The following is a 230,686-nucleotide window of genomic DNA, read 5'->3' as shown; positions in this document are numbered from 1 at the left end:
TTAATGGAATCATTGGCCTGCCAACACCTAAAAAAGCACCTCTCTTCTCAAGAGTAGACAGGAAAGGTCTTGGGGTTGACTGAACTAACAGGTTTCCCCCCCTCTACCTCAGCTCAGAGTTTACCTGTATTCATTGAATTATCCTTCAACTAAGGACTGGTAGATGACTTCTTTATGATCTTTCTCAACCATACTGAAGGCAGGGGCATCTCCTTTTGAGTACTCTTTGTCATTGACTGAGTAAATCTTTGTTCCTTTTGGCAGCTTCGATGCATACAAGTTTTGATACCACCACGTGTTCGTTGTTTGTTTTTTTACTTCTCCAATGGGTTCGTTTTTTGTGTAATTATCTTCTTCGATCCACTCTCTGTCGGAAGCATTAGAATAGATCAATCCATCGAGCTTAAGGATGTCGGCATCGGGGTTCTCGCTTAATATCTCTTTTGCGGTAGGATTACCTGCACTTTCATGAGATTGAAAAATCATGGCCAGTGCCACAATTGCCAGGACAGCGGCGATTATAAAAAGGATCACTTTTTTCTTCAAAGAAACCAGCCTCCCTCCATCATTCACCTTCTGCGTCTATCAACTCAAAGGATCGAACCACCTTTAAATAACTATCGAGCAGTTCATCGTACTCTTCTGCTTCAAATGCCAGATCAAACGTGACCTCGTACACTTGACCATCTGCTTCTTTTAAAAACCAATATTCCTCGTACCCGTCAAATTTCACACGTACCCCCGTGGTGAAAATCCCTGTATCAAAATCTTCATCATGAAGATAAGTGACGGAACGGGCATAATCGTGTTGAAAAGGTACGAAATCTTCAAGTTTTCTATGACGAAGCTCGTCTTCCCGATTTCTCGCATTTTGCTCCTGTGCCGCCCGCACCACTAATTCGGAACTATGTAACGAAAAGTGTTCCTTTTCTATGCTTTCTTTATAAAGCGTGTCAAATGTATATCGATACGTATGATACACAGGGAAAGAGTACCTAAAAGTTGCTGCTTCCGGAATCTTAAATGAATACCCGCCCTCAGGGTAAGATCCCTGAAGGTTCTTTTCTGGTTCATAGGATAATCGGTCTGGTTCCTCTAACACAGCATCATCCTTAAATTCATCTTCGTTATACGTTAAGGTATGTAGAGAATTAAGCAATGTTTCAAGCTGCTCTTCCTCTTCTTCACCAGGTACTGAAATCGAAGCTCTTATGTAATCATCTTCCGCTTCCCCAATCAAATTATAATGCAGAGCTCCATTTTCGGACTCACTTTCAATCATGTATGTAAATGGCTTAATATCATATTCGTCTTCTGCCGTATACGTCGTGGTTTCTCCTTGCTGCTCTTCCACAATACTTTCTTTCATGTCTTCTAGATAGTCTCCTGACCCGTCATTTACAATCTTCTTGACTTTCTCTTCAACCTCTTCTTTTTCTTCATCAGATATTTCACCCATCAGCACTTCAGCGTCATTAGCATACTCTTGATTAAATACATATTGATTTTTATTTACAGGTTTCATTTCCATGATCGGCACTTGCTCTTCAAGGATTTCCTGTGTGGTTTCCAGCTCAAATGTATAATCGTCAGCTGAAGGCTTATGCCAAAAAAACATCTGCTCGTCATAGGTTTCAACTTCATAGTCCGACCGCAGTTCAAAGGAATCATCCACCGTGAGTTGATACGAATTAGGGTGAGCCCATCCCCCATCTCCGTACTCTTCAAACTCATAGGTTGTGCCATTTATTTCGTTATATTGAGTCTCTTTTTCTTGGTCGCTGTCGTTGTCGCTTGAGCAGGCGCTTAGTACTAATGTCCCCAGTAAAATTACTGATGTTTTCTTCATATTACTCCCCCTGGTTGCTCGATCTAACTAGTTGTTTCTTTTTTACCTGTCTAAATATACTAGACTTTCTCTTCTATGTAAAATCCTTACATTCTTAGAGTTTATTAGTATTGTTGGTCAGCAAACCTCACGGATTTCCCTCTACCTTCACTTCTATTAGATGCCAACGAGTCTACCCGAAAAGATGAGCATCTCAAGGTTTAAAAGCTTCACAAAATGAAACGAGTTTGGGCCATAACTAAATAAAACATAAAATAATCCGAACGATTCTGGAGAAATCAGTTCGGATTATTTATGTTAATGAGACTCCACACCATCGCTCCGTCAAAACACTCCGCTTTCCGTGGGCACGGCCTCAGCTTTCTCTTGCGCACCGGGTACCAGGTACCGAAATTTTCACTTGGCACTTCGCTCTTTTACAGCTTTTCGGTACCTGGTACCTTTATGCTTCTTCGCTGCAATAGAGTTGCTTGATCGTTCGTTTTTTGCCATCCCTGCTTTAGTTATGTCCCGGCCTCGTTGTACAACTAATGGTATTGATACAAAACTCTTGATAAATGATCAGAAGCCTTGATGATATGCTTTGGAGGAAACAGCCTCTCCTTACGCTCGTTCCAATTTAGAACTTCTGTAATCAGTTCTTCATCAGTGGATGGTCCTGCATTCTTTTGAATCCAGTGGACGGTAGCTAACAACTCCATGCCATAAGGGTTTTCAAAACCTTTAATAATATTACTCACAATTTCAAGACGTTTATGGTTCTCTTCTTTTTGTTCCAAATATTTATGAGCTTTTGCTCCTGCAGAATTGATGAGAGTAATTTCTGAGTCTCTGTTTCGATCTCCATATCCGCGGATAAAATGGCCTTCAAGTCTCTGTAATACAAAGTTGAGGTTTTCTGCATACGGACCAAATTTATTCTTCTGAAAGTTAAGTTTAAGTGGTTCTCCAGCCTCTTGTAAGAAATAAGCGATTTTCTGGATTTCTAACAAAGTAAGACGATAACCAGGTTTCAAGTAATTATGAAGGGAAGCCAACAGAAGAGCTCTTGCTTCTGTCATTCTTGGTCGTTTTGTACCAATTTTCATTCTTTCGGGCCTGGGACTGCCAGCTGGTTCATAAACATGAACTTCAAATGAGCTGTTCGTAAACGTTTCCTCTATAAGTGGTTTTATATCATCCCAATTTAAACCACCATTTCCACAGCCTAATGGCGGAAGAGCAATCGATTGAATATCCAATTCTTCAATGACATGTTTAAGATCCCTTAATCCCTCTGTTATATAATTCATTTTGGATTTTTCTTTCCAATGCTGCTTCGTAGGGAAGTTTATAACATATTTAGGGCCGACTAATTTATTTGTAGGTACGACATGCATCTTCCCCACCTGCACTTCACCGTTATTGCAGGCTTTCTTATACTCATGAAACACTTCGGGGTATGCCTGTTTAAATTGTAAAGCAATGCCTTTCCCCATAACACCGACCGTATTCACTGTATTAATAAGGGCTTCTGATGAATCCTCTAATAAATTACCATTTTTAAACCTAATCACGTTTCTCACCTCCTAGTAGAAAAACTGCGGTCTTACCAATACACTCATATCGTTAGAATGAGCTGATAGTATATCACTCACTATATCTTTCATTCGTTGATTATATACACCTATTCCAAGGAATAGATCTAATTCTACTTGTTGATGGACTAGAAACTCCGCTTGTCTTCGACGTTTGCGATCCGGGTTTTCTTCATTATCAAACCAATATTTACTCGACATCACATTCCAATCCACTTTATCTAAGTCTTCTAGGTCCGTAAAGAATTCTGTCAAAGCAAGAACCGCATGGCCATCTGTAAAGACAAATGGTTTATTATACTTTTGTATGATATCAGTCCTCGTTACAAAATAAATAATATCATCCTGTTTTCCATCATAACTCTCCACACGACCATTTTTTATGGCATACAGCATAGGTGATTTGGGTGCAAAGTAAAAAGGAACATAATCATGAAGCATACCATTAGGTGGCGCTTGCACTGTTGTTGTCGAACGAATATCTTGAATATTTCCGTGAGCAATATCAGCATAATGAATTTTTTAGAAGCAACTCGTGAATATGCCTCTAATGCTCCATTTTGAAGGATTGAGTTAAGGTTTCGATAGTCGGTAATATGATATAAAAGCTTATGCTCCATAAGTTCACTCCATCATAAATAAATCAAGTTAAAGTTCAGTTTACTACCTATATTTTATCATAGTTTATGCTTCTAGCTCTTCATAAAGTTTACCATGCACCGCACCATTACATCTCTCATTCAAAATTGAATTCACCAGTACTGTTAAGAACTTTTATACATTCAATTGACCTTCTACACACGTTACTGCATGCCCTCCAAGCAGGATGCTTCCGTCGTCTTTAAAGCGGACTTCCACCCGGCCATTTCGCCCAATGCAATAACCCTGACTCGCTACGTAGCCCGCTCCATCTGTAAGCTGTAACTGTTTAACCATTGTTGCTACGCAGCCATTCCCGCTTCCGCATACCGGGTCTTCTGGCACGCCTTCACCAGGTGCAAAAGAGCGGACTTCAAATGCAGCGTCTTCATTTTCCGTTGTGCTGCCAAATACAGTCACTCCAGTTACTCCTTCTGGTGTTAAAACCGTAAGCTTCTCCATGTCAGGACGCAGACTACGCACCACGTCTGCATCATCAAGCTGCAGCGTCATCCAGACGGCTCCGAGGTCGATGGTGAGTGCTGCTTTTACACGGTTCGGATCTACACCTAATGCAGTGGTAAGTTGCATTAATTTTTCTGGATCGATGGAGGTTTGCTTCGATTGTGGCAGTGTCATAAACATTTGATCACCATCAGGAATAATGGTCACTAATCCAATTCCGCTTTCCTGTACGAGACGCCCCTCTGTCTTAGGACTCAGTCCGTGTTTTTGTACAGCGTAAGCGGAGCCTAACGTCGGGTGCCCGGCAAACGGCAGTTCATTGTTAGGGGTGAAAATGCGCAGTTTATAGTCGGCTTGTGGATCCGTTGGTTCGCATACAAAAGTGGTTTCAGATAAATTCGTCCAATGCGCAATCGCCTGCATTTCTTTTGATGAGAGGTTATTCCCATCCAGCACCACGGCTACTGGATTGCCCTGGAATGGTGTGGATGTAAACACGTCTACTTGTTGAAACGGTAGTTGTTCGTTCATTATGTATTCCCTCCTATATGCTTACCTATTGTAAATTACTATACTTGATCTCCGTATTTATGTAAAAAAAGAAGAGACGGCCGTATATGTGGCTGGTCTCTTCTTATGGAGATGAGTATCTTTTCATTGAGGCGGCGGCCTCTTATCACGATCACGTGTTTTAGTTACAAAATGGCTTACTTTTTGTTTCTTTGAGATTGTTGATTTTGGCGTTTAACCTCTTGAGCATCAGTTTCAGATGCAAATTCAGTACCAAACGCAGATTGCTGGTTGGCGTTGTTCTGAGCTTGCATGTTTTGAGCGTTTTGTGCGTTTTGTGCGTTTTGAGCATTTGGGGCTTGGGCATTTTGAGCGTCTTGTGCGAGATTTTGCAGTTTCTGAGCAGCTTGTGCTTCTTTTTGAGCCATTTGCTGAGCATTTGGGCTGCCTTGTTGCTGCTGAAGCTGTTCAGCGTTTTGCTGTTCCTGCTGGGCTAGCTGCTTGCTTTCCTGCTGAAGCTTGTTCAACTGCTGGTTCGTATTTTTCTGGTTGTTTTTCATGAGATTTCCCCTTCGTGTTCGATATGTTTAGTGCAGGGCATGATCATATTTCATGCCAGTTGTATTTTGTGACAATAGTTCATTTCTATACAAATTTATTAAAAAGGAATTCTCCCTTATGCTGTCGAAAAAGCTAAGATGTACTTTATATAAGTAGAGAGAAAGTAACTGGAAAAAGCGCTTCCGTTACTTTGACCAAAATAGAATCTTGAAACCTTCGTTATGTGAATACTCTTTTACAAACGCGGTTTTCATAAGGGCACAGCTTGAATAAATGATTTTACCAGTGATCTATTTCGAAAAAGGGTTTGAGGAAACCGCGAGACTCTCCTGCAAGAAATGGGAATATGGTGCAGCCCGAAGAGGCCTACCATTTGCCCATGGAAAGGGAGCTGTTGAAGTCTCTGAAAAACTAAAAGTCAATGAAAGGTAGAATGTAAAAAGCGGCGCTTCATAAGTTTAACGATTCGTTTCACATTAGTTGTAAAAATCGTGCCTTGTATGCTTCCGTTTATTGTTCCTCATTTCAATCTTATATCGTTTTTAGCCAGACAACGTATAAATAGTTCTCTGTTAATGCCACGATAAGCGTTCGGGGATGACGCCTGCGGGAACAGCGCGAGCCGAAGATCCACTTGGTCAAGTGCTCTTCTTGACCAAGTTAGCTGAGGCCGTGCCCGCGGCAAGCATCCACCGAAAAGCGCTTCGTGAGGCTTATTAAGAATAGACAGGACTTTTTCAGTGGTCTCAGTCGTTTCCTCAAACCCTTTACACTCTATAACGCAAAGAATTTTACATCTTTAAAGTTTCTCTTCAAGTTGAGGAATTCTCCCTAAATATTGCATGAAATTATACGACCAGCGGATACTACGAGACGAGGCTGTAAGAGGAAATCGCGTGAACACGTTTTCCACGGGATACGTTTTTAACAATGACACAGCGGGAAAAGATATGTAGAAGCGATCGGATACCAAAAAAACCGATAATGCTGCGTACAAAATTCATACGAAAGGGTGAACAGCTATGGATAAACGCAATCATGACGGAATGAAGGATACAATGGATCACAAATTTATGCCGATGTTCTCATTATCTACTGGAGCAGGGCAGGAAGTGGTGCCGGGTGTTTATTATTATACCAACCAGATTGTAAACCTGTGCTGTATCGGGACCCCTGATGATTGGGTATTAGTGGATGCGGGCATGCCTGAATCCGCTGAACGTATAGTAGAAGCGATTGAAAGAGAATTCGGCCACGGGGCGCGGCCGCGTGCGATTATATTGACTCACGGTCATTTTGACCACGTCGGGTCTCTCGTTGATTTAGTGGATAAATGGAAGGTGCCGGTCTACGCTCATGAAGCAGAACTTCCGTATTTAACCGGAAAGGAAAGCTATCCTGAGCCCGATGGATCTGTTGAAGGCGGTCTTGTCGCTAAAATGTCTCCTAAATTTCCAAATGAACCGATTGATTTAGGAAGTAACGTTGAGCCGCTTCCTGCTGACGGAAACGTGCCTCATCTGCCGGACTGGCAGTGGGTTCATACGCCGGGACATACACCTGGACACATCTCATTGTTCCGTGAGCACGATCGAACGCTGATCGCCGGGGATGCTTTTGTCACCGTCAAACAAGAATCACTATATAAGGTCGTCACCCAGAAAAAAGAAGTGAGCGGACCGCCGAGATATTTGACCACAGACTGGGATTCTGCAAGAGCCTCTGTCGAGAAGCTTGAAGCCTTAAAACCAGCCACAGCCATCACCGGCCACGGACAGCCGCTAATTGGAAAAGAGCTTGCGCAAGGATTAGAAAAGCTCGTCCGCGATTTTGATAAAATCGCTGTTCCGGATTATGGCCGGAATGTGAAACGAAAGTAGTCATCTAGTGATTAATCAGGGACGAATCGACTCTTACTGTCCATTCGTCCCTTTTGTTTCATCTCTTAGAGAATGACACCTGCAAAACTCCCCTGCAGCACTGCTTTCCCCTTCTGATTTTCACAAGAAAAAGAAGCCTCGATCGCTGTCCGTTCGTCTCGTTGTTTTTCAAATTTTTCAATTTTTACGTTACAAATGATCGTGTCAGTCGTAAACACGGGACGCAAAAATTCAAAATTCGCTTGACGCGCGAGGACGTTATGGTCTCCCCCGACTTTTGTCGGAAGCGTTGCCGTTAACAGCCCCTGGACGACGAGTCTCCCCTGTTCATCCGGCGTCATATGGTGTGTGCCTGCATCGCCTGAAACTTTCGTAAATCGTTCTACGTCTTCTTCTGTAAATGTTCGTTCAAATGTGATGGTATCTCCCGCCTGCAAAGCCATTGTTATATCCCCTTTCTAAACATGTTCGATGTGTCCTCCATGGACATATGACTTATATTCAAAGGCTGTGGTACCATATACGCTCTTAAAATGTTTATTTAAATGCGTTAAATCGACAAACCCGCAATCAGCTACGGCTGAATAAATATCCCCGCTTTTCTCAATCATCTGCTTCGCCCTTTCAATTTTTCCATTAAGGTAGTATTGATACGGGGAAATTCCTGCGTGTGCCTTGAATAATCTAATGAACTGGTATTTTGACAAGCCGAGTTCTTGAGAGATTTCCTCCAGTTTCAGCCCTCTTTCCAAGCTGGCGTGAATAATTTCTTTGGCTTTGCTTATGCGTGAGCTTTCACTCGCGTGGGCTGTCGTAAAATTTGTCTGTGTAAGAGTATCTGTAAGAGATAAAAACAGTTCGCTGTACAATGCTTCCTCTTTTTCTCCTAATATTGCCTGCGCAAGATGTACAATCCTCTGTTCCAGCCGTTGGTCATAAACCACCGGTGCAGGAAAACGGACGATGTCTTTTGAGCCAAGTGCCTCCAACAGCATCTCCGGCTTAATATATAACATCACGTAATCTAGGCCGGTCTCATCATGGGCCATCCCGTCATGCGCCTGCTCCGGATTAAATAGCATGACGCCCTGCGGATAGGACAACTGCAAGCTGCCATCAAGATGGTAATGCTGAATGCCGCGGAGAGTGACCCCGATGGCATACTCCTCGTGAGCATGCTTTTTATAAGAAAATTCATGAATACTCGCGGATAACGCGGTAATATCTGCCGATTTTTTATAAGTAAAATTCTCCAATTCAGTCACCTCTCCCCTACATCCACAGCATGACCGCTGAATAAGCTAAAAACAGTGCCATAAGCACATTTGCCGCTTTATTGTACTTGCTTAACATGCTTTTGAAAACCGTACCAAACAGCACCCATGTCGTAAATGCCATGAATCCAATGATGGTAATTATTATAACACTTACGGTTACCGCAGATGCTGAAATATAGTGCGGCAAAATAAAGCTGGGAAGAACCGTCATTGTAAAAACGATCACCTTTGGATTTAAAAATTGCATGAGGAAGCCGGACATAAAGGTCCCCGTCTGCTGGATGGACGATTTTGAGGCATCCATCCTGTAGATTTGATAAGCCAGATAGAGCATATAGGCGCTGCCAAGAATCTGCATCACAATGAGAATTCGAGGGATGATCGCCAGCAGAGCCGCATTCAGCAAAGCCGACAGTGCAAGCTGCAGCCCGAACGCTATCGTGGCGCCATACGTATAATTCATGGCTTTTTTTGTCCCTAAATTGTGCGTCGTGGATAAGATGACAATATTCGTAGGTCCGGGTGTGAAAGTAATGACAAAGCAATACAATAAGAAAGATGTAAAATTCATGGAGGAACTCCTTTCTACGTGTTCTCCAGTCATCTTACATCTGTCTTGGTTTTCGTTATAGTATATTATTGCAGTCTTTAACCAAAGAGTATTCAAGCTGCAATGTTTGTAAAAGCTGCTCGACGTAACCCTTCTTATCTATTCTTCAATCGTTTTGATTACTTCCGCCGGAACACCAGCTACAATCACGTTATCAGGAACATCCTTCGTCACGACGGCCCCTGCCGATACAATCGAGTTCTCCCCCACTGTCACTCCAGGCATAATTGTAGCCGCGATACCAATCCACGCTCTCTTTTTAATCACAATGGGATGGGACACCGTTGCCCGCCTTTGCGAAGGAGAGATGGGATGATTTGTCGTCACAAGATTGGCTTTTGGCGCAATTAACACGTGATCTTCAATTGAGATACCTCCCCGATCCATGAACGTGCAGCCTTGATTGATAAAGACCTCTTTTCCTACACGGATATTCTGCCCAAAGTCTGTGTAAAACGGAGGCAGCATTTCAAAGGTTTCGTCTACTTTCTCTCCGATTAACTGACTGAACAAATCTCTTACTTCGTCCGTGGGGTGATACCCCGTATTTAATTCAGCAATCAGCCGCTGCGCCCGCTCAATCGCTTCTCCCATTTTATTAAACTCGGGATCACTCAGTGAGACGACCTCCCCGGCACGGTCTCTTTCAAAAATATCTTTACTCATAGCTAGATGCTCCCTTTCTGCGTCATTTTTATTACCGTATCACTTAGAGTTAGCTCTAAGTCAAATCGAAGGGAAGCTCAGCACCGGGTACCAGGTACCCTTATGGGGAAACCTCTATTTTATCTTCTTTATGAATATCTTCCGTGCCCGCTTCCAACGCAGTCTCGTAGTACCAGCATTTATGATTGATCAGTTCCATCGTCTTATTTAATTCTGCAAGCTGGGCTTCCACCGTCGCCTTACGTTCCATAAACATGTTATATCTTTGCTGCAGTGTGTCATCTCCATCGCCGCACCAGTCGATAAAACTTTTAATCTCTTTAATCGGCATTCCAGTCGATTTCAGACATTCAATGACTTTTAAAGCTTCGATGTCGGTTTCTTTAAACATTCGTCTTCCGTTCTCTGTCCGTTCCACAAAAGGCAGAAGTCCCTCTTTGTCGTAATAACGCAGCGTATATACGGTTAGATTCAATTCTTTCCCCACTTCACTGATCGAATATGTCTTCATTCTTTATCTCCCCTTTTCACTAGTTAGACCTCGAGTCAGCTCTAGAGTTATGAACGGATCTTAGCACGGCGTCTGCTGAAAGTCAAAGTCCTGAAATCTTCTTTTAAAGAAATAGAATGTCATCGCTTGACCTAGAGTTAACTCTAAGGATTAACATGGTTTTGTAAGGGAAAAAAGAATAGATTTTTCTCTTTAAAACTTTAATTTTTAATGGAGGTTATTAAATGGTAACTGCTAAAGCTAGAGCTGTTGACGGTTCAGACCAACCCTTTCGAGCAGCTGAAATTGAACGACGCGATCTGGATTTACATGATGTATTGATTGAAATTAAATATGCGGGAATCTGCCATTCCGACATCCATACAGCACACGGAGACTGGGGTGAGGTAGATTATCCTCTCGTTCCTGGACACGAGATTGCTGGAATTGTAACGGACGTAGGTTCTGAAGTTACGAAGTATAAGGTCGGCGACCGGGTAGGCGTCGGATGTATGGTCGACTCGTGCGGCGAATGTGAGAACTGTCGTAAAGGGGAAGAACAATACTGCCTTAAAGGAAATGTGCCTACCTATGCGGGTGTAGACAAATATGGCGAACCAACTCAAGGCGGGTATTCTACTCATATCGTCGTAACAGAAGATTTTGTGTTAAGAATTCCTGATAACATTGAACTTGACGTTGCTGCCCCATTACTTTGCGCAGGGATTACGACCTTCTCTCCGCTCAACCATTGGAATGCGGGGCCAGGGAAGAAAGTGGCGGTTGTCGGCATGGGCGGACTTGGCCATATGGCGGTTCAGATTGCCCACGCCATGGGTGCAGAAGTGAGTGTTCTTTCACGAACGTTGAATAAAGAGGAAGATGGCTTACAATTTGGGGCAGAAGGCTATTACGCCACGACGGATCCCGAGACATTTACAAAGCTCGCCGGCTCCTTTGATTTGATCATTAACACGGTAAGTGCGCAGATCGATATGAATGCTTACCTCTCTCTGTTAACGCTGGACGGTACGTTAGTGAATGTCGGGGCGCCGGCAGAGCCATTGTCGATCCATGCGTTCTCTCTTATTCCGCAGCGCCGCTCATTTGCCGGTTCAATGATCGGCGGCATTCGTGAGACGCAGGAAATGTTAGATTTCTGTGCGGAGCATAATACCGTACCGAAAATTGAGGTTATCTCAGCTGATGAAATTGATGAAGCTTATAAGCGTGTATTAGCTTCTGATGTGAAGTATCGTTTTGTTATTGATACGAGCACGATGTAAGGATGAAGGGGATCCTCCCCCTTCATCAACTCACATATCGTAAAGCCCTCAGAAAAACATAAGCTCTTTTTCAACAGTCTTTTATTAAATCAATCGCCTTGTCACGCCCCCAGCTCCTTTACGGCATGATTAATTGAATGTTTGAACAAAAGGAGTTCATTCCTATCAAAAGAATAAAGGGCTTGGTCACTTCGATAAATGTCTAACGCTTTCTCAATGGTTCTGCTTATTTCAGCAGGGAATGCAGTAACTCCCCATTCCCCCGCTTCTTCCTTTGATACGACAGCCCCCTTTTTTACATATAACAAAAATCGCAGCATATTTAACGTACAATAAATGGGATCTTCCTCTATATTTTCAAGGCATTCTTCATAATCACCCATAATGGAAGAGAGGTAGTCGGCTGGAGGAATCTCAGGAAACACCTCAGTAATTGGTGGTCCTGTAAGGCAGATACCCCGCTGATTGATGACGTAAATATGTGCGGCTAGATCAGGATCTCTTTTTATTTTTTTATGTATGAATATGGAGGGGTCTCTTGATAAAGCAGCTCGCCAATGCTCGCTGTAATGAAATTCAAACGGAAAAGGATGAGCATTTTTACGTAATTGTTCTCGAAATAAAAAGCTGATTTCGATGGGGTAAGGATCGTTAGAGTTTTTCAAAAAAAGTTCGGTGAGCTTTATTTTTGCTTCCTTCGTTATTGGATACTGGGTGATGACGAGTAGATCGAGATCGCTGCTGTGGGGGTTGAATCCGCCCATTGACAGTGAGCCGTGCAGGTAAAATCCGAGGGGCTGATCAAGGATGTATGTTGTTTCTTTTACAAGACGCCAAACGAAATTCTTTAGGTTGGAAGGGGCATTGTTCCAGTCATAAGTCATAGAAGCACCACCTCGTCTATTCCGATTTCCCAAAGAAAACACTCTTATCCTCTCTCAAACCAAACGAGCGCTTTCCTCTCAATTTTCCTCACCAGCTCTTCTTTTCCCTTGATGTACGACGCTATATCATAAGGGAACTGCCGGGCCAGCTCCTGTTTTAATTCTCCATACTGCTGTCTTTCATCGGGATGTGTTCTGAGGTAATCCCGAAATGCCAAATGCCGCTTGATCTCACAGCTGCCTTCTTCGTAAAAATGAACATGATGCGAGCGTTGATCGCCGCCTTTTTCAAAATATCTGCGCTGCGGGTTGCCATTCTCCCCCTTAGGCGTGTAGCCCAGCTGCTTCATTTGTTCATTAAATTGATCTACGTTGGAAATGTCTTTGACGACGGGCATGAGGTCAAGAATCGGTTTCGCATGGAGCCCCGGCACAGAAGTGCTGCCAATGTGGTGGATTTCAAGTATTTCAGTCGGGAATACCTCACGCAGCTTTTTCGCTTCTTCTAAAAACATCGTCGGCCATTTTTCCTGATAAGGTTCAACTTCGACTTTTCTCAAAAAAATCACCTTCCGTCCATGTTAAAAAATAAGGTCAACGGGACCTTTCTTCCTTCATGGTGCCACGCATGATAGGTCTTAAATACCTGGTGAATATCGTTCCCAAACTGACCTTCGACTAAATCTCTTACAGCGAGGAAGCTCCGCCAATAATCGAACATTATGCTCGTCAAGCTGCCTTGATAACTGGCATGGCCGAACTCATCCAGGGGATGATCGCCGTACCTGTCGTTAAACATGTCGACCAATTGCGACTCCACCTGTGCGATCTCTTGAAACTCAGACTCACTCAGCATATATTTTCTCGCTAAGTAAGCACACATCCCCTCTTCAAACCAGATGCTGGCCTCCCGCTCTTCATCAAACTCATCAACAAATAAATCAATGTGATGCGTTAACTCATGACCCGCGATGGTAAGTAATTGGTTGAGCGGCAGGTTGTGATAATACGCTTCAATTCTAGCGTTCCTTTTGTCCTCCAGCTGATCAAGGAACAGCTCCTTCCACGCTGAAACTTCAGGAGAAAAGTAAATACTATCTTTATTCGTAAAAGCGGGAATGGGAAGCTCGGAAAATACGCTCGTCGCTGCCTCCTTTGATGTCCACACGAATGCTTTAGGCAGATCATTAAGCGCAAAGTTTTGTTCTAAGTATTTTTGATAGTCGGTGAGTTGATCTTTGAAGTCTTCGATGACGGCTTCGTGTTGTTCATATTCTGTTTTAGTTTCGAACACGTAGATATGTTTCATGAAACGCCGCTCCTTGTAAAAATTATGACTTAAGAATCTCTAATAAATTTCAAGGTTAAACCAGAAAGAATGAGCGATACGGCAACCATTACGGGGATGACAAAAATGATGGCCAAGAGGTTTGTTTTATAATTAATCGGTACAAATATCTCCCATAGTTCCCCCACCATGTTCCATAACACGATAAAGAACACGAGGGTCATAGTAAATCACTTTTTCAAGTAGCTTTCTCATCTTTATCTTCCTTTCAAAAGGGAAGCTCAACTCTTCGATCATAATTTTACCGTTCTCCTATTATTTTGAAAATAGAGGTTTTCGGGTATAGACATATATTCCTACATACGATCGGAAATGGGAGGAGGAAAAGCAGCCTTGAGTAAAAGAAAAAAGAAATATATCGAACTTATCATTGTTTTCGTTCTCTTTTTATTAGTTACCCTTTTTACAAGATTACAAGATTACCTGCTTGTTGCATTAGTCACCTGGTTCTTATTAGAGGTATTGTCTATCGAATTTGCTCATCGGAAGAAGAAAAAGTCCTCAGATAATTATTAAGGTGCTAATCTGAAACTGCTGACACGGCCATATATAATTTTCTTCTCTAGTTTACGAAGAACCATTCTATAGACACAAAAAAGGCAAACAGAGCCGTAATGATGCACAGGTATCCCCTAAACCCTTTCTGGTTTTTCTGGACTTCAATCCATCCTGAGGTCAATGTTGAAATCCCTACAATCAATAACAAATAAGCCATTAATTCGTATCGTTGAAACACTAAAACATAACAAGCTAAGGCTGCACCAATTACAGACAAAACTATTCTGAGGGTATTCAGTACCTTTCTCTTCATCATGTGAATCACCCCAATCCAATGGATTCGCTGCCATACCATGGGGCAGCTCGTGTGTTTATTTCTGAGAAAATGTGGTATGATATAAGTAACAAACCATATAATAAAGAAATGACCACAGCGCGAACTGTGGTCAGATAGATACCCACTCTTCTGATAGGGGATTGGCGTTATCTATTCTGTAGAGAAAAAATAGCCCTTACCCATTTTGCCGAACAGGGGGGCTATTTTTTTGTGCTAAAAATAGCGACAACGACAGCGATTAACGTTATGATCAATGAAGAAAAAGAAATCATAAGCGTTAAAGCCTCGAAGGTTGTCATGGAATCACCCCCTCAGGGGACAACTCCAACCACCCTATCCTTTACCAAAATACGACTGAGTATCTATCCCTATTATACCATAATCATCCATTAACACCTTTAAATCCCCAAATAAAAACTCTTTGTTACCAAAGTTCTTCAGTCTCTTTTCCTCTGCTGGCGTGGTGTTCATCCAGTGGTATGCTCCTCATTTTTTGTGCTGTTCTTTTTCTTATAAATCACGTAAATTACGTTGCCGATCACGATCAATAAAGCCCCCGTCAGTGACCCTAATATAGAAAACGGACCAAGCTTAAATATGAGACTTGCAATCGTCCCCCCAATAAACATCATTAAAGCATACCAACTAAGACGCCATTCAGAAGATAATGCACCTTTCATATGTTCTTGCTCCCTTCTTTGATATCATATATCTAAACATAACAGCCTCTGTACCAGACCCTTAGCTGATCTTTTTCTAACGTAATCTCCCCATCAGTAAAGTATTGTAGTACTTCCCATCAGATAACATTTTGTCTTTTTGTAAAATTCCCTCTACTTTAAATCCGTTGTCTTTATAGATATTGATAGCTTTCTCATTTGTTTCGAGGACATTTAATGTCATTTTAATTATATGATTAGAATCCGCCCAGCTAATCGATTCTTTAAGTAAGTTCTTTCCTATCCCGTATCCCCAAAAGTCCATTAACACACCCACACCAAATTCCACCTTATGCGAACTTCGCTGTAATTCATTTCCTTCGCATCTAGAGAATCCAGCAATCCCCCCATTCACTTCAGCTACTAAAAATAGATGGTTTAGCATGTCTGAGTCCTTTTGAATAATTTCTTTAAAGTTTTCCTCGTTTATGTACGCTTCTCCATGCACTCTATCCATATTTTCAGTTTCACCATCAATTTGTAACCTCACTTCCGACAGTGCTCTAGCATCTCTCAACTCAGCAGACCTTATCGTGTAATGCAGATTACGAACAGCGTAATCTCTTGACGTTAGGATCACTGTAATTACCCCCCTATTATAATTACTATATACTTCACTCTATATTACATATATTGGAGATGATCGTTTTGAAGCCGGATGCTCTTCTTTCTACAGTTCATTTAAGAGAGTACAGTGAGAAGTACAGAAGCCAGTTATCCAACTTTTATCTACCCGAAAGCCAGCTCGAATTCACCAGCTTGCCTTTAGAAAAAATCACTAGTCCCGAAGTGAACAGCTCCACCATCCACGTGCTCATCATGAGTATGAACAAGCCGTCTGGTTATTTTTCCTTGGAAAACGGTGAAAAAGTTAAAAAGTACAGCAGTAATCCAAATGCTAGAGTCTTAACATCTTTTTCAATTGATTCAAGGAAAAGGAATAGCCACACAAGGGTTAAAGCTTCTTCCTGCCTTCGTTAAAGAGGCTCTTCAAGATGTCGATGAAATTGTGCTAGGGGTTAACGAAAGAAATGTGCCAGCAAGAAACTTATATTTAAAAACTGGTTTTGTAGATAAAAATCAAATCTACAATGGACCTAAAGGACCTCAGCACATTCTCCATTTAAAAGTGAAAAAGAATTAGTCCTGCTTACCTATTTCCGAGGCGGATTTTATGAAATCTAGTAAAATACATAAGTAATGCAAAACATAAAACGAGAAGGCCGCTTCCCATAAAAGTAATCGTTAAGATTTCTCCGCCCCTTGTAGCCGCGTTCATCAGGAAGAAACTAATGGTGAGTAAGGCACAGCCGCAAGAAGCGAGGTATAACATGAGCCATTTAGAATAATCCTTTAACAAGCGATAACCGATTAATAAAATTAAATATATACTACTGATCACCATTACCGTTGGGAATACGGGGTGGAATTTCGCAGCGTATACAAAGTAATCCAACTGAGAGATGTGCTCATCACTTCGTACTTCTCCCGAGAGCATTTGGGAAAAAAGAGTCGAATACTCCCATTCCCACGGGTTATCTAATAGAGCACTTCCCTCATACCATGTTACAAAAGTAGAGAAAGCCAGAATGACTAGTAAAATACTAGCCTGTATTAAAAACCAATGCATACAACCACCTCTAGAATTATGTTCACTTACACTACGGTACAACTTCAAAAGGGTTTCATTTTTCATTGATTTTTAAATTTCTCAGGTTGTCATTTCTTCATAATAATGGAGATAAAGAACCTCTCTATACTGAACAGATATTTACCGGGAGCGAGTAACCCTGAGGTTTATTTATTCAAAATGTATGCTTAACTTTTAAGAATTTATGAATTTTAAAGGTATTGAAAACAACATGACTTTTTATTATTTATTAAAGAGGGCCGACCTTGTGTTAGGTCCTACAATACCATCAACCACTAAATGATTTGTTTTTTGAAACTTCTTTACAGCGCTTAATGTCTTAGGTCCAAATAATCCATCCGCAGTTATATGAAGTATTCTCTGTAGAATTTCTACTGATTCCCCTTTACTGCCATAATATAAATTTTCACTAAATAGTGCTTGTACACCCCCATAATTTGCCGCTAATGCAGGGAAAGAGGAAGAAGAGCTTGTAATATAGATGGGAATATTTTCATCAGCCCGCTCATACAACCAGATAACATCTTGGTTGTACATACGAATACAGCCACTGGAGGCAAATGTTCCAATTGAAGAAGGCTTGTTTGTTCCATGCACGCCATAAGTATTTCCGGAAGTATGCCCCCAATCCCCCGGAACTTCAATTCCAAGCCACCTCGCTCCCAGGGGATTACGGGGATCACCGCCTGGAATATTTCCTTTATACCAAGGCCTGTTTTTCACTTTATTTACGAGAGAAAATTTTCCTTCCGGGGTTAAACTTTTTGTACTTCCAGTGGCTACAGGAAATACCTTTTGAAGTCTACCCTTTTCAAAGAAAGCTAGTTGGTTATTACTTTTATTAATAATAATTGCTTCGTTTTCTGCAGCTTCCACAGGTACGGCTATTAATCCTAGACTTAATACTAGAATTCCCATTATCAATCCAATTTTTTTTGCCAAATGGGTCATCTTTTCCCCCCTATTTTTCTAAGATGTATATATCATCTAAGATTTGTCTTTGTTTTGTAACAAAATTGTAACACAAATGAAATATTATTCCCTTGGTAAATTCAGGGTGGCATAGGGGAAACCCCACTAAAAGCGAGCAAATGTTTAAAAACCTTAAGCGGATAGCCTTTCAGGGAAACTTTTGTGTAGAAGAGCCGTTAAATCAAATGAGCTATAAGAAGAACCAAAAGCAAAAGTCATCCAACTTTCTAATAAATAAGAAAGACACGAATCAAAAGCTTCGCTTTTAACTCGTGCCGTTCAATGGGCAACAGTTCCGATTAATTAAATTATAAGATTACTCCGACTAATGAATTTAATGGGGCTCTTGTTCACTCTGCAGCAATTCTGAGTGAAGTGGGTAAAAATGTCGATACCTGATCCCCGTTCTGCTAACGTGGTAACGGACTGGGGGTCAGGTATCTACATAATCTACATATTACTTTCATCCATTTATAGAAAAAGGAACCAAACATTGTTCAAGATCTGCCCCCAATTCATGAAGACTTGAATTCAAGATGAATAACTATACACCCCTCAATTTAACTTCTTTTAAAACAACAGAATTTATCCTCTTTCCCCTCCATATAAATGACATATGGACAAGATAAGAGGTGGAGGGATTGACAAAGCAAAGCTTAATGAAAGGAACAATAATCCTCACTACTGCAGCTTTGATTACAAAGATACTTGGCTTTGCTAACAGTATAATTATGGCGAAACTAATCGGCCCAGAAGGTGTGGGACTTATTATGATGGCACTGCCCATTACAGGTCTTTTGATTACCCTAACGACATTGGGTCTTCCGGTTGCCATATCCAAACTTGTAGCAGAAGCTGAGGTAAATAATGATTACAAAAAAATTAAGAAAATACTCATTGTTTCTTTATGTACCACAAGTTTTCTTGGAGTATTTATTATGCTCGGATCGCTTATAGGAGCAAAATATCTTGCTTCCATATTTTTAACTGATGAACGCGCATTGTACCCGATGTTAGCGGTAATCCCTATTATACCAATTATAGCTGTTTCTTCGGTGATAAAGGGTTATTTTCGCGGAAAACAGAATATGACTCCTTTAGCTTTATCGCAAATCATCGAGCAGATTGTCAGAATAACTTCCATTGTTTTATTGGTGAAATGGTTATTACCCTATGGTGTTGAAATGGCTGCGGCAGGCGTGGTCATATGTGGGATTATAGGTGAAGGAGTATCTTTGCTTTATTTATTGTCTGTCTTTAAATGGTACAAGCGCAAAAAGATTATATTTTATCAATCCGTTCATAAACATTTCGGGAAAGGGAAACAAATTCTTTTTGATCTCCTTCAAACAGGAGTGCCTACAACTGGTAATGGCTTATTACACTCCATTATAGGAGTGTTTCAGCCTTTTCTTATTACGAATTGTTTAATCATAGCTGGTGTTGGAACAGCACTAGCAACAAAACAATTTGGTATCCTTATGGGGTTTGTATTCCCCTTATTAATGTTGCCAGGTTTTATTACACACTCCCTGGCTGTCCCTCTTATACCAGCAATTAGCGAAGCAAATGAAAAGTTTCAGTTGAGCCTAATACAAACACGGATACAACAAGCTATCAGGATTGCTTTAATAGTAGGTGTTCCTTGTACGGTTATTTTGTATATGTTCTCCCACGAACTCACTACAGTTATATATAACTCACCTGAAGCTGCCATTCTCCTTAAAATTATGGCTCCCTTTTATTTCTTGCAGTATTTCCGTATTCCTTTACAATCTGTCCTTATTGGACTAGGAAAAGCAAATATTGTATTTATAAACGACTTAATAGCATCCTTGTTCAAATTAGGAGTTATATTTATGTTAGCTACTCAAAGTACTATGGGGATAATTGGGGTATGTCTTGCCTTTAGTGCAAGTGTGGTGTTAGGAACTTCTCTTCACTTTGTGTCTATACACAAAGCAATTGGAGTTATAATCAAACTAAAGGACTTTATAAAAGTAGCCACTGCAGGTATATTTCTAGGCTTTGCAGCTTTTTATAGCTATGACATTCTACATTCTTTCCAATTAACCAAAGTGATACTTCTTTCCATATCATGCACGATTTCTATGTTTATTTACATGTTTCTTTTAAGGGTGTTCAATATCCTCCCGTTGCAACAAAAATAAGATATGTCAACCCTGTACTAAAATTATATGTCGGTACCTGACCCCCATTCCCAGAAAGGAATATAGCAACTTTAAAGTTCAGGGGGGGTAACTCTACCTCATTTAAATCTATGGCAGATCCTCTTAGTTTCTGCTGTTTGACATATCGGAAAACCTCGATATATAATGTGAACCATGGAACCAATCGATATATTTAAGGCGTTATCAAACGAAACTCGACTTAACATTTTAAAATGGTTGAAGGAGCCTGAGAAGCATTTCCCTAAACAAGGCGCTCACCTGCCAAAGGAGGTTAGTACTGAAGGGGGAGTATGTGTAGGGGATATTCAGGAAAAAGCTAAAACTTCTCAATCTACGGTTTCTCACTACTTGAATATGATGCAGAAAGCTGGGCTGCTTGAATCGGTTCGTTATGGTCAGTGGACGTATTACAGAAGAAATGAAGAAAACATTCATCAAATAGCTGAATATGTAAAGACAGAAATCTAAGTTAAGTGATTTCTGTTTTTTATAAGTCTTTATATCGATTTTTCTAGATATATAAAAATAAAGATATCAGAGGGGAGAGATTTCATGCGTTATTTCTCATATATACTTGCGTTATTAGCCGGGGCAGCCCTGAGCTTTGAAGGGGCGATCTACGGCGAATTAGGAAAAACGATTGGAGAACTGGAAACGAGTTTTTATAACTTTTTTGTTGGTTCTATTATCATCGGAATATTATGGATTTTCTTTGGAAAAGGGAGACTTTCCTATACAGTAGAAGCTCCTAAATGGACATTGCTCGGAGGTGTTTTAGGAGTTCTGTATTTAACATCTATTGTCATTAGTGTTCCATTTGTCGGGGTCGGAATAACGATGGTTGCTGTCATTATTGGACAGTTAGTCATGAGTATGATTATCGAGCATTACGGATGGCTGGGAAGCGCGAGGTCTAGCATCAATAAAGAAAAAATATTTGCTGTCATTTCTATGATTATAGCGCTGATCTTAGTGAATTAAGGAGGTATGGAAATGGGTATATTAATGATTTTATTTACTTTATTTGGGGGTATGACGTTAAGTGCACAATCCGCTGTTAATGGTACATTTAGTCGTAAAGCAGGGACATTTGAAACGACATTTTTAACCTTCTTAACAGGTTCAATGTTTCTAGCTCTATTAATTCTATTTTTTGGACAAGGGAATCTGCTTGCCATTTTCGAGGTGCCTAAATGGCAATTAAGTGCCGTATTTTTAGGTGCATTGTTTTTACTCTTTATTGTTATGGCTGTGCCTAGAATCGGAGTCATTGCCACCAATATTACTGTGATTATCGGGCAGCTTGTCATTGGTATTGTGATTGACCATTTCGGCTGGTTTAATAGTTTAGTTATCCCTTTAGACTGGAAACGTTCGGCTGCCCTCCTGTTTATGCTTATTGCTCTTTATTTTATTTACAAAGGAAATAAAAGGTCGAGAGAACAAACAATTTTAACATAAATATATTAATAAAACGCTGCAGCCGTTGCATTAGGTTGCAGCGTTTCTTCTATTCTTTCACAGAATCCTAGCTTGTATTTCCATTGTTTCTCCCGGTCAAGACTAAGCCCTCTCAACCAAATCGTGTCGATTATAACTAAGTTGCCCAATGACTATCATAGCGCTGCTAATGTCGGTACCTGACCCCCCAATCCGTTACCACGTTAGCCGAACGGGGTCAGGTATCGACATATTACTTTCATCTATCTATAGAAAAAGGAACCAAGCATTGTTCAAGATCCCCCGATAATATAAGAATCGAAATTGAGATAGTATCACCCATCATGGCATCCAATATCAATGAGTCAGTATAATAAATATAGTCATTCGATTAAGTAAAAACTATCAGCAACTTGGATTAATTCTTCTTTAGGAACGCCATCTTCATATGTAATTAATTCATAGTAAACCTTATCTTTTTCCCATTTTAATATCTTTGAATTTTCGTCCTCTCTCTCACCATATTTGCCCTCAAGGTTATCGTTTATCCTTACACTTTCTTCTGTAAAATCAAATGCATTTTGCATCTTTGCAGCACTAAAAGTGGTCTTACCTTTATCTGGACTTATAAAGGTAACAAATAAGAAGTTTTGTTTCTCTCCAGATATGCTTTCCACTTCCACTTGTGTTTTGGATGGGTTAAAGGGAAGGATCCTAGGGATTTCAGGTTTAAAAGACAACTCATTAAGTGCTTCATTTAATTTTGTTTTTTTGTATTCAATAAAGCCACTTGTTGAGTCATTACTGCATCCGATTAAGACCAAAATCATTGCAATGAATAAGAATATATACTTCTGCATAATAACTACTCCTAACTTTTTAAAGCCGATATCACTGTTTTTTTTCGTAGAACAATCCTTAATTGTTCTTTTCTAACTCTTTAACGCGTTCCTCTAAGTTAGCCACCCTTTCGGTTAATTCGCTATTGGAGCTCTTTAGTCTGCTTAAAATTCCTCTGAATATCGTGATAAAAAATAATAGTAGAACTATACATCCTAAAATATATCCTACGATGATTTCCATATGAAGATCTCCTTCCATTTTCCTCTATCTCTTTTACTGAACGAAAAGATAATCACCATGTTAAGCCATTGCCCCAGTTAGTTTAATAAGGTGTTATGCAAAAATGATCATTAACTCTTAATTATTGTAATGTCCTCTTATTTCAGAATACAATATCCAAATAATTGTTTTAAAAAAGAAAAAATATACCAAAAAACAACACTACCGTCCATATAAAGGAAGTATGTATGCTTTTGTTAATACGATTGTTATTTCTTTGTTTTTTGTGCTCAATCGAAAAAATAAATAGGAATATTAAAAAGAGAAAATATATAAGGAAGAAATAAAGGAGTGACCTCCATTGTTCAATCCAGCTCATAATGGGGCCAATAGTTCCACCCACCAAGAACAGAATTACGGATAAAATACCTACTGAGATACTGATTTTGGGCATCAAACTCCAAAAGGATCGTTCAAAAATATTGTTTCTCTTTTTTGCCTCAAACAAAAAAATTAAATAGAAGCAAGATAAAACTGCTGTTACGATACTAAATGTGATGTAAACATTGTTCACGGGGGTCCAACCAGTTGAAGAGCTTACCAGTCTGTTAACAGCAATCAATTCTAAAGTTGCCATCAATATTCCTATAACACCCACTGTCAGGATTTGAAATACTAACCATTTCACTTTCTAAACACCCCCTAGCCATACGCAAAAGTTCTAATAACGTCCTCATTTCTAATCTCCCACCTCTTTTATTGAAGCCCCAGATTCTTGAAGACTCGAATTCGAGACACTTTGTAGTTAATCTTGAACTAACGCACCCGTTCTTCACGTCTCTTTTTTAGTTCCTCGGTCTGCTCAAGAATATTATTGTTGACTTTTCTTATTGCGTCATATTTTGCAAATAAACCAGCAAATAGTAGTACCAAAATCAATAATTCCAATTAGTTTCCTTCTTTCTTTTATGTATTAACATTTTACGAATGTACCCGTTTGTTGAAGATTACTTAATGTTTCTTTTCCTATACTTATCGATAAATTTTAGTATTAAAAATGATGTAACAACTAATAGGATAATCCCAATAAAACTAACCGAAAATCCATTTTCTTGCAGTGTTATAGCATTAAACATATCCGTATCAAAGAGTAACCCTATTAAGTAATACATAAAGTACACAACTAACATTACAACTATAAGACGTAACCAATACAATAATTTCACACCCAACTATATCTAATCAATTTCTAGTTTTTTATTTTGCTTATTGAATTATTCTGCTCCGTTAGCACGATAAGCGATAGCAACTATGCAGCTATCGCCCCCAATAAAGGAAGACTTGATTTCGAGATATTGCAGCAGATTTTCAACTAACGCACCCGTTAATTCGAGATTTTTTTCACAACTTATCCTCTAGATCATCGATTCTTTTTTCAAGTTCTTTTACATTATTATTACTATTCAACACTGTCGTAAAAGCAATAATGCCGAAAGTGAACCCCATGGTTCCAAAAACAAACCCCAAAATTTCGAAAACTTCCACATCATCACCTCCCTATTTTAGATTTTAAGACCATACCTCTTCATTTATTCATTCCTCACCCATTCTGCTCCGTCAGTTAGTTAATGTAATTCCAGGATATTCCTTGCGCTTATGTAATAAAGGGCTAATGCTTATTGAACAATCGCTCCCTTTAATGTAATAACTAAAGATCTTTCTTCATGGTGACAACTTTTATATTTATACCATTTTGTTTATGTACAACCTCTTCATCGTAAACATCATAACCTATGGAGCTATATAAATTTATGTTCTTTGTCCCACTCCTACGAACTTTACATCGAATTGAAGGTAGGCCTTCCTTATTTGCATAATTCTCTATTAATTTTAAGATCTTTTTTGCAATTCCTTTTCCTCGTTCTTTTGGAATAACTGATAAACGATAAAAATATAGGACCTTATTTTTAATGTGAAATCGCACCATACCAACTGGTTTATTTCCTTCATAAGCTATAAGCCCTTTTTCACCTTCCTCAAGGGCCTTAGAAACTGATTGAGCAGTTTCTTCTAAGGCACTCGACGGAGGAATTTCTTGGTTATACTCCATAAATGCCTTAATCATTAATTCATGAATTATTGGACCATCTGTATTGCTTGCGAAATTAATAATCATTTACTCCCCCCTTATTTGTAAGACTTGATACTAAGAGTTACGTCAATTTGAGTCTAAGGCGTGGACCTTTTTCTTCAAAACCCTTTCCTTTATAAAAAGAGACCGTCCTGCTCCACTTTTCCGGATTAGGTGCACCTACTTCAATGATTTTCCAACCGCATTTGGATCCTTGTTCTTTTACAGCTTGAATAAGTTTATCACCTAATCCGTCAGATCTCACATCAGGCCGTACATATAGTTCTTGAATAACACCCATAGAGCCTCGTGCATATAAGGACGTTACTTCTTGAACGGAAATCATTCCGATACATTCTTCTTCTTTAAATGCCAAAAATACTGTGTAAAGGTGATTTTCTTTGTTTAGTAAATCCTCACAAACATCTAACACTTCATTTTTACAGACAGTTCTCTCACTCAATTCTGAAAAAAGTTCTGCTGCCATTTCTGCTACAAGTGGAGCCTCATTCAGATTAGCCTTTTTTATTGATACACACATTTCAATACCTTCTTTTTGTACATGTTAAGTAAACTTATTAAAACAAACGGAAAACCTGTTTTATAAATATCTTGTATTAATCGGTGTCTACAACGAGAGCTTCAGCTCTACGCGCCGATTTTTTCACTCTACCTCCACATAATCATTATAAATAATCAGGGAGATGATATTTATACATCTTTATCGCGTTTGTGTTTGCCTGTAAAGTAGCAATAGTCTTATCATTAGGTTTTGTATAAATCGTAGAGTAATCTTTCTCATCAAATTTTTCTTGAACTGAAAAAGCTAATTTTTCTACATCAAGAGAAAATTCTGCTTGAACTCCAGGTTTATTCCCACGAGCATCTATTCTTACCCACCGATTATACGAACTCAGAAATACTCCATTTAGAGTATGAAGAGAATAGCCCTTATCTGGTGTATCAAAGATCATCAACCTTTGATAACAGAATCCAGTCGGTATTCCTTCCCCCCTTAATAGCGCAGCTAATAAGTTAGATTTTGCATAACATATACCTTCCTTATGTTTTAATACCTCAGCTGCTGTACAAGTAACACGTGTACCTTGAATATCCCAGGAGTGAGAAACTTCATCTCGTACAAATTCAAAAGCCACTTTGACCTTTTCAATTTCTGTCTGCTCATTATTAAATAATACCGTCGCAATATCTTTAATTGAGGGGTGAGAATAATTTACGACCTCTGTTTCTTCTAAATAGTCTGTAATATTTCTAGATTCTGGTATTAGATTCATGTTTTTTAAGTAATCCTCCCTTTTGTTATTTTCGAATTATTATACATAAATATTTATTTTTATACAATAATGTTTAGATTATCTCGAAACTGAGTCTTACACAAACCTGCCCGTTAGCAAAAAAGCGATTGCTCTTATTGAACAATCGCCCCTTTTCAGGAATACTTGAATTCAAGATTATATAAACTTTATGAAGTTGAAGCTTGTAAAATCGTTGAATCCCATTTTAAAAAAGAAGATATCTCTAAATGAACTCAATGATTCTAATAAAATTAATTTTTTTCAAAAGCTAGCTTTATTCCTAAAGAAATGAGTGCAATTCCCGTTATTCGTTCAAAGATCCTTTCAACAAAAGGTTTTTTAAACCACGAACTAATGTAATTAAATGTCGGCGTCTGACCCCCGGTGCGTTACCACTTTAGCAGAGCGGGGGTCAGGTACCGATATTTTAATTGCAATCATTCAAAAATGTCCCAAAAATGATATTGTCTCGAAACTGAGTCTTCAACAATTTTGGCCGTTTTTTAAAGACTCAGTTCCGAGATATATACCCATTAGTTGAACAAGATTCATTGGATAAATCGTAAAGATAGAAAACCTATCATTCACATATCAACAATGAACTTTAAAAGAGCCAAAAAAAGAGCGATATCTATTTCTAGACAATCGCCCTCTTCTATTGAATCACTACAAATTGGTTCCTTGCATTGGATTTCTACTCCCGGTCAAGCCTAAGCTCCTTCAACCAAATCCCGTCGATTATAACCAAAAATGTCGGCGTCTGACCCCCGGTGCGTTACCACTTTAGCAGAGCGGGGGTCAGGTACCGATATTCTTTTGACTTCACATGTCTATTAAGGATGTCTTCCGTGGGAATATGATGTCCCCCGTTTTGCACTCGCAAAGCAACTCGTTCAATATTCTGTTGAACATCTTCTAATCCAAGATAAAACATCGTTATTTCAAAACCATTTTCTCGAGCTGTTTTAATTCTTTGCAGAAATGTCCTTCCTGAAAGTGTCGTTTCTACAGAGAAACTCCTCTTATTTTTAATACAATCTTTGGCTAATTTAATGGCTGACCGGCCTGCTTGGACTCCGGATTAGATTGATCTAAATGTCTTGCAATTCCGTCTGGATCTATATTCGTCTCAATACCAATCTTGTCTATAATTAGATTTCGTATTGTGCTTTTTCCCGCTTTCATTGTTACCTGCAAAAACGTACATTATTGGTTTGTCACTAGAGCTTTTTTTATTTTTCCAGATCTTCTTCAGTATATGGTTTTATCTCACCATTAGGGAATTCTTTGACTAATCCATCTTTTGTAGCATAAACAATGGAGGTATTGTTTACTTTAGCATCTATTTTGGCTCTTTCTCCCGTCATTTTAGCCCATTGATTAACCCAACCATATTTTCTTTTACTTGAGTGTTCGTTGTATTCAAGCATAATAAATCCACCACCTAAATCATCGTTATTCTTATTTGTATTATATCATACGATAAAGCTATACAATTAACCTCCCATTTATCATTAATAAGAGCATATTTTCACACTTTATCGCAAAACTGAGTCTTCCACAAACCCGCCCGTTAGCACAAGAAGCGATAGCCACTGTGCAGCTTTTGCCCCTTTTAATAGAATAAGGTATTGATTTCGAAATACTCCAGGAATGGTTGATTTCTTCTCTAGTTGTGTCCTATTTAAAATAGTTGGGGGTTTTTCTATTGAAAATGTTGCAGGTGATTCTTTATCTTTATGGAATAATATAGTATGACTAAAAACCGGAAAAGAGGAGCGCTGAAAATGTACGAACTAAAAACAAAAGAAAACGACGGGAATGTCATAGAATTCTTAGAAAAAGTTGATAATCCTAAAAAGCGCGATGATGCCTATAAATTGTTAGACATTTTCACAGAAACCACAGGATACAAAGCGAAAATGTGGGGGACAAGTATTATTGGCTTTGGATCCTATCATTACAAATATAAATCTGGCCATGAAGGGGAATTTCTTCTTGTAGGCTTTTCCCCCAGAAAAGCTAGCTTAAGCTTGTATTTTGCGACGGGCGATCCAGATCGTGAGGAGTTGCTGAAAGACTTAGGAAAACATAAAACAGGAAAAGCATGCGTGTATGTCAATAAACTTGAGGACATTGATTTAGAAGTGTTAAAGACTTTAATCAAACAATCTGTTGAGTTTTTACAAAAAACTTACCTTGGCGAGTAAATGGTAAGGAAGGATAAAGCAAATAAGTTGCTAAGTGATAAAGAGTGACGTTTGATATGGTTATGGCAATTGATCATATAGTGGAACTTGGATAAATCCAATAGTCTTAGAGCCATTGTAAACACTCTAACCTTTTTTATTTGGCTTTCAGTAAAATAACATTAGTTTACTCGGTATCTCATCGAGTATTTTTTTCTTTAAGATCGTTTAACTTTCCACTATCCTTCCCGATTCTAAAAATGAAAGAAGGCCACTATTCTTATTGAATAATCGCCCCAATCAGCATAAGACTCGGCTTCGAGATACCTCTTACTTTTCTTTTACTTTAACAGCCGTTAGTTTAAATGTTCCTTATACACATGCTTTAGGTCCCAAAATTACCTAAAAAAATCATTAAAACAATATACATCACTATGCACACAAAAAACACCATAGCAATAGATGAAATAATTAAAGCAATTATTTTTAAAAAACCCTTCTCGCTTTTCAGTGCAGTAATAAAAGAGGCAAGTAAAAGAGAACCCAATAATAAAAATGACCATGGTCCAAGTACCAGATTCAATAGCCATACAATAACCAAAAATACAACTATTGAAGCGACTATTAATAATAAAGAGACTAGAGCCAGATTCTTTTTCAACAATCACCACTCCTCGCTATCATCTATTATGAGGGAACAATAAACAACATTCTAAGCTTCATTGGATAAATCGTAAAGATAGATAACCTGTCATTTAAATATCAACAATGAACTTTAACAGAGCCAAAAAGAAAGAGCGATATCTATTTCTAGACAATCGCTCTCTTCTATTGAATCACTGCAAATTGGCACCTCGCATTGGATTAAAACTCGCGGTCAAGCCTAAGCTCCTTCAACCAAATCCCGTCGATTATAACCAAAGTGGCCAATGACCATCATAGCGATACTGGCCGCTGTGATAATAACAAAAATCAACAGATCAAAATCCTCTAATGGTATTCGCGGGATCCAGCTCTGGATCGCTGTATTTAACAACCATTCGGGTAAGTCTGCTATACCTCCAAAGTAGTTTAGCAAAAAGGAATAGGCAAGATACACGTAAACCATCTTACCTAGTTTAGGTGCCCAGCCGAGGGCTAAAGCCGCTAAACCGGTAAAGAATAAGACAGATGGTAAAAAGTTAAAGCCGGCAGCGAGGAAATCCATCATCCCCATCGTTGTTGTATCTTCCATGGCAGCGATAGCTGTACCTCCAAGACTGCCTGCAGCTAATACAATTCCTGCTACGCCTGCAAAGATGGATAAACTGATACTAGTCCAGTAGAATCGGCTTCGTGTGACTCTAGTGGCGTAAAGCTGACTTAAGTGTGACCGGCTTTCTTCAGCGAAAAGTTTATTGACAATGACAATTGGCAAAATAGAAACGAGGGCAGTCATGACGACCATAATCGTCCCCGTGAATGATTCTTCAATCGAGGCTTCGGAGTTCGCAAACATCTGCTGCACGATTTCATTACTCTCAATAAAGGTCTGCATATCGCCATATATGGAACCATAGGCTGCTCCCATAAGGACAAATGCAATCAGCCAGCTAATCATTACACCTTTGTTTAACTTGATAAACAAACCGTGGACAGACAATAATGATTTCTTGGCTCTTTCCCGTCCTCCTCTTTCTGGAAGATAGCCGGCGCCCATATCGCGTGCTCCTTCCAGGGCAAACGCGATGACGACCATGACCAGACTGAACACCAACGCATAAATAAGCAGCATCCCGTTATTTTCCGTGAAGGGATAGGTTAAATACGTCCATCCTAAAGGATTAACCATGGACAGGTCCACATTTGAGACATCGGTTCCTGCACGAATAATGTAAAGGAGTCCTATGATCCCAAGGGCTGATCCTGTGGCTCCCGAGGAAGCAGGCATAATTTGTGCCATCACCAGCGCAATCCCGGCACCGATCATGCCAGCCATTCCGATCGAAGCACCGAATAAAAGGGAGCCTTCCACTGATATTGTATCCACTCCGAAACTAATCATGACGCCGCTGATCAACAGCGCTAATAATAGATTAATAAAAACAACTTCCATCATGGTGGCAAGAGAGTTTGCCTGGCGTCCAATTTGAAAGGAGCGTATGATTTCAGTCAGTCCAAGATTCTCCTCTTTCCGTGTATGACCTACCACGTGCAAAACTGAAAGGACCATGGCGAATATTCCGCAGAACAGTAACATTTCATGGGAGTACATGGCTCCTAACGTATACGCCTCCGCTGTTTCTACCGGCGTAGGACCTACCATGGCTGTCATCGCAGGGTTTTGTAATGTTTCATACATTCCAATCAGGCCCTGGCCTTTTGCTATTTCTTCAAAAGCTGGAACGTAGGCAGCTGAAAATAAGCCGAGTCCTGCCACCCAGACGATTATTTTTTTCCAATCTCGTTTTAAGTAAAGCAGGAACAGGATGTTCCAGCCTGCAAATTTTTCCTTCATCGTCGTTCATCCCCCTTTCAGACTGTTATCCTTCATAATGTCGCATAAACAAATCCTCAAGAGTCGGCGGCACAGATTCAAATTTGTTGACACCCAGTCTGCTTGCTTCTCTTAAAATATCATCAAGGTATTTTTGATCCGCTGAAAATGTCGCCTGATTATCTTTTTGTTCGAAATCAAATACACCCTCTACATGGGCCATTTCAGACACATCACCTGCTGTTGCTAACGTGATGGTAGAACGCGTCAAGTGGCGTAATTCATCCAGACTGCCCGATTCTACAATTTCCCCCTGGCGAATGATAACGACCCTGTCGGCCAGGCGTTCTACTTCACTCAAAATATGAGACGATAACAGGATGGATTTACCGGTTTCTTTGATTTTTTCAACTTCTTCTTGAAAAATCGCCTCCATCAAAGGATCAAGCCCGGATGTCGGTTCATCGAAAATATACAAATCCGAATCAGCAGCTAATGCTGCAATTAAACCAACCTTTTGACGATTCCCTTTTGAATAGCCCTTGGCTTTTTTCTTAGGATCGAGCTCAAAACGTTTAATTAACTCATCGCGTTTCTGCTTATCTCCGCCACCGTGCAATTTAAGAAATAAATCAATAATTTCCCCGCCTGTCAGGTTCCCCCACAAGGTGACATCTCCCGGCACGTAGGAAATGCGTTTGTGAATTTCAATGCTGTCTTTCCAGACGTCCTTGCCAAAGATTTCAGCCATCCCGGCATCTCGTTTAATAATACCAAGTAAAATCCGCAGAGTCGTAGATTTACCAGCTCCATTAGGGCCGATAAAACCGACCACTTCTCCAGCATTGACCTTAAATGTCACGTCACGTAACGCCTCAAACTTACCGAATGTTTTTTGCAGCCCCTGGATATTTACAATTTCCGGCATAACACAAACACTCCTTTTTCCTTAAAATGTTCTTCTCAGCAGTGCGCTTATTTATAAAAACTCAACTTCAGTATTTCAGCATAACGCTGCCAATCTTTAAGATACTGCTCTCCAAATTCGATCATGTTTTCAAACGTATCGATTTTCTGGATGGCTTTATCACCAAATCCAAACATCGTCCAATTAAGGATTTCAATGGCCTTTTCGACATCGATGTCGTCACGGAATTTGGAGTAATCAATATCTTGATAGATGAGCTTTGTACCCTGCTCATAGATAGCATCAACTTTTTCCTTAATAATATCTTTTACTTCAGGCGATTCTTCCTGGATCGAATTCGTCAGAAAATCAAATACGTGAGGGTATTTTTTGTGAATATACAATTTCTGTATGCCAATATTTTCGAGTCTTTTAAATAGATCTCTTTCACTTAAATCAATTTGTTCATAAAGCTGCTCGATAATTTGTACACTGTATTCGATTAAATATACGTAAAGATCTTTCTTGCTATTAAAATAATTAAACAACGATCCTTTCGAAATTCCTGCTTCTTTTACAATGTCGTTTGTTGACGCTTTATCAAATCCATTTTGAACAAATTCCTTTATGGCCGCGTTAATAATCAGTTCTTTCTTTTCACTTTTTAATTTATGAAAGTTGGAATTAATGACCGGAAATCTCCTTTCGTAGTCACTTTGACCAAAATGGTCATTTTAATCATAGCACTATTGACCACTTTGGTCAAATACTGAAAATAAGCAGGCCTCATGCCTTCAAAGCCTCACGCTCTTCTAATTTTCCTGCAAAATGTTTCGCAGTATGAAAGCTTATAAAGCAGAGTACACCAGTAACTACCAGCATCATAAACGCCCCAACGATGACTGCCAGCTGGATTGACACGAATTCAGCAGCCGCACCTATCGATATCGTGGCGCTAATGATAAAAAATGCCTCAATCAAGCCGTAGATACTCGCTACCCTCCCCATTACATGTACAGGAACACGTTCTTGATAAAAGGTGTGAAACCCTGTATTGGCAAAAGCAAGCGAAAACGCCAGCACAATGAATCCTATCGCCGCCACCGTGAAATGAGTGGAAAAGGCGTATATTATATATCCGAATGAAACGAATAATGACCCCATTCCGATCAAAAAGGAAGTGGTCATTTTATGAGCAAATAATATGTTCACCACAGCCCCTGCTGCGATTCCAAAGCCTGCAATGCTTACGAGAAAGCCATATTCCGTGTCTGATAACTGCAGCACTTCCTTAGAAAAAACTGCCTCTAACGAATCCAGAGCGGCCGCCATCACCATCATAAGACTGAACAGAAAATAAACCGCCATGACATAGGGAAAGTTCCGAGAAAACCGCAGTACGACGGTCCAATCCTGCTTGAGCAGCCCTAATGATAAATGCTCCTGTTTCACAGATGCATCCTCCAGTTTAGGCAGCAGCAGGGTGATCCATCCTGATCCTAAAAAGGTTAAAGCATTCACATAGAGCGCCATGTGCGGAGTGCCGAGCATAAACAGCAGACCGGCTACGGCCGGACCTAGTAAGAAGCCGCCGGAATCCAGGAGACTTCTCAATGAATTAAATCTTTTTCTATTTTCTGAAGGGATCCATTTAGTGATGTAGGTCATCGAGGCAGGTTCAAATATCGAACTTCCCATGTTGATCAGAAATACGACGGCATAGATCAGCCCGACGGAGGATAACGAAGGAAGGATAAAGATCAGCACAGCTCTCATAACATCCAGCCCCGACATCAGATTCCGCTGATTCAGCCGGTCAATGATCGTTCCCGCCCAGAAATTCGTGCACAGCGCAGCAAGTGGTTTTAAAATATAGAGAGCCGCTACAGCTAAAGGCGACCCTGTCATATCTAATACGATTAAGTTGAGGGCGATTAAATAAATCCAATCGCCTATGTTTGATAAGCTGATTCCAAATAGAAAGAGCAACGGTTTTTTCCACGATTCCTTCATACAAAAACCTCCTGCATGATCGATTTTGACAATAAAAAAATCCCACCCCCAAGACATGTCGTCTTGGAGGCGAGATTATCATCGCGGTGCCACCCCAGTTTGTTAATACGTCGCCATATTAACCTTATCAGGTACGCCGGCTCTTCCGCTGGTTATACCCTGGCTCTATAACGGGAGCTCCCGTCACACCATCCCCTTACGCAGGATCCGGTGTGATGCTCTGAGGTTTGGTTCAGTAACTTATTCCTGCCCCTTTTCAGCTGCCGGGGCTCTCTGGAAGGAATAATCGTTAGCCTACTCTTCTCTTCATCGCCGTTTGTTATTTCTCTGTATTATCCATTTACCTGCCAAATTTGTAAACAGCTTTTTATCATTTTTCTCCCTTTGATGGTTGTAACAAATAATCGTCTAACTGATGGAATGTGACTGAAAATCCTTCATGAACCATATCCTTCGATTCTCCAAAGGTTTGAAGTTCTTCTTCGGCGGATGTTACAGGAGCCACAACCGCAGTTACGGTTGTTTTTCCTTCGTCCTCAGTGAACGTGAGGGTATTCAGGGTTTCTTTCGGCCAATTGTCGTTAAAAGGGGCACGTATAATGTTACCTTCCTCATCAGTAAAGAAACTGCTGTAAACAATCTTTTCGGGAACAATAATTTCGCTGTACTTAAACTTAACCCACATCGCCTCTCCGTCAGCAGGTTTTTGAGCGTAATGAAACACACCACCCGCACGGATATCTGATGCAGCAACATGAAACGTCCATCCTTTCGGCCCCCACCATTTCTGTAAATGTTCAGATTCGGTGAATGCCTGAAACACAAGCTCGCGCGGCGCATTAAATCGGTGAGTGATTTTCACTTGATTGGACATTGGGTTTCCTCCCATACGTTTAGTTATCATTCTTTGCTTTCCCTTTCTTGTACATCCTGCAAATAACGATCGAGGCTGTCGAACTTTTCTTCCCACATATCACGGTATTCGTTAAGCCATAAATCTAAATCTTTGAAGGGCTCCTGTCTCAGTTTGTAAATGCGGCGGTTTGCTTCTGCGTTAAACTCTACGATTCCGGCACTCAGTAATACCTTAAGATGTTTGGACGCTTGAGGCTGGCGGATATCAAGCTGCTCCGCAATTTTTCCTACGGTCATCGGCCCTTTGCGCAATAAACCTACAATCTCTAATCTTGTGGACTCGGCAAGAGCGCTAAAGATGTTCGTTTTCATTTCCATATGAGCTCCTACCTTTTTATTTAAGTTGTATTATGCTCTCAATATACCATATAAGGAATATACCAGTAAAGGAATATATTGAAAAATAGTCCGATTACTCAGCATTCATGTAATACACAAGGTTATCCGTCCACTCTTCAAATTCATAGATAAACCCTTTCCGTGTACATTCATATATCATTCCCGCACCCTCAGCTAAGCGGATGGAAGGCGTATTATCTAAATTAATGTGAGCTTCGATCCGGTGAAAACCAAGGTCCTTAAAAGCGATGTTTAGTCCTTCCCTCACCGCTTCTTTTCCATAGCCCTTTCCACAGAATTGGTTATGAATTCTATAGCCTAGAATCCCCCATTGAAATTCATCTCTCATGATCGTGCAAAACTCAACCTTACCAATATGTTTCTGGTCCGATTTTCGAAAAACGCCAAATACATAAGCTTCATCCTGCTCAGCTATTTCTTGATGATTGGCAACTACCTCATTAAATTTTTTCTGAGACCAATCGTTCAAATCGATGCCGTCCCCGTCGTATTTGTACTGGGAAGGGAGTCTGCGGCGAAACCCTTCTCTCCAGCGTTCATAGTCCTCGTTCTGCAGTGGTCTTATGATCAAACGTTCTGTTTCTCTTTGAATGGGTTCGTTCGTTTTCAATATGACATCTCCTCTTCTTTAATATATTTTTCTTATGAACCGTTTCGTTAAAATCATTTTGCCGGTTTGCCATAAGCCATCACACCTTTCATTATGTAGCTCTGAATAAACAACAAAGACGTAAACCGTGTGCTGAAGGTTTACGTCCTTTTGATGGGTAAGTTCCTAATGCTGTTATCTGTGCTGATCGATTAAAATAGGGTTGCCATCTGGATCTTCAATCGTAAGACTTTCAGGTCCTTCACTCGTTTCATCAGCTTCAGACAGAAGGTTAATTCCGTTTTCTTTCAACTGCTTCTGAAGCTCCCGGATATCTGTAAACGAATCAACATTTTCAGCATTTTGATCCCAGCCAGGATTGAAAGTCAGAATGTTTTTCTCAAACATGCCTTGAAAAAGCCCAATCACACAGCTTTCATTTTTCATAATCAGCCAATTTTGTGAAATATCTCCACCAAGAGAGTCAAATCCCAGCTTTTCATAAAAGGCCTTAGATTTGGTGATATCTTTCACCGTTAAACTTACTGAAAATGCACCAAGTTTCAAATGAAGCCCTCCTCGATTATTTGTCGGACCCTACGACTTCGACTGATCTTCCGGAACATTTACTTGAAAAGTAACACCGAACTTGTCCTTCACGATTCCATATAAAGGACTCCAATCCGTCTGTTGAAGAGGCATGACAATTTGACCACCGTTTTCCAAAGCACCAAAGATCTCTCTCGCTCTTTCCTCACCTTCAGGATGAATAGCAAGCTGAATCGTATCACCAGGCTGATGAGGCATCCCCTCAAATGTGTCAGAGAACATAAGATCCGAGTCGCCGACCTTTAAATGAGCATGCATCACGCGATCCTTCATCTCCTCCGGCAGCGGGTGATCAGGATCGGACGGCATATCTCCAAACGTCATGATTCCCACCACTTTTCCATCCAGCGTCTTCTCGTAAAAATGGACCGCTTCTCTCGTGTTACCGTCAAAAATTAAGTAAGGGTTCAAACTCATGGACATCATTTAACAGCTCCCTTGAATAATTTGGACAACCAACTCTATTATATTACATTTAACGAGGGGAAACTGATAAACTTCCGTTTTACTTATTTTATTTGGAAATTGCAGCAAAAGATAACGCCCTAACGTCAGAGGATAGCGACCTAACGATAATTCTGCGAAATCTCGAAAAACGGTATGAGGAAAGCCAAGCCCTGCCATAATTTAAATCCATTCATGTTTATGCTCACGAATGAACTTAATATCGCTTTGATAATGCTCAAGATGTCCTTCCTCTATCATTTTTTGAAAAGCCATATCGTTTTCTTCAGCTTTTCTTTTAATGGTTGCACATAACCCTTCTAATCGCTGCACTACGATGTCCATATAATCTTCTTCAATTTTATTACCATACGATTTAAAAAACAGCGCAATTCTTTCTTTTGTACGATCAGAGTGCTGGGATGAATGATAGTAGACCGGCTTCCCTTTCTCAGAATAAAAAACGCGGCTTAAAGGGACGCATGTGTATAGAGTATAAGCAATGTCCCACATTCTTGGTCCAGGAGCTGCAACATCAAAATCGATAATGCCTATTGGACTTTTATCATTAAAAATAATGTTATAGATGGCGAAATCATTATGACATATTACCTCAAATGGTGGAGGGGTGTGATCTAATGGCTGCCAGCTTTCATCGATTGGGAAGTCACTAACGGCCTCGTGGTAGAGACGGAGCATGTTGGCAATTTCCCTTAAAGATTCATTCGACCACATGTATTCTTTTAAAGGATAATGACCAGCTTCGCCTTCTATATGTGTTAAAATCTCTCTATCTTTTTTATCAATACCTAGAAATCTCGGTGCGTATGGAAAATTCTTCTCCTCTAAGTGTTTTAATAGTTTATGAATGTTCGTGCTGCCTGGTTTTAATTCTCTTCGAACGGTACCGCCTGAGAGGTATACGTTTGAGACATTCCCTCCAGTCAGCTTTTCTTCTTCGTGGTTTGTCATCTGAGGTTTCCTCCATAACAACACTAAGTTTTTAAGAAAAGCGATCACACCTGCACTCATATTCCTTAAAGTTATATTCTCTATGTAATCTGAACTCTTTAAAGTCACTTGTAGCAGATTCATAAAGCTTTACCACAGGTGCAGCATCTTTTTTAGCAAAATCCTTTATTTTCATATCGATGTCACCAGTTAAATCTAACCCTAACCGATATTCGTTCATATGTTCATAGAGTTGATTATGCTCACAAACATCATACGTCACCGCTATAAAAAATCGTGTCATTCCATTACCTCACTTTTTACTCCTGAGGACTCCAGAGCATTCAAACTAAGATTATTCATTTTCAATAGTAACTTCACTGGCCGTTTTATTGTCAATTTCGTTATTTTCACCTTTGTCTATGACCCATATATGGACAATGTGGTCCGTTTGACTAACAAATTTCTCTAACTCCTCAAACCGTTCCACCTCGCCGCTGAACTCCGTCTTATCGTCTATTAAAATTTCATAGGCAGGATAAGAGGCTTCCGGGTCTATATCGTCTTCGCCTACAATAATACTATACTCTTTCACTTCAATAATTGTCCCTTGAAAATCCGCATCGTACGTATTATCATCTTCACGATCACAGCCTGCGGCCAACAACAAGATCACCAGTAGGGTCATGATTACTACTTGTTTTCGCATCATATCTCCTTTAATAAAACGTTCCTGCTAACTCAATTACACCTATGATCACAAAAAGCACCCCAAACAACCTCGTTGTTTTTTTATAAAAATTTGAAGGTCCGCCCGAGGCTTTTGATTTCCAACTTTCCCCTACGACCCACCACGAATATGGTGAGGCGATCCCCAGGGTGCCTAGTAGTAATAAAAAAATACCCAGAAACATGAAAAATCCTCCTCATCATTTTACCTTCAGTATCTTAAAAACGAATCCCTTATTTTAATTTACAGTAACCTTTTCTACCTTCTCATAGAATCAAGCCCAACGACCTGCTGCCAACTAATTTCTAATCTCCAATGTATAATCTGAAACGCCACTCTTCTATTCGAATAGAAAATAAAGTTCTCCCCATCCACCTATACGTTTCACTAAAGGGAACCGTTTCACATTCGTCCGCTAATTCAAGATCATATGAAAAAAGCCAAGTTCCCCAGTTACAATCGAGAAACTTGACTATAAAATAAAATCCGAGTTATTTGGATTCAAAGGCAGTGCTATAAAATTCCCTTAACTCAGCTGCGTTGTCTTTCCACTCCACAGGCTGCCCGTTGACGATCTGTCCAAAAGCATCGAGACATCTATGCCAGCCAGCAGCCACATACATTACCATTTCCTTGTCATCAAAAATATGAGTAAAGACCATCTCGCAGCCTTCTCCTTCTTCTCGCAGTGATATTTGTATCACATCATCCACTTCACGGAATTCAAAAGTATGCGGACTTTCCAATTCAGTTATGATGCCTTCATAAGTCGAACCTTCCCCGTCGTCAAAGCCGATTTTTCCGCCTGGCCTAAGATCCATCTCGCCTGTCGCAAAAGGGTACCATTGCATGAAGGAATCAGGATCCGTAATCACACGAAAAACCTCTTCCGGACTATATTGGAAATTGCGTTCAAATCGTAAAGCATAGCGACCATTTACCTCATGAAATGTTCCATATTTACTCATCTTTCACCCTCCCTATCTATTTTGGTTACTGTTGAATGATTTGAATGAGATTGCCGCACGTATCGTCGAAAACAGCCATCGTGAATTCGCCCATATCTGTCGGCTCCATCGTAAATGTTACGCCGTTTTCCACTAATCGTTCGTACTCTTGACGAATATCTGTAACGCCAAACATGGTAACTGGAATGCCGTCAGCAAACAGCTTCTTTTGATACTCTTTAGCCGCTGGATGGTCATTCGGTTCAAGCAAAAGCTCGGTGCCTCCTTGCTCTTCAGGAGAGACAAGGGTGATCCACCTGAACTCTCCGGTAGGGACATCATGTTTTTTAACAAAACCTAAGGTTTCAGAATAAAACTTCAGTGCCTTATCCTGATCTTCTACAAATATACTGGTTACAATAATTTTCATATCGTTGGCCTCCTTTTTTTTAGTCGTCGATTCTACCCGTATCCATTACTCGATCCACCCTTTCAGTAAGTCTTGAAGGGGCTCATTGTTAAAGATAAGTACTCGATATTTCCCCTTTCGTTTTGAAATGACGAGCCCTGCGTCTTCTAATACAGTCAGGTGTTTGCTAATCGCCTGCCGTGAAATGGAAAGGTCGTGCTTCATAATGAGCCGTGCCGTAAGTTCGTACAACGTGAGCTCATTGCGTTCGGCTAATTCGTCTAAGATCAGCCGCCGGGTCGAGTCGCCGAGGGCTTTAAATATAGCGTCTTTGTTCATATTTTAAGTATATGCAACTCATAGGTTGCTGTCAATGATAAGCAACCTATGAGTTACATGTATGAAAAGCAAAAATTACCTTGCATTACAAGACTCATGGTGCTATGTTTATTGTATATCATGTAATACAAGGTAATTCACAACATAAACCCTTGCATTACAAGTTACTAATAAAAGGAGGCGGCACATGTCTAGCACGCAAATGCTTAAGGGTATTATTGATGGCTGTCTGCTCGCCATTATTAATGAAAATGAAGTCTACGGGTACGAACTGGCCCAGAAACTTGAAGATTACGGCTTTGACTCTTTTAGTGAAGGTACGATTTATCCCTTGCTGCTGCGGATGCAGAAAGAAGGATTCGTCACCTCTACGTTAAAAAAATCGACAGCAGGGCCAAGGAGAAAATATTACTCGTTAACCTCAAAGGGAGAACTTGAATTGGGTCACTTTATTGAAAGGTGGGGCCAGCTGCAATCTAACGTAAACCGTGTGCTGCATTATGAATCTGATCAAAAGGAGATGAATTAATCGGTGAATTATGCTCAGCTATCAACAAAAAGTCAGAAGTTTTTAGAAGACTTACGTGTTTATTTATTTTCCAGTGGTAAAAATTCGGACGAAATTGAAGAAATAACCGAAGAACTTGAAGTGCACTTACGTGAAGCTGAAAAACACGGAAAGCCTATCGAAAAAGTCGTCGGTACTTCACCAAAAGAATATATGGAGATGATTTCTGCTGAAATGGTGATCGCCTATCGAACCTGGTTTAAATACATCTGCTTGATCATTCTCGGCTCTTTTTCGATCACCATTTTTCCTGATTTGATGGAAGGCAGCCTTTCTTATTCTGTTCTGGAACTCGTGGGCCACCTGATTATTGCTGCCCTGTTTATCGCTGCCGTTTTTACAGGATTTAAATATTTGGCTGCCAGCCATGCCTCTTTTAATAAACAAGTGTTCTTATTAGGCGGCATCGCCCTTCTGCCCATCGTTTTGTTTGTCGGCCTCATCTATTTCAATCGAGTCATTGACACACCTATCATTTACTTCGGCCAGCCAGGAAGCCTGGTGATTGGTATCATCGCCACACTCGTTATCCTGGGCGTTTCGATTTGGGCCCAATCCTGGATACTCGTCTTCATCGTTGCGTTAATCACTTTACCCGATTATTTCCTAAGCCTTACTTCGCTTCATCAGGAGACTCAATTTATTATCCAGCCTTTGATCGTGATAGTCGGCTTTGCAGTTTATCTTTGGCTCTCCCATCAAGCAGAAAACAATAATTGAGAGCTGTCGGCGGCTCTCAATTATTGTTTCGGCCCGATAAGTGCCGCTCCGATACCGACTAACCCATACAGCATAAACGATACCGCGTAACCCCATGTCCCAATGGACCAGCCTCCAAGTAACGATCCTATAACCTGACCCACCGCCAGCAGCAGAAATGGAACACCAATCCCTAAGGAAGCATTCGTAATGAATACACGGATTCCCCAGACGAGCAGCACGCCGGTTAAAAAAATATAAGAGCTCCCAAAAATTCCAGCCGCTGCGTAAGATAGCAGCCAATTCCCTGGAGTGATTGATAATATAATTGAAGCCGAAGCAATCGCCAAGCTTCCCAGTCGATAAGCAAACGTCAATCCTTTCTTTTCAATTAAAGACCCGGAAAATCCTCCGAGCACTCCGAATAATCCAATGATGACCCAGAAAAAGGAGAGCTGCCACTGCTGATAATCCCCGGATGCTTCAATGAAAGATCTTGAAAATGTCCAGAAGAGTGCGGTGGAAATGCCGAGGGCAAGCGAAGCTGTGATCAAAGTAGAGGATCCACTCACACCTAGGATAGACAGGTTACCTTTTTTAAACGATAACGTTGAACGCTGCTCGTCTTTAGGAATGGCTTTGAAATTCCAAATGAGAATTAGAAATGTCAAAACTGCATAGATGACATACGTCATCCTCCAATTCTCCGCTAAAAACATCGCCCCAACTCCAGAAAGAGCAATGCCTAAGCTCGTTCCTGAATTGATCCATGTATTCGCCTGCCCCTGCTCCTCTTCTTTTATCCAGAGGGAAATCGCCGCGCCATAAGGAGGTGAGGCGAGGCCCGTGCTTCCTCCGGCGAGTAACACACCTGCCGCAAGCAGCCATACATTTGGAGTGAATCCCATCAGCAGCATTCCGGTGAAAGCGGCCAGACCAGCGGAGAGAATCATCCTTCTTGGTCCTTCTTTTGTAGTCATCACCGTAGAAAGTACAATCGTAAGGCAATAGGCTAAGTAAAACAAAGAAGAAACCGCTCCTGAGATAAAATCTGACATGTTAAGCGATTGATTGATCTCAGGAAGAAGCAGACCGAAACTAAACCTGGCCAGTCCATAAGTCGCAGCAATCATCGTCACGCCTGGTAAAACTAATTTTGAAAATTTCATAGGATCCACCCTCTCTATTTTTATATAGAACGACCTTTCTAATTTGATGGTAAAAAAATTACGATGGATGTTAGACAAGTGTCCTCGCCATCGCAATTGAATGTTCAGTTGCTTTCTCTGCACCAATTAGTGTTGTCATGGATGTCGTTCCTTCCAGCAGTAATGTGAATTGATGAGCTAAATCACTTTCGTTATTTTTTCCTTTCCTTTGAGCCAGCTGCTGAAAGTATTGGAGTAATTTGGATTTGTGACCTCGCGCAATGGTTTCAATTTCATTATCCGTTCCCGCATAATCCTCGATCGCTCGTAAAAACATACATCCCCTGTAGGATTCATCTTTTAACCAGCGGCCATGAGCTTCCACAGCCAGGATGAACGGCGACTCTGAATCCATTTCTACATGTTCATCCAGGTAAGACCAGTAGCGTTCTTCCCGTTGCTTGAGCACTTCCTCAACTAAATTGTCCTTAGAAGAAAAATGGTTGTACAGCGTCATAGTTGCTACATTCGCTTCCGTAATAATCTGCTTTAATCCGACGCCTCGAAATCCATGCTCATAAAATAAACGTTCTGCTACTTGAAGTAGCGTATCTTTTTTGACAGACATATTCTGGCCTCCTTTATCAATTAGGTAGAACGACCTTTCTATTAACAGAATACAATTTCTTTCGTTTACCGTCAACCTTATCATCTGCACGAATGTATATAAAACGCGCTTGAAATGAATACACTTTTCACAGTCATATTTCCCATATACTTACATCAACTAATATAACGATAAAAATTACGGGACGCGGAGGGGATCGTATGGCAAAGAAAGTTCTCGTCTTCGGGGATATCGGAGTAGACGATGTGATTGCCCTTATCTATGCCTATTTTAATGATGATATTGAAGTAGTCGGAATCGTAGCCGATTATGGAAACGTGCCAAGAGATGTGGCGGTCGGAAATGTTCATTATTTATTTGAACACTTTGAAGAGGAAAAGATTATTCCCATCATCGGGGGTGCCGAAGCCCCCATGACCGGCGGTACCCCTACGTTTTATCCGGAGATTCATGGGGAGTATGGATTGGGGCCGATTACGCCGGAGCAGTATGAAGGCGAAACGGAGAACTTTTTTGAAATAGTCGACATCATTAATAATCATCGGGACGAACTCACCATCATAAACATCGGCAGGCTCACCGCGCTGGCCACAATGTTCATTTTATATCGGTCGCTCATGAAAGAAGTGAAGGAATACTATATCATGGGGGGAGCCTTCTGGGTGCCGGGTAACGTAACCGCTGTATCCGAAGCTAACTTTCACGCCGACCCTGTTGCTGTAAAAATTGTACTCACCTACGCTGAGAACGTCAAAATTATTCCACTGAATGTGACCGATCACGCCATCGTAACACCTGAAATGGCCGAGTACATCGGTGCAAGAGAACAAACGACAATCGTGAAAAAACTTTTAGACTACTATTATGAATTTTATAAAAGCAGAAACCCTGACATCAAAGGTAGCCCAGTCCACGACGCGCTCACTATGATGGCTCCGCTGCACCCTGACATGTTTCACTATCGACAGCTGCCCGTGCATATCGACACCACAGCTACGGGGATTCTAAGAGGACAAAGCATTGCCGACATCCGCCCTTATATCGAATTTGAAGAAACGGCCAAGCTGCATGATATCGCCTTTCAATTCGATTATCCGCTGTTTTTCAAAGATTTTATGAGTGTGATGACAGGAGAGAGCTTTTAAGGCAGGCTTCTCTCAATCTAACATCCTCAACGCTCATCTTATAAAACGAGATACTTCCCACAATTTCTTATTTTTGGTAAATTGAAAGATAGATCATCATTAGAAATCTATCATTAGAGAGGTTTTCCCAATGCCTAACATCTTATTGATTTTTATATTACAAATTATTTTAGTGCCAACCTTATCCCTTCGAATCATTTTTGTTGTTAAGAACATGAGCGTGCTTGCTGCTATTTTTGGATTTCTCGAAGCGTTAATCTATGTATTTGGTTTATCCATTGTCCTCAGCGGCGAGCAGAGCATTCCAGAAATGCTTGTCTATGCCTTAGGTTTTGCCGCAGGAATATTTTTAGGAAATTACATCGAAAACAAATTGGCTTTAGGCTATACAACGCTTACGGTTAACTTACTGAACAAGAATACTGAACTGGTCGCCACGCTGCGGAACAACGGGTACGGCGTCACTGTATTTGAAGGAACGGGAAAAGACGGGATCCGTTACCAGCTGCAGATTTTGACGAAAAGAAGCCTGGAGGATAATGTGATGAAGACCATCGAAGAATATGACCCAAATGCCTTTGTGATTTCTTACGAGCCGCGTAAATTCAAAGGAGGCTACCTCTTACGATCGATGAAAAAAACAAAGAGAAAAAAATAAATTAGAAGCCGCGGGTGCTTTCCTACTATGCACCCGCTTCTATTTTATCGAACAGTGTCTATAAGCAGCCATTCTTCTCTTGTTAATTTCATATTGATGGAATCAATCCACTCTCCCTCGAACTCCAGCTCTTTTTCTTCGATACTTTCTACAACGAACCCTGCCTTTTTATAAACATTCTTCGCTCTCGGGTTGAAGTCATACACACTCAAAGTTATTTGATGGAGTGTTGTATTTCTAAAGATGTAATCAATGATACGACGGGTTGCCTCCGTTCCCAACCCGCGGTTTCTTCCTCTGGGTCCGATAAGTATTCTAAAATTCATACTGTGGCGCTTCTCGTCGTATAAATTGATGACCACTTCCCCCACTACGATCTCCTGGGAGGAATCTACAATTGTTAGATCTAAGCGGTCAGCCTGCTCATTTCTAGTATTGTACCAATTGTAAACGGCATCCCTGTCGAATTCCGAGGTGCTTCCGGTCAGTTTGATGACTTCGGGATCCTTTAAACATTCCTCTATATAAGGAAAGTCATCCTGTTTAAAAGGTCTTAGAATAATTTTATCTCCGACGATAACTGGTTTTTCGCTTAAATCTACCATTTTACTCCCCCTCCTTTATAAATGTTTTCTCTACCTTTTTTCCTTTTTGAAAGAATGACGGCTGTGAAAAACAAAACGACTGAAATCATTAGTGCATTTGAAGTACCTATAGGAGTGATAAAGAAACTTAAAAATAACACAAAAAATCCCATAAAGAATAAAAAGGTGCTCATTAAAATTCCTCCTCTTCTTTACAGCTGTCCATTTTTAAATGGATCAGCATGTACCAGATGAACCTCTTTTCTTTTCCGTTTTTTTTGACCATAATAAACATGATGTCAATCATACATAAATGAGGAAAGGCGTGTTCTCATTGTCATTACTGACTTTAGAAAATGTCATGAAACAAGAAGACAACCAGACAGTATTAAAAGATATTAATTTAATGATAAAAGAAAAATCTCAAATTGGAATAAAGATGACGAATAAAGAAAGTACTGTTCTTTTCAAACTTTTATCCGGAGAACTAACGCCTTCCAGCGGCCGTATAAAAAAAGAAACAAGCGGCATAGTAACGGAATTTACTGAAGATGGATTATATGAGAATTTAACCGTCTATACCTATTTAAAAATCTTTAAGAAAATTGCTGGTTTCCAGCAACCTTTGGAAGAGTTTATTGGCATTTTTTCTTTATCCGATGTATGGAATACAAAGATCAGCCGATTATCCCTTGATCAGAAAAGAAGAGTCAGCTTATTTCGAATGTCCTTATTTTCCCCCAAAGTGTTATTAATTCAAAGCCCTTTAAGCAACTCCAATGATGATGGAATCGAACTCTATATCAAAGCATTAGAGCACTTTCAAACAAATCATACCGCTATTTTATTTACCTCTCATTACTTAGAGGAATTATTGTTGGTAAGCGATGAGATTTATCGCTACAATCGATTGATTGGTCTAGAGAAGACTGATCTCTCTAACGAAAGTCCATTAATACCAATGGATAAAAATGACCCAAGTATTAGACCGAATCATGTGTATAAAGTATCGAGTAAGTCTGCAGATAAAACCATTTTCTTCAGCCCGGATGAAATTGATTTTATTGAAAGTATTAACAGTGTAAGTAACATTCGAATAGGAGAAGAATATTTTCCTACTGATTTAACGATGAATGAATTGGAAGACAAGTTAACCCATTTTGGATTCTTTCGCTGCCACCGATCTTATTTAGTCAATTTACAGCGAGTTTCGGAACTAGTGAGCTATTCAAAAAATAGTTATACTTTAATTCTAAAAGGGAATCCTAACGCAAAATTACCACTCTCAAGAAATCGATTAGAAGAAATGAAATCATTAATAGAATTTTAGCGTACATTTGAGGTTGAAATGGATTGATTTCAGCCTCTTTTTGTTACATTTAAGCTTTTAACTGGTACTGTTCAACGGATATTTACGACATTTCTCCTGTTTTTCATTAAAGTAGATCCTAGATGGAAATTCATCACATCATTCATGAAGGAGAGAGGAAACGTGAGAAAAAAATTAATCCAAGTTGAACATTTATCAAAAAAGTTCAAGGATGAAACGGCTTTAAAAAATATAAGTTTTTCAGTTCATGAAGGAGAAATCTTTGGTTTTCTAGGTCCTTCAGGCTCCGGCAAAACGACAACGATTAAAATCTTAACCGGACAGCTGGCCCAATCTTCCGGGCAGGCTTTTGTTTTAGGTCATCCTGTGGAACGAATTGATGAAACAATTTATGAACACTTAGGGATTGTGACGGATAACAGCGGGTTATACGAAAGGTTGTCCGTCTATAATAATTTGAGAGCATTCGCTAAGTTATTGAATGTTGAAAGAAAACGGGTGGACGACCTCCTCCAAAAGGTTGGTCTATTTGAACATAAGAATAAAACGGCCAAAAATTTATCCAAGGGGATGAAACAGCGTTTGATTCTAGCTCGAGCGATGCTGCATCAGCCGAAGGTGCTGTTTTTAGACGAGCCAACCAGCGGGCTGGATCCTGTAACAAGTGAAGCCATTCACGCCTTACTTGAAGAATTAAAGGAAGATGGAACAGCCATATTTCTGACCACTCACAATATGGACGAAGCCGCGAAATTATGCGATCACGTCGCCCTACTGAATGATGGTTTGATTGTAGAACATGATTCACCCAAAGCTTTGGCTCTTAAATACAATCAAGATAAACGTTATCAAATATTACTGAGGGATGAAAAAGAGCTAATTTTGTCCCATTCGACCGAGACCATTGAACAGATTCATCAATGGCTGATTAATGATGAACTTTTAACCATCCATTCATGTGAGCCAAATTTAGAAAAAGTCTTTTTAGAAGTAACCGGGAGGGAATTGGTTTGAAACAATCATTTAGAAAAACAAACGCCGTTCTTCAATTGAGATTAAAACTGATCCTAAGCAATATGAGTATACTTTTCACCCCTATTTTCTCTATAGGATTTGTGATTATTATGGGCAGTCTTATGCCGGATGTAGTAGCCGGGGAGGCAGGAGCACCTTTTTCCACCAGTGGTTTTTTACTAAGCTTCGGCCTGATTTTCAACATTGCTATCGCTGGTATATCCATGAGCAGTTCGCCTATAGCTGAAGAAAAAGAGAAACATACCTTACGTGTATTAATGACATCTTCAGTTAAAGGTGGAGAGTATTTTATCGGCAGTATGATTCCAACATTACTCATCTTACTAACTACTAATATTCTTTTGGTACCGGCAAGCGGCGTGAATTTCGGAGACATCCCGTTACTTACTTATCTTGTTATTACGACCCTTGCCAGCTTAATCAGTATTGTAATTGGATATATTATTGGGATCTATGCGAAGAACCAAGCGCAGGCCTCCCTGGTCAGTACACCGATCTTGCTCATCTTAACATCGACACCTGTACTTCGGGCTTTCAATGAAGATTTAGCTGAAATATTAAACTACACGTATGGCGGGGTCTTAGCCAATTTAGCTGAATCACTATCCTTGAATCATGCGTATCAATGGAATGTAACGGATACAAGCGTTCTCTTAGGTTCGCTTTGTATCTCTTTGGTTATTTTCATTTATATCTATAAGAAAAATGGTCTCGATCAGGCATAAAAAAGCTACACCCATTTCGGAAAAAGACCGTAGATGTTTGTTATCTATGGTCTTTTTCATCTATTTGTTATGGCTTCCCATCTGTTATGGAATTCACAAAATATCCAGTAAACATGAGAATAAAAAAACTAAACAGCATAATGGTATTCAATACAATCAGCCAGTAATTCTTAATCAAACCGGCAAATACAATTCCAGCGGGCGCTATAATAAATATAACCATCCACCATGGACTAGCGACTTGAAATACTACATTTGGAACCCACACCCCTGCACAAATAATTAAGCTGGCTGCAGCCATCATTTTAAAAAGCTTTTCTTTGTTCATTTATAACTCCCTCTGATTCTTTAAATTCCCTTAGTGACAACCTGTTATTTGAGAGAAAATAATTATGTTGTTCGATTTGTATTACCTCTTTATAAGCACTTTATATTCCTACCATTTAATGATTGAAGCGGCTGCTAAAACTCTTATACAAGCTGAGTATGCTTTTAATGACTAAAAGGATCCCTATTAAGAGATGAAGAATTGATCTCTCCATTTCATTAAAACCTGAGATAGAAACAATGATGAAGACTGCCCCGCATATAAGAACAATGGAATAAAATACGATGTTAAATTTTCTAAATGCTTCTGATTCTTTCATGGCCGACACCTTTCTTTCATTGAAAATAATAATAGAACTCCTTATAGAGACAGCTGTTTAATTTGAAGTGATCAAAATTCATTAGATTCTAGCTGCCCCTCTATTAGGAAGTTTACATCAGTTCCTTAGGTATTTGGTAATTTCCTACAAATGTTTTTCCAGAAAATCGAAACATATTTTGGCGGCCATTCTTTGAAAAGAAATCAAACTGCGTGAAAGGCTCCATCTCTAATAATGATAAGGCAAGAGAGTATGACTTGGTATTTAATTAGTAACATGAATTACGAGAGTAAGCATGGCTTTTGAAGTGGTATAATAGAATCAGAATGAGGGGTAAAACTTAATAAGGGGAGATTAATCAATGGATTCATTTTTATTCATTTTAATGTTAGCGGCTTTAGCAGGCATGATATTCTTTGCTGTCTTAGCCTTCGTCAAAGGGAGGGAGAACCGACTTCGTAACTTTGCTAAGTCCGGTGGTTTTCTGTTCGCACTTTTAGCTTTATCCATGATCTTTGGATCAACGGGTGATGATTCTCCCTGGGAAACAATTTTATTAATCTTAATGCTAGCGGCTTTAGCAGGGATGGTCGTTTTTGTTGTCTTGGCCTTCGTGAAAGGTAAGGGGAGCAGGGGCAGAAACTTTGCTAAATCAGGTGGTTTTCTGTTTGCCTTTGTAGTTCTAGCCGTGATTTTAGGATCGATCGCTGAAGAGGCGCCTGTTGCTGATGAGGTTGCAGTTGAAGCCTCAGCAGAAGACAAAGAAGCTGAAGAGCAAGCTCAGAAAGAGAAAGAAGAACAGGAAGCTAAAGAAGCTGAGGAGCAGGCTCAAAAAGAAAAAGAAGAGCAGGAAGATAAAGAAGCTGAGGAGCAGGCTCAGAAAGAGAAAGAAGAGCAGGAAGCTAAGGAAGCTGAGGAGCAGGCTCAGAAAGAGAAAGAAGAGCAGGAAGCTAAGGAAGCTGAGGAGCAGGCTCAGAAAGAGAAAGAAGAGCAGGAAGATAAAGAAGCTGAAGAGCAGGCTCAAAAAGAGAAAGAAGAGCAAGAAGCTAAGGAAGCTGAAGAGCAGGCTCAAAAAGAAGAACAGGAAGCTAAAGAAGCTGAAGAAAACAGCGTAACGGGTCCTCAAGAACAAGCTGTTCGTACGGCTCAAAGCTACCTTGATTACACCGCTTTCTCTAAAACAGGGCTGATCGAGCAATTAGAATATGAAGGATTCAGTCAAGGGGATGCCACATACGCTGTAGACAATATTACGGTGGACTGGAGAGAGCAGGCGGTTATTGCAGCTCAAGACTATATTGATTATACGGCTTTTTCAAGGGAAGGTTTAATCGACCAATTACAGTATGAAGGATACAGCACAGAAGATGCGGCATACGCTGTAGATAATATTACGGTGGACTGGAGAGAACAGGCTGTTATTGCGGCTCAAGACTATCTGGATTATACTTCTTTTTCAAGACAGGGTTTAATCGATCAACTAGTGTATGAGGGGTACAGTACAGAAGACGCCACATACGCTGCAGGCCAGGTTGGTTTGTGATCGATGTGTTTAGGAAGCAGCTGTTTGCTGCTCCCTTTATGTGTACCAGGTACAGACTTTCAATTTTGGTGTACCTGGTACCAAAAAAAGATAGGAAATTAATAAATTTGCTCTTGTATATGTAAGAAAGCAAAGAAAGCTTGCGGGAAAATGTTGTTTTTCCCGCAAGCTTTCTTTTTTAATGGATATTCGGTTCCAGGTACAGGGTTTCTCCTTTTGTGTACCTGGTACTCTTTTAAATTATTGAATATTTATCTTTTTGATAATCTTGATGATCTCTTCGTCATTCCCCGGCTCGATGTATACTTCCTCCGTGTTGTTAATCATGTCTTCCATGTCTTCAAGAACGTCATCATCATCGAGATGATCAGGACGAGGAAAACCGCCGTACCAACGGATCGGCACGTCATACACATTAATTGTACCGTCCCCATTGCCGCTATAGATTACGCCTTCACCATCGACCAGGCGGGAGCCGCGAAGCTTAACGACATCCTCTGGATAGCTCAGACTAATTTCCTCATCAGGATTAAGCGGTGTGCCGGCCGGGATATGCTCCACACTTAATTGTTCAATGTCCTGATGGGATCCTAGCTGCCGCCAGACGCGGGCATATTCGATTTCTTCGGAAGAATATCCATCCAGGGCTTGTTCTTCTTTTTCATATGTATTCTCATCATTTGGTTCTTCTGAAGATGTATCCTCTGAATCTTCCTTCTCCGTATCATTTGAATTATTCTCTTCTGCATCTGAATCGTCGCTTTCCTCGTCTTTTGCTTTATCTTCTTCTGAGGCTGTGTTTTCTTCTTCAGCATCAGCAGGTTCTGCTTCTGATTTTCCGTCCGCTCCGTTTGAACATGCAGCCAGTACTAGTACAAGCAGAAGCAGGGCGAGATAACTTACTTTTGTTCGATTCTTCATTGAATCACTCCTTTATAAGTAGTGTCACTCCCTCACTAATTATTCCAGAATAATCCAATTAAATCAATTCATTTTTACATAATTTACAATTCGTTTTCTCTCTTTTTAAGGTTCTTCTTCATAAGCGAGGCAATATGTCGGTTATCCTCCTGGGAAGAGTTCTCTAACTGCTTAATGACTTTCTCCTGACGCTCCGCGGGATGGTTTTGACTTAGTTTTGCTTTTGCCTCAATCTTAGTCACTTTTATTCGAAAAGCTGTTATTCCTTTACTCATCCCCTCGATAAAACCAGGATCAAGAGCATTTAAATCGTACGTACTGTCGGGGCTTTCATATTTAGCGACCAGCTCATGGAGGGAATCGTAAATCGTTTGACTGTCCTCTATTAATTCCAATTTTCCATATACGTGGGCTGAGACGTAATTCCAAGTAGGCACGGCTTTCTCTGTTTCATACCAGGACGGGGAAATGAAGCAGTGAGGGCCTTGAAAGACGGCAAGCACCTGCTGGTTCTCTGCATCCTTCCACTGCTCATTCGCCCGGGCAAAATGACCATACAGCGCATGTTCTGATTCTTCGTACATGAGGGGAAGATGGGTCGCGCACGGTTCTCCGTTATGCTGTGAAAAAAGAGTGGCAAATCCATTGTCATTGATAAATTCATAGACTTCATCTTCATTCATTTTAAAATGCTTCGGAATGTACATTCAGTCTCCACCTTTCTACTATAGTTTTTTTACCATAATGATGTCCGTCTGCTCTTCGTCTCCCATATAAAACGAATGAGCGCCTGTTTGCACAAAACCCATCTTCTTATAAAACGCGATCGCATTCTCATTCTTTTCCCATACGCCCAGCCAGACCTTCGTTTTATGCTGTTCTACTGCCATTTCGATGGCTAGATTCAGCAGACCTTTCCCAAGCCCGTGCTTTTGAAATTGATCGATGATATAGATCCGCTCAATCTCAAACGAGTCCTCTCCCATTTTCTCCGTCTGAGCCTCGCCGGTATTCACCTTTAAATAGCCGGCCAGCTCTTCTTTTACGTAAATAAAATAGAAGTGCGAATTCTGAGCGGCTATTTCTTTTTCCACTTGATGAATGGTAAAGGCCTTGTTTAAATAGCTCTCCATATTTTCAGGTGAATTTTGATGCTGGAAGGTATTTTTAAAGGTTGTATAGCCGATTTCCTGAAGCTGTGGTACATCGTCGCAGGTACACTTGCGGATTGTAATCGTCATATTTTCGAGCACTCCTTTTTAATAGTTTCGCTTGTTTCCTTTTTTCACAAATTCCCAGTCTTTTTCGATATTGTCTCTGACTCTTTGAAGCATATGGAAAATATCTTCGGCTTCACTTTCAGAAAACCCCTCTAGTGCCACGCTATTGGAGTAATCGTTCTCTCTTTTGATCAAAGGGTACACCTTCTCCCCTTTTTCTGTAGGATAGAGTTTTTTAATTTTCTTGTTGTGTGGATCTTCTCTCTTTTCAATGAATCCGTTCGTTTCCAGCTTCTTGATGGCACGGGCGGCTGTTGTGCGGTCTACTTTGATCATTTCGGCGGCTTTTTCCTGAATGATGCCCGGGTTTTCATAGATGCGTACCAGGTACAGATACTGTCCTTTGGTTAAATCATATTCTTTGAATTCGATATTACTGATGGAATCTAAGGCTCTTGCAATCATCCCTATTTCGCGGAGTATTTCCTTCATAATGGGCTCCTTTGCGTTATTGTTATTCATTATTTTAAGGTTATTTTGTTGCAAATGCAACATTTTTAATTATAAAAAAACGAAGCCCCTTATATTGAGACTCCGTTCAATGTTCTCTTCTATTCTTGATTTACGCTCTCCGATGGTTCTGATTCTGTGCCATCCAGGTAAACGGTCGTGACGTAATACACGTGATCCGCTGCTTCTTTATCTGTGAACGATTTACGTTCATGCGATGAAATACTTGAGACGTGGTCAAAATTTTCACCGTCGTCACTTTTATAGACACGGTACCCGGCGACGCCTTCGACACGGACGGCATGCCATGTCAGAACACTGCCGCTCATGTTGATTTCATCCGGGGGTGTTGATTCTGAATCCGCGTCTGGTTCCTCTGACTCGGCAGGTTCTTCTAATTCGGTATATACGACGAGTCGTTCTTCGTGCGTTCCTTGATCGCGGTTAAAGGTGCCTGTACAAGTGATCAGATTCAAATTTTTTTCATCCGATGGTCCAAAGATGTTCTGGATGGGTGCGTCGGTGTATGGGTAGCTTTCCATCTGCTGGACAGTGTAGGTTCGTTCGTCGCCGACGTCGTTGGATACGATGATTTCGTCGCCTTCTTCGAGCTGGTCGAGATAGAAAAAGACGGCGGGGCCTGATTTGCTGTCGACATGGCCGGCTAGGACGCTGTTTCCTAGTTCGCCGGGTTTGGTGCCTGGTTCGTACCAGCCGACGTTATCGATGTTCTCAGGCACGCCCATCTGACCGTTGTCGAGAATCCCCACTTGTTCGATCGGGGCGTCAACATCAATAGCCGGGATCTTGATGTGTGTCGGTGTGATACCTTCGTCCTGCCGGCTCTGCTGGAATTTTTCAATTTGCTGGTCGTTCAGCAGGGTGAATTCTTCATCTAATGGGACATCTTCTTCCGGCGGCTCGAGTTGTTCGTCAGATTGTGTTTCAGAGGAGAGCTGTCCTCTCTCTAATCCTTCGTTGGTATCGTCCGTCCAGCTGGCGAAGACGTCGGTGCTGTAGATTGCGAGTAAGAGGGCAACAAAGCCCACGATGGTAAAATAGATTCTCCACTTCATTGCCCGTCCCTCCTTTTATTTGCTGGCTGTTTTTCGCTTAAGAAACCCGGCTGCTGTGACAGCAGCTGCTGCGAATGCGATCCACAGCATGGTGGAATTCTGATCAGCTGTACCGCCGAGTCCTGTCTTCGGCATATCAGACGGCATGTCATCAGCTGCAAATTTATCCGGCATCTGTGAAACAATAGCTTCGCTTAAATTCTCCCCGATGCCGAACATGAAACCGTATCCTTCGCGGAAGGAGTCGTAAGCTGCGTCGTAATTGGCTTCGGTATAGTGATCAAAGGTTTGCAGAACTTGTTCTTCGTGCTGCCAGATAGCTTGAGTGGCGTCTTCAGCCGGCATTTTGCCTTCTGTTGCTTCAGAGAGGAATCCTCCGAAGTTTTCAGCAAAAGCTTGAAGACTTTCTTCGGATTGGCTGCGCAGTTGTTCATCTTCTTCAAGGGCAGCCGTGATCACATCGGACTGCGCGTTAATGTGATCCTGCTGCCAGACGCTTTCAAATTGTTCAGCGCCTTCCGTTCCGTAGATCGATTCAATCGCTGCTTTGAAATCTTTAGTGTGCATGTCCTCCGCCCAGGTGACAAAATCATAATCGGCTGCTTGATCGTAGCCCTTTTGCATTTCAAGGGAGGCGAGCGCGAAATGTTCCGCTGCCAGGCTGTTTAAGTTTGAGCGCAGGTCAGCGGCCGGGGTATCGGCTTTACTGTTGTCAAATTTGTCCGGCATTTGGGTTGTGATCGCTGTTGAGAGAGCTTTGCTGATGTCAAACATGCGGTGGAACCCTTCACGATAGGTACCGTACGCTTCTTCGTATTCTTCATTTGTGTAGTGATCGAACGTTTGGATGACGTCCTGTTCATGTGCGGCGATGACTTCCTCAGCCGCTTCTTTTGGCAGGTTATCTTCAGTCGCTGTAGCTAAAAATTCGCTGAATTCTTCAACGAATTCATCAACTTCGGCTTCTGCTTCCTCTCGTAAGGCTGCATCATTTTTCGCGGCTTCTACGAAGTCTGGAGAGTAGTCATTATGGTTAATGAAAATCTCTTCAAACTGAGCCGCTCCTTCTTCGCCGTAGACGGATTCAATTGCCGGTGTCATGTCTTTGGCATTCTCGTCAAGAGCCTGATACGCTTGTTCTGTATCTTCGGCGTCATGGTAATCTTTCATCATTGCGGTCGTGGCTAAGGTGAAGTGTTCAGACAATAGCTGGTCGAGCGTCGTTCTGAGGTCAGCTGCCGGTGTTATTGCTGTGGCTGTAGGTTCCTCGTGATCGTGTGCCATCGCGATGGATGGGGTGAGCAGGGTGACGGCTGTCAGTGTAAGTAATGTGCGTTTGATGGTTTTCTTCATAAGTAGTTCACTCTCCTTTTGATTTTTGGTGTTCCTATGTAGCTAACGTAAGAGATATTAAAGTGGATCACTTTTATTTGAGATTTTTTTGTAGAGAGGTGTTTTGGGTACCAGGTACAGCCTTCTCTATTTTGTGTACCTGGTACCTTTACAATAGTGAAATTTACATTTTAACTACTATTTTTGTTCTAAAATTGATAATTGTAAGGGATTGAGGGTGTGAATGTACCATGTTCGTATGTACCAGGTACAGGTTCTTGATTTCCGCGTACCTGGTACACACACACTGTAACGGCTGGAGGTAGCGACCTAACGCAGGAAAATAACGCCCTAACGATCAGGACAGAGAGGAAAGATGACGATGGGAACGTTGTACAATACATTTGATGAGCTTAAAAAAGAAACAGAACTCGGGCGAGACTACGCCATCGTAAGTGAAATCCATGATTCAAATGTTCTCATTATGGCTATTCATGGCGGCGGTATTGAAGCTGGTTGCTCGGAGCTTGCTGTGGCAACTGCTGAAGACGGACGTTTTTCCTATTATTGCTTTGAAGGGATTCGCCGTAAGGGTAATCAAGAGCTCCACGTGTCTTCGACTCAATTTGATGAACCAGAAGCGCTGCGCATGGCTGCTGCTCACTCGTACTCGCTCGCTTATCATGGATACGAGGAGGCGAAGTGGAAGCATACACTTGTCGGCGGTGCTGATCGCTCCGGACGAAAGAAGGTATGCGAATCATTAATCGCTGCAGGGTTCAGTGCAGAGGTTTTGCCGGATGCCAGTGCAATCGCCGGGGTTGATGCGCGGAATATCGTGAACCGCAATAAAAGAGGCATGGGTGTGCAGCTTGAACTGAGTACGGCACAGCGCGAAGTCTTCTTTGGAACAAATAACAGATTGGAGCGCGGGAAGACGCAGACCGACGAATTCCACCGATATGTTGAAGCAGTATGCAACGGAATACGGTGAAGAGATTTGGTACCAGGTACAGTCATCTCCTGTTGGTGTACCTGGTACCTCAATCATAGCGAAAATTAATATTTCACTATGTAATGGAGTAGGAATTTTGCTGTTTGAGGCCTGCGTGTACCAGGTACAATCTCCCTCTTTTTGCGTACCTGGTACACCCAAGAGAGCCAAAATTTAAAGTTTCCTATTGAAAATGCAAAAAAGCCTGCAGGAAAATAAGATTTTCCTGCAGGCTTTTTTTATTGATGGGTAGTTTGTACCAGGTACAGGTTTTCCCCTTTTGTGTACCTGGTACCAGCTATCATCCTCTATCGTCCTTTACTTCAACTATCCTCTATACTTCTATCATTCTGACTCCCAGCTGCCTTGTCTTCTTGGGTCGCTGGCGCCGTGGATGCTGTCGTTTTCGTAATCGATGACGAGTCCCTGGACGCTTCCGAAGTAGGAGGTGCGGTCCGAGTATTCAACGTTTACGTCTAAATCTTCTTCTGGGTCTTCTAATAACACATAATCATTTTCCACCTGCAGCTTATCTTTATCCAACTCAAGGAAGGTTCTCGGTTCTTCGACAGCCGCTTGGATCGGCTCATTGAATTTCACCGTGCGGACTAACTGCTGAGAGATGATTGGCGTAATTCTCCGACCACCAGAAGCTCCGATTCCAATCACCGGATTCCCGTTTTTAGCCAGGACGGCCGGGGTCGTATAGCTGAATGGACGTTTACCCGGTTCCGGTTTGTTTGGTGAGTTTTTGCTGTTGCTGAAGTTTTTCAATTGATTGTTTAAGAAAAAGCCTTCAACGTACTCGCCGGATCCAAAGAAGTTACTGAGCGTATTCGTGACGGATACCATCATCCCGTCTTGATCGACGACGACGAAATGGGTCGTGTTCTCATGGTCTTCTAAGTCGGCATCGGAATCCAGTTTCGAGCGGTATTCATCGGAAAGCTCAGAACCCTCCACTTTGGATGCGAGGTCCTTAATGTGATCTTCTGAAAGCATTTCTTTCGTTGGAACGTCAGTAAATTCCGGATCTCCTACTTTTTCCAGACGATCCGTGTAACTGACACGGTTAATCATGCCCATCATCATGGCAAAATCAATCGGTTTATCTTTTGTCTCTTCGATTTGAAGCATCTCGGCCATTTCCAGGCTTTGCAGCAGCATAATGCCGCCGGATGGCGGGGGCGGCGCTAATACATCGTAATCGCCGAACTGACCTTCGATCGGTTCTGATGCTTCTACTTTATAAGATTCTAAATCTTCTTCACTGATTTTATCTTCTTTGCCGGTAATTTCTTCAGCCAGTTCGCCTTTATAAAAAGCGTCTGGTCCCTCTTCCTTAATGGCTTTCAGCGTATCCGCCAGCTGCTGCTGCTTTAGGATTTCGCCCGCTTCAATGGGTTCGCCGTCAGGATACATATGATCTAAGTCGGGCATGCGGTACTCGGCATCATTCAGCCGGTTGTGCAGTGTTTCAGAAACGGTCACACCGTTGCTGGCGAAATTAATCGACGGCTCAATGAGCTGCTCCATATCGACCGTTCCGAAATCGTCGTGCACGTCATACATTCCCTGTACAAATCCCGGCACACCGGTACCACTTTCCGGCAGTTCCTCTGACTCGGGCGCAACTTCGCGATAATCATAAATAACAGGAGACTTGTCACTCCCTTTTTCCGGGTGGATCAGCATCGTTCCGCCTCCGCCGATCCCTGAACCGTAGGGCTCCCCGACGCCTAGCACAAAACTTACGGCTATTGCTGCATCAACGGCGTTTCCGCCTTGTTCTAATACTTTCATGCCTACTTCCGTCGCAATCGTACTATCAGATGTTACACCATAAGAGCCAACCTCTTCTTCGTCGGGAGCTGAGTCGTTCAACTTATAATCATCGTCTTTTGCATTTTGTTCATCAATGATCCCGCTCTGCCTTATATTAAGCAGAATAAGAATAATGATAAACAAGCTGATGAGAATGATGTTGAACGTTTTGTTTTTATTCATTGGATTATACCAGGTTGATTAAACAAAGAGCTGCAGTAACGATTAATCCCAACGTAGCATCTGTGGTTGTGCGCTTCTTATGGCGTTTGATTGTTTTTAACACCCATTGGCTAAACGTTAATTTTGATTCCTTCTTGGCTTGTCTATTTTTTCTATAATTTAAAGTTGCTTCCATTTTAAATGCCTCCTCCAATTACACTTGATAAAGTTACGATTCCAAAGGTTACGCCGCTAAGCAGCAATGTGCTTGCTGTAGTCGGCAGTACGCCTTGTTTTTGAATAGTATTGGCGATCAACCCGGGGATTATAACTCCAATCGCCATCATGCCGTCGACGATATCCGGGGTTGAAAATCCCGGGACAGCCATATCAAAGCTGATTTTAAGAATAATGCCCACGGTTAACATCGCCGTAAATTTCCTGCGGCCGTATAAGATGGTGAACTTCGCAATCACCTTCATAACGATTAAATACGTAAGAAAACTGATCATAAAGACGACCGCAATGCTGACCGGGAACGTAAACAGCATGGCGATATAACCCGGCACGACAAGTCCCGCCGGCAGGACGCCTGTTTTCTCGGTATAAAATAAACTAAGAACGATTCCAGCAACTAACGCTAAATATACATCTCCAGTATCAAATACAAACATAATGAATTCCTTTCTATGCCGTTCCTTTTATAATTTTCTTTTGTTCCAATCGAGTGACTAATTCTTCTGCACCGCCATGGATATTGCCAATCCCATAAATCGTTTTAGCAGTTAAGAATGGCTGAAGCACGCGGACAATTTCTTCGGTTTCATAGCCTTCTAGATCAAGAAGATTCCTTACAGGCAGTGCCCCATTCTTATAAGCATCAACAATCGGCCCTGTCGTTTCTCCCATTAAGATTAATGTTTCACAAGGAAGATGCGGCAGCACCTGCTTCGCAAACTGTTCTGTTCGATCGACGCGGTCCTCCCGGCAGTTCATAATGATGACGGGATCCTGTGTCGGATAACTCAACTGCTTAACGCGCTCCCAAATATTCAGAGTGGAGGTCGGATCGTTCGCTGAGAATCCATTGACGAGAAAGCTTGGATTGTGCTGATCACCGATCGGCAGTATCTGCATCGCCCCCGGATCCGGCCAAGCCTCAAGCATTCCCTGCTTCGCAGTCTCATAATCAATACCTAAAATATCCGCAACGGCTAACGCTAAGGCTGCATTTTCCGGGAACACCATGTATTCGAATTTTTTCAAGAAATCTTCAGAAATGAGCGACGTATCACATACATGCACCTTCGTATTCCGTTGTTCAGCCATCTCTTTAAAGTGAGGAACAAACGGACTTTCATTGACGATCAAATCTCCGTCATAAGGGATCGCATCCCCAAATGAATCAGCCACCTCTTCAAGCGTTGGGCCTAACACGTCCATGTGATCCTCCAGCACATTTACAATCAGGCCGATATTCGCCTGGAGCAGCTCGTTTTGGAAAATCACCTGATAATCCGGCTTCACCGCCATGCACTCACTAACAAGCGCATCCGCTTCCAGCTGTACCGTTTTATCCAACACCTTCCGCTGCTCGCCGATGTTCGGGCCTTCCATCCTGCGCTGAATCGGCTCCTCCTGCGCATCAAACCAGTACAGCATCCGCGCATCGGTTCCTGTCGTTTTACCGACCGTCTTGTAGCCCGCCTTCTGCAGAACCCCGGTGATTAACCGTGTCACCGTCGACTTTCCGCGTATGCCATTGACATTGACCCGCACCGGAATGCTTTCTATATTTTTGTTGTTCTTCATCTTCTCCTTAGCACCAAGGAAAAAAGCGATCAAACCTAGAATAATAATGATACTTAGTTCAACTACCATGTTTTACCTCCATAGCAAATGTTCCGACTTTCATGTATTTGGATGAGAGCTTATTAAATAGAAACTTTCATTAATCCGCAGACTAATATACTAGAAGAAAATGTCCTGTAGGTTACACATGGGTTAAAATATATATCATATTTATTACATACAAGATTTAGTTTAAAGGGGTAAAATAGCGCATATCCATCAATATCTATGGTGTTAGTTTCCTTTGTTTCCAAGAAAATTCCACCTATTTATGATTGAAATCCTTAGTAAATGCATTATTCCAATATATTTCGGTTCCGTATGGATCAGATCTGCTGGTTAAAAGGTCCTCATGGGGGTTGAAAAATAATTTTTATCTTTGTGTCTATTTTGTTGTTGGATTGAAATATTTGAGGAAGAATCAGTCTTGAAAGTTAGTAATTGGAAGATATTTTCATAGAGATATCAAGGGGATGTAAGGGGTTTGTGGGTATTTGTGGGAGTGCTCGTAAAAATTCAAAAACACCCATGATTAGCGTTTGGCTAATCATGGGTGTTTTATGGCTGCAGCAGCACCTTGACATACGAACCTTTTCCTTGAATCATTTCATCAAACGTCTCCGGGCCTTCAGAAAGCTGCAGTTTATGTGAAATCATAGCCTCAACGTTCAGCTGGCCGGTGCTCATATAGTGGACCGTCGCATCCCATTCCTTTCCGGGAAAAGGAGAAGAAATCGCATTCCACGAGCCGAGTACGCGCAGTTCATTGCGGACAATGCGTTCAAAGAAATAGCGTTCGATTTGAATATCGGCGTAAGGGATGCCCATGAAAACAACCTCGCCTCCTTTTTTCGGAAGCGCGAAGATCTCAGCAGACGTGACCGGCGACCCGGCAGATTCAATGGCAGTATCAACGCCCCGGCCGCTGGTATGATCCATGATCTGTTCGTGGGCCGGCTGTTGTCTGCCGTTTACAAGCACATCAGCGCCGACGTCTTTAGCGACTTGTAATTTCGTATCATCAATATCAATGGCGTACACTTTCTTGGCACCGAAAATTTTTGCCCATTGGATGGCTAATAATCCAATGCTGCCACAACCCATGACCGCTACTTCTGCGCCTGGTTGCATGTTCGTCCGATAGAAACCGTGAGCGACGACTGCAGAGGGTTCAATTAAAGCAGCTGTTTCAAAGTCTACTTCATCCGGCAGCGGGATGATATTTTCTGCTGGCAGCTTGACGTATTCGGCGTAAGATCCAGGGTGGCGGGCGCCTATAACGGTAAGGTGTTCGCAGCGTGAGAGGTCACCTTTTTGACAGCTTTCGCATGCTCCGCAGTAATAGGCAGGGCAGCCAGCCACCCGATCTCCGGCTTTTAAATGTTGAACGCTCGGACCGACCGCTGCTACTTCACCGGAGAACTCGTGTCCAAAGGTCATGCCTTCAACGTAGGGTCCGAGCTTTTTATAACGAGAGAGATCCGACCCGCAGATCCCTGCCGCCTTTACTTTCACAATGACGTCATCATTCTGTTCAATCGCCGGTTTTTTCGTATCTTCAAAGCGCAGATCCTGCTTACCGTATAAATTGAGGGCTTTCATCAGCTTGCCGTTTCCTGTCGCTTCGCCGTGAAAATTTTATAGATCGCTGCCCCTACAATGATCGTGTTAAAAATCGCCTGGTATTCAAAATAAAAATCACCGATTCCGCGCATGGGTCCTAACATGAAATCTAACAATGCATCAACCATGTGTCTCCCTCATTTCTTTAAACTGGTTTAAGCAGTACTTTAATCGCTTCACCGCTTTTGATGGCTTCGTATGCTTCATTCCACTGGGTGATGTCAAATTCGTGAGTTACTAGTGCTTTCGCGTTGACGCTGCCGTTGTTCATCAACTCAAGCGACGGCTCCCAGTCTGCTGACTTTTGACTGCGGCTGCCGACTACTCGAATTTCTTTTTGAATAATTCTTTCTAAATCGAAGGCTACTTCCGGCTTGGCAAAAATGCCGACCTGGGCGTACTGTCCTTTTTTCCGCAGCAGGTCGAGTCCCTGTTTCGCTGCGGGAGCTGCTCCTGAGCATTCAAAGACGATGTCCGCTCCGTAGCCGTCGGTTAAATGATCGACGAGCTCTTTAATATTTTCTGTCTGCGTATCAACGGCATAATCAAGTCCGATCTCTTTTGCCTTATCAAGGCGTACTTTATCATTCGTTAAGCCTGTAATGATCACCCTCGCACCCCGGCTTTTCGCAACTTGTGCGGTAAATAAGCCGATCGGGCCCGGACCGATCACAACAACGACATCGTCTTTCTCAATCTCAGTTTTCGCTGCCGCATGGTACGTACACGCTAACGGCTCGGTCATCGCGGCGGATTGATCATCAACGTTATCAGGAATATGGTGGACGCTTTCTTTTCGAGCAATTAAATATTTGGCAAAACCACCGTCCTGCTGGGTGCCGAGTCCTTTTCGATGATTGCACAGGTTATAGTCACCCGACTGGCAGTATTCACATTCGCCGCAAATATAGAAGGTTGTTTCAGAAGTGACGCGGTCGCCGGGCTTAAATTCCGTCACGCCTTCGCCCACTTCCACCACTACTCCGGAAAATTCATGTCCTAACGTCACAGGGGCAGCGACACGGTAATGCCCCTCATACGTATGAATGTCTGAGCCGCAGATGCCTGCGTATTTGACTTCGATTTTCACCTGATCGGGCCCGGCTGCTGGAACGTTTCGATCCTGAAGCTCTAAATGACCAAAGCCTAATTCCGTTTTCACTAATGCTTTCATTCGAGTGACCTCCTTACTTAGTTAAATAGAGCAAATACTTTATAAATGATCCAGTTTACGAGATTTCCGCCCTGGTCAATACTAGAAATACGGGCAGATCCTTCTGGCATATCAAAGTCAGCATTGACGGCCATTTCTGTGAAAATCGGGGCCACGTCTGTCGCTAAATAAAGAGAAAGAGCAATCATAACGGTTCCTACAATGACAGAGTGTACGATATTTCCTTTCGCCGCTCCGACGATAAAGGCTACGATAAACGGAATCGTCGCTAAATCCCCGAATGGAAGCAGCGCATTGCCTGGTAAAATTACAGCTAACACGACAGTAACCGGCACGAGAATCAGTGCAGTTGAAATGACAGCCGGATGACCAAGAGCAACTGCCGCATCCAGGCCGATGTAAATTTCTCGTTCACCGAACCGCTTCGATAACCATTCACGTGCAGATTCAGAAACCGGCATTAACCCTTCCATCAAAATCTTAACCATACGCGGCATGAGCACCATAACAGCTGCCATCGCCATACCAATCTCAATGACTTCACCTGCACCATAGCCGGCAAGCAATCCAATCGCTGCTCCTAAGAAAAGCCCGATAAAGATCGATTCGCCAAAAATTCCAAATCGTTTTTGGATCGTATCCGGGTCAGTATTCCAATTTTTAATTCCAGGTACTTTTTGCAGCAGACGAACTAAGAAGATTCCCGGCGCATAGGAAATGGTACTTCCTGTCGCAATCGATACACCCGGCAGCTCATAAAATTCACTGACCATCGGTGCCGTCCAGTCGGCCACTTTCAAGCAGACAATCTGGAATAATACCGCGGCAATTAACCCTTGCACGATACTTCCGGAAACCGCATACACCATCGCTGCCATAAACGTGTAGTGCCAGAAATTCCAAATGTCGACGTTCATCGTTTTTGTAGTCTTCGTTACGAGCATGACAACGTTTACAACTAATCCTAAAGGAATGATAAAGGCAGCAACGACTGACGCCCACGCAATCGACGACGTAGCAGGCCAGCCCACATCAATGACGTTTAACTCCACACCCAGACGGTCGACCATGCCCTGCGCCGCCGGACCTAAGTTGTTCACGAGCAGATCAACGACTAAGAAAATACCAACAAACGCGACGCCAATCGTTAAACCCGAGCGAAACGCTTTCCCCGGTTTCTGCCCGAACAAAAGTCCGAGCAGGAAGATTGCCACGGGTAAAATAACCGTTGCCCCTAAGTCCAAAAATCCTTGAACAATATCTACAAAACCTTGCATGTCATTCATCCTCCCTCAGCTCATTGATTAACCCTTGCTTCCTCTCCTTTTATCTATTTCTTTAATTCTTCTAAAATCTGCTTCTTCGTATCTTCCGTACCAATCCCCGTTAAGAATGAACGTGCATTGATGACCGGGAACGGGTATTCCTTCTTCGTCATCGCAGTAGTGACGAGCAGATCAGCTGTTTCTTCATAGCCGCCCACTTCAGAAATTTTAATTTGAACCAAATCTACCTTTAAATCATTTTCCTTCGCCATATCTTCAATTGCTCCGTTGACCACCGTAGATGTTGCGATTCCTGCTCCACATGCCACCAATACTTGTTTCTTTTTCATTTGAAAAACCTCCTTATAATTTTGCGAAATCCAGTTTCTTTTCGATAAAATCTTTCATTTTCGTTTTGCTGCTTTCCTCCGCGAGATATCTCAGCGTGTCTTCATTTTGGAAAAGCTGCATCAGCTTCTGCAGCAGCGAAAGCTGTGAATGAGCTTCATTCATCGCTAATAAAAAAATGATTTTTACCGGCGTTGTCTCACTGTCATCGCCCATGACTCCAAAATCAACCGGCTCTTTTACAATGCCGACGCTGATCGTTTTATGAAGCACGTGCTCAATATCCGTATGGGGAATCGCTACTGAGAACCCCTCTGTCGGAAGACCCGTAGCAAATTCTGCTTCCCTGTCAATAATCGCCTGGATAAACGAAGGCTTGACCAGCCCTTTGTCGACTAGATTCTGACCCATTTGTGTGAGGACATCTTCTTTTGTGGCCGATTCAATGTCCAGCAGGATGATCGATTCATCAAAGTACAGTTCGTTCACTTTCTTCACCTCTATCTGTTGTCTACTCGTTTGAATAATCTGTTAGTACGTCGTGTATTTCATGGACGGAATTGGCCTCAATCATGCGGTCACGGTCTTTCTTTGAACCAGCAAGCTTCATCAGCTGCATAAGCGCATGAATGTGCTGCTGCTTATCAACTGCGGCAATAACCACGATGAGATTAACCGTATAATCGTCATTAAAAGCCACACCTTTTCTTAACCGCAGCAGGCTCATCCCTACCTCATTGACTCCTTCTTCCGGAGCCGCATGAGGAATCGCCATGTTCGGCCCGATCATAATATAAGGATCGCGGTCGGTGTTTGATACCATGGCCTCCACGTATTCACGGCAGATCTGCCCCGTCTCAAGCAGCGGCCGTGCCGCTTCCTCCACCGCCTGCTCCCATGAAGCACTCGAATGCTTTACTGTAATATGGCGGGGTGAGATCAGTTCGTTGAGGTTCGCATCTCTCGACTTCGACTGCTGCTTTAAGGACGAAGCTTCATCCCGGTGAATATAACGCTCCAGCTCTCTCGTTAATTCATTTTCATTTTCAATGACGGCGTGATTTTTAATAATGTCGAGCAAATGGCTGACGTTAATATCGTTGGCCATATACCCGTGCAGTTCGAGCATCACTTGCTTTCTCAATCGGTACTTCTCTTCCCAGCCGAGGAACGCTTTTGTAATAAACAAGCGTTTGTCCGTTTCTAAAGACGTGGCTGAAAAAACGATATCGTACGCTAAGCCATACGTTAAAAACTCTCGAACGGAGAGCGAATCGAGAAAGACAAACTCAGGAAAGAGCTCCCGCAGTTCGTTGTACATCAGCCGTGAAACAGATACGCCCTGTGGACAAACGACAATTGCCTTCACCTTCTCTTGAATACTGTCGCCCTGCTTCGTCATCCAGCCGCCGATCAGCATCGTAATAAACGTCAGCTCATTTTCAGGAATACCCTGACCGATTCGTTCCTTTAACGGACCCGTCGATCGTTTCACTAAGTGATGCAGCTCTTTAAACTCCTTGCTTAAAGCCTCCTGTACTTCAATCGTTTCCGTCAGTTCGTACTTAATGCGGTAATACGCAGGCTTCACGTGCTGAAGCAGCTTGTTCAGCAGCTGTTCACGATCCTGCAAGTAGATGCATGCACTTTTCTCGAACTGCCTCACCATTTGATCAATCGCCGGAAGTAAATTGGGAACACTATCATTCTCCGAAAGATATTCCGACCAGTACACGTTCGCCGTCAATAAATGCAGCGTCATAAACAGTCGTTCCTGCTCCGGAATTTCTTTTAACTCTTGAAAAATTTCCTCCGTCGCTAAATACTCCTTCGTATCCGATAATTCTTCATACGCTATCGAAAACGAACGAACCTGCTGTCCTTTCTCAATCCGTTTAAGAATGAGACAGAGAATAAACGGCATCGTAGCCAGTTTTTCATCCGTAAACTTAAGGCTGAGCTTCGCTTCCACCTTTTCGATCCGCTTACGAATATCTTCTAATTCTTCCTCCTGTATGCCGGTAATTTCCTTTAACTGCTCCATCCCCCCGCTCAGCTGAATCAATTGATAGGTGACATTGATGAGCAGCTTACGCGTTTGAAACTCTTTTCCTTCTAACAGGTAGCCTGACTTTCTCGCATAACGAATCGATAATTCATAGTCGCCTGCAAATTGCTGCACGTGCTTTAAATCATTCAGCACCGTATTTTTACTCACATGAAGTTCAGAGGTAAAATGACTGAGCGACAGCTCTTCCTCACGGCTTAACAACATCATCAGGATCAAATACACCCGCTGCTCTTCCGTGAAAAAGGATCTTTCCAAAGGAGTGACTTCCTCATCAGCATTCAGCTTCGTAAACACCGACTGATCAATGATGAAATGACCCTGCCGCGTTCGTTCAATGACAGGAAGATTCTTCGACAATAACCAATCATTAATTTTGTTAAAACTGTAGCCAAGCTGACGACGCGAAAGATCGTATTTCTTTTCCAATACCATACTCGTGACCCTTGGATTACTCACTAATTCATCCAAAATCATTTTGCTCCGATCACCCAGCGTCAACGCCAATCCCTCCTTCTGATACAAATCATAGCACCGCCCAGCCCGCTAATGTATACGCTTTCATCACAAATGAGCGGACATTTTATGTACAACACCGTGATTTACATAAAAAATCACAGTCAGGACGCTGATTTGTCAGCATTTTTCGACAATAAAAAACCTCTATTTGGCTGGACCCAAATAGAGGCCGTCTTTACTAAAAAAATCATAACTGAATTGTGATTTATTGAAAACCTTTAAAATATGAAACGTCAACTCAACCTTTTTCGTAAATACAAGTAACATAGATTACGGAGGGATTTATTATCTGGCCGTTTATCATTATCATTGGAAGTATTGTGCTCATGGTGACGATTGTGATGATTCCGATTCAAGTTCGTTATTTAAAAGGCATCAAAGATGAAATGAAAAGAAAAAATACCACGCAAAACGAGTATTATGATCAGATGCCTTTTCAAGAAGAGCTCCTGCACGCCAACACCCAGATCCATCCTTTCTTTATCCCGGCGAACTTCATTGCCTGGCTGTGGTTAAAGATGAGAAAAGAATTGTGAAAAAACCTCAAGGCTGCGATCGATCCTTGAGGTTTTTTCTTATTGCGCATGATAATAATGGAATCTACGGCAATTATGGCAGCCAATAATGGAAGGAGCACTTCTTCTTGTAACTCTTTCGTAGTCATGTAAAAGACATCATGATTATTGAGGGTCTCTTTCATCGAAGAATAAACGAGGGAACGTTTTCGAATCGAGGAAAACGTTTCGCCGGTTACACTTGCTTCTATGGAGAAATCAATTAAACTCGGTTTCTCCTGGGCGATAAATAAATCACGACCTTCTGGATCAGTAACAATAATTGATAGAGTTGGCTTTTTCATAGAAAAAACAGATAAGTAAGGCAGCTATCGATAGTTCGTATAAATTTTTTTAGAAGCTGACCAAACGGACTCCCCCATATTTTAAAAGCTTACTATCTATACGAGCATGTGTTACATTCGTTCACTAAAAAACCTCTATGCCGGATTATGCGACATAGAGGCTTGAAAATCTTATTCGCTGTCATACGCTTGCAGCGCATTCACCGAATGAGCGAGAGCCGATCCTGCTTTTAACGCCGTCGCTACAAAAATGCTTTCAGCCACTTCTTCTTTAGAAGCGCCTTGCTCTTTTGCCCCTTTCGTATGAATATCTATGCAGTACGGACAGCCCGTTGTATGCGCAACAGCAACAGCAATCAGTTCTTTTTCTTTTGCTGAGAGCACTCCGGCTTTCATCGCTTTTTTATCAAAGTCCATGAATCCTTGAAAAGCTTCACCCGAAAGCTCCGTAAATTCTTTGATGCGATTAAAATACTCCGCTTTATAAAGATGATCATTTGAGCCAAAATCGTAAGCATTGAGGGCATTTACTCCGTGCGCTGCGGCAGAACCCGCCTTTAACGCAGTGGCTACAAAGATGCTTTCGCTCATTTCTTCTTTCGTCACATTTTGGTCCTTCGCATTATTGACATGAACGTCAATGCAATAAGGGCAGCCAGTAGTGTGGGCAACAGCGATCGCGATAATTTCCTTAAATTTCGTTGAAAGCTGTCCAGGTGCTACAGCCTTTTGATCAAATGCAACGAAGGCTTTAAACGCTTCCGGTGCCAGGTCACCAAGTTCCGGCAGTCTTGAAAAATATGATTTCTTGTACAGTATGTCATTACTCACAATGAATCCCACCTTTTATTGAATGTAGTGCTTATTTTACTGAATATTTTGTTCAATTGAAAGGAAGGTGACTGACGCATGAGGGTACCAGGTACCGAAAAGCTGAATTTCGGTACCTGGTACCCGGCACTGGTTAATTGCTGATTTGAGTGTCGTCCTGTTGGTTCGTCTGTTCCGTATTATAATTCTCGATAAACGTTTTATCTTCGTCGTTGATCGTATCGACCTGTTTAAATGTTGCCATCGCGATGATCACGAGTCCCAGTAGCATGAAGGACCGTGATTCTTTCCATAGTTTTTTTATCATATAGGGTCTCTCCTTATTTTTCTTTGATTTGCCAGTCGCCGGCTCGGCGGCTGTCGGCAGCTCCGTACATCAATCCTTCTTCCCGGTCGATCACAAGGCTGTGAATAGCACCGTAAAATTGGTCAGAGTTATACGTATCCATTGTATAGCCTTTGGCTTGCAGCTGCTGTATCACTTCATCATCTAAATTGTCCGCGAAGGCTTCTTCCATGATCACCTCCTCTTCTTCGACATAAAAGCGAGGTGCCTCAACAACGTCTTCAAGTGGTTCATCCAGCAGAAGATGACGCGTAAGCACATCAGTAATCATCATCGGAATACGCTTGCCTCCTGGTGTTCCGATCCCCATGACGGGTTGCCCATCTTTAGCGAGAATGGTGGGTGACGTATAGCTTCTTGGACTCTTGCCTGGCTCGGGGGCGTTAACCGATCCAGGGGTTTCGCTGAAGTTCGAGAGCTGGTTGTTTAAGAAATAGCCATCCACGAATTTTCCGGAGCCGAAAAAGTTGCTGAGTGTATTCGTCGTGGAGGCCATATTGCCCTCTTTATCGATGATGACAAAATGGGTCGTGTTGGCATGATCAGCTTCATCAGCCGGACTGTCGTTAATCTCGTAGTCTTCTGATAGATCGCTTAGCGATATGTCTTCGCCAAGTTGGGCGGCGTAAGCATCACTCGTCATCTCGTCTACATTTATCTGGTTAAATTCAGGGTCGCTGATGTTGCTTAACCGATCGTTGTAGCTTCGTTTAATCACTTCTCCTAATAGGTGGATATAATCGTGGTCATTCGCTGCAGCTTTTTCCAACTCAAGATCTTCCACCATATTTAATGACTGAATTAAGGTTGTTCCTCCAAACGGCGGGGGTGCTGTAATGACATCGTATCCGGCGAAGGACCCCGTAGCGGGAGCTGCTGTTTTGACTTCGTATTGGGTTAAGTCCTGCTCGGTGTGGCCAGACGTATTGGCAAGAAAATGCTGTCCGAGCTGATCGTTATAAAAGCTCTCTGCCCCTCCGTCGCGGATGACTTTAAGCGTATCGGCCAACGCTTCCTGTTTGATTTCAACCCCCGGGTTAACGGGTGTGCCGCCTGGATATAGATGAGGAAGGTCGGATATCGGCATGCGATATTGGGCGGCTTTCAATCGACTGTGCAGGCTTTTATCGACGGCAAAGCCTTCTTCCGCAATGTCGATGGCCGGCTGAATGAGTTCGCTCATTTCTAAGTTACCAAGATCTGCGTTTAACGTTTCCATTCCTTTGACAAATCCGGGCAGTCCAACGTTATCCTCCGGCATCTCCCCATTTAACGGGGCATTTTCGTTATAGACGTATGTTGTCGGTTCCCCGTCTGCGGGGTGATAGAGCGTTTCTCCGCCTCCGCCGATGCCCGATCCGTATGGTTCAACGACGCTTAATACGTACGAGACTGTGACCGCTGCATCTGCGGCCGATCCGCCTTTTTCTAAAATTTCCATCCCAGCTTCTACGGCGAGCGGATGCGATGCACTGACGCCATAGCCTTCATCAGTTTTTACAGGCTCACGGTCCGCTTGTGTATCGCTTTGATTAAAGATCGCAAGCTCAGGCGATACACCTTCGACTTTGTAGTAAAACCACATCCCGCCGGCAACGATAACGGATAGGACGGTAATTAAAATTTTATTCTGCACGGCTGCTTTCCTCCTCGGCTGTAATGTGTGAATGATCGACAGGAATGACGGCACGGTTGCCCTCTTTAGTCCAATCAGACTGATCCAGTTCCTTCGTCATTTTTCGCAGTATAGTTGTATTTCGGTAATGATTCTTCTCGGAAAGCGGTGCCGGCTTCGTTTCTTCAATATAGGCAGGCAGCACTTCAAATTGGGCAGACCCGTCTTCTTCTAAATGATACTGAACAATCGCTGATTCCTTTGTCCGCGACCAGCCCTGGTCAAAAATAAAGTTGCCGAGGCTGTAGAAAATCACTGTATCATCGTACTTTTCAATTGGAGCCAAGACGTGCGCATGGGAGCCAAATATTGCATCGGCTCCGGCATCTGCCATCGCATGGGCGAAATCACGCTGCCTTGGCTGAACTGCGTTTTCATACTCTTTGCCCCAGTGGACGTGAACGAAGACGAGATCCGCGTTTTGTTTCGCTTCTTGAATAAGTGGCAGGAAGGTCTGCGGGTCTGCGCCGAGCACGCCGCCTGATGTGTCAGTTGCCAGTGTGCTGTACTCGAGAATGTCGTTAAAGCCTAGGCTAGCGACGGTGATGCCGTTGTAGTCTTCATAATGAATAGCTTCAGCTTCTGAGAGATTCCCTCCTGCTCCGATGACGTCGGTTTCAGATTCGTTAAATGTATTGATCGTATCTCTTAATCCGGTGATACCATAATCGAGGACGTTATTATTGGCAAGGTTTGCCACGGTGAAATTCGCGTTTTCAAGTGCGTCCACAGCATCCGGTTTTGTTTTAAAATTGTATGCTTTTTCAATAGCCACAGCGTCGTCGTTAAGGACGACCGGATGCTCGAAGTTGCCTGCCACGTAATCGGAGCTTTTGAAAAGTTCACGTACGTTATCAAAATGAGCATCGTACGTGTCTCTTTCAGCGACATGCTCCACAAACCGCCCGAACATGATGTCACCGACAACGGAAGCTGTAAAAATCGAATCATCTTTTTCAACAGCAACCGCGGCAGGCTTGAGCAGATAATTGACCGGGTAAATAAGTGCAATGACGACAAGAAACGCGATAAGGGTATGAACGGAAGCACGTTTCTTATGCCATTTGCTATGCTTAAGCAGCGTTTCTTTAAAGTTCAATTTTTTAGCCATAAAATAGTCACCCTATACTAAGAAGTAAGCAAACATAATTAAAAACGTAAGACCGCTGAGCAGCACGGTGCTGAGAACTGTTGGAAAAAGCCCCTGTTTTTGTATCGTGTTTGCGATTAATCCGGGCACGATGACGCCTATGCCCCGCAGTTCATAGATTTCAAACGGCACGACTGGGTAAACGGCATCAAGCAGCAGCTTAATGACGATTCCAGTCGTCAGCATCGCTGCAAATTTTCTACGCCCGTAAAGGATTGTAAAGCGGGCAATGCCATGCTGGACGATAAAATACGTTAAAAAGCTGATCAAAAAAACAGTCAGCATGTACACGGGCTGGTCAAAGCTTAACGCTAAGTAGCCGGGCACGATAAGACCGGCCGGCAAAATACCCGTTTTCTCCGTATAAATTAAGCTCAAAATCACGCCTACAACTAACGATATATACAAATCAGATCCAAACATGGGACGCCTCCTAGCTGATGACTAATTCTTTTTTAGGTTGATGCTTCGTCTTTAATTTTTCAATTAATGGTTCTGCAGCTCCGTGAATGTTACCGACCCCGTAGACCATTTTTTTCTTAAGGTGAGGTTCTAACGCCTCGTAAATCTCTTCGGCCGAGTAGTTTTCCAGATTCATAAGATGCTTCGCCGGAATCTCTCCCGCCTGGTAGGATTCAACAATCGGGTGAGTGACTTCTCCGATCAGGACGAGCCGGTCGGTTTGAATATAAGGAAGCACGTCTCGAGCGAACAGCTCCGTACGTTCGACACGGTCTTCACGGCAGTTCATTAGCACAATTGGCTCTTCATGCGGATAACTCGTCTGTTGAATGCGCCGCCAAATGTTAAGAGTGGAGGCCGCATCGTTGGCAGCAAATCCATTCACAAAGAAACACGGCTCCTCTTCGTCCATAAAAGGAAGAATCCTCATTGCACCGGGGTCAGGCTGGGCCTTCAACATGCCGCGGAGTGCTGTTTCTTCATCAATGTTAAGCGCCTCCGCTGCCGCTAATGCGAGGGAGGCATTGTCCGGGAATACCATATATTCAAATTTTCGTAAGTATTCTTCTGAAATACGTGAATTGTCGGCCATAATGACGCGTGTTCGACGTTTTCTCGCAATTGTTCTAAAGTATGTCGTATACGGTGAATCTGCAAGGATCAAATAGCCGCGGTAAGGAATGGTGGCGGTAAACGCCTCCGCCACCTCATCAAGCGTCGGCCCCATGACATCGAGGTGATCCTCCAGTACATTTACGATAACGCCAACGTTTGCCTGCAGCATATGTTTTTGAAAAGTAATTTGATAATCTGGATTGACCGCCATACATTCACTGACGAGCGCTTCGGCATTTAATTTTTTCGCTTCTGCCACAACAGCCTTCTGCTCACTTATGTTAGGTCCCTCCAGCCGGCGATGTATCGGCTTCTCTTCGCTTGTATTCCAATAAATCATCCGTGCTGACGTTCCCGTCGTCTTACCGACGGTTTTCTTGCCAGCTTCCTTCAACACACCTGTAATCAATCGCGTGACGGTCGATTTCCCTCGTACACCATTCACATTCACCCGGATCGGAATCGATTGAATGCGGCGCTGGTGCCTTTTGATCTCAAAGATGCCGAGACTGAGTGCGATGATGATCATAAGCGGTATAAGTAACATCTGATCCCCTTCCCTCTCTTTTACAAAAAGTGCTATTTATTTCTACACTCAAAAACTATCACATGAATTTGTATGTTTTTTTATAGTTTTGTAAGGGTTGTGTAAATATTTTCAAAACATCGTAAATTCACTTTAGATAGAAGGTAAATAGTCGACGGCCGCGGAGTAATTTCGACAAGATTAAAAGGTATGCGTGGAATTGAGTAAGGATGAGAAATAATAAATATTTCCCCGGAAATAATCGAATATTGCCGGAAAATAAAATCCCCTGCCTCAAAAGGCAGGGGATGGAGATCAGGCTTCTTCATCGCGGTTCTTGCGGCGGAAGATACCTGTTATTTTCTTCGATAGGTCATCGAAATACGTGTAGACGACTGGAATAAGGATGAGCGTAAAGAAACTTGATACAGTTAAACCGAAAATTATTGTAACCGCAAGCGGCTGCTGGGCTTCAGCTCCTTGCCCAATACCAATCGCGAGCGGTACCATTCCTAAGACAGTGGTTAGTGTTGTCATGAGGATAGGCCGCAGACGGTTAGGACCGGCATCTAGGATCGCTTCGGTACGGTCGTACCCTTTCCTTCGTAAAATATTAATGTAGTCAACGAGCACGATAGCGTTGTTGACGACAATACCGGCGAGCATAATAATTCCGACAAAAGCCGGTAAGCTGAAGGGAAGTCCGGTGACGAACAGCCCAGTGGTAATCCCGACGATCGTCGCGGGCAGTGAGAACATGATGATAAACGGGAACAAAAAGTTCTCAAACTGAATGGCCATGACGGCGTAGACGAGGAAGATCGAGAAAATCAACGCGAGGCCTAAGTCTCCAAAGGCTTCTTCCATGTCTTGCGCCTGGCCGCCAATTTCATAAGTGTATCCTTCAGGGAAATTAAGGCTTTCGAGTTCAGCGCGTACGTCTTCTGTTGTGCTGCCGAGATCGCGGTCGACTATTTCTGATTCCACGTTAACCTGCGGCTGCTGATCTTCACGCAGAAGATTCACAGGCCCCTGCACCTGCTGGAGCTCAGCAATTGTAGACAATGGAATGATGCCGCCGCTGGCTGTCTGGACGGACATGCCTTCTAAATCATTGATCGTCTGACGTTCTTCTTCCGGCAAGATCATCTGCACGTCAATTTCTTCACTTGCTTCGCGATATCTTGTCGCAACCTGACCTGTGAAGGAGGTTTGGACCTGCGCAATAATCTCCTGCTCAGTCAGCCCATACTGAGAGGCTTTGTCACGATCGACTTCAATGTTCATCTCGGGACGGCCTTCTTCTGTGGAAGAGGTCGGTTCACTGACTCCTTCGACGTCTTCCATAATATACGTAACCTGCTGGGACAGTTCATCGAGCACTTCATATTCGGGCCCGTTCAGTTGAATCTGGAGCGGTGCCCCTGTCCCGAGTCCAGCGTCGAGTTCCGTCACGGAAATTTCAGCACCCGGGATATCGCCCAGTTCTTCGTCCATCTGCTTCATGACATCCTGAGTTGAGCGTTCCCGCTGGTCTGGGTCGACGAGCTGCAGGGTATATGTGGCACTGTCGGAGCTGCCATTTCCAATATCCCCTCCCATGCCCCCGCCGCCAATGGAAAGGTAACTGACATCGATTTCTTCGCTGAAGTTTTCAAGACGCTGGTCGATGGTCTCCGTCGTGGCTTGTGTACCTTCAAGTGACGTGGCGGCCGGCATTTCGACATCGATTTCGATTTGTCCCTGATCAGACGGCGGGATGAACTCTGTCCCGATACTCGGTATGAGCGCGACGCTGCCCACAATGGCGGCCAGTGTGAGGGCAATTGTTGTCTTGCGCCATTTGAGTACTTTCGAGAGCAGGGTTCGGTATTTGTCGTTTACTTTTTGTAAAAATCGATCGAACCAATATCTGCGTCCACTCGTCTGAAGCGGCTTCGTCAATAGTTTGGACGAGAGCATCGGGATGAGCGTAACGGATACGGCCAGCGCTGTAATCAAGGCGAAGGATATCGTGATTGCGAGCGGTGTAAAGAGCTCGGATGCGATGCCTTCTACGAAAATGATCGGCAGGAATACGACGAGTGTCGTCGTTGCGGAAGCTATAACAGCAGGTGCTAGTTCAGAGGCACCTTTTTTCGCTGCTTCGACCATTGAATACCCGCGCTGCCTGTAGTTGACGATGTTTTCCAATATAACGATCGAGCTGTCGACCATCATTCCGATTCCAAGCGCAAGTCCGCCCATCGTTAGGACGTTCAGCGTTTCGCCAGTGAAATACATAAGCGTAAACGTGGAGATGATCGCAATCGGAATGGAGATGCCTATGACGAGTGTCGCCCGAAAGCTTTTCAGGAAAAGCATAAGGACGATGATCGAGAAAATTCCACCGAGAATAATGTTTAAGACGACACTGTTGATAGACGTCTTAATGAATTCACTTGTATCGAGTACGACTTCTGTATCGGTATTATCGGGCAGATCGCCTTCGACTTCCTCAAGGGCGTCGCGTACGTTATTGGCAGTCTCTACCGTGTTGCCGTCGGTCTTTTTCATAATCGAAAGCGCTACGGATGATTTGCCGCCGACTTCTGATACGCTGTCAGACTCATACTTTTCTTCCACTTCCGCGATTTGATCAAGCGTCACTTGTGCACCGGAAGGAGATTGGATATTCGTTTGTTCAATATCTTCAATGGATTCAAACTCTCCGTCGATCCGGATTTGAATATCCTGGCTGCCTTTTTTCACGGAACCGGCTGAAGCCGCCTGGTTAGAAGCGTTTAATGTCTGAGTAATGGTTTCCGTATCAAGTTCATAGCTTGCCATTTTTGCACGGTCGATCAGAATATCAACCTGGCGAGTACTGCCGCCTTCAATATCGACAGACGCTACACCTTCCTGCCGTTCAAGCTGTGGAATCAACTGGTCTTCAGCGACACGCTGCAGCTGTTCGGGGGAATCGCCCGACAAACCGATCGTCATGATCGGAAGCGCCTGGGGATCAAAACGAAGTACGCTAGGCTCGCCTGCTCCTTCAGGGAGAGCTTCCGTCACCTGGTCGACGTTTTCCCGTACTTCAAGGAGCGTACTGTCGAGATCTGTGCCCATGCTGAACTGCATGAAAACAAGCGAGGCTCCAGCCTGTGACTGAGACTGAAGCACTTCTAAGCCTTCAATGGCACTGACGGACGATTCGACTGGTTGACTGACGAGCCGCTCGACTTCTTGCGGGGCCGCTTCTTCGTAGCTGGTGGAGACGACGGCCACAGGGAGGTCGATTTCAGGGTAAAGGTCGATCGTGAGTGAACGCAGCGAAACAAAGCCGAGCGCTAAGATCGCAGCGACGACCATAATGACGCCGACTGGGCGTTTAACGGATAGGTTGACGAGCTTCACTTAGTCGTCCTCCTTCATGACTTCGACTTTCGCTCCGTCCGTCAGCGTCAGCTGCCCGCTCGTTACAACTTCATCTTCACTTGTTACTTCGCCGGTTATGGCTGAACGATCGGATTGTGATTCTACCACTTCAATGTCGATGCGTTCGACTACCGTTTCTTCCTCTTCCTCATTTAATAGGTAGACATAGGTTTCACCGCTTTGCTCGACGACCGCATTCGTTGGCACAATTAATGCATCTTCCACGACGTTTTCCGGTAAAAGAAAGGAAGCCATCATTCCTGGTTTGATCGTTTCTTCTGCATTATCCACAGATGCTTCGACGGGGTAAAGGTTTGTATCATCAGGGACCGAGGGTACGTAATCGATTGATGCTGTTACGGTCTCATCTAGTGTTGGAATTTCCACTTCGATTTCCTGACCTTCTTCAAAAAGCGATAACTGTTCATCCGTAATAGATGCTGTTATCGTCATCGGATTGAGGCTCATGATCGTGGCGAACGGCTGCTGATTGGAGACTTGATCCCCTTCACTCGCTTCTACGGATGCGATTTCCCCAGATTCTTGCGCGATAACAGGTTCGTTTTCTGATTGTTCACGAGCGTCTTCCAGCTGAATTTGTGCCTGCTCTACACCGAGCTCTGCTTGTTCTACTGCGGATTCGGCCTGGGCGACAGCCTGCTCAGCCTGTTCTACTTGAGCTTCTGCTTCGGCTACAGCTGAAGAGGACATGCCGCCTTGGTCGGACGCTTGATTAAACTGTGATTGAGCTTGATCGGCGCGGTTTTGCGCTTCTTCATAAATGGATTCTGGTACATTTCCTTCATCTGCAAGCTTTTTCGTTTCATCGGCAATTTGCTGAGCCGACTCGTATTGCTCGCGTGCTTGTTCGGTCATCTGACTGGATTCTGAATTGGTAGCCTGACGTGCCACTTCTACTTGATCTTCTGCGGTTTCTACACCTTCAACGGCCTGATCATACTGCGTACGGGCATCATCGAGCTGAGACTGAGCCTGGCGGACGGCAATTTCCTGAAGCTCTACCTGACTCCCCTGGTCAGGCGGGGATACGACGCCGATGGTCTCCCCTTGCTCGATACGGTCTCCCTTGGCTACGTTTAACGTCACCAATTCACCGGCGATGCTCGGAGTGACGGGTGTACCTTCATCTGCGGCTGCTCTCCCTGCTATTTTTCGTTCAATCGTGAAGTCGTCTTGTGTGACTTCGGCAACTTCTACAGGTGTGGTGCGTTCTTCTTCGGGTTCGGTATCTTCGTTGTTGCAGGCGGCGAGAGTCGTGGTTGTGATGAGCAGGAGGCTGAGTAACGTTCGTTTCATATGTAGGTCTTCCTCTCTCTTGTGGTGTGACTGAGTGGTCATAAGTATGGATAATGTTACTAGAATTTGGGGTCTGATGCAAGGTTTTGTCGAAGGTGGATGTGACAGTTGTGTGGAGGTCGTATTAGGGGTACCAGGTACAGAGACAGCGTTTATGTGTACCTGGTACCTGGGTGATGAATTTGTGTACCTGGTACAGTTTTTATTTTTCTTCTATTTTAAGTTTTTGGGTGGTGAACCATTGGCTGTATGGGGTGCTGCCTAGATAATTATGGAATAGTTCTTTTGAAAGGATGGGATCAGATTCGTTGTGGGTGTAATAGTAGTGGGAGGACCAAAGGGGGTTGTTTTCTTCCTCGGGGAGACTGGCACGGCTGGGGTTTAAATGGATGTAGCTGAACGCGTCCATGAAGTAGTATCGGTCCATAATAATTTTGTCATGGTACCGGTCTTGGAATAGATGGCCGTTGTGGTCATATTTTTTGTTGAAGTATTTGGCGTAGTTGAGGTGTAGGAGATGAAGGATTTTCCCCGGGGGAAACTGGGTGGTCTCGAGCAGCAAGTGGATATGGTTGCTCATTAAACAGTAAGCATGAATATTGAAAGGATACTTCTTGCTGACTAGTTTAAGGGTGTCCAGGTATTTCATTCGATCGTACACGTGATGAAAAATGTTTTCTTTGCGGTTTCCTCTCGCTGTAATGTGATACATAGCTCCTGGGTACCAAATTCGTTTAACTCTTGGCATAGAGCACCTCCTTTATTTTTTAATAGTATATCACAGCGCGGTACCTGGTACAGTTTTTTTACTTCTGCGTACCAGGTACCCGACAATTACTGTGCTGTACCTGGTACTCTCTTTCTCTATCTATGTACCTGGTACAAAGATATGGTACACAAGAAAATAGAGAGGAAAAGAAAAATAACCGACGGCCGTTGGGCTGACGGTTATGTATAGGTAATTATTGCATAGTGTGTCCGAGCTGGGCGACGATAAGCTCGAGTTTTTTCACTTCCGGCAGTTCACGGTGCTCCCTGAATTTCTCGTCGAAGTGATTGATCAGAGGCCGGACCGCTTCATCCTCAAGCAGCTCTTTATAAGTGTTGAAGGTGTGCTGGTATTGTCCCATGTAGCGTTTCATTTTCTTATCGAACCCGGATAAATGGTAGGTAGATGAGAAGTCAAAAGCTTTCGCTATGTCGCTGTCGTACGATGGGAATACAGGATTAATGGCGTGCAGCATGGCTGCGGCAAGCGGGAATTGCATCGTTGGATTTCCTTTGTGGTTCTTAATGTTGTACAAGGACTTTGTGATGTGTACGATGTTTGGGCGTTCTTCGTTGCGCTGCTCTTCCATCAATTTGAAGTATTCGTGTTCGAATTCGTTCGTTAAGCTGGGGTTGTCCAGTTTAAAGAAGTGACGGAAAACGAATTGGTAGATCGTGTCGTCCGGTACGTAAGTAATATCAAAGTTATAGTTGAGATAGGCGTATACGTCTACTTTCTCCCTCGGGATTTGGTTGACGACTCTTTCTTCTTCATCGAACAGTAATGGTTTTAGGTCTTCAGCTGTTCTATATTTCATCGGAAATCACCTCTCGTTCCCCTATTCCACACATGGTTGAACGGAAAACTTCTATTTTTAAAAATGTGCAAAATATTTTGGGGCTTTCCTTCTATTCTACCTAATTGTCGGTCCTATTGACAATAAATCGGGGACTTAGTTGTTCAATTTTTCCCAAATTGGCCGATGGTAAGGGAGAAAGGAGTGTGATCTGATGGACGTAGCGGCCGCTTCGATAGCGATGAGCCAGGCGAATGTAAAACAGCAGACGAGTATAGCTGTCATGGATCAAGCGAAGACGAATGCAGAGCAGCAGGGCAGTCAAATGGTGGAGATGCTCTCTGAATCGGTTCCTCATCCTACAAAAGGGAGTCAAATCGATGTAAAAGGGTAAAAGAAAGACTAGGCGGATCATCCGCCTAGTCTTTTTTGAAAGATGGGATGCTGATGAGGCAGGTGGCAAAGCTTATGGCTCTGTTCGGTTCCGGTTTATTTTATCTCGGAATCGCCTTGTTTGTCGTCGAATGGTTTGAACGCCCTGGCTTTCTCGTTCCGTTCCTTACGATGGGCGGACTGTCTGTACTTATCATTGCTGTGTTTCTGCAAGAATCAGAGTTTGATGAGAAAGGAAAAAGCCGCTCCTGAAGCCAGGCGCGGCTTTACATAGCTGGATGGAGGATTATTCTTCTTCGTCCTCTTTCATCGTATCTTCGTTCGATTGATCTTCTTCGTTCATATCTTCTTGATCTTCTTCCATGTTTTCTTCGTCTTCCTGCATGTTCTCTTCGTCTTGGTTTTCTTGTTCTTCCATGTTTTCTTCGTCTTGCGCCGGCTCTTCTTCAGAAGCACAAGCTCCAAGAACAGATACAGCTAGCATGGCGATGAGTAGTTTGAGTAGAGCGTTTTTCATTAGGTATTCCTCCTTGATAGTTAGGTTTACGATTGCTAGTGTGTCCATTTTTATAAATGGATATACATGGAGGACCTGGTATTTTGACGAGGTGATCCGATTTCATGATAATTCGAAACAATCCTTGTTAAAAAAGAAAAAAACCGTTTCTCAAAAGGGGCCGCTGAAAAAAATCGATGAAAGATAGAATTCTAAAAGCGTCCTGTATGGAAATTAAATTCCACACAGGACGCTTTTCTGCTAACTATTAAGAGATCTGCGTCTTCTATTCCTTTATAAGTTTAAACATGAGCTGGAATGAGCCAGACAACGTATAGATGGGTTCTAGAATAATCCCTGTTGATGTCACGAGGAGCGTTCGGTAGTGACGCCTGGTCGATTAAAACCGGCCACGTCCTGTGGCCAACATCGACGCTAGCACGTCCGGTGCATCGCGGGAACAGCGCGAGCCGAAGACCCGCTTGGTCAAGTGAACTTCTTGACCAAATGAGCTGAGGCCGGGCCGCGACAAGCATCCACCGACAAGCAATTTGTGAGGCGACCTCCTCAAAAGGAAGGTTTATCAAACAATTATTTAAGAGCAAACATAATTTCTGCTTCACAAGCCACTTCGCCGTCTACTGTAGCCGTAGCTTTTCCTTTGCCCATCGGCCCTTTAAGGCGAACGATTTCGACTTCAAGTTTGAGTCGGTCGCCAGGCTTCACTTGACGTTTGAAGCGGCATTTATCAATTCCGGTAAAAAAGGCGAGTTTGCCCTGGTTTTCTTCCTTTTTCAGCATGGCCACGGCTCCAGTTTGAGCGAGTGCTTCTGTGATGAGGACACCGGGCATAACCGGGTAGTCCGGAAAATGACCCTGGAAGAATGGTTCGTTCATCGTTACGTTTTTGTAAGCGACCGCACGCTTGCCTTCTTCGATTTCTTCGACTTGATCGATAAGAAGAAATGGATAGCGGTGCGGGATGATTTCTTTAATCTCTTGTATATCTAGCATAAAAAAGCTCCTTTCCGTACAAACTACTCTTATTATAAAGGTATCGACTCATTTGGACAAAATTTTTCCGTAAAAAGGTTTCAAATCTTAAAGCTGAGGAAATCTTATCATTAAAGGAGGTTAGCTTATGCTGTGGACGATAGTAATTGTTATACTTATCATTTGGCTACTCGGTCTTGTACTCGATATTGCTGGCGGCCTCATTAATCTGTTGTTGATTGTGGCAGCGATTATTATCATTATGAAAGTAGTGCGAGGACGAGGAAAACCATAACGACACAAAATGTTACCCAATAAAGACCCGAACCATTCCACTGTGAATTGGTTCGGGTCTTTCTCTGTTACAGTTCATATTCTAAAGGTACTGGTTCGTGTTGTTCCCACAGAAGTCTAAGGCATTCATTTTTGAATGATCGTGAATGATTCGATTTTTCCCCTGTGAAAATTGCTTTTATTTCAGCTTATGAAGTTTGTGTCAGCTCAGCATGCTTATGTTCAGTGATTGACTGCTCACTGTCATCCGTACCTGTTCGCTGGTGCAGCTCTTTAATATGGACGCTTGGACTGAGCCAGAATGTATACCATGAGCCTTCTTTAATAATCGGATCAAGGTCAAACAGTTCAAATTGACAGCATTCTGAAATGTCCTGCAGCTGCGGCTTATTCGGCAGTGCAAAAAGGTTCGAATGAGCGACAAAGAAGCTGTTGAAAGCAGAGGAAAAGGCTTCTCCGTGCTCTGTATCGCTTATTGGCGTAATAACGGATATCAACCCATCTTTCGCTACATAACTGTTTAAGTGATCAAGCAGTCCGGTACGTGAGTCCGGATGAATGTAATGAAAAATGTTGTGAAGTAAAATGACATCCACATTGCCTTCTACCGGTGTCCAGGAATTAATATCCCCCACTTCAAATCGGATATTGGAATAGCCCTGGGACTGCTCCCGTGCTTGAATGATTACGTTTTTATTAATATCTACGCCGATCATTTCAACATCCGGATGATCATCGGCTAGTTTTCTTAAATAACCTCCGTGGCCGCAGCCTAAATCGACGATGCTTTTGACATTGCGGTCGCGGATCATCTTTTTAATTTTCTTTATTGCGAAGTGTTCGAGTAAGGCGGACGTCTCGGCAACGACCTCTCCATGCATCTCATGATCAAAGCGCGCTCGCTTCTGAGATCTCATGTACTCTGGATAGTTCAGTAAAGTCGGCATGTGCAGCTCCATGATTTCTTTTAACAAGGCTTTGACTCCAGGGGAAGCATTGTTGCCTATGATCGAAGCGCAGCGTTTTTTTGACGTGCGAAAAGTTTGGTTCGGCCGGCGCTTCATATGTTTCACGGCCACACCAACGCGCACCCATGAGCTGATTAAATCCGCCGGATACCCTGTTTCTTCACTGACTGATTCAACCGTTCGTGCTTTTTTAAAATAATCGAATAATTGCAGTTCAGATCCGACATACGCGTGCCAGACCGGTAAAAACGATTCATTTTTTTTCATCCATTTGCGTGCCTGCATAGCATTTACCCATTCATTCATCCATTACACCTTCCCTTTTTGTTCAAATCTCCACGGATAATCTTCCGCTTCGCTAAATAACTTTTGATTCTGCTTATGATCACTGATTTGTTTCGAACGGACGGGAAGGAGACTCCCCTGTATCGCACGGTCAACTAGTGAAAAATTCCATCGTCCAAGACCTGAGATGTTAAGCATTTGTTTGACATGAAGCTGGTCGTCATCGTAAATTCGCTGCACAGCCCGCATGCGCAGTTTTCGCCACCACGGGTTTGGAAATGAATAGACGAGTGCAGACATGTGGCTTAATGTTAATAAAAATGAAACACGCGGTTTACGCACGTCTTCATAATAATGAAGCTTCTCATGATACGGTTTGCCCTCCTCTTTACACCAGGCGAGCAGCTCACCGAGGACATCAGCATCTTGAATAGCAAGATTCATTCCCTCTCCAGCCATCGGATGCACTGTATGTGCGGCATCACCGATTAAAGCAAGGTTGCCTGAATAGTAGCGGTCGACGTGGTACGTAAAGGGAATCATCAGCTGAATCTGACGCCAGTCATCCAGTGATTTTACCGTTTCGGCAAGCTCCGGTTCCAACTCGGCGTATGCTCGATAGAGATGCTGCAGTCCTTTTTCTTTTATTTTTTTAAATTCACCGGCTTTAATTAAATAAACGGTACGTACTTCATTGTCGGGCAAAGGAAACAATCCGAGAAAACTGCCAGTCGTTGTTATGATTTTCCCTTTAGTAAACGTCTCCGGGCGCGGAATAGTAACAGTTAGAAAATGGTGATTGTAATCCATCCGCTTCACGCTGACGTTCATCGCGTCTCGCGTCGGGGAGGTACGTCCTTCAGCTCCAATGTATACTTGCGCTTCAATGTGAAAAATCTTTTTTTGATGACGAACTTGCGCCATTCCGCCTTCAAAACCTAGAAAACGAGCGCCGGGGAGATAATGGAAAAACTCTTCATAATCCTTCCCTTTTTCTCGTAAAATATCTTTTGTCCTTTCATGCGGCACCATGAGGGCATGATCATAGAAGCTCGCTACTCGGCTGTAGTTTAATTCGGTAAGCTGGAGCGGCTCTGGTAAGTCATTTGGCCGGCTGTTAATTTCGTGAAACCGAAGCTGATCAATAACATGACCACTGGCTTCAATTTCTTCAAGCACACCGAGACGGTCAAGAATCGCGAGCGTTTTCGGCTGAAGCAGTTCTCCTTTATAAGCGTTCGATTTTGTTTTAAGCTGTTCTGCGATCGTTACATGAACGCCGCGGCTCGCCAATTTTGCAGCGAGAGCAAGCCCGCCTACTCCTCCTCCGGCGATAAATACTTCTGTTTTCAACGTGGCTTTCCCTCCCCCGTGGTCCTTTTTCTATTACTGAATAGTTCCACAAAATGAGGGGTTGAAAACCTTTTGATAGATTGATCGGTTTTTCCTCAACAAAAAAGCACGGGCCCATTAATAAGCTCGTGCATTCATAAACCAGCTTGTCCCTTCATATATAAAAGAAAAGACAACCTTTATTCTGTTTCACCTGTTACGATGTTAATAATGTGCTGCCAGGTTGACCAGCTAAGCGCGTCCAGGGGATCTCCGTCCCCGATGATGCCATAGCCGATCATAAGACCCAGAGCAAGCGCAGCAGCACTGAGTACGAGAACAAGCAGAATTCGAAGCCAAATCGGAATGAGACGTCGACGAGTACTTTTCGCCCGCTTTTCCTTAGGCTTCTTATCTTTCTTCGGTTGTAGTCTAAGTTGTTTCTTCTTTACGTTCTTTTCCTCTGTAGCCATGAAATGCTTCTCCTTACCCTTAAGATCTTAGTTGATTCACAAGTCCCATCATTTCATCTCCAGTTGAGATGGAGCGGGAGTTAAATTCATAAGCACGCTGTGCATTTTGCATGTCGGTCATTTGCTTTGCCAGATCCACATTTGATGATTCCAGTGTGCCTGATGCCACTTGTGCCTCTGTACCGGCCAGAATGCCTTCAGCTTCAGCTTCTTCTGGAATACGGAACCGATTTCCTCCGGCAGCTTCAAGCATACGTGGTCGAACCGCTTCGACAACACCAAGCTGACCTTCCGCTTCCTGCACGCCATCGCGTGTTACCATAATCGCTCCATCTTCCCGCACGCTGATCTCTTCCATATTATCTATAAATGTTAACGGCGCTTCATTGTCATCAAGCACAGGACGGCCATTAGAATTTGTAAGCATCACTTGTCCATTTTCCATAGGACTTAAGTAAAAATTCCCCGCTCGCGTGTACTGGGTTTCAAGGCCCGCTTCTGTTTCTACTTGCAATTGAAACAGATGATTGTCTTCTCGTAAAGCAATATCTAATCCCCGTCCAGTTTCTTCCATTACCCCTTGAGTAAGATCAATATTCGTATGTGCTAATTTTGCTCCTGAACCAACACGGATGCCCTCTGGCGTTAAACGATTCACTTCAGCTTCTTCATCCGACTGATTGTTGATTTGCTGTGAGAGCAGGGAAGCGAAGTCAGCTTGTCTGCTTTTATAACCTGGTGTCCTTGTGTTGGCCATATTGTGGCCGATTAAATCAAGCTTATGATGAAGCTGTCCCATTGTATTGGAAGCTTGCAGCATTGATAGATTCATAGTCGACTCCTCCTACCCTAGTTTACCTACTTCATTGACCGTTTTCTGCATACTTTGATCATAGGCCTTTAATGCCCGCTGGTTCATTTCAAACGTGCGGTATGTATTCATCATTTCAGTCATTGTTCGAGATGGATCCACATTTGAACCTTCGACATGATTTTGTCTCACTTCAAAATTCACGCCGTCGACGTCACGTGCATTTTCCACTGGATCTGCTTCCTCCCCTGGGATAAAAAGGCCGTCGCCTTCTTTGACCATATCTGCTGAATTAGCAGCATACGCTAACCCAAGCTGAACATTTTCATCTCCCATTTCAAGGATGCCGTTTTCTTGAACCGTGAATTCCATTCCATCTGTTTGAATGGGCTCCCCGTCACTGTCCAGTACATAGTAGCCCTGGTTCGTCGTAAGAAACCCTTCGCCATCTACAGTAAAATTACCGTTACGGGTTTGACGAACCTCACCGTCACTATTTTGCACATTAAAAAAAAGAAAGCCTTCATCGTCCGGTAAATTGCCATTTAAGAGAGCCAGGTCTGTCGTATTCCCTGTCTCCCTTAAATCGCCCTGAGAAAAATCAGGTACGGCCTCCTGCATATAAACGCCAGTGTTTAGAGTTCCGAGTTCTTTCTGCGTGGGAAGGGTCAAGCCTCCATTGCTCGTCGGAATCGTTTCTCCGCCCATCTGCTGCAGCAATAACTCTGGAAAAGCTCTCATTGTACCTTGATCCGCCTTATAACCTGGCGTATCTGAGTTCGCTATGTTGTTTGATAGGGTTTCCTGCATGCGCTGGTTGGCTATCATTCCTGAAGCCGCCGTATTGAATCCTCTCAGCAAGACGATCGCTCCTTTTAACCGATTTTATTACGTGTAATTTTGTCGATGTTATCAAGCATAATGCCTGTACCTTTTGCCACACAATCCATTGGATCTTCCGCTACAAAAACAGGAACCTTCAATTCCTCTGCTAACAGCTGGTCGATTCCATGCAAAAGCGCGCCTCCACCTGTCATAATGACTCCACGGTCAATAATGTCCGCAGAAAGCTCAGGCGGTGTGCGCTCAAGAACTTGCTTGGCTGCTTGTATAATCGTTTGTATCGGTTCACGAAGCGCTGCTTCAATCTCTTCAGAATTAACAGTAATCGTGCGCGGTAAACCAGAGACCATATCGCGGCCGCGGATTTCAATCTCTTCTTTGCGGGACCCTTTAAATACCGTGGCCACTTCTACTTTAATGTTCTCTGCTGTACGCTCACCAATCAGAAGTTTGTACTTTTTCTTAATGTAATGCAAAATTTCGCTATCGAATTTATCTCCGGCCATTTTTATGGATGAAGCGGTTACGATATCTCCCATCGAAAGTACGGCAACATCTGTCGTTCCGCCACCGATATCAACAACCATATTCCCGCTTGGCTGGAAAATATCCATGCCCGCTCCAATTGCTGCTACTTTAGGCTCTTCCTCAAGATAGACTTTTTTCCCTCCGGATTTCTCCGCCGCTTCACGAATCGCTTTCTGCTCCACTTTCGTGATGTTCGTCGGGCAGCAGATCAGCATACGCGGCTTCGACAGAAATCCTTTTACATTTGTTTTTTGAATAAAGTGACGCAGCATTGCTTCCGTGACATCAAAATCAGCAATAACCCCGTCTTTTAACGGACGTAAAGCCTCAATATTTCCAGGCGTACGCCCCACCATACGACGAGCCGCTTCGCCAACCTCAAGAACTTTGCCGCTATTACGATCCATAGCTACAACAGACGGCTCATTTAATACGATCCCTTTTCCTTTTACGTGTATAAGTACGTTGGCTGTACCTAAATCAATTCCAATATCTCGCGCAAACATCTTGAGTAGATCCTCCCTATTTATCAGAAAAACTATCCGGATTGTTAGAATGTAAAGAAATGCACATCTAATTCTATATTCTATCACAAAGTTACATCATTCGTCTTATCTCTCAAGAAAAAAGTTCCATTTTGAAGGGTGAAAATTGAACCGGGAGGAAAAACCTATTAATGAGTAGGCTCTGCAGGTGTATCTTTTCCGATCGTACGGTATTTCATACGTGTAGCTTCCCCACCACGTAAATGCCGGATCTCCTTATGGTGGTCGAGGATTTTCTTCACTTCTTTCGCAAGAGGAGCGTTAATTTCCGGAAGTCGTTCTGTTAAATCCTTATGCACTGTACTTTTTGATACACCAAACTCTTTTGCAATTACGCGTACCGTCTTTTTTGTCTCAACAATGTACTCACCAGTCTTGATCGTTCGCTCTTTGATGTAGTCATGCACATCTCTCGCCTCCTGATATTGACTATCCAAGGGGGTGGGGTGAGACGGGATAGGGTTTTAGCGTCTATGTTGGTAGTGAAGCTCTCGTTGTATCACCCTGGATGGTACCGATTCTTCGGTTATGTTCATTCTATTATTACAACCGCGGAGTTATGCGCTAAATTGTGTACCTGGTACCGATATGATGTTTTGGTGTACCTGGTACCGGGGTGGGGATTTAGTGTACCTGGTACTGAAATGTGACTTCTGCGTACCTGGTACCGAGAGAAAAAAGAGAAAAACGAAAAAATGGAGGCCGCATCAGCCTCCATTTTTAGCACGTGGGTATTGCTATGGTGTTTCTATTTGCTATTTACGATTGTGTTGTTGAACGAGATGAAGAGCTATCTTCGTCTAAAGATGGATCTTCAGTGTCAACAGTGCTGTCTGTGTTTTCTGCGTCATCACTTTCACCTGCATCGTCAGACTCAGTGCTTTCACCGTCACCTTCAGGAGCTTCGTCCTGTTCTGGTGCTAGTTCAAAATCTGATTCTGATGGTTCTTCTTCAGGTGTTGGCTCATCTTCCGCAGCTTCTTCAGAATCTTCGGATCCATCAGATCCATCTTCTGTAGTAGCTTCTGCAGCTTCAATTGAACCTACAGCTTGACCAAAGAATTGCTCCGGATTGACAGGCTGCTCATCTTTTCTTACTTCAAAGTGTACGTGTACGCCACTTGCTTGTCCGAAAGAATTTTGTCCTGCTTGCCCAAGTACATCGCCTTGTTTCACTTCGTCACCAGATTGGATAGCGACTTCACCTAAACTGGAGTAAACCGTCGTTACCTCATTGTCGTGCGTTAATTCAACGACATTTCCATAAAGTGGATCTTCTTTAACTTCTGTTACGGTTCCAGATAGAGCTGCTGTAACGTCAAATGTCTCACCATCACTTGTTGCGACATCGATTCCTTTGCTCTGGTAGTACTTATTGTTGTAAAGGACTAGTGCACTTTCTTGTTCTTCATCTGTTGCTTCGTAGTCAAAATACTTCGTGACGATTGCTGCTTCTAAGTCGCTGGCTACCGGCATTTCCAAATTCTCATCGTGCCCTGTAACTGGTACGGCTTCCTCACCATTCTCGTTCACAAAAACATCATCTTCTACCTGGTTGCCTTCATTCAACTGCTCAGCTACATCATTAGAACTTTGCTGATACCAAAAGACTCCCACCAACACCAACGCGGCTACCGCTAAATATAAAGCGGGATACAGCCACTTCTTGCGCATTAAGCGTTTAAACTTTAATTTAGTCACGCTTTTCTTTCCTTCCTCTCTCATGTTCATCACCTCAAGAGTCATTCTGAACGCTTTTTTGGAAATATATACATGACTACAAAAATTTTTATTGGGGACTGGGGTTTTGAATGGGTGTCAATGTAGGTGTGTACCTGGTACAGAGAGAGAAAAATTGCGTACCTGGTACCACAACAAAGCCGCCTCCTTGGGCGGCTTTGCTGGGTTTTAGTGTACTTTCGGGTGTACCTGGTACGAAATATCAAAGTACGTGTACCAGGTACCCTCTTTCCTCTTCTTCGTACCTGGTACCTTTAAAGGTACCATAAATTAATTTTTACGATATGGTGGCGGTTTGTTTTGTTACTGGTGTGATTTCAGTATTTTGATAGTAGTGCTGGATGATTTCTTTGTAGGTTTTTCCTGCTTCAGCCATGCCGTTGGCGCCGTACTGGCTCATGCCCACTCCATGTCCGTATCCTCTTGTCGTAAAGATGATATGATCTTCTTTTTGTTCAATGGTAAAATCACTGGATTGCAAGTTTAATTTCTCACGAATCTCTCTGCCCGTAAACTTCTGTTCCCCGACGGAAAGTTCTGCTACTCGGCCTCCTGGTGTTTTTGCTAGATTTATATTCTCTAACCCATTGGCAATCTTTACGTTCAGTGCTGTTTCAATTTCTGAAATAGGTACAACTTTTTGATCAAAAAATTTAGGGGAATCTTGATCCCATGGACTTTCTACACTTTTTAAATAAGGGATCTCTTTCTCCCAATAGTCTTCAGAGTTTTCCGTATATCCGTTACTTGTTGAGAAGAAGGCTGCCGTAATGGGCTCTTCTTCATAAGTAATAATCTCACCCGCCGTCTCCTTTACGGCTTGGTTGATCCGGCCCATATTTTTCGTATAGTGTTCCTTCCATTGATCACGAAGCTCATCATCATTTTTGTACACTTGATGCTGGGTCGTGTCGGTGACATCGGCTTGTTCGGAAAAAGGTTCCCCATCTGTTAACTGTTGAGTAATGTACGTCCGTGCTGCTAACGCCTGAGCCTTTAGTGCTTCTAATTCAAAATTAGCAGGCATTTCAGATGCGACAACGCGTGCGACGTAATCTTCAAGTGGCACTTCTTCCACTTTTTCACTAGTACTCCTCATAACATTAATGGAAAATGGGGAAAGACTCGCTGGGATGTCTACCGTTGATGTTTCGTTGGTTGTCGTTTCTTGAACAGTCGATGTGTCGTTTTTTCCGATGAATGGGGCGACGATGAGTGCTGGAATAAGAAGAATGCCCATAAACATACTTATTATAGTAATGATCCCAATGCGATGCTTTCGGTTCATATCTCGTCCTCCTGAATCAATAGTAGACCTCTCTACTAAAAATATATCCATCAAGAGGTGTTGATAGAACTAAAAAAACAATCCTCATCTTAGAAAGATGAGGATTGCATTCATTATAAATAAATTATAAGGTCGATACTGATTCGCTAGGTTCAACTTCTTCTAGATAAGATTCATTTTCGTTAATACGTTCAATGTCTGCACCAAGCTGCTGCAGCTTCTCTGCAAAATCAACGTACCCTCTGTCCAAGTGCTTCAATTCGGTAACTCGTGTATACCCATCTGCCACGAGACCTGCCAATATCAATGCGGCTCCTGCACGGAGGTCTGTTGCCTGCACTTCTGCACCTTGTAAATCAGAAGGTCCTTCAATAATTACACTGCGGCCTTCAATTTTCATTTTCGCGTTCATGCGACGGAATTCTTCGACATGCATGAAACGATTTTCAAATACCGTTTCTGTTATGACGCTTGTTCCGCTTGCGTTAAGCATAAGTGCCATCATTTGTGACTGCATATCTGTAGGAAAACCCGGGTGCGGCATCGTTTTAATGTCGGTAGCTTTCAGGCGGGAAGGTCCGATTACTCGTAACCCTTCTTCCTCTTCTTGAATAGTAACACCCATTTCTTCCATCTTAGCTACAACAGATCGTAAGTGCTCGTGCATAGCACCTTGAACTAATACATTTCCACCAGTGATTGCTGCTGCTACCATAAAGGTACCTGCTTCAATTCTGTCAGGAATAATATGGTGAGTGGTGCCGTAAAGCTTATCGACACCTTCAATTTTAATGGTTTCTGTACCTGCACCAACAATGCGGGCACCCATTTTATTTAAGTAGTTAGCGAGATCTACAATCTCTGGTTCTTTCGCACAATTTTCAAGAATAGTTTTGCCTTCTGCTAGAGCAGCTGCCATAATAATATTTTCTGTAGCTCCGACACTTGGTACATCAAAATAAATCTTTGCACCTTGTAAGCGGCCTTTTACATTCGCTTCAATTGTGCCATTGCCTACCGTAATTTCAGCGCCCATTGCTTCAAAACCTTTAAGGTGTTGATCCAGTGGACGTGAACCAATTGCACAGCCGCCTGGCAGAGCAACTTTTGCGTGTCCATACCGGGCCAAAAGTGGTCCCAATACAAGCACAGAAGCCCTCATCTTGCGTACATATTCTATAGGTGCTTCTGTTTTTAAATCATTGGATGCATCCACAGTAACGGTTCTTCCGTTCATGTGAACATCTGCATTCAAATGGCGGATAACTTCATTAATCGTGTATACATCAGCTAATGCTGGTACATCATGTAACACACTTTTTCCTTCACTTGCGATTATACTTGCTGCGATGACAGGCAGTACGGCATTCTTTGCACCTTCAGCTCTCACAGTGCCTTTAAGCTGCCTTCCACCACGGACGATGATTTTTTCCAAGGTTCATTCTCCTCCGCGTCCATATTCATTATTATTAATATTCAGCAGTTAGTATAGGTGTGCCAAATGTAACGGTTGTCCGATTGCCCAAATTCCTTACAGCGCATTGGACATTCATGGAACCGCTGGGTAAATCAATGGCTTGACCCCATCTTGATGTGTAGCCGGATCTGCTGCTCCAGCTTTCTTCAGTTGCTGCTTCGATCGTTGCTATATTGAATGCTTTTTTGAATTTTTGATAGAATAAAACTTCATCAATAATACCACTATATTCACTTTTAATAAATGAGTAATTAGTGACATTCTTCGTGAATATTTGTTTTTTTACCCTATCTGTGTAATATTCCATAATTTGTGGTGCTAGTGGTGTTGTACCCTCGGACGTTACCGTATAAACTACCTCAATTGAATTGTTTTCGTTTTTTGGCACGAGCACGGTAAAGGTTTCGACAATAGTAGCGTTTTTGTGTCCGTCGTGATATTTATATTTAGTTGCTTCAGGATTATTTTCCTGGCTCATTTGTAGTACGTCTAAATAGTCAGCTATGCGTTGTTGAGTACGTTCAAGTTCTGTTCTATCTAGTTCTTCTTTTAATGTTATATTCAATTCTTTAACATTGAGCTGTTCATCCTCAGCAAAGGCTGTCAGTTCTATTAATGGAGAAACGTTACTCCAACCCTCAGCCGTTCCCTGAGGATAAACACCTGAACCGATTGCTATCACTGCAACTAAACTTAAAATAAGTAGTTTCATATGGATCTCTCCCGTTTCTCCTTGTTTAGTTACAAGTGTGAACAGGTTCAATTAGATTCATACGAAACAATACGTGACACGATTAGACATTGGTGGATAGTGTAAGCTTTTTCTTGAGAACAATATTCAACTAGAATAAATAACTAATACTGCTTGACCATCTTATTAGATCTAAGAAAAAATTACTTACTGAGGTAGCGATGGCTATTGTAATAAGTATCATTAATACCCGAATCTCGAAAATGCGTCCTTTTCTAAAGAAAGCATCCAGATTCACTGCTTGTAACACCTTCCACGTAATAATGATAAAAATAATGTGGGAGGTCATACTCATTAAGGCTTCTTCAACGAAATATTGATCCACTTGTTCCACCTCGCTTACATCAACCTATAATACGCACATACTCAAGAATCACATGATATAGGTTTATTGTCAATAGTTTAAATAGCATGAGTGCGTTTAAAATATGACAATTTCGTGAATTATCATTAGCCGTCAGGAAATGTCATAAAAATAATTTCCCGCGCAATATTATTTATTTCCCGGGGAATACTGACAGCGTCGTCGAATGAAGGTGATTGGTGATGTAAAGGTGTCGAAGATGACACTGAAGTATTCTTTGTTGATCAATGGCTGTTGGTTCAGCATTTACTTTATGCTGTGCGCTTGGTACCAGGTACCACTACCCTCTCTCTGCGATAGAGCTAACACCATTGCTGCACTCTTTTTTGAGCAATGACTTTTGGGTCTGCTCTTACTATGTGCTGTGCGCTGGTACTATAAAAAAACTGCTTTCAAGGAAAGCAGTTTTTTAAAAGTTATTGTTTTTTACGTCTAAACGGTTAATGGCTCGTTTCAGCGCTAGTTCTGCCCTTCGGAAGTCGATATCCGATTGTTTGTTGGCCATACGCTGCTCAGCGCGTTCTTTCGCGCGGCGGGCACGATCGATATCGATATCTGAAGGCTTCTCTGCTGATTGCGCCAGGATAGTTACTTGATCTGGGCGAACTTCGAGAAATCCGCCGCTTACGGCGATGCGTTCGGAGCTGCCCTCTTGTTTGAGGCGTACCGAGCTAATGGTTAATGGAGCTACCATGGGGATGTGTCCAGGCAGGATACCAAGCTCCCCGCTTTCCGCCTTACAGCTAACCATTTCATAGGCGTCTTCTAAAACCGGGCCATCAGGAGTGACAACACTCACCGTTAGTGTTTTCATAGATATTCCTCCTAAGGCAGATCATAAGCGCCGGTGTCAGATGCTCTTATGAAAAGAACACCTGAGTGACACTTGCAATGATATGCTTATTGCATTTCTTTTGCTTTTTCGACGACTTCTTCGATGCGGCCGACTAGGCGGAAAGCATCTTCTGGGATGTCATCGTACTTACCTTCAAGAATCTCTTTAAATCCTTTAACTGTTTCTTGTACTGGAACATAAGAACCTTTTTGACCAGTAAACTGTTCAGCCACGTGGAAGTTTTGAGATAGGAAGAATTGTACACGACGTGCACGGGCAACGGTCAGCTTATCTTCATCAGACAGCTCATCCATACCCAAAATAGCAATGATATCTTGTAGTTCTTTATAGCGCTGCAGCGTTTGCTGTACTTCACGAGCCACTTTGTAGTGTTCGTCTCCTACGATATCTGCATCAAGCGCGCGGGATGTTGATGCAAGCGGGTCCACGGCAGGGTAGATCCCTTGCTCAGATAGTTTACGCTCAAGGTTTGTTGTTGCGTCTAAGTGGGCGAACGTTGTCGCTGGTGCAGGGTCAGTGTAGTCATCGGCAGGTACATAAATCGCCTGGATGGATGTTACTGATCCTTTATCCGTTGAAGTGATACGTTCTTGAAGCTGACCCATCTCTGTAGCAAGTGTTGGCTGGTAACCTACGGCTGATGGCATACGGCCAAGCAGTGCTGATACCTCTAGACCACCCTGCGTGAAACGGAAGATGTTATCGATAAAGAATAGAACGTCCTGTCCCTGCTCATCACGGAAGTATTCCGCCATGGTAAGACCAGTCAGGGCTACACGCATACGCGCTCCAGGTGGTTCGTTCATCTGACCGAACACCATCGCTGTTTTAGAGATTACGCCAGAGTCTTTCATTTCGTAGTAAAGGTCGTTACCTTCACGTGTACGTTCACCAACACCGGCGAATACGGAGATACCGCCGTGCTCTTGAGCGATGTTGTTAATTAACTCCTGAATAAGTACGGTTTTACCTACTCCGGCACCACCGAACAAACCAATTTTACCACCTTTTACATACGGTGCCAGCAAATCTACTACTTTAATTCCTGTTTCAAGAATTTCTGTTTCAGTTGCCAGGTTTTCAAAAGTCGGTGCCAGGCGGTGAATCGGATCACGACGCACATCGCCAGGGATTGGATCGTCAAGGTCAATTTTGTCACCGAGTACGCTGAATACTCGTCCTAGGGTTACGTCACCTACAGGTACGGAAATTGGCCCGCCTGTATCGATTACGTCTGTACCACGCTGCACACCTTCAGTGGATGACATGGCAACGGTACGTACAGAGTTGTCACCGAGGTGAAGGGCAACTTCTAGTGTAAGATCAACGTTTGTTTCGTTTTCAGATTTTGCTACGTAGCTTACGTGCAAAGCGTTATTAATGTCAGGGAGCTGACCGTCGTCGAAGGCTACGTCAACAACGGGACCCATGATTTGGGTTACGCGTCCTTTACTCATCGATTTCCCTCCTTACTTACTGTTCGAGTCCAAGAAACCTATTCGAGGGCAGCTGCACCACCGACGATTTCGGTAATTTCTTGGGTAATGGCTGCTTGGCGGGCACGGTTGTAAGAGAGTGAAAGGTCACCAATAAGTTCATCGGCGTTATCCGTTGCACTCTTCATAGCCGTCATACGGGCAGCGTGCTCACTTGCTTTACCATCGAGAAGAGCTCCGTAGATCAAGCTTTCTGCGTACTGAGGAAGAAGAACTTCAAGGATCTCCTCTTCATCCGGCTCGTATTCATAAGAGCTTGTACTTGCTTTGCCTTCTGGATTTAAATTTGTTAACGGAAGTACCTTTTTCTCAGTTACTTCTTGAGTAATGGCACTTACGTAATGGTTGTAATAAATATACAGCTGATCGATCTCACCGTCTGTGAAAAGTTGAACCGTTTCAGAAGCGATATCTTTAATATCGGCAAAGTCCGGCTGGTCACCGATTCCGGTGATATCTTTATCGACTGGCATATTACGTTTGCGGAAAAAGTCGCGTCCGATTCGGCCCATTGTAATCAGTGTGTACTCTTCTGCTGAATTATGGTGCTGACGAATTTGCTGATACACTTTTCGCAAAACACTACTGTTGTAGGCTCCGGCTAGTCCACGATCCGAAGTGATAACTAAATATCCCGTTCGTTTAACGTCACGTGCTTCCAGCATTGGGTGACTTGCATCACCGCCGCCTGCAGCTATACTTGCAACGACTTCCTGGATCTTTTCGCTGTAAGGAACAAAATATCTAGCATTTTGTTCGGCTTTGTTCAGCTTAGATGCGGATACCATTTCCATAGCTTTCGTAATCTGTTTCGTCTTTTTCGTTGAATTAATCCGACCTTTAATATCTCTAAGGGATGCCACGCTGTTTCACCACCCTTTCTAGCTATTTTACGCATCGCTTGCGGGCCGTTACTTATTCAGATACGACAAACGTTTTGCTGAATGCTTCAACAGCTTCATTCATATCTTCTTCTGCTCCCAGCTTACCTGATTGACGAATTTCAGAAAGAAGTTCTTTACGGTTATTGTCTAACCATGTATGGAATTCACTTTCGAAACGAGTCACATCTTCTACTGGAATTTCATCCAGATATCCTCTTGTCAGTGCATAGATAATCATAACTTGCTTTTCTACAGACAGCGGCTGGTGAAGGCCTTGTTTTAGTACTTCAACCGTACGTGCCCCGCGGTTAAGCTTCGCTTGTGTTGATTTATCTAAGTCTGATCCGAACTGAGCAAATGCTTCCAGCTCACGATATGACGCTAAGTCCAGACGCAGTGTACCTGCAACCTTCTTCATCGCTTTAATCTGTGCAGAACCACCTACACGAGATACGGATAGACCGGCGTTAATCGCTGGACGTACTCCTGAGAAGAAAAGATCAGATTGTAAGAAAATCTGTCCATCGGTAATGGAGATTACGTTTGTTGGAATATATGCTGAGATGTCCCCGGCTTGTGTTTCAACGAAAGGCAGTGCTGTTAAGGATCCTCCACCTTTTGCATCACTTAGCTTAGCAGCGCGCTCAAGCAGACGGGAGTGCAAGTAGAATACATCCCCTGGGAAGGCTTCACGGCCCGGCGGACGACGTAATAGCAAGGAAAGCTCACGGTAAGCAGCTGCCTGCTTCGATAGGTCATCATATACGACGAGTACGTGTTTGCCGTTGTACATAAAATCTTCACCAAGTGTAACACCTGCATATGGTGCCAGGTAAAGAAGCGGTGCAGGTTGAGAAGCACTCGCTGTAACCACGATTGTATAATCAAGAGCACCATGACGACGAAGTGTTTCAACTGTACCACGTACCGTTGATTCTTTTTGTCCAATGGCTACATAAATACACACCATGTCCTGGTCGTGCTGATTCAAAATAGTATCAACTGCTACAGATGTTTTACCTGTTTGACGGTCACCGATGATCAACTCACGCTGTCCACGGCCGATTGGCACAAGGGCGTCAATCGCTTTAATTCCTGTTTGAAGCGGCTCATCTACGGATTTACGATCCATAACTCCTGGTGCAGGAGATTCAATCGGACGAGTTCGGGTTGTTTCGATTGGACCTTGTCCATCAACTGGCTGTCCAAGCGGGTTCACGACGCGGCCCAGCATTTCCTCACCTGTAGGAATCTGCATGATACGGCCGGTACGACGAACTTCGTCACCTTCTTTAATATCTGTATATGGTCCAAGAATGACAAGACCAACGTTACTTTCTTCTAAGTTCTGTGCCAATCCCATGACACCGTTAGAAAATTCAACAAGCTCCCCGGCCATGACATTATCAAGACCATGAGCACGTGCGATACCGTCACCAACTTCGATAACTGTACCTACATCGTTGACTTCAATATCTGATTCGTAGTTTTCAATTTGCTGCTTAATCAGCGCACTGATTTCTTCAGCTTTGATGCTCATGCCATTTCACCCCTATCATCTATTATTCGGAGAAACTAACTGACGTTCGATACGGTTAAGCTTCCCACTGACAGAACCATCAAAAATGCGATTTCCGACTCGAAGGCGGATGCCTCCAAGAATCTTTTTATCGACGACATTTGTCAGGTTTAGAGATTGTTTGCCTACCTTAGGTGCAAACGTTTCTGAAATCCGTTGTTTTTCAACTTCAGAAAGTGGATTTACAGAGTACACAGTGGCATCTGCAATTCCTTTAATATCGTTCATTTTCAGAATGAAGTGATCCGTCATATCCAAAATAATCTCTTCACGATGACGGTCGATTAACAGCATCAGGGTGTTGAGCGTTTCTTTCGAAAAACCTTGCAAAGAATCGATCAATAGCTGTTTCTTTTGACTCGCCGCTAAACGTGGATGTTTAAGGAACTTCATAAGTCCCTTATTCTTCTGGAAAATTTCACGTAATGCACGTAATTCTGTTTCGATTTGTTCTAATTTTGTTCTTTCTTGTCCGAGTTGAAAAAGAGCGTTAGAATAGCGTTTTGCAACGATTATCTCACTCATTGCTCTTCTCCTGCCTCGTTGATGTATTGATTAATAAGAGCCTGCTGATCCTTTTCAGACAGTTCTTTTTCAATCACTTTCGATGCAATCATGACAGACATAGATGCCACTTGATCTTTAAGGACCTGAACAGCTTTATCACGCTCTTGTTCAATTTCCTGACGAGCAGAAACCTTAATGCGTTCTGCTTCTCTTTTAGCGGAATCAACAATATCACGCTCTTGCTGTGCAGCCGTTTTGCGAGCTTCTTCCATAATGCTCTGCGCGTCTTGACGCGTCTTTTTCAACTCTTCCGCGGCTTCACGCTGCTGCATCGCAGCTTCTTCACGGCTTTTTTCAGCAGTTTCTATTTCATTGGCGATATAATCTTCACGGTCTTTCATCATGCCCATTAATGGTCCCCATGCGAATTTCTTTAAAAGCACGAGTAAAATGATAAAGAACGCCAGCTGAGCGATCATATCCCCTACAGCAAATCCTGAGGCTCCCAGGACTAAGTTCGTCGTCAAACCTTGCACAGTAGTCACTCCTTTCTACACTAAGAAAAGCGATGAGGGGCGGTTTAGGCCTGCCTCATAAAAAGAGGCGTCTTTTACGACACCAGTAAAAATGCCAGATCACAGAAAAACCATCATACCAAAGTTTTTCCTGTTATTAACTTGGATAGTACCTATTAGAAGACATAAAGGAAAGGCGAAGATTCACGAACTATGAACTTCGCCGCCGTTTTAACTTTACTGACCCATTACGATAAATGCGATAACAACACCGATGATTGGAACTGCCTCAACTAGTGCAACACCAATGAACATTGTTGTTTGAAGTGCACTGCGCAATTCTGGTTGACGCGCAATCCCTTCTACTGTACGACTTACGATAAGACCGTTACCAATACCTGCACCAAGTGCTGCTAAACCTACTGCAATTGCAGCTGCTAATAGACCCATAATTAAAATCCTCCTCATATTTTGTAAAAAAAGTTTTTTTATGTTTTTATGTTAATGGTCTTCGCTCACCTTGTGAGACATGTAAACCATCGTCAACATAACGAAAATAAATGCCTGGATGAAACCAATAAATGTACTAAAGCCCATCCATGCCACCATTGGAAGCGCTGCTCCAATAGCTCCTAAAAAGCTCGTTGTAGCAAGGCCTACTAATAAAGATAGTAGAATTTCACCTGCGTAAATGTTTCCGTAAAGACGGAGACCAAGCGTTAGAGTGTTTGAAAACTCTTCAATGATCTTAAAGGGTAATAAGAACGGCAGGGGCTGGACAAATGTCTTCCTGTATTCTTTACCACCTCGTAGTTTAATCCCATAATAGTGGGTTAACACGATCACCATGACAGCTAATGTCATCGTAATACCTGGATCTGCTGTTGGTGATTTCCACCATAAATCATGTCCTACAACTCCATTGGTAACGACCCCGAGCATATTCGAAACAAATATGTAGCCAAAAAGGGTAAGACCTAAAGGCAGGAAGAGCCGGCCTGTGCGCCAATCCATATTTGAACCTATAATGCCTTTTATAAAGTCAATGAGCCATTCCATGAAGTTTTGAAAACCTTTTGGGTTACGCTGCATGTTTCTGGTTGCTGCAACCCCTAGAATGAATACAATTAATGAAGCAACAAACATCATTAATAAGTTGGATAAGTTGAAATCCAGCCATGGAATCCCAAATGCATCCTCCCACATCGGTGCTTCGTGATTCAATCTGTTCACCTCTCTTCCATCATGCTAATCTGTTGCTCTGTTGAACAGGTAATCTATAACAATGACAAAATAGGCTGCCATTAAGCCCAATACTACAGAAATTAAGTGGAAATATTCTTCAAACTGAAGGGCGATTACAACGGCTAATGCGCCGGATGCAAGTCGCGTAAACGTTCCAATCCCTTTGGTGCTCATGCTTTTTGCTGAAAATTCACCTAACTTTTGAATCTTCCGCTGCATCAGCCAGAGATTGTAAAAACTAAGGATGCTTCCTAAAAGAAGCCCGAGGAAAACCGGTTGCCATGGGGTGAGGCCCCAACCTAAAACGAGAACTGCCAGAAGGTAGAACATCCATTTTCGCTGACGGGCTATCATCTGCTGATAATCTTCCAAATTAATCGTCTCCCGTGTACGCTCGTACTAAATGAATCGTTCCGTATGTACCTGCTCCTACCCCGAGAAATATCCCCAGGATTAAGAATAGTGGACTTGTGGAAAATTGGCTGTCCACCCACTTCCCCAGAAAAACACCGACAAGCGGCCCACCTGCTAATTGAGATACAATTGCACTTGTAAGTGACAGGGATCGAAATGGAAATTGTGAGTGCTTCAATTCAACACCTCTTTTATATATGTAAAAAAGGATGCGTTTTTACATGAAAACCTTATCATTCCACACTATGTAAGAATACAATAGGGGTCATATCATGTCAATGCGTTTGTGAGCAAAAGTACAAAAGTCCGACACGCATTTATCATAATTTTGTCACATTTTATAATTAAAAAGGAACAGCCTTTTTTCCAGGCTGCCCCTTATTTTACAATTGAATAGGAAATGGATAACTGTACGTTTTACCGTCAATTTCTAAAGTGACTACTGCTAAGTATGGGCCGGCGTAGTCATCGCTCATTTTCAGCTTTATTTCTCCTTCATTTAATCCTTCCACTGGTTCATCGAGATCGAGCAACTGCCCTTGATGAAGCATTGTTCCCGCTCGATAAAGGTCGATGGATAAATGATCCACCGGCTCCGTTATATTAAAACGATAAGCTAAATCAGCGTCGGATTCCCAATCTTTGTACAGCTCTAATCCGGATATCTTTTCGTAATTCGAGGTATCTATCATAAATAAGTAAGGAATATGGTACTGCTCTCCTCCTCCTTCAACCGTAACATATCCTTCTTGAACCCCTTCTTTCATAAATGATTTATTCAAATGAACTTCCATGGAAAGTTCTTTTTCCTCTCCAGGTGATAATTGAAACGAAGACGGAATCGTCCAGCCGATCCCTGGCTGTTTTTCGGGCAGCTTTATATGATAGGTTTCCGCAGTGTCTTTCTTATTTTGAAAATTGAGCTTTACTGTTTTACGAAAAAGGTCTTCTTCAATCCTTCCAAAGTTGAGAGTGCCAGGATCAATCCAGAGTTCCGGCTGAATCGCCACTTCCGTATCTACGTATCCTGCCCCCTGCTCAGTTGGCGGTAAGGGGCCGTCTTTCTGCTGCAAAAGATCAGCTGAACTCATGAGAGATTGTTTAATATCTAAAGGTGTCCATTCCGGGTAAGCTTCTTTTAACAAGGCAGCCACTCCCGCAATATGCGGTGCGGCCATACTCGTTCCTTGTAAAGCTTGATAACCGCCCGGCACCGTGCTGACTACGTTTACTCCGGGCGCTAAAATATCCGGCTTAACACTCCACGATGAAGTGACGGGTCCGCGTGAGCTGAATGGCGCAATCCCCTGCTCTGCTTCTTCGGTTATAGTATCTACCCATTGATCTTCAGCGAGTCCCTTTTCTAACAGCCATTCTCCTTCACCTTTCGAAACTGCTGCCACTGGAATAGGAAGGTTAAGTCCTTCAATTGAGCCATGAAGCGGGGCATTCGTATTATTTATGATTACTAAGGCTTCTGCTCCCTTTTGATAGGCATGCTGAGCTTTTTCGGCAAAACTTGTGCCTTCCCGTCTCATGAGAACAATCTTCCCCGTCGCTCCTTCAATTTGATCCCCTTCCATTACAATCAAAGGATATTTTTTAGAGAGATCCCATGGTTTTGAACCTTGTAAGATTCTTATGGGAATTTGCCTGTCTTCTCCTGAAATCGTGAGCATCGATTGTTCAGTCGGCAGAGAAGAAGCTCCTACCGTAATCGCATTTTCTGATGTTGCCGGGGACCCAATTGTCCACGTATCCGGTCCAGCGTTACCAGCTGCGACGATAACTGTAGTTCCAAGCTCAATCGCCCGCTCCACCGCTTTGGTCGTCGGCCAATCCGGACCGTTAACATCATTCCCAAGTGATAGATTAATGATATCCATCCCGGCTTCTACAGCTTCTTCAATCGCAGCAATCACTTGCACTGATGTCCCCATGCCTCCCGGACCTAACGCGCGATACGCATACAAATCGACATTCGGAGCCACACCTTTCATCTCCCCATCTGCTCCAATGATGCCTGCCACGTGCGTACCGTGTAAGGTAGCCCCATCTTCCGTCGTTTCCATCGGATCGTCGTCAAAATCAACTAAATCAAAACCGCCCTGGTAGTTCACCTCTAGATCAGGGTGTGTATAATCGACTCCTGTATCAATCACACCCACCTTTACTCCTTTCCCTGTATAAGGAGTGTCAGGCCTTACGACATCAGTCGTAAGCGGCTGTGAAGGTTCTGTCAACACTTCTTCCTGCGTGGTGTAAGTCTGGACTGGAAACTGGTTCGCCACTTCTTTTAGCCGCGCTATTTTTTCAAGCTCAGCCGGCGTTCCTTTTACAGCCACCCCGTTAAAAATCGTTTCATATTCAGCAACGATTTCAAGCCGGGGCAGTCGTGCCTCTACATGATTTTTAAATGTAGAGACTGGAGTGTCTTTCAGCTCAAGAATAATTGTTATTTCTTCGTCGGGTTCAGGTTGGCTGAAACCGGTTAAAAGTGTGAGGGTCATGAGAATCGCGGCGATTTTGAGCGGCATAGCAATGAGGCTCCTTTTTACAGTAGTTTGTGTTATTGGAAAGGAGTTATGCGAAGTTTTACAGATGGAGCCTTTCACTTCATCAATAAAAAAACAGCCTCTTGGTTAAAGAGCCTGTTTTTTTCGGCTTGTAGAGAAACCTTATAGAGTGTAAAGGGTTTGAGGAAACGACTCCTTTTCCGCGGGCGAATGGTGTGCCTCATCGGGCTTTATCAGCCCTCCGGGGTCACACCTTATTCCCATTTCCCGCAGGAGTCTCATCGTTTCCTCAAACCCTTTTTCGAAATAGATCATGGCCATTCACCTTACGAAGATTTCAGTATTCGTTTTTGGTCAAAGGAACGAAAAAATGCCGACTCCTGCGGGATGAGCAGATAGGAGAAGCCCAGGGTTGGTTTTCCGTATTGCCCCGCGGAAAGCGGCGCTTTTTCCTGTTCCTTCATACTTATAGAAGTACATCTTTTTCGACAGACTAAGCCTCTTGGTTAAAGAGCCTTTTTTTATTCTGTTTCAAAGGGGGCCGGCTTATCTGCTCTCTCTTTGAAAAAGTAGCGGATCGATTCAGCTATGCGAGCGGAAGCCTGACCATCGCCGTAAGGATTAGAAGCTTTTGCCATGGACTTATGCTTTTCTTCATTTGATAAAAGTTCATGAGCCAGGTTAAAGATGTGATCTTCGTTTGTACCCGCCAGCTTCAAGGTGCCTGCGTCAATACCTTCAGGCCGTTCGGTTGTATCACGCAGGACAAGGACAGGTACACCAAGAGATGGAGCTTCTTCTTGAACGCCTCCTGAATCCGTTAAAATCAGGTGGGCGCGGGCTGCGAAATTGTGAAAATCAATAACATCAAGCGGTTCGATCAATTTAATGCGATCGTCTTCCCCTAAAATTTCATCCGCCACTTCTCGAACTGCCGGATTTAAGTGTACAGGATAAACGACTTCTACGTCCTCATGTGCCACAACGAGACGCTTAATCGCGCGGAACATTTGCTGCATGTTGCGGCCGAGATTCTCGCGTCGATGGGCTGTCATAAGCACAAGACGCGTATTTTCGCCGACGGATCGCAGTACTTCTGAAGTGTAGTTTTCATCAACTGTCGTTTTTAACGCATCAATCGCCGTATTACCCGTTACAAAAATGTGCTCACCCGGTTTATTTTCAGCTAGCAGATTATCACGGGATTTGTTCGTCGGCGCGAAATGCAGATCAGCCATGACCCCTGTTAACTGACGGTTCATCTCTTCGGGAAAAGGAGAATATTTATCCCACGTACGTAAGCCCGCTTCGACGTGTCCTACCGGGATTTGATTGTAGTAGGCGGCAAGAGAAGCAGCAAACGTTGTCGTTGTATCCCCGTGAACGAGCACAATATCCGGTTTTGTTTCTTTCATGACGCCGTCAAGTCCCGTAAGTGCTCGTGTAGTGACTTGGGCCAGCGTTTGACGATCCTTCATAATGTTTAAATCATAATCCGGTTCAATGCTGAAAATCTTCAACACTTGATCAAGCATTTGTCTATGCTGAGCGGTCACTGTGACGATGGGTTCAAATTGCTCTGACCTTTTTTTCAATTCTAAAACGAGCGGGGCCATCTTAATGGCTTCAGGTCTTGTACCGAATATGGTCATGACTTTAATCATGGAAGTCTCCTTACTTCGTGCCAAATAGACGGTCGCCGGCGTCGCCGAGACCTGGTTCGATGTAGCCTTTTTCATTTAATCTGTCGTCCATTGCAGCGAGGTAAATGTCGACGTCAGGATGAGCTTCCTGCACAGCTTCCACCCCTTCAGGTGCAGCTACGAGACACATGAGACGAATTTGTCGTGCGCCGCGTTTTTTAATGGAATTGATCGCTTCGTTGGCGGAACCTCCGGTGGCAAGCATAGGATCGATGACGATCAGTTCACGTTCTTCAATATCGCTTGGAAGCTTCACATAATATTCAACGGGCTGAAGGGTTTCAGGATCACGATAAAGTCCGACGTGACCGACTTTTGCAGCTGGTATAAGCTGGATAATTCCATCTACCATACCCAGTCCTGCGCGTAGAATAGGAATTAGACCAATCTTTTTACCTGTTAGTACTTGGGCTTGGGCGTTCGAGACCACAGGGGTATCAATTTCAACTTGTTCGAGCGGAAGGTCGCGCGTGATTTCAAAAGCCATCAAAGCAGCTACTTCGTCTACGAGCTGGCGGAAATCCTTTGTGCCTGTTTCATTCTTCCGTATGTACGTGAGCTTGTGTTGAATTAATGGATGGTCCAAAACATATACTTTTCCCATGTCAGTCACTCCTTTTAATAGTTTGCATCCCGATAATTGTACAGAAAAAGTCGATAAAGAGCAAGGGATGGTGGTGAAGATCCTGCCGGTACCAGGTACGCCGAGACAAAACAGCGGTACCAGGTACCAATTATTATTTCGGCGTACCTGGTACCGACCTTCTTTCTCCAGTAGAAAAAAAGCCCACCTATTTACAGGTAGACTTTTAACGTTCATTATGGGGTGCTTGGCATAAGTGATTGGTATAGTGGGAAACGGGAAGTGAGTTCACTTACACGTTCCGCTGCTTCTTTTAGTTTTTCATCGTTGTCATGGTTTTTTAGTGTGAAAGCAATCAATTTACCGATTTCTTTCATTTCATCCTCTTTAAAACCACGGCTTGTTACAGCAGCAGTACCAATACGAATGCCGCTCGTCGTAAATGGTCCTTCTGGGTCAAATGGAATCGTATTTTTGTTCGTTGTAATCCCTACAGCATCTAGTGCTTTTTCAGCAACTTTTCCTGTTAAACCGACTTCACGCAAATCAAGCAGCAGCAGATGGTTGTCCGTTCCGCCTGAAACGATACGTACGCCGTTTTCAGTCAGTGTTTCACCAAGCTGCTTCGAGTTTTTAATGATTTGGCGGGAGTACTGTTTGAACTCTGGCTGAAGTGCTTCTTTAAAAGAAACAGCTTTCGAAGCAATAATGTGCATTAAAGGACCGCCCTGCATGCCTGGGAATACGGTTTTGTCAATTTTCTTCGCGAATTGTTCTTCACATAAAATCATTCCGCCGCGTGGTCCGCGCAACGTTTTATGAGTGGTAGTTGTCACAAATTGAGCATGTGGAACCGGGTTTGGATGAAGACCAGATGCTACCAGACCGGCGATGTGAGCCATATCTACCATAAGATAAGCATCCACTGCATCTGCAATTTCTCTAAATTTAGCAAAGTCAATCTCACGTGGATACGCACTTGCACCTGCTACGATCAGCTTAGGATTTACTTCTTTTGCTTTTTCTAAAACAGCATCGTAATCAATGCGTTCGTCTTTTTCGTCAACGCCGTATTCTTCAAAATTGTAGAGTGTTCCACTGAAGTTTACCGGACTTCCATGGGTAAGGTGTCCCCCGTGGCTCAGGTTCATTCCCAGCACCGTGTCACCTGGCTCTAGAATCGTAAAGTAAACAGCCATGTTCGCTTGTGCACCGGAGTGAGGCTGTACGTTTACGTGCTCAGCGCCAAAGAGTTCTTTCGCACGATCTCTCGCTAAGTTTTCTGCTACGTCTACGTGCTCACAGCCTCCGTAGTAACGGCGGCCCGGATAGCCTTCCGCGTATTTGTTCGTTAGTACAGAACCCATCGCTTCCATTACTGCTTCTGACACAAAGTTCTCCGAGGCAATTAGTTCGATATTGTTCTGCTGACGATTCTTTTCATCCATTACCGCATTGTACAGTTCTTCATCTGAACGTTTTACATGTTCCATTTGTAAAAAATCCCCTCTCTCCGATTCCTTGTTAGCGTTCATAAATAGCTCGTGCGCCGCCAACGAGCGGCGGGCGTGTTCGAGCAACCGTGACGTGGGCGTGGCCAATTGACTTTTGTTCGATACGAAGCGGTACGGCGACGCGTTTTAAATGCATCCCGATTAAAGTATCTCCAATGTCGACGCCGCCTTGGGCTTGAACGGTTTCTACAAGCACAGGGTCGTCCATGTGTTTAAAAGCATAAGATGCCATGGATCCTCCTGCGTCTGAGACAGGGATCGCTGTCACCTCTGTGTACCCGTTAGCTTGTTGAACTTCCCGTTCGACAACGAGCGAGCGGTTTAAATGCTCGCAGCATTGAAAAGCGAGATCGGCACCTGATTGTTTTGAGAACTTGCGCCATTCTTCAAACAACACTTCTGCGATCGCTTCACTTCCTGATGTTCCTATTCTTTCACCTGCTATTTCACTGGTGGAGCAACCAACGACAAATAATCCGTTTCTCATATGACCGGTTTCCAGGAGCTGCCGAGCAACATTAGCTGTATCCTGCTGAATCGCCTTTACATCTGCCATTTGGGCCATCTCCTTTATTTGCTGAAATGTTGATTTCTCACTCGTTACACTTATCTATACATTCTATTACTTATTCTCGTATTCGGCAATCTTATTTATGCGATTTTTGTGTCTTCCTGCTTCAAATTCAGCCTGGACCCATGTTTTCGCGATTTCGCGAGCAAGCCCGGGGCCAATGACACGTTCTCCCATGCAGAGCATGTTGGAGTCATTGTGTTCACGTGTCACTTTTGCCGTGAACAGATCATGAACGAGTGCAGCACGAATGCCTTTAACTTTGTTTGCCGAGATCGACATACCAATACCTGTCCCACAAATCAGAATGCCTTTATCAAACTCCCCGCTCGCTACTCGTTCTGCTGCCGGGAGGGCATAATCGGGATAGTCAACGGATCCTTCACAATCGCATCCTAAATCTACATATTCGATACCCAACTCTTCTAAAACTTCTGCTACTTCACGGCGCAGGTTAACCCCGCCATGATCAGAAGCGATAATGACTTTCATGCTGGTCACACTCTCCTCTATCCAATATTCCATTCGTCAATTTTATAGTGACAGGTATAACGCAAGCTGTCAATCGAATAAAGGGCAGTTAAAAGGGTTTCATTGGGTGTATTAAAAAAAAGGAGAAACTTCCTATTTAAAAGAGGGGGATATGAGAAGGTCCTATTCAAAACAATGAACAGGACATTTCAGTGGATTTATGAATCTTTCTCGTTTTCTAATTTTTCTACTAGCAGATGAATCGTTTTCTCTAATTCTTCTCGCGTTTCCCGGTAGACTTGTACACTTTGGCCGTACGGATCTGTAATGTTTAGATTTGGCAGCTTATCCTCCGCTTGCTGAATCGCTTGAATCTCTTCATTTAATTCTTTTAGTAAATGCTGCTCAAGTTCCACTTCATTTAAGTTCTCATCGGCTTGGCTGAGCACCCACGCTCGTTTTTCTTCAAATTGAGCATATAAATCTGTTAAGTGTCTCCATTGATCTTCATCGATAAGAACATATTCTTTTAGTGTAAAAAATTTATGCTGAAGATCTGGATATTGTAAGGCTAACGTTTGTTTATGGCTCTCTGTCATGCAGAGTACAATATGTGACCAGTTTAGCAGCTCAAGGGATACCGGCGTTGATGTATTATCGAAGTGTAATCCGATTTCCTCCAGTACCTCGACCGTGTTAGGTCCCACAGGTTGATTTACATCAGCGAAGATCCCAGCGGATTTTACATTATTTTTATTATCTTTTGCTTTCATAATCGCTTCTGCCATTGGACTGCGGCACGTATTCCCTGTACAAATAAACAGTACATTCATCGGTGATCCTCCCCTTAACATCATCTTTTACCATTTTAACACAGGTTTTTATATTAAAATATGGTATAGAATCCAAGGGCGCACAAAATGCTGCCGCCGAGGATTTCGCTATAAGCACCTACGTAGCTTGTCGCACGTCTGCCGACGAGGAAACCAAGCCAAGTTAACCCCGTGCTCATCATGCCAAAGGAGAAGATAGATACGATCGGGTTCATATTGTGTAAACCGAGACTAAATCCAACTGGAAAGCTGTCTATACTTACACTAAAGGCAAAAACCCACAACCCGAAACCTGCCATCGAATGAGCAGGGGAATGTTTTTCCGTAAAAGAGGCAAATAAGGTATAGAGGCCTAAAGTCAAAAGTAAAAACCCTCCTGCCAGTGAGGCCCATTCACTTACATTAACGAAAAGCCATTTTCCTAAAAGAATGCCGAGACCAGGCATCACCATATGTAACAATCCTACGAGCAAACCAGCGATTCCTATATATTTTAAACGAACAGATTGCATTCCCATCCCTAATGAAATGGAAAATGCATCCATACCTAATGCAATCGATAAGAGAATAATGGACGTCAGATTTTCTAATTCCACGAAAAAAGCCCCCTCCTTGGACATGCTACTGTAAAGTATGCAAAGGAGATGGGGCGTATGATTAGTACTGTATAATTTTCTGTGTCGCAGCCTTGCGCAGGCGGTTCATAATCGCCACTCCAACACCGTGTTCTGGAAAAGACTCACATAAGATGAGGTCAACGTCTGCTTTTTTGTAATATCTTAACGCGCGGTAAAGTTCTCCCGCGACTTCCTTCAATTGTTTACGGGAGCCACAAGACGTGACATACTCATGATTTAATTGACCGGAAAGCTCCCGGCTGGCAATAACAGCCACTCGCTGCCCTTTTGCTTTCATAGATTCAAGTTGATGCCGAAAAAACTCATCATCCCCTTCCACTAACCAAAGCGGGGCTTCTGGAGCATAATGTGTGTATTTCATCCCTGGAGACTTTGGCTGGTCTTCCGCTTGATCCGCTAAAGCCGGGTCCATTACAATATTGGGGATAAATGTTTCTAAATCTTCTTTAGTTACGCCGCCTGGCCGAAGGATAATCGGGACTTCTGTCGTACAATCCAGAACCGTCGACTCCACCCCGACACCTGTTGGTCCTCCATCCACAATTCCTGCAATCCTGCCATCTAAGTCTTGCTGTACGTGAGCCGCGTCCGTCGGGCTCGGACGGCCAGAACGATTGGCACTTGGAGCGGCTAGTGGCAAACCCGTTTCTTTAAGAAGAGCCAGTGCGATCGGATCGCTCGGCATACGAATAGCGACAGTGTCTAAACCTGCTGTCACATTACGGGCTGCCTTATGATTACTTGGTAACACAAGTGTTAAAGGTCCCGGCCAGAACTGATCCATCAGCTTGTCTGCTATTTCTGAAATATGCGTCACCAGCTGTTCCACTTGAGAACGATCGCCGACGTGGACAATGAGCGGATTGTCTGCTGGCCTTCCTTTCGCTTCAAAAATACGCTGAACGGCTGTTTCGCTCGTAGCGTCAGCCCCTAAGCCATATACGGTTTCCGTAGGAAAAGCAACGACCTGTTGATCCCTCAACAGAGCCGCTGCTTCTTCAATTACATGATGCTGTTCATTTATTGTGGTTGTGCGCTGCCATCGTTTCGTTTGCATTGTCATGCCTGATTGCTCCTTTAATCAACGCGTTTCTCATTCATATCTCTATCTATTATGAAGAATTGAGTGTTAATTCGCAAATCCAGACATTACTCACAGGATATCCTCAACTTACCCACAACTTTATCCACATATCCATAAGATAAAAGCCATCCCTACGTTCGTTGAAATTTTATATATCCACAAGTTATCCACTAAATAATACCCGACTGTGAATAACTCGGTTAGTTATCAACAATTCACACGATACGTCCACAATTGTTCTTTTCCGTCTTTCAATTCAAATTGTTGATGGAGAAGTAACGTGTCCAATTCTTTCGAATGACTTTTCACTTGAATCTCTTGAATGTTTTCTTTTTGAATATACTGCTGGATCAATTCAAACACGTAGAGAATGCCTGTTTTGGAGACATCCCCGTCAACTTGTAAATTCCTTAATCGTTTAACTCCATTGCCTTGCTCACTTAAAATAAATCGCCCGACTTCCGTACGATCTTTTTTAATAGCGTACTGGCTTTCCTCACCAGCTTGAACTTTTTCAATATACATAGGCACCCACCTTTCTTCTACTACTCTATGAAATGAGGGCGCCTATTATGCTAGGTTATCCACTTATTCCAAATCTTCACGAGGAAAAATTCCACTTCCTTCTCTTCTTCTTCGTCTTCTTCTACTTCTTCACTGACGTCCTCTTCTTCGGCTACACTTGTACCATTAGAAAAGTCTAAGAAGCATAGAGGCGGGAAGAGTACACACCACCAGTTGTCCCCTTCTCCTTCACCAAGCGTAATTAATATCGCTTCGTATTCACCAGCTGGATAAACGTAAGAGCCGTAAAGCTTTGTGGGAAACTGCACGTTTGAATCGTAATCAACCGTATAAGTTTGCTCAGCGCCTGAGCGTTGGATAGTTTCTTCTACAATCTTATCTATTTCATCGATGCGTTGTTGAATTAACAAGCGCGCAGCTTCGATCGACGTTAAGGATTCTACCCATTCTGTAATCTCAGCATTCACTTCATCACGTACTTCACGCTTTAACTGCTGGGCCTTAGGATCATTGTTATCAGCGAGAATTCTAAGCCGAATCGCTTCATCCGGAATCACTTGATATTCCGCTCCGTCTGCCTTTTCTTCTGTAGCTCCGAAAATTAGGGTGGTCCAGCACACTGTGGATAATATAAGAATAATAATGACATTTTTCATAAAAAATTCCCTCCCTGTTGATAACTATTGTGGTCAGGGGGGAATAGATTTAAACCTATGAATCTAATATTGCGAAAATCATCCGCTCTTTCTTATTAATGTCTCTTTCAATGGACACTTGATAGTTTGCTAGCTGGCTGTGGATCAACTGCTTGACGGCTTCTCCTTGTTGATGTCCAATTTCGAAAGCGATCATTCTTGGTTTCTGCGCGCGGCGAGCGATTTGTTGAATAATCGTTTGATAGGCCGCAAGCCCACCGTTATCAGCAAATAGCGCAAGGGCGGGATCGAAATTTTTCACCGTGTCATCAAGTGTTTCGTCGTGAGCGATGTATGGTGGGTTGGACACGAGGACGTCGATAGTTTCATCCCGAAGCGGTTCAAGAAAATCTCCACAAAACCATTCGATACGGGCTTCGTGACTATCCGCATTTACCTTGGCCGTTTGCAATGCTTCCTTAGACAGATCCGTCGCAAGCGTGCGGCGGTCTGTTTCCAGTTGTAAAGTAATCGCTATAATTCCACTGCCTGTGCCGATATCAGCTATCGTTTGATCACCTGGCTGAAGGCGCTGGCGGACACCTTCGATTAGCTCTTCCGTTTCAGGACGGGGAATAAGAACGTGTTCGTTTACATTGAAGACGCGACCGTAAAAATGAGCTTCGCCAATCAAATGCTGCACTGGAATACCGGTTTGCGCATGCTGCTTGACGTACGAAGTGAAGCGATCTAGCTGCTCTTTAGGAAAAGGATCCCGTTCATAAGCCATCAGCATCGCCGTGTTGAGCTCAAATAAATCTTCCAGCAGCAGATCAGCAACACGCGGCTCTCGATTATGCTGTTTCAAAAAAAGAGAAGCCCAGCGCCGGGCTTCCTCAATCGTTGTCTGTTTCATGTTATTCACCAATCGACTCTAGTTTTTTCGTCTGCTCTTCAATCAGCAGAGCATCGAGGATCTGATCTAAATTCCCTTGCAAAATTTGATCAAGTTTTTGCAGTGTCAAACCAATACGGTGATCGGTTACACGCGTTTGCGGGAAATTGTACGTTCGAATGCGCTCAGAACGATCGCCCGTTCCAACGGCAGACTTACGGTTTTCATCGTATTTTGCCTGTTCTTCCTGCTGAAATTTATCATAAACCCGGGCACGAAGCACTTTCATCGCTTTTTCTTTGTTTTTGATTTGTGATTTCTCATCCTGACAAGAAACCACAATTCCCGTTGGCTCATGCGTCAGACGCACAGCAGACATCGTCGTGTTTACACTTTGACCACCAGGGCCGCTGGATGCGAATGTGTCCACACGTATGTCTTTTTCATGGATTTCGACTTCGACTTCTTCCGTTTCCGGTAATACAGCAACCGTAGCCGTCGAAGTATGAATACGTCCGCCTGATTCCGTTTCCGGTACACGCTGGACGCGGTGAGCGCCGTTTTCGAACTTCATTTTAGAATAGGCACGGTCACCTGAAATCATGAAAATAATTTCTTTGTAGCCGCCAACTTCATTTGGTGTCGATTCAATGACTTCCGTTTTCCATCCCTGAGACTCCGCATAACGGGCATACATACGGTACAAATCACCGGCAAACAACGACGCTTCGTCTCCGCCTGCTGCTCCGCGGATCTCCATAATTACGTTCTTATCATCATTTGGATCGCTAGGAAGCATTAAAATTTTCAAACGCTCTTCCAGTTCCGACTTCCGGTCGGAAAGCTCGCTGATTTCCTCTTTGACCATTTCCTCCATATCATCATCCATACTGTCGCCAAGCATGGCTTTTGCGTCATCAAGCTGCTCGGTGACTTCTTTATACTCACGATAAGCCGTCACTGTATCCTCTAAGCCTGACTGCTCTTTCGAATATTCTCGCAGCTTGTTCGTATCTGATATCACTTCTGGATCACTTAAAAGCTCATTGAGTTTTTCATAGCGATCTTCTAAGGTTTGTAAACGTTCGATCAATGGTATGCACCTCTTTCTCCATAACAGTACAATTATATTATAGAGAGGTTGCGGTTACAACCACATCCGTTTAATAGCTGTTATTGTGCGTTTACTTTTACAGTAACATTGTAATCAGGAACGGCATTACTTATTTTTTCAGCGACTTTCTCGCTCCATTGCTCATGTTCTTCTTTTGTTAATTGTTCCTCTACTCTCACTGTTACCCACGCATTGTCTTGTTCTAAAATAATACGCTCCACATTCACACCTTCAATGGTAAGAGCGGCTTCACGCATTTGATCACGAATTTCTTTCTCGCCCCACGTATCACCAACGCGCTCAATCGAACGCGGATTCGTCGGGGTCGTAGACGGATCATCTTCTAATCCCATATTCATAATATCCTGACGGTTCGTGTGACCTTGAGATTCCTCCAGATTTTGTCCGCATCCTACGATGAAAAGAAGAAAAAGAATAGCTGCCCATCGAAACATAAATTCACCTCTTCTCTTTTTTTCTAGTTTGACCGAGAAGAGGATGATTATGCTTTAGATCTTTATGATTTTCGTGCGATCGGCAGTGTACAGCAGCGAAAGGAACCGCCAGATTTTATAATTTCTGATAAATCCACTTCCACGACAATAAAACCAGCATCCTTAAGCTGTTGATTGACGTTTGGATTTTGTGGAAGGCTGATTACCAGCTGCTCTCCAATAGATAAAACGTTGGTCCCCATTTGAAACTGCTCTTTTTCATCAACTTCAATGCAGTGAAAAGTCTCCTTTAACAACTGAACATCCTGCTGCTCAAAAGCAGGTGAGTGTATGAGAGCCGTATGCTCATTAACAATGTTGAACGCACAATCTAAATGCAGAATATCGTCACGCAGTTTTAATGGGATGACTTCATATTCAGGAAGCGCTTTTTGCAAATGTTCAACGGCTGCCATACTCGTCCGATCACTTATTCCGACATAAATGGTGCCATGATTAATAATAACGTCTCCGCCTTCAATCGAAGGGCCAAAAAGTCTCGTGAACGTGACGTCTTCTCTTTCCAGAAAATCAAGCAGCGGCTTAACCTCTTCCTGGCGAACATCACTGGCAAGAGAGGAAACAAACATTTGATCTCCTATACAGAACCCTATATCTCTCGTGAAAACTTGTTCATTAAGCTGAGGGCTTGTTGGTAAGTAGTCGACTTGAATATTGTGGCTTTGAAGGACTTTTACAAAATGTGTATGTTGTTTCACCGCTAAATCAATATCTATATTTTCGTTGGCGAAATGCTTCTGTGTTTCATTAATAATTTCAGTGATCTTCATATGTTCAGGTTTACTAACCAGCACCTTCTTCAGAGCGTCATATTCATTTCGACATCCCTTTGACTGATTTGAATTCGCGTTCTTCGTCTGCATGTTGATTCCTCCATCGACCGAATTGTGTATTTCTTATATTTTCACATAAACGGACATACTCTAAACATAAATCGTAAATCTTACTGTTATTTCTAATTTCAAGGCTTTCCTGCGCACACTGGGTGCAAAGTTCAATCGACGAATCAATGGCCCAGCTGTTCTCTGTTTTATCGTTTACTTCTACAGCATAAACATAAGCATCAGAACACTCTTTCAACAGTCGCGCCTCTTTTAATCGTTCGTTCGATGAGGTCATGAGTATTCCCCTTTTTTATTGATTATACTATATAAATTCCTTTTTCTGGGCTTCAAAAACAGAGACGAGCACATTGGAAGCACGACGCTGCCGTTTAATCTCCCCCATTATTAGAAATTAAATTACTATAGTAAAAACCCGCTTCACTTTAATAAGCAAACGGGTTTTTGAGATCTATTTATAGCTTTCAGCATGAGCCTTCACTTGCTCTTGCCTGGGTTTATTAGGAACTTCGTGATGGTGACGGCAGCGCGGCTCGTACGATTCAGAAGCACCTACTAAAATAATCGGATCATTATAGGATGCAGGCTCTCCATTGATCAAACGCTGCGTTCGACTGGCAGGTGAACCACAGACGGGACAAATTGCATTCAGTTTCGTAACACTTTCGCTTAACGCCATGAGCTCCGGAACTTTCCCGAATGGCTCTCCACGAAAATCAGTGTCAAGTCCGGCGACAATAACGCGGATTCCTCGATCCGCCAAACATTCGACGACTTCTACAATATTGTCATCAAAAAACTGTACTTCATCAATCCCTACAATATCCACATCATCGCCAACTTCCGGAAGAATCGCGAGGGATTCACTAACTGGACGAGCCAGTACAGAAGTTCCGTTATGAGAGACAATGGAATCTTCCTTATAACGATTGTCAATTGCCGGTTTAAATACGCGAACGGACAAATTTCCATATGTAGCTCTACGTACACGACGAATGAGTTCCTCCGATTTCCCACTGAACATACTTCCACAGATGACTTCAACCCAACCACTTTGCTTCATTACATACACGTTCACTGCCGCTCCCTTCTCCTACTTACACGTCATTAAAAAAGCTCTCCCTTTGGCGAACGTTACAGCTGATCGCCTCAGGACAGCTTTTAAAATTCATTCTGTTTTATTTATTGCCGAAGCGAAGGTTTCCTAACCATTCACTTATTTAGTATTCTCCAGCGGCCAGACACTCGCGCCATAAGTAATCTCCCTCCATCGGCAAAGAACACCCGATTGCGGCAGCTTGCTTATGCGTGTCGTGTCTCCCAGGCCGCTTCCGCTTTTCTTACTGTCCAGCTCCGTCTCGCAGGACCTAGTGACATAAGCAACCCGGCTACGTGAAGAAAGAACACTTCACTTCGCCGGTTTGCTTATGCGTACGCTCCTGAACACTCGCCTGCGCTTTTCTTACTGTCCAGCTGCAAGGGGCAGGTCTTCGCGTCGTAAGCAATCCCATTACGTGGCATAGACAGCCACTGCATGGTTTTGCTTACGCGTGTCAGGCCTAAACCGCCCCTTTCCACTTTTCTTTTTACTAACAAAAAACAGGCAAACGGTTTGATATTTGCCTGTTTTTGCTCAAAATTATCAATGTTCACCTTAGAAGGTGTCCATTCATTATTATGAAAGGTTATATTTTTTCTTAAAGCGATCAACACGGCCGCCAGCTTTGTCAGCTTTCTGTTTGCCTGTGTAGAACGGATGAGACTCTGAACTAATTTCAACACGGATCAATGGGTATGTGTTGCCATCTTCCCACTCGATCGTTTCGTCAGATGATTGTGTAGATCCGCTTATAAACTTGAAATCAGAACTTGTGTCTAGAAATACCACTTTACGGTATTCTGGATGAATTCCCTCTTTCATGTTCTTCCACTCCTTTTTGCCCTGAATCCTTTTGAAACAGAGTTATTGTAAGAGCCTTCGAAGGTTAGTCGTTACACCTTTTACTAAAACTCACATAGAAAGATTATATCAGCACTAGATTGTCAATGCAACAGCCTAATTGCATTATTATTTTCTAGCTCCTGCTTTTGCTGGCTTGCCCTGCTTCCCTTGCATATCCTGATCCATAAGCTCGAAAAATTCTTCATTGGTCTTCGAAGCACGCAGTCTGCGTAAGAAACGATCGGAGAAATCATGGGCGTCAGACATCGTTTTGCGGATGGCCCACACTTTATCCAGTTCGGCTTTCGGAAGAAGCAGTTCTTCTTTTCGTGTTCCGGAACGAACGATATCGATCGCCGGGAAGATGCGGCGTTCCGCTAAGCTGCGGTCCAGATGGAGCTCCATGTTACCTGTTCCTTTAAATTCTTCATAAATAACATCGTCCATGCGTGAACCCGTATCAACGAGCGCCGTCGCTAAAATCGTTAAGCTCCCGCCTTCTTCAATATTACGCGCTGCACCGAAGAAACGTTTGGGGCGGTGAAAGGCTGCTGGATCAATACCGCCAGAAAGTGTACGCCCACTTGGCGGGATTACTAAGTTGTAAGCTCTGGCAAGACGGGTAATGCTGTCCATTAACACGATAACGTCACGCTTATGTTCAACCAGGCGCATCGCTCGTTCCAGAACGAGCTCTGCTACTTTAATATGGTTCTCTGGCACCTCGTCAAATGTTGAACTGACCACATCTACATCCGGCGCAACAGATCGTTCGATGTCTGTTACTTCCTCTGGACGTTCATCGACAAGTAAAATAATTAATTTTGCCTCTGGATGATTGGTGGTTATGCTGTTCGCCATTTGTTTTAAAAGCATCGTCTTTCCTGCTTTAGGTGGAGCGACGATTAAGCCACGCTGCCCGTAACCAACTGGCGCCATGATATCCATAATCCGCGTAGAAAGCTTTTTGCTTTCTGTCTCCAGCGTCATTTTACGATCGGGATAAAGAGGAGTTAAAGCTGGAAAGTGAACACGTTCCTTTGCTGTTTCCGGATTTTCCCCGTTTACAGCATCCACGTGAAGCAAACCGTAATAGCGTTCGTTTTCCTTAGGAGGGCGAACTTTCCCGGAAACTTTGTCGCCGTTTCTTAAATCAAATCTACGAATTTGAGAAGCTGAAATATAAATATCTTCGGCACTTGGTGAATAGTTAATTGGGCGTAAGAACCCAAATCCTTCTGACGGAATAATCTCTAGGATCCCGTCCATAAATAAGAAGCCATCCTTCTCTGCCTGCGCTTTTAAAATTGCGAAAATCAACTCTCGTTTTGTTAGCTTCGCATAATAGGAAACTTTGAATTGCTTAGCTAAAGAGTAGAGTTTTTTCAAGGTCATCGTTTCTAAACTTGAAATTGTTACTTCTGACACATAATCACCACTTTAATTTATTTTTGACCTGTAGATATTGTATACCCGAGCGTGCCTTCAATCATCGATCCTGTTGACAATCTTATGTTTGGATGAATACGTGAAGATGGGTTGGAAGGTAAATGAAGTCTGCAGAGGTTACGATTTATTTATCTTTTAAGAAACAATATACATTGTACAACTTGTTAGGATAAGGATTCAAGAATTTTATCAGGCAGGTGAATTCAGGAGTAATTTATGTGGCGGTATCATGACGGTATAGCAGAGCGGTACCAGGTACACAATCGCCTCATATGATGCATTGATGCTTAATTGGATTTGTGTACCTGGTACCGAATGCTCTCACTACATTCATTGCTGATACCGTTATGCTCTCACGATATGCTGTGCTATTGCTGCTTTTCCTCTATTTCCGCTGTTGCTGTAACGGTACCAGGTACACAATCGTCTCATAAGATTCATTGAGCCTTATTTGGTTTTGTGTATCTGGTACCGAAGTGCTCTCACTACATTCTGTGCTAATACCACAGTATATAAAATTAAGAGTTTTGGAATTGTTCAACTTCTTCTTCAGACATTTCCTCATACCAGATGTTGGCGCCGAGTTCGATTAGCTTGTTCGTGATGTTTTCATATCCTCTTTCGATATGGTCGACACCTGTGATTTCAGTGATCCCTTTTGCCATCAAACCAGCAATGACAAGTGCAGCGCCAGCTCGTAAGTCAGAAGCTTTCACTTTAGCTCCTTCCAGCTGAGATGGTCCGGCAACGATCGCCGATCCTCCTTCAACTTTAATCGAAGCGTTCATTCGCCGTAATTCATCAATGTGTTTAAAGCGGGCTTGATAAATGGTGTCGGTTACGACTCCTGTGCCGCCTGCCTTTGTCAGAAGCGTTGTAAACGGCTGCTGCAGGTCCGTTGGGAACCCTGGGTAGACGAGCGTTTTAATATCGACGCTCTTTAAGGCTTTTCCTGGTTTGACATAGAGCTGGTCATCATTTTCTTCAATCGTGACGCCCATTTCTCTAAGCTTCGCCAATAAGGATTCAAGGTGTTGAGGAATAACATTATCAATAATCATCTCTTCGCCTTGAGCTGCAGCCATAATGGTGTATGTTCCTGCTTCAATACGGTCTGGAATGATCGTATGCAGGCAGCCGTTTAATTCTTCTACACCTTCGATACGGATGACGTCTGTACCGGCACCCTTGATCTTAGCACCCATACTAGCCAGCAACGTAGCCACGTCAATGATCTCCGGCTCTTTCGCAGCATTTTCAATCACTGTTTTGCCTTTGGCTTTTACAGCAGCCAGCATGATGTTAATGGTAGCTCCCACACTGACCACGTCTAAATAAATGCGAGCTCCACGAAGCTCATTGGCTCTTAAATAGATCGCACCTTGCTCGTTTGTTACTTCAGCACCTAATGCTTCAAAGCCTTTAATATGCTGATCAATGGGTCTTGGGCCTAAGTGACAACCGCCCGGCAGACCAATTACGGCCTTTTTAAAGCGTCCAAGCATGGCTCCCATAAAGTAATAGGAAGCTCTTAACTTCTTCACCCGGCCATTCGGAAGCGGCATCGAGATCATTTCTGATGGATCAATTTCTAAAGTTTGTCCATCTTTACGCACGGTACCGCCTATTTCTTCCAATAAATCTGATAAGGTATGAACATCAGAAATATTAGGAAGCCCTTCAATGGTTACTTTTGAATTCGCCAAAATCGCTGCAGGAAGTAAAGCTACAGCACTGTTCTTTGCTCCACTTACGCGGACCTGGCCGCGCAAGCGAGTTCCACCTTCTACTAAAAGTTTTTTCATGAGTAACTCCTCACTTTAAGGTAAAGATTCTGACCTTAGTGTATGCATGTTTTTCCAATTGACTCGTTACTTTTGATTATTCCAGTCATTTAAGAATTTTTCAATACCCTGATCAGTGAGCGGATGCTTAACAATTTGTTCAAATAGCTTGAATGGAACAGTGGCGATATGGGCTCCATTTAATGCGGATTCTGTAAGGTGCATAGGGTGTCGGATTGATGCTGCAATGATCTCAGATTCAATCCCGTGGCGGTCGAATATCTCTGCAATTTGAGCAATTAGCTCCACCCCGTTTTGGCCAATATCGTCCAAACGACCTAAGAATGGAGAGACGTAAGAGGCACCGGCACGTGCTGCAAGAAGGGCCTGGTTAGCTGTGAAAATCAGCGTTACGTTTGTTTTAATATTTAAATCGCTTAATGCTTTAACAGCTTTTAAACCTTCCAGTGTCATCGGCACTTTAATCGTAATGTTTGGAGCGATCGCCGCGAGCTCTTTTGCTTCCTGAAGCATTCCTTCTGCGTCCAGTGAAATCACTTCCGCACTTACCGACCCTTCCGTTACTTCACTTGTAATTTCACGCAGTCGATCGTGAAAAGATACTCCTTCCTTAGCTACTAAACTTGGGTTCGTTGTTACTCCGTCCAGAAGACCGAGTGCATTCGCTTCTTTTATCTCTGAAATATTGGCTGAATCAATGAAAAATTTCATATTTAACCCTCTCCCTGAATTAGATTTTGTCGAATGATGGCGTTTTCATACATGTGGAAAAGGAAACCGCTACATCGTAACGGCTTCCTTTTCGATCCTTATGCTTTTTGAGAAGAACCAAATTCACGCATTTTTCCAATAACTGTTTCCTTGATCGCGTCGCGGCCAGGTCCAAGATATTTACGTGGATCATATTGCTCAGGCTGTTCAGCCAGTACTTGACGTACAGCTTTACCTTGAGAAATTTGGTTTTCTGTGTTTACGTTTATTTTTGCTGTACCGAAAGAAATAGCTTTCTTAATATCAGCTGTAGGGATTCCTGTTCCACCATGAAGAACAAGCGGCTTGTCCACAATTCCCATAATTTCTTCCATGCGGTCGAATCCTAGATTCGGCTCCCCTTTGTAAGGGCCGTGTACAGAACCTAGTGCCGGGGCAAATACGTCAACATTTGTTTCGTCAACGAGCTGCTTACACTCAGATGGAATTGCGTATGCTGCTTCTGCATCATCAACGATCAGGTCATCTTCCTGCCCGCCTACACGTCCAAGTTCTGCTTCAACAGAAACTCCGTGGATGTGTGCAAGTTCTACCACTTTTTTAGTTACAGCAATGTTCTCTTCTAGAGGATCGTGGGATGCGTCGATCATTACAGAAGTGAATCCAGCATGAATTGCTTCCGCACACTTCTGGAAGCTGGAACCGTGATCTAAGTGAATCGCTACAGGAACAGTCGTACCGTAGGACTCCATAAGAGATTTAACCATGGCTACGACTACGTTAAATCCTCCCATATAACGTCCAGCACCTTCAGATACCCCAAGGATAACTGGCGATTGTTCTTCTTCAGCAGCCTGAAGAATCGCTTGAGCGTACTCTAAGTTGTTTAGGTTAAACTGTCCTACTCCGTAGCGTTCTTCCTTAGCTTTTTCTAGCATTTCTTTCATTGAAACTAACGGCATGAAAGATCCTCCTTTAAAAATGTATCTTATCTATTACCAACATATCATTGTACGTTTTTAACAAAAATATGTCATGTAAGCTGATGTACAGTATTAGAATACCAATACCCTAAAGAAGGTGCAACAGCAATCAAAATAGATAACGCTTACATGCCAAAAAAAGATTATAGTTTCTCTTTAGAAATGGATTTTGCTACTAAATCACGCATCATATGGATATCAAATGGTTTTGATATTATCTCTTTTACAAAGAAATAATCCGTATCTTCTTCTATTGAAGCCGGGGAGAGCCCTGTCATTATTAACACAGGCTGATGAAGGTTTTGATCATGCAAATACTGGAGCACTTCTCCGCCGCTCATCAACGGTAGTTTATAATCCATTAAGATAAGATCTGGATGATGTTCAATAACTTGTTCACATGCTTGCTTTCCTGTTTTTGCTGTGATGATTTCATAGCCGTCGCCTTTCAGCAATTCCTCAAGCAACAGGCGTATGCCTGGTTGATCGTCTACTACGAGCACTTTGTTTCCCATCTTTTTTTCACTACCTTTCCACAGAAACATGCATCTCCTATACTCATTAAGGCTTTTAGGCTATATTTCTACATACTCCTGCCGTAATCCTTCATTTTTTGAAAAAAAGTGATAGGATTAAAAATAATCCTCATCGATCAAGTAGTAAATACTCCTAAAAACTTGGTTATTCTTTGCTTTCCTTCCAAAATTCGAGAAAATATTATTTTGTAACATTTTGAGGTAATCCCTCGAATTAAGTATAAATATTCATTTCATTTTATTTTTATGAAATACAAAAACTGCCTTAAAAGTTCTTACCTGAAACGGAAGAACTCCCAAGACAGTCTTTGATTACTTCGTATTCATTACAGCTCCGATAAAGCCATGGAACAGCTGCTGTGGACGTTCTGGACGAGATTTAAATTCTGGGTGGAATTGGCTGGCAACAAACCATGGGTGATCTTCGACTTCGATGATCTCTACCAGTCGTCCATCCGGGCTCGTGCCGGAGAAAATAAATCCGTTTTCTTCCATTTGTTCACGGTAATGGTTGTTAAACTCAAAACGGTGGCGATGGCGTTCGTACACGACTTCCTCTCCGTATGCTTCCATTGCTTTTGTTCCGTGCTTCAAGCGAGAAGGGTAAATCCCAAGGCGCAGCGTTCCACCAAGGTCAGAAACATCTTTTTGTTCTGGAAGCAGATCAATGATCGGGTGAGGTGTAGCTGGGTTAATCTCGGCTGAGTGGGCACCTGTAAGCCCGAGTTCATGACGAGCAAACTCTACCGTTGCCAACTGCATCCCTAGACAAATACCAAGGAAAGGTACTTTTTGTTCACGGGCGTAACGTATCGCTTGAATTTTCCCTTCAATCGCACGATCTCCAAATCCTCCAGGAACAAGGATGCCATCCACATCTGATAAATGCTCTGCAACGTTTTCAGCCGTGACTTCTTCAGAATTCACCCATTTAATTTGAACATCGGCATCATAGCTGTAGCCCGCATGCTTCAATGCTTCTACAACGGATATATAGGCGTCCGGCAGTTCCACGTATTTACCAACAAGGCCGATGGTTGCTTTATCTTGTAAGTTTTTTACGCGATTGACGAGCTTGTTCCACTCGGTCATATCCGCAGGCTCGGTTTCCATGCCAAAATGGTTACACGTCAATTCATCAAGCTTTTGCTGCTGCAGCGTAAGCGGCACATCATACAACGTATCTGCGTCTCCCGCTTCAATAACAGCTCCTTTATTAATATCGCAGAAAAGGGCTATTTTCTCTTTCATATCTTCGGAAATTTCCATCTCAGTACGCAGAACGATAACATCAGGCTGAATCCCTAATGAACGAAGCTCTTTTACACTGTGCTGTGTAGGTTTTGTCTTCATTTCCCCTGCAGCTTTTAAATAAGGCACAAGTGTACAGTGTAAATACATTACGTGCTCACGTCCGATGTCGCTCTTAATTTGGCGGATGGCTTCCAGGAATGGCAAGGATTCAATATCCCCCACTGTGCCGCCAATTTCAGTGATCACCACATCCGCATTCGTCTCATGCCCTGCACGGAATACGCGGTCTTTGATTTCATTGGTAATATGAGGAATAACTTGAACCGTGCCGCCAAGGTAGTCCCCGCGGCGTTCTTTCTTAATCACATTGGAATAGACTTTCCCTGTTGTCACGTTACTGAATTTATTTAAATTAATATCAATAAAACGCTCGTAGTGACCTAAATCCAAGTCCGTTTCCGCCCCATCATCCGTTACGAAAACTTCACCGTGTTGATAGGGACTCATCGTCCCTGGGTCGACGTTAATGTATGGGTCGAACTTTTGAATCGTTACTTTAAGACCTCGGTTTTTTAGCAAGCGACCCAGCGATGCTGCTGTGATCCCTTTTCCTAAAGACGAGACTACGCCGCCTGTTACGAAAATATATTTAGTTGCCATGGAGTATCCCTCTTTCTATTGATTTCATTTGGTTGGCTTTTCGATCTATTGAAAAAGACATACCTATAGTATGTGTCAGAGAAAAACAAAAAACGCTCCCCACGAAAGGGGAGCGTTATTAACGTTCAAAAAATTAAAGAGCCCAAATAAAATAATACTCATTCGGCATTTGAAAGTCAACCTTAGGATTCATCTTCCTCGTCTTCATCACCAATGAAGCTGACATCATTTTGAACGACCTCTTCTTCCTCTTCGTCGAGATCATCTTCATCATAGTCACCTTCAAAAGCACTATCGTCGTCAAGATCAAGATCTTCATCTGTCAATTCAATCTCATCCAGTTCGCTTTCTTCTTCATCATCGTAACCTTCTACACCAACCTCGTCCTCAAGCAGTTTGGAAGGCTTCTTCTTTTTCTTTTTCTTCTTACGCTTCTGCGGCAGAGCGGCGATTTCTTCTTCCAGTTGTTCAACTGGGTACCAGTTTTTTAATCCCCAGCGGTTTGTACCTATGGTCATAAAACTGCCATCCAGGTTTAAATCCGTATAGAATTGCGCAATATATTGTTCCTTCTGAGATTCACTGAAGTTTTTAAGATTAGCGATTTGTTCAAAAATATCATTAAAGTCTTTCGCTTCTCTTTCATCCTCTAAAATGATCGTAGCCAGTCTAATCATGGAAATTTCTTCAATCTGCTCTTTGCTTAATTCTTTAATCGTCACGATCCTAGCACTCCTTTAATCATTCAAATGCAAGCGTACAGGCATACGAATGACATATAATCATACCCCTCATTATATGGTTAGCTTTAACAAAAATCAATCTTTCTATATGGAATAGACGATCTTATTTGGTGGTGGTACAATTTTAGCGTAAAATAATAGCAAGGATGCGCATAAAGGAGAGTCAAATCATGCTTAATAAAGCACACCCTTTTAATTGGATTGCTACCATCATTCTAATCATTGCTGTTTGTATTTGGCTTTACATGAGTTTTGGTTATATTTATGAAGAACATTTAACCGAGGCGACACTTGAAGAGAAAAGCCACGATGATAACGGGTACTATGTGACGATCGACGGCGAAGAGATTGTCGTTGAAGACGAGAGCCTATGGATGGTTCTTGAAGAAGATGAAGATTACGAAGTCACTTATGAGTGGTACGGGCAGAAACAACCGTATATGGTAGATATTAATCAAGCACACGATGATGATTCCGTCGGCGGCGGGCATTAATAGAAAAAACGAGCTTCCTTTGGAGGCTCGTTTTTTACATCTATTTCGCTCTATCTTTGGAAAGGAAGTGAATTCCCAAGCTTTTTTCTTTCCGCCAGGAGTGGAAAGGTCCTCCCTCCTTTGTAACAGAAGAAGTAACAGGTTTATTAGGTAGAATAAAGGGTTTTAGGAAACGACTCCCTTTTCATAGGCGATTGGTGTGCCTCCTCAGGCTTACGCCTTCCGGGGTCACACCTTATTCGTATTTCCCATAAAAGTCTCGCCGTTTCCTAAAACCCTTTAACGATAATTGATCACTAAAAACACTTACTAAAGCTGTGCCCTTATAAGAAAGAGGGTTTATAGGAGGGCATCCATTCTACCTTAGTTCACAAAAGTCTATTTGGTAAAAGGAACGGAAAAAGTGCCGACTCCTGCGGGACGAGCAGACAGGAGTGGCCCCGGAGGTCGCAGACCGAGGAGACTTTCCGTCTTGCCCCGCGGAAAGCGGCGCTTTTTCCTGTTCCTTTTCTTCAGACAAAAATGAAGGAAACTACCATATGATCATCTCTATAAGCTGACGCTGCCCATAAAGTAAAGCGTGGCAAAGCTTACATATTGCGGCGGTATTGACCGCCTACTTCATACAACGCATTCGTAATTTGGCCGAGGCTGGCGACTTTTACCGTTTCCATTAATTCAGCAAAAATATTTCCTCCGCCGCTAGCGACTTGCTGCAGTCGTTTCAGAGCAGCGTCGGCCTCTGTTTCATTCGTTCGCTGGAAACTGCGCAGCTCTGTGATTTGGTGCTCTTTCTCTTCTTTAGAAGCGCGGGCAAGCTCCATAGAGTCGATTTCCTCTTCCGATGGCGGGTTTGGATTCAAGTACGTATTGACTCCGATAATCGGCAGTTCTCCTGAATGCTTCTTACCTTCGTAATATAAAGATTCCTCTTGGATTTTTCCGCGCTGGTACTGGCGCTCCATCGCGCCTAATACGCCGCCGCGATCGTTGATACGTTCGAATTCCTGCAGGACAGCTTCTTCCACAAGATCTGTCAGCTCACGAATAATATAGGACCCTTGCAAAGAGTTCTCGTTTTTCGTTAATCCGAATTCTTTACTAATGATCATCTGAATCGCCATCGCACGTCGCACCGACTCCTGCGTCGGCGTAGTGATCGCCTCATCGTAAGAATTGGTATGAAGGGAATTACAATTATCCTGAATCGCGATAAGGGCCTGTAGTGTCGTACGAATGTCATTAAAATCAATTTCCTGGGCATGCAGAGAACGCCCTGATGTCTGAATGTGGTATTTCAGCTTCTGGCTTCGCTCATTCGCTCCGTATTTATCTTTCATAACGATGGCCCAAATACGGCGTGCTACGCGTCCAAGCACAGTATACTCCGGATCCAGCCCATTGGAGAAGAAAAAGGACAAGTTTGGCGCGAACTTATTAATGTCCATTCCGCGGCTTAAATAATATTCCACATACGTAAAGCCATTTGCAAGCGTGAAGGCCAGCTGGGTGATCGGATTCGCACCGGCTTCGGCAATGTGGTAGCCGGAAATCGAAACGGAATAATAGTTACGCACTTCATGATCGATAAAATACTGCTGAATATCCCCCATCATGCGCAAAGCAAATTCAGTGGAGAAAATACACGTATTCTGTCCCTGATCTTCTTTTAAAATATCCGCCTGCACCGTTCCCCGGACTACTTTAATGGTGTCTTCTTTAATTTGAACCGCTTCTTCTTCATTTGGTTCACGACCATTGTCATCTTTAAATTTGTTTAACTGCTGGTCGATCGCTGTATTGAAAAACATGGCTAAAATAATGGGAGCCGGCCCGTTAATCGTCATGGAAACGGACGTGGTCGGGTCCACGAGATCGAAGCCTGAATACAGTTTTTTCATATCTTTCAGTGTACAAATGTTTACGCCGCTTTCACCGACTTTTCCGTAAATATCCGGTCGTTCATCAGGATCTTCACCATAAAGCGTTACCGAGTCAAAAGCCGTACTTAAACGTTTGGCGTCATCACCTTCAGACAAATAGTGGAATCGACGGTTCGTGCGTTCAGGCGTTCCTTCGCCAGCAAACTGACGCTTCGGATCCTCTCCCTTTCGTTTGAATGGAAAAACACCTGTCGTAAATGGAAAAGCTCCGGGAACGTTTTCCTGCATCAGCCACAATAAACGATCTCCCCAGTCGTGATAGTTCGGAAGCGCAACCTTGGGAATTTTAAGTCCAGAGATACTTTCTGTCGTAATGTCCATCGTAATATCTTTTTCCCGTACTTTAAACGTGTACGTATCGCCGCTGTAACGCTCGTGCAGATCGTCCCAGTCGTTTAAAAGAGTCGTCGCTTCACGATCCAGCTTCTCTTCATAGTCTTCGATTAACCGCTGAATACTTTCTTTTTGCTGCTCATCGTCAAGCAGCGCTACCGTACCTTTTAATTGATACAGTTTACGCGCCTGCTCGGCTTGATCATCCGCATGCTTATGATAGTCGCGCACAGCTAACGAAATATCACGCAAATATTGTTTGCGTTCATTAGGAATGATGACATTTTGTTTCTCCACTTTATCCACGCGCTCAAGGGTCGTTCCATCCTGCCAGTTATAGTCGTCATTCAGCTTATCAACGATGCCGGCAAACAGGGTGTTCGTGCCCGGATCGTTAAACTGACTGGCAATCGTTCCGTACACAGGAAATTTGGACGCATCTTCATGAAACAGCATATGACTGCGCTCATACTGTTTACGTACTTGATTTAACGCATCCTCCGACCCTTTTTGTTCAAATTTATTAATCACAATAAAGTCAGCAAAATCAATCATATCGATCTTCTCAAGCTGAGATGGTGCTCCAAATTCAGCTGTCATCACGTACATAGAAAGGTCAGTGATGTCCGTAATTGCAGCGTCACCCTGGCCAATTCCGCTCGTTTCTATGATAATAAAGTCCATTCCCGCTGCTTTCATCACTTGAATCGATTCTTCTACAGCTGAGGACAACTCCGAGCGGGCTTCCCTTGTGGCTAATGAACGCATGTAGACGCGAGGGTTAAAAATCGCATTCATCCGAATACGATCGCCAAGCAGAGCCCCGCCTGTTTTCTTTTTCGTGGGATCGACCGACAGAATTCCTATTTTCTTCTCAGGAAGTTCGTTCACAAACCGGCGAATCAGCTCATCCGTCAGCGAGCTTTTACCAGCCCCGCCTGTTCCTGTAATACCGAGTACTGGAATTTTCTTTTCAACCGATTGTTCGACAACGCTTTCAAAAGTGGCGACAGCTTCCCGCTCTTCCTTCGGCGTATTCTCGACATACGTAATGAACCGGGCAATTGATTGATGATCGCCTTTTGTTAAATCCGAAACCGCTTCTTCTATATTGTTTAACGGCGGAAGAAAATCACATTCTTCCATCATTACGTTGATCATGCCTTGCAATCCGTGTTCACGTCCATCCTCTGGAGAAAAGACACGAGCTACCCCGTAATCGTGAAGTTCTTTAATTTCACGCGGGATGATAACACCGCCTCCTCCTCCATAGACGCGGATGTGCCCTGCTCCTTTTTCACGAAGCAGGTCCACCATGTATTTAAAATATTCAACATGACCGCCTTGATAGGATGAAATGGCGATTCCCTGTACATCTTCCTGAATAGCTGCGTTCACGACCTCTTCTACTGAGCGATTGTGTCCAAGGTGGATCACTTCTGCTCCTGTAAATTGAAGGATGCGGCGCATAATATTAATTGAAGCATCGTGTCCGTCAAATAAGCTTGATGCCGTCACAAAGCGAATCGGGTGCTTTGACTGATAGACCGTTGGCTTTTCCATACAACGTCCTCCCCTTTAAGTTAATTCTTTTTCTTCTACCTGCAAGCCTTGAAGCAGCAGCTTAATCTGTTCTTCAGTATACGTCTCTAATGTAAAGGTCCTCTGCAAGATCCAGCGCCTGAAGCCCCACATTTGTCCTTGTACGAAAATGTTATTAGCAATCAGCGCCACCTGCTCTTCGGCAATGGAAAATGGAAGGCTGTTCTTAATCACTTTTTCAAGCATGGCGACCATATCGCGCTCCTTCTGCAGCACGTAATCCTGGGCATCTTTCGACAATGACTTTACTTCCTGATACATCACGAGCACTTCCCCCTGCATGTCATTCATCAGATGAAAATAGGCACGAATCGCAAGAATGAGATTCGCGACGCTCTTTTCATCTTGATTTATGGACGCTTCCATCCGCTCCTTTACTCGTTCATAAATTGAATCACAGACGAGAAACAGGACATCTTCTTTTTTTCGGATGTATTCATAAAGCGTTCCAATACTGAATCCTGAAGCCTTCGCGATTTCTCGAGTCGTCGTTTTATGAAAGCCTTTCTCTGTAAAAAGCGTAACTGCGCCTTTCACCATTTGCTGACGTCTTTTTTCTACGAGAGCTTCATCTTTGATTGTCGAAGGTACTTGGTTTTTCTCCATTAGGAATCACCCTTCCATTCTCCGTACCAGTCCTTGGCCAGTTGATAAGGATCGGCTTCTGGGTTACGCAGCTGCTCCTTCTTTTCGTAATCAGAATCGATGGTGCTTTGTACGTCGCGCCAGATTTCTTCTCGAATTAATTCATACACTTCAAGCTCCAGCTGCTTTAACCGTCGTTCTTCTCCCTGCTTCGTTTCGTATAAATATTCTTGATGCTGCTCCATGCCGTTCCATAACTCATCCATTCCCTCGTTTTCGGTAGAAATCGTTTTGATGATGAGCGGGTGCCACCCTTTTGGTTGGGCGATCATCATATATTCTTCCAGCGTTGCCTTTAAGCGGACGACTCCTGGAAGGTCGGCTTTATTAATAATAAAAAGATCAGCAATCTCCATAATTCCAGCTTTGAATATCTGCAGCACATCTCCACTGTTCGGTGTAAGAACAAGACCTGTTGTATCCACGACCTTCATAATATCCAGCTCAGACTGACCGACTCCCACAGTTTCCACTAACACGACATCGAATCCATAGGCATCACACACCCGTATCGCATCTTTTGTCGCACGAGCCAACCCGCCTAAACTGCCGCGTGTCGCCATGCTGCGAATAAAAATCCCGGGATCGAGAAAATGCTGGTTCATTCTCGTTCGGTCACCGAGCAGCGATCCTCCGCTAAAAGGACTGGTTGGATCCACCGCGATTACAGCTACGGTTAAATCCTGCGCGCGCAAGTGAGTGAGCAGCCGATTAATAAGCGAACTTTTTCCAGCCCCGGGGGAACCGGTAATACCAATATGATGAGCTTTTTTCCGAACAGAAAAAATATCGCTCATCAAGTTCAGCTTTTCAGGATCATCATTTTCAATTAAAGTAATGGCACGAGCGAGGGCCCGCATGTCTTGCTGCTGGATTTTTTCTGCTAATGAATGCATGACCGGGCCTCCTCTCGTTTATTTCGTTAACATCCGCCCTATAACAAGACGCTGGATTTCATTCGTTCCTTCATAAATTTGAGTGATTTTGGCATCACGCATGTAACGCTCCACTGGATAATCTTTCGTATAGCCATAGCCGCCGTGGACTTGAACGGCTTCCACTGTAATACGCATCGCCGCATCCCCGGCATAGAGCTTCGCCATTGCGGAGGCTTTAGCGTACGGTTTCCCTTCTGATTCTAAGTAAGCAGCCTGGTAGGTTAACAGTCTGGCAGCTTCAATTTCAGTAGCCATATCCGCCAGTTTAAATGAAATCCCCTGATGCTGAGCGATTGGTTTGCCAAACTGTTCACGCTCTTTCGCATAGTTTACAGATTCATCGAGTGCACCTTGAGCAATGCCTAAGGCTTGAGCTGCAATCCCATTTCGACCACCGTCAAGCGTCATCATCGCGATTTTAAACCCTTGCCCTTCTTCTCCGAGCAAATTCTCTTTTGGTATGCGGCAGTCTTCAAAAATAAGCTCCGTGGTTGGAGAAGAACGAATGCCTAATTTCTTTTCTTTTTTACCAAAAGTAAACCCTGGCGTACCCTTTTCAACAATAAAAGCACTGATTCCGCGGTTTCCTGCATCTGGATCTGTTTTCGCAAATACAACATAAAGATCGCCTACACCGCCATTTGTAATCCATACTTTACTGCCGTTTAGCACGTAGTCATCTCCGTCACGTTTTGCCTGTGTACGCATGGAAGAAACGTCGCTTCCTGCCCCTGGCTCTGATAAAGCATACGCGCCCAGTTTTTCCCCGCTTGCTAGCTGCGCAAGGAACGTCTTTTTCTGTTCCTCAGTACCGAATTTATAAATCGGCCAGCTGGCTAACGAGATGTGCGCGGATAATGTTACCCCCGTTGACGCACACACTCGTGACAGTTCCTCAACGGCAATGACGTAGCTGACGAAATCGGAACCAATCCCTCCGTACTCTTCCGGCCACGGGATGCCGGTAAGCCCCAGCTCTGCCATTTTATCGAAAATGTCACGGTCAAAACGTTCCTCTTCATCACGTTCAGCTGCGGTCGGCTCGACTTCATTTTTAGCAAAGTCACGTACCATTTTCCGCAGCATGACCTGTTCTTCTGTTAATGAGAAATCCATAATTTCTTCCCCCTAGTTCTTCGTTAGATGATTGCTGATTACTATTCGCTGAATTTCACTTGTGCCTTCATAGATTTGGCATACTTTCGCATCGCGGAACAATCGTTCCACGGCATAATCTTCCGTATATCCATAGCCTCCATGAACTTGAACTGCTTCAATGGAGGCATCCATCGCCGCTTGAGAGGCGAACAGCTTAGCCATTGACGCTTCTTTTCCGCATGGCTTACCGGCTCCCTGGAGAGAAGCCGCTTGATAGACTAATAGTTTTGCTGCCTCAACGTTAGTTGCCATGTCTGCGAGCTTAAAGGAAATGCCTTGATGCTGAGCAATCGGCTTTCCAAACTGGTCCCGTTCTTTGGCATAAGCCACTGCGTGTTCAAGAGCCGCCTCAGCGATTCCAAGGGACTGAGCTGCGATCCCAATCCGGCCGGTGTTTAAATTAGCAAGAGCAATTCTAAAACCTTCTCCTTCAGTACCGAGCAGCTGTGAAGCCGGCACCTGACACTGATCAAAGCTTAACGAAACCGTGCTCGATCCGTGCATGCCCATCTTCTTCTCAGCTTTTCCAACCGTAAATCCAGGTGTATCTTTTTCAATAATAAAAGCACTGACGCCCCTTCCGCGTTTCTCATCGCGATTCGTGCGGGCGAATACGATAAACGTATCCGCAGCGCCTCCGTTTGTTATAAATATTTTTTCTCCATTTATTATATAGTGATCGTTCTTTTTCTCCGCTCTTGTCTTTAGACTACCTGCATCCGACCCTGCGCTCGGTTCCGTCAGCGCAAAAGCTCCTAAATATTCCCCAGAAGCCAGCTTTGGAATATATTTTTGTTTTTGTTCTTCCGTTCCAAAGTAAAGAATCGGGTTCGTTCCTACGGAAGTATGAACAGATAAAATGACGCCCAGCGTTGCGCTGACTTTTGAGATTTCGTGGATCGCCATTACATAGGACGTGTAGTCCATTTCCGCACCGCCATACTGTTCCGGTATAGGAATCCCCATTAAACCGAGTTCTCCCATCCGTCGTACAAGTTCAACCGGAAACCGGTCCTCCCGCTCCATCTGCGCAATGGCAGGCGCCACTTCTTTATCGGCAAAATCACGAACCATTTTTTGCAGCATGATTTGTTCGTCCGTAAACTGTAGGTTCATCTTGCTTCTCTCCCTCACCTGTTATTCGTAGCTGTAGAATCCACGGCCGGACTTCCTGCCGAGCCAGCCAGCTTTCACGTACTGCCTCAGAAGCGGACACGGACGGTATTTACTGTCCCCAAACCCTTCATGAAGAACTTCCATGATCGATAAACACGTATCTAATCCAATAAAGTCGGCCAGCGTAAGCGGCCCCATTGGATGATTCATTCCAAGCTTCATGACGGTATCGACATCTTCTACTGAAGAAACGCCTTCATATACGGTATAAATTGCTTCATTAATCATCGGCATTAAGATCCGGTTAGATACGAAACCAGGAAAATCATTTACTTCCACTGGCGTTTTGTTCAGTTTCTCCGTCATTTGTTCAATCGCTTCGTATGTTTCATCGCTCGTCTGCAGCGCACGAATAATTTCAACGAGCTTCATGACCGGCACCGGGTTCATAAAGTGCATGCCAATCACTTGTGAAGGACGCTTCGTTACAGCTGCAATTTCCGTAATTGGCAGAGAAGACGTGTTCGACGCTAAAATCGCATGCTCAGGCGCAGCCTCATCTAAGTTTTGAAAGACTTTCGTTTTGACTTCCATCTTTTCAACGACAGCTTCGATAATGAGATCACAGTCTGAAGCGGCGCGAAGGTCCGTCGTTCCTTCTAAATTTTCAAGCGCCTGCTTTTTTTCATTTTCGGTCATTTTTTCTTTTTCTACAGCTTTTGTAAGCCGTTTTTTTATGCCTTCTAAACCTTTTTGTAAAGCGTCATCGTTTAAGTCATTTAGTTTAACGCGGAGACCGGCTTGAGCAAAAACCTGCGCAATACCAGCACCCATCTGCCCGGCCCCGATCACCATCACTTGATTAATCATCATTACTCGTGACCTCCTGCTACTTCGATAAGTACAGCATCTCCCTGCCCTCCGCCTGAACAGATCGAAGCAATGCCTAACCCGCCGCCGCGGCGTTTTAATTCATGAGCAAGTGTCAGGATAATACGGGCACCGCTTGCCCCTATGGGGTGGCCTAATGCAACCGCACCTCCGTTGACGTTTACTTTTTCAGTATCAAGTCCAGCAATCTTTCCACTTGCGAGTGAAACAGCTGCAAAAGCTTCATTCACTTCAAAAAGGTCGACATCATCAATTGAGATTCCTGTTTTTTTCAATAGTTTGTTAATGACTAGTCCCGGCGTCTGCGGAAAATCCTGCGCTTCTACAGCAATTTCTTCATGAGCAATAATCGTTGCCAGCGAGTTCACCCCAAGTTCAGACGCTTTCTCATCTGACATAAGCAGCATTGCTGCAGCTCCATCGTTCACCCCGGGCGCGTTTCCGGCCGTGATCGTTCCTTGAGGATCAAAAACAGGTTTTAGTTTCGCCAAAGCTTCGACCGTGGTATTGCTGCGCGGGGCTTCATCGTTTTCAATAACAACCGGGTCCCCTTTACGCTGCGGCACTTCGACAGGGACAATCTCTTCTGCTAATTTTCCTTCATTAATCGCTGAGCTGGCTCTCTGGTGACTTTGATAAGACCATTCATCCTGAGCTTCACGCGTTAATTCGAGTTCAGATGCTGTGCGGTTTCCGTAATTGCCCATATGCACATCCTCAAAAGCACAGGTTAATCCGTCATGCACCATCATGTCTTTGACTGGTGCATCACCCATACGCAAACCCCAGCGGGCTTTCGGCATAAAATATGGCGCATTGCTCATGCTCTCCATTCCACCCGCGACGATAATTTCTTCTTCGCCAAGGCGGATAAACTGATCGGCCATTGTCACACTTCTCATGCCGGACGCACATACTTTGTTTACCGTTTCTGTTTTCACGTCCCACGGAATTCCTGCTTCACGTGAAGCCTGGCGGGATGGCAGTTGGCCTTGCCCTCCTTGTAAAACTGTCCCCATAATGACCTCATTTACATCTTCTGCTTGAACGTTAGCTCTTTTTAACGTTTCTTTAATTGCAATTCCGCCCAGCTGGGCTGCCGTTAATGGCGCTAAGCCACCGCCGAATTTTCCAAATGGTGTTCTCGCTCCTGCTACAATAACTGTTTTACGCATCTTATAGTTCCTCCTTTATATTTGATAACGCTTTCATTTTATGGCGATTGAACGCTCGCTCAATTCACTCTCATAAGGAAAGTGTACAAAAATTTCTGTACACTTTCCACCATTTTTTTCTAATCCTTATTTGGTTTTCGCGGGCAAATTGTATAATTCGCGGCTATTTAGCTAAAAACGCGGCTAAATAATTTTTTTCGCGGCAAATCTCAGATTTTCGCGGCAAAAGCTGATTAAGCTGTTTTCTCTACTTTTTCAGGAAACATGGATTTCGCTAAAATTTCAGCAATATCCATTGTGCTCACTTCATCTTCTACTTCTTTCGCTTTCGTGCCATCAGACAGCATCGTTAAGCAGAATGGACATCCGCTGGAGATCATCGTAGGCTCTACTTCTAATGCCTGTTCCGTACGTGCTACGTTCATCCGGTTTCCTGATTTTTCTTCCATCCACATCATGCCGCCGCCAGCACCACAACACATACCATTCGAGCGATTGCGCTTCATCTCAACTACCTTAACACCTGGAATCATTTCAAGGACATCACGCGGCGGCTGATATACTTCATTGTAGCGGCCAAGGTAACAGCTGTCGTGATACGTAATCGTTTCGTTCACTTCGGCCTCAGGCTTCAAACGGCCATCCTTCAACCACTCTGCCAGCATTTCCGTGTGATGATAGACTTCAGCTTCAAAACCTAAATCAGGGTATTCATTTTTGAAAATGTTATACGCGTGTGGATCAATCGTAATGATCTTCTTCACATCGTTTTTCTCAAATTCTTTAATATTCTTCTCCGCAAGCTCCTGGAATAAAAACTCATTTCCCATACGGCGCGCGGTATCGCCGGAGTTCTGTTCTTTATTTCCTAAAATCGCAAACTTGATGCCTGCTGCGTTCATCAGCTTCGCAAACGCCATGGCAATTTTTTGACTGCGGTTATCATACGATCCCATGGAACTTACCCAGAACAAGTAGTCAAACTCTTCGCCTGATTTCTTCAACTCTTTCACAGTAGGAATGTGAACATCTTCTTCTCCATCGCGCCAGTTTTCTCGATCTTTCTTAGACAGGCCCCATGGATTACCTTGACGCTCGATATTCATAATGGCCCGCTGGCCATCTGGATCCATTTTTCCTTCTGTCAGGACAAGGTAACGGCGCAAGTCTACAATTTTGTCCACGTGTTCATTCATAACGGGACAAGCATCCTCACAGTTACGGCATGTGGTACATGCCCATAGCTCTTCTTCGGTAATGACATCACCAATGAGGCTCTTATTATGGACCGCATCCATGCTGGCCGCTGCTTCCTCCGACCCGTGCGTTTGTGCCATTTGAGCCAGCGTATTTCCTTCTGTATTCGAGAATGCATAAGCCGGTACCCAAGGCGCCTGGCCGGTTACAGCTGCTCCTTTTTCCGTTAAGTGATCACGCAGTTTAATGATCAAATCCATCGGTGACAGCATTTTTCCTGAACCAGAGGCTGGACATACATTCGTACACCTTCCGCATTCTACACAAGCATAAAAGTCAATCATTTGCAGCTGGTTGAAATCTTCTATTTTACCAACCCCAAATGATACATCCTCTTCATCTGCTTCTTCATCAATTTCGAAATCGATTGTTTTTAATTTTCCAGGAGGGTCCTGTCTGCTTAAAAACGTGTTAACTGGTGCAGCAATTAAGTGTGCATGCTTAGATTGCGGGACATACACAAGAAATGTAAGTAAAATTAACGTGTGAATCCACCACATAATAAAGAATACAGCAGCAGCTGCTGCAGGAGGCATCCATCCGAAAGCGCTTGCAATTGAACTCGCAACAGGTTCTGTCCAAGTCGGCTCATGCCCATGCCAGATAATGCCCATCCCGTTTCCTATAAGAACAGATGCCATTAGTCCGCCAATGAATAGTAAGACTAATCCCACTTTAAACCCACGCTTAAGTCGGACAAGTTTTTCCACATAGCGTCGATAAAATGCCCATATAACGGCAACAATAATAGTAAGCGTTACAATCTCCTGAAAAAATGTAAACCCAGGATAGAACGGCCCAAGCGGCAGATGTGAATCCGGAGCCAGTCCTTTCCAAATAAAATCAATTGCTCCAAATTGCACAAGAATAAAACCGTAGAAAAACATAACGTGAATAATACCTGACTTCTTATCTTTTAAAAGTTTCTTTTGACCGAATACATTGACCCATACTTTATTGAGCCGGTCTTTCATTTCACCATCAAATTCGAATTTACGACCCAGTTTAATGTATGCGATACGAGTTCGCACAACACGAACAAATAAGTATAAACCGTAAGCTGTAACCCCAAGAAATAGGATCCAATTGGCGATTAACAACGGATTCATATGTTCTCCCCCTCTTCGTTGTTAGACCAGAAACTGCTAATTTTCTGAATCTTATAGCTTTACTATAAATTATGAATGAGCATTCAGTCAACAAGTTTCCGAAATTTTTCATGTTCAATAATGTCCTTAATAGGGAATACTTACTAAGTAAACTTGGAAGGAGGCCCCCAATGATTTTGCCAACGATCGTTACAGCCATTGTTCTTATCGTATTTCTAACCATCATTGATTTTAAATTAGGAAGAAAAGACCATTTAGCAAAACAGCGTTTCCTTCCATTTGAAATTACGACGGGAAATTATCAATTATACAAAAACGGTTCCCCATTGTATGAAGACTTATGTCAGGATATCGCGAACGCCAAACATCATGTGGATGTATTTTTTTATGTTATCAATGTGGATAAAGCAGGACGAAAACTGCTGGATTCTTTAAAAAAGAAAGCAAACGAAGGAGCCGAAGTACGATTGCTTGGAGACCGGCTTGGAAGCTACCAAATTAACAAAAAGGTTCGTAAAGAACTCAGAGACGCCGGTGTTCAATTTCAATTTGCTGAGACACCGCGTTTCCCCTACTTTTTTTATAGAGTAAACCGCCGCAACCACCGGAAAATTGCTGTCATCGATGGAAAAATCGGATACGTAGGCGGTTATAATGTAGGAAGGATCTACTTAGGTGAAAGTTCTTATTTTCAAGATTGGCGTGATTACCATTTGCGCGTGACGGGACCTGTCGTGAATGACCTGCATAAAACATTCCTCGATGACTGGGGGTTAGCTACGAAAGAAATGGACCAGCCATTCATTCGGAGCCGGGAAGAAGAACATACCGTTCGTATACGCGCTACAGATGGCGGCGAACTCGAAGACGATTTTTTCGAGATGATACAAAACGCCAAACTTGAGATTCTCATAGGAACACCATATTTTATACCTACTGAAATGCTGATGGCAGCTTTAAAAGAAGCCATTGATCGCGGAGTAAATATTCACATAATGATTCCAATGAAGCCTGACCATCCACTCGTGAAAGAAGCGGGACTTCCGTTTATGTATGAATTATTCCGGCATGGTGCCAACGTAAGCTTTTTCGACGGGGGATTTTACCATGCTAAAGTAATGATGGTGGATCGCACCTTCGCGTACTTAGGTACAGCCAATTTCGACCGCCGCAGTATGTTTTTGAATAAGGAAGTCAACATGTATATTTATGAAGATGAATTTGTAGAAGACTTACGAAAAGCTTATTTAAATGATGTAAAAGAAGCAAGAATCCTGGATGAAGAATGGATCGCCAAACGTTCGCTTGCCATTCGTATTAATGAACAGATCGCAAAGTTTTTCCGCCCGCTTCTTTAATTTAATATGGAAGTTATCATTGGTGATACCCACCCAATAAATTTAAATCCTAAATAAATGCCTACAATTCCTGCAATTCCGGCTAATGCTGGCGGAGCAGGAATTGGGAGTTTAAATACGGCAAATATGGCACCTACAATGAACCCCGCTAGTAGTGCTAAACCCACTTCTTTCATTGGTCATTCCTCCTTATTTTTACTATACCCAACTACTTATTTTAGATGAACAGAAAAAACCGCTTCAACTATTTTATGCTGAAGCGGTTTTTGTTATGGTTTTATTCATTTGACTTTAATGCTTATGCGTGTCGTGTCTATCAGGCCGCTTACGCTTTTCTACTGTCCAGCTGCTGCGGCCAGACACTCGCGTCATAAGCAATCTACCTGCGTGAAGAAAGTTCGCTTCACTTCGGCATCTTGCTTATGCGTGTCGTGTCTATCAGGCCGCTTACGCTTTTCTACCTACATTTTCTCTGGGGCGGAGACACCGATGAGGTGCAGGGCATTTTGTAGTGTGGTGCGTACGGCTTTCATTAACGCTACACGTGCTATGGTACGTTCTTGATTGTCTGGATCGAGTACTTTTTCAGCGTTGTAAAAGCTGTGTAAGTTCGATGCTAAATCAAATGCGTACTGTGTCACTCGGTGCGGTGTGCGTTTTTCAGCTGCATCTGATACGATCTGCGGAAATTCGCCTAAGCGTTTGAGTAAGTCTTCTTCTTTTTCAGAACTCAGATGGCTTCCCTCAAATTGACCGGCTGCTAAACCTTTTTCTACCGCCTGGCTCACCATTGTACAGATACGAGCGTGGGCATATTGCACATAGTAGACAGGGTTTTCATTCGATTCCGACCGGGCTAAATCCATGTCAAAGTCCAGGTGAGAGTCGCATGAACGCATGGAGAAGAAATAGCGCATGGCATCTATTCCTACCTCTTCCATAAGTTCACGTAACGTTACGGCTTTGCCTGTTCGTTTACTCATCTTGACTTTTTCGCCGTCTTGAAACAGATTCACCATTTGAATAATTTCAACTTCCAGCGTGTCTTTGCTGTAACCCAGGGCCTGGATAGCCGCTCTCATTCGAGGAATGTAACCATGATGATCGGCTCCCCAAATATTAATTAATGTATCAAATCCACGGTCGAGCTTATTTTTGTGATAAGCAATATCCGGTGTTAAATACGTATAGGTTCCATCATTTTTAATTAAAACGCGGTCTTTATCGTCACCGAATTTAGTCGTTTCAAACCAGGTCGCATCGTCTTTGGCATAGACGTAGTTTTTATCCTTTAATACTTGCAGGGCATCTTTGATTTGATCGCCTTCATAAAGCGATATTTCAGAAAACCATTCATCAAACGGTACTCGAAACTCTTCTAAATCATGTTTAATTTTATCTAATTCAAACTTCAGGCCGTATGAACGGAAAAATTCCTGCCGCTCCTCTTCTGGAGTGTCGACCCACTTGTCGCCATCCTCCTCAGCCAGCTTCTCGCCAAGTTCGATAATATCCTTGCCGTGATAACCGTCTTCAGGCATGTTCCATTCTTCACCAAGAGCCTGCATGTATCGAGCTTCTACAGAAAGAGCTAAATTGGCCATTTGGTTTCCAGCATCGTTGATGTAATATTCACGTGACACATCGTAGCCTGCCGCGTCCAGTACATTACATAGAGAATCGCCAACGGCCGCTCCACGGGCATGTCCAAGGTGAAGAGTGCCTGTTGGATTAGCGGAAACGAACTCTACTTGAATTTTATGACCGTTACCAACATTTGTACGCCCGTAAGCCTCTCCAGCCTCCAGAATAGAGGGCACGAGGTCAGTTAAGTACTGGTTGTTCATATAAAAATTAATGAAGCCAGGTCCCGCAATTTCAATCTTTTCAATCGATGCTTTCGAATGATCAAACTGCTCCACTAGTTCTGTCGCAATTTGACGCGGATTCTTCTTCGCCACACGCGCCAGCTGCATCGCCATGTTTGTGGCATAATCACCGTGAGACTTATCCTTCGGCTGTTCCAGCACAACATCCGGCATTTCTTCGTCGGCTGCTAATCCCGCTTCCTTAACCGCACGGACGATTTCATCTTTAAGCTTTTGTTCCGTCTGTTCTACAATATTCATTCGCTTTCCTCCTCAAAAAGTAACGTCAACCGATGACGCTGCGTCACTTCATGATTCAGCGTCATTTGATAGCTAATAAATAAACGTCCACGATCTCCCTCCGCCATTGAACGGTATTCGATCTGATCGGTGAAAGTTTTCATATGAAAATCACCATATGTATGGTGATAAATATTTTCCGTCTCTAACTTTTTCTGAAAGACCTGCCGCATATCTACGCCGCCTGTTCGCTTAATACTCACATGCCCCGGCTTTACCGTTACCATCGTATGAATCGGTTCCCCTTCTTCCGGGGTCTCTGTAAACTTAAGCACTTCCGTTTCTCCACGCGAGAAAAATTGGCCAGGCTCCGATAGCGTCATTTCTTCTTTACGTTCAGCATCGCGGATCTCTGTAACGAGCTTAACGCGCACATCTTTAGCTGTCATTCTATCGCTCCTTGTTTAAGCGTACATCCTTAACCTTTATATTATAAGAATTCACAACCGAAAACTCAAGTCCTGTCTAGTTTAAGAGAGCGTTTACCTGATCATTTACCGACTGTATTTCCCCTATATAGGAAGGAACGGTTGCTACTGCATAGATGACAATAACCCCTGCCGTTATCGCAGCAAACCACTTTCGAGGAACTTGTTCTTTAAAGGGCTGGGTTTCTTTAAAAACGGTAAATAAAATCAGCGGAAATAATAACGAAATGACGATTAAATCCTGCTGCCAGTGACGCTCCACTTCTTGAATAGCTGATTGTAAAAGTAACACTTCTGCAGCATTTTCTGAAAAACTGAGATGTCCTACTTCGTTTTCTGCTATTCCTTCTTTAATAGCAACCGAAGCCCCTTCGCTTTCATACGAATAACCAGAAGGATTCCAATCATTATTTATCGTTATAAAAAGCAGTGCTGCCATAATAATCGCATAAACGGATGTGAAGACAATGATTCTTTTATTCATTCTAAGCATATCTCCTTTATTCCAAGCTTCTTCTACAAAAAGAAAAATCCGTTACATACGAGTAACGGATGAATTCTATTCTATCATCTATTTCACAAAACCTAAAAGCATTTCCCTGATGAATTTACTAGCCGCGATGGCTGTCTGTTCAGTGGGGTCATATGCAGGGGCGACCTCAACAAGATCACATCCTACGACATTTACTTCTGAACGGGCAATTGCATGAATGGATGCGAGCAGTTCCTTTGATGAGATCCCTCCCGCTTCAGCCGTTCCCGTACCCGGTGCATAAGCAGGATCAAGTACATCAATGTCGATGGTGACATATACATTCTCACCTGCAAGATCAGGTAAAACACGCTTCAGCGGTTCGAGCACTTCATAACGAAACATGTGCATCCCACTTTCTTTTGCGTACTGAAATTCTTCACGCATGCCGGAACGAATACCGAAAGAGTAAATATTTTCAGGCCCAACCAGTCCGCACGCTTTACGGATCGGAGTGGAATGGGAAAGGACTTCTCCCTCGTACTCCTCCCTTAAGTCGGCATGGGCATCTATATGGATAACCTTCAGGTTCGACAGCGTTTCGTGAAACGCCTTAATGACCGGCCAGCTGACGAGATGCTCTCCACCAAGTCCGATCGGAAACTTTCCTTTTTTCAAAAGATCCTGCATATACTCCTCAATGATATCGAGGCTTTTCTGCGCGTTTCCAAATGGAAACATAAGATCGCCGGCGTCGTGGTAGGCTACTTCTTCAAGATGACGGTCAATATATGGGCTGTATTCTTCAAGTCCGATGGAAGCTTCACGGATGCGGTTAGGGCCAAAGCGTGAGCCGGGTCGGAAGCTGACGGTGTAGTCCATGGGCATGCCGTAGATGACGGCCTGTGCTTCTTCTTCGGTGGCGCGGCTCATGATGAATACTTTACCTGAATAGGATTCGTCGAAATAATGGGGCATTGGTTTAACCTCCTTTACTGGGTGCTGTGCTCGGGGTACCAGGTACCGATTACTCTTTATTGAGTACAGAACGCTTTTTAGTCTAATCGGTACCTGGTACCCAATTGGCTTTCTACTCATCATTGAAAGTGTACCCATTGACTCTCCGCCATAATTAATAGGGAAGCCAATTGCTCTTCTTCTATATTGAGAGGGTCCCCACTGCTATTCTGTCAGCTCTTTCACAAACTTTGGCAGCACAAATGAGGCGCCGTGGAGTTCATTTGTATAGTATTTGGTGTTGATGTCTGTAAAGCGAGCTGCCGGAATCTGCTGAGGATCGTAAATTTTACTTCCCATAGTGAATGTCCATAAGCCGCTTGGATACGTTGGGATGTTAGCTGTGTATAATTTTGTGATAGGAAAAGTTTCTTTTACATCTGCACACACCTGACGGATAAGATCCGCTTTAAACCATGGGTTGTCCGTCTGAGCGACAAAGATGCCATCCTCTTTGAGAGCTTTCGATATTCCCTCATAAAACCCTTTCGTAAATAGATTAACAGCCGGGCCGACGGGCTCTGTAGAATCAACCATGATCACATCATATTCTCGTTCGCTCTTAGCGATGTGCATGAAACCGTCGTCTACTTGAACATCTACTCTCGGATCGTCTAACGTCCCTGCGATGGAAGGCAAATACTGTTTCGAATATTCAATGACTTTGCCGTCGATTTCGGCGAGGACCGCTTTTTCAACACTTTCATGCTTTAACACTTCACGAATCACACCACCGTCTCCCCCGCCAACGACTAAAATTTTCTTCGGACTGGGGTGAGTAAATAACGGTACATGGGCGAGCATTTCATGATAGACAAATTCATCTTTTTCCGTCGTCATCACCATATCATCAAGGACGAGCATATTGCCCCATTCCTCAGTTTCCAACATTTCTAACTCTTGAAAATCTGTTTTTTCTTTATGCAAAGACCGGTTTACTTTGGCTGTAATTCCAAAGTTGTCAGTTTGTTTTTCTGTAAACCATGTACTCATTTGTGATTCTCCTTTCACTTCCTGTAAACAATCAAATTATAGAGCAATCTGCGGAAAAAGCAAGAGAATGTTTAATTTACTCCTCTTTTTCCCATAATAATAGCAATTATAACAGGTGGGAGATTAGGAGAATGCTATTATTTATTCGTTTATCATGGAAGTGGGTGCGCCGCAGTTTTAAAGCGTTTTTCACGTTAGGAATTTTGGGAGTTATTGCTGTTCTTGGACTGCTCGCTTACGCCATTGTGCTTGGTCCTCCATCGCTGTCCACTGCACAAAACACCACCTATTATTTAGCCGATGGCGAAGTAATGGAGGGTTATGATGTCGGGGCAAGCAGACAGTGGATCAGCTTAGATGAGATGCCGGAGGAAGTGATCGATGCGACCCTGGCCATTGAGGATCATCGTTTTTATAATCATTATGGTTTTGATTTTAAACGAGTGGCTTCAGCCGCGTTAACGGATTTAAAAGCTATGAGAATGGTCGAAGGCGCGAGCACGATTACGCAGCAGTATGCCCGCAACCTCTACTTATCTCATGAAAAGACGTGGACAAGAAAATTAAAGGAAGCCTTTTACGCGATCAGGCTGGAGATTTTCTATGATAAAGATGAAATATTAGAAGGGTATCTCAACACGATTTACTATGGCCACGGCGCTTATGGCATCGAATCGGCCAGTCGTTACTTTTTTAATAAAAATGCAGGAGACTTAACATTGGCAGAAGCTACGATGCTTGCAGGTGTACCTAAAGGGCCGAGTTACTACTCCCCACTCGCTGACAAGGATAATGCGGAATCGCGGCAGGAGCGAATTTTATCGCGCATGAATGACCTGGAGTTCATTACAAACTCGGAGAAAAATGAAGCTGTTACCGCTTCCCTCGACTATTATGACCATTCTGCCGAAGAAGCTAAGGCGGTCGGCCCATATTTTCAAGATGAAGTTGTCCGCGAGGCTGCACGTTTGCTCGATATAGAAGTAGAAGCCGTCGAGTCCGGGGGCTTCCATATTTATACTACGCTCAATCCGGATCATCAAAACGAGCTTGAAGCAGCGTTAGACGAAGAGTTCAATGGTGCTGCGGAGATTGAAACAGCTGCGGTCGTAATGGATAATAATACAGGGGCTGTCACTGCAATGGCCGGCGGAAGGGATTACAGCGCGAGCTCATTCAACCGCGTCACGCAGTCGAAGCGTATGGTCGGCAGTACCATTAAACCATTTTTGTATTATGCGGCATTAAACAATGGCTATTCTCCATTAACGATGCAGGAAAGCAAGCCGACTACATTTGAGCTGGAAGATGGCGATGTTTATTCGCCCAGCAATTATAATAGTTACTACGCCAACGATGACATCACGATGGCCCAGGCGCTTGCTTTATCAGATAACATATACGCTGTAAAAACTCATCTCGATATTGGACCGAAGACATTTATAGATACGCTGCGTGATTTTGGCTTTAATGAAGACCTTCCTGCCGTTCCGTCTCTTGCACTCGGAACAGCTTCAATTTCTCTTTACGATATGGTTAACGGATATTCGAAGCTAACAGGCGGTTCACCAAAAATTCAAAAGCATACCATTTCAAAAATTACGGATCACAGAGAGAATGTTTTATACGAATATGAAGAACCTGAGTCCGTCGAAGGAAAAAAACTAGATAAAGAAGCAGCTTTTTCGGTGACTCACATGATGACCGGGATCTTTGATTCTGCATTAAACGGATATATGAACGTTACCGGTTCCAGTATTGCCGACCAACTGTCACGAACGTACGGCGGTAAGTCAGGTACAACCGATTCGGACAGCTGGATGATCGGCTTCAGCCCTCAATATGTGATGGGTGTATGGAGCGGTTACGATGATAATCGGAAAATGACACAGCCGAGAGATCAGCAGTATTCTAAAGAGCTATGGGCGAATACGATGGAACGAATCCACGAGGACCTGCCCGTGGCGGCCTTTACACCGCCCGGAGACCTAAAAGGAGTCTATATTAACCCTGAATCCGGGAAGCTTTCCGGCCCAGCTTGTCCTGAAGAACGCCTCGTATATGTAAAGAAAAAAGATGTACCAAAAGAGACCTGCGAAGAAGAAGATTCCGATATTAAAGAAATCGAAGAAGAACTGGAAAAAGACCCATGGTACCGCAGCATTGTAGACTGGTTTCAGTAGAATCGGCTTTTCTGTACCAGGTACCGACGACATCAACTTCTGTACCTGGTACCGAGAGAAAAAAGAAAAAAACTAAAAAAAGACAAAGAAAACGACCGGCACTGACCGGTCGCTTTCTTTGTCCTAGCATACATGTATAACCCATGTGTTATTAAATATATTATTCTCGCTGCGCATTAGTCAAGATTCGTCATGCCAAAAGTTATTGAACATTTTGTGAACAAAATGACAAATGCTTACACAATCGCGATGTCCGCAATATCATCGAGTAAAAATTCCACTGGATCCTTTGCCCGCAAATCTAACGCCTTGATTTTACGAGCACGTTTATCGACGGCAGTTATCTTCACACGCCAGCTTTCATAATCAAACCCATTGTGTACACTAAGGTCCACAGTTAACTGATCATGTACCGCTCTCTGCAGGATGAAGTCAATTTCAACAGCTTTTTGCTCATCAAGCATTCCTTTTTCGACGCGTTCATCCTCCTTCCAAACTTTTTTAATCATCTCGACGTGCTCAGGTAACATCAGTGAGGTCCACTTAATCGTTCCTCGATCTCGACTATCCATTTTTGACTCTCCTTTTACCGCGAACGTTTGTTCTTATAATAGCACATACGTTCTCTTTTTACACTGGTATTTTACGGAAACCGCTCCTTCATAAAAAATCCCCCTCCATGAATGGAGAAGGATGGTTAATCAAAATCACATTATTGAGCGCCGAGGCTGTCTTTCAGTTCTTGGGCTGTATTTTCCCAAAGTTCCGGTTTAAATTCACGTAAATATTCGCCTAGAATATGCCTTGATTTTTCATCCATATGATCGACGACAAATTTTCCTTTTAGTGATTTATCCATATGGTTCACGTGTTCTGGAAGCAGCTTATAGCCGCGGCGGATCTCACGGTCTACGACAATTTCACTTCCGGCCACACCGTAAAAGCAAGGGTTTCCTTCCCGATAGTCGACCGTCACCCATACAATCCAGTAAAGCTTGCCGTTCGGCACTTCTGAACGATCTGTTAAAAAGCGAATGCGTTTCTCTACCGCACTTCTTGCATGAAGAGCACCCATATCCATAAACGCTTCTTCTTCATTTGGATCTACAATGACCGGAGTCATATTTTCAAGACTAATCGATCCAACACCATAGCCCCCGTGGCCATCAGTGGAATCATCTTTTATGATTGTGAATTGATTTTTCTTTTTATCGCTGCCTTCTTCTTGCTTATTATTTTTAAATTGATCAAATTCCTTCATTGGTACCTGGATCCTCCTTTTAGCTGGCTGTTGCTCCTATTCTAACATAGGGTCCGCCCCAATTTCAGAGCACAGGCCTTTGCAAGAAATGAATTTTTTTTAGAAAAAAGGAAGGAATTCGAGATTTTTTGACGAAGTAAAACGTTAAGGGATATATTTATAGGATAAAAGGGGAGAACGTTATGCCGATCGTAACAGTCCAAATGCTTGAAGGGCGTACCGATGAACAGAAAAAGGCGTTAGTAGAAAGTGTGACTAGCTCCGTTACAGAAACCACGGGCGCTCGTAAAGAAGCAGTGACGGTAGTGATTGAAGAAATGAAAAAACAACACTATGGGGTCGGCGGCAAACGCCTCATTGATTAGGCCGGAAGCTCTCAAGCGCACAGCGCTTGGGAGCTTTTTCTGATCGGTTAATCAAACGTTTGTTTAACGTCCATGCTGCCTGAAATAGGAACCATCTTTAACCAAAGCCGGAAATGCACTGATCCATTTTCATGAAAATACATAACAAAAAAAGATATACTGGCGAACAGTATACCTTCTAATGATTCTGGCGGATATTTTCAATAAATTCCCATCCTTCTTCAATATCTTCAACTGTGTAGTTTTGCTTGCTTTTCACTGAAAATACTTTTTCTGAAATCTCTTCCTTAGGAAGATGTTCAAAGAAAAGCATGGTCGAGACAAGTTCTAAGAAACGAGAGCTTTTTTCGTTCATCTCATCGATACGGCGGTTTAACGACGGCAGTTCCGTATGGTAACGCTCCATAAATTCTTTCCCCGAATCAGTAACTTCATAGCGGTACTGGTAGTAATTCTTCTTTTCTTCTTTCGTTTCACTTATAAATCCAAGATTACACATTTCTTCAATACGAAGAGTTAATTCTTCAGAATAAGGACCGTAAAAATGAAATTGGTAACGCTCCTCAAAAGGCACGTCACATTTTTTCAGGATATAAATCATTTTTTGCAGCCTTTTTCTTCCTACAATTGCGTCAGAGCTTGAGAAGAACTGCATCAGCTTGGCATGGTTCTCCAACATAGCATCCCCACTCCCTATCCATACAAAATTTCCATAATTCGTTTCTTCGTTTTACTGCGATTGGACATCCCTTCAAGCAAGTCCTGAGGGATGTATAACTTGTGATCCGTTCGTTTCTTCCCTGAGATTGACTCCACAATCTCAGATAACCTTGAAAGTTCCTTCAATTCCTGATTTGGCTGCAGAAGGTGAATCGGCAGACGCTCCCCTTCTTCACCAGGCCGGTAAAAATCGTACGGCAAATCCGAGCTGGAATCAACCACCAAATAGTAATCCGGGTTAATCCCCGCCTTTTGGAAAAGCTTATAGAGTTCCATCCATTCCGACATTTGCAAATTTGGATTAAATTCAATGTATTTAAATAAGCGGCGGTTCACAAACCGATCACACAAATCTGATAAAATTTCGTCGTCTTCCTGCATCCACATTTGGAAATAGTAAAGCGCAATTGACTCATCAAGCCCTAAATATTCACTAAGTGTCGGCTCCCCTTTAAAGAAAGACAAGAAATGAGTAGGCTCCAGTTTAAAGCGATACCCCTCCTCATACAGCTCCTTGGCCCGATGAAGGATTTTAGATAAAATCACTTCTGCACTTCGCGTCACCGGATGAAAATAAACTTGCCAGTACATTTGATAACGACTCATTATGTAATCCTCAACCGCATGCATGCCGCTTTCTTTAACGACGACTTGATCTTCCATCGGACGCATCACACGCAAAATCCGTTCCATATCAAAATGACCATAACTTACTCCTGTAAAATACGCATCACGCTGCAGGTAATCCATACGGTCCGCATCGATCTGACTTGAAATCAAACTAACCACCAGCTTATTTTGATACGTTTTGTTAATCACATCCGCTACTTGCTTAGGAAAATTTTTATCAACTTTCGAAAGGACTTCATTCACCTTTGTATCCCCGAGTAAAATCGCCTGTGTAAAATCCTCATGGTCCAGCTTGAACACTTTTTCAAATGAATGCGAAAAAGGCCCGTGCCCTAAATCATGCAGCAGCGCAGCAGCCAAACAAAGCAGGCGTTCGTTCTCATCCCAATTCGGGCGATCTTTAAAGTTTGAGATAATACGCCTCACAATTTCATACACTCCGAGCGAATGGTTAAACCGGCTGTGCTCCGCCCCATGAAACGTCAAATAACACGTCCCCAGCTGGCGAATCCTGCGAAGACGCTGAAACTCTGGTGTACCAATCAAATCCCATATCACTTGATCCCGCACATGAATATATCGATGAACAGGATCCTTAAATACTTTCTCTTCACTTAATTGCTCATCACGATAAGCCATCAGACGATCCTTCCCTCACGACATTTCTTCCTATTATATACCTTTGGTAGCAGGTACACAAAGACAAAATCTCGTTCATTGCTGAAAATGTGTATTGGTACCGCGCACTGTTTTTGTGTTTCAGCTTTGCGAAAATGAAAGCACTGGGTACCAGGTACACAAAAGCAAAATTAGTTCAATGATGGATATTAGTATTTGTGTACTGGTACCCCCTTTGCTCTCACCATTCTATATGTGCTGCCCCATTATGCTCTTTCCCTACTCTACAGCTTTTACACCATTACTGCTGTCCACTTTTTCTGTTATAATAGTGCTGCTATGAAAAAGGAGAAAATTTTTATGTCAAAGCAATTATTACATCCAGCGGTTTACCGCTTTATTGACCAAAGCAATATGGGGCCGACTTTCTCAGCGCTGCAGTCCTTCGCTATTGATGACGCACTGGCCATTTCTGTCGGTGAGCATGAATCCCCAACGACTGCGCGCCTTTGGGTCCATCACGACACGGTGGTCCTCGGCATCCCGGACGCTCGCCTCCCCCATATTGCTGAAGCGATCGATTACTTAAAAGAGCAAGGCTATCAAGTCGTCGTCCGCAACTCAGGCGGCCTCGCCGTCGTACTCGACGAAGGCGTACTGAACCTATCACTTATTTTTCCAGACGCCAAAGAAGTTAACATTCACGACGGCTATGAAGCGATGGTCAAATTCATTCAGCACTTGTTCGCTGACCTCACTGACCAGATTGAAGCTTACGAAATCACCCAGTCATACTGCCCCGGGACTTATGATTTAAGTATAGGGGGTAAAAAGTTTGCAGGGATATCCCAGCGCCGTGTGAAACGAGGATCCGCGGTTCAAATTTATTTAGACGTTACCGGAAGCGGAGCCGAACGTGCTGCACTGCTGAAGAACTTTTACAAGGCCGGCCTCAATGAGGAGCCCACACGCTTTCAATATCCAGATATAGACCCATCGGTCATGGCTTCACTCAACGAACTGCTTGGCGCAGATTTAACAGTGGAAGATGTGAGAAACCGTATTCTTTATCAGTTAAATAAATGGTCAGATCGTCTCGTAGCGAATTCATTAGAAGGTGAAGAAATTGAAACGTTCACGAAGCGTTTTGAACAGATGATTATCCGCAATAATAAAGCACTGGAGCAGATTCAAGACTAAGCTCCAGTGCTTTTTTATTTAAGGTACCAGGTACCTGCGGTTGGTATTGCTGCTATAGAGATTGAGCTGCTGTAATAATAGCAAGCTTGTATACATCATCTGAATTACAGCCGCGAGATAAATCATTCACTGGCTGGTTCAAACCTTGAAGGATAGGTCCTACTGCGTCAAAATTCCCTAAGCGCTGGGCAATTTTGTACCCGATGTTTCCCGCTTCAAGACTTGGGAAGATAAACGTGTTCGCTTCCCCTCTTAGTGGCGAATCCGGTGCTTTTTTCTGAGCTACAGAAGGAACGAATGCTGCATCAAACTGGAATTCTCCGTCAATTAAAAGTTCTCCATTTTGCTGCTTTGCCAATTCTACAGCTTCGTTTACTTTTTCTGTTTCAGGTGATTTCGCTGAACCTTTTGTAGAAAAGCTCAGCATCGCTACTTTTGGATCGATGTCAAACAGCGCAGCGGTGTCCGCACTTGCTAACGCGATCTCTGCCAGGTCCTGACTGTCCGGTGAAATGTTGATGGCACAATCCGCAAATACATACTTTTCTTCATCCCTAACCATGATAAAGACGCCGGATGTCTTTTTGATTCCCGGCTTCGTCTTAATGATTTGCAGGGCCGGGCGAACCGTATCTGCTGTAGAGTGAGCCGCTCCACTTACAAGTCCATCAGCTTTGTTCATATAAACGAGCATTGTTCCGAAATAGTTGCCGCCTTGCAGAATTTCGCGAGCCTGCTCCTCCGTTGCTTTTCCTTTACGTCGTTCTACGAAGCTTGCCACCATCTCGTCAAAAGCTTCATAGCTGGCTGGATCCAGAATCTCGGATGTGGAAATGTCTACTCCTACTTCAGCTGCTTTCTGTTCTACTTCACCTTTATTTCCAACTAGTACAGGTTTCACAAAACCTTCTGCCCCAAGTTTGCTTACTGCAGTCAGAATTCGTTCATCTAAAGCTTCAGGAAAGACGACTTTCTTGCTTTCACCACTCATTTTGGCTTTCAATGTATCAAATAGGTTACTCATCTTTTAACCCTCCAATTTATTTTCTGTACTATATAATAAGACCTTTTGTGTTTAATTAAAAGTATTTCGAAACGAATTTTTCATATTAAGCGATTACATATTATCTTTACCCTATTTTTTTGTTCACAATACTTTCAAATTAGCTGAAATGATAATTTACGTTGAATTGTGTTATATTGAATAAGATGAAAATACTATAACAATTCACATAAAAGGAGCGATCCTATCATGCCTGAAGCAGTAGTTACAATGGATGGATGGTATTGCTTGCACGATTTCCGCACCGTCGACTGGACAGCTTGGAAACAAGCGAGCAATGAAGAACGTGAACAAGCCATTCATGAATTTCAAGGATTTATTGAAAAATGGGAAACGACTGAAAAGAGCAAACAAGGAAGTCACGCTCTTTACACGATTGTTGGACAAAAGGCAGATCTCGTCATGATGATTCTCCGCCCTACCATGGAAGAATTGAATGAGATTGAAACAGCGTTTAATAAATCGAAGCTGGCTGAGTATACGACAAAAGCTTACTCCTATGTTTCTGTAGTGGAACTTTCCAACTATATGGGAAATGCGGATGAAAACGACCCTGAAATCCAGGGCCGCTTAAAACCCATTCTGCCAAAATGGAACCATATCTGTTTCTACCCCATGGACAAACGACGCCAGGGTAATGATAACTGGTACGTTCTTGAAAAAGACGAGCGTGCGAAGCTTATGTATGCCCATGGTATGACTGGCCGTCAGTATGCCGGCAAGATCCGTCAAATCATTACAGGCTCCATCGGGTTTGACGACTGGGAATGGGGAGTTACTTTGTTCGCGCATGATATGCTTCAATTTAAGAAACTCGTCTATGAAATGCGCTTTGATGAAGTAACGTCACGCTACGGTGATTTTGGTTCATTCTACGTAGGCAACCTTCTGAAAACAGATGAAATCCCACAATTTTTACACGTATAAGTTCGACCACAATCCTCGCCGGCATAAGCCGCGGGGATCTTTTTTATGAACAATTCAACTAAAAATAAGAACGTTCTCCCTTATAATCTCCCCTTCAATTTTTATTCATATCTTAGGCAGGCTTATTCATATAGTGATAGAGAGTCAGTTTGCGAAGTGGGGTGCCGACATGGCTGTCGTACCATTCAACGAAGAGGATGTTAAGCTGCTGGCACGTTTAATGAGAGCCGAGGCAGAAGGAGATGGAAAGCAAGGGATGCTGATGGTAGGGAATACCGGGGTGAACAGGGTGCGTGCGGACTGTTTAGATTTTAAAGACATTCGCAACATCCGCAATATGGTCTTTCAAAGTCCCGGTGGGTTTGAGGCGACGCAAAAGGGTTATTTTTATCAACGGGCGAGACAGAGGGATATTAATTTGGCACGGCGAGTGATCAACGGCGAGCGGTTTTCTCCTGCGACAAATACGCTGTGGTTCTTTATGCCGCAGGGAGAATGTCCAGCTACATGGTTTGGACAGCCGAATGTAGGGCGTTTTAAGTCTCATTGTTTCTTTGCCCCGACCCGTGCTGATTGCCCTACTGTTTATTAAAAATAAGAAGGAGTGATTGTTTTGGTTAAGAAGCACCAAGGAATGCAGGGGATGCAGGGGATGAATGCAGGAATGCCTTACTATCCGGGCCATCCATATATGTACCAATATGCAATGGCGAGTGCCAATGGATCAAATGGTTATTACAGTACAAACGCAAACAACGGCAATAATGGGAATAATAACAATAATGGAAATGGCATGAACGGAATGCAAGTCCCCTATATGTCTAACGGGAACAATAACAATAACGGACCTACTAATGGAAATAACAACGGGAATGGGATGCTCCCTGTAGAAGAATCCTACATTGAAAATATTCTGCGATTAAACCGGGGTAAAGAAGCTACAGTATATATGACATTTGAAAACAACGAGGAATGGAATGCGAAAGTTTTCAAAGGAATTATTGAAGCTGCTGGACGTGATCATATTATATTAAGTGACCCTCAAACCGGTAAACGCTACATTCTGCTTATGGTTTATCTGGATTACATTACATTTGATGAAGAAATCAATTACAGCTATCCCTACAATGGTGGAAATAACGGATTGACCAACTATTCTCCCCGTTAACTTTCGCTTACTATTGCAGAAAGGGGTGATCTAATGAGACATCCCTATGAACCGCTCGTCCGCTTACAGGTTGCTTCACTTTGTATTGCTATTTTACTTGCTGTTGTTGCTATTTTCCATTTAGATAACCAGTGGCTCATCCTGTTTATGTTCTATATTTTATCCATAAGCTTACTTGTTGAAGGTTTAATTGAATATAAAAAGCAGCAACTTGCTTCTTGTGTAAGCCAGTTGCTGCGTGCAGTTATCATCCTTCTATTTACAACGATCCTCTTCTTTTAGAAATGCTTCATAACAGCATAACCGAGCAAAATCCAGCCCACGAGAAAGGATAATCCACCGAGCGGCGTAATCATGGCAAACGTTTTGATTCCAGATGGAGCATAAATGTATAAGCTTCCTGAAAATAAAATAATCCCAATGAAGAAAAACCAACCCGCTCCGGTCAACAATCCCGTCTGGATTTTGCTCATTAATAACCCGGTAACGAATAAAGCCATCGTATGAAACATTTGATAATTAACAGCTTTCTCCCACTGACTTAATCCTTTGGCTGAAACTTTCCCTTCTAAACCATGGGCCCCAAATGCACCAAGTGCTACGGCTAGAAATCCATTCAGCGCTCCTAATAGTAAAAATATCTTCAATGTATGTCACCCCTTAAAAATCAAAAATCGACTTTCCATTTGCATCGTCATGTTCTTCTGACGGTTTATCAGTTGATGAAGACTTTTGGACAGGTTGATCGCTTCCCATCATCTTTCTGATCTCTTCTACAGTAGGTTCTTGAACTGAGCTTTTCTGACTAGCTAAAGATGAAGCAGATGATGCGCTTCCTTCATCAAGCACGAGATCAGCCATTAGCTTCACTGCTCGCACATGTTCACGCACCCGGGAATCGTCTCCGTGGTTTAACATCGCTTCTTGTATCTCACTCGACATTTTTTTGAGTATCGTTTGATTTGAAATTGCCATTTCATGAGACTCCTTTTATCCTTAATTAACTTATCCGCACTTATCATAACATGATTTACAAATTAACGGCTATCCTGCATGTACATGAGGCTGAGATAAAACGGAACAAGGCATAATATAATCCGAACGATATTTTAAAATCAGTTCGGATTATTTATGTGCCCATAAATGATTCTTACTATCGCTCCGTCAAAACACTTCGCTTTCCGTGGGCTCGACTTCATCTTCCTCTCAAACCGGGTACCAGGTACCGAAATTCACACTTAGCACTTCGCTCTTTTACAGCTTTTCGGTACCTGGTACCCTTTATGCTTCCAGATAAAATCCCCACGAAACAACGGAAGCACCAACCAGCATAAACACTCCCGCAGCTGCACCGTTTGAAGAGCAAAAATGACTCATCAAAAAAAGCTGCCTCACTAAAAGGCAGCTTCGCTTTTAAATAAAACCTAAAGCGTTCAAGAAAATAAGAACAATTAGTATTGGTGCCACAAATTTAATAATGGCGTACCATACATTACCTACTGCAGAGCCAGTGAAATCAGTAGCTTCCAATGCTTGCTGCTTCGTAAAATACCAGCCGACAAATAAAGCCATCGTTAAGCCGCCCAGCGGTAATAGAACGTTAGAGGCTACATAGTCCATAGAATCTAAAATCCCATTATCTCCAATCGGTGTTACCCCTGACCAAATACCAAAGCCAAGAGAAACAATAATACCCAGCGCAAACATAATAGCGCCCATAAGTAAACTCGTAAAGCGGCGGGACCAATTAAAGACACGCATAAAGTACGCCGTCGGCACTTCTAAAATTGAAACCGAAGACGAAAGCGCCGCTAGGACAAGAGCGAAGAAAAATACAAGCCCGACAACTCCGCCAAATGGCAGCTGTTCAAAAATACTAGGTAACGTAATAAATACGAGCGGCGGTCCGGAAGACGGGTCAATGCCAAAGGCGAAGACTGCTGGGAAAATAACGATCCCTGAAATAATCGCAAAGAACGAGTCCATTAAGCCGATTCCCATCGTCGCCCCAGGAAGCTTATGCTCTTTTGAAAGGTAGCTTCCGTACGTCAGCATCGCCCCCATACCTAAGCTTAGGGAGAAAAAGGCCTGGCCCAGTGCTGCAATGTAAATCGAAGGTTCGCTGAAAGCTGACCAGTCTGGTGAGAACAAGAACCTCAACCCTTCTGAAGCCCCTTCTAACGAAATACTATAAAATGCAAGAAAAATTAATATGATAGCAAGGACTGGCATAAATATTTTATTAGCCGCTTCAATACCTTTTTTAACACCACTGACTACAATAAAAATCGTTAAAGCCATAAATAATGCTACCCAAAACAAGGGCTGCCAGGAATCAGAAATAAACATGCCGAATGCACCTTCATATCCGCCTGCAGGCTGAGTAGCAAAATTACCTGTAATGTAATTTGTAAAGTAATAAATAGACCATCCTGCCACTACACTGTAAAAACCTAAAATTAAAAAAGCACTTAATACACCGAAGAATCCAGTTAAAAACCACGGAGTTCCTGGTGCCAGTTTTTTATATGAACCTACAACGTCACTTTGAGCTTTACGTCCAATGCTGACTTCAGTCAGCAGAAGAGGTACAGCAATTAAAATCACGAATAAGAGATATAAAATTAAAAAGGCGCCTCCTCCATTGTTACCTGCTACAAAAGAGAAACGCCATATGTTTCCTAAACCGACGGCTGATCCCATTGCAGCAAGCATGAAGCCAAGCTTCGTGCCCCACTTCTCTCTTTCCATCAATATTTCATCTCCCTTCAATCTAGTTCTAAATATTCATCAGCATACCACACTTTTTATGTAGAGAATATATAAAATCTGATATTTCAATATATTTACAGATTACGACGTTTTTTCTTTGTCAAACCAGCATGATCCGCTAATTTACGCTCATACTGTAGACAAGCGGTGCCCGTTGTTCGTAAAACCGTTTGAGAGGGCATCTCTTTTCCCTTAAATCCGTACACTTTACATCCTCTTGGAAATTGAGGGTTCCACGTCGTATGAAAATGCTGACACGTAAAACAATTGACTTCAGTCATTTTCCCACCTCTTCCGTGACGAAGCAGTATGATAAAATCATAGCACAGGTGCGCTGGCACCACTAGGGGGTTATTATATGAATAAATGGTTTGCAGCAGGAAGCGATCACCCCTTCATTATGTTTGGAATAAGTCATTTGGTGATGCTCTTTCTATTCGGTTTAGGGGTGATCCTTCTCCTTCTTAATAAAAAACATCTCGTAAAAGGCAGCAAGGCCCATAAAATCGTTAGATGGATGCTGCTAGTTTCACTTCTTCTTTCCGAGGCAAGTTATCAGTACTGGGCCTATGCTCACGGTTTGTTTACAACTTATGAGTATCTTCCGCTTCATCTATGTGGTATTGCCTCTCTTATCGGTATGATTTCACTGCTTACTTATAATAAAAAAATGATCCAGATCAACTTTTTCATCGGTATTCTTCCAGCAGTCATCGCGTTAATTACGCCTGAGATCCCTCATGGGTATGAACATTTTCGATATTGGAAATTTTTCATCCACCATATGGCAATTCCGTGGACGGGGTTGTTTCTCGTCGTCACGACGTCTGCCCCTATTCATTTCAAAGTGATGTGTGAAACGTATTGTTACCTCGTCGTTTATGCCTTAGCTGCCGGTATTTTCAATTCAATTTTTCATACCAATTATTTATTTTTAACCGAGCCCCCAGCATCGTTCCCAGCTCTTAAGCTTCTCGATATTGGGCTTGGCTATCAAGTGAATTTAGGTCTTCTTGTCTTTGGCGTTTTCTATCTATTACTTGTATTCTATAGATGGACCCAATCGAGAAGAAGGAGTGAAAACTATGGAATTTAAGGAAATGAAAGAGTTTCAGCTATTTACTGAGATGTTAAGCCGCTGCTATCCAATGATGGAAATGACAGAAAATGAGGATATAAAAGAGGCGACGAAGCACCGAGAACGGATGAACCAATACGAAACCGTTTCTCACTTCGGCTATTATGATGAAGAGAATCTGAAGTCGGGTTACATTCATTATATGTTTCCTATGAACGTGTATGGACAAACTCTGCCTTCCACTGGTGTAGGAACCTTAGCAGTTGACCTCCCTTACAAAAAGCAGGGGATTGCCAAAAAAATGATTAAGCACGCCATTGAAAAGTCAAAGAATGAAGGCTTCGCTCTCATTCAGCTTTACCCTTTTCGTCCGGATTTTTACCGTAAAATGGGTTTTGGCTTTGGTCCGCAGCTCAATGTTTTCCGCATTTCCCCTTATCAAGTGCCCTATTACCTTGAAGCAGAAGCGGTTGTTCCCCTGGGAGAAAATGATACCGAAGAGATCAAACGCTGCTATCACAACTGGGCAGAAGATACACATGGCGCGTGCGATAAACAAGATTATGAATTCCGTCATATCGGCTTTACTCATACGCATACGGTCGGATACCGGGTAAACGGACAGCTTCAAGGATACGTCGTTTATGAAATGAAGCACCAGCACGACTTTACCCATGAGTTGAAAATACTTGATTGGTTCGCGAATACCAATGCAGCCATTCAAGCTTTCTTAAACTTCCTTCATCAGCAAAAGGACCAGGTGAGCACGATTATCTTTCCGACATTTGATGATGACTTTGCTTTTTTACTCAATGATCCAAGGCATGACGCCAATCGTTTAATTCACCGTATTTATCACCAAACCCACGAAAGAGGTACAGGTTTAATGTACCGTATCCTCAATGTTCCATTGTTCATGGAATATATCAGAGATTATTCTTTTGGTTCTCAAACTGTTGCGATAAACTTTGAAGTTACTGATTCTCTTATGGACAAGCAAGAAACATACGCCTATCAATTTAAACACGGCAGACCTGAACGACAAGAGGAACCTCTATCTCATGGGGTGACGTTATCTTTAGCTATTGCTGATCTTTCCTCTCTATTGATGGGCTGTATTACCTTACAAAAACTTCTTGCCTACAATAAGGCGGAAGCTTCTGGAAGTGAAGATGAGATTAAAAAAGCGATCAATCTTTTTAAGGAACCTAATAAGCCTGTAAGCTGGACTTTTTTCTAAACCAATAAAAACTTCCTTTTCTAGATGCAGAAAAGGGAGTTTTATCTACAGGTTTTTTTACCTTGTGTAAAAATTCCTGGCGTTAGGTAGATTAAAGGGTTGGAGAAACAGCTCCCTTTCCATGGGCGAATGGTCTGCCTCCTCGGGCTATACGCCCTCCGGGGTCACACCTTATTCGTATCCACCATAGGAGTGTCGCCGTTTCTCCAACCCTTTTTCGATAAAAGATCACTAGAAAAATTTGCGGATATGTCTTGCCCTTATGGAATCAGAGATGTTGGCAGACCATCCATTATACGATGGTACCGTAAGCCGATTATTATAAAAGCGGATGGAAAAGAAGGAGCCGCGCTCTCCCATGTTTACATCGCCCAAGCTTTTTTAACATGACTCCCTTTTCTAAAGGTACAGAAAAGGGAGTCTATTTTACATATCATTCGAGTTTTGGTTTTCTAACCGGGTCAGCCTGGCTTCGAGCAGTTCATATTCTTCACGCGTCACAAAGCCAAGCTCTTTCACATGATCCTGCATGCGCGCCTGTGCTTGTTCATTCCATTCATTATTCTTCTCTTCCCCTTTTGACATCCAGGAATTCAGCATTTCTCTGGCTTCTGATGGAGAAACCTCCCCCTTACTAACCATTTCATTTAATACTTTTTCAAATTTCTCCTTACCGCTGATGGCCGCTCCTAACCCTAAATAAAAACCTTTTCGTAATAAACTCATCATAACTCCTCCTCGCTATTGTCTTATGTTTTTGATCATACGAAAATGTTTGATTCCTATAATGAAGAAACTCACCCCTCCAATAGAGGTCACAACCCATCCTAACGTCATATAGGAGGCGTCTCCCGTTTGAAGCATGTATATTAATCCACCAGTTCCTCCGATAAGTAAGAGAAATGAAAGCCAGGAATAAAAGAGGTAAAACTGATGAAATAACCGCCGCTGCTGATTTTTCGACTTCCATTCCCGTTCTTTATCGCCATCTTCCAAGTACTCTATTAAGGCTCTCGGCAATGACATTAACGGTTTAGCGGTATCTTTGGCTACATCTCTATAAAGAGAAAATGTAGAATTCTCTCCTATCATCCATTTTTTGATCACAGGCCTCCCCCACTCGACTAGATCAACTTGAGGGTAAACGGAAGTGAGCACACCTACGATGATAGAAGTCGCTCTTCCCAAAAAAGCGTAATCTGCCGGCAGCTGGATCGGCTGTTCTTTAATGAACTCCTGCATATCTTCTAAAATCTCATTCATTAAATGCGCATCGAGTTTGTCAAAATCGCCATCTAAATACATATTCGTCGTTTGCTTGATCATTTTTTTAACTTTCTCTGTATCGGCATTAGGCAATAAGAAGTCCATATCCCACAATGCATCAATTACTCGATCATAGTCATCGAGGATGAATCCCTGAACCATCATACGAATGGAATTGGCGTCACGCTGCTTCACCTCTCCGACCATGCCAAAGTCGATGATAACGACTGTTCCGTCCGGTTTGAGCAATAGATTTCCAGGATGAGGATCCGAGTGAAACATTCCCGCAAATAAAAATTGTTCCACACATAAATCAAATAATACCTTAGCGATTCTCTCTCGATTAATTTGATGACGATTAATAAATGCTAAATCAGTAATTTTCGCACCCTCAATCCATTCCATGACGAGCACACGTTTCGTGGATAAATCACTGTAATAGTCCGGTATATATACATCTTCAAAGTCTTTAAACCTTTTTTTAAAATGATTCCCGTTATTTAATTCCATCGAAAAATCAAGTTCATTTGTGATCACAGCCACTACTTCTCTGTATAGCGCAGGTAAATCTGCTTTTTTACCATACTTCGTAAATCTTGATAGAATAAAAAACACGATGCGCAGCGCTTTAAAATCCATTTGAAAGATTTCTTTCACACGATAACGCTGTACTTTAACAGCTACAGGCGTTCCATCTTGCAGCTCTGCTTTATAAACTTCGCCTATGGAAGCCGAAGCAATCGACTTTTCATCAATATAACGCAGGTGGTTATCAAGAGGAACACCCCAGTCCTCTTCAATTGTCTGTTTAGAATAGGCAAAAGGAACCGGCTCTACTCGGTCGACTAAACCTTCTAACTCCCGAATAAATGATTGGGGCAGTAAATCTCCCCGAGAACTGAGGAACTGTCCAAACTTAATGAGCAGCCCTCCTAAACGGATTGCATTTCTTCTATATTCCCCGGCCTGCTTTCTGAGCAGGACTTCCCACTTCTGCTTTGTTTCCTGATCCCAAATTCGATTTGTATTTTTGAACCAAAGAATCTGCATAAGAAACTTAACGGACATCCACACAATGATGGTGATTCGATAAATCGATATGTATTTCAGCCTGTGATTCACCACGATCTCCCCCATCTGTACACACACATTAACCATTACCCTGCGCTTCTTATTATTAATCAGTATTTCTTAAAGAAAATCCTGACATTCCTGCGTGTTCATTAAGTCACGCAGGAAAAGTAATCCTTCATTGCTAAAGGCAGTAGAAATAATTTTTTATCATTTCTATAAAGGTTTATCCTGCCATTTGACCTATGAATAATAGAACAATAATAATCACTAATGTAAAAGACACATACAAAAGTCAACACTTAGCCAGAAATCCATATAATCTTCTACCAACCACCATAAGTAGTCATTTATGTCTATTAAACAGGCATAAAGTTCGACAAACTAATTTACCCTCCAACTTAAAAATCCTTCCAATTTACTATTCGAAATATTTTGAATATTTAGCGCAAACGTCTTATAATGGAAATTGCGGGTCACGAAACAATTCCACATTAGGAGGTATTCATGCACATGAAAAAACAAATGACTGCATTACTTTCAGTCAGTGCACTTACGCTGTCGTTGTTCTCCCCTGCAGCAGCTACAGATGTCAGTGCAAGCTCAACGTATGAAAACTGGAATACGGAACGTTATACAGATCGCATCGATATTGATGGACAGCTTCAGAAGCAATCAGAGCAGGAAGGTTTTGAGCAGGAAGCGAATCAAAAGGTGAAGGAAAGTGCTGAGGAGACGAACTTAAATGAGGATGAATCTTCTTCAGACTCAGAGAGCGGCGGTAATGCAACAAGTACTACATACAGTGAAGGAGAAACAAAACTATTTTTAGACCGTGACTTAGCTTTTAAAGAGTTTACTCTCCAAAGTGTTGGGGAGCATTCTGAAGTTTGGGTGGCAAATGATTTATCTTTTGAAGAGGGAGATCCTCGCGATCCTCATGTTGTTACTCAGGCTCAAGCTGATACAATGGCTGAAGAATTCGACAGTAATATGTATCCCGTAGCTACTGATTTCTTTGGAATGCCTGACGAATTGGATGGAAGTAACTCTCCCCTGCCAGAAATGGTCGGACTTCCTGAAGGGTATTACGAAGGTGACGGCGACAAGGTAATGATCATGGTGGATAATGTTAAGGATGAGAACTACTACGATCCGGAATATCCTTTCTTCGTTGCCGGTTTCTTCTGGCAGACATTAGAAAACTATATAGACCGTAATATGATTACGATTGATTCAAGAGATTGGGATACACGACTGGAGAGCACTTTCTTTGGAACAACGATCCACGAGCTTCAGCACTTGATTCATGCTGACAACGATGGTGATGAAACGAGCTGGTTAAACGAAGGAATGTCTACCTTCTCTGAATACCTTGGCGGCTACGGCATGTCCGAAGGATCGATTAATTTCTTTTTGGATCACCCAGAGAACTCTTTGACTAACTGGGACGAGCATGTTGATGCAGAAACAGGGCCTGAAACGATTGCTGACTATGGGTTAGTTCAGCTGTTTACGCTTTATAACTACGAAAGATTCGGACAGGAGTTCATCCGTTACGTAGCAACAGATGAGTTGAACAGTATTGGAAGCTTTGAAGAAGCTTACAAAGAGTTTGATCTTGGCGTCACATTTAACGAAGTCTATCAGGACTTCACCTCTGCTTTAGTATTGGATGATAACAAATACAAAGGCGGAAAATACGGCTTTGAAAACATCGACCTCCGGGACCTGCCAACTGGAGATGGTGAAACACGCGGCATGACCGTTGACTTTGAAAAAGCGAAAGACTTTGAAAAAGAAGGTGTACCTGCCTGGGGTACCGACTTTAAAGAATTCAACATTGAGCCTGGTCAAAAAGTAGAAGACTTCAGCTTTAACGGCATAGACTTCATGCCTATTCAATGGGAAGCAACGGACGACCCGCTGGGAAGCGGTGAGCAGGTATTGTTTGGCGGCTCCGGAGACGAAGCCGACAACAAATTGATCTTCGAAGCCGACCTTACCGGTTTAAGTGAAGCAACATTGAATTTCGATCACTACGCTGATATTGAAGAGCAATGGGACTTCGGGGTGGTACAGGTTTCTACCGATAATGGTGAAACATGGACTTCTTTAGAAAACGAAAATACCCGCTCTGACGTGGTTGAGGAAGGTTATCCTAAGATTAAAGAAAACGTCCCTGGATTCACAGGAACATTTGAAGGCTACGAAAATGAAACGTTCAACCTCTCTGAATATGCCGGCGAAGAAGTGCTGGTCTCTTTCCGCTACCTGACAGACTGGGGAACAACTAATGAGGGATGGTTTGTTGATAATATCACGATCCCTGAAGCTAACGTTGCACTTAATGGTAACAGTAATATTGAAGAGGACTTTGTCAACGAAAATGAGTTGAAAGAAAACTATGTCAACTATGGCGTTACTTTTATTAAAGAAAATAAAGGCGGCAAGCATAAAGTAATTGAAGTGGATCCATTTAACGTTACGGAAGAAGACGCTTTAAACATTAAGAAAGCCTTCCGCCCTGGAAAAACGTATATGACCACTTACTATGCAGCGCCTCAGGATGAACTAAATCCTGCACCGTTTGAATATGAGATTGAGTATAAAGAAAAAGGACCTAAAAAAGATAAACCGGGGAAAGGTAAAGGAAAAGATAAGCCTGGGAAAGGAAAAGGGCCGAAATAATATCTAAAGCAAGCCAACCAGCCCCCCGCACTGGTTGGCTTTTTCTATGAATCTCTTTACTCCCCTCCCCTCTTGTGGCATGCTTTTATCAAAAGGCAGGAAAGGTGATCTATATGCAGATCCAAGAATTAGAAGTTCGACAATTACATACTGTGGCCGAGTGGCTTCATGGAATGAACGAGCAGGATAAGCATTATGTTGCTTGGTTAGCCTCTGATCCGAATGAAATATTTGAACAAATATGGACACTGACGCAGTTTCATGAGCCGCTCGCTTACGTCGCGTGGGAAGATGATAAGATTATCGGATTTATTGGCATTCTACCTTTTTTCGAACAAAAGCTCTGCCGTCTCCTTGGTCCTTTTTCAGTAAAAAGCGGCACAGATGTTTTTGAAGGGCTGTGGGAAAAAGCTTCTTTAACGATCCAACTGCATTTTGATGCTGTAAAAGTAGCCTGCTTTAAGGCGAATCAGGATCTTGTCGCTTTTGCCGAGCGCCACCAATTTCATTTATACAACAGAGAAAAAACGATGGCCCTCCACCACTCCCGCTTTTCTCCTTCTTCAGAGAAGGCTGAAAAGATTGAAGAGATTCAAGAATATGAGCACGCAGCCCTCCATGAGCTTCATCCGTCGGGTGCTTACTATACGACAAATGAAATGATAGAACTGGCTGATAAAGAATCCAATAAGCTATGGGGTTACAAGAATGCAGGTACACTGGAAGGGTACCTTTACTTTGAATTGGTTTCACCTGATGAAGGTGAAATTTGCTTTGTGAATGTTCATCCTGATGCACGCGGGCGAGGAATTGGCTCCGCACTGATGGAGCATGCGCTTCAATATGCGTTTTATGTGTTTGACGCTGAAATTGTAACGATCTCAGTGCGGATAAATAATGATTCGGCCGCTCAATTATATGAACGATTAGGATTCGTGGAAATTCACACCATTTTTGCTTATGAAAAAGAAGTTGGCGCAGAAACAAATAACACTTTATTGCATTAAAGAACCAGAGTAAATAAACTTCTGGTTCTTTTTTATACAGTAGATTGGTTTGATCGTAAAAAGGGAAACATTCACTAGTCATGAAGGAGGCTAAAGTTATGAAACAACATATCGAACGAGTGGTACGTCAGATCAATGACCATTCGACCATTAAGGAAATCCGTCCCGTGAGTGGAGGTGATATTAATGAAGCTTTTTACGTAGCGACTGAAAACAACACCTATTTTATAAAAGGCAACCAAAATGTACCAGATCATTTTTTCAAAGCAGAAGCGACGGGTTTGGAAGCGATACGCAAGACGGAAACGGTGGCGGTCCCCAAAGTATATTATTATGATGAACCGACCGATGGGGAAATCGGAATGCTGGCACTTGAGTGGATTGAGGGAATGGAATCGGCTCAATCATCTGACCTTCTTGGAGAGAAATTAGCCAGAATGCATCAGCATACTTCCAACCAATACGGCTTTGGGGAACCCACATTTGTCGGTGAACTCAATCAACCAAACGGCTGGAACGAAAGCTGGGTTGAGTACTATCGAGAGAATCGCCTGCGGCACCAATATAATCTTGCGCTGAAAAATGGACGACTAGGCAGTCAAAGACGGGAAAAGCTTGAAAAACTAATCAACCAGCTTGAAAGATTTATTCCTGCGTCTCCTTCTGCTTCTCTTTTACATGGTGATTTGTGGGGTGGAAATTACTTAGCAGGTGCTGAGGGTGAACCTTATTTAATCGACCCTTCGATCTTATATGGCGACCCTGCTTTTGAAATTGCCTTTACGGAACTGTTCGGGGGCTTTTCCAGCTCATTTTATGCAGCCTATGAGCAGAATTCTCCTTTACGAAGCGATTATGAAGATGTAAAACCTGTTTATCAATTGTTCTATTTACTCGTGCACTTAAATCTATTTGGAGAAAGCTACGGACCGGGTGTAGATCGTATTTTGAAAAAATACATCGGTTGAGAGAAGGATTTTCCTGCACTATAGAGAATTGTAAAGGAAACTAAATTTTTCTATTGGATTTTCAACCTATCCGTATTAAAATAAATAACGCTGTATATTTATTCTTATATTATTCATAGACAGGAGAGCTCTTTATGAAAGCAAGAGATTTTAGTGCTTTTTCTCACTTGAAGTTTATTATTCCATCTATATTAGGCATCATTTTATTCATGATTCCTTTTTACGATGATGGCAGTGTTACAATATTAATCGCTATTCTTGCGGGATGGCTTCAAGAGGAATTAGCTGGTGTATTATCTTTTATTATGATGTTTATTATTTCGATTACAGCCATCCTTACTGTATTCGTTAAATTGATAGGACCAGATAAGTTAAACGGCACCCCATTCTTTAAATCGTTATTTAATGTGCCAGCCGTCTGGGTCATTACACGTGTACTTGGTATGATCTTCGCCATTATGGTCTACTTTCAAGTCGGCCCTGAAGCCATTACTTCTGATGTAACAGGCGGCCTGCTGTTAGACGACTTACTCCACGTATTGTTTGCTGTTTTCCTTTTTGCTGGTTTATTTTTACCATTATTACTTAACTTTGGACTTTTAGAGTTATTTGGTGTTTTATTGACAAAAGTTATGCGTCCTTTATTTCGACTGCCAGGCCGTTCTTCTATTGACTCCTTAGCTTCGTGGTTAGGAGACGGAACGATTGGTGTCCTGCTTACGAGTAAACAGTATGAAGAGGGATATTATACAAAACGAGAAGCTGCCGTGATCGGGACAACTTTCTCAGTTGTTTCCATCACCTTCAGTATCGTTGTTATTGAAGAGGTTGACCTCGGCCATATGTTTATTCCGTTTTATTTAACTGTGGCTATAGCCGGTTTCATCGCTGCCCTGATCATGCCTAGAATTCCACCGCTGTCACGTAAAGCCGATACTTATGTTACGGACGAAGCAGACGATATAGATGAAAAAATACCTGAAGAACACAGCACCTTCTCTTATGCATACGCGCAGGCTGTTCAACGGGGAAGCAAAGCAAAAGGTCCTGGTAACTTCTTTAAAGAAGGCGGACAGAATATATTAGATATGTGGATGGGTGTCGCACCCATCGTTATGGCGTTAGGAACGATTGCGCTCGTTATCGCAGAATTTACGCCAGTATTTACTTGGCTCGGGTATCCATTTATTCCGTTACTTGAACTTCTGCAAGTTCCACAGGCGCAGGCGGCTTCTGAAACCATTCTCGTTGGTTTTGCGGATATGTTTTTACCAGCCATTATCGGCTCTGGTATAGAAAGTGAAATGACCCGCTTTATTATCGCCAGTCTCTCTGTCACTCAGCTTATTTACATGTCTGAAGTCGGTGGATTGCTGCTCGGTTCTAAAGTTCCGGTTAACTTGAAGGATTTATTCATTATCTTCCTTCTGCGTACGATTATCACGTTACCAGTAATCGCACTAATCGCTCATATCATCTTTTAAAAAACGACTAGGATAAAACTGAATAAAGCATAAAAAATCCGAACGATGCTGTAGACCTCCGTTCGGATTTTTTTATATTAGTCCTATCTAATCTTAATAAGCCTCACGAATCGCTTTTCGGTGGATGCTTGCCGCGGGAGCGTCCTCAGCTAACTTGTCAAGAAGTTCACTTGACTAAGTGGATCTTCGGCTCGCGCTGTTCCCGAAACGCACCGGACGTGCGGCCTCAGGACGTGGCCGGTTTTAATCGACCAGGCGTCACCACCGAACGATGCTCATGGCGTCAACAGAGATCAATTTAAAACCCATACGTCTGTTCAAATAGCTACTCCTAAAAACCATCTATACGTTGTCTGGCTAAAGAACGATATAAGTTTGAAACCAAAAATAGTGAACTGAAGCATAGACACGGATATGAGGTGCGATGGCTATTTTCACAGCTAATGTGAAACGAATCGTTAAACTTATGCAGGAATAGAAGGCGCAAATCTCTTAAAGTTAGAAGAAAAGCCGCGACTTCACTTGTACTTGTTCTTAGTAACCCTTTCCTCTTCGTAACGCAAGGAATTCACTTTCAAGATGTGTTTCTCTAAAAGCTAACAACTCTCTAAATAGAAACGGTTGTTTTTTAGGATAAATGCTCTTTAAAAACCTCTGCAATCCGACGGGTCGATTGAGGATTTTGTCCTGTGATGAAATTATGATCAACAACAACATGCTCTGCCTCAGGACCTCCTGATTCATAGCTTGCGCCTGCTTCATTTAATTCATCCTCCAGCAAAAAGGGAACAACGTCTGCCAATCCTGTGCCTTGCTCTTCTTCATTGGAATAACCGGTTATTTTTATGCCTTTTACAATAGAAGAGTCGTTTACATCTTTATTTCCAACAAAAGCGGCTGGCCCGTGGCAGATCGCACCAATAAGTTTTTCATTTTGTTTAAAATGATCAACCAGTGCGGAGATCTCGTTATTATTGGGAAAATCAAGCATCGCTCCGTGCCCTCCGCAAAAGAAAATGGCATCGAAATCATCTGGATTGATATCTGTTAATTTTGCCGTGTCATGAATTGGTTCCATAACGCCATCCCACACTCTTGGAAGTTCATTGCTGTAACTGTTTGGGTCAATTGGAATTTTCCCACCTTTTACACTTGCCCCTGTTACTTCAAATCCTGCATGCGTCCACTCCGTTGCCGGCTCCACAAACTCCGAGAGCCATAAACCCGTCTGCTGATCACCGATTTTATCTACATTCGTCGCTACCATTAGTATTTTTTTCATAAAAAAATACCTCCCTTCATTTCTGCTTATTCTCTCACAAGAATAGCTTTTTCAAACGCCGGGAGGTACTTCTTTATTAATTTGTTCGATATCGATCGTGATTATTGATTTCTGACAGCTGCTTTCTTAATAAAGCAGCGCGGCATTCAATAAGAGGCTGAGTGAGTGCTCGGATAGTACTTGTAGATAACAAGTAAACGATAAACCCTGACATTACAAAGTATAGGGTGAAATCGAGAACATTATTGATTTGTACCCAGCCTTGCTGTCTGAACAGCTGAACGATGAATCCATGCAGTAAATAAACATACAACGTTTGTCCTCCTAATGGAGTGAAGCTATAGTGTTTATTTGGGATCCAAGCCATCACGCTCGCTGTCATCAAAGCTCCAATGACATATACTCCGAGGCGAAGCAACCCGCCTAATTCAGGTTCTCCCATCGTGGCATACGATTTAGAACCTAGAAGCCAGTCCGAGTTAAATTCTGGAGCAAAAGCGATAATGACAGCAAGTGTCACCATAAATGCAAGACTCGCTGCTCTTGTACCAAATCCTCTCCATTTCTTCACGGTATCCTTCGTTAACCAATATCCCGCTAAGAAAAACGGAAAGAACACAAATGTTCTTGATAAACTAAATGTTTGATCAATACTATCTGCATATCCGACGAGCACTCCAATGGCAACAGCGGCAGTTATTCCAATCCACGGTGAAACCTTACTAAACCAGATCAGAAGGATGTGCCAGCAGAACAAACTAAACAAGAACCATAGAGACCAGTGCGGATAAAACGGAGCGTTTAACCACCCATCTTTACCGATAAAGAGAAAGTACGCTGTAAACACAAACTGAAAAATAAGGTACGGCAAAATCAGCTTTTTAGCTAAATTAACTATATAATCTTTATTTCCAGACCCCTTAGCAAAGAATCCGGCTAAAAATATAAACGCCGGCATGTGGAACGTGTAAATCCACGTATATATTGTATACATTTCGCGTGATCCATCTGTCGTTGGCTGAACTAAATGACCAAACACAACGAGAAAGATCAGTATCAATTTCGCATTATCAAAAATCGCATCCCGTTTCATGTCTTTTCACCCTCTAATTTTCTATACTTCATACTTACACTCTTTTTTAGTTTTTAAAACCTGTCCTATACGTTTTTAACATATTTGACGTCGGAATGACCAATTTATCACAATGGTTTAACGAAAATGTAATGAATATGTCACGGGGGTAACAATTTTGGTATTAAACCGTAACGCTGTCCCGCTACATACAAAAAAACGAGCCTGTTAGGGCTCGTTTAGCGGCTGAAAAAACTAGGTAAAGCCTATCCATATGTTCTTTTATTGAGAAGGGTTGGTGAAACGGCGAGCCTCCTGTGGGAGAGAGATGAATATGGTGGGTCCCCGGATGGCTAAAAACCCCAAGGAAGCACACCATTCGCCCACGGAAAGGGTGCTGTTGAGGCCACTGAAAAAGTCCTGTCTAATCTTAAAGAGCCTCACGAATCGCTTTTCGGTGGATGCTTGCCGCGGGCACGCCTTCAGCTAACTTGGTCAAGAAGATCACTTGACCAAGTGGATCTTCGGCTCGCGCTGTTCCCGCGACGCACCGGACGTGCTAGTGTCGATGTAGGCCACAGGACGTGGCCGGTTTTAATCGACCAGGCGAACACCCTAAAGCTCATCGTGACACCAACAATGATCCATCTAAAACCCATTCGTATGTTCAAATATCTACTTCTAAAACCCATCTATACGTTGTCTGTCTAAATCACAGCTAATGTGTAACGAATCGTTAAACTTATGAAAGAATAGAAGGCTCAAATCTCTTAATAGTTAGAAGAAAAGCGTCCTGTGTGGAAATTAAATTCCATACAGGACGCTTTTTTAATTCTATCTTTCATCAACCTTTAGTTTTTCAGTGTCCTCAGCTGTTTCCCTAATGCACGAGTATAGAAGTACTTCTTATTCAAACTCAATGGCCCAGCTTCCATTTCGGAAAATGGGTTCAAACGTGCCATCATGTGTTTCACCGTCAATGTCCAGCTCAGCAGACCCCATCATAAAGTCCTCATGAACTAAACTATCGTTCACTCCTTGCTGATCCATTTGCTGCTTCGTCATCGTAGATCCGCCTTTTACGTTGGTCGGATAAGCTTTTCCTAAAGCTAAATGACAAGAAGCATTTTCATCATACAGCGTGTTGAAGAAAATATGACCCGATTGAGAGATCGGTGACTCGTTTGGTACAATCGCTACTTCACCGAGACGTTTCGCTCCGTCATCTGACTCTAACAAGTGCTTCAACGTTTCTTTTCCTGATTCTGCCGTATATTCCACGACTTTTCCATTTTCAAAAGTTAATGTGAAGTTTTCAATTAGATTTCCGCCATAGCTGAGCGGCTTCGTGCTGCTCACTGTACCTTGCACGCCATATTTATGCGGCATCGTAAACACTTCTTCTGTAGGCATATTCGGATTGAACTCTACGCCCTGCTCGGATGTTGTAGAGCCGCCATGCCAGATATGATCTTTTACAAGATCAATGGATAAATCCGTTCCCGGTGCTTTATAATGCAGCTTCTTATACTGCTTGGCATTTAAGTATTCTCTAGCCTGACGCAGTTTTTCATTGTGCTCGTCCCATGCTTTAATCGGGTCACGTTGATCGATTCGGGTAATGTGGAAGATTTGTTCCCACAATTTCTTTTGGGCATTTGCAGTAGTATCCTCCGGGAAAACCTTCTCTGCCCATGAAGCTTGAGGATAAGCTACAATCGACCAGGTAACTTTATCATTCATAATATACTCGCGGTAATTCGTTAATGCTTCTCCGCTTGCTTTATTGGCTTTTGCAATACGGTCAGAATCGACGCCTTTCAGCAAGTCTGGATTAGGACCATATACAGTAAGAAGGGAGTATCCTTCCTTCACCATTCCTTCAAGGGCCTCAACTTTCCATTTCGGAAAATTCTCTAACACACTCAGCGGCGCATTTTTCATTTTCATATAGCTTAAAATCTCATCGCTCCACTCGACGTGGACGTTTTTAGCGCCTCTTCCATAAGCTTTCGCTGTAATAATCCGAACAAGATCAGCTGCTTCAATGGGGGCATTAATAAGCAGCCCCTGGTCTGCCTGAAGGTTTACACCTTTATTTAATGCGAGTTCTGCGTATTTTTCTAAACGATTTTGATGTGTTGTCATCTTAATCCCTCCATATCAGTCTTTTACATTTTTAAAACGGTCGATAGCTTGGTTACGCATGGTTTTATGATCAACGATGGGCTCCGGGTAGTCCTCACCGATGATGCAGTTTGACTGCTCCTGTTGATTTGCTGACATTTTACCTGGCTCATGGATGTATTTTTTCTCGACATTCTCAAGCTCTGGCAGCCACTGTTTAATAAAGCGGCCGTGAGGATCAAAGCGTTCGGACTGCCGTGTAGGATTGAATACTCGAAAATAAGGAACAGGATCTGTCCCTGTAGAAGCAGCCCATTGCCAGCCTCCAATATTTGAAGCTGGATCGTAGTCGATGAGTCTTTCTTTAAAATAACGTTCACCAAGCCGCCAATCAAGAAGCAGATCTTTTGTTAAAAAAGAGGCTACAGCCATCCGCAGACGGTTGTGCATCCACCCCGTTTCATTCAGCTGTCTCATGGCTGCGTCGATTAGTGGAAAACCTGTCTCCCCCTGCTTCCAACGCTCCAGGGCTTCATCATCTTTATTCCAACCAATACCTCGGTATTTTTCTACCATTTCTTTATCGTGCGCATTCGGATAGAAATGATAGATCATGTTATAAAAATCTCGCCATGCGATTTCTTGAATGTAAGTATCAATGCCTTGCTGACCTTTTCGGCCATCCGTCTCATTCTCCACTTTATAATAAATGGTGCGCGGTGATACCGCCCCTGTTTTCAAGAAACGAGACATGAGGCTCGTTCCATCAACCGCGGGAAAATCCCGCTCTTTATGATAGTCGTAAATGGCTTCATCTAAAAACCAGTCTAATCGTTGAAGAGCAGCTTGTTCGCCTATGTCATTTCCGCCATATTCAAATTGTTCCTTAATTAATGACCATTTATTCTGACCTTTCTTAAATCGATCTCGAACGTCCACACCGTGATGCTTTATTTTCTTATAATCGACGGTTCTTACATCTGGCTTGTCCAGCTGCTGCCATTTTTTATAATAGGGAGAATACACTTTATAGTAACTGCCATCCGGTTTGTAGACATCTTTTGCTGAATGGATGTGATGATCAATGGCCGAGTACACCCTGGTATCTTGCTCTTTAAACCAATTGATCATATAATCGTCTCGTTCTTTACCAAATCCTGCCTCATCATAGTTGAAATAGATAGAATCGATATCGTCCATCTGGTTGAACAGCTGCTTAAAAGCTGTGTCCACTTCTCCATATAAAAAATGAAGCGGGGCACCTAATTGGCTGGAAGCTTCGTCTAAGGAATGTACCGTTTGGAAAAAGTAATCATGCCTAACGGTAAACTCTTCTATTAATTTTGGATGTATATGAAAAATGAATAATAATTGATCGTTTTCACCTGTATCCTGCACTGCCTGGGAGAGAGCCGTCTGATCATTCAGCCTTAAGTCTCTCCTAAACCATACAACTTTTGTTCCCATCCTGTATCCCTCGCTTCCACGATGACCCTGTTGTCCATAGTACCCGTATATGTAGAAGAATAATCGTAAAAGAGGATGATAAAAACATCGAGCTCTCTATATGAAGAGAACTCGATGCTCCTAATGAATTATACTTCGAACTGTCTGTTTAAGTTAGCCATTTCAATCGCAGCTGTTGCCGCTTCCCAGCCTTTGTTTCCAGCTTTTGTTCCTGCACGTTCAATAGCTTGTTCAATCGTATCAGTTGTGATGACACCGAAAATAACTGGTATCCCGCTTTGCATGGATGCTTGTGAAACGCCTTTCGCTGCTTCTCCACATACGTAATCAAAGTGGGGTGTTGAACCGCGGATTACCGCACCAAGCGTAATCACAGCATCATATTTTCCAGAACCGGCCATTTTGTTCGCAACCATTGGAATCTCGTAAGCACCCGGGACGTAAGCTGCTTCTACGTCATCTAAATCTACACCATGACGTTTTAACGCATCTACGGCACCTTCGTAAAGTCTTCCTGTAATAAAATCATTAAAGCGTCCCACAACGATTCCTACTTTTAATCCGCTTCCTACTAAATTGCCTTCTAATACGTTAACCAATCTAATCGCTCCCTTTTATTGAACTAATCTTCTGCTCGACAGTCGGACATCTTCCAAACCCGCCGAAGTTTCCTGCTAATAGTGAAATAAATGCCCCATCTTGGATTGTTTTGTTTTCAGGTAAAGTTCGTTTTCTTTTCTGGATGGCATTTGAATCGCTACCCGTTCGACGACTTCGAGTCCATAGCCGCTCAACCCTGAGATTTTCTTCGGATTGTTTGTAAGCAGTTTAATCTCTGAAATACCTAATTCTCTTAGAATTTGAGCGCCTACCCCGTAATCACGCAAATCCGGACCAAACCCTAATTTTTCGTTTGCCTCTACAGTATCTAATCCTTCCTCTTGAAGCTTGTAAGCAAACATTTTATTAAGCAGGCCGATGCCTCGCCCTTCCTGACGCATGTATAACAGCACGCCGCTTCCGTTTTCTGCGATCTGTCGCAGCGCATTATGCAATTGGGGGCCGCAGTCACATCGGTAAGACCCAAATACGTCGCCTGTTAAACATTCCGAATGCACCCTTACAAGCGTAGGCTCACCCGGTTTGATATCGCCCTTTATTAAAGCAATATGATCCTTATGATCAATATCGTTCGTATAAGCAACTGCCCGGAAATCACCGTACTCTGTAGGAAGTTGAATTTCAACTTCTCTCTTTACATGGTCTTCATGGCGGTGACGATATTGAATTAAATCCGCGATTGTAATCATAGGGATATCAAATTCATCCGCCATTTCCCGTAAATCAGGCACACGTGCCATTGTGCCGTCATCTTTAATAATTTCACAAATAACACCTGCTGGTTTAGCTCCTGCCAGGACAGCTAAATCAACTGCAGCCTCAGTATGACCTGCACGACGCAGCACGCCTCCCTCTTTCGCAATTAATGGGAAAATGTGACCTGGCTTTTGAAAATCTCCTGCCGCCACATCCGGGTTTAACAGTTCACGAATTGTTAACGCACGTTCATCTGCTGAAATGCCCGTCGTTGTTTGTTTATGATCGATGCTTACCGTAAAAGCCGTTTGATTCGGATCCGTATTCGTTCCTACCATTGGGAGCAGTTCAAGATGTTCCGCTAATTCCCCTGTAATAGGTGTGCAGACGAGACCACGCGCGCGGGTAATCATAAAGTTTATCATTTCAGGGGTCGCGTACTCAGCAAGTCCTATTAAGTCGCCTTCATTTTCACGATCTTCATCATCACAAACAATTACCATTTTACCTTGTTTCAAATGCTCTATCGCTTTTTCAATTGAATCAAACATGCTTTTGCCCCTTCCATTAAGCAAATCCATTCTCATTTAAAAATTCTTTTGTCATCTGCGACTTTTCACTCGGTTCATCTTTTCCTAAGAAGTGAGCGACATATTTCCCAATCATATCGCACTCGATATTGACGCGGTCTCCCGGCCCTTTATTTCCCAGCACCGTATGCTCCATCGTGTGAGGGATGAGCGAAATGGTGACTCGGTTTTCCTTCACACCAAACACGGTCAAGCTCGTACCGTCCACGGCAATCGATCCTTTATATACGAAATATTTAACAAGTTCTTCTGGTAATTCAATTTCATAATAGACGGCATTTGACTCCGGTGATTTGCTGACAATTTGCCCTGTCCCATCAATATGACCTGAGACGAGGTGCCCGCCAAATCGTCCGCCTGCAGCCATTGCACGCTCCAAATTTACTGGACTCCCTTGCTGCAGTTCATGCAGGTTCGTTGCACGGAATGTTTCAGGCATGACATCAAATTCAACGCTTTGCTCAGTGTAGCTTGTAACCGTTAAGCACACACCATTAATTGAAATGCTGTCACCTAAATTGACATCATTTAATATATCTTTCGCTTTAATACTTATTTCCATAGCTTCCGTTTTTGTTTTAATTCCTTTAATGGAACCAATCTCTTCTACAATACCTGTAAACATGGTTTACCCCTCCTTCTTCACAGAGATGATTTTCAAGTCTTCACCGACTCGTTCACTTGAAACAAACTCAAACTGATCCACATTTTTCAACTGGCTGATGCCTTTTCCAGCAACCGAAGTCAGCGCTTCTTTACCACCTATCAGTTTCGGGGCCATATAGGTAATGACTTCATTTACGTGTCCCGCACGTACGAATGCGTCGGCCACGGTTGCTCCGCCTTCTATAAGTAACGAAGTTATTTTTTTCTCGCCGAGATATTGTAAAACAGCTTCTACCTCTACTTCTCGTGTATCTAATGGAATAACTTGCACGTGAGCGTAACTTTCTAACGCTGTTCTCTGAGCTGTGTCTGCCTTAATACCTGTAAAAATCCACGTTGGTGCTGTCGGGTCTTGAACAAGCTGAGCAGATTGCGGCATGCGAAGATGAGTATCGAGCACAATTCGCACCGGGTGTCTGCCTCCACCTTCAATGCGAGTGGTCAGCTTCGGATTATCCATCATCACTGTGTTGATCCCAACTAAAATCGCTGCTGACTGATGCCGGTAACGATGTCCATCGGCCCTCGCTTCTTTTCCAGTGATCCACTGACTCTCTCCTGTAGAAGTAGCAATTTTGCCATCCATACTAATAGCTGATTTCAAGCGTACGTAAGGGAGCTTCGTTTGAATAAAATGAAAGAAAGCCCGGTTAAGCTGATCAGCTTCCTCTCGTAAAACCGCCGTTTTCACTTCTATACCTGCAGCTTCCATCATTTGGATGCCTCTTCCGCTTACCTTAGGATTCGGATCATGAGAAGCAATGATCGCTCGTTTAATCCCTGCCTCTATAACGGCTTGAGCACATGGAGGTGTCTGTCCAAAGTGGCTGCACGGCTCAAGCGTTACATAAATATCAGCTCCATGCGCCTTTTCTCCAGCCATTTTAAGAGCATGAACTTCCGCATGAGGTTCTCCTGCTTTCACATGCACGCCGAGACCTGCCACCTGGTTATCCTTGACGACAATGGCGGCAACGGAGGGATTGGGAGTGGTCTGACCCACGGTCCCTTTCGCCATTTCAACGGCCATTTTCATATAGTGTTGATCACGATCCATCTGCTCACCCCAGTTCATACAAAAAACCCTGAAGAAGACATACTTCCCCAGGGTTTAGTTTCTACATTTTTTAAAATGCACAAAGCTGCGCCTAATAAAGGATACAATTGCAGAATTTCAACTGTACCTATGGCGTTCTTCATTCCTTCTCCCATCCAGACTCTCACTGTCGGCTTTGGATTATGCACCAAATCAGGGGGAAACGCATAGCTGCTGCTTCCCCGTCGCGGGCTCGGAACGTATGATTCATTACGTTCATTACCGCCGGCTGGGATTTTCACCCGACCCCGAAGGACTTATTATTTTGTTGTATTACTATTAATATAATGGAAATTCGATAATATCGCAATCCATTTGTTTTCCATCAGTCACGACAGCTCAGTTTAGCTCATTGAAGGATAAGATTTATTTATCCTCGCTTAATCCTCACTACTACATTCCCTCATAAAGTTCCATCAAATGGACGTTCAGTCCTATCGAGAGATCAATGAGATCATCAAAGGATAACTCTGGTTCTAGATCGCCTTTCTCTATCTTCTCTAATGTTTCTTGACCAAGCCCAGTTTTTTCCCCTAATTGCTCAAGGCTGAGGTTCTTCTTATTACGTATAATTTGCACATTTCTCCCGAATTGAACACGTGCCACTTTAATATGTTCACTCATCTCTTTAGACGTGTAGCTCTCTTCGCGGGAGTCTATCCGCTCTTCTTTCACAGTAAACATTCTCCTTATCTTTTCATTTTTAAATATACTATACTATACAATAAAATGGGGAGGTCATAGATATGAGGGAAATTATTTTAGGAATTACGGCTTCCATGTTTTTTGCCGTTACGTTTATTCTAAACCGTTCAATGGAGCTGGACGGCGGCAGCTGGCTGTGGAGCTCATCGCTGCGCTTCTTTTTCATGCTCCCTTTTCTCATCCTCATTGTGTATATAAGAGGAAGCGGAAAACAAGTTATTCATGAAATGCTCAGCCGTCCTATGCCGTGGTTGATTTGGAGCACCATTGGCTTCGGTCTGTTTTACGCTCCACTTACATATGCTGCTTCCTACGGCCCGGGATGGCTGGTAGCGGGAACATGGCAAATGACGATTGTGGCAGGTACTTTGCTCGCTCCTTTGTTTTTTGTAACGAAGCCGACGAATCATGGTCCAATCCATGTAAGAAATAAAATTGAGATCAGGGCTCTATCCATCTCCATGTTTATTCTTCTCGGTGTGATGCTCATTCAACTGCCACAGGCTGGTCAATTGAATGCAGCTCAGATTGCAGCAGGCGTGCTCCCGGTGGTCATTGCCGCCTTCGCCTATCCGTTAGGAAACCGCAAAATGATGGAGCTTTGCGGAGGCCGTTTGGATACTTTCCAGCGGGTGCTTGGGATGACGGTCGCAAGTCTGCCCTTATGGATCTTGCTCAGTGTTTATGGATTGGTTACTGTAGGGCCTCCTTCTTCTGAACAGCTCCTGCAGACATTTATCGTCGGCGTCTGTTCCGGGGTTATAGCTACCACATTATTTTTTATCGCAACCGACCGCGTGCGAACACATCAAGGAAGATTGGCTGCTGTTGAAGCCACCCAGTCTACTCAGGTTCTTTTTGTTATGCTTGGAGAAGTTCTTCTGCTTTCTTCTCCGCTTCCAAGCGGGATAGCTGCTCTCGGCCTGTTGATTATTATTGTAGGCATGCTGCTGCACAGCTATTTCACGAAAAAAGCAAACTCCCAAAAGCAGCCTTCCTTATTAAGAGAGAAAGGATTATGATTGGAGAATCATAATCCTTTCTAAACCACGGTTAAGCAAAATGGCCGCCGATTTTTTTGCTGCGCTCCGGCGTAATCCCGGCTTTCGTAAAGCTGCTTGCTCGTAATATTGCCGTGGACCCATATTTATCTCTAATTTCATCCATAACAATGCCGACATCTTTTTTCTTCGGTCGGTCGTCAAATAGTGTAAGCTGCGTAGCTATGTCATCATCGAGATTCGTCAACGTCACGCTCGTTCGGCGAATCTTACTTTCTCCATCGTAAAATGTACGGAACAGACGCATACATAAATGAAACATATCCATCGTAATGTTCGTCGGCAGATCCATTGACATGGACCGGCTGAAGCCGCCTCCTGTTTCACTCGAATATGAGACCGACAGATGAACCGTTCGTCCTGCCTGCTTATCTCTGCGCGCACGCCGGCACGCTTCCTCGCACAAATCGAGGATGACAGTCGGCAGCTCCTCCCCGCTATAATCACGCAATAATGTTACGCCGTGCCCGTAACCTTTTTGTGCCGTTTTTGTAAAATCACCGATCACCGGGCTTAAATCAACGCCCCAGGCGTGCCAATGCAGCTGTTCCCCCATAATGCCGTAATGTTTTTTCAAATATTTAACCGGGTGTTTTGCCAGCTGTCCAAGCGTTACAATCCCCATGCGGTTTAAATTGCGCATCATCCGCTTGCCGATTCCCCAAATATCTTCAATCGGCACAGGCCACAGCAACCGTTCGACATCTTCATACCTGCACTCTGCGACTCCGTCCTCTGCTTTTTTGGAATGAATATCCATAACGACTTTAGCTAAAAATTTATTATCCCCAATTCCGATTACACACTCGATGCCGAACTGATCGCGGATGTTGTCCTGAATCATACGGGCGATGTCATAAGGAGAACCGTAAAGCTTTTCTAACCCATCAATCGTCACCCATAACTCATCTACGGAATACACATGTACGGCTTCCGGAGGCACATAATTCATAATCATTTTTGTGATTTCCACCGATACTTCCAGGTAATCTCCCATATGAGCCTGTGCAATGACAAGATGAGGGTCATCAGGCAATTCAAAAAAACGACTGACATTGCTGATGCCATGCTTTTTCTTCAAAGCCGGCGATGCGGCTAATACGATGCTTCCGCTTCGACTCGGATCTCCCACGACAGCTAAAAGAGCTGTTCTCGGATCAAGGCCGCGCCTCGTGCATTCCACACTTGCATAAAAAGAACGCATATCAATACACAGGACGTCATGCCGAGGATAACTTGAATAATCCATTTCTACCACTCCAAATTACGAACGTTTGTTCTTATTATAACCAGTTGATTTCCTTTTGAACAGTGGCGATTTTATCCATTGCTCAAAAGGGGACTTATATCTTTACTGAATGAGAAGCGTACAATTCACCGCTGAACTCCCTTCTTCAAAAAATCTTCAGTAAATTTATTGCCAACCTTTATGAAATCGTTTAATATGTAAATCAGCGAAAACGTTTGCATAAATTAAAACGTATTTATTTATAACTTTTATGAGAACGATTCCAATCTATATACTAAAAAGGAGAGTAAATCACATGTCAAAGTTAAAGCAGTTACCGATTTTTTCGTTTGATTTCTGGCAAAAGTTCGGAAAAGCCTTAATGGTCGTTGTTGCTGTAATGCCTGCAGCAGGTATTATGATTTCATTAGGGAAGGCTTTGGATATGGTTGTTACAGATCTGTCATTTATGCAAGCGATTGCACGAATTATGGAGGGTATTGGCTGGGCGATTATAAATAATTTACATATCTTGTTCGCTGTTGCTATTGGCGGTTCATGGGCTAAAGAACGAGCAGGCGGAGCATTCGCTGCCCTTCTTGCTTTTATTTTCATTAACCGGATAACCGGGGCAATTTTTGGGGTCAGCTCAGATAAGTTAGCTGAAGAGAGTCCGACGGTCCAGTCTCTTGTTGGAAATGAAATGGTCGTTGGTGATTATTTCATTAACGTCCTTGGGGCCCCTGCTCTCAATATGGGGGTATTCGTCGGTATTATATCCGGTTTCCTCGGAGCCAGCTTATTTAATAAATATTATGCATTTAATAAGCTTCCAGAAGCTTTAGGTTTCTTTAATGGAAAACGCTTTGTACCATTTGCCGTGATGGCAGGGTCAGTAATTGTTTCTTTACTGCTCGCTTTCATTTGGCCGCCGATTCAAACTGGCCTTAACAACTTCGGAGAATGGATTGCTACTTCAAGAAACACCGCACCTGTTATTGCTCCCTTCATTTTCGGAGCTGTGGAACGATTAATGCTTCCGTTTGGCTTACACCATATGCTGACGGTACCTATTAATTATACAGAGCTTGGCGGAACATACATTATGCAAACCGGCCAGAATGCAGGAGAAGCGGTTGCTGGTCAGGATCCTCTTTGGCTTGCCTGGGCTACTGACCTTTATAACCTGATGGCTCAAGGCGATATGGGAGGTTATCAGGAACTTGAAGAAGACGTAACTCCTGCTCGTTTTAAAGCAGGACAGGTTATTATTTCTACTGCTTCTTTAATCGGAATTGCGCTTGCCATGTATTTAAATGTAGATAAAGATAAGAAACACAAATATAAGTCTATTTTCCTTTCAGCTGGTTTAGCAGTATTTTTAACAGGAGTTACGGAGCCGATAGAATTCATGTTCATGTTCGCTGCTCCCCTGCTTTACGTAGCTTATGCCATTACGACCGGATTAGCTTTTGCAATGGTTGATTTAATTGACCTCCGTGTTCACGCTTTTGGCATTATTGAACTTCTTACGAGGACGCCTTTAATGATCAATGCCGGTATTGGCCGCGACTTAATAAACTTTGTGATCACATGTCTTGTCTTCTTTGGTTTAAACTTCGGAATGGCTCATTTAATGATTCGAAAGTTGAAACTGCCTACACCAGGTCGAAAAGGCAACTATATCGAAGATGCTGTCCCTCCAGAAGGCAATACAGCTGCCGGGAATGAAAATGAAGATGAGAACTCTCAAGCGAATAAAGTCATTGCTATGCTTGGCGGAAGTGATAATATTGAAGAAGTAGATGCATGCATGACGCGGCTGCGTGTTACGGTTAACAATTTGGAGCTTGTAGCTGATGAAGCGGAATGGAAACGTGACGGAGCCATGGGACTTGTCGTGAAAGACCGCGGTGTTCAAGCGATCTACGGTCCAAAAGCCGACGTGTTAAAATCTGATATACAAACGAAGTTAGGAGCGTAAGTTATGAAGCTGTTAACGCTTAACGTTCACGCCTGGCAGGAAGAGAATCAACTAAAAAAAATCAGCCAGCTCGCCGAAGCCATCCATAAAAAACGTTACGATGCCGTTGCTCTTCAAGAGGTGAGTCAGCATATGGACTCTCCTCTTGCTTACGGTACGATTCGAGAAGATAATTATGGGTTACTTCTGCTTCAACACTTAGAAAACCTCGGTAGTACAGATTACGAGCTTCATTGGGACGTATCTCATTTTGGTTATGATGTGTATGAAGAGGGTATTGCATTATTAACACGTCATCCCGTTAAAGAAACAGAACAGTTTTACATTACTTCATCGGAATCGATCGCTTTTTGGAAATCGAGAAAAATTGTCGGTGCAACACTTCTTATAACCGGGACTCCTCACACTCTCTACTCCTGCCATTTAGGCTGGTGGGGAGATGCGGACGAACCTTACGGCAACCAAGTCGATCGCTTAACCAAACAAATCGCCCATCCCTGCTTTCTATTAGGAGATTTTAATGCAGCTGACAATGTAGAAGGTGAAGGTTATGATTATATCCTTCAAAAAGGATTTATCGATACGCATCAAGAAGCTGGCAGACAAAATGGGAAGAGTACAATTAAAGGTAAAATTGCTGGATGGGATGACAATCTAGCAGATTTAAAAATCGATCATATTTTTACAAATGAAAAGGTAAACGTTTATCAATCATCTGTAGTATTCGATGGAAAGAATGGGCCTGTCATTTCTGACCATTATGGATTAGAGATCGAATATGATCGAAATTAAAGGATAAAAGTGAGGTTTTACTTGTGGAAAAAGTTTGGTGGAAAGAAGCCGTTGGCTATCAAGTGTACCCGCAAAGTTTCCAGGATTCAAACGGAGATGGAATTGGGGATATTCAAGGAATGATTGAACGTCTGGACTACTTAAAAGATCTCGGCATTGATTTTATATGGATCTGTCCCATGTATAAATCTCCAAAAGATGATAATGGCTACGATATTTCAGATTACCAGGATATTTTAGAAGAATTCGGTACGATCGAGGATTTTGACCAGCTTCTTAAAGAAGTGCATAAACGCGGCATGAAGCTGATCATTGACCTGGTGCTTAATCATACGAGTGATGAACACCCGTGGTTTATTGAATCACGCTCCTCTAAGAACAATCCAAAACGGGATTGGTACATTTGGCGTGATGGCAAAAATGGTCGGGAACCAAATAACTGGGAAAGTATTTTTGAAGGCTCAGCCTGGGAGTACGATGAGAAAACTGAACAGTATTACCTTCACATTTTCTCTAAGAAACAGCCTGACTTAAACTGGGAAAACAAAGAGGTTCGAGATGCTTTATACGATACAGTGAAATGGTGGCTTAATAAAGGTATTGACGGCTTTCGTATCGATGCTATCAGCCACATTAAAAAACGAGAAAATCTTCCCGATCTGCCTAACCCTGAAGGAAAAGCTTATGTTTCTTCATTTGAAATGCATATGAACCAGGAAGGCATTCATGATTTTTTGCAGGAATTTAAAGATGAAACGTACGGTAAATATGATGCCCTGTCAGTTGGTGAAGCGAATGGAGTCAGTGCAGAAGAAGCTGACCGGTGGGTTGGTAAAAACGGAAAAATGGATATGATTTTCCAATTTGAACATTTAGATTTATGGGATCAAGATGCAGACCAGCCGTTAGACGTCCCCGCTTTAAAGTATACGTTGACGCGTTGGCAAAAGGCCCTTGAAGGAGACGGTTGGAACGCTCTGTTTCTTGAAAACCATGATAAAGCACGTATCGTTTCTACTTGGGGAAATGACACGAAATATTGGTATGAAAGTGCAACAGCTATGGCTGCCATGTACTTTTTAATGCAAGGAACCCCCTTTATTTATCAAGGGCAGGAAATCGGCATGACGAATATCGGTTTTTCTTCCATAGAAGATTACGATGACGTTCAAGCTAAAAACTTTTATAAGGTCAAAAAAGCGGACGGCTGGTCACATAACGAGATTATGAACGTGCTGGGGAGCACTTCTCGAGACAACAGCCGGACCCCTATGCAGTGGAGCGATCAACCTCAAGCAGGATTTACAACAGGGCAACCGTGGCTGAAAGTAAATTCGAATTATAAAGAAATTAACGTCGCTCGTCAGCTTAAAGAAGACGACTCCATCCTGTCCTTCTATAAGCAGTTAATCAGATTGAAAAAGAACTATGAGATTTTCACATATGGACCATACGAATTGCTTATGCCTGAGGATACGCAAGTCTATGCCTATACACGCTCGTATGAAGGGCAAACCGCACTCATTATTACGAACCTTACCGCAGAGGATGCAACGTTTGAAAGTGAACACATTTTACACAAAAACGACCTCATTCTAGCCAACAGCAGCGCACCTGAAGATAACACACAGAAACTCGACCTTGCCCCATTTGAGGCTCGTGTTTACCTATTTTAAATGAACGAACCCACGCCCAGGCGTGGGTTTTCTTATTGTATCCTTGTCTCCGCTTGAAGCTCAAGCTCTACATTTCCCGCAATGGCTTTAGAGATCATACAGCTGCTTTCCGCTTGTTTTACTAACTGATCAAGCCGCTTAAGCTGCTTCTCTCCTGCTTCCTTTGTCAGGAACACCTTTGGCTTATGAATAATCTTCTGATACGTAAAGATACCGTTCGTTACGTCAACAATTCCTTCAGAGTCCATCTCCATATGGGCTAATGGTAAACGGGCGCGCTCAATCATAGCAGCTAAACTAATAATATAACAAGTCGCTGCAGCGCCTAACAGCATTTCGTCAGGATTGGTTCCTATATTTGGTCCATCCATTTCTTTTGGAATCGATATTTTCGTTTTTAATTGATCTGATTCAATATAACCAACTTCATTCCGGCCGCCTGGCCAGTCTGCTTTTAAATGAAAATGATGTAAAGCCATGTTCATCACTCCTTTGACTTTAATTTTATACGATGTATAAAAGGAGGGGAAACGATGTGTTTAAAGTTACTCGCGCTCGTTTTCCCAATCTTTTTTGAAGCGAGCCATTTTCATTTGCAATTTTTCAACCATTTCAAGTACCCGTTCATAATCCTCATTATCCACGTTTTCCTCATCCATTGTCGAGACCACTTGATTAAGCATGTTGATGCGGTTTTTTACGTAGCGAAATTGGTCTTCACGATTGTCAGCAGCTTTCCCCACCGTTACCCCTCCTTCTTTTCTTTCTACTATAACAAAATGTCTGCCATCTGAGCGATTCAGAACAAAAGCGTAAGCGCAATAGCAGAGACGAAACGTTTAAGCCTTCCACAGGGCGGATTACTTATGAAGCGAGCATCTGGCCGACAGAGCTGGATGTTGCTATTTATACAACTCGTCCTTTTATATTTTCTAGACAATAAAAACTGCAGGTCTCCCTGCAGTTCGTTACTCTTTTTTAGTTTTCTTTTTACCCGATAAGAACCACCCTGCTACAGCAATTCCTACTAATATCGTATAGAATGAAACCTTCCACACTGTAGAATGAGCAAAGTGCTCATCAAGAATTTGAATATTCGGGTGAGCCAAAGTGGAAACGACAAGTTTCACACCAACCCAGCCTACAATAACAAAAGCTGCTATTTCCAGACCAGGACGTGAGTGTAACAAATTAACAAACACGTTCGCAGCAAAACGCATAATGATAATACCGATCATTCCACCTGCTAAAATAACGGCAAACTGTCCGCCATCCAGGCTTCCGACATCCGGTAGAGGAGTTTCAGGTAAAACAATAGCAAGAGCTACAGCAGCTAAAATCGAATCAACAGCAAAAGCCAAGTCAGCTAGCTCCACTTTCACTACTGTCATCCAGAAGCTCGAACCTGCCGCTTTTTCTTCTACATGTTCACCCGGCTCGTCTTCTACCAAGTTCTTTGTTCGCCATTTATCGTATAAATGTTTTCCTGAAATAAAGAGTAAGTAAGCTGCTCCTATCGCTTGTACTTGCCATACGTCAACAAGGAAGGAAATGACAAATAAGGAAGCAAACCTAAGAACAAAAGCACCCATCAAACCATAAAATAAAGCCTTTTTACGCTGCTCTTCCGGCAGATGTTTTACCATAATAGCTAATACAAGTGCGTTATCTGCTGCCAGAATCCCTTCTAAACCAACGAGCACGATTAATACCCAGCCGTACTCGATTAATAATTGAGCATCCATCTTTATTCTCTCCTTTTCCTACAAAAAAATGACCTCCACCGCGAAGGTAAAGATCATAAAAAAACAGACCTTTACCCTTGGGTGGGTAAAGGTCTCGCTAACAACGTCCGTTGCCAATAAAGCCGGGGATCTCTCCCGTAATGACGACTTTATTGTCCAGCTACTCCCCTTTAGGAATTGCTATATTCTACTAATATCATAGCATGGGATCGCGCATTGTCAATTCTTTTTTCAACCTTCCCCATCCTCATTATGCGTTTCATTCGGTGAACTATACACTTTTTGTTAGGATTCTTCTGCATGAAGCTTTGCAATTTCTACAATAACTTGAGTCGCTTTTACCATATTATCGAGTGATATGTATTCATATTTACCGTGAAAGTTTTCTCCCCCTGTAAACAGGTTTGGTGTCGGCAGTCCCATATAGGAAAGTTGAGAGCCGTCGGTTCCCCCCCTTATCGGTTGTACAATAGGAGTTATATTAAGATTTTCCATTGCCTGATAAGCTATATCGACGATCTCTTTCACAGGCTCGATTTTATCACGCATGTTGTAATACTGATCTTCCATCTCCAGCTTTACTCGATCTTTTCCATAGCGGTCCTGGAGCTGCTTTGTCATTTGCTGAAGGAGTGCTTTCTTATCTTCAAACTTTTCCTTATTATGATCTCTTACTAAGTAAAGCAATTCAGCCTTTTCAACGTCTCCCTGAAAGGAAACAAGATGGAAAAAGCCCTCATATTCTTCAGTATATTCCGGGGCTTCCTCTTTAGGAAGCTGCTCAATTAATTCCATAGCCATCTTGGAAGCATGAAGCATTTTTCCTTTAGCTGTGCCAGGATGAACATTATTTCCGTAAAAAGTAAGCTTGGCCCCTGCTGCATTGAAACTTTCGTACTGTAGTTCTCCTAGAGGTCCTCCGTCTACGGTATAGGCGAAAGAGGCGCCAAAACGGTCGACATTAAATTTATGAGGACCGCGTCCTATCTCTTCATCCGGCGTGAAAGCAACACGAATCTTTCCGTGCTTAATTTCAGGATGCTGAATAAGATAATTCATAGCGGTCATTATTTCTGTCACCCCTGCTTTATTATCCGCTCCGAGAAGGGTTGTTCCGTCCGTCGTAATCAAGGTATGGCCTTTATATGTAGCAAGCTCTTGAAAATCTTGAGGAGATAATGTGACTCCATCGTTTAAACGAAGTTCACCTCCATCGTAATCCTTATGAATAAGAGGAGTTACGCCTTTTCCAGTAAAGTCTGTAGCTGTATCAATATGAGCTAAAAACCCAATAACCGGTATATCCTTGTCTATATTCGAAGGAAGTGTAGCCATCACATAAGCATGATCATCTATCGTTACATCTTGCATCCCTATATCTTTCAGCTCTTTAACGAGTTGGCGGGCCAGCACCCACTGACCTTCTGTAGAGGGAGTGGTTTCATTATCCATACTTGATTGGGTGTCAAATTGAACATAATTCGTAAACCTTTTCATTAACTCTTCCTGCACTATGCTCATCCTTTTTCATTTATTATAACGGTTTTTTTAACTTTAATTAAAACGTTCGATCTCCTACACAATTGAATAACTTATAGTATACTAAACATACGATATTGAAATTTTTGCATATTCATTTCTCCATTAGGGTATGGAATGGTTATAATCGATATAGTTGAAGGTGTGGTTATATGATACATAAACGTTGGTTTCAAGTACTAATTACAGGTATATTACTTTCCTTGCTCATTTTACTTTTACACGAGATTCAATTCTTCTTTGCTCCTTTTCTTACGTATGCTGGAGCAATTGCTTTTCCATTAATAGGAGGAGGTATACTGTTTTATATTTCGCGGCCTCTCATGCATTTTATTGAACACTATAAGGTTCCTCGGCTGCTGGCAATCTTTATTGTGTTCATTATCTATCTTCTTGCTGGATTTTTTATAGTTCAATTTATTGCTCCCATCGCGCAAGAGCAGTTTACTCGACTTGTTGATAATATTCCACGCATGAGTGATATGATTGGTGAAACAATCACATATTGGCAGCAAAACCAAGACATTATTCCAAGTCAATTTAACGATTCTCTTAATAAGGTTGTAGAAACCCTGCAAAGCTCATTAGATGCAGCTCCTAGCGTGATTATAGATGTTATTAGTCAGCTCGTGGGATTTGTGTTTGGTTTAGTGCTGATTCCATTTTTCTTATTCTTCATGCTGAAAGACGGACATAAACTTGTTCCATTCTTAACGCAATTCATGAACAAACGTGTGGCCGCAAGCTTTGATAAGCTGACAAAATCACTTGACCATACACTGAATTCTTTTATAATTGGTCAGCTTACAGTTAGTGTGTTTGTAGGGTTAATGCTGCTGGTTGGCTACCTTATTATCGGGCTTGATTATTCTCTCACTTTAGCCCTGTTTGCCATGATTATGAACGTCATCCCATTTGTCGGTCCATTTCTAGCCGTCATTCCAGCTATGCTTGTCGGATTGTTTCAGGATCCAATTATGGCGGTTTACGTAGCCATTATCATGTTTGTTGCTCAACAATTAGAAAGTAATCTTGTTTCACCCAATGTTATGGGGAAGGCATTAAGTATTCACCCATTAACCATTATTACCGTCATTCTAGCAGCAGGAAGCTTAGCTGGTTTCCTCGGTCTGCTATTCGCCATTCCAGCGTACGCCGTTATTAAAACTATCATCAGTCATTTCTATAACGAGTGGCTGGAGCGAAAAGCAGCACGCGAATAACGAAACAACCCGCTATGAAGCATAGCGGGTTTATCTTTTGAAACTTTATTGGTACACAATGTGTACCTGGTACCGATTGCAAGAAAGTGAGGAACACCATATGACATCACCTTCCAATAAACTGTGGACGTGGCCATTTATTTTTCTTATTTTAGCGAACTTGTTTACATTTATGAGTTTTCAAATGCTTCTTCCTAACTTACCGCCTTATATTGAGTCAATCGGGGGAAACGAGCTGCAAATCGGACTTGTCACAACGATGTTTTCGATTGCAGCGATTTTAATTCGTCCCTTTATCGGCCATTTATTGATGACGTCCGCACGAAAGGCATTAGTATTAGCAGGAGCTATTTCGCTATTAGCTATAACACTACTCTATCCAATCACACAAGTCGTCGTACTAGTACTGATCATACGGTTTGCCCATGGAATTGCCTGGGGCTGGTCTACGACTGCTAACGGCACAGCCGCAGTGGATCTTGTACCTCGAAGAAGAGTAGGAGAAGGAATGGGCTATTTTGGACTCTCTATAACAATCGGAATGATAATGGCCCCAAGCTTCGGCATCTACCTTTTTCAAAAATACTCGTTTGATTTACTTGTGTGGATCTCTGCAGGGTTAGGTATCATTGCCATTGGATTATTTGCTTTAACAAGCTTTGTTACCCCTGACAGCGTGTATGACAATAGAGTAATTAAGCCACGCTTCTCATTTTTGGGTTCACTTGTAGAAAAGAAAAGCGGCTATCCTGCACTCGTTACTTTTTTAACGACGTTTGGATATGGTTCCATTGTCACATACATTGTTATATTCGGAGTTGAACAAGGACTTGATGGCGTATTTTTATTTTATTTCTTTAATGCTTTGTTAGCTACCATTTCCCGCCCTATTACAGGGAAATACTTCGATAAACAAGGTCCCTGGAAACTTATTATTATTTGTTCAGCTATCTCTTTTGTAGCGATGTGGGTGTTATCATTAGCTGATTCAAACCTAGACCTTATGATCGCCGGTGCGCTCTTTGGTGCGGGCTATGGATCCATGATGCCTGCCTTCCAAGCCTGGGTGATTTCAAAAACAACTGTAGATCGTAGTGGAATTGCCAACGGAATGTTCTACTCCTCCATTGACCTCGGAATCGGGTTAAGTGCTTTAATCCTGGGCTTTATATATGCATTTGTAGAGACGGCAATGTTATTTAAAATTTCAAGCTTTCTTTTTATTATCGTTATCATTTTAACATGGCTTGACCTTCGCAAACAGACGGAACCATGGCAGGGAACCTGACCAAACCAAAAGGCCGGCCTTTAAAAGGACGGCCTCTTACTATTAGTGGGTTACTCTTCTCCACCCATTTCTTCAATTTCTTGTTCTAGTTTATCCAGGATTTCTCCATCTACAGTAGAAACTTCTTCTCTGTAGAAGTCACGGACGGGCTCTGCTTTTTCACGGAAAGCATCACGTTGCTCTTCATCAAGCTCTATGATTTCAGTAGCATTTTCGTCATCATTTTTAATTGTTTCCAACCATTCTTCATTTTGAGCATCCTGCTCATCAAACGCCCACTCCTGCATTTCTTGAGTTGTTTCATCCAGCATTTCCTGCATCTCTTCAGGAAGCTCATTATACCAATCTGTATTTACTGTGGTCATTGCTACATAGTTGTTATGGTTTGAGATTGTCATATAATCCTGTACTTCGTGGAATGAGGCATCACCAATGAAGAAGATTGGATTCTCTTGCCCTTCAACAGTACCACGATCAAGTGAAGTATAAAGTTCAGACCAGCTCATTGGAGTCGGATCTGCTCCATATGCTTCATAGGATTCCAGGATAAGCGGGGAATCCTGTGTACGCATTTTAAAACCTTCAAAATCAGCGGGTTCAGAGATTTCACTGCTCGATGTCCACTGCATAGCACCTTCTGTCCAGAAAGAAAGTGGAGTAATACTATGTTCTTCATATTTCTCACGTAAATCTGTGTTTAATGCTTCACTCTCATTTAATATATTCTGTGTAGCTTCTACACTATCAGGGAATAGGAAATGTAAGGCAAAGATTTGTCCTTCGTTTACCATATTACCTGTGAAACCTGGAGACATAACAGCCATTTCAACTGTACCGCTTTCCAGCTGTTCTACTTGGTCTGTTTCACTGCCCAGTCCACCAAACTCGTACACTTCAATGTTTACTTGACCGTCAGATTTTTCATCCATACGATCAGCAAACTCCTGTGCATACTCATACTGCACTTGACCTTCTACTTCCTCAGTAACAAATTTCCAATTGTAGCTTTCTTCTCCTCCGTCACCGCCGCTCCCTTCATCATTTTGACCACAAGCAGCTAGTGTTAAACTAAGCGTTGACGCTGCGACTAAACCTAACATTTTCTTTTTGTTTAAAATGTTAATGACCTCCCAATAGTTTTTTTATTTATTCTTTCACTCAAAAGTTCCTTATAGGAGAATGAGGGAAAGTTCTTCAAAGTAAATAAGTAAAACAGAAATGATTACCATCATTACAATATAAGGCGGCGTCCCTTTTATAACTTCTAAATATGGCTTGTTAAAGACTGCACTCGCCGTAAATATATCAACTCCAAATGGCGGGGTTGCTGACCCTAAAGCCGCCTGGAAAGTAATGACCACACCTAGATGAACGGGGTCTACGCCAGCCTGCATAGCTGCCGGATAGAAAATAGGAGTGAGTACTAAAATGACAACGATTGGATCGACGAACATACAACCGATAAAGAAGAAAATCGTTACCATGATGAGCACGTATAAAGCAGTAGGGTTTGATCCTAATACAGTGTCAGTAATCATTTGTGGGATTCTCGCGAATGAAATGACCCACGTGAAGGCTTGTCCGCCTGCCACAAGCACGAATACGGCTGAGGTTACTAATCCAGTTGATTTCGCAATCTCAGGAAGTTGCTTGATATGAATGGAACGATAGATTATGACCTCCAGGATAAACGCATAAAGAACGGACATTCCAGCCGCTTCCGTCGGGCTGAACAACCCTGTATAGATCCCGCCGATAATAATAAAAGGGAAACCTAATGGTAAAAGAGCTTTCCTAGTAAACCTAAGTCGTTCACTCCACGTGGCTTTAGTGGCTAAAGGAATATCGGCTATTTTGGCATATATAATACTAAAAATAGCAAAACTTAAAAACACAATGATTCCGGGAATAATTCCGGCTATAAATAAATCTCCTACAGATGTACCTGAAACAAGCCCGTACATAATCATTCCTATGCTTGGGGGCACAAGCAGCGCTACGTCACTTGAGTTAATAATTAAGGCCATAGCTGTTGAATCTTTATAGCCTATCTTAAGTAATCTTTCACGCATTGGCTTACCAATCGCTACTACAGTGGCTTGTGTGGAACCTGAAATAGCTCCAAACAGCGTACAAGATGCTGCCGTCGTAACGGCATATCCACCTCGTATATGTCCAATAAAAGATCCTATAAAATCCAGTAAACGCCTGGAAGTTTTACCAGCTGTCATAATGTCAGCCGCGAAAATAAATAGTGGAACGGCTAATAACACGTAAGCTTCAATTCCTGTTGAGAATTGCTTCATTAAAATCATCGGGTCCATCGTTGGAAAGTAAAAGAAAACTACGATGATTGGAGCTACCATTAGCGGAATCATCATCGGAAAATTCAATAACAGAAGGACCACCATGATCGTTAGTAGAGTTGCGACCATATCGTTATCCTTTCTACGAGTGTTTTAGTTACTTGCATAATCTTTTTATAGATGAGCAGCTTCGTCAATTTCCGTCTTTTCTTGGTCATTGTAATCTTTTGCGTCTGTTCCTAAATATACGTCCTCACGTTTTACAATGTTAATTATCATATTTCTTAAAAACTGAATCCCACCGAGGAAAAACCCTAGAGGAATAGCGATGTAAATGATGTAAGCCGGCATCTGAAGAGCCGAGGTAACTGTTCCTGAATTGCGCACATTCAGCACGTACAAATAGGAATAGTAGGCTAAGACGAATAGTACAATCGCTACAAGGAAAGGAATAATGGTTGAAACGACTTTCCTCACTTTAAACGGAGCCAAATCGTAGAAGGCTGACATACTAATATGTCTTCCTTTGCGCGCAGCATAACTGATCCCCATAAAGGTAGCCACAATTACCGCAATTTGACTCACTTCATTCGCAAACGAAAGTGAATAACTGAATATTGCACGGCTTAAGGCATTGCCGACTACCATAAGTGCGATGATAATAACCGCATAGCCAAGAATAAATTCCTCAATTTTAAGGACAACTTTGTCTAGTATCCTGAAAAATTTCAAATGTTTGTGTCCTCCTCTGATGAGCATTTTGTATGAAATTTAGCCCAGTTACTATAAATAATACCGAACAAACAACGAACGTACAAATAGAGTTATACAGTATAATCTGTATTCATAATTTATTTTGTACTATGAGAACAACTTTACCAACAATTTCTTACTTAAAGGTCCGTATAGCTTACAAAAGATTCAAAATACTCGAGATTCACTAAAAACTACCTCATTTTTTGTGAGAATGGACCTATTAAAACGCTTACTTTTCAATAAAATGGTAAACTAATGACTCTCCTACCCTTTTATATCCGATTCTTGTATAAATAGAATTTGAAGGTAAATTTGATAAATCCGTGTACAGTGCACAAAATTGATAGCCGTCATTTAATAAATTTTCACTCATTGCTGTAACTGCTTCTGTGGCATAACCTCTTCTTTTAAATAGGTCAGGTGTGAAGACGCCGTTAATCGTAGCTCCATTAGGCGTACTTCTAGCTCGGCTAACCATTGAGACACTTTGTCCATTTACAACATAAATGTACGTTTTGTCCTCTCGAATCAAGTCCTCCACTATTTGTTCTACCCTCTGTAATTGGTGAAGCTCATTAGTTTCTTTGAAATATTGTTTAAACCAGCCAACAAGCCAATCTGCATCCTTTGGACAAGCTAAATGCAAGTCTCCTCTTTTTTGTGTCACGGCGTTGACCGCAGTAAGTTCATACACTCCTTGCTCCATGTGTAATTTCGGCTTCCTGCCCGCTATTTTCTCCCAATGATGAATAAAAGAGCGTACGATCGAAGCTTCACCTATAACTCCAGGAACTTCAAAACCCTCTTTATAAAGATAGTCAGCTAAATGTGAAATGATTAGTATTGGATCCACAGCTATAGAGGGCAGAATCCAGAGGTGAGGAGGTGTACGAAGCGTCGAATAAACAATCTCTCCCCTCTCGTTATATAAAGAGAGCATGATTATATCATTTGACTGATTTGTATTATTTATAATGCCGAGAGCAAGATTGTTTTCTGCTTCCTTTTTTAATAAAAGAGGTGCTATAAGTTGTGCAAACTCATTCATTGAGCGATGCTGTGTAACGTTCATCATTTCCCCCTCTCTACTGCTTGATTGATATATAGTTTACCACATAGTAGTCAGAATTTTCACTCTATTGTATATAATTTTTGTTTCCTCTACAATGGAAAAAAAGGAGTGAGCGTTCATGACTAAACAAGAAATTCAAGATGAAATCGCAGCATTAAAGGCTGATTATATTCGCATTCAAAGTGATTTAGAAAAGCTTGACGCCGCAGGTGGGAATGTGGAGAATGCGGAAAAACAATTGGCACAGATGGAAGGTGAACTTAAGGTTCTAAGAAAACAACTGGGTGAAGCAAATGGTTAAAGGATCAAAAAAAGCATCACTATTGTGATTGATTTCAGCTTGTAGAGAAACCCCGTGTTTTCCTACAAGCTTTTTTTGTGCGCCTGTGTGGACAAATGCCACTCGCTTTCCGTGGACGAACGCCCGAGTCTCCTCGTGAAAACCCCATTGCGGGTTCTCGGATCGCCAGTTCCTTCACTTTCTCTTTTCCACGCAAACGTCAGTTGTTTTGCATCTGCAAAGCTCCGATCAAACTTCTTTTTTCATGCGGTAAATCCATAAAATGAAAGAAATCAGTAAAAATCAGACTGTTGAGACACCTTGGGTTTCTTGTAGGTGTACCTGGTACCGAATTGACGGAGCGATGATAAACCTCTTTCTTGGCATACAAATAATCCGAACTGATTTTCAATAAAATCGTTCGGATTATATTTGGCCTTATTCAGTTTTGCCTCAGTCTCATTCTTCTTCCTCTTGCTCCGCGGAAAGCGGCGCTTTTTGTTTCTGCAGACAAAATGGAAGAGACTGAGCAATCACCATTGTGATTGTTTTTTTACTTCTCGGGTCGGTTTCCGTTTCGTTGTTTTTCAAGCTTTTCTTGGATTTTCTCATGTTCTTTAATAGGAGGTGTAAGCGAAACGACAATATCTCCATTCTCTACTTTTACGCCATTTTTATGACTAAAGAACTCTACCTTATTCGTTGGTTTCTTAACAAACACAAGCATGGCTTTCTCATCTTTTTTATTTAGATAGTCTTTATACGTAAATTGAGGCGTAATCGTCGTTTTTCTAAATACATAACCATTCTCCACTCGTTGGTTTAACTCTTCCCAAGTAGCGTACTCTCCGATGAAAATCCTTCCCCCAATTGTATGCACGAGATCTTCCAGCTTATCCCCTTCATCTTTATCTAAACTAAGCTGAAACAAGTTTGTACGTCCAAATTCAGGAACAAATGTAGTACAAACAAGTGCATTATAAGAATCGTATTCTGTAGCAGCAATCATATATTCATATGGTGTTATTTCAAGGTGGTATTCAGTTTGTTCCGAAAGAATTTCTCCGTGATACGTTTTTAATCCTTTCGAGCGTGCTTCAGCTAACCTTTCCCAAGAAGCATCACTAATAAGCACAGGAACTTTTAAATCTTCTAATGCTTTTGCTAAATTCGTTGTAAATGCATTTCCTCCGGTAATCAGCACACCAGGAGGTCCCTCCATGGATAAACCAAGCTTTTTCGCCAGCCATCCAATGGAAAACCCATGTGCTACAACTGTTGTAAAGACAAGCGCAAATGTTAATGAAAGGAGAATCGATGCATCTTCAAAGCCCGCTTCCAATAGAACACTAGCAAAATAGCTGGCCACCGTCAGCGCAACGATTCCTCGAGGAGCTATCCAGCTGACGAGCACCTTTTCGGGAGTCGTTAAATCGGTTCTCCACGTGGAAACCAGGATAGATAACGGACGTACAATAAATAGCATTAATAAAACAAAACCAATAATTTCTATATTAAATATTTCTACTAGAGTGTCCCTATTTAACGACGCGGTTAACATTACAAAAATCGTTGATATGAACAAAAGTGAAATGTTTTCTTTGAAATGCCTCATATCTGAAATCGAAGAAATGTGCATGTTGGCCATCGTCATCCCCATAGCTGTTACAGATAAGAGTCCTGTCTCGTGTGTAATTTCGTCTGCAATGGTGAAACATGCAATAACGGTGGCAAACACGACCGGGGATTTTAAAAATTCCGGTACATAGCCTGTTTCAAACATCCACCCTACACCTTTACCAAGTCCGTACCCCAAAATCACAGCAAAGATGGAGGCTAAAAAGAAGGTAAGAAGGGCAGATGGTGTACCATTGTTTCCTATTAAGAATTCTATAATTTCAAAAGCAAATACAGCTAATAACGCTCCAATAGGATCAATAATGATGCCTTCCCATTTTAGAATTTTAGCTGGGCGAGGTTTAAGTTTAGCTTGCCTTAATAAAGGTAAGATTACTGTTGGTCCGGTTACGATAAATAAACCGCCAATCACAAAGGCAACAGCCCATGATAATCCAGCTACGTAGTGAGCCGCTAACGCCCCGAAAATCCAGCTGATAAATGCTCCTACCGTAACGATGCGAAATACCGGCCTTCCAAGCCCGCGTACTTCTTTAAAATCTAAATTTAAGCTGCCCTCGAATAAGATTACTGCAACAGCTAAAGATATAATCGGGCTGTATAATTCTCCGAAATTTTGTTCAGGATCTATCCATCCAAAAATAGGACCTACCAGAAGCCCGGCAATAGACATGATCACGATCGCTGGTAATCGGAATCGCCAGGCCACCCATTGGGCGCCTACTCCTAATAATCCAATAAGCATGAGTTGAAACAATAGTGAATCAAACATATAGAAGTCTCCTTAACTTAAGTGTCACTAACGATTTCATCATAATCACTTATTGTATAGACACTTACTCGGTATGTAAATAAAACTGTTCTAATTTCTAATTGTGAATTATTTATGATCTTTCCAGAATGTACTATACAGTTTATTTAAATTTTTTAAAATATTCCGTTGACATAATTTTTTGACATTGATACGATTACGCCTGTGACAAATTCGAAATTCTAATTATTCAAGGTTCCTCCTCTTTGTGAGGAACTTTTTTACGTATCAATACCATTACAAACTTTAAGGAGTATGACATATGCAAAAGAAAGACATCGTCTTTATAGGTTTTATGCTTTTTGCTTTATTTTTTGGGGCTGGCAACTTAATTTATCCTGTAGCCCTGGGCATAGAAGCAGGCACGTCTTATTGGCCTGCCATCATCGGTTTTGTTTTAACTGGTGTTGGTCTTCCCATTATAACTGTAGCTGCTATCTCGCTTGTAAGAAATGGTGCGGTTGAATTAGCGGGACGTGTACATCCTCTTTTTGGGCTGGTATTCACCTCCGTTATCTATTTAGCCATTGGTCCCTTCTTCGGCATTCCTCGTGCAGCAAACGTTGGGTTTGAAACAGGAATTGCCCCATGGATTGGAGGAGTAAGCAATGCAGGACTGCTTATATTTACAATTATCTTTTTTACTTTAGTATTCCTTACAAGCTTAAACCCTTCAAAATTAGTGGACCGGGTTGGGCAGTTTTTAACTCCAGCTCTTTTCTTAGCGATATTCGCTCTTGTTATCGGCAGTTTCTTTTTGTTAAATGGTGACGTCCAGCCCGCTCAAGATAAATACAGTTCTCAACCGTTTTCTACTGGATTTATAGAAGGGTATTTAACCATGGACGCGATTGCTTCTTTAGCATTTGGCATTATAGTAGTCACTTCCTTCCGGGATCGTGGTTTAACCAATTCCCGTGAAATTACTTTTCGCACCGTCCAAGCGGGACTTGTTACAGCAGTTGGGTTAACTTCGGTTTACGTTTCCATCGGATGGATTGGCGTGAAGATGGCTACAGAAGGCGACTACACAAATGGCAGTGCAGTATTGGCAGGTGCGGCTAATCTCATGTACGGAACCCCGGGCACACTACTGCTAGGAATTATTGTCCTTCTTGCTTGCTTTACAACTTGTGTAGGACTAACCGTTGCATGTGGTCAGTTTTTCTCTAAACGTTTTAAAAAACTATCCTATAAAATCGTGATTTCTGTAATTACCATCACAAGTCTTTTAGTCTCTAACTTAGGATTGAATGAAATTATTGCATACTCCGTCCCGGTTCTTGTTTTCTTATATCCAATCGCTATTGTATTAGTAGCATTAACATTTATCGGAAAATCATTTAACCACTCTTCTTACGTTTATCGAGGAGCCGTTTTACTAACTGCAATCGTAAGTTTATACGATGGACTTATCGAATTCGGTTTTTCTATGAATTTTGCTGAGCCTATAATTTCATCGCTTCCTTTCTACGACTTCAGCCTCAGCTGGATCGTTCCTGCCGTTATCGGCGGATTGATTGGCGGGCTTATAGCGTATGCAAAAGCACCAAAAGCAACGCATGACTATCAAAATTAAACGATATAAAGAAGGGATGTCTAAGAGGGCACCCCTTCTTTATATCCTATATTTAATGATCGATTAACGTAACGCTGACTTTAACTTCCGAGTACTGTCCTCCCCCACGATATACACCTTGCAGAGGACTGACATCTGCATAATCGCGTCCTGTTCCAATGCGGATATGGTTTTCCAGAGCTTCAACGTTATTTGTCGGATCCAGTCCTACCCATCCAATACCAGGAATCATGACTTCCACCCACGCGTGAGTGGCAGCATCACCTATGAGTGCTGAATCTTCTCCAACATAAAGATATCCACTTACATATCTCGCTGGGATCCCTTTTTCTCTTAGAACTCCAATCATGATGTGCGCGTAATCCTGACAGACCCCTGCTTTTAAGGGCCAAGATTCATGAGCTTTTGTCCCGACTTGAGTAACTAACGTATCGTAGGCAATCGATTGATTCAAATAAGCCATTAAATCAATAGAAAATTTAATAGGATCCTCAGCATTGCCGATAGCCGATGTAATTTCATCTACCTGCTCTTTATACAAAAAAGTGTACTGCGTTTCATTTAAATAAGGTAAATAATGCTCATGAAAAAGTTCCGAATGAAAGATTTCTCTCATTTCGTCTGTATACTTCAACAAATGAATAAACGGACTTTTTTGAATGCTGACAGTAGAGATGGTTTTAACAGTTAAATCTCTATGTTTATGAGCTATAAAAAAAGATTCTACATGGTTTCCCCATAGATCAACATGGTCTTTCGTTAACGAAGCGGGTGTAATCTCCGTTCGATAAGAAAGCAATCTCTGACACTCATCAGTACGAGGCTTTAGACGAACTGTATTCATGCTTTGGTCAACATCGTTGTCATATTTAAAAAAGTTCGTATGCTCGATTTGATACTTCATCGTATTTCTCCCCTTCTTACCCTTTCAATGACTGGCGTGAACAGGCTCTACTAAATAGTAGGTTTCTGAAAAGGTACGGCTGACCCTATGACAGTAATTCTGGAAAGTATCTAAGAATATCATAAGTTCTTCCGTACTCATATTCACAATATCTGTTCGGCTGATTTCTTCTTGAATCCCTGCTAACAGCTTAAAAAGATCTTCCGAGTAATGTGAAATCTTACCTGATTCTAGATTATGAATGGCACTCAGAATATGATCCACACAATAACGAATCGAACGTGGAAAATTTTGGTTTTCAATTAGAAAGGTAAGTACATCTTTTGGATTCATGGTTGGCGGATGCTCTTTAATGTAGGAGTCGTAGGCATTTACGATTTGTAAAGCAGTCAGCCAATAATAATAATTCTCCGTGTCCGTGCAATTTTTTTCTTTTAACGTCTTTTCACAAATTACATTTAATATGCGCGCCGTTTTTTCTGCTCTTTCGATCCATTTACCAATTTTAATAAAAGTATATGACGTACCTCTCGTCATCGTTGATTCAATAATCCCTTGGGAAGTCATCGACATGTGAATGATATCTTTCAGGTGGTTTTGAGTCGCTTGAGGAGTCATAGGCTGATCCTGCTGGGCGTTTTTATCTAAATAAAACCAATTGATTAACTGCCAAAGACCATCTGGAATATGATCTCTAGTCGCTTTTGCATTTTCGCGCGCATATACGATGCTGTTTTGCAATGAATTGGGATTCGCAGGACTTAAGGTAATGTATTGTATGACCGTGTCACGGTTTAATCTGGCATACCTTTCATAGTATTCCTCTTTGGAAGCACATATTTCTAAAATTTCCTCCCAATCTCGATCCATCACTCGTTGATCGGATGATTCTAACATATGAATAAGCTGAGTACTCAGTATCCTGGCATTATTTTCAGAGCGTTCCATGTTCCTGGACATCCAATAGAGTGAATCTGCTACTCGGCTAAGCATGGTTCATTCCTCCTTCTGCTAAAACCCAGGTATCCTTTCCGCCTCCTCCTTGAGAAGAGTTAACGACTAATGAGCCTTTGTTTAAAGCAACTCGCGATAATCCTCCCGGCAAAACATGTGGCTCTGCACCGTTCATAACAAACACACGTAGATCCACATGGCAAGGATAAAATTCCCCTTTTTGATAAGCGGGCGCCCGTGAAAGCTTGATCGTTGGCTGAGCGATGTATTGACTTGGAGTTTCAATAATTTTTCTTCTGAATACGCTGCGTTCTTCCTCTGTAGAATGAGGACCAATTAACATGTCATACCCGCCTGAAGCTCCTACGTTTTTTATCACAAGCTCTTCTATATGTTCAAGTACATAATCGAGCTGCTCTGGATCTCTTAAGAAATAGGTTTCTACGTTTTTAATAATAGGCTCTTCATTTAAATAATAACGGATCATATCTGGAACATAAGCGTACATCGCTTTATCATCTGCTACACCGTTGCCAATGCCGTTAAGTATGGCAACGTTGCCTTTTCTATAAGCTCTTAATAGACCACTTACACCTAAAGCAGAATCTGGACGAAACGCTTCGGGATCTAAGAAGTCATCATCAATTCTACGATAAATTATGTCTACTTGCTTCAATCCGCGAATCGTCTTCATATAAACAATATCGTCTTTGACAACCAAGTCCCGTCCCTCTACTAATTCAATCCCCATCTGCTGTGCTAAAAAGACGTGATCGTAATAAGCAGAATTATACATCCCCGGGGTTAATAATACGGCGCACGGCTGGGCTGTCCGATTTGGTGGGGCATGGCTGATAAGAGCGCCGTGAAGATCTTTAAATTGATGTTCGAGCGTACGAATCGAATGCTGAAAAAACAGCTCAGGATATACTTGTCTCATTACATACCGGTTTTGAAACACGTAGGACATGCCGGAAGGGTTTCTTAAATTATCCTCCAATACACGATATTCGCCATTTTCATCACGAATTAAATCAATTCCAGCTAAAAAGATGTGATTTTTTAATGGGATTTCTAAACCGGATACCTGCTTTTTATAGTAATTAGGATTGTCGTTAACCAGATCTTCCGGGATAATACCGTCTTTTATGATTTCCTGCTCATGGTAAATATCATCCAGGAAAAGATTAAGGGCTTCCATACGCTGCTGCATTCCTTTTTCAATCTTCATCCACTGTTCATTTGTAATAATAATTGGAACAAAATCAAATGGCATCGTTCGCTCTGTACCGCCTGCATCATTGTAAACTGTAAAAGTAATGCCTTGTCTTAAGAAGCTTAACTGAGCTGTTTCGTGCTTTTCTCTCAATTCCTCATTAGATATCTGTCGAATTAGTTGATAAAAAGAATCATAATGCGGTTTCGGATTACCCGATTGGTCTACCATTTCATCAAAAAAACTACCTGACTGATAATTTTTCAACACAGCTTCCCGCCTCCCATTGCGTTACCTTATGTAGAAAACTATACCCTATAAACCGAGCGAATAGTCGAAAAATTTTAAAATTAATTTACTATACCCCTCAAATTTATACATAAAAAAAGCCGGATATGATAGACTTTTTATGGTGGCTTCCTTCACACTTTTCTAATGAAAAAAACAGGAATAACACGTTTTCAGAAGAAAGACAGAAATCCTTACACAGCTGTCGTTTTAAAAAATTCTCTATCTAACTCTGCCTATAAAATGCAAAAAACCTAAGATTTTTTGTACGCCCGTACAGCCGCACGCCTGAGTCTCCTCGTGAAAACCCTACTGCGAGGTCTCGAATCGCATGTTTTTCCTCAGGAGATTCCTGGTATTTGACCTCCCTTCATCGAAAAAGATTCTCCTGCACCTGACTCACCTTGGTTAAGTGAAGGGCAATCTTTTTCATGTATAGGATTTACGTGTTTTAAGTCCTCCAGCCAACGATATAAGGTTACTTTAGGAATATGATACTTTACGCATAAAGAATAAATGATGGAGTCTTCCCTCGTATAAGCATTCACATTTAAATTCTTTGGAGTAATATTGATTGGACATAAAAAGCTCCCCTTAAGGCAACAGATTTTTTATTTTTAATCTGTTTACCATATGGAGAGCATTTCACTTACTCGACAGCCTTAAAATCCGTTTCCTTAAAACTCTGATTTTAAGTTATGATGGAATAGTAATAACGATTTTGCCTGTAGCATGATGAGTTTCACTTAATTCATGAGCTTCCCTTAGCCCTTGTTCAGTTAAAGGAAAGCGATGCCCCACTTTAGATTTCATTTCACCCTTCACCATAAGGTTAGCTAATTGAGCCAGTTTTTCACCATCGGGCTCTAACCAAACGAATCCAGCCTTCACGTCCTGTTTATCAGCCAGCTGTTCAGCCGGTGGTTGAACAATTGATGCTAATCGTCCTCCCTGCTTTAATACCCCAAAACTTTTTTCCTGAACTTCTCCTCCTAAAGTATCCAGGACGATATCAAACTCTTCCAGCACCTCAGAAAAATCTTCTTCTTGGTAATTAATAAAGCGATCGACGCCCAGTTGTTCTACCCATTCCTTATTTTTACCACTCGCTGTAGTTGCCACATAAGCTCCAAAGGATTTAGCAATTTGAACGGCGTAATGCCCTACCCCTCCAGAACCTGCATGGATCAGGACTTTATCTCCTTCTTGAATTTCAGCAAAATCCACCAGACACTGTCTTGCTGTTAAACCAGCTAAAGGGACAGCCGCTGCTTGTTCATAGGAAATGCTTTCCGGAAGATGAGACAGCACGTGTTCATCGACTGCAGCATATTCAGCGTACGTTCCAAACCTTGAAAGTTCAGGACGAGCAAACACTCGATCACCCGCTTTAAATTTTTGCACATCTCCACCTGCTTCTTTCACAACACCAGCTGCATCCCAGCCAAGTGTAATAGGAAAGTCAAAATCGAGCATTTCTTTTAAATATCCTTCTCTAAGTTTCCAATCAATTGGATTTATAGAAGTTGCGTGTAATTCTACTAAAACTTGATTACTTTTTATTTCGGGAGTCGGAACCTCTTTCTCTATAAGTTGATTCCTACCCCCATATTGTTCTATGACAATGGCTTTCACTGGACACACTCCTCTTTTGAGAATCTCTAGATAATTTTCCCCTATTCAATCATTTAAAACATGATAAGATAGGAAAAGAATTTGAAAAGGATGATCGCAAAATGATAGAAAAAGCGCAGCGTTTATTAGAAGAATATTATGGCTTCACTTCTTTTCGAACGGGTCAGAAAGAAGCTATTGAATGCGTATTAAACCAAAATAATACATTAGCCGTTATGCCCACAGGCGGCGGGAAATCTTTATGTTATCAGATACCTGGTATGACATTGGATGGCACGGCTATTATCATTTCTCCTCTTATCTCATTAATGAAAGACCAAGTGGATGCGTTAACGTCTTACGGTATTCCCGCGACTTATATTAATAGTTCCTTATCTTTTGAAGAGCAGCGTGAAAGAATGAGCAGTATGAGACAAGGCCGTTTTAAGTTTGTTTACGTAGCCCCTGAACGGTTTGATTCTTCGTCCTTTCTTTCAACTATAAAACAAATCAAACTTTCCCTGGTTGCTTTTGACGAAGCTCACTGTATTTCTCAATGGGGACACGATTTTAGACCAAGCTATCGATCAATTGTTCAAACGCTTGACCAAATCCCAAATATCCCTCTCGTCATGGGGCTGACAGCTACCGCAACTCAGGAAGTCATTGAAGATATTAAGCAGTTGATTCATGTAAGTGATGAAGCTGTAGTAAATACCGGCTTTGCTCGAGAGAACCTGTCTTTTCGTATTATTAAAGGAAGAGACAAACGAGATTTTCTTCTCGAATATTTAGAACAAAGAGCAAATGAAGCCGGCATCATTTATACAGCTACTCGAAAAGATGCCGACCATTTACAAAACTTCTTCGAGAAAAAAGGATATTCTATTGGAAAATATCATGCGGGCATGTCAGAACAGCAGCGAAAGCAGGTCCAAAGTGATTTTGTTCAAGATGAAATCACGACAATTGTGGCTACGAATGCCTTTGGAATGGGGATCGATAAATCGAACGTCCGCTATGTTATTCATTATTCTATGCCAATGAATCTGGAATCTTACTATCAAGAAGCAGGTCGTGCAGGACGTGATGGAGAACCAGGAGATTGTGTGCTTCTATATTCTGGCCAAGATATTCACTTACAGCGTTTCTTAATTGACCAATCCATGATGGACGAAGATAAAAAGCGTGATGAATACCGCAAACTACAGTCCATGATTAATTACTGTCACACTCACATGTGTTTACAGCAATATATTCTAGATTATTTTGATGATCCTAACCACCACGACCCATGTGAGAAGTGCTCCAACTGTTTACATGAGGGAGAAGAAAAAGATATGACGAGGGAAGCTCAAATGGTACTTTCCTGTGTCAAACGAATGGGTGAACGTTTTGGAGCTGGCTTAACAGCTAAGGTTTTAAAAGGCTCGTCTGATCAGAAAGTCAAACAATTTAGATTTCACACGCTTTCTACTTACGGGATCTTGTCTCACTATACAGAAAAAAACTTAACACAGTTTATTAATTTCTTGATTTCTGAAGGCTTACTCAGCCCCGGCCAAGGACGCTATCCAACTCTGCAATTAACAGAGTCATCCGTCGGTGTATTAAAAGGAGAACGTTCGGTTACGATGTTAGTGGAAACGACTACATCTGATGTAGAGACGAACTACGATGTCGAGAAATTTGAGGAACTTCGTGCTATGCGAAAATCAATTGCTGATGACGCAGGACTTCCACCTTACGTTATTTTCTCTGATGCCACTCTTAAGGAATTAACAATCTACTTGCCTAAGAACCGTGAAGAAATGCTTCGCATTAAAGGGATTGGAGAACAGAAATTTTCTCAGTATGGTGAGGACTTTTTAGAGGTTTTATCGAAATGGGCTGAAACCGCAGATAAAAGACCCTCTCCTCCTGCTCGGGGCAGCTTTATGCAAAAGACAGCCCGAAAGCCAACAGAAGGAGCTAGTCACGAGGAAACTTTTAACATGTGGAAAGATCAAAAATTATCGATTGAGGAAATTGCCGAGCAACGCGCCATGAGTGTACAAACCATTGAAAATCATATTTTCCGCTGCATGAAAGAAGGAGCAGAAGTGGATTGGGGAGAATGGTTTACAGATGAACAAGAGGAAGTCACCTTAATGGCTCACAGCCAATTAGACGAAAAAAGACTTAAACCATTAAAAGAAAGCCTTCCTGACGATTACTCCTACAGGGCAATTAAAGCCGTCCTTATAAAACATGGATATATGAATTAAAACTGGGACTTTTCTGACTCTCGGAGGCTTGTAGAGAAAACTTAGTTTTCTCTTTCTCTCTTTTTTCGTCGACCGTGTAAACATTTCTTACTTAGGAGGAGTAAAGGGTTTTAGGAAACGACTCCCTTTCCATGGGTGAATGGTGTGCCTCCTCAGGCTATGCCTTCCGGGGTCACACCTAATTCGTATCTCCCATAGGAGTGTCGCCGTTTCCTAAAACCCTTTTTCGATAATCGATCACTATAAAAAGTAAGAACTAGGTTTTATTCTTCAACCAGATCTCATACTTCTATGATTCTTAAAATCCTAAAACCATTTTGCCTCCTGCCAGGAGATGAGCCGCAAGATACCTTGTCTACATCCATCTGAGTTATTTCAAAAGCCTGCCGATACTTTTCTGAGTCTCGGCTTTTTCTTTATAGAGTAAAAAACTTTATACTATAAATTAGGAGGCGATGAGAATGAAACGTGAAGATGTAAAGAAACTTGACCAATTGGATGGACTTCATCAGTATAAAGAAGAATTTTACACTCAACCAGGTACATATTACATGGACGGCAACTCTCTCGGGCTGTTGTCTAAACGAGCAGAACAAACTCTCCTTACCTCTCTAAACGATTGGAAGCAGCATGGCATTGAGGGCTGGACGGACGGCAAACAACCGTGGTATTACATGTCAGAAAAAATTGGAGAACTAACAGCTCCTTTAATTGGTGCAAAAGCGCATGAAGTGATTAACACCGGCTCAATCACAACAAACATCCATCAATTATTAGCTACTTTCTACAAGCCCAAAGGAAGTAGAACAAAAATCTTGGCAGATGAGCTGAATTTCCCGTCCGACATTTATGCGATAAAAAGTCAACTTGAATTTCATCATTCAAACCCTGAAGACCACCTGATTCAAATTACCAGTGAAGACGGCTGCACGATACGAGAAGAAGACATTATTGAAGCGATGAATAATGATATCGCTTTACTTTTATTACCTTCCGTACTCTATCGCAGCGGGCAGCTATTGGATATCGGAAGGATTACAAAGGCTGCTCATAAATATAATATTATCGTCGGATTCGACTTAGCTCACTCCATTGGCGCCCTGCCCCATAAACTTCACGAGTGGAACGTTGATTTCGCCGTTTGGTGTACGTACAAGTATTTAAACAGCGGACCTGGAGGGGTCGGCGGTTTATTTGTACATGAAAAGCATTCCGGCCGTAAACCTGGGCTTGCTGGATGGTTCAGTTCTAGTAAAGATAAGCAATTCGATATGGATCATGAGTTAACCCCTGCGGATACAGCTGGTGCTTTCCAAATAGGAACACCTCACATTTTAAGCTCCGCCCCCCTTCTCGGTTCATTAGAAATTTTTCAAGAAGCTGGAATTAAAAAGATTAGACATAAGTCATTACAGCTTACTGAACTGCTAATGGATTTAATAGAGGAGCATTTATCCTCCTATGATTTTCATATAGCAAATCCGATTGATAATCATCGACGAGGGGGCCATGTCAGCCTTGTTCATCCTGAAGCAGCGAGCATATGTAAGGCTTTAAAACATCAAGGGGTTATTCCAGACTTCCGTGCCCCAAATGTCATTCGACTTGCTCCTATTGCGCTCTACGTTTCGTTTGAAGATGTTTATGATGTGGTATTGAAGTTAAAGGATATAATGGAGAATAAGAAGCATCAGCAATACTCAAATCAACGAGGTACTATTGCGTAAGGAGGATTTCTATGAAGCTAATTGATATATCTATGTCTCTCAATGCAAAGACCCCTCCATGGCCCGGCGATCAACCTTACTCGTATAAGCTCACGTGGGGAATGGAAGAAACGGGTTCAGTGAATGTAGGTCAGTTTCAATCCAGTAATCATATAGGCACCCATGTGGATGCACCTTTTCACTATGATAATGATGGTTCCACGATAGGAGAATTACCTATTGAGCGATTCATCGGGGAAACACTTGTGGTGAATATGGAAGGAAAAAGCAAGATTGAAGCAAGCGACCTTGAACCATTTCAATTTGAAGCCGTCGACAAGGTATTATTTCGTACATTAAGCTGGGAAGATCGTTTAGCGTTCCCTCACGAGTACACAGTAATTGCAGAAGATGTCGCTCCTTTTTTAAACGAACGCGGTATTAATTTAATTGGGATGGATACTCCTTCTGTAGACCCGGAAACGAGTAAAGAATTACCCGCTCACCAATCTCTTAACCAAGCAGATATTCTTATTCTCGAGGGATTAGAATTAGGACATGTCGCTCCTGGTATTTATGAACTTATGGCGTTTCCTCTTAAAATGGATGAAGCAGACGGGAGTCCGGTGCGAGCTGTATTAAGACAAAAATAAAAAAGAGTTAGGGCGGACGGTTCCGCACCTAACTCTTTTCTCTTATTTCTTCTTCGTAATGTTTTGTTCCATGGCCATTTGTCTAGCCACTCGAGGTGCGAGCCAAACGACGGGCAGCAGAATAAGTGAGACTGGTACGGCTGTAACTACTATGAAATTCTGCAACTGCGTAATTCCGCTGTCTCCTGTCACCAATAGAATAGCAGCAATGGACCCCATAATGATTGACCAGAAAATCCGAAGCCATCTCTTTGGATTCCCTTCTCCCATCACAGCCATAGCGATTGTATAAGACATAGAGTCACTTGTCGTTACTACAAATAAAATCGTTAATAGTAAAAATAACGGTGAAATAACAGCAGCAAGCGGGAATTGATCCGTGATGGCGAACATAGCTGCATGGTTACCCGCTTCATTTAAAGCAGTAGATACAGATCCAGGGTTGCTTAGTTCAAAAAAGATCCCTGACCCGCCCAGGATGGTAAACCAAAACGTAGAAATAATGGGAGCAAATATAGATACCGCCACAATAATTTCTCGAATCGTTCGACCTCTGGAAATACGGCTGACTAAAATGGCCATCATTGGTCCATATCCAATAAACCACCCCCAGAAGAATACGGTCCATAGTGACAGCCACTCTCCATCCCCTCGGAATGTACTCATTGGAATGAATTGATCCACATAATAACCAAAAGAGGACACGAAGTGGTTCATAATAAACCCGCCCGGCCCAAAGATTAAGATAAAGGCCATTAACCCGATCGCAATACGTACATTAAAGCTGCTTAAAAATTGTATCCCTTTATAAAGACCAGTAACTGCAGAAATCGTTGAGATTAATACGACAGCGAAAATAATAGTAAACTGCGTACTTAGATTGTCTGGAATACCAAAGACGCTCTGCAGCCCATAGCTTGCCTGCAAACCAAGGAATCCGATAGGTCCAATCGTTCCTGCAGCTACAGCGATAATTGAAAAAGCATCCACCAGGGTACCGAACCAGCTATTACGAATTTTTTCTCCGAATATCGGATATAACAGCGTTCTCGGCTTCATCGGCATTCCTTTTTCATAGTGACCATACATCATAACAACTGCACTAATCGTTCCTAAAATCGCCCACGCCAGGAATCCCCAGTGCATAAAGCTTTGAGATAAAGCAGGGTTAATCGCTGCTTCTGTACCAGCTTCGATTCCTAGGTCAGATAAATAAGGAGGAACCGTTAGAAAATGATACATCGGTTCAGCTGCGGCCCAAAAAACCCCTCCGCCAGCTAGCAATGTAGCCATGATGATAGACAACCATTTATACAAACTTAACTCAGGCTGTTCAGCTGCCCCCATTTTAATTTTTCCATACTTCGAGAAAGCCAGCCACAACCCAACAAAGAATGTAGCTAACATTAATAGCTGCCAAAAAGCACCGAAGTAAGTAGCTGACCACGCGAAAGTTGTACTCACAAATCTTTCAATCCAATTGATATTTATGAGAGCGAATATAACAAAAAGAACTAACGCCCCTCCACTTATTATAAAGACAGGCCAGTCAATACGACCCGATTGATTTTTATTCATTTTCAAACTCCTCATCCATATTTTTTTACACAAACATCAACTTTATCACTCTGTGTAACTTTATGTAAAGAAATAACCCGGTAAACAAAAAGACTATAGCCCATTAGCTATAGTCTTCCGTATGTCTGACGCACTTTATTCATTTTTTGCTTTTGCCCATTACATCTTCTCGCCCTTTATGTCTTTCTTGACAATCTTTACAAAGCGTCGTTTTCGCTTCTTGTCTCGACGTTAAAATTACACCGCAGCTGCTGCACTTACCAAAATTATTAGGATTGGATTGGAAGCCGGGAAGTTCACTTTCTGGACCTGGCATATAGTTTCCTCCTTAAAGTTCTCTACTTTACTTATACCCTATTTTGAACGGTTCAATCCTGTGAAATGAGTTTTGCTGCCATTAATCCTGATAAAGTTACTCCTAACGTTCCTGCGCCCGGAAAGACTGTATCACCACACTGATAGAGGCGGGGGATACCAGTTCTGACAGAATAACTATTTAACCAGCTGAATCTTCCAGTCGGAGCGTATCCTCCTACTTTTCCACCCTGGCGTTTAAGCCATTTTTCAAACGTAACCGGCGTCCCAGGAAGTACAAGGTCCAGACCTTCAGCAAACCCTGGAAAATAATGATTGACGATATTAATTAAACGGTCGGTCATCAGCTGCTTATTTGTTTCATAATTTTCTCTCCTCCACCATTGTGCTATATCAGTATGAGTAGATAATGTTAATGATCGCAAGCCTTCTGGCGCCATAAACGAATCTTCCGGACGTGATAACGATAATAAGAACTGGCCTCCCTCATGAAGACCTTTTGGATTTGCCGGGTCAATAAACTGGTGATACAAACTCTCCGTGTTTGCGAAAACCTCTTTTTTTACACCAGCATGAATGATGAAAGCTCCCCAGGATTCCCGGCTTTGTTCCTTAACTTTACGTACGGAACATTGATCAGCTAAATGAGGAGATAATGTGTCATGCAGGTTATGAACGGAATTATTTAAGATCACTTTCCGGCTTCTAAACACCTTCCCCCGTTTTGATAACAAGTTAAATACGTTCCCCGCTTGGCTGACCTCATAAATCGGATGTCTCATAAACACCTCATTTCCATGCCGCTTCATAAAGTCCGCCAGCTGCTCAGCAATCGTAGCTAAACCGCCTTTCACGGCATATGCGCCTTTATGAAAGGTTTGAAGCGCAGCATAACCAAGAAACGCAGGACACCTTTCTACATTCGTCTGTACACTATCCATAAGTTCTCCATTTAAAAAAGTAACAAATAATGAGTGCTGATCAAGACCAAACTTCTGCAGACGACGGTAGATGGTTTGTGTTAAGAATGGCATCATTTTAATGGAGGAGATGTTTATTAAAGGAAACACCCCTGCCCAGTCCTTTGCCGTGCGCGGCGGAAAGATGGGTAATTGATGGACCAGCCGATCCACCATAGCTCCTACTTGAAACACTTCATCATAAAAAGCTTTTACCTTCTCTTTTACATCTGGAAACTGACGATCGATCTCTCCATACCATTGATGACGATCACGGTAATAGTGTATGGTGCGATCAGGCAGATGAATATCCATAATTGGGTTGAGCAAGGTCATGGGAGGAGGCTCTAGACCTAACGTTTGGTAAAGCGAATGAAAAACACCTTCTTCCTCAAATCCCATACCTAACGTTGCCCCTGATTGAAAGCGATAGCCGCCACGTTCGTATTTACCTGCACTTCCGCCTAATTCGTTGGAGGCTTCAAATAAAACCACCTTATATCCCTTATTCGTTAACTGAGCCCCGGCCGCCAGCCCGCCAAAACCTGCTCCTACGATTGCTGTATCATATGTGTCCATTGCTTTCTCCCTCATTTCTCTTCACTTTATACCCTTTTTAAAGAAAAGTTAAAGGATTGAATCGGCTTTTGGCAGGTGGATCTATACGTTTTATACGAGCCGCGCAACAAAAAAGCGCCGACCTAATCGACGCTTTCCCCCTCTTATTCAGCAAAGTTTAAAGCCCAGCTGCCATTACGCATGACCGGCTCTTTCGTTCCATCTTCAAGTACTCCATCAATCGCAAGCTCAGCTGATCCCATCATAAAATCAACGTGGCTTAAGCTATGATTTACTCCGTTTTTATCTAGCTCCTTTTCGCTCATATCAGACCCACCCTCTACATTATTAGGATAAGCTTTGCCGAGCGCCAAATGGCAGGAGGCATTTTCATCATAAAGCGTATTGTAGAAAATTAAGCCAGATTGAGAGATAGGCGATTCATGCGGCACTAATGCCAGCTCCCCTAAATGTTTCGATCCCTCATCTGTTTCTAATAAGTGCTTTAATGTTTCCCCGCCTTCTTCAGCTTTGTAGTCTACAACCTTTCCGTTTTTGAAAGTGATCGTGAACTGATCGATTACATTCCCTCCGTAGTTCAGCGGTTTCGTACTGGACACATGTCCGTTTACTCCATACTTGTGAGGGGCTGTAAACACTTCTTCTGTTGGCATATTAGGGTTAAAAGCAATCTTTTCTTTTTCCGTCTTTGCCGATCCGCCTTTCCAAATATGTCCCTTCGGAAGTTCAACTTCTAAATCTGTGCCAGGAGCTGAATAAACAAGTTTCTTGTACTGCTTACGGTTTAAAAATTCACGTGCCTGACGTAATGTCTCATTATGCTTCTCCCACGCTTCTACTGGATCCTGTTGGTCCACACGTACAATACGGAAAATCTGCTCCCACAGCTGCTCTACAGCTTGATCTTCTGAAAGATCGGGGAAGATCTTCTGCGCCCATGCTGGAATAGGAATACTTATAATTGACCACTGAATACGGTCATTCATTGTATAATTTCTAAAGTTAGACATTGCTTCCGCACGTGCCTTGTTGGCAGAGGCTACTTTTCCTGCATCAATTCCTTTTAATAAATCAGGATCAGTGGAGCGAATAGATAAGACAGCTGCTCCCTCTTCGCCAAAATAATCAAACATTTTACGCTGCCATTCTGGTACCTCTTTGAGAACTTCGACGTCAGCATGTTCATAACGCAGGCGCGAAAGTTCATCATCCGACCATACGATGTACACATCTTTTGCACCCATTTCATAAGCTTTACGTGCAACCACACGAGTAAAAGGTGCTCCGTCTACATTTGAATTGATCATTAGCCGTTGATCTTTTTGAAGATTAACACCTGTTTTGAGTGCAAGCTCTGCATATTTCTCTAACTTTTCCTGCCTTGGAAATTCCATGTGAAAGATCTCCCCTTGTTTTCAATTTAGTCTCGAGCTGACTGATGCATTATGTATCCGCTATCAATTATTCCATAATCAGACGTCGAATACAAAAAGAAACCTGAGCAGTCTGAGCCCAGGTTCCACATTTATTGATTCTCAATCGACTCGACAAGCAGAGATAACTCTTCCCATCGTTCCATCTTTTGTTCGAGTTTCTTGTCAAGCTCCAGCTTTTCAGCTGATAGTTCTTCTACTTTACTGTAGTCCGACGCTGCCTCAGCCATTCTACCATCCATTTCCTTAATCTCATTCTCTAACTTTGCAATATCATCTTCAATTGTTTCCCACTCTTGCTTTTCTCTATAGGAAAGCTTTCGTTTTCGATTCGAGCGGCGAGTTTTTTCTTGCTCAGACGTTTCCACCTTTTTTGCAGCCTGATCCTCTTTGTTTTGTTGATGCTGCTGCAAATATTCTGAGTAGTTGCCGTAATAGCGCTTCACATTTCCTGTTCCGTTAAAAACAATTAATTTGTCTACTACACGATCTAAGAAATAACGATCATGCGATACGGTAATCACGACCCCAGGAAACTGGTCCAAGTAATCTTCTAACACGCTTAACGTTTCTGTATCGAGATCATTCGTTGGCTCATCTAAGAACAATACATTTGGTTCCTTCATAAGGACACGGAGTAAATAAAGACGGCGACGCTCTCCCCCGGATAGTCGGCGGATATAAGTCCACTGCTTAGAGCGAGGAAAAAGAAAACGTTCAAGCATCTGCTCCGCTGTAATTTCGGTTCCTTCAGCTGTAGAAATAACTTCAGCTACTTCTTTGATATACTCAATCACTTTAAGTGATCCGTCTATTTCTTCATGGTCTTGAGTATAATACCCGATCTTCACGGTCGAACCAATGTCTACTTCTCCACTATCAGGCTTTAAACGTTCAGCCATAATATTAAGCAGCGTCGTTTTACCTGAACCGTTCGGCCCTATTATGCCAATTCGTTCTTCAGGAACAACTAAATAGCTAAACTGATCAATGAGCGGCTGGCCGGCGAATGTATGAGAAATATTTTTCAATTCCAGGACTTGCTTACCTAAACGAGTAGAGCCTATCGCCATATCTACATCCTGCTTATCCGTTGCAAAGCTTTCCTCCTGCATCGCTTCGACTCTCTGCTTTCTGGCTTTTTGTTTCGTCGTTCTCGCTTTTGCACCTCGCTTCAGCCATGCTAGTTCACGGCGCAGTGCATTTTGGTGCTTTTCTTCTGCTTGACGCTCCCATTCTTCTCGCTCAGCCTTTTTTTCTAAGAAGGTTTCATAGTTTCCTTCATACGTGTAAAGTGTGCCTCGATCCAGCTCATAAATTACGTTTGTCACTCGATTTAGAAAGTAGCGATCGTGTGTCACAACCATTAAAGCACCTTTAAATTGAGCCAGATAGCCTTCCAGCCACTCAATTGTTTCATTATCTAAATGGTTTGTCGGTTCGTCCAACAACAGAAGATCGGCTGGCTGAATCAACGCTTTCGCAATTGCCACCCGCTTCTTCTGGCCTCCAGACAGTTCACCTACCTTTTTGTCAAAAGCTTCAATACCCAGCTTCGTTAAAATCGTCTTGGCGGTCGTATTTGCTTCCCAGGCATCATGTTCATCCATTTGCTGCTGCATATTCAACATCTGTTCCTGCAGCTTAGTATTTTCCGGATCCAAAGATAGTTGCTGCAGCACCTGTTCATACGCGCGAATCGTTGCCATTACTTTGGACTGGCCGTAATAGATCTGTTCCAATACAGTTAAATCAGCATCCAGTACAGGTTCCTGAGGCAAATATTCCAGCGTAAAATCTTTCGCATGCTGCTTACTTCCCGCATCTGCTGTTTCAAGATCAGCAATAATTTTCATCAACGTTGATTTCCCGGTACCATTGACTCCAATTAAACCAATTCTCTGCCCATTCGTTATTGTAAAAGATATATCGTCAAACAACGTTTGATCACCGTACGTTTTACTAACGTTTTCTACTGATAAAATACTCATCGTGCTCACCCTTCTTCATCACAATCTATATTTACTTTATCATATCGATGATTACGACCCTATCAAAAAAGCTGCGCTGTAAGAAAGGGGCAGCGCAGCTTCGTTTAAAAATTATGATTCTTTCTGAGACGTTTGATCTCGACGCCAATACTCCATACCCTCTACTCCTGGAAGATGGTCTTGGTAAAATACTGGATCCTTTCCTTTTTTCCGTTGACTTCTGTAATCTTTTAACGCAGCATAGGCCACTTTAGACAGCATAAAAATAGCAAACAAGTTAATTAAAGCCATAATACCCATCGTTAAATCGGCAAGAGACCATACGAGACCAAATTCAGCAACCGCACCAAACATAACCATACCTAACACAGCTACTCTGTAAATTAGGATATTAGCTGAGCTTTTTTTAATGAATTCAATGTTCGTTTCTCCATAATAGTAATTTCCAATAATCGAACTGAAAGCAAATAAGAAAATAGCAACCGCAATAAAAATGGCCGCCCAAACACCTAACTCAGTTTCAAATGCCAATTGAGTAATTTGAATGCCTTCAAGATCTGTATTCGTGTATTGATTAGAAAACAGAATTATAATAGCAGTGGCACTACAAATCATCAGCGTATCTGTAAATACGCCTAACGTTTGAATTAATCCTTGTTTAACAGGGTGGGTGACTTCAGATGTAGCAGCAGCATTAGGTGCACTACCCATCCCCGCTTCATTAGAAAAAAGCCCCCGCTGTATACCTATTAAAATCATTCCGCCAAATGTACCGCCTGCAAATTCTCTAAAGCCGAAGGCACTTTGGAAAATAAGGGAAAACATCTCTGGTACTTGAGCAATATTATCGAAGAAAACTACGAGCGCTAAGATAATATAAAAAACAGCCATTACCGGAATAATAACCTGTGTTACTTGAGCAATTCGTTTCAAACCGCCAAAGATAACGAGAGCTACAATTACTGTTAAGAGAATCCCCATCCCCCATTTACCTATGTTAAACGACTCTTCGAATGCCAGACGAATCGTATTGGATTGTACGGAACTGAATACGAGCCCATACGTAAACGTGATCGTAATCGCAAATATAATTCCCAGCTTTCGGTTTTTCAGACCCTTTTCCATATAATAGGCAGGTCCGCCGCGGTACTGATTTTTCTCAGGCACTTTATAGATTTGTGCCAAAGTACTTTCAATAAAGCTGGAAGCTCCTCCTAGAACAGCAACCATCCACATCCAAAAGACCGCCCCAGGTCCGCCAACAGAGATCGCTGCAGCTACACCAGCTAAATTACCTGTCCCAACTCGAGAAGCGGTGCTAATCGTAAACGCTTGAAAGGGAGATGTCCCTTTCTTTCCTTTTGCAGAAACTGCCCGCTTATCAAATAAGACGCGAAACATTTCCGGTATGTACGTAAATTGTGCAAACTTTAATCGAATACTGAAGAACAAGCCCAAACCTAGTAATACAGCAACAAGCAAGTACTCCCATATAATTTGGTTCAGAAAACCAATTACACTTTCCACTGCATCCACCTCCACCTATTGAAAAAATTTACAATCAACCTTCCATTCCCACTCTCATAAGAATTGAAACGAAAACTTTTACATATAAAACTTACTTTACCAAGAAAACCGTGGTCTGAAAATACAAATCCCATAAATATAGGTACATAGTCTCCTTAGGTTTTCAAAACTTCTATTTTCCTAAGAGTATGGACGTAAAGGGAGAAGAGAGCTCCCAAAAGGGTTTACGGCACATTTCTGCGCACCACTAAAAAACTCCGACGAAGCTGAATGGTGGTTCCGCTTCATCGGAGTTTTTCGTCTGTTTTATTAAACGGGTTTCTCCAATAATAACTGAAAAAACAGCCCGTATTCCTTCTTACTTCCAAGGCAGGTCGGTTCCGAACATTTCGGCTAATTCTTTTGATTCCTTTCTTCTCGCTTTACGATGTTCATGGCGTTTTTGCGCGCCTTCGTGAAGCCATTTTTCCTCATCCGATTCAGGATACACACCAGGTACCGGGGCGGGTTGATTATTTTCATCGACTGCGACCATAGACAAGAAGGCGGTCGTACATAGTTTCCGTTCGCCGGTAAGTAGGTTTTCAGTAACTGCTTTAACAAAAACTTCCATAGACGTATTATGTGTCCATGTAACAAATGCCTCCAAACAAATGGTGTCCCCTTCAAACACGGGATGAAGAAAGTCGACCGAGTCAGTAGAAGCTGTAACAACAGGTTTTCGGCAATGGCGAACAGAAGCAATCGCTGCTACATCGTCTATATAGGCCATAAGTTTACCACCAAACAGCGTTCCATGACTATTCGTATCGGGCGGCAGAACGTGTGAATTTTTAACTGCTAATGAATCTATACAAGGCTTGGCGTCCATTGTTATTCCTCTCTTTCCTATGGAATCGTTCCCTGTCTATTATACCATTATTGTCTATCTTCCATCCTTTTAAAGAGCCGGATTTCGAAGGTGGCACCTGCTCCCTCATTATTTGCAGCTTTAATCGTACCTCCGCTTCGTTCAATGATAGCACGTGAGATTGCTAAGCCTAACCCAGTTTCCCCTTCTTTCCCTTTGATAAATCTTTGAAACAATTGAGGCAGCAATTCTTCTGCTATTCCTTCCCCATTATCAATCACTTGAATGGATAGGCTGTCATTTATGATGCTTGTCTTAATAATGACTCTGCTTTTGGCATGTCGAACTGCGTTTCCGATAATGTTAATGAACGCTTGAAGAACTCTTTCGCGGTCAACAAAACTATAAAATTCACCTTCACCGCTGTACTGAAGATCTACACCTTTTTCATTCGCTAAAGGAAAAAGCCGATCCTTTGCCTGTATGGCCACTTCTGCTACATTGACGGTTTCTGGATGATATACGTCTTCACTACTGTCGAGCTTTGCAAGTAAAATCATTTCGTTAACGATTTTTTTCAGGCGTTCTGTTTCACTTACCATCACGTCTAATCCCCGATCGGCATCCTCCCCTTTAAAGATACCTTCACGAATCCCTTCAGCGTAGCCTTGAATTGACATCAGCGGCGTTTTTAATTCATGCGAAGCGTTTTGAAAGAACTGTTTTTGTGAGGTAATATACCGTTCCAATTCTTCGGCCATATGACGGACACTTCGTTCTACTTCTTTAATTTCTCCACTTGATTTTACTGGCTTTACCTGGTCAAATTTTCGCTTCTCTATCTTCTTCACTTCTTGCTGCAGATGACTTAAAGGCGTAACCAAACGATTCGTCATAAAATAACTGACCGCTAAAGCGAGAAGTAATCCAATAATAATCACACGTATCATACGCTGAGCAAATGCGTTTTGCACCAATTGTAAATCATCAAGAGGTGTAACCATGACAAGGATTCGCTGAGAACTGTCTGGAGCTACCCGGATGTTATAGGCTACATAGCTTTCGCCCTGGCTCTCCCAAACCTCTTCTTCAACTAGTTCTTGTTCGTACCGATCCAGCCAGTCTACTGCTGTTTCAGCAGGAAGTGTACTAAATAGTACTTCTTCACGATTTAGGTCAAAGAGAAGCAGCGGATAGTTCTGATCTTGAACGAGTTGTGTCAGTTGAGGCAGCCGGACAGATGCGTCCTGTTCTTCTGTAATTTGCTTCAGCAGTTGAGCGCGTTCTTCTAACTGTTTTCGTTCATCCTGGATTAGCATGTCCATAATTAAAGAATAGACAAAGAAAACGGTAATTGTCATAACGATAAGAATGACGGCTGCAAATGCTGCATTTAATTGATATTGAAGCTTCATGAGGAATCACGGCTGCTACGGAGGCGGTATCCGTGCCCCCATACCGTTTCTAGCGGCAGGTCTTTCATTTTTTTTCGTATCCGTTTAACAAGATCATCAACCGCTCGATCGCTTCCGAAATAGTCTTCTCCCCACACCTTTAAAAGTAGCTCTTCGCGACTGTAGGCTCTATTTTCCTGCTGAGCCAAAATCTTTAATAAATCGTATTCCTTGGTGGTCACTTCCACTTTTTTTCCATGAAAGTAAGCATTGCGTTCTGTTTCATTTAAAGATAAAGCTCCGGATTTAATGATTTCAGGTTCAGACTCATGGGCTTCCGGCTGCATCGCTGCCCACCTTTTCAACTGCCGCTTCACACGAGCAACTAATTCCCTCGGACTGAAAGGCTTCGTTAAATAATCATCTCCACCTAACTCCAGCCCTAGAATTTTATCCACTTCTTCATCTTTTGCAGATATTATGATAATCGGCACTTCAGATGTTTGACGAATTCTTTTACAAAACTCATACCCGTCGATCCCTGGAAGCATAATGTCGAGAACCCATAAATCAGGTGGCGACTGCTGAAAATATTCCCAAGCTTTTTCAGCTGTGCCCAGTGCTTCGACTTCGTATCCTTCTTTATCTAAGTAAGCTGTTACTATATTTCTTATATTTGGATCGTCTTCTACTACTCCAATTGTACGCTTCATAAGATTCCTCCTTACTACTAGGATTCTATAACCATTTTCACATATTTTACAACAAACAGTGTGTATTACACACTTTTTCCATAATTACTCCGAAGTCATGCCATAACTTTTGACTAGAATAAGAATTGTACAGAGGAAACCCATTGATTCATGCCACTGATCAGCTGATGAGAAAGGGGTCATTGATCACACATGATTGAAGAAGAAAAAGCAATAAAAAGAAGACGTAAACGCTCAGGTTTCGCTTATGGTGTATTAGGTGCTATTGTGGCTGCGTTTTTAATCACGGCAGTGTTTCAGTGGAAAGGAATTACCATTAATGTTGAAACAAACGAACCCTCTGCACAAGCTAATGAATTAAACCTTGGTGAAGACCAAAGTGAAGTAACGCAAGCCATTAATAAGACATCGAAAGCCGTTGTTGGAATCAGCAACAGCCAAGACGGCGTACAGGGCAGCCAAGAAGCCGGCACTGGATCTGGGGTCATCTACAAAAAAGATGGCGGCCAAGCTTTTGTTGCAACTAACCATCACGTTATTGAAAATGCCTCCTCCCTTGAAGTGATATTACATGATGGTACAAAAGTAGACGCCGAACTTAAAGGAAGTGACCCCTTTACAGATCTAGCCGTTTTACAAATAGATGGCGGCCATGTGGACAAGGTTGCTGAGCTAGGATCAGCCAAAGACGTTGAGGTTGGTCAAACAGCCATAGCGATCGGTAACCCTCTCGGCATGGAATTCGCTGGATCAGCCACGCAAGGGATTATTAGCGGCATAAATCGAAACATACCAGTGGATATCAACGGGGACCAGCAGCCAGACTGGGAAACTGAAGTTATCCAAACCGACGCTGCTATAAATCCCGGCAATAGTGGGGGTGCGCTGATCAATCTTCAGGGCGAAGTCATAGGGATTAATTCTATGAAAATTGCCCAAGCAGAAGTAGAAGGCATCGGTTTCTCCATACCTATGGACATTGCCAAACCTATCATCGATGACCTCGAGGCAACTGGAGAAGTAGAACGCCCTTATATGGGCATTGAACTACGGGACGTCAGCCAGATTCCTAGTTCCGTTCTTGAAGGGGAATTGAATTTACCGAACGACGTACAGCAGGGTGTACTTGTCGGTAGTGTGGAAGAAGGCTCTCCAGCAGCTGATGCGGGTCTTGAGAAATACGATGTCATAACTAAAATTGACGACGAAGAAGTTGACTCACTTATGAGCCTTCGCCAGTACCTCTACAGAGATGTAGAGCCTGGAGATACCATTAATGTCACCGTTTATCGAAATGGTGAACAAACGGAAGCTTCGCTCAAGCTTTCCTCCCAATAGTTTTAAATATAGCCTCTCTTTTATCAAGTGTCCTAAAGCTACGGCTTTTAGGACACTCTTTTTTTATAAAAAAGCAGTTTTTTCAGCCTTTTTTGGTACCAGGTACGCCCAATAGCCGAACGCGTACCTGGTACCAAAACTTATTTTTCTTTTTTCTCTGAGCACCTGGTACAGAATGGTAAAGTTTGTGTACCTGGTACATTAAAGGGTGCATAAAAGTAAAAGCTGCCTCTTTAAGAGACAGCTTTTTATAGTATCGGTGATAACAGGCGGGCAATGGCTTCTTTAAATCGAATCCATAACGAACGCTTCTTATATAGTTTATATGTTAATTCCGTAGAATCTATAATATCTTCATGAAAACGATCCGCTAATTCATGGGCAATATCAGGATGATACAAGAAAGCATTGACTTCAAAATTCAAGCGGAAACTGCGAACATCAATGTTGGCGGTTCCTACTGAAGCGATGTTTCCATCTACGACAATCGATTTTGCGTGAAGAAATCCCTTCTGATAAACATAAACCGTTGCTCCTGCATTTAACATATCCCCGATATTGGAGAACGTTGCCCAATAGACAAATGGGTGATCCGGCATTTTCGGAATCATAATTCGTACATCCACTCCTGATAAGACGGCAATTCGCAATGCATCTAGCAAACTATCATCAGGAATGAAGTAAGGGGTCTGAATGTAAATATAATCCTTTGCCGAAAGAATCATTTTAATATATCCATGCTTAATTTGTTCCCATTCAGAATCTGGACCACTGGAAACAATCTGCATGGCCACATCCCCCTGGCCTTCAGATTGATAATAACGCTCATGGTAATGAATATCCTTACGAGAGGCTTGATTCCAGTCGAGAATAAAACGAGTCTGCATATTATGGACGGCCCCGCCTTTTACCCTTAGGTGAGTGTCCCTCCAATAACCAAACCTCTTATTAAACCCTAAGTATTCATCACCTATATTAAAGCCGCCGATGTATCCAATTTCACCATCAATGATCGCAAGTTTGCGGTGATTACGGTAATTAATTTTCATATTGAGCTTCGGAATCAGCGGTGGAAAAAAGGATTCTACCATCCCGCCTGCTTCTTCAATCTTCTTGATAAACTTACGGCTTAATGAACGAGAGCCCATGTCGTCATACAGCAATTTAACTTCTACATCCTCTTGGGCTTTGCGGATCAGAACTTCTGCCAGTCGTTCTCCTAATTGATCGTCACGTACAATATAGTACAGGAGGTGAACGTGGTCTGTCGCTCCTTCAATGTCTTCCAGCAGCGCGTGGAACTTTTTTTGTCCATCAGTAAACACTTCCACCTCATTATCCTGAGTAAGTAAAGCATCATTGTTCTTTAAATGCATATAGATTAGGTCTTCGTATTGAACGATATCTTCATGTTGAACGCGTAAGCTTCGATCTTTAATGGCTCTCAGCTGATCCTGGACAGCTGTAAGAAGCCCTAAGCGGCTTTTTTTATCCCATATGAAAATTTCTTTATGACTAAGTCGTCTTCCAAAAACTAAGTATAAGAAGAATCCTGCCACTGGAATGAATAAAAGCACCATTAACCAGGCCCATGTGGAACTAGCATCTCTTCGCTCAAGGAAAATGATCGCGAGCGCCAATAGTACGTTCAATATAATGATCGTACTAAATATATATGGTATTATATTCAACTCGAGACACCTTCCTTTTCTTAACAACTACTACATTCTCATCATAGCATACCCTCAAAAATTAGGAAAAAGCGATACTTGTTATTCTTGTTTCTATAAAAAAAGAAGGCCCTTATGACCTTCTCTTATGATTCAAGTAATATTCCTTTCCCTGCAAGCTCCTTCTTCGCTTCATCCAGAGCTTCTTTCTGATGAGCTCCTATCGTGTGAGTATGCACTCCCCCAGTTAACTCAGACAAATAGCTTGATTCTGTCTCTTGAAGACGTTCGATCAGCCTCATGACATCCCTGCGATTTGAGATCCCTAGATTCGCTGTTAAATCTCCGTAAACGGGATGCTCTACTATAACATCAATAACATGAACACCGTGATCAACAAGTATGTTCAGCTCTTCAGCTGTTTGATCAGGTCGATGTTGACATACAATGACTTCACGAAAAGGAAAGTCATTGGTGGATTTACTCAAGTACACATATCCTTGGCTAGTGGCAATAATTGGTTCACCACTTGCTTTTAATAAGGAAATATCACCGACAATCACTTGTCTCGTGACCTTCATTTTCTCGGCCAAAGAATGCCCTTTTATTGGTTCTTTACTTTGCTTTAAATAAGCTGATATTTGATCTCTGCGATCCTCAGCTTTGAGCTTTGATTGAGACATGCTCTTTACTCCTTCGTACATTTTTGATTCCACTATCTTACCATAGTTGATAAAAAAAGAAAGAGACTTACATCATGTTGTATCCGCTAAGCTTCCATTTTTCAATAGAGAAGGTGGAAGTGCCTAGAGAGGTAAACAAAATATCGTCGTCCTCAGTCTGCGGGAAAATTCTGCTCGTAAATACTTCCTTTCCTCCATTTACGAATATCTCAATTGAAGAATGATCAATGAACAGGTGCAGTTCTTTTAAGTCCTCTTGCAATACGGTCCGCCGAAATTCTGTTTGACTTTTATCCTCAAAATGAGGGCGAGATAAAGTGAGTACGCCATCGCTTTTCTTATAACTAAACGATACATAGTGGAATATTTCCAATGCAAACTGATCTTCTACTTCTTCAAATTCTATACGCAGCTCTACTGGTTTCCCTTCCACGCCTCTAACAGCTTTTTGATCATTCGTAATTGTAATTTCTGAATGCAGCAATACCGCTTCTCTCATTTCTGCCAGTTCAGAAACAGGCTGCTGTAGGATTTGACTGCCGTTCCACTCTAATACCCGCGGAATGGTAAGAGCATGTATCCACTTTCGAGAAACGGTTGGGTGAGACTGTTCATTTTGATCAGGAACGCCCATCCAGCCGTATAATATGCGTCTTCCTTTTTCGTCGAGGAACGTTTGAGGGGCATAGAATTCGAACCCTCGATCCAGTTCGTGAAAAGCTCCATGCTCGAGTGTGCAATCTTCAGCTGTCAATTGACCTGCAAAATAACCACTTTGGTACGTATTATTGTATTTCATGCCGTCTGGATCTAACCCTTGAGGAGAAACTATTAGAATATCCTTATCATGAAGCTCAAATAAATCAGGGCATTCCCACATGTACCCAAAATCCCCAAGTCTATTTTCATTCGATCCTGCAACAGGACCGAGAAGCTCCCAATCTAATAAATTACTCGATCTATAGAGAAGCACCTTTCCCTGCTCGTGTTGATTCTGCGCACCGACTACCAGGTACCATTTTCCTCCTCTTTTCCACACTTTTGGATCACGAAAATTACTGGTATACCCTTCTGGCACATGGATGACCGGACCTTTCTTCTCAAAATGAATCCCATCTTTAGATGTGGCTACACACTGGTATTCCTCCTGTTCCCCGTCTTCATTAAATACATTTCCTGTGTAAAATAAATAGAGTTGATCTTCATGAATGAGCGCACTGCCTGAATAACAGCCATCTTTGTCATACCATTCAGATGGAGCAAGCGCTATCCGCTCGTGTCTCCAATTAACAAAGTCTTCCGATATGTAATGTCCCCAAAACTTCTCTCCGTGATCAGTCTTAAATGGCATCCACTGGTAAAATAAATGGTACTCCCCCCTCCATTGCACCAATCCATTAGGATCATTCAATAAACCTACAGGCGGCATATGGTGAAAAGAAAGCCTGTAAGGATCACCTTCTACTTGTGCTCGATGTTTTTCCACTTCCATAGCTGCTGCTTCTCTTAATTGTTCATCACTATTACTCAATGCTTCTCCTCCTTTATTATAATAATTACTCCTATTCTAAAAGAACCTAACGCGCTCATACGTTAGGTCCTTTGAGTCTAATTATTTAGTTTGAAGAGTAATCACAGTGGTTTCCCCGGCATCTGCTGCATCACTATAAGAGGCATCAAATTGGTCAACGATGTCATCATAGTTTGTGACCACAACGGGAGTAATTGTACTTTTTGCTTTTTCGTTTACTAAATCTGTGTCAAATGTAATCAAAGCATCTCCAGCTTTAACCGTATCACCGGTAGTGACGTGGCCTTCGAAGCCTTCCCCTTCCATAGCTACGGTTTCAAGACCGATGTGTACAAGGACTTCAACACCTGATTTCGTTTTAATACCTACCGCGTGATTTGTAGGGAAAAGCTGAACAACTTCTCCGTCTACAGGACTTACAACTTTCCCATTGCTCGGTTCAATAGCAATGCCGTCTCCCATCATACGCTGACTAAAAACTGGGTCTGGTACTTCATCAAGGGAAACGACCTTCCCGCTTAATGGAGCTACGATATTCTCCTCGACACTCTTTTTACCAAAAAGTTTCTTTAACATGTGTATCCTCTTCCTTTCAATGGATTTCATTTATTCAAAGTTCAATGATACCATTCAAGTTCCCTTATTCGATATCAGTAAACCTTATCATATGTAGGGCTGGAGATCTCATCCAGCCCTCTTATAGTCGATTTAAAGCCTGCTCTAAGTCTTTCCAAACATCTTCCCACGCTTCTAATCCAACTGATAAGCGTACCATAGAATCATTGACTCCCATTTTCTCTCGTTCACTAGGAGGAATGGTCGAATGAGTCATGGTGGCAGGGTGTTGAATTAACGTCTCAGCGTCTCCAAGACTAACAGCAATTTTTACTAAGTTCAAATGATTCATTACGCTCATCGCGTCTTTTTTTGAGCCTTCTATCGTAAATGTAACGACCCCTCCGCCTTCAGTCATTTGCTTCATAGCAATGGATTGATCTGGATGAGAAGCATCGGTCGGGTAAAACACTTCTCGGATACGGTGATGCTGCTTTAATTGGGCAGCGATTCGTTTGGCGTTGTAACAATGACGTTCCATACGAACATGAAGGGTTTTTAACCCTCTCAATAATAACCAAGCATCAAAAGGGGCCATCGTCCCTCCCCCATCTTTACGAACCGTCTTAGCTACTTCATCCATAAATGACTGCTTCCCAACAGCTACACCGCCGATGACATCTCCATGTCCGTTTAAATACTTCGTGGCACTATGAACAACTACATCACATCCATGTTGTAAAGGCTGCTGTAAATAAGGAGAGGCAAACGTATTATCTACAACTACAGGTAAGTTATATTCGTGAGCCAAATCGGCAATCATTTTCAGATCAATAATCCTCATCGTAGGATTAATAGGCGTTTCGATAAAAATGCATGAAGTTTCAGGCTGGATTCGATCAGCAATCTCCTGCGCATCTCTCATATCCAAAAAATCATGAGTGATATTATATTTTTCCTTTAATAAACTTAACAAACCGTACGTGCAGCCATAGATTCCGTTGGAGCAAAGAATATGACTTCCTGCTTTTGTAAGCGATGTAAGTATAGCCGAAGTTGCCGCCATCCCTGAAGCAAAGGCCAGCCCTTTTTCTCCCCCTTCAGCAGAAGCTATCCTTTCTTCTAAAGCTTGTACCGTTGGATTGCCTAAACGAGAATAAATATACCCTTGGTCTTCACCTGCAAACCTTCTCTCACCATCTTCGGCGGTCGGAAATGAAAAGGTAGAGGTTTGATAAATAGGCAACGACAAGCTTCCATAAAATTCAGTGTGTTGATCTTTTCCATGAATATACAATGTTTCTGGTTGTTCCTTCACTTTTAATTCCTCCTTCCTCTACAACCTATGCAATTTTCTATATGTGTACGCTTGATTCCTAATATAAAAAAAGAGACTAGGCCATAAGTAAAGCCATGATGTCAAAAAACAAATATTCGTAAACACACAGATCATGATTGTAGTCAAAAGGCGAAGACTCCTGTGGGAATAGCGATAGTCGAGGATCACGCAGTAGAGTGCTCTTTGCTTTCCGAGGAATCTGAGGCCGTGCCCACGGAAAGCGAAGCGTTTTGACGGAGCGGTGGTGTAAAGTTTCATTAACATAAAAAATCCGAACTGATTTCTCCAGAATCGTTCGGATTTTTTATGTTTTATGCAGTTATGTCCCAGTCTCTTCAGCTTGTAGAGAAACCTTAAAGAATGTAAAGGCTTTGAGGAATAGATCACTGGCAAAATCGTTTACTCATCCTGTTTCCTTATCTTGCAAAAGAGCCTTCACATTACATAAGTTTTCAAGATTCCACTTTGGTCGAAGGAACGAAAAAAGTATCGACTCCTGCGAGACGAGCAGGCAGGAGACTTTTCGTCCTGCCCCACGGAAAGCGGGATCTTGGGACCTTTTTAGAAGAGCTGCGTAAACTTCTTTCAAGAAGTATACTCCAATTTAGACTGCTCATTCCCTCTCAGCTTTCTTCCGTGCAGCCAAACGTATAAAAAGATCGCTGAAAAGACAAAGAAAGAACTATAAAAATAAAGGGAGGACAATCCAATTCCTGTTGCTGCGATCCCTACTACGTAAGAACCCAGTCCAACCCCAATATCAAATATCGTGAAGAAAGTGGCCGTGGCTGAACCTGCTCGTTCTGGCACTTTTTGCAGTGCGATGGTTTGCATACTAGGCACCATCGTTCCCCACCCTAATCCAATTAATCCTCCTGCAATCAGCAGCATAATCGAGGTCGTGGACACGCTTAATACAATTAAGCCAATTCCAAACGTAATTATGGAAGGAATAACGATTACATTCTCACCGTAACGATCGAACCACCGGCCTGTAAAAGGTCTTGAGAGTAATAAAACGACAGCATACACAACAAAAAAGAAACTGGATGCTTGTTCAAGTCCCAATCCTTTTGCGTACACTGATACAAACGATAATACTCCAGCGTAGGCTAATGCGACAATTGCTCCAGTAATGGCAATAGGAATAACCGATTTTTCAAATAACCCTTCCATCTTAGGAACTACACTTTTCTGTTCAAAGTGAGATGCTCGATCAAGTTTCGGAACTTTAATTGTCGTTCCTGTTAGAAAAGCAATAACTGCTGCTGCTATACATGTCATAAACATAACTGGATAACTAAAGGATTGTATAAGCGTTAACCCAAGAAAAGGACCAACGACCATAGCGAAATTCATGGACATTGCAAAATACCCCATACCTTCACCTTTTCGCTGATTTGGAATAACGTCCGCGGCTAATGTACCTAAGGCAGTGGTGCCCATCCCAAACCCTATTCCATGTAAAAAACGTATGAGCAGAATCATGACAAGAGATTCTGTTGTCATATAAAGAATAGAACTGATACCAAAAATACTTAAGGCAATAATTAAAACCGGCATGCGTCCTGAAGTCTCTACCCACTGTCCGGTAAAAGGCCGAATTAAAATAGCAGCTAACAGGAAGATCGTGATGACTAGACCTGCCGCACCTTCTCCCGCTTGAATATCATCCATAATATACACAGGCATTGTTACAAACATTAAATAAAACACAAGAAAAACGAAAAAATTACTAATCCACACATTAATAAAACTCCATGTCCACAGCTTCGCACGAGCGGCCATCACTCTCCCCCCTTTATTTTACGTAGCACGTTCGATAAGGTCTTCACATGTTCATCTAGTTCCTTTTTCCGCTGCTCTCCAAGTTCTTGAAGCAGCACTTCTTCTGCTTCTTTGATCAGCGCCTTCCATCTTTCATAATGAAATTCCCCGCTTGATGACAACTTTATATTGTTCGTCCGTTTATCAGAACTCGCGTATTTCTCGATAAAACCCAAATCTAAAAGACGTGAGATTGTCCGGGACAAAGGAGGTGCCTCAACATTTAAACGTTCTTTTAATTCCGTCTGTGTCATCAATCCATGTTCATGAAGCTGAAAAATAACAGCCCAGTGTGACATGAAAATCTCTTCATCCTTAAGTGCCTCATTTAAATAATAATTGACTTCCCGTGACAGCTGTAATATGTGGTGAAACACTAATGACATTTTTCCCTCTCCAATCAAATAGTTACCTAGGTAATGATTAATAAAAAAAAGATGCCTGCCTGCGCAAGCACATAATTTAATATAACAGTTATGGTGAAAAATTGCTA

243 protein-coding genes, 1 riboswitch and 1 other annotated feature (1 of these 245 running past the window's edge) are annotated in these 230,686 nt (G+C 42.6%); of the genes, 49 read left to right on the top strand and 194 right to left on the bottom strand.

The genetic code is table 11. The features are described 5' to 3' along the window. Positions 1–138: 138 nt before the first annotated feature. The 6 genes from ACGTNH_RS03800 to ACGTNH_RS03775 all read right to left on the bottom strand — a co-directional run bounded on the left by ACGTNH_RS03800 (position 139) and on the right by ACGTNH_RS03775 (position 5,600). Positions 139–546: a hypothetical protein gene (locus ACGTNH_RS03800; RefSeq protein ID WP_394585080.1), complete on the bottom strand. Its 408-nt coding sequence runs from the start codon at positions 544–546 to the stop codon at positions 139–141. Positions 547–565: 19 nt separating this feature from the next. Continuing rightward, positions 566–1,849, bottom strand: coding sequence for a hypothetical protein (locus ACGTNH_RS03795; RefSeq protein WP_394585079.1), 1,284 nt, complete (start codon positions 1,847–1,849; stop codon positions 566–568). A gap of 527 nt (positions 1,850–2,376) precedes the next feature. Then, a complete protein-coding gene (gene darG, locus ACGTNH_RS03790; protein ID WP_394585078.1) occupies positions 2,377–3,405 on the bottom strand; it encodes a type II toxin-antitoxin system antitoxin DNA ADP-ribosyl glycohydrolase DarG in 1,029 nt (342 codons plus the stop codon). A gap of 12 nt (positions 3,406–3,417) precedes the next feature. Next, positions 3,418–3,888 (bottom strand): type II toxin-antitoxin system toxin DNA ADP-ribosyl transferase DarT, encoded by a 471-nt coding sequence (gene darT / locus ACGTNH_RS03785; RefSeq protein ID WP_394585077.1) that lies wholly within the window; start codon positions 3,886–3,888, stop codon positions 3,418–3,420. Between the two features lie 312 nt (positions 3,889–4,200). After that, positions 4,201–5,061 carry a PhzF family phenazine biosynthesis protein gene (locus ACGTNH_RS03780; protein WP_394585076.1) on the bottom strand — a complete coding sequence of 287 codons (861 nt, stop codon included), beginning with the start codon at positions 5,059–5,061 and terminating at the stop codon, positions 4,201–4,203. A 176-nt stretch (positions 5,062–5,237) separates the two neighbouring features. After that, complete coding sequence (locus ACGTNH_RS03775) at positions 5,238–5,600, bottom strand: gamma-type small acid-soluble spore protein (protein WP_394585075.1); 363 nt, start codon at positions 5,598–5,600, stop codon at positions 5,238–5,240. 1,023 nt (positions 5,601–6,623) lie between these two features. Here ACGTNH_RS03775 and ACGTNH_RS03770 point away from each other — a divergent pair. Further along, positions 6,624–7,481: an MBL fold metallo-hydrolase gene (locus ACGTNH_RS03770; protein WP_394585074.1), complete on the top strand. Its 858-nt coding sequence runs from the start codon at positions 6,624–6,626 to the stop codon at positions 7,479–7,481. A gap of 65 nt (positions 7,482–7,546) precedes the next feature. On the opposite strand, the gene ACGTNH_RS03765 is transcribed toward ACGTNH_RS03770, so the two are convergent. From ACGTNH_RS03765 to ACGTNH_RS03745, 5 genes are all read right to left on the bottom strand, one after another. Continuing rightward, a complete protein-coding gene (locus ACGTNH_RS03765; protein WP_394585073.1) occupies positions 7,547–7,924 on the bottom strand; it encodes a hotdog family protein in 378 nt (125 codons plus the stop codon). Positions 7,925–7,939: 15 nt separating this feature from the next. Continuing rightward, positions 7,940–8,737 carry an AraC family transcriptional regulator gene (locus ACGTNH_RS03760; RefSeq protein ID WP_394585072.1) on the bottom strand — a complete coding sequence of 266 codons (798 nt, stop codon included), beginning with the start codon at positions 8,735–8,737 and terminating at the stop codon, positions 7,940–7,942. A 16-nt stretch (positions 8,738–8,753) separates the two neighbouring features. Beyond that, the gene (locus ACGTNH_RS03755) at positions 8,754–9,329 is read right to left on the bottom strand and encodes a LysE family translocator (RefSeq protein ID WP_394585070.1); all 576 of its coding nucleotides are present in this window, start codon (positions 9,327–9,329) and stop codon (positions 8,754–8,756) included. Between the two features lie 138 nt (positions 9,330–9,467). Next, the gene (locus ACGTNH_RS03750) at positions 9,468–10,034 is read right to left on the bottom strand and encodes a sugar O-acetyltransferase (protein WP_394585069.1); all 567 of its coding nucleotides are present in this window, start codon (positions 10,032–10,034) and stop codon (positions 9,468–9,470) included. Positions 10,035–10,134: 100 nt separating this feature from the next. Further along, positions 10,135–10,545, bottom strand: a complete 411-nt coding sequence (locus ACGTNH_RS03745) for a MerR family transcriptional regulator (RefSeq protein WP_394585068.1) — start codon at positions 10,543–10,545, stop codon at positions 10,135–10,137. Positions 10,546–10,769: 224 nt separating this feature from the next. Between ACGTNH_RS03745 and ACGTNH_RS03740 the strand changes: the two genes are divergently transcribed. Beyond that, on the top strand, positions 10,770–11,810 hold the full coding sequence (locus ACGTNH_RS03740; protein ID WP_394585067.1) for an NAD(P)-dependent alcohol dehydrogenase: 1,041 nt from the start codon (positions 10,770–10,772) through the stop codon (positions 11,808–11,810). A 101-nt stretch (positions 11,811–11,911) separates the two neighbouring features. Here the strand turns inward: ACGTNH_RS03740 and ACGTNH_RS03735 are convergent, their stop codons facing one another. From ACGTNH_RS03735 to ACGTNH_RS03725, 3 genes are read right to left on the bottom strand one after another with little or no spacing between them, the layout of a single operon-like run. Beyond that, positions 11,912–12,694: an aminoglycoside adenylyltransferase domain-containing protein gene (locus tag ACGTNH_RS03735; RefSeq protein WP_394585066.1), complete on the bottom strand. Its 783-nt coding sequence runs from the start codon at positions 12,692–12,694 to the stop codon at positions 11,912–11,914. A 44-nt stretch (positions 12,695–12,738) separates the two neighbouring features. Then, a complete protein-coding gene (locus tag ACGTNH_RS03730; protein WP_394585064.1) occupies positions 12,739–13,254 on the bottom strand; it encodes a GrpB family protein in 516 nt (171 codons plus the stop codon). 5 nt (positions 13,255–13,259) lie between these two features. After that, positions 13,260–14,003 (bottom strand): hypothetical protein, encoded by a 744-nt coding sequence (locus tag ACGTNH_RS03725; protein WP_394585063.1) that lies wholly within the window; start codon positions 14,001–14,003, stop codon positions 13,260–13,262. A gap of 372 nt (positions 14,004–14,375) precedes the next feature. Here ACGTNH_RS03725 and ACGTNH_RS03720 point away from each other — a divergent pair, with 372 nt between their 5' ends. Further along, a complete protein-coding gene (locus ACGTNH_RS03720) occupies positions 14,376–14,558 on the top strand; it encodes a hypothetical protein (RefSeq protein ID WP_394585062.1) in 183 nt (60 codons plus the stop codon). Between the two features lie 46 nt (positions 14,559–14,604). On the opposite strand, the gene ACGTNH_RS03715 is transcribed toward ACGTNH_RS03720, so the two are convergent. The 5 genes from ACGTNH_RS03715 to ACGTNH_RS03695 all read right to left on the bottom strand — a co-directional run bounded on the left by ACGTNH_RS03715 (position 14,605) and on the right by ACGTNH_RS03695 (position 16,176). Further along, positions 14,605–14,856, bottom strand: coding sequence for a DUF3953 domain-containing protein (locus ACGTNH_RS03715; RefSeq protein WP_394585061.1), 252 nt, complete (start codon positions 14,854–14,856; stop codon positions 14,605–14,607). A 221-nt stretch (positions 14,857–15,077) separates the two neighbouring features. Next, complete coding sequence (locus tag ACGTNH_RS03710; protein ID WP_394585060.1) at positions 15,078–15,176, bottom strand: putative holin-like toxin; 99 nt, start codon at positions 15,174–15,176, stop codon at positions 15,078–15,080. Positions 15,177–15,210: 34 nt separating this feature from the next. After that, complete coding sequence (locus tag ACGTNH_RS03705; RefSeq protein WP_394585059.1) at positions 15,211–15,348, bottom strand: hypothetical protein; 138 nt, start codon at positions 15,346–15,348, stop codon at positions 15,211–15,213. Further along, complete coding sequence (locus ACGTNH_RS03700; protein WP_394585058.1) at positions 15,345–15,557, bottom strand: hypothetical protein; 213 nt, start codon at positions 15,555–15,557, stop codon at positions 15,345–15,347. Before ACGTNH_RS03700 ends, ACGTNH_RS03705 begins: the two co-directional genes overlap by 4 nt. A 76-nt stretch (positions 15,558–15,633) precedes the next feature. Next, positions 15,634–16,176, bottom strand: a complete 543-nt coding sequence (locus tag ACGTNH_RS03695) for a GNAT family N-acetyltransferase (RefSeq protein ID WP_394585056.1) — start codon at positions 16,174–16,176, stop codon at positions 15,634–15,636. Positions 16,177–16,518: 342 nt separating this feature from the next. Here ACGTNH_RS03695 and ACGTNH_RS03690 point away from each other — a divergent pair, with 342 nt between their 5' ends. Further along, positions 16,519–16,740, top strand: a complete 222-nt coding sequence (locus tag ACGTNH_RS03690; RefSeq protein ID WP_394585055.1) for a GNAT family N-acetyltransferase — start codon at positions 16,519–16,521, stop codon at positions 16,738–16,740. Between the two features lie 6 nt (positions 16,741–16,746). On the opposite strand, the gene ACGTNH_RS03685 is transcribed toward ACGTNH_RS03690, so the two are convergent. Together ACGTNH_RS03685 and ACGTNH_RS03680 are read right to left on the bottom strand one after the other, a co-directional pair. Then, positions 16,747–17,226 carry a YjdJ family protein gene (locus ACGTNH_RS03685; protein WP_394585054.1) on the bottom strand — a complete coding sequence of 160 codons (480 nt, stop codon included), beginning with the start codon at positions 17,224–17,226 and terminating at the stop codon, positions 16,747–16,749. Between the two features lie 243 nt (positions 17,227–17,469). Next, on the bottom strand, positions 17,470–18,198 hold the full coding sequence (locus tag ACGTNH_RS03680; RefSeq protein ID WP_394585052.1) for a L,D-transpeptidase family protein: 729 nt from the start codon (positions 18,196–18,198) through the stop codon (positions 17,470–17,472). A gap of 662 nt (positions 18,199–18,860) precedes the next feature. Here ACGTNH_RS03680 and spoVB point away from each other — a divergent pair. From spoVB to ACGTNH_RS03660, 4 genes are all read left to right on the top strand, one after another. Continuing rightward, positions 18,861–20,390: a stage V sporulation protein B gene (spoVB, locus tag ACGTNH_RS03675; protein ID WP_394585051.1), complete on the top strand. Its 1,530-nt coding sequence runs from the start codon at positions 18,861–18,863 to the stop codon at positions 20,388–20,390. A gap of 174 nt (positions 20,391–20,564) precedes the next feature. Next, a complete protein-coding gene (locus tag ACGTNH_RS03670) occupies positions 20,565–20,879 on the top strand; it encodes an ArsR/SmtB family transcription factor (protein ID WP_394585050.1) in 315 nt (104 codons plus the stop codon). Between the two features lie 84 nt (positions 20,880–20,963). Continuing rightward, complete coding sequence (locus ACGTNH_RS03665; RefSeq protein WP_394585049.1) at positions 20,964–21,392, top strand: DMT family transporter; 429 nt, start codon at positions 20,964–20,966, stop codon at positions 21,390–21,392. A gap of 12 nt (positions 21,393–21,404) precedes the next feature. Then, entirely contained in the window at positions 21,405–21,872 is a 468-nt protein-coding gene (locus tag ACGTNH_RS03660; RefSeq protein WP_394585048.1) for a DMT family transporter, read from the top strand. Between the two features lie 362 nt (positions 21,873–22,234). Here ACGTNH_RS03660 and ACGTNH_RS03655 read toward each other — a convergent pair whose 3' ends face one another. From ACGTNH_RS03655 to ACGTNH_RS03620, 8 genes are all read right to left on the bottom strand, one after another. Next, positions 22,235–22,711, bottom strand: a complete 477-nt coding sequence (locus tag ACGTNH_RS03655) for a DUF4367 domain-containing protein (RefSeq protein ID WP_394585047.1) — start codon at positions 22,709–22,711, stop codon at positions 22,235–22,237. Positions 22,712–23,103: 392 nt separating this feature from the next. Continuing rightward, positions 23,104–23,601 (bottom strand): hypothetical protein, encoded by a 498-nt coding sequence (locus tag ACGTNH_RS03650; RefSeq protein WP_394585046.1) that lies wholly within the window; start codon positions 23,599–23,601, stop codon positions 23,104–23,106. Positions 23,602–24,314: 713 nt separating this feature from the next. Further along, complete coding sequence (locus tag ACGTNH_RS03645) at positions 24,315–24,458, bottom strand: hypothetical protein (protein ID WP_394585045.1); 144 nt, start codon at positions 24,456–24,458, stop codon at positions 24,315–24,317. A 163-nt stretch (positions 24,459–24,621) separates the two neighbouring features. Continuing rightward, a complete protein-coding gene (locus tag ACGTNH_RS03640; protein ID WP_394585044.1) occupies positions 24,622–25,089 on the bottom strand; it encodes a GNAT family N-acetyltransferase in 468 nt (155 codons plus the stop codon). A 37-nt stretch (positions 25,090–25,126) separates the two neighbouring features. Further along, positions 25,127–25,585 (bottom strand): GNAT family N-acetyltransferase, encoded by a 459-nt coding sequence (locus tag ACGTNH_RS03635; protein WP_394585043.1) that lies wholly within the window; start codon positions 25,583–25,585, stop codon positions 25,127–25,129. Between the two features lie 145 nt (positions 25,586–25,730). Further along, a complete protein-coding gene (locus ACGTNH_RS03630) occupies positions 25,731–26,339 on the bottom strand; it encodes a transglutaminase-like domain-containing protein (RefSeq protein ID WP_394585042.1) in 609 nt (202 codons plus the stop codon). A gap of 1,065 nt (positions 26,340–27,404) precedes the next feature. Then, entirely contained in the window at positions 27,405–27,545 is a 141-nt protein-coding gene (locus ACGTNH_RS03625) for a hypothetical protein (protein ID WP_394585041.1), read from the bottom strand. A gap of 47 nt (positions 27,546–27,592) precedes the next feature. Then, the gene (locus ACGTNH_RS03620; protein ID WP_394585040.1) at positions 27,593–27,790 is read right to left on the bottom strand and encodes a hypothetical protein; all 198 of its coding nucleotides are present in this window, start codon (positions 27,788–27,790) and stop codon (positions 27,593–27,595) included. Positions 27,791–28,147: 357 nt separating this feature from the next. On the opposite strand from ACGTNH_RS03620, the gene ACGTNH_RS03615 reads away from it, so the two are divergent. Continuing rightward, positions 28,148–28,570, top strand: coding sequence for a DUF1801 domain-containing protein (locus ACGTNH_RS03615; protein WP_394585039.1), 423 nt, complete (start codon positions 28,148–28,150; stop codon positions 28,568–28,570). 364 nt (positions 28,571–28,934) lie between these two features. Here the strand turns inward: ACGTNH_RS03615 and ACGTNH_RS03610 are convergent, their stop codons facing one another. From ACGTNH_RS03610 to ACGTNH_RS03530, 17 genes are all read right to left on the bottom strand, one after another. Continuing rightward, entirely contained in the window at positions 28,935–29,210 is a 276-nt protein-coding gene (locus ACGTNH_RS03610) for a hypothetical protein (RefSeq protein ID WP_394585038.1), read from the bottom strand. A 222-nt stretch (positions 29,211–29,432) separates the two neighbouring features. Next, on the bottom strand, positions 29,433–31,046 hold the full coding sequence (locus ACGTNH_RS03605; RefSeq protein ID WP_394585036.1) for an ABC transporter permease: 1,614 nt from the start codon (positions 31,044–31,046) through the stop codon (positions 29,433–29,435). 25 nt (positions 31,047–31,071) lie between these two features. After that, positions 31,072–31,953 (bottom strand): ABC transporter ATP-binding protein, encoded by an 882-nt coding sequence (locus ACGTNH_RS03600; protein ID WP_394585034.1) that lies wholly within the window; start codon positions 31,951–31,953, stop codon positions 31,072–31,074. Positions 31,954–32,000: 47 nt separating this feature from the next. Then, on the bottom strand, positions 32,001–32,573 hold the full coding sequence (locus tag ACGTNH_RS03595) for a TetR/AcrR family transcriptional regulator (RefSeq protein WP_394586129.1): 573 nt from the start codon (positions 32,571–32,573) through the stop codon (positions 32,001–32,003). A gap of 145 nt (positions 32,574–32,718) precedes the next feature. Continuing rightward, complete coding sequence (locus ACGTNH_RS03590; protein ID WP_394585033.1) at positions 32,719–33,945, bottom strand: MFS transporter; 1,227 nt, start codon at positions 33,943–33,945, stop codon at positions 32,719–32,721. 62 nt (positions 33,946–34,007) lie between these two features. Continuing rightward, positions 34,008–34,264, bottom strand: a binding site (T-box leader). Between the two features lie 51 nt (positions 34,265–34,315). After that, a complete protein-coding gene (locus tag ACGTNH_RS03585) occupies positions 34,316–34,819 on the bottom strand; it encodes an SRPBCC domain-containing protein (RefSeq protein WP_394585031.1) in 504 nt (167 codons plus the stop codon). A gap of 26 nt (positions 34,820–34,845) precedes the next feature. After that, positions 34,846–35,172: an ArsR/SmtB family transcription factor gene (locus tag ACGTNH_RS03580; RefSeq protein ID WP_394585030.1), complete on the bottom strand. Its 327-nt coding sequence runs from the start codon at positions 35,170–35,172 to the stop codon at positions 34,846–34,848. Positions 35,173–35,272: 100 nt separating this feature from the next. Beyond that, positions 35,273–35,833 (bottom strand): GNAT family N-acetyltransferase, encoded by a 561-nt coding sequence (locus ACGTNH_RS03575; protein WP_394586128.1) that lies wholly within the window; start codon positions 35,831–35,833, stop codon positions 35,273–35,275. A gap of 171 nt (positions 35,834–36,004) precedes the next feature. Beyond that, complete coding sequence (locus tag ACGTNH_RS03570; protein WP_394585029.1) at positions 36,005–36,376, bottom strand: VOC family protein; 372 nt, start codon at positions 36,374–36,376, stop codon at positions 36,005–36,007. A 30-nt stretch (positions 36,377–36,406) separates the two neighbouring features. Next, on the bottom strand, positions 36,407–36,841 hold the full coding sequence (locus ACGTNH_RS03565; protein ID WP_394586126.1) for a VOC family protein: 435 nt from the start codon (positions 36,839–36,841) through the stop codon (positions 36,407–36,409). A gap of 204 nt (positions 36,842–37,045) precedes the next feature. After that, positions 37,046–37,834 (bottom strand): phosphotransferase, encoded by a 789-nt coding sequence (locus ACGTNH_RS03560; RefSeq protein ID WP_394585027.1) that lies wholly within the window; start codon positions 37,832–37,834, stop codon positions 37,046–37,048. Between the two features lie 31 nt (positions 37,835–37,865). Further along, positions 37,866–38,117 (bottom strand): hypothetical protein, encoded by a 252-nt coding sequence (locus ACGTNH_RS03555; RefSeq protein WP_394585026.1) that lies wholly within the window; start codon positions 38,115–38,117, stop codon positions 37,866–37,868. 51 nt (positions 38,118–38,168) lie between these two features. After that, entirely contained in the window at positions 38,169–38,525 is a 357-nt protein-coding gene (locus ACGTNH_RS03550) for a hypothetical protein (protein WP_394585025.1), read from the bottom strand. Between the two features lie 7 nt (positions 38,526–38,532). Then, complete coding sequence (locus tag ACGTNH_RS03545; protein WP_394585024.1) at positions 38,533–38,727, bottom strand: DUF6199 family natural product biosynthesis protein; 195 nt, start codon at positions 38,725–38,727, stop codon at positions 38,533–38,535. Positions 38,728–39,034: 307 nt separating this feature from the next. Then, positions 39,035–39,511 carry an SRPBCC family protein gene (locus ACGTNH_RS03540; protein ID WP_394585023.1) on the bottom strand — a complete coding sequence of 159 codons (477 nt, stop codon included), beginning with the start codon at positions 39,509–39,511 and terminating at the stop codon, positions 39,035–39,037. Positions 39,512–39,536: 25 nt separating this feature from the next. Next, the gene (gene glxB / locus ACGTNH_RS03535; RefSeq protein WP_394585022.1) at positions 39,537–39,920 is read right to left on the bottom strand and encodes a methylglyoxalase; all 384 of its coding nucleotides are present in this window, start codon (positions 39,918–39,920) and stop codon (positions 39,537–39,539) included. Between the two features lie 45 nt (positions 39,921–39,965). Next, a complete protein-coding gene (locus ACGTNH_RS03530) occupies positions 39,966–40,238 on the bottom strand; it encodes an ArsR/SmtB family transcription factor (RefSeq protein WP_394585021.1) in 273 nt (90 codons plus the stop codon). Positions 40,239–40,425: 187 nt separating this feature from the next. On the opposite strand from ACGTNH_RS03530, the gene ACGTNH_RS03525 reads away from it, so the two are divergent. Continuing rightward, positions 40,426–40,767, top strand: coding sequence for a PadR family transcriptional regulator (locus tag ACGTNH_RS03525; RefSeq protein ID WP_394585020.1), 342 nt, complete (start codon positions 40,426–40,428; stop codon positions 40,765–40,767). A 3-nt stretch (positions 40,768–40,770) separates the two neighbouring features. Beyond that, complete coding sequence (locus ACGTNH_RS03520) at positions 40,771–41,526, top strand: HAAS domain-containing protein (protein ID WP_394585019.1); 756 nt, start codon at positions 40,771–40,773, stop codon at positions 41,524–41,526. A gap of 20 nt (positions 41,527–41,546) precedes the next feature. On the opposite strand, the gene ACGTNH_RS03515 is transcribed toward ACGTNH_RS03520, so the two are convergent. Both ACGTNH_RS03515 and ACGTNH_RS03510 read right to left on the bottom strand, forming a co-directional pair. Continuing rightward, positions 41,547–42,674, bottom strand: coding sequence for an MFS transporter (locus tag ACGTNH_RS03515; RefSeq protein WP_394585018.1), 1,128 nt, complete (start codon positions 42,672–42,674; stop codon positions 41,547–41,549). 70 nt (positions 42,675–42,744) lie between these two features. Continuing rightward, a complete protein-coding gene (locus tag ACGTNH_RS03510) occupies positions 42,745–43,281 on the bottom strand; it encodes a TetR/AcrR family transcriptional regulator (RefSeq protein WP_394585017.1) in 537 nt (178 codons plus the stop codon). A 200-nt stretch (positions 43,282–43,481) separates the two neighbouring features. Between ACGTNH_RS03510 and ACGTNH_RS03505 the strand changes: the two genes are divergently transcribed. Together ACGTNH_RS03505 and ACGTNH_RS03500 are read left to right on the top strand one after the other, a co-directional pair. Then, complete coding sequence (locus tag ACGTNH_RS03505) at positions 43,482–44,426, top strand: nucleoside hydrolase (protein ID WP_394585015.1); 945 nt, start codon at positions 43,482–43,484, stop codon at positions 44,424–44,426. 130 nt (positions 44,427–44,556) lie between these two features. Further along, positions 44,557–45,084 (top strand): DUF2179 domain-containing protein, encoded by a 528-nt coding sequence (locus ACGTNH_RS03500; RefSeq protein WP_394585014.1) that lies wholly within the window; start codon positions 44,557–44,559, stop codon positions 45,082–45,084. Positions 45,085–45,128: 44 nt separating this feature from the next. On the opposite strand, the gene ACGTNH_RS03495 is transcribed toward ACGTNH_RS03500, so the two are convergent. Further along, positions 45,129–45,689, bottom strand: a complete 561-nt coding sequence (locus tag ACGTNH_RS03495) for a GNAT family N-acetyltransferase (RefSeq protein WP_394585013.1) — start codon at positions 45,687–45,689, stop codon at positions 45,129–45,131. Continuing rightward, positions 45,683–45,862, bottom strand: coding sequence for a hypothetical protein (locus ACGTNH_RS03490; RefSeq protein WP_394585011.1), 180 nt, complete (start codon positions 45,860–45,862; stop codon positions 45,683–45,685). The genes ACGTNH_RS03495 and ACGTNH_RS03490 overlap by 7 nt, the downstream gene beginning before the upstream one ends. 131 nt (positions 45,863–45,993) lie before the next feature. On the opposite strand from ACGTNH_RS03490, the gene ACGTNH_RS03485 reads away from it, so the two are divergent. The 3 genes from ACGTNH_RS03485 (at position 45,994) to ACGTNH_RS03475 (ending at position 48,758) form a co-directional block, all read left to right on the top strand. Continuing rightward, entirely contained in the window at positions 45,994–46,998 is a 1,005-nt protein-coding gene (locus ACGTNH_RS03485; RefSeq protein WP_394585010.1) for a LytTR family transcriptional regulator DNA-binding domain-containing protein, read from the top strand. A 162-nt stretch (positions 46,999–47,160) separates the two neighbouring features. Continuing rightward, positions 47,161–48,012, top strand: a complete 852-nt coding sequence (locus ACGTNH_RS03480) for an ABC transporter ATP-binding protein (RefSeq protein ID WP_394585008.1) — start codon at positions 47,161–47,163, stop codon at positions 48,010–48,012. Continuing rightward, positions 48,009–48,758 carry an ABC transporter permease gene (locus ACGTNH_RS03475; protein ID WP_394585007.1) on the top strand — a complete coding sequence of 250 codons (750 nt, stop codon included), beginning with the start codon at positions 48,009–48,011 and terminating at the stop codon, positions 48,756–48,758. Before ACGTNH_RS03480 ends, ACGTNH_RS03475 begins: the two co-directional genes overlap by 4 nt. Before the next feature lie 67 nt (positions 48,759–48,825). Here the strand turns inward: ACGTNH_RS03475 and ACGTNH_RS03470 are convergent, their stop codons facing one another. Further along, complete coding sequence (locus ACGTNH_RS03470) at positions 48,826–49,086, bottom strand: hypothetical protein (RefSeq protein WP_394585006.1); 261 nt, start codon at positions 49,084–49,086, stop codon at positions 48,826–48,828. Between the two features lie 680 nt (positions 49,087–49,766). Here ACGTNH_RS03470 and ACGTNH_RS03465 point away from each other — a divergent pair. Then, the gene (locus tag ACGTNH_RS03465; protein ID WP_394585005.1) at positions 49,767–50,948 is read left to right on the top strand and encodes an Ltp family lipoprotein; all 1,182 of its coding nucleotides are present in this window, start codon (positions 49,767–49,769) and stop codon (positions 50,946–50,948) included. A 240-nt stretch (positions 50,949–51,188) separates the two neighbouring features. On the opposite strand, the gene ACGTNH_RS03460 is transcribed toward ACGTNH_RS03465, so the two are convergent. From ACGTNH_RS03460 to ACGTNH_RS03435, 6 genes are all read right to left on the bottom strand, one after another. Next, positions 51,189–51,869 carry a YdeJ family lipoprotein gene (locus tag ACGTNH_RS03460; protein WP_394585003.1) on the bottom strand — a complete coding sequence of 227 codons (681 nt, stop codon included), beginning with the start codon at positions 51,867–51,869 and terminating at the stop codon, positions 51,189–51,191. A gap of 83 nt (positions 51,870–51,952) precedes the next feature. Next, positions 51,953–52,576: an FMN-binding negative transcriptional regulator gene (locus ACGTNH_RS03455; RefSeq protein WP_394585001.1), complete on the bottom strand. Its 624-nt coding sequence runs from the start codon at positions 52,574–52,576 to the stop codon at positions 51,953–51,955. Positions 52,577–52,594: 18 nt separating this feature from the next. Next, the gene (paiA, locus tag ACGTNH_RS03450; RefSeq protein ID WP_394585000.1) at positions 52,595–53,110 is read right to left on the bottom strand and encodes a spermidine/spermine N(1)-acetyltransferase; all 516 of its coding nucleotides are present in this window, start codon (positions 53,108–53,110) and stop codon (positions 52,595–52,597) included. An 18-nt stretch (positions 53,111–53,128) separates the two neighbouring features. Then, positions 53,129–53,581, bottom strand: a complete 453-nt coding sequence (locus tag ACGTNH_RS03445; protein ID WP_394584999.1) for a MarR family winged helix-turn-helix transcriptional regulator — start codon at positions 53,579–53,581, stop codon at positions 53,129–53,131. Positions 53,582–53,700: 119 nt separating this feature from the next. Further along, a complete protein-coding gene (locus tag ACGTNH_RS03440; RefSeq protein WP_394584998.1) occupies positions 53,701–54,675 on the bottom strand; it encodes a class F sortase in 975 nt (324 codons plus the stop codon). Between the two features lie 15 nt (positions 54,676–54,690). Then, complete coding sequence (locus tag ACGTNH_RS03435) at positions 54,691–55,959, bottom strand: copper amine oxidase (RefSeq protein WP_444875028.1); 1,269 nt, start codon at positions 55,957–55,959, stop codon at positions 54,691–54,693. A gap of 430 nt (positions 55,960–56,389) precedes the next feature. Between ACGTNH_RS03435 and ACGTNH_RS03430 the strand changes: the two genes are divergently transcribed. Beyond that, the gene (locus tag ACGTNH_RS03430; protein WP_394584996.1) at positions 56,390–57,001 is read left to right on the top strand and encodes a poly-gamma-glutamate hydrolase family protein; all 612 of its coding nucleotides are present in this window, start codon (positions 56,390–56,392) and stop codon (positions 56,999–57,001) included. Positions 57,002–57,346: 345 nt separating this feature from the next. Here the strand turns inward: ACGTNH_RS03430 and ggt are convergent, their stop codons facing one another. The 11 genes from ggt to ACGTNH_RS03375 all read right to left on the bottom strand — a co-directional run bounded on the left by ggt (position 57,347) and on the right by ACGTNH_RS03375 (position 67,817). Further along, on the bottom strand, positions 57,347–59,008 hold the full coding sequence (ggt, locus tag ACGTNH_RS03425; RefSeq protein WP_394584995.1) for a gamma-glutamyltransferase: 1,662 nt from the start codon (positions 59,006–59,008) through the stop codon (positions 57,347–57,349). 4 nt (positions 59,009–59,012) lie between these two features. Next, positions 59,013–59,183, bottom strand: a complete 171-nt coding sequence (locus ACGTNH_RS03420; RefSeq protein ID WP_394584994.1) for a hypothetical protein — start codon at positions 59,181–59,183, stop codon at positions 59,013–59,015. 1 nt (position 59,184) lies between these two features. Next, positions 59,185–59,661 carry a poly-gamma-glutamate biosynthesis protein PgsC gene (gene pgsC, locus ACGTNH_RS03415; protein WP_188377459.1) on the bottom strand — a complete coding sequence of 159 codons (477 nt, stop codon included), beginning with the start codon at positions 59,659–59,661 and terminating at the stop codon, positions 59,185–59,187. A gap of 13 nt (positions 59,662–59,674) precedes the next feature. Then, complete coding sequence (gene pgsB, locus ACGTNH_RS03410) at positions 59,675–60,868, bottom strand: poly-gamma-glutamate synthase PgsB (protein ID WP_394584993.1); 1,194 nt, start codon at positions 60,866–60,868, stop codon at positions 59,675–59,677. Positions 60,869–61,396: 528 nt separating this feature from the next. Next, the gene (locus ACGTNH_RS03405; RefSeq protein WP_394584992.1) at positions 61,397–62,440 is read right to left on the bottom strand and encodes a galactitol-1-phosphate 5-dehydrogenase; all 1,044 of its coding nucleotides are present in this window, start codon (positions 62,438–62,440) and stop codon (positions 61,397–61,399) included. After that, on the bottom strand, positions 62,440–62,589 hold the full coding sequence (locus ACGTNH_RS03400; RefSeq protein ID WP_394584991.1) for a hypothetical protein: 150 nt from the start codon (positions 62,587–62,589) through the stop codon (positions 62,440–62,442). The genes ACGTNH_RS03405 and ACGTNH_RS03400 overlap by 1 nt, the downstream gene beginning before the upstream one ends. Positions 62,590–62,606: 17 nt before the next feature. Then, positions 62,607–63,635: a zinc-binding dehydrogenase gene (locus ACGTNH_RS03395; RefSeq protein ID WP_394584989.1), complete on the bottom strand. Its 1,029-nt coding sequence runs from the start codon at positions 63,633–63,635 to the stop codon at positions 62,607–62,609. Between the two features lie 17 nt (positions 63,636–63,652). After that, on the bottom strand, positions 63,653–64,912 hold the full coding sequence (locus ACGTNH_RS03390; RefSeq protein ID WP_394584987.1) for a galactitol-specific PTS transporter subunit IIC: 1,260 nt from the start codon (positions 64,910–64,912) through the stop codon (positions 63,653–63,655). Positions 64,913–64,965: 53 nt separating this feature from the next. Next, positions 64,966–65,250, bottom strand: a complete 285-nt coding sequence (locus ACGTNH_RS03385) for a PTS sugar transporter subunit IIB (RefSeq protein WP_394584986.1) — start codon at positions 65,248–65,250, stop codon at positions 64,966–64,968. Between the two features lie 13 nt (positions 65,251–65,263). Then, positions 65,264–65,737 carry a PTS sugar transporter subunit IIA gene (locus tag ACGTNH_RS03380; protein WP_394584985.1) on the bottom strand — a complete coding sequence of 158 codons (474 nt, stop codon included), beginning with the start codon at positions 65,735–65,737 and terminating at the stop codon, positions 65,264–65,266. 22 nt (positions 65,738–65,759) lie between these two features. Further along, the gene (locus ACGTNH_RS03375) at positions 65,760–67,817 is read right to left on the bottom strand and encodes a BglG family transcription antiterminator (RefSeq protein ID WP_394584984.1); all 2,058 of its coding nucleotides are present in this window, start codon (positions 67,815–67,817) and stop codon (positions 65,760–65,762) included. 344 nt (positions 67,818–68,161) lie between these two features. Between ACGTNH_RS03375 and ACGTNH_RS03370 the strand changes: the two genes are divergently transcribed. Continuing rightward, entirely contained in the window at positions 68,162–68,371 is a 210-nt protein-coding gene (locus ACGTNH_RS03370; RefSeq protein ID WP_394584983.1) for a DUF3949 domain-containing protein, read from the top strand. On the opposite strand, the gene ACGTNH_RS03365 is transcribed toward ACGTNH_RS03370, so the two are convergent. From ACGTNH_RS03365 to ACGTNH_RS03315, 11 genes are all read right to left on the bottom strand, one after another. Continuing rightward, positions 68,272–68,694: a hypothetical protein gene (locus ACGTNH_RS03365; RefSeq protein ID WP_394586160.1), complete on the bottom strand. Its 423-nt coding sequence runs from the start codon at positions 68,692–68,694 to the stop codon at positions 68,272–68,274. The genes ACGTNH_RS03370 and ACGTNH_RS03365 overlap by 100 nt on opposite strands. 171 nt (positions 68,695–68,865) lie before the next feature. Next, positions 68,866–69,525, bottom strand: a complete 660-nt coding sequence (locus ACGTNH_RS03360; RefSeq protein WP_394584982.1) for a carboxymuconolactone decarboxylase family protein — start codon at positions 69,523–69,525, stop codon at positions 68,866–68,868. A 133-nt stretch (positions 69,526–69,658) separates the two neighbouring features. Further along, positions 69,659–69,832, bottom strand: a complete 174-nt coding sequence (locus tag ACGTNH_RS03355; RefSeq protein ID WP_394584981.1) for a hypothetical protein — start codon at positions 69,830–69,832, stop codon at positions 69,659–69,661. A gap of 13 nt (positions 69,833–69,845) precedes the next feature. Next, on the bottom strand, positions 69,846–71,507 hold the full coding sequence (locus tag ACGTNH_RS03350) for a gamma-glutamyltransferase family protein (protein WP_394584980.1): 1,662 nt from the start codon (positions 71,505–71,507) through the stop codon (positions 69,846–69,848). After that, a complete protein-coding gene (locus ACGTNH_RS03345; RefSeq protein WP_394584979.1) occupies positions 71,497–72,657 on the bottom strand; it encodes a CapA family protein in 1,161 nt (386 codons plus the stop codon). The genes ACGTNH_RS03350 and ACGTNH_RS03345 overlap by 11 nt, the downstream gene beginning before the upstream one ends. 12 nt (positions 72,658–72,669) lie before the next feature. Next, positions 72,670–73,119, bottom strand: coding sequence for a poly-gamma-glutamate biosynthesis protein PgsC (gene pgsC / locus ACGTNH_RS03340; protein WP_394584978.1), 450 nt, complete (start codon positions 73,117–73,119; stop codon positions 72,670–72,672). 10 nt (positions 73,120–73,129) lie between these two features. Next, positions 73,130–74,320, bottom strand: coding sequence for a poly-gamma-glutamate synthase PgsB (gene pgsB / locus ACGTNH_RS03335; RefSeq protein ID WP_394584977.1), 1,191 nt, complete (start codon positions 74,318–74,320; stop codon positions 73,130–73,132). A gap of 294 nt (positions 74,321–74,614) precedes the next feature. Continuing rightward, entirely contained in the window at positions 74,615–77,698 is a 3,084-nt protein-coding gene (locus ACGTNH_RS03330) for an efflux RND transporter permease subunit (RefSeq protein WP_394584975.1), read from the bottom strand. Next, on the bottom strand, positions 77,699–79,036 hold the full coding sequence (locus ACGTNH_RS03325; RefSeq protein ID WP_394584974.1) for an efflux RND transporter periplasmic adaptor subunit: 1,338 nt from the start codon (positions 79,034–79,036) through the stop codon (positions 77,699–77,701). Positions 79,037–79,238: 202 nt separating this feature from the next. Beyond that, complete coding sequence (locus tag ACGTNH_RS03320; protein ID WP_394584973.1) at positions 79,239–79,784, bottom strand: transposase; 546 nt, start codon at positions 79,782–79,784, stop codon at positions 79,239–79,241. Positions 79,785–79,998: 214 nt separating this feature from the next. Then, entirely contained in the window at positions 79,999–80,622 is a 624-nt protein-coding gene (locus ACGTNH_RS03315; protein WP_394584971.1) for a hypothetical protein, read from the bottom strand. Between the two features lie 193 nt (positions 80,623–80,815). On the opposite strand from ACGTNH_RS03315, the gene ACGTNH_RS03310 reads away from it, so the two are divergent. Together ACGTNH_RS03310 and ACGTNH_RS03305 are read left to right on the top strand one after the other, a co-directional pair. Further along, the gene (locus ACGTNH_RS03310) at positions 80,816–80,995 is read left to right on the top strand and encodes a YjfB family protein (protein ID WP_394584970.1); all 180 of its coding nucleotides are present in this window, start codon (positions 80,816–80,818) and stop codon (positions 80,993–80,995) included. Between the two features lie 53 nt (positions 80,996–81,048). Then, positions 81,049–81,246 carry a hypothetical protein gene (locus ACGTNH_RS03305; protein WP_394584969.1) on the top strand — a complete coding sequence of 66 codons (198 nt, stop codon included), beginning with the start codon at positions 81,049–81,051 and terminating at the stop codon, positions 81,244–81,246. Between the two features lie 34 nt (positions 81,247–81,280). On the opposite strand, the gene ACGTNH_RS03300 is transcribed toward ACGTNH_RS03305, so the two are convergent. Next, on the bottom strand, positions 81,281–81,511 hold the full coding sequence (locus tag ACGTNH_RS03300) for a hypothetical protein (protein WP_394584968.1): 231 nt from the start codon (positions 81,509–81,511) through the stop codon (positions 81,281–81,283). Between the two features lie 570 nt (positions 81,512–82,081). Further along, entirely contained in the window at positions 82,082–82,504 is a 423-nt protein-coding gene (gene fabZ / locus ACGTNH_RS03295) for a 3-hydroxyacyl-ACP dehydratase FabZ (protein ID WP_394584967.1), read from the bottom strand. A gap of 127 nt (positions 82,505–82,631) precedes the next feature. Here fabZ and ACGTNH_RS03290 point away from each other — a divergent pair, with 127 nt between their 5' ends. Beyond that, a complete protein-coding gene (locus tag ACGTNH_RS03290; RefSeq protein ID WP_188377443.1) occupies positions 82,632–82,778 on the top strand; it encodes a lmo0937 family membrane protein in 147 nt (48 codons plus the stop codon). Between the two features lie 187 nt (positions 82,779–82,965). Here ACGTNH_RS03290 and ACGTNH_RS03285 read toward each other — a convergent pair whose 3' ends face one another. The 48 genes from ACGTNH_RS03285 to rpoE form a co-directional block, all read right to left on the bottom strand. Beyond that, positions 82,966–84,051 carry a class I SAM-dependent methyltransferase gene (locus tag ACGTNH_RS03285; RefSeq protein ID WP_394584966.1) on the bottom strand — a complete coding sequence of 362 codons (1,086 nt, stop codon included), beginning with the start codon at positions 84,049–84,051 and terminating at the stop codon, positions 82,966–82,968. A gap of 3 nt (positions 84,052–84,054) precedes the next feature. After that, positions 84,055–85,383, bottom strand: a complete 1,329-nt coding sequence (locus ACGTNH_RS03280) for an FAD-dependent oxidoreductase (protein WP_394584965.1) — start codon at positions 85,381–85,383, stop codon at positions 84,055–84,057. Positions 85,384–85,562: 179 nt separating this feature from the next. Further along, the gene (locus tag ACGTNH_RS03275; RefSeq protein ID WP_394584964.1) at positions 85,563–85,835 is read right to left on the bottom strand and encodes a DNA-directed RNA polymerase subunit beta; all 273 of its coding nucleotides are present in this window, start codon (positions 85,833–85,835) and stop codon (positions 85,563–85,565) included. Positions 85,836–85,854: 19 nt separating this feature from the next. Further along, positions 85,855–86,667 (bottom strand): flagellar hook-basal body protein, encoded by an 813-nt coding sequence (locus ACGTNH_RS03270; RefSeq protein WP_394584963.1) that lies wholly within the window; start codon positions 86,665–86,667, stop codon positions 85,855–85,857. Between the two features lie 12 nt (positions 86,668–86,679). Beyond that, positions 86,680–87,507, bottom strand: a complete 828-nt coding sequence (locus ACGTNH_RS03265; RefSeq protein WP_394584962.1) for a flagellar hook-basal body protein — start codon at positions 87,505–87,507, stop codon at positions 86,680–86,682. A 14-nt stretch (positions 87,508–87,521) separates the two neighbouring features. After that, positions 87,522–88,523: a rod shape-determining protein gene (locus ACGTNH_RS03260; protein WP_394584961.1), complete on the bottom strand. Its 1,002-nt coding sequence runs from the start codon at positions 88,521–88,523 to the stop codon at positions 87,522–87,524. Positions 88,524–88,690: 167 nt separating this feature from the next. After that, positions 88,691–88,969, bottom strand: coding sequence for a sporulation transcriptional regulator SpoIIID (spoIIID, locus tag ACGTNH_RS03255; RefSeq protein ID WP_188377436.1), 279 nt, complete (start codon positions 88,967–88,969; stop codon positions 88,691–88,693). A 352-nt stretch (positions 88,970–89,321) separates the two neighbouring features. Next, positions 89,322–90,287 carry a stage II sporulation protein SpoIIQ gene (spoIIQ, locus tag ACGTNH_RS03250; protein ID WP_507161304.1) on the bottom strand — a complete coding sequence of 322 codons (966 nt, stop codon included), beginning with the start codon at positions 90,285–90,287 and terminating at the stop codon, positions 89,322–89,324. Positions 90,288–90,579: 292 nt separating this feature from the next. Continuing rightward, positions 90,580–91,590 carry a stage II sporulation protein D gene (spoIID, locus tag ACGTNH_RS03245; RefSeq protein WP_394584959.1) on the bottom strand — a complete coding sequence of 337 codons (1,011 nt, stop codon included), beginning with the start codon at positions 91,588–91,590 and terminating at the stop codon, positions 90,580–90,582. Between the two features lie 124 nt (positions 91,591–91,714). Continuing rightward, positions 91,715–93,025: a UDP-N-acetylglucosamine 1-carboxyvinyltransferase gene (gene murA / locus ACGTNH_RS03240; protein ID WP_394584958.1), complete on the bottom strand. Its 1,311-nt coding sequence runs from the start codon at positions 93,023–93,025 to the stop codon at positions 91,715–91,717. Positions 93,026–93,059: 34 nt separating this feature from the next. Continuing rightward, a complete protein-coding gene (locus ACGTNH_RS03235; protein ID WP_394584956.1) occupies positions 93,060–93,779 on the bottom strand; it encodes a YwmB family TATA-box binding protein in 720 nt (239 codons plus the stop codon). Positions 93,780–93,909: 130 nt separating this feature from the next. Beyond that, complete coding sequence (locus ACGTNH_RS03230; protein WP_229735136.1) at positions 93,910–94,143, bottom strand: DUF1146 family protein; 234 nt, start codon at positions 94,141–94,143, stop codon at positions 93,910–93,912. Between the two features lie 448 nt (positions 94,144–94,591). Then, positions 94,592–94,996, bottom strand: a complete 405-nt coding sequence (locus ACGTNH_RS03225; protein ID WP_394584954.1) for a F0F1 ATP synthase subunit epsilon — start codon at positions 94,994–94,996, stop codon at positions 94,592–94,594. 86 nt (positions 94,997–95,082) lie between these two features. Next, complete coding sequence (gene atpD / locus ACGTNH_RS03220) at positions 95,083–96,495, bottom strand: F0F1 ATP synthase subunit beta (protein WP_394584952.1); 1,413 nt, start codon at positions 96,493–96,495, stop codon at positions 95,083–95,085. A gap of 38 nt (positions 96,496–96,533) precedes the next feature. After that, on the bottom strand, positions 96,534–97,397 hold the full coding sequence (atpG, locus tag ACGTNH_RS03215; RefSeq protein WP_394584950.1) for an ATP synthase F1 subunit gamma: 864 nt from the start codon (positions 97,395–97,397) through the stop codon (positions 96,534–96,536). A gap of 52 nt (positions 97,398–97,449) precedes the next feature. Further along, positions 97,450–98,958, bottom strand: coding sequence for a F0F1 ATP synthase subunit alpha (gene atpA, locus ACGTNH_RS03210; RefSeq protein ID WP_394584949.1), 1,509 nt, complete (start codon positions 98,956–98,958; stop codon positions 97,450–97,452). Positions 98,959–98,973: 15 nt separating this feature from the next. Further along, on the bottom strand, positions 98,974–99,522 hold the full coding sequence (locus ACGTNH_RS03205; RefSeq protein ID WP_394584948.1) for a F0F1 ATP synthase subunit delta: 549 nt from the start codon (positions 99,520–99,522) through the stop codon (positions 98,974–98,976). Beyond that, positions 99,519–100,040: a F0F1 ATP synthase subunit B gene (gene atpF, locus ACGTNH_RS03200; protein WP_394584947.1), complete on the bottom strand. Its 522-nt coding sequence runs from the start codon at positions 100,038–100,040 to the stop codon at positions 99,519–99,521. The genes ACGTNH_RS03205 and atpF overlap by 4 nt, the downstream gene beginning before the upstream one ends. A gap of 216 nt (positions 100,041–100,256) precedes the next feature. Further along, positions 100,257–100,469, bottom strand: coding sequence for a F0F1 ATP synthase subunit C (gene atpE / locus ACGTNH_RS03195; RefSeq protein WP_026799008.1), 213 nt, complete (start codon positions 100,467–100,469; stop codon positions 100,257–100,259). Positions 100,470–100,520: 51 nt separating this feature from the next. Further along, positions 100,521–101,243, bottom strand: a complete 723-nt coding sequence (atpB, locus tag ACGTNH_RS03190; protein ID WP_394584945.1) for a F0F1 ATP synthase subunit A — start codon at positions 101,241–101,243, stop codon at positions 100,521–100,523. A 24-nt stretch (positions 101,244–101,267) separates the two neighbouring features. Next, a complete protein-coding gene (locus tag ACGTNH_RS03185) occupies positions 101,268–101,636 on the bottom strand; it encodes an ATP synthase subunit I (protein WP_394584944.1) in 369 nt (122 codons plus the stop codon). A gap of 1 nt (position 101,637) precedes the next feature. After that, on the bottom strand, positions 101,638–101,856 hold the full coding sequence (locus ACGTNH_RS03180) for an AtpZ/AtpI family protein (RefSeq protein ID WP_188377423.1): 219 nt from the start codon (positions 101,854–101,856) through the stop codon (positions 101,638–101,640). Between the two features lie 205 nt (positions 101,857–102,061). Continuing rightward, entirely contained in the window at positions 102,062–104,215 is a 2,154-nt protein-coding gene (locus tag ACGTNH_RS03175) for a S8 family serine peptidase (RefSeq protein ID WP_394584943.1), read from the bottom strand. Positions 104,216–104,715: 500 nt separating this feature from the next. After that, the gene (wecB, locus tag ACGTNH_RS03170; RefSeq protein ID WP_394584942.1) at positions 104,716–105,858 is read right to left on the bottom strand and encodes a non-hydrolyzing UDP-N-acetylglucosamine 2-epimerase; all 1,143 of its coding nucleotides are present in this window, start codon (positions 105,856–105,858) and stop codon (positions 104,716–104,718) included. Positions 105,859–105,868: 10 nt separating this feature from the next. Further along, positions 105,869–106,501: a uracil phosphoribosyltransferase gene (gene upp, locus ACGTNH_RS03165; RefSeq protein WP_394584941.1), complete on the bottom strand. Its 633-nt coding sequence runs from the start codon at positions 106,499–106,501 to the stop codon at positions 105,869–105,871. Between the two features lie 215 nt (positions 106,502–106,716). Beyond that, a complete protein-coding gene (gene glyA / locus ACGTNH_RS03160) occupies positions 106,717–107,973 on the bottom strand; it encodes a serine hydroxymethyltransferase (RefSeq protein WP_394584940.1) in 1,257 nt (418 codons plus the stop codon). A gap of 31 nt (positions 107,974–108,004) precedes the next feature. Next, a complete protein-coding gene (locus tag ACGTNH_RS03155; RefSeq protein ID WP_394584938.1) occupies positions 108,005–108,550 on the bottom strand; it encodes a TIGR01440 family protein in 546 nt (181 codons plus the stop codon). 66 nt (positions 108,551–108,616) lie between these two features. Then, positions 108,617–109,057 (bottom strand): ribose 5-phosphate isomerase B, encoded by a 441-nt coding sequence (rpiB, locus tag ACGTNH_RS03150; RefSeq protein ID WP_394584937.1) that lies wholly within the window; start codon positions 109,055–109,057, stop codon positions 108,617–108,619. Positions 109,058–109,254: 197 nt separating this feature from the next. Further along, positions 109,255–109,869 (bottom strand): low molecular weight protein arginine phosphatase, encoded by a 615-nt coding sequence (locus ACGTNH_RS03145; protein WP_394584936.1) that lies wholly within the window; start codon positions 109,867–109,869, stop codon positions 109,255–109,257. Between the two features lie 53 nt (positions 109,870–109,922). Beyond that, positions 109,923–110,465 carry a manganese efflux pump MntP gene (locus tag ACGTNH_RS03140; RefSeq protein ID WP_394584935.1) on the bottom strand — a complete coding sequence of 181 codons (543 nt, stop codon included), beginning with the start codon at positions 110,463–110,465 and terminating at the stop codon, positions 109,923–109,925. 61 nt (positions 110,466–110,526) lie between these two features. Further along, the gene (locus tag ACGTNH_RS03135) at positions 110,527–111,564 is read right to left on the bottom strand and encodes an L-threonylcarbamoyladenylate synthase (protein ID WP_394586124.1); all 1,038 of its coding nucleotides are present in this window, start codon (positions 111,562–111,564) and stop codon (positions 110,527–110,529) included. Positions 111,565–111,798: 234 nt separating this feature from the next. Further along, a complete protein-coding gene (locus ACGTNH_RS03130; protein ID WP_394584933.1) occupies positions 111,799–112,116 on the bottom strand; it encodes a hypothetical protein in 318 nt (105 codons plus the stop codon). 50 nt (positions 112,117–112,166) lie between these two features. Next, a complete protein-coding gene (gene spoIIR / locus ACGTNH_RS03125; protein ID WP_394584931.1) occupies positions 112,167–112,772 on the bottom strand; it encodes a stage II sporulation protein R in 606 nt (201 codons plus the stop codon). Positions 112,773–112,827: 55 nt separating this feature from the next. Continuing rightward, on the bottom strand, positions 112,828–113,667 hold the full coding sequence (gene prmC, locus ACGTNH_RS03120; RefSeq protein WP_394584930.1) for a peptide chain release factor N(5)-glutamine methyltransferase: 840 nt from the start codon (positions 113,665–113,667) through the stop codon (positions 112,828–112,830). A 1-nt stretch (position 113,668) separates the two neighbouring features. Further along, complete coding sequence (prfA, locus tag ACGTNH_RS03115) at positions 113,669–114,739, bottom strand: peptide chain release factor 1 (RefSeq protein ID WP_394584929.1); 1,071 nt, start codon at positions 114,737–114,739, stop codon at positions 113,669–113,671. A gap of 80 nt (positions 114,740–114,819) precedes the next feature. Beyond that, positions 114,820–115,215, bottom strand: coding sequence for a hypothetical protein (locus ACGTNH_RS03110; protein ID WP_394584928.1), 396 nt, complete (start codon positions 115,213–115,215; stop codon positions 114,820–114,822). A gap of 62 nt (positions 115,216–115,277) precedes the next feature. After that, the gene (locus ACGTNH_RS03105) at positions 115,278–116,138 is read right to left on the bottom strand and encodes a dimethylarginine dimethylaminohydrolase family protein (RefSeq protein ID WP_394584926.1); all 861 of its coding nucleotides are present in this window, start codon (positions 116,136–116,138) and stop codon (positions 115,278–115,280) included. Then, positions 116,089–116,394 (bottom strand): hypothetical protein, encoded by a 306-nt coding sequence (locus ACGTNH_RS03100; RefSeq protein ID WP_394584925.1) that lies wholly within the window; start codon positions 116,392–116,394, stop codon positions 116,089–116,091. Before ACGTNH_RS03100 ends, ACGTNH_RS03105 begins: the two co-directional genes overlap by 50 nt. A gap of 174 nt (positions 116,395–116,568) precedes the next feature. After that, positions 116,569–117,189, bottom strand: a complete 621-nt coding sequence (locus ACGTNH_RS03095) for a thymidine kinase (protein WP_394586123.1) — start codon at positions 117,187–117,189, stop codon at positions 116,569–116,571. 353 nt (positions 117,190–117,542) lie between these two features. Beyond that, the gene (locus ACGTNH_RS03090) at positions 117,543–117,827 is read right to left on the bottom strand and encodes a hypothetical protein (protein WP_394584924.1); all 285 of its coding nucleotides are present in this window, start codon (positions 117,825–117,827) and stop codon (positions 117,543–117,545) included. Beyond that, positions 117,793–118,038 carry a type B 50S ribosomal protein L31 gene (locus ACGTNH_RS03085; protein WP_394584922.1) on the bottom strand — a complete coding sequence of 82 codons (246 nt, stop codon included), beginning with the start codon at positions 118,036–118,038 and terminating at the stop codon, positions 117,793–117,795. The genes ACGTNH_RS03090 and ACGTNH_RS03085 overlap by 35 nt, the downstream gene beginning before the upstream one ends. Positions 118,039–118,185: 147 nt before the next feature. Then, positions 118,186–119,487, bottom strand: coding sequence for a transcription termination factor Rho (rho, locus tag ACGTNH_RS03080; protein ID WP_394584921.1), 1,302 nt, complete (start codon positions 119,485–119,487; stop codon positions 118,186–118,188). 539 nt (positions 119,488–120,026) lie between these two features. Next, positions 120,027–121,313: a UDP-N-acetylglucosamine 1-carboxyvinyltransferase gene (gene murA, locus ACGTNH_RS03075; RefSeq protein ID WP_394584919.1), complete on the bottom strand. Its 1,287-nt coding sequence runs from the start codon at positions 121,311–121,313 to the stop codon at positions 120,027–120,029. Between the two features lie 66 nt (positions 121,314–121,379). Then, on the bottom strand, positions 121,380–122,024 hold the full coding sequence (gene fsa, locus ACGTNH_RS03070) for a fructose-6-phosphate aldolase (protein ID WP_394584918.1): 645 nt from the start codon (positions 122,022–122,024) through the stop codon (positions 121,380–121,382). Positions 122,025–122,122: 98 nt separating this feature from the next. Then, the gene (gene fba / locus ACGTNH_RS03065) at positions 122,123–122,986 is read right to left on the bottom strand and encodes a class II fructose-1,6-bisphosphate aldolase (protein ID WP_394584917.1); all 864 of its coding nucleotides are present in this window, start codon (positions 122,984–122,986) and stop codon (positions 122,123–122,125) included. Positions 122,987–123,150: 164 nt separating this feature from the next. Next, the gene (locus ACGTNH_RS03060; protein WP_394584916.1) at positions 123,151–123,522 is read right to left on the bottom strand and encodes a response regulator; all 372 of its coding nucleotides are present in this window, start codon (positions 123,520–123,522) and stop codon (positions 123,151–123,153) included. 333 nt (positions 123,523–123,855) lie between these two features. Then, complete coding sequence (gene pyrG, locus ACGTNH_RS03055; protein WP_394584914.1) at positions 123,856–125,457, bottom strand: CTP synthase; 1,602 nt, start codon at positions 125,455–125,457, stop codon at positions 123,856–123,858. A gap of 182 nt (positions 125,458–125,639) precedes the next feature. Next, on the bottom strand, positions 125,640–126,179 hold the full coding sequence (rpoE, locus tag ACGTNH_RS03050) for a DNA-directed RNA polymerase subunit delta (RefSeq protein WP_394584913.1): 540 nt from the start codon (positions 126,177–126,179) through the stop codon (positions 125,640–125,642). Positions 126,180–126,370: 191 nt separating this feature from the next. Here rpoE and ACGTNH_RS03045 point away from each other — a divergent pair, with 191 nt between their 5' ends. Continuing rightward, complete coding sequence (locus tag ACGTNH_RS03045) at positions 126,371–126,694, top strand: hypothetical protein (RefSeq protein ID WP_394584912.1); 324 nt, start codon at positions 126,371–126,373, stop codon at positions 126,692–126,694. Between the two features lie 590 nt (positions 126,695–127,284). On the opposite strand, the gene icmF is transcribed toward ACGTNH_RS03045, so the two are convergent. The 8 genes from icmF to ACGTNH_RS03005 form a co-directional block, all read right to left on the bottom strand. After that, positions 127,285–130,533, bottom strand: a complete 3,249-nt coding sequence (icmF, locus tag ACGTNH_RS03040; protein ID WP_394584911.1) for a fused isobutyryl-CoA mutase/GTPase IcmF — start codon at positions 130,531–130,533, stop codon at positions 127,285–127,287. A 15-nt stretch (positions 130,534–130,548) separates the two neighbouring features. Beyond that, positions 130,549–131,178, bottom strand: a complete 630-nt coding sequence (locus ACGTNH_RS03035) for a TetR/AcrR family transcriptional regulator (protein ID WP_394584910.1) — start codon at positions 131,176–131,178, stop codon at positions 130,549–130,551. Next, positions 131,178–132,113, bottom strand: a complete 936-nt coding sequence (gene meaB, locus ACGTNH_RS03030) for a methylmalonyl Co-A mutase-associated GTPase MeaB (RefSeq protein ID WP_394584909.1) — start codon at positions 132,111–132,113, stop codon at positions 131,178–131,180. The genes ACGTNH_RS03035 and meaB overlap by 1 nt, the downstream gene beginning before the upstream one ends. Positions 132,114–132,131: 18 nt before the next feature. Beyond that, the gene (locus ACGTNH_RS03025; protein WP_394584908.1) at positions 132,132–133,271 is read right to left on the bottom strand and encodes an acyl-CoA dehydrogenase; all 1,140 of its coding nucleotides are present in this window, start codon (positions 133,269–133,271) and stop codon (positions 132,132–132,134) included. A gap of 12 nt (positions 133,272–133,283) precedes the next feature. Continuing rightward, entirely contained in the window at positions 133,284–134,429 is a 1,146-nt protein-coding gene (locus ACGTNH_RS03020; protein ID WP_394584907.1) for an acyl-CoA dehydrogenase, read from the bottom strand. Positions 134,430–134,450: 21 nt separating this feature from the next. Further along, a complete protein-coding gene (locus tag ACGTNH_RS03015) occupies positions 134,451–135,302 on the bottom strand; it encodes a 3-hydroxybutyryl-CoA dehydrogenase (RefSeq protein WP_394584906.1) in 852 nt (283 codons plus the stop codon). Beyond that, positions 135,302–136,495 (bottom strand): acetyl-CoA C-acetyltransferase, encoded by a 1,194-nt coding sequence (locus tag ACGTNH_RS03010; RefSeq protein WP_394584905.1) that lies wholly within the window; start codon positions 136,493–136,495, stop codon positions 135,302–135,304. The genes ACGTNH_RS03015 and ACGTNH_RS03010 overlap by 1 nt, the downstream gene beginning before the upstream one ends. A gap of 233 nt (positions 136,496–136,728) precedes the next feature. After that, entirely contained in the window at positions 136,729–138,861 is a 2,133-nt protein-coding gene (locus ACGTNH_RS03005) for a (Fe-S)-binding protein (RefSeq protein ID WP_394584904.1), read from the bottom strand. Positions 138,862–139,031: 170 nt separating this feature from the next. Here ACGTNH_RS03005 and cls (ACGTNH_RS03000) point away from each other — a divergent pair, with 170 nt between their 5' ends. Next, entirely contained in the window at positions 139,032–140,219 is a 1,188-nt protein-coding gene (cls, locus tag ACGTNH_RS03000; protein WP_394584903.1) for a cardiolipin synthase, read from the top strand. Here the strand turns inward: cls (ACGTNH_RS03000) and ACGTNH_RS02995 are convergent. From ACGTNH_RS02995 to speE, 6 genes are all read right to left on the bottom strand, one after another. After that, positions 140,216–140,395, bottom strand: coding sequence for a XapX domain-containing protein (locus ACGTNH_RS02995; RefSeq protein WP_394584902.1), 180 nt, complete (start codon positions 140,393–140,395; stop codon positions 140,216–140,218). The genes cls (ACGTNH_RS03000) and ACGTNH_RS02995 overlap by 4 nt on opposite strands. A 285-nt stretch (positions 140,396–140,680) precedes the next feature. Next, positions 140,681–142,348 carry an arginine--tRNA ligase gene (gene argS, locus ACGTNH_RS02990; RefSeq protein WP_394584901.1) on the bottom strand — a complete coding sequence of 556 codons (1,668 nt, stop codon included), beginning with the start codon at positions 142,346–142,348 and terminating at the stop codon, positions 140,681–140,683. Further along, a complete protein-coding gene (locus ACGTNH_RS02985) occupies positions 142,345–142,776 on the bottom strand; it encodes a YwiB family protein (RefSeq protein WP_394584900.1) in 432 nt (143 codons plus the stop codon). The genes argS and ACGTNH_RS02985 overlap by 4 nt, the downstream gene beginning before the upstream one ends. Positions 142,777–142,852: 76 nt before the next feature. After that, positions 142,853–143,299: a hypothetical protein gene (locus ACGTNH_RS02980; protein WP_394584899.1), complete on the bottom strand. Its 447-nt coding sequence runs from the start codon at positions 143,297–143,299 to the stop codon at positions 142,853–142,855. Positions 143,300–143,386: 87 nt separating this feature from the next. Beyond that, positions 143,387–144,265 carry an agmatinase gene (gene speB / locus ACGTNH_RS02975; RefSeq protein WP_394584898.1) on the bottom strand — a complete coding sequence of 293 codons (879 nt, stop codon included), beginning with the start codon at positions 144,263–144,265 and terminating at the stop codon, positions 143,387–143,389. 204 nt (positions 144,266–144,469) lie between these two features. Then, positions 144,470–145,297: a spermidine synthase gene (speE, locus tag ACGTNH_RS02970; RefSeq protein ID WP_394584897.1), complete on the bottom strand. Its 828-nt coding sequence runs from the start codon at positions 145,295–145,297 to the stop codon at positions 144,470–144,472. A 131-nt stretch (positions 145,298–145,428) separates the two neighbouring features. Between speE and ACGTNH_RS02965 the strand changes: the two genes are divergently transcribed. Continuing rightward, positions 145,429–147,480 carry a transglycosylase domain-containing protein gene (locus ACGTNH_RS02965; RefSeq protein WP_394584896.1) on the top strand — a complete coding sequence of 684 codons (2,052 nt, stop codon included), beginning with the start codon at positions 145,429–145,431 and terminating at the stop codon, positions 147,478–147,480. Positions 147,481–147,716: 236 nt separating this feature from the next. Here the strand turns inward: ACGTNH_RS02965 and ACGTNH_RS02960 are convergent, their stop codons facing one another. Then, positions 147,717–148,052, bottom strand: coding sequence for a YolD-like family protein (locus ACGTNH_RS02960; protein ID WP_394584894.1), 336 nt, complete (start codon positions 148,050–148,052; stop codon positions 147,717–147,719). Between the two features lie 140 nt (positions 148,053–148,192). Continuing rightward, on the bottom strand, positions 148,193–148,741 hold the full coding sequence (locus ACGTNH_RS02955) for a YwhD family protein (RefSeq protein ID WP_394584893.1): 549 nt from the start codon (positions 148,739–148,741) through the stop codon (positions 148,193–148,195). 182 nt (positions 148,742–148,923) lie between these two features. Between ACGTNH_RS02955 and thmT the strand changes: the two genes are divergently transcribed. Next, positions 148,924–149,106 carry a 2-hydroxymuconate tautomerase gene (thmT, locus tag ACGTNH_RS02950; protein WP_394584892.1) on the top strand — a complete coding sequence of 61 codons (183 nt, stop codon included), beginning with the start codon at positions 148,924–148,926 and terminating at the stop codon, positions 149,104–149,106. A 178-nt stretch (positions 149,107–149,284) separates the two neighbouring features. Here the strand turns inward: thmT and ACGTNH_RS02945 are convergent, their stop codons facing one another. Continuing rightward, on the bottom strand, positions 149,285–149,785 hold the full coding sequence (locus ACGTNH_RS02945; RefSeq protein ID WP_394584890.1) for a YwgA family protein: 501 nt from the start codon (positions 149,783–149,785) through the stop codon (positions 149,285–149,287). Positions 149,786–149,799: 14 nt separating this feature from the next. After that, positions 149,800–151,095 carry an HD domain-containing protein gene (locus ACGTNH_RS02940; protein ID WP_394584888.1) on the bottom strand — a complete coding sequence of 432 codons (1,296 nt, stop codon included), beginning with the start codon at positions 151,093–151,095 and terminating at the stop codon, positions 149,800–149,802. A gap of 339 nt (positions 151,096–151,434) precedes the next feature. Between ACGTNH_RS02940 and lipL the strand changes: the two genes are divergently transcribed. After that, entirely contained in the window at positions 151,435–152,274 is an 840-nt protein-coding gene (gene lipL / locus ACGTNH_RS02935; protein ID WP_394584887.1) for an octanoyl-[GcvH]:protein N-octanoyltransferase, read from the top strand. A gap of 52 nt (positions 152,275–152,326) precedes the next feature. Here the strand turns inward: lipL and pta are convergent, their stop codons facing one another. After that, the gene (pta, locus tag ACGTNH_RS02930; protein WP_394584886.1) at positions 152,327–153,298 is read right to left on the bottom strand and encodes a phosphate acetyltransferase; all 972 of its coding nucleotides are present in this window, start codon (positions 153,296–153,298) and stop codon (positions 152,327–152,329) included. Between the two features lie 228 nt (positions 153,299–153,526). Between pta and hemQ the strand changes: the two genes are divergently transcribed. The 4 genes from hemQ (at position 153,527) to ACGTNH_RS02910 (ending at position 155,714) form a co-directional block, all read left to right on the top strand. Continuing rightward, complete coding sequence (gene hemQ, locus ACGTNH_RS02925; RefSeq protein ID WP_394584884.1) at positions 153,527–154,264, top strand: hydrogen peroxide-dependent heme synthase; 738 nt, start codon at positions 153,527–153,529, stop codon at positions 154,262–154,264. A gap of 169 nt (positions 154,265–154,433) precedes the next feature. Next, on the top strand, positions 154,434–154,856 hold the full coding sequence (locus tag ACGTNH_RS02920) for a cell wall hydrolase (RefSeq protein ID WP_394586121.1): 423 nt from the start codon (positions 154,434–154,436) through the stop codon (positions 154,854–154,856). Between the two features lie 42 nt (positions 154,857–154,898). Then, on the top strand, positions 154,899–155,432 hold the full coding sequence (gerQ, locus tag ACGTNH_RS02915; RefSeq protein WP_394586119.1) for a spore coat protein GerQ: 534 nt from the start codon (positions 154,899–154,901) through the stop codon (positions 155,430–155,432). A 33-nt stretch (positions 155,433–155,465) separates the two neighbouring features. Then, positions 155,466–155,714, top strand: coding sequence for a hypothetical protein (locus tag ACGTNH_RS02910; RefSeq protein WP_394584883.1), 249 nt, complete (start codon positions 155,466–155,468; stop codon positions 155,712–155,714). Here the strand turns inward: ACGTNH_RS02910 and ACGTNH_RS02905 are convergent. The 4 genes from ACGTNH_RS02905 to ACGTNH_RS02890 form a co-directional block, all read right to left on the bottom strand. Continuing rightward, positions 155,711–156,079 carry a DUF423 domain-containing protein gene (locus ACGTNH_RS02905; RefSeq protein WP_394584882.1) on the bottom strand — a complete coding sequence of 123 codons (369 nt, stop codon included), beginning with the start codon at positions 156,077–156,079 and terminating at the stop codon, positions 155,711–155,713. The two genes, ACGTNH_RS02910 and ACGTNH_RS02905, sit on opposite strands and share 4 nt — an antisense overlap. Before the next feature lie 13 nt (positions 156,080–156,092). Beyond that, entirely contained in the window at positions 156,093–156,407 is a 315-nt protein-coding gene (locus ACGTNH_RS02900; RefSeq protein ID WP_394584881.1) for a YwdI family protein, read from the bottom strand. Between the two features lie 438 nt (positions 156,408–156,845). Continuing rightward, positions 156,846–158,183: a sodium-dependent transporter gene (locus tag ACGTNH_RS02895; protein WP_394584880.1), complete on the bottom strand. Its 1,338-nt coding sequence runs from the start codon at positions 158,181–158,183 to the stop codon at positions 156,846–156,848. Positions 158,184–158,278: 95 nt separating this feature from the next. Beyond that, positions 158,279–158,485 carry a uracil-DNA glycosylase gene (locus ACGTNH_RS02890; protein ID WP_394584879.1) on the bottom strand — a complete coding sequence of 69 codons (207 nt, stop codon included), beginning with the start codon at positions 158,483–158,485 and terminating at the stop codon, positions 158,279–158,281. A 77-nt stretch (positions 158,486–158,562) separates the two neighbouring features. Between ACGTNH_RS02890 and ACGTNH_RS02885 the strand changes: the two genes are divergently transcribed. Beyond that, entirely contained in the window at positions 158,563–159,300 is a 738-nt protein-coding gene (locus tag ACGTNH_RS02885) for a YwaF family protein (RefSeq protein WP_394584878.1), read from the top strand. Next, positions 159,290–160,522: a GNAT family N-acetyltransferase gene (locus ACGTNH_RS02880; RefSeq protein WP_394584877.1), complete on the top strand. Its 1,233-nt coding sequence runs from the start codon at positions 159,290–159,292 to the stop codon at positions 160,520–160,522. The genes ACGTNH_RS02885 and ACGTNH_RS02880 overlap by 11 nt, the downstream gene beginning before the upstream one ends. 426 nt (positions 160,523–160,948) lie before the next feature. On the opposite strand, the gene ACGTNH_RS02875 is transcribed toward ACGTNH_RS02880, so the two are convergent. After that, positions 160,949–161,248 (bottom strand): phasin family protein, encoded by a 300-nt coding sequence (locus tag ACGTNH_RS02875; protein ID WP_188377364.1) that lies wholly within the window; start codon positions 161,246–161,248, stop codon positions 160,949–160,951. Positions 161,249–161,263: 15 nt separating this feature from the next. After that, positions 161,264–162,910 carry an ABC1 kinase family protein gene (locus ACGTNH_RS02870; protein WP_394584876.1) on the bottom strand — a complete coding sequence of 549 codons (1,647 nt, stop codon included), beginning with the start codon at positions 162,908–162,910 and terminating at the stop codon, positions 161,264–161,266. A gap of 462 nt (positions 162,911–163,372) precedes the next feature. Here ACGTNH_RS02870 and ACGTNH_RS02865 point away from each other — a divergent pair, with 462 nt between their 5' ends. The 4 genes from ACGTNH_RS02865 to ACGTNH_RS02850 all read left to right on the top strand — a co-directional run bounded on the left by ACGTNH_RS02865 (position 163,373) and on the right by ACGTNH_RS02850 (position 169,009). Next, positions 163,373–165,550 (top strand): peptidase M6, encoded by a 2,178-nt coding sequence (locus ACGTNH_RS02865; protein ID WP_394584875.1) that lies wholly within the window; start codon positions 163,373–163,375, stop codon positions 165,548–165,550. Positions 165,551–165,663: 113 nt separating this feature from the next. After that, complete coding sequence (locus ACGTNH_RS02860) at positions 165,664–166,557, top strand: GNAT family N-acetyltransferase (protein WP_394584874.1); 894 nt, start codon at positions 165,664–165,666, stop codon at positions 166,555–166,557. Positions 166,558–166,655: 98 nt separating this feature from the next. Continuing rightward, positions 166,656–167,525 carry a fructosamine kinase family protein gene (locus tag ACGTNH_RS02855; protein ID WP_394584873.1) on the top strand — a complete coding sequence of 290 codons (870 nt, stop codon included), beginning with the start codon at positions 166,656–166,658 and terminating at the stop codon, positions 167,523–167,525. A gap of 134 nt (positions 167,526–167,659) precedes the next feature. Next, complete coding sequence (locus ACGTNH_RS02850; protein WP_394584872.1) at positions 167,660–169,009, top strand: YjiH family protein; 1,350 nt, start codon at positions 167,660–167,662, stop codon at positions 169,007–169,009. A gap of 628 nt (positions 169,010–169,637) precedes the next feature. Here ACGTNH_RS02850 and ACGTNH_RS02845 read toward each other — a convergent pair. The 9 genes from ACGTNH_RS02845 to ACGTNH_RS02805 all read right to left on the bottom strand — a co-directional run bounded on the left by ACGTNH_RS02845 (position 169,638) and on the right by ACGTNH_RS02805 (position 179,301). After that, positions 169,638–170,291 (bottom strand): type 1 glutamine amidotransferase domain-containing protein, encoded by a 654-nt coding sequence (locus ACGTNH_RS02845; RefSeq protein ID WP_394584870.1) that lies wholly within the window; start codon positions 170,289–170,291, stop codon positions 169,638–169,640. 76 nt (positions 170,292–170,367) lie between these two features. Next, the gene (locus ACGTNH_RS02840; RefSeq protein ID WP_394584868.1) at positions 170,368–171,384 is read right to left on the bottom strand and encodes an acyltransferase family protein; all 1,017 of its coding nucleotides are present in this window, start codon (positions 171,382–171,384) and stop codon (positions 170,368–170,370) included. Between the two features lie 885 nt (positions 171,385–172,269). Beyond that, a complete protein-coding gene (locus tag ACGTNH_RS02835; RefSeq protein ID WP_394584867.1) occupies positions 172,270–173,511 on the bottom strand; it encodes an aminopeptidase in 1,242 nt (413 codons plus the stop codon). 15 nt (positions 173,512–173,526) lie between these two features. Beyond that, positions 173,527–174,957, bottom strand: coding sequence for a cryptochrome/photolyase family protein (locus ACGTNH_RS02830; protein WP_394584865.1), 1,431 nt, complete (start codon positions 174,955–174,957; stop codon positions 173,527–173,529). A 128-nt stretch (positions 174,958–175,085) separates the two neighbouring features. Further along, positions 175,086–175,556, bottom strand: coding sequence for a 6,7-dimethyl-8-ribityllumazine synthase (ribH, locus tag ACGTNH_RS02825; RefSeq protein WP_394584864.1), 471 nt, complete (start codon positions 175,554–175,556; stop codon positions 175,086–175,088). Between the two features lie 75 nt (positions 175,557–175,631). Next, entirely contained in the window at positions 175,632–176,825 is a 1,194-nt protein-coding gene (locus tag ACGTNH_RS02820) for a bifunctional 3,4-dihydroxy-2-butanone-4-phosphate synthase/GTP cyclohydrolase II (RefSeq protein WP_394584862.1), read from the bottom strand. 16 nt (positions 176,826–176,841) lie between these two features. Next, positions 176,842–177,489, bottom strand: coding sequence for a riboflavin synthase (gene ribE, locus ACGTNH_RS02815; protein WP_394584860.1), 648 nt, complete (start codon positions 177,487–177,489; stop codon positions 176,842–176,844). Positions 177,490–177,492: 3 nt separating this feature from the next. Next, positions 177,493–178,587, bottom strand: coding sequence for a bifunctional diaminohydroxyphosphoribosylaminopyrimidine deaminase/5-amino-6-(5-phosphoribosylamino)uracil reductase RibD (gene ribD, locus ACGTNH_RS02810; RefSeq protein WP_394586117.1), 1,095 nt, complete (start codon positions 178,585–178,587; stop codon positions 177,493–177,495). Between the two features lie 139 nt (positions 178,588–178,726). Further along, positions 178,727–178,886: riboswitch (FMN riboswitch) on the bottom strand. A gap of 133 nt (positions 178,887–179,019) precedes the next feature. Continuing rightward, complete coding sequence (locus ACGTNH_RS02805; protein ID WP_394584858.1) at positions 179,020–179,301, bottom strand: helix-turn-helix domain-containing protein; 282 nt, start codon at positions 179,299–179,301, stop codon at positions 179,020–179,022. Between the two features lie 71 nt (positions 179,302–179,372). On the opposite strand from ACGTNH_RS02805, the gene ACGTNH_RS02800 reads away from it, so the two are divergent. Beyond that, the gene (locus ACGTNH_RS02800; RefSeq protein ID WP_394584856.1) at positions 179,373–180,353 is read left to right on the top strand and encodes a DMT family transporter; all 981 of its coding nucleotides are present in this window, start codon (positions 179,373–179,375) and stop codon (positions 180,351–180,353) included. A 31-nt stretch (positions 180,354–180,384) separates the two neighbouring features. On the opposite strand, the gene ACGTNH_RS02795 is transcribed toward ACGTNH_RS02800, so the two are convergent. After that, the gene (locus ACGTNH_RS02795; RefSeq protein WP_394584854.1) at positions 180,385–181,641 is read right to left on the bottom strand and encodes a DNA polymerase IV; all 1,257 of its coding nucleotides are present in this window, start codon (positions 181,639–181,641) and stop codon (positions 180,385–180,387) included. A gap of 295 nt (positions 181,642–181,936) precedes the next feature. On the opposite strand from ACGTNH_RS02795, the gene ACGTNH_RS02790 reads away from it, so the two are divergent. The 3 genes from ACGTNH_RS02790 to ACGTNH_RS02780 are packed head-to-tail and all read left to right on the top strand — an operon-like array spanning position 181,937 to position 186,072. Continuing rightward, positions 181,937–183,604, top strand: a complete 1,668-nt coding sequence (locus ACGTNH_RS02790; RefSeq protein WP_394584853.1) for a PTS transporter subunit IIBC — start codon at positions 181,937–181,939, stop codon at positions 183,602–183,604. 3 nt (positions 183,605–183,607) lie between these two features. Further along, positions 183,608–184,396: an endonuclease/exonuclease/phosphatase family protein gene (locus ACGTNH_RS02785; RefSeq protein WP_394584852.1), complete on the top strand. Its 789-nt coding sequence runs from the start codon at positions 183,608–183,610 to the stop codon at positions 184,394–184,396. Positions 184,397–184,419: 23 nt separating this feature from the next. Then, positions 184,420–186,072, top strand: a complete 1,653-nt coding sequence (locus ACGTNH_RS02780) for a glycoside hydrolase family 13 protein (RefSeq protein WP_394584851.1) — start codon at positions 184,420–184,422, stop codon at positions 186,070–186,072. Between the two features lie 32 nt (positions 186,073–186,104). On the opposite strand, the gene ACGTNH_RS02775 is transcribed toward ACGTNH_RS02780, so the two are convergent. The 4 genes from ACGTNH_RS02775 to pepT form a co-directional block, all read right to left on the bottom strand. Next, positions 186,105–186,551 (bottom strand): OsmC family protein, encoded by a 447-nt coding sequence (locus tag ACGTNH_RS02775; RefSeq protein WP_394584849.1) that lies wholly within the window; start codon positions 186,549–186,551, stop codon positions 186,105–186,107. A 66-nt stretch (positions 186,552–186,617) separates the two neighbouring features. After that, positions 186,618–186,815: an SE1561 family protein gene (locus ACGTNH_RS02770; RefSeq protein WP_394584847.1), complete on the bottom strand. Its 198-nt coding sequence runs from the start codon at positions 186,813–186,815 to the stop codon at positions 186,618–186,620. A gap of 225 nt (positions 186,816–187,040) precedes the next feature. Further along, positions 187,041–187,817 (bottom strand): TerC family protein, encoded by a 777-nt coding sequence (locus tag ACGTNH_RS02765; RefSeq protein WP_394584845.1) that lies wholly within the window; start codon positions 187,815–187,817, stop codon positions 187,041–187,043. 285 nt (positions 187,818–188,102) lie between these two features. After that, positions 188,103–189,329: a peptidase T gene (gene pepT, locus ACGTNH_RS02760; protein ID WP_394584843.1), complete on the bottom strand. Its 1,227-nt coding sequence runs from the start codon at positions 189,327–189,329 to the stop codon at positions 188,103–188,105. Between the two features lie 179 nt (positions 189,330–189,508). On the opposite strand from pepT, the gene ACGTNH_RS02755 reads away from it, so the two are divergent. Then, a complete protein-coding gene (locus ACGTNH_RS02755) occupies positions 189,509–190,579 on the top strand; it encodes an AI-2E family transporter (RefSeq protein WP_394584841.1) in 1,071 nt (356 codons plus the stop codon). 100 nt (positions 190,580–190,679) lie between these two features. Further along, positions 190,680–191,867, top strand: a complete 1,188-nt coding sequence (locus ACGTNH_RS02750; protein WP_394584839.1) for an MFS transporter — start codon at positions 190,680–190,682, stop codon at positions 191,865–191,867. Between the two features lie 50 nt (positions 191,868–191,917). Here the strand turns inward: ACGTNH_RS02750 and ACGTNH_RS02745 are convergent, their stop codons facing one another. From ACGTNH_RS02745 to ACGTNH_RS02730, 4 genes are all read right to left on the bottom strand, one after another. Beyond that, entirely contained in the window at positions 191,918–192,967 is a 1,050-nt protein-coding gene (locus tag ACGTNH_RS02745) for a DctP family TRAP transporter solute-binding subunit (protein WP_394584838.1), read from the bottom strand. Positions 192,968–193,036: 69 nt separating this feature from the next. Continuing rightward, the gene (locus tag ACGTNH_RS02740; RefSeq protein WP_394584836.1) at positions 193,037–194,302 is read right to left on the bottom strand and encodes a TRAP transporter large permease; all 1,266 of its coding nucleotides are present in this window, start codon (positions 194,300–194,302) and stop codon (positions 193,037–193,039) included. Between the two features lie 45 nt (positions 194,303–194,347). Beyond that, positions 194,348–194,905, bottom strand: a complete 558-nt coding sequence (locus tag ACGTNH_RS02735; protein WP_394584834.1) for a TRAP transporter small permease — start codon at positions 194,903–194,905, stop codon at positions 194,348–194,350. Between the two features lie 253 nt (positions 194,906–195,158). Further along, entirely contained in the window at positions 195,159–196,001 is an 843-nt protein-coding gene (locus ACGTNH_RS02730) for a GNAT family N-acetyltransferase (protein WP_394584832.1), read from the bottom strand. A 118-nt stretch (positions 196,002–196,119) separates the two neighbouring features. Between ACGTNH_RS02730 and ACGTNH_RS02725 the strand changes: the two genes are divergently transcribed. After that, positions 196,120–196,302 (top strand): SE1832 family protein, encoded by a 183-nt coding sequence (locus ACGTNH_RS02725; RefSeq protein WP_394584831.1) that lies wholly within the window; start codon positions 196,120–196,122, stop codon positions 196,300–196,302. Between the two features lie 532 nt (positions 196,303–196,834). Here the strand turns inward: ACGTNH_RS02725 and ACGTNH_RS02720 are convergent. After that, positions 196,835–198,691 carry a cation:proton antiporter gene (locus tag ACGTNH_RS02720; protein WP_394584829.1) on the bottom strand — a complete coding sequence of 619 codons (1,857 nt, stop codon included), beginning with the start codon at positions 198,689–198,691 and terminating at the stop codon, positions 196,835–196,837. Between the two features lie 301 nt (positions 198,692–198,992). Between ACGTNH_RS02720 and brnQ the strand changes: the two genes are divergently transcribed. Beyond that, complete coding sequence (gene brnQ / locus ACGTNH_RS02715; RefSeq protein ID WP_394584827.1) at positions 198,993–200,309, top strand: branched-chain amino acid transport system II carrier protein; 1,317 nt, start codon at positions 198,993–198,995, stop codon at positions 200,307–200,309. Positions 200,310–200,361: 52 nt separating this feature from the next. Here the strand turns inward: brnQ and ACGTNH_RS02710 are convergent, their stop codons facing one another. The 4 genes from ACGTNH_RS02710 to ACGTNH_RS02695 all read right to left on the bottom strand — a co-directional run bounded on the left by ACGTNH_RS02710 (position 200,362) and on the right by ACGTNH_RS02695 (position 205,306). Further along, positions 200,362–201,213: a transglutaminase family protein gene (locus ACGTNH_RS02710; protein ID WP_394584826.1), complete on the bottom strand. Its 852-nt coding sequence runs from the start codon at positions 201,211–201,213 to the stop codon at positions 200,362–200,364. 24 nt (positions 201,214–201,237) lie between these two features. Further along, on the bottom strand, positions 201,238–202,206 hold the full coding sequence (locus ACGTNH_RS02705; RefSeq protein ID WP_394584824.1) for an alpha-E domain-containing protein: 969 nt from the start codon (positions 202,204–202,206) through the stop codon (positions 201,238–201,240). Beyond that, on the bottom strand, positions 202,199–203,653 hold the full coding sequence (locus tag ACGTNH_RS02700; protein WP_394584823.1) for a circularly permuted type 2 ATP-grasp protein: 1,455 nt from the start codon (positions 203,651–203,653) through the stop codon (positions 202,199–202,201). The genes ACGTNH_RS02705 and ACGTNH_RS02700 overlap by 8 nt, the downstream gene beginning before the upstream one ends. Positions 203,654–204,367: 714 nt before the next feature. Continuing rightward, positions 204,368–205,306, bottom strand: a complete 939-nt coding sequence (locus ACGTNH_RS02695) for an NADP-dependent oxidoreductase (RefSeq protein WP_394584822.1) — start codon at positions 205,304–205,306, stop codon at positions 204,368–204,370. Between the two features lie 101 nt (positions 205,307–205,407). Here ACGTNH_RS02695 and recQ point away from each other — a divergent pair, with 101 nt between their 5' ends. From recQ to kynB, 3 genes are all read left to right on the top strand, one after another. Beyond that, positions 205,408–207,552: a DNA helicase RecQ gene (recQ, locus tag ACGTNH_RS02690; protein ID WP_394584820.1), complete on the top strand. Its 2,145-nt coding sequence runs from the start codon at positions 205,408–205,410 to the stop codon at positions 207,550–207,552. 455 nt (positions 207,553–208,007) lie between these two features. Continuing rightward, on the top strand, positions 208,008–209,279 hold the full coding sequence (gene kynU / locus ACGTNH_RS02685; protein WP_394584819.1) for a kynureninase: 1,272 nt from the start codon (positions 208,008–208,010) through the stop codon (positions 209,277–209,279). Positions 209,280–209,290: 11 nt separating this feature from the next. Continuing rightward, positions 209,291–209,911: an arylformamidase gene (kynB, locus tag ACGTNH_RS02680; protein WP_394584818.1), complete on the top strand. Its 621-nt coding sequence runs from the start codon at positions 209,291–209,293 to the stop codon at positions 209,909–209,911. 42 nt (positions 209,912–209,953) lie between these two features. On the opposite strand, the gene ACGTNH_RS02675 is transcribed toward kynB, so the two are convergent. The 9 genes from ACGTNH_RS02675 to ACGTNH_RS02635 form a co-directional block, all read right to left on the bottom strand. Continuing rightward, the gene (locus ACGTNH_RS02675) at positions 209,954–211,489 is read right to left on the bottom strand and encodes a BCCT family transporter (protein ID WP_394584817.1); all 1,536 of its coding nucleotides are present in this window, start codon (positions 211,487–211,489) and stop codon (positions 209,954–209,956) included. A 139-nt stretch (positions 211,490–211,628) separates the two neighbouring features. Further along, positions 211,629–211,805, bottom strand: coding sequence for a hypothetical protein (locus tag ACGTNH_RS02670; protein ID WP_394584816.1), 177 nt, complete (start codon positions 211,803–211,805; stop codon positions 211,629–211,631). Between the two features lie 52 nt (positions 211,806–211,857). Beyond that, positions 211,858–213,342 carry a phytoene desaturase family protein gene (locus tag ACGTNH_RS02665; RefSeq protein WP_394584815.1) on the bottom strand — a complete coding sequence of 495 codons (1,485 nt, stop codon included), beginning with the start codon at positions 213,340–213,342 and terminating at the stop codon, positions 211,858–211,860. 143 nt (positions 213,343–213,485) lie between these two features. Beyond that, positions 213,486–214,736 carry an aminopeptidase gene (locus ACGTNH_RS02660; protein ID WP_394584813.1) on the bottom strand — a complete coding sequence of 417 codons (1,251 nt, stop codon included), beginning with the start codon at positions 214,734–214,736 and terminating at the stop codon, positions 213,486–213,488. Between the two features lie 131 nt (positions 214,737–214,867). Beyond that, positions 214,868–216,766 (bottom strand): ABC-F family ATP-binding cassette domain-containing protein, encoded by a 1,899-nt coding sequence (locus tag ACGTNH_RS02655; RefSeq protein WP_394584812.1) that lies wholly within the window; start codon positions 216,764–216,766, stop codon positions 214,868–214,870. 111 nt (positions 216,767–216,877) lie between these two features. Further along, the gene (locus tag ACGTNH_RS02650; RefSeq protein ID WP_394584811.1) at positions 216,878–218,302 is read right to left on the bottom strand and encodes an alanine/glycine:cation symporter family protein; all 1,425 of its coding nucleotides are present in this window, start codon (positions 218,300–218,302) and stop codon (positions 216,878–216,880) included. Between the two features lie 349 nt (positions 218,303–218,651). Next, positions 218,652–219,164, bottom strand: coding sequence for an acyl-CoA thioesterase (locus tag ACGTNH_RS02645; RefSeq protein WP_394584810.1), 513 nt, complete (start codon positions 219,162–219,164; stop codon positions 218,652–218,654). Between the two features lie 47 nt (positions 219,165–219,211). Then, complete coding sequence (locus ACGTNH_RS02640) at positions 219,212–220,558, bottom strand: sensor histidine kinase (RefSeq protein ID WP_394584809.1); 1,347 nt, start codon at positions 220,556–220,558, stop codon at positions 219,212–219,214. Continuing rightward, positions 220,555–221,250 carry a response regulator transcription factor gene (locus ACGTNH_RS02635; protein WP_394584808.1) on the bottom strand — a complete coding sequence of 232 codons (696 nt, stop codon included), beginning with the start codon at positions 221,248–221,250 and terminating at the stop codon, positions 220,555–220,557. Before ACGTNH_RS02635 ends, ACGTNH_RS02640 begins: the two co-directional genes overlap by 4 nt. A gap of 192 nt (positions 221,251–221,442) precedes the next feature. Between ACGTNH_RS02635 and ACGTNH_RS02630 the strand changes: the two genes are divergently transcribed. Beyond that, positions 221,443–222,588 (top strand): S1C family serine protease, encoded by a 1,146-nt coding sequence (locus ACGTNH_RS02630; RefSeq protein WP_394584807.1) that lies wholly within the window; start codon positions 221,443–221,445, stop codon positions 222,586–222,588. Between the two features lie 248 nt (positions 222,589–222,836). Here ACGTNH_RS02630 and cls (ACGTNH_RS02625) read toward each other — a convergent pair whose 3' ends face one another. The 8 genes from cls (ACGTNH_RS02625) to ACGTNH_RS02590 all read right to left on the bottom strand — a co-directional run. Next, entirely contained in the window at positions 222,837–224,279 is a 1,443-nt protein-coding gene (cls, locus tag ACGTNH_RS02625) for a cardiolipin synthase (RefSeq protein WP_394584806.1), read from the bottom strand. Positions 224,280–224,404: 125 nt separating this feature from the next. Continuing rightward, a complete protein-coding gene (locus tag ACGTNH_RS02620; RefSeq protein WP_394584805.1) occupies positions 224,405–224,941 on the bottom strand; it encodes a transcription repressor NadR in 537 nt (178 codons plus the stop codon). A gap of 67 nt (positions 224,942–225,008) precedes the next feature. After that, a complete protein-coding gene (locus tag ACGTNH_RS02615; RefSeq protein ID WP_394584804.1) occupies positions 225,009–226,472 on the bottom strand; it encodes a glycoside hydrolase family 32 protein in 1,464 nt (487 codons plus the stop codon). Between the two features lie 81 nt (positions 226,473–226,553). Next, the gene (locus ACGTNH_RS02610; RefSeq protein ID WP_394584803.1) at positions 226,554–227,048 is read right to left on the bottom strand and encodes a PTS sugar transporter subunit IIA; all 495 of its coding nucleotides are present in this window, start codon (positions 227,046–227,048) and stop codon (positions 226,554–226,556) included. 121 nt (positions 227,049–227,169) lie between these two features. Next, complete coding sequence (gene megL, locus ACGTNH_RS02605; protein WP_394584802.1) at positions 227,170–228,345, bottom strand: methionine gamma-lyase; 1,176 nt, start codon at positions 228,343–228,345, stop codon at positions 227,170–227,172. 606 nt (positions 228,346–228,951) lie between these two features. Then, positions 228,952–230,154: an MFS transporter gene (locus tag ACGTNH_RS02600; protein ID WP_394584801.1), complete on the bottom strand. Its 1,203-nt coding sequence runs from the start codon at positions 230,152–230,154 to the stop codon at positions 228,952–228,954. Then, entirely contained in the window at positions 230,154–230,579 is a 426-nt protein-coding gene (locus ACGTNH_RS02595) for a MarR family winged helix-turn-helix transcriptional regulator (protein WP_394584800.1), read from the bottom strand. Before ACGTNH_RS02595 ends, ACGTNH_RS02600 begins: the two co-directional genes overlap by 1 nt. 104 nt (positions 230,580–230,683) lie before the next feature. Continuing rightward, positions 230,684–230,686 carry the final stretch of an EAL and HDOD domain-containing protein gene (locus ACGTNH_RS02590; protein ID WP_394584799.1) on the bottom strand. 1,248 nt of this gene lie beyond the right edge of the window, so only the last 3 of its 1,251 coding nucleotides appear in the window; its start codon lies off the right edge, out of view; it ends in the stop codon at positions 230,684–230,686.

Source organism: Halobacillus sp. B23F22_1, assembly GCF_043497005.1.
In the GTDB taxonomy this organism is placed as follows: domain Bacteria; phylum Bacillota; class Bacilli; order Bacillales; family Halobacillaceae; genus Halobacillus_A.
The sequence above is the reverse complement of the archived record's forward strand: the minus strand, read 5'-3'. Positions and strand labels throughout refer to the sequence as shown.

Bases quoted from the DNA above. Each gene is read 5' to 3' on its own strand.
- ACGTNH_RS03795 (WP_394585079.1), bottom strand. From the start codon at position 1,849: ATGAAGAAAACATCAGTAATTTTACTGGGGACATTAGTACTAAGCGCC.
- ACGTNH_RS03780 (WP_394585076.1), bottom strand. From the start codon at position 5,061: ATGAACGAACAACTACCGTTTCAACAAGTAGACGTGTTTACATCCACA.
- ACGTNH_RS03775 (WP_394585075.1), bottom strand. From the start codon at position 5,600: ATGAAAAACAACCAGAAAAATACGAACCAGCAGTTGAACAAGCTTCAG.
- ACGTNH_RS03770 (WP_394585074.1), top strand. From the start codon at position 6,624: ATGGATAAACGCAATCATGACGGAATGAAGGATACAATGGATCACAAA.
- ACGTNH_RS03765 (WP_394585073.1), bottom strand. From the start codon at position 7,924: ATGGCTTTGCAGGCGGGAGATACCATCACATTTGAACGAACATTTACA.
- ACGTNH_RS03755 (WP_394585070.1), bottom strand. From the start codon at position 9,329: ATGAATTTTACATCTTTCTTATTGTATTGCTTTGTCATTACTTTCACA.
- ACGTNH_RS03750 (WP_394585069.1), bottom strand. From the start codon at position 10,034: ATGAGTAAAGATATTTTTGAAAGAGACCGTGCCGGGGAGGTCGTCTCA.
- ACGTNH_RS03745 (WP_394585068.1), bottom strand. From the start codon at position 10,545: ATGAAGACATATTCGATCAGTGAAGTGGGGAAAGAATTGAATCTAACC.
- ACGTNH_RS03740 (WP_394585067.1), top strand. From the start codon at position 10,770: ATGGTAACTGCTAAAGCTAGAGCTGTTGACGGTTCAGACCAACCCTTT.
- ACGTNH_RS03735 (WP_394585066.1), bottom strand. From the start codon at position 12,694: ATGACTTATGACTGGAACAATGCCCCTTCCAACCTAAAGAATTTCGTT.
- ACGTNH_RS03725 (WP_394585063.1), bottom strand. From the start codon at position 14,003: ATGAAACATATCTACGTGTTCGAAACTAAAACAGAATATGAACAACAC.
- ACGTNH_RS03715 (WP_394585061.1), bottom strand. From the start codon at position 14,856: ATGATGAAGAGAAAGGTACTGAATACCCTCAGAATAGTTTTGTCTGTA.
- ACGTNH_RS03710 (WP_394585060.1), bottom strand. From the start codon at position 15,176: ATGACAACCTTCGAGGCTTTAACGCTTATGATTTCTTTTTCTTCATTG.
- ACGTNH_RS03705 (WP_394585059.1), bottom strand. From the start codon at position 15,348: ATGAACACCACGCCAGCAGAGGAAAAGAGACTGAAGAACTTTGGTAAC.
- ACGTNH_RS03700 (WP_394585058.1), bottom strand. From the start codon at position 15,557: ATGAAAGGTGCATTATCTTCTGAATGGCGTCTTAGTTGGTATGCTTTA.
- ACGTNH_RS03685 (WP_394585054.1), bottom strand. From the start codon at position 17,226: ATGCATTGGTTTTTAATACAGGCTAGTATTTTACTAGTCATTCTGGCT.
- ACGTNH_RS03680 (WP_394585052.1), bottom strand. From the start codon at position 18,198: ATGACCCATTTGGCAAAAAAAATTGGATTGATAATGGGAATTCTAGTA.
- ACGTNH_RS03670 (WP_394585050.1), top strand. From the start codon at position 20,565: ATGGAACCAATCGATATATTTAAGGCGTTATCAAACGAAACTCGACTT.
- ACGTNH_RS03665 (WP_394585049.1), top strand. From the start codon at position 20,964: ATGCGTTATTTCTCATATATACTTGCGTTATTAGCCGGGGCAGCCCTG.
- ACGTNH_RS03660 (WP_394585048.1), top strand. From the start codon at position 21,405: ATGGGTATATTAATGATTTTATTTACTTTATTTGGGGGTATGACGTTA.
- ACGTNH_RS03655 (WP_394585047.1), bottom strand. From the start codon at position 22,711: ATGCAGAAGTATATATTCTTATTCATTGCAATGATTTTGGTCTTAATC.
- ACGTNH_RS03640 (WP_394585044.1), bottom strand. From the start codon at position 25,089: ATGATTATTAATTTCGCAAGCAATACAGATGGTCCAATAATTCATGAA.
- ACGTNH_RS03635 (WP_394585043.1), bottom strand. From the start codon at position 25,585: ATGTGTGTATCAATAAAAAAGGCTAATCTGAATGAGGCTCCACTTGTA.
- ACGTNH_RS03630 (WP_394585042.1), bottom strand. From the start codon at position 26,339: ATGAATCTAATACCAGAATCTAGAAATATTACAGACTATTTAGAAGAA.
- ACGTNH_RS03625 (WP_394585041.1), bottom strand. From the start codon at position 27,545: ATGAAAGCGGGAAAAAGCACAATACGAAATCTAATTATAGACAAGATT.
- ACGTNH_RS03620 (WP_394585040.1), bottom strand. From the start codon at position 27,790: ATGCTTGAATACAACGAACACTCAAGTAAAAGAAAATATGGTTGGGTT.
- ACGTNH_RS03615 (WP_394585039.1), top strand. From the start codon at position 28,148: ATGTACGAACTAAAAACAAAAGAAAACGACGGGAATGTCATAGAATTC.
- ACGTNH_RS03605 (WP_394585036.1), bottom strand. From the start codon at position 31,046: ATGAAGGAAAAATTTGCAGGCTGGAACATCCTGTTCCTGCTTTACTTA.
- ACGTNH_RS03600 (WP_394585034.1), bottom strand. From the start codon at position 31,953: ATGCCGGAAATTGTAAATATCCAGGGGCTGCAAAAAACATTCGGTAAG.
- ACGTNH_RS03590 (WP_394585033.1), bottom strand. From the start codon at position 33,945: ATGAAGGAATCGTGGAAAAAACCGTTGCTCTTTCTATTTGGAATCAGC.
- ACGTNH_RS03585 (WP_394585031.1), bottom strand. From the start codon at position 34,819: ATGTCCAATCAAGTGAAAATCACTCACCGATTTAATGCGCCGCGCGAG.
- ACGTNH_RS03580 (WP_394585030.1), bottom strand. From the start codon at position 35,172: ATGAAAACGAACATCTTTAGCGCTCTTGCCGAGTCCACAAGATTAGAG.
- ACGTNH_RS03565 (WP_394586126.1), bottom strand. From the start codon at position 36,841: ATGTCCATGAGTTTGAACCCTTACTTAATTTTTGACGGTAACACGAGA.
- ACGTNH_RS03560 (WP_394585027.1), bottom strand. From the start codon at position 37,834: ATGACAAACCACGAAGAAGAAAAGCTGACTGGAGGGAATGTCTCAAAC.
- ACGTNH_RS03555 (WP_394585026.1), bottom strand. From the start codon at position 38,117: ATGACACGATTTTTTATAGCGGTGACGTATGATGTTTGTGAGCATAAT.
- ACGTNH_RS03550 (WP_394585025.1), bottom strand. From the start codon at position 38,525: ATGATGCGAAAACAAGTAGTAATCATGACCCTACTGGTGATCTTGTTG.
- ACGTNH_RS03545 (WP_394585024.1), bottom strand. From the start codon at position 38,727: ATGTTTCTGGGTATTTTTTTATTACTACTAGGCACCCTGGGGATCGCC.
- ACGTNH_RS03540 (WP_394585023.1), bottom strand. From the start codon at position 39,511: ATGAGTAAATATGGAACATTTCATGAGGTAAATGGTCGCTATGCTTTA.
- glxB (WP_394585022.1), bottom strand. From the start codon at position 39,920: ATGAAAATTATTGTAACCAGTATATTTGTAGAAGATCAGGATAAGGCA.
- ACGTNH_RS03530 (WP_394585021.1), bottom strand. From the start codon at position 40,238: ATGAACAAAGACGCTATATTTAAAGCCCTCGGCGACTCGACCCGGCGG.
- ACGTNH_RS03525 (WP_394585020.1), top strand. From the start codon at position 40,426: ATGTCTAGCACGCAAATGCTTAAGGGTATTATTGATGGCTGTCTGCTC.
- ACGTNH_RS03515 (WP_394585018.1), bottom strand. From the start codon at position 42,674: ATGAAATTTTCAAAATTAGTTTTACCAGGCGTGACGATGATTGCTGCG.
- ACGTNH_RS03510 (WP_394585017.1), bottom strand. From the start codon at position 43,281: ATGTCTGTCAAAAAAGATACGCTACTTCAAGTAGCAGAACGTTTATTT.
- ACGTNH_RS03505 (WP_394585015.1), top strand. From the start codon at position 43,482: ATGGCAAAGAAAGTTCTCGTCTTCGGGGATATCGGAGTAGACGATGTG.
- ACGTNH_RS03500 (WP_394585014.1), top strand. From the start codon at position 44,557: ATGCCTAACATCTTATTGATTTTTATATTACAAATTATTTTAGTGCCA.
- ACGTNH_RS03495 (WP_394585013.1), bottom strand. From the start codon at position 45,689: ATGGTAGATTTAAGCGAAAAACCAGTTATCGTCGGAGATAAAATTATT.
- ACGTNH_RS03490 (WP_394585011.1), bottom strand. From the start codon at position 45,862: ATGAGCACCTTTTTATTCTTTATGGGATTTTTTGTGTTATTTTTAAGT.
- ACGTNH_RS03470 (WP_394585006.1), bottom strand. From the start codon at position 49,086: ATGAACAAAGAAAAGCTTTTTAAAATGATGGCTGCAGCCAGCTTAATT.
- ACGTNH_RS03465 (WP_394585005.1), top strand. From the start codon at position 49,767: ATGGATTCATTTTTATTCATTTTAATGTTAGCGGCTTTAGCAGGCATG.
- ACGTNH_RS03460 (WP_394585003.1), bottom strand. From the start codon at position 51,869: ATGAAGAATCGAACAAAAGTAAGTTATCTCGCCCTGCTTCTGCTTGTA.
- ACGTNH_RS03455 (WP_394585001.1), bottom strand. From the start codon at position 52,576: ATGTACATTCCGAAGCATTTTAAAATGAATGAAGATGAAGTCTATGAA.
- paiA (WP_394585000.1), bottom strand. From the start codon at position 53,110: ATGACGATTACAATCCGCAAGTGTACCTGCGACGATGTACCACAGCTT.
- ACGTNH_RS03445 (WP_394584999.1), bottom strand. From the start codon at position 53,581: ATGAAGGAAATACTCCGCGAAATAGGGATGATTGCAAGAGCCTTAGAT.
- ACGTNH_RS03440 (WP_394584998.1), bottom strand. From the start codon at position 54,675: ATGAAGTGGAGAATCTATTTTACCATCGTGGGCTTTGTTGCCCTCTTA.
- ACGTNH_RS03435 (WP_444875028.1), bottom strand. From the start codon at position 55,959: ATGGCACACGATCACGAGGAACCTACAGCCACAGCAATAACACCGGCA.
- ACGTNH_RS03430 (WP_394584996.1), top strand. From the start codon at position 56,390: ATGGGAACGTTGTACAATACATTTGATGAGCTTAAAAAAGAAACAGAA.
- ggt (WP_394584995.1), bottom strand. From the start codon at position 59,008: ATGAATAAAAACAAAACGTTCAACATCATTCTCATCAGCTTGTTTATC.
- ACGTNH_RS03420 (WP_394584994.1), bottom strand. From the start codon at position 59,183: ATGGAAGCAACTTTAAATTATAGAAAAAATAGACAAGCCAAGAAGGAA.
- pgsC (WP_188377459.1), bottom strand. From the start codon at position 59,661: ATGTTTGTATTTGATACTGGAGATGTATATTTAGCGTTAGTTGCTGGA.
- pgsB (WP_394584993.1), bottom strand. From the start codon at position 60,868: ATGGTAGTTGAACTAAGTATCATTATTATTCTAGGTTTGATCGCTTTT.
- ACGTNH_RS03405 (WP_394584992.1), bottom strand. From the start codon at position 62,440: ATGAAAGCCCTCAATTTATACGGTAAGCAGGATCTGCGCTTTGAAGAT.
- ACGTNH_RS03400 (WP_394584991.1), bottom strand. From the start codon at position 62,589: ATGGTTGATGCATTGTTAGATTTCATGTTAGGACCCATGCGCGGAATC.
- ACGTNH_RS03395 (WP_394584989.1), bottom strand. From the start codon at position 63,635: ATGAAAGCATTAGTGAAAACGGAATTAGGCTTTGGTCATTTAGAGCTT.
- ACGTNH_RS03390 (WP_394584987.1), bottom strand. From the start codon at position 64,912: ATGCAAGGTTTTGTAGATATTGTTCAAGGATTTTTGGACTTAGGGGCA.
- ACGTNH_RS03385 (WP_394584986.1), bottom strand. From the start codon at position 65,250: ATGAAAAAGAAACAAGTATTGGTGGCATGTGGAGCAGGAATCGCAACA.
- ACGTNH_RS03370 (WP_394584983.1), top strand. From the start codon at position 68,162: ATGGTGACGATTGTGATGATTCCGATTCAAGTTCGTTATTTAAAAGGC.
- ACGTNH_RS03365 (WP_394586160.1), bottom strand. From the start codon at position 68,694: ATGAAAAAGCCAACTCTATCAATTATTGTTACTGATCCAGAAGGTCGT.
- ACGTNH_RS03355 (WP_394584981.1), bottom strand. From the start codon at position 69,832: ATGATAAAAAAACTATGGAAAGAATCACGGTCCTTCATGCTACTGGGA.
- ACGTNH_RS03345 (WP_394584979.1), bottom strand. From the start codon at position 72,657: ATGGCTAAAAAATTGAACTTTAAAGAAACGCTGCTTAAGCATAGCAAA.
- pgsC (WP_394584978.1), bottom strand. From the start codon at position 73,119: ATGTTTGGATCTGATTTGTATATATCGTTAGTTGTAGGCGTGATTTTG.
- pgsB (WP_394584977.1), bottom strand. From the start codon at position 74,320: ATGTTACTTATACCGCTTATGATCATCATCGCACTCAGTCTCGGCATC.
- ACGTNH_RS03325 (WP_394584974.1), bottom strand. From the start codon at position 79,036: ATGAAACGAACGTTACTCAGCCTCCTGCTCATCACAACCACGACTCTC.
- ACGTNH_RS03320 (WP_394584973.1), bottom strand. From the start codon at position 79,784: ATGCCAAGAGTTAAACGAATTTGGTACCCAGGAGCTATGTATCACATT.
- ACGTNH_RS03315 (WP_394584971.1), bottom strand. From the start codon at position 80,622: ATGAAATATAGAACAGCTGAAGACCTAAAACCATTACTGTTCGATGAA.
- ACGTNH_RS03310 (WP_394584970.1), top strand. From the start codon at position 80,816: ATGGACGTAGCGGCCGCTTCGATAGCGATGAGCCAGGCGAATGTAAAA.
- ACGTNH_RS03305 (WP_394584969.1), top strand. From the start codon at position 81,049: ATGAGGCAGGTGGCAAAGCTTATGGCTCTGTTCGGTTCCGGTTTATTT.
- ACGTNH_RS03300 (WP_394584968.1), bottom strand. From the start codon at position 81,511: ATGAAAAACGCTCTACTCAAACTACTCATCGCCATGCTAGCTGTATCT.
- fabZ (WP_394584967.1), bottom strand. From the start codon at position 82,504: ATGCTAGATATACAAGAGATTAAAGAAATCATCCCGCACCGCTATCCA.
- ACGTNH_RS03290 (WP_188377443.1), top strand. From the start codon at position 82,632: ATGCTGTGGACGATAGTAATTGTTATACTTATCATTTGGCTACTCGGT.
- ACGTNH_RS03285 (WP_394584966.1), bottom strand. From the start codon at position 84,051: ATGAATGAATGGGTAAATGCTATGCAGGCACGCAAATGGATGAAAAAA.
- ACGTNH_RS03275 (WP_394584964.1), bottom strand. From the start codon at position 85,835: ATGGCTACAGAGGAAAAGAACGTAAAGAAGAAACAACTTAGACTACAA.
- ACGTNH_RS03270 (WP_394584963.1), bottom strand. From the start codon at position 86,667: ATGAATCTATCAATGCTGCAAGCTTCCAATACAATGGGACAGCTTCAT.
- ACGTNH_RS03260 (WP_394584961.1), bottom strand. From the start codon at position 88,523: ATGTTTGCGCGAGATATTGGAATTGATTTAGGTACAGCCAACGTACTT.
- spoIIQ (WP_507161304.1), bottom strand. From the start codon at position 90,287: ATGAGAGAGGAAGGAAAGAAAAGCGTGACTAAATTAAAGTTTAAACGC.
- spoIID (WP_394584959.1), bottom strand. From the start codon at position 91,590: ATGAACCGAAAGCATCGCATTGGGATCATTACTATAATAAGTATGTTT.
- ACGTNH_RS03235 (WP_394584956.1), bottom strand. From the start codon at position 93,779: ATGAAACTACTTATTTTAAGTTTAGTTGCAGTGATAGCAATCGGTTCA.
- ACGTNH_RS03225 (WP_394584954.1), bottom strand. From the start codon at position 94,996: ATGAAAACACTAACGGTGAGTGTTGTCACTCCTGATGGCCCGGTTTTA.
- atpD (WP_394584952.1), bottom strand. From the start codon at position 96,495: ATGAGTAAAGGACGCGTAACCCAAATCATGGGTCCCGTTGTTGACGTA.
- atpA (WP_394584949.1), bottom strand. From the start codon at position 98,958: ATGAGCATCAAAGCTGAAGAAATCAGTGCGCTGATTAAGCAGCAAATT.
- ACGTNH_RS03205 (WP_394584948.1), bottom strand. From the start codon at position 99,522: ATGAGTGAGATAATCGTTGCAAAACGCTATTCTAACGCTCTTTTTCAA.
- atpE (WP_026799008.1), bottom strand. From the start codon at position 100,469: ATGGGTCTATTAGCAGCTGCAATTGCAGTAGGTTTAGCAGCACTTGGT.
- ACGTNH_RS03175 (WP_394584943.1), bottom strand. From the start codon at position 104,215: ATGCCGCTCAAAATCGCCGCGATTCTCATGACCCTCACACTTTTAACC.
- wecB (WP_394584942.1), bottom strand. From the start codon at position 105,858: ATGATTAAAGTCATGACCATATTCGGTACAAGACCTGAAGCCATTAAG.
- upp (WP_394584941.1), bottom strand. From the start codon at position 106,501: ATGGGAAAAGTATATGTTTTGGACCATCCATTAATTCAACACAAGCTC.
- glyA (WP_394584940.1), bottom strand. From the start codon at position 107,973: ATGGAACATGTAAAACGTTCAGATGAAGAACTGTACAATGCGGTAATG.
- ACGTNH_RS03155 (WP_394584938.1), bottom strand. From the start codon at position 108,550: ATGGCAGATGTAAAGGCGATTCAGCAGGATACAGCTAATGTTGCTCGG.
- rpiB (WP_394584937.1), bottom strand. From the start codon at position 109,057: ATGAAAGTCATTATCGCTTCTGATCATGGCGGGGTTAACCTGCGCCGT.
- ACGTNH_RS03145 (WP_394584936.1), bottom strand. From the start codon at position 109,869: ATGAATGTACTGTTTATTTGTACAGGGAATACGTGCCGCAGTCCAATG.
- ACGTNH_RS03135 (WP_394586124.1), bottom strand. From the start codon at position 111,564: ATGCAAACGAAACGATGGCAGCGCACAACCACAATAAATGAACAGCAT.
- ACGTNH_RS03130 (WP_394584933.1), bottom strand. From the start codon at position 112,116: ATGTATATTGAAAAAGTTCAAGCTGGTGAGGAAAGCCAGTACGCTATT.
- spoIIR (WP_394584931.1), bottom strand. From the start codon at position 112,772: ATGAAAAATGTCATTATTATTCTTATATTATCCACAGTGTGCTGGACC.
- prmC (WP_394584930.1), bottom strand. From the start codon at position 113,667: ATGAAACAGACAACGATTGAGGAAGCCCGGCGCTGGGCTTCTCTTTTT.
- ACGTNH_RS03110 (WP_394584928.1), bottom strand. From the start codon at position 115,215: ATGTTTCGATGGGCAGCTATTCTTTTTCTTCTTTTCATCGTAGGATGC.
- ACGTNH_RS03105 (WP_394584926.1), bottom strand. From the start codon at position 116,138: ATGCAGACGAAGAACGCGAATTCAAATCAGTCAAAGGGATGTCGAAAT.
- ACGTNH_RS03100 (WP_394584925.1), bottom strand. From the start codon at position 116,394: ATGACCTCATCGAACGAACGATTAAAAGAGGCGCGACTGTTGAAAGAG.
- ACGTNH_RS03085 (WP_394584922.1), bottom strand. From the start codon at position 118,038: ATGAAAGAGGGAATTCATCCAGAATACCGTAAAGTGGTATTTCTAGAC.
- murA (WP_394584919.1), bottom strand. From the start codon at position 121,313: ATGAAAAAACTTTTAGTAGAAGGTGGAACTCGCTTGCGCGGCCAGGTC.
- fsa (WP_394584918.1), bottom strand. From the start codon at position 122,024: ATGAAATTTTTCATTGATTCAGCCAATATTTCAGAGATAAAAGAAGCG.
- fba (WP_394584917.1), bottom strand. From the start codon at position 122,986: ATGCCGTTAGTTTCAATGAAAGAAATGCTAGAAAAAGCTAAGGAAGAA.
- ACGTNH_RS03060 (WP_394584916.1), bottom strand. From the start codon at position 123,522: ATGGGAAACAAAGTGCTCGTAGTAGACGATCAACCAGGCATACGCCTG.
- pyrG (WP_394584914.1), bottom strand. From the start codon at position 125,457: ATGGCAACTAAATATATTTTCGTAACAGGCGGCGTAGTCTCGTCTTTA.
- ACGTNH_RS03045 (WP_394584912.1), top strand. From the start codon at position 126,371: ATGCTTAATAAAGCACACCCTTTTAATTGGATTGCTACCATCATTCTA.
- icmF (WP_394584911.1), bottom strand. From the start codon at position 130,533: ATGGAAAAGCCAACGGTCTATCAGTCAAAGCACCCGATTCGCTTTGTG.
- ACGTNH_RS03035 (WP_394584910.1), bottom strand. From the start codon at position 131,178: ATGGAGAAAAACCAAGTACCTTCGACAATCAAAGATGAAGCTCTCGTA.
- meaB (WP_394584909.1), bottom strand. From the start codon at position 132,113: ATGCATTCATTAGCAGAAAAAATCCAGCAGCAAGACATGCGGGCCCTC.
- ACGTNH_RS03025 (WP_394584908.1), bottom strand. From the start codon at position 133,271: ATGGATTTCTCATTAACAGAAGAACAGGTCATGCTGCGGAAAATGGTA.
- ACGTNH_RS03020 (WP_394584907.1), bottom strand. From the start codon at position 134,429: ATGAACCTACAGTTTACGGACGAACAAATCATGCTGCAAAAAATGGTT.
- ACGTNH_RS03015 (WP_394584906.1), bottom strand. From the start codon at position 135,302: ATGATGATTAATCAAGTGATGGTGATCGGGGCCGGGCAGATGGGTGCT.
- ACGTNH_RS03010 (WP_394584905.1), bottom strand. From the start codon at position 136,495: ATGCGTAAAACAGTTATTGTAGCAGGAGCGAGAACACCATTTGGAAAA.
- ACGTNH_RS03005 (WP_394584904.1), bottom strand. From the start codon at position 138,861: ATGAATCCGTTGTTAATCGCCAATTGGATCCTATTTCTTGGGGTTACA.
- cls (WP_394584903.1), top strand. From the start codon at position 139,032: ATGATTTTGCCAACGATCGTTACAGCCATTGTTCTTATCGTATTTCTA.
- ACGTNH_RS02995 (WP_394584902.1), bottom strand. From the start codon at position 140,395: ATGAAAGAAGTGGGTTTAGCACTACTAGCGGGGTTCATTGTAGGTGCC.
- argS (WP_394584901.1), bottom strand. From the start codon at position 142,348: ATGAATATTGTAGAACAGACGGAACAAAAGCTTAAAGATGAAATCGTC.
- ACGTNH_RS02985 (WP_394584900.1), bottom strand. From the start codon at position 142,776: ATGACAGCTAAAGATGTGCGCGTTAAGCTCGTTACAGAGATCCGCGAT.
- ACGTNH_RS02980 (WP_394584899.1), bottom strand. From the start codon at position 143,299: ATGAATAAAAGAATCATTGTCTTCACATCCGTTTATGCGATTATTATG.
- speB (WP_394584898.1), bottom strand. From the start codon at position 144,265: ATGCCCCATTATTTCGACGAATCCTATTCAGGTAAAGTATTCATCATG.
- speE (WP_394584897.1), bottom strand. From the start codon at position 145,297: ATGAGTACATGGTTTACAGAAAAACAAACTGACAACTTTGGAATTACA.
- ACGTNH_RS02965 (WP_394584896.1), top strand. From the start codon at position 145,429: ATGCTATTATTTATTCGTTTATCATGGAAGTGGGTGCGCCGCAGTTTT.
- ACGTNH_RS02960 (WP_394584894.1), bottom strand. From the start codon at position 148,052: ATGGATAGTCGAGATCGAGGAACGATTAAGTGGACCTCACTGATGTTA.
- ACGTNH_RS02955 (WP_394584893.1), bottom strand. From the start codon at position 148,741: ATGAAGGAATTTGATCAATTTAAAAATAATAAGCAAGAAGAAGGCAGC.
- thmT (WP_394584892.1), top strand. From the start codon at position 148,924: ATGCCGATCGTAACAGTCCAAATGCTTGAAGGGCGTACCGATGAACAG.
- ACGTNH_RS02945 (WP_394584890.1), bottom strand. From the start codon at position 149,785: ATGTTGGAGAACCATGCCAAGCTGATGCAGTTCTTCTCAAGCTCTGAC.
- ACGTNH_RS02940 (WP_394584888.1), bottom strand. From the start codon at position 151,095: ATGGCTTATCGTGATGAGCAATTAAGTGAAGAGAAAGTATTTAAGGAT.
- lipL (WP_394584887.1), top strand. From the start codon at position 151,435: ATGTCAAAGCAATTATTACATCCAGCGGTTTACCGCTTTATTGACCAA.
- pta (WP_394584886.1), bottom strand. From the start codon at position 153,298: ATGAGTAACCTATTTGATACATTGAAAGCCAAAATGAGTGGTGAAAGC.
- hemQ (WP_394584884.1), top strand. From the start codon at position 153,527: ATGCCTGAAGCAGTAGTTACAATGGATGGATGGTATTGCTTGCACGAT.
- ACGTNH_RS02920 (WP_394586121.1), top strand. From the start codon at position 154,434: ATGGCTGTCGTACCATTCAACGAAGAGGATGTTAAGCTGCTGGCACGT.
- gerQ (WP_394586119.1), top strand. From the start codon at position 154,899: ATGCAGGGGATGCAGGGGATGAATGCAGGAATGCCTTACTATCCGGGC.
- ACGTNH_RS02910 (WP_394584883.1), top strand. From the start codon at position 155,466: ATGAGACATCCCTATGAACCGCTCGTCCGCTTACAGGTTGCTTCACTT.
- ACGTNH_RS02900 (WP_394584881.1), bottom strand. From the start codon at position 156,407: ATGGCAATTTCAAATCAAACGATACTCAAAAAAATGTCGAGTGAGATA.
- ACGTNH_RS02895 (WP_394584880.1), bottom strand. From the start codon at position 158,183: ATGGAAAGAGAGAAGTGGGGCACGAAGCTTGGCTTCATGCTTGCTGCA.
- ACGTNH_RS02890 (WP_394584879.1), bottom strand. From the start codon at position 158,485: ATGACTGAAGTCAATTGTTTTACGTGTCAGCATTTTCATACGACGTGG.
- ACGTNH_RS02885 (WP_394584878.1), top strand. From the start codon at position 158,563: ATGAATAAATGGTTTGCAGCAGGAAGCGATCACCCCTTCATTATGTTT.
- ACGTNH_RS02880 (WP_394584877.1), top strand. From the start codon at position 159,290: ATGGAATTTAAGGAAATGAAAGAGTTTCAGCTATTTACTGAGATGTTA.
- ACGTNH_RS02875 (WP_188377364.1), bottom strand. From the start codon at position 161,248: ATGAGTTTATTACGAAAAGGTTTTTATTTAGGGTTAGGAGCGGCCATC.
- ACGTNH_RS02865 (WP_394584875.1), top strand. From the start codon at position 163,373: ATGAAAAAACAAATGACTGCATTACTTTCAGTCAGTGCACTTACGCTG.
- ACGTNH_RS02860 (WP_394584874.1), top strand. From the start codon at position 165,664: ATGCAGATCCAAGAATTAGAAGTTCGACAATTACATACTGTGGCCGAG.
- ACGTNH_RS02855 (WP_394584873.1), top strand. From the start codon at position 166,656: ATGAAACAACATATCGAACGAGTGGTACGTCAGATCAATGACCATTCG.
- ACGTNH_RS02850 (WP_394584872.1), top strand. From the start codon at position 167,660: ATGAAAGCAAGAGATTTTAGTGCTTTTTCTCACTTGAAGTTTATTATT.
- ACGTNH_RS02845 (WP_394584870.1), bottom strand. From the start codon at position 170,291: ATGAAAAAAATACTAATGGTAGCGACGAATGTAGATAAAATCGGTGAT.
- ACGTNH_RS02840 (WP_394584868.1), bottom strand. From the start codon at position 171,384: ATGAAACGGGATGCGATTTTTGATAATGCGAAATTGATACTGATCTTT.
- ACGTNH_RS02835 (WP_394584867.1), bottom strand. From the start codon at position 173,511: ATGACAACACATCAAAATCGTTTAGAAAAATACGCAGAACTCGCATTA.
- ACGTNH_RS02830 (WP_394584865.1), bottom strand. From the start codon at position 174,957: ATGGGAACAAAAGTTGTATGGTTTAGGAGAGACTTAAGGCTGAATGAT.
- ACGTNH_RS02820 (WP_394584862.1), bottom strand. From the start codon at position 176,825: ATGTTTGATTCAATTGAAAAAGCGATAGAGCATTTGAAACAAGGTAAA.
- ribE (WP_394584860.1), bottom strand. From the start codon at position 177,489: ATGTTTACAGGTATTGTAGAAGAGATTGGTTCCATTAAAGGAATTAAA.
- ribD (WP_394586117.1), bottom strand. From the start codon at position 178,587: ATGGATCGTGATCAACACTATATGAAAATGGCCGTTGAAATGGCGAAA.
- ACGTNH_RS02800 (WP_394584856.1), top strand. From the start codon at position 179,373: ATGAGGGAAATTATTTTAGGAATTACGGCTTCCATGTTTTTTGCCGTT.
- ACGTNH_RS02795 (WP_394584854.1), bottom strand. From the start codon at position 181,641: ATGGATTATTCAAGTTATCCTCGGCATGACGTCCTGTGTATTGATATG.
- ACGTNH_RS02790 (WP_394584853.1), top strand. From the start codon at position 181,937: ATGTCAAAGTTAAAGCAGTTACCGATTTTTTCGTTTGATTTCTGGCAA.
- ACGTNH_RS02785 (WP_394584852.1), top strand. From the start codon at position 183,608: ATGAAGCTGTTAACGCTTAACGTTCACGCCTGGCAGGAAGAGAATCAA.
- ACGTNH_RS02775 (WP_394584849.1), bottom strand. From the start codon at position 186,551: ATGGCTTTACATCATTTTCATTTAAAAGCAGACTGGCCAGGCGGCCGG.
- ACGTNH_RS02765 (WP_394584845.1), bottom strand. From the start codon at position 187,817: ATGGATGCTCAATTATTAATCGAGTACGGCTGGGTATTAATCGTGCTC.
- ACGTNH_RS02755 (WP_394584841.1), top strand. From the start codon at position 189,509: ATGATACATAAACGTTGGTTTCAAGTACTAATTACAGGTATATTACTT.
- ACGTNH_RS02750 (WP_394584839.1), top strand. From the start codon at position 190,680: ATGACATCACCTTCCAATAAACTGTGGACGTGGCCATTTATTTTTCTT.
- ACGTNH_RS02745 (WP_394584838.1), bottom strand. From the start codon at position 192,967: ATGTTAGGTTTAGTCGCAGCGTCAACGCTTAGTTTAACACTAGCTGCT.
- ACGTNH_RS02740 (WP_394584836.1), bottom strand. From the start codon at position 194,302: ATGGTCGCAACTCTACTAACGATCATGGTGGTCCTTCTGTTATTGAAT.
- ACGTNH_RS02730 (WP_394584832.1), bottom strand. From the start codon at position 196,001: ATGAACGTTACACAGCATCGCTCAATGAATGAGTTTGCACAACTTATA.
- ACGTNH_RS02725 (WP_394584831.1), top strand. From the start codon at position 196,120: ATGACTAAACAAGAAATTCAAGATGAAATCGCAGCATTAAAGGCTGAT.
- ACGTNH_RS02720 (WP_394584829.1), bottom strand. From the start codon at position 198,691: ATGTTTGATTCACTATTGTTTCAACTCATGCTTATTGGATTATTAGGA.
- brnQ (WP_394584827.1), top strand. From the start codon at position 198,993: ATGCAAAAGAAAGACATCGTCTTTATAGGTTTTATGCTTTTTGCTTTA.
- ACGTNH_RS02710 (WP_394584826.1), bottom strand. From the start codon at position 201,213: ATGAAGTATCAAATCGAGCATACGAACTTTTTTAAATATGACAACGAT.
- ACGTNH_RS02705 (WP_394584824.1), bottom strand. From the start codon at position 202,206: ATGCTTAGCCGAGTAGCAGATTCACTCTATTGGATGTCCAGGAACATG.
- recQ (WP_394584820.1), top strand. From the start codon at position 205,408: ATGATAGAAAAAGCGCAGCGTTTATTAGAAGAATATTATGGCTTCACT.
- kynU (WP_394584819.1), top strand. From the start codon at position 208,008: ATGAGAATGAAACGTGAAGATGTAAAGAAACTTGACCAATTGGATGGA.
- kynB (WP_394584818.1), top strand. From the start codon at position 209,291: ATGAAGCTAATTGATATATCTATGTCTCTCAATGCAAAGACCCCTCCA.
- ACGTNH_RS02675 (WP_394584817.1), bottom strand. From the start codon at position 211,489: ATGAATAAAAATCAATCGGGTCGTATTGACTGGCCTGTCTTTATAATA.
- ACGTNH_RS02670 (WP_394584816.1), bottom strand. From the start codon at position 211,805: ATGCCAGGTCCAGAAAGTGAACTTCCCGGCTTCCAATCCAATCCTAAT.
- ACGTNH_RS02665 (WP_394584815.1), bottom strand. From the start codon at position 213,342: ATGGACACATATGATACAGCAATCGTAGGAGCAGGTTTTGGCGGGCTG.
- ACGTNH_RS02660 (WP_394584813.1), bottom strand. From the start codon at position 214,736: ATGGAATTTCCAAGGCAGGAAAAGTTAGAGAAATATGCAGAGCTTGCA.
- ACGTNH_RS02655 (WP_394584812.1), bottom strand. From the start codon at position 216,766: ATGAGTATTTTATCAGTAGAAAACGTTAGTAAAACGTACGGTGATCAA.
- ACGTNH_RS02645 (WP_394584810.1), bottom strand. From the start codon at position 219,164: ATGGACGCCAAGCCTTGTATAGATTCATTAGCAGTTAAAAATTCACAC.
- ACGTNH_RS02640 (WP_394584809.1), bottom strand. From the start codon at position 220,558: ATGAAGCTTCAATATCAATTAAATGCAGCATTTGCAGCCGTCATTCTT.
- ACGTNH_RS02635 (WP_394584808.1), bottom strand. From the start codon at position 221,250: ATGAAGCGTACAATTGGAGTAGTAGAAGACGATCCAAATATAAGAAAT.
- ACGTNH_RS02630 (WP_394584807.1), top strand. From the start codon at position 221,443: ATGATTGAAGAAGAAAAAGCAATAAAAAGAAGACGTAAACGCTCAGGT.
- ACGTNH_RS02620 (WP_394584805.1), bottom strand. From the start codon at position 224,941: ATGTCTCAATCAAAGCTCAAAGCTGAGGATCGCAGAGATCAAATATCA.
- ACGTNH_RS02610 (WP_394584803.1), bottom strand. From the start codon at position 227,048: ATGTTAAAGAAACTTTTTGGTAAAAAGAGTGTCGAGGAGAATATCGTA.
- ACGTNH_RS02600 (WP_394584801.1), bottom strand. From the start codon at position 230,154: ATGGCCGCTCGTGCGAAGCTGTGGACATGGAGTTTTATTAATGTGTGG.
- ACGTNH_RS02595 (WP_394584800.1), bottom strand. From the start codon at position 230,579: ATGTCATTAGTGTTTCACCACATATTACAGCTGTCACGGGAAGTCAAT.